Origin of the sequence: Nocardia sp. NBC_01730, assembly GCF_035920445.1 — a bacterium.
Lineage (GTDB): Bacteria > Actinomycetota > Actinomycetes > Mycobacteriales > Mycobacteriaceae > Nocardia.
The window spans coordinates 1786553-2017238 of the sequence record NZ_CP109162.1 but is presented as its reverse complement, the minus strand read 5'-3'; the positions used below and the strand labels follow the sequence as shown (position 1 = coordinate 2017238).

Annotated in this window: 126 protein-coding genes and 16 pseudogenes (2 of these 142 cut by a window edge); 70 read left to right on the top strand and 72 right to left on the bottom strand. The window is 66.0% G+C overall.

Going from position 1 to position 230686, the window contains the following annotated elements; genetic code table 11:
• Nucleotides 1-46539, top strand: partial view of a GNAT family N-acetyltransferase gene (locus tag OHB12_RS08035; RefSeq protein ID WP_327117624.1) — the 3' portion only. 50811 nt of this gene lie to the left of the window's left edge; only the last 46539 of its 97350 coding nucleotides appear in the window; its start codon lies off the left edge, out of view; its stop codon occupies nucleotides 46537-46539.
• A 41-nt stretch (nucleotides 46540-46580) separates the two neighbouring features.
• On the opposite strand, the gene OHB12_RS08030 is transcribed toward OHB12_RS08035, so the two are convergent.
• Complete coding sequence (locus tag OHB12_RS08030) at nucleotides 46581-47537, bottom strand: LysR family transcriptional regulator (protein WP_327117622.1); 957 nt, start codon at nucleotides 47535-47537, stop codon at nucleotides 46581-46583.
• Nucleotides 47538-47601: 64 nt separating this feature from the next.
• Between OHB12_RS08030 and OHB12_RS08025 the strand changes: the two genes are divergently transcribed.
• From OHB12_RS08025 to OHB12_RS07975, 11 genes are all read left to right on the top strand, one after another.
• Nucleotides 47602-48762, top strand: coding sequence for an XdhC/CoxI family protein (locus OHB12_RS08025; protein ID WP_327120947.1), 1161 nt, complete (start codon nucleotides 47602-47604; stop codon nucleotides 48760-48762).
• A 57-nt stretch (nucleotides 48763-48819) separates the two neighbouring features.
• Complete coding sequence (locus tag OHB12_RS08020; RefSeq protein WP_327117620.1) at nucleotides 48820-49722, top strand: FAD binding domain-containing protein; 903 nt, start codon at nucleotides 48820-48822, stop codon at nucleotides 49720-49722.
• Entirely contained in the window at nucleotides 49713-50231 is a 519-nt protein-coding gene (locus OHB12_RS08015; RefSeq protein ID WP_327117618.1) for a (2Fe-2S)-binding protein, read from the top strand. The genes OHB12_RS08020 and OHB12_RS08015 overlap by 10 nt, the downstream gene beginning before the upstream one ends.
• The gene (locus tag OHB12_RS08010) at nucleotides 50228-52618 is read left to right on the top strand and encodes an aerobic carbon-monoxide dehydrogenase large subunit (protein WP_327117616.1); all 2391 of its coding nucleotides are present in this window, start codon (nucleotides 50228-50230) and stop codon (nucleotides 52616-52618) included. The genes OHB12_RS08015 and OHB12_RS08010 overlap by 4 nt, the downstream gene beginning before the upstream one ends.
• A 26-nt stretch (nucleotides 52619-52644) precedes the next feature.
• The gene (locus OHB12_RS08005) at nucleotides 52645-53538 is read left to right on the top strand and encodes an XdhC family protein (RefSeq protein ID WP_327117614.1); all 894 of its coding nucleotides are present in this window, start codon (nucleotides 52645-52647) and stop codon (nucleotides 53536-53538) included.
• Nucleotides 53535-54128 (top strand): nucleotidyltransferase family protein, encoded by a 594-nt coding sequence (locus OHB12_RS08000; RefSeq protein ID WP_327117612.1) that lies wholly within the window; start codon nucleotides 53535-53537, stop codon nucleotides 54126-54128. The genes OHB12_RS08005 and OHB12_RS08000 overlap by 4 nt, the downstream gene beginning before the upstream one ends.
• Nucleotides 54125-55012 carry an AAA family ATPase gene (locus OHB12_RS07995; RefSeq protein ID WP_327117610.1) on the top strand — a complete coding sequence of 296 codons (888 nt, stop codon included), beginning with the start codon at nucleotides 54125-54127 and terminating at the stop codon, nucleotides 55010-55012. Before OHB12_RS08000 ends, OHB12_RS07995 begins: the two co-directional genes overlap by 4 nt.
• Before the next feature lie 12 nt (nucleotides 55013-55024).
• Nucleotides 55025-55675: an SRPBCC family protein gene (locus tag OHB12_RS07990; RefSeq protein WP_327117608.1), complete on the top strand. Its 651-nt coding sequence runs from the start codon at nucleotides 55025-55027 to the stop codon at nucleotides 55673-55675.
• Complete coding sequence (locus OHB12_RS07985) at nucleotides 55672-56865, top strand: vWA domain-containing protein (protein ID WP_327117605.1); 1194 nt, start codon at nucleotides 55672-55674, stop codon at nucleotides 56863-56865. The genes OHB12_RS07990 and OHB12_RS07985 overlap by 4 nt, the downstream gene beginning before the upstream one ends.
• Before the next feature lie 163 nt (nucleotides 56866-57028).
• On the top strand, nucleotides 57029-57682 hold the full coding sequence (locus OHB12_RS07980) for a hypothetical protein (RefSeq protein ID WP_327117603.1): 654 nt from the start codon (nucleotides 57029-57031) through the stop codon (nucleotides 57680-57682).
• A 13-nt stretch (nucleotides 57683-57695) separates the two neighbouring features.
• A complete protein-coding gene (locus tag OHB12_RS07975; protein WP_327117601.1) occupies nucleotides 57696-58136 on the top strand; it encodes a hypothetical protein in 441 nt (146 codons plus the stop codon).
• A gap of 121 nt (nucleotides 58137-58257) precedes the next feature.
• Here OHB12_RS07975 and OHB12_RS07970 read toward each other — a convergent pair whose 3' ends face one another.
• The 4 genes from OHB12_RS07970 to OHB12_RS07955 all read right to left on the bottom strand — a co-directional run bounded on the left by OHB12_RS07970 (nucleotide 58258) and on the right by OHB12_RS07955 (nucleotide 62045).
• Nucleotides 58258-58995 (bottom strand): MerR family transcriptional regulator, encoded by a 738-nt coding sequence (locus tag OHB12_RS07970; protein WP_327117599.1) that lies wholly within the window; start codon nucleotides 58993-58995, stop codon nucleotides 58258-58260.
• 38 nt (nucleotides 58996-59033) lie between these two features.
• Nucleotides 59034-59936, bottom strand: coding sequence for an alpha/beta fold hydrolase (locus OHB12_RS07965; RefSeq protein WP_327117597.1), 903 nt, complete (start codon nucleotides 59934-59936; stop codon nucleotides 59034-59036).
• 223 nt (nucleotides 59937-60159) lie between these two features.
• On the bottom strand, nucleotides 60160-60711 hold the full coding sequence (locus OHB12_RS07960) for a hypothetical protein (protein ID WP_327117595.1): 552 nt from the start codon (nucleotides 60709-60711) through the stop codon (nucleotides 60160-60162).
• 305 nt (nucleotides 60712-61016) lie between these two features.
• Nucleotides 61017-62045, bottom strand: a complete 1029-nt coding sequence (locus OHB12_RS07955) for an alpha/beta hydrolase (RefSeq protein ID WP_327117593.1) — start codon at nucleotides 62043-62045, stop codon at nucleotides 61017-61019.
• A 628-nt stretch (nucleotides 62046-62673) separates the two neighbouring features.
• Here OHB12_RS07955 and OHB12_RS07950 point away from each other — a divergent pair.
• Nucleotides 62674-63120: a YybH family protein gene (locus tag OHB12_RS07950; protein WP_327117591.1), complete on the top strand. Its 447-nt coding sequence runs from the start codon at nucleotides 62674-62676 to the stop codon at nucleotides 63118-63120.
• Between the two features lie 170 nt (nucleotides 63121-63290).
• On the opposite strand, the gene OHB12_RS07945 is transcribed toward OHB12_RS07950, so the two are convergent.
• Nucleotides 63291-65321 carry an NADPH-dependent 2,4-dienoyl-CoA reductase gene (locus tag OHB12_RS07945; protein WP_327117589.1) on the bottom strand — a complete coding sequence of 677 codons (2031 nt, stop codon included), beginning with the start codon at nucleotides 65319-65321 and terminating at the stop codon, nucleotides 63291-63293.
• Nucleotides 65322-66553: 1232 nt separating this feature from the next.
• Here OHB12_RS07945 and OHB12_RS07940 point away from each other — a divergent pair.
• From OHB12_RS07940 to OHB12_RS07925, 4 genes and pseudogenes are all read left to right on the top strand, one after another.
• A pseudogene (locus tag OHB12_RS07940) lies at nucleotides 66554-75607 on the top strand (type I polyketide synthase); the annotation flags it as partial.
• 61 nt (nucleotides 75608-75668) lie between these two features.
• Nucleotides 75669-75902 carry a hypothetical protein gene (locus tag OHB12_RS07935; protein ID WP_327117585.1) on the top strand — a complete coding sequence of 78 codons (234 nt, stop codon included), beginning with the start codon at nucleotides 75669-75671 and terminating at the stop codon, nucleotides 75900-75902.
• Between the two features lie 50 nt (nucleotides 75903-75952).
• Nucleotides 75953-91003, top strand: coding sequence for an SDR family NAD(P)-dependent oxidoreductase (locus OHB12_RS07930; protein WP_327117583.1), 15051 nt, complete (start codon nucleotides 75953-75955; stop codon nucleotides 91001-91003).
• The gene (locus OHB12_RS07925; protein ID WP_327117581.1) at nucleotides 91000-107505 is read left to right on the top strand and encodes a type I polyketide synthase; all 16506 of its coding nucleotides are present in this window, start codon (nucleotides 91000-91002) and stop codon (nucleotides 107503-107505) included. The genes OHB12_RS07930 and OHB12_RS07925 overlap by 4 nt, the downstream gene beginning before the upstream one ends.
• A 64-nt stretch (nucleotides 107506-107569) precedes the next feature.
• On the opposite strand, the gene OHB12_RS07920 is transcribed toward OHB12_RS07925, so the two are convergent.
• A complete protein-coding gene (locus tag OHB12_RS07920; RefSeq protein WP_327117579.1) occupies nucleotides 107570-108094 on the bottom strand; it encodes a putative immunity protein in 525 nt (174 codons plus the stop codon).
• 98 nt (nucleotides 108095-108192) lie between these two features.
• Here OHB12_RS07920 and OHB12_RS07915 point away from each other — a divergent pair, with 98 nt between their 5' ends.
• Nucleotides 108193-108927, top strand: coding sequence for a MerR family transcriptional regulator (locus OHB12_RS07915; RefSeq protein WP_327117577.1), 735 nt, complete (start codon nucleotides 108193-108195; stop codon nucleotides 108925-108927).
• Nucleotides 108928-109394: 467 nt separating this feature from the next.
• On the top strand, nucleotides 109395-109604 hold the full coding sequence (locus tag OHB12_RS07910; RefSeq protein WP_327117575.1) for a hypothetical protein: 210 nt from the start codon (nucleotides 109395-109397) through the stop codon (nucleotides 109602-109604).
• Nucleotides 109605-109980: 376 nt separating this feature from the next.
• Here OHB12_RS07910 and OHB12_RS07905 read toward each other — a convergent pair whose 3' ends face one another.
• Together OHB12_RS07905 and OHB12_RS07900 are read right to left on the bottom strand one after the other, a co-directional pair.
• Entirely contained in the window at nucleotides 109981-111300 is a 1320-nt protein-coding gene (locus tag OHB12_RS07905; RefSeq protein ID WP_327117573.1) for an amino acid permease, read from the bottom strand.
• A gap of 251 nt (nucleotides 111301-111551) precedes the next feature.
• Entirely contained in the window at nucleotides 111552-111734 is a 183-nt protein-coding gene (locus OHB12_RS07900; RefSeq protein ID WP_327117571.1) for a hypothetical protein, read from the bottom strand.
• Nucleotides 111735-111849: 115 nt separating this feature from the next.
• Between OHB12_RS07900 and OHB12_RS07895 the strand changes: the two genes are divergently transcribed.
• On the top strand, nucleotides 111850-112542 hold the full coding sequence (locus OHB12_RS07895; RefSeq protein ID WP_327117569.1) for a type 1 glutamine amidotransferase domain-containing protein: 693 nt from the start codon (nucleotides 111850-111852) through the stop codon (nucleotides 112540-112542).
• Nucleotides 112543-112816: 274 nt separating this feature from the next.
• Nucleotides 112817-112968 (top strand): annotated as a pseudogene (locus OHB12_RS07890) (IS481 family transposase); the annotation flags it as partial.
• A gap of 196 nt (nucleotides 112969-113164) precedes the next feature.
• On the opposite strand, the gene OHB12_RS07885 reads toward OHB12_RS07890, so the two are convergent.
• The 4 genes from OHB12_RS07885 to OHB12_RS07870 form a co-directional block, all read right to left on the bottom strand.
• Entirely contained in the window at nucleotides 113165-113533 is a 369-nt protein-coding gene (locus OHB12_RS07885; RefSeq protein ID WP_327117567.1) for a hypothetical protein, read from the bottom strand.
• A 285-nt stretch (nucleotides 113534-113818) separates the two neighbouring features.
• Nucleotides 113819-113986, bottom strand: a complete 168-nt coding sequence (locus tag OHB12_RS07880; protein WP_327117565.1) for a hypothetical protein — start codon at nucleotides 113984-113986, stop codon at nucleotides 113819-113821.
• A gap of 26 nt (nucleotides 113987-114012) precedes the next feature.
• Nucleotides 114013-114180: a hypothetical protein gene (locus tag OHB12_RS07875; RefSeq protein WP_327117563.1), complete on the bottom strand. Its 168-nt coding sequence runs from the start codon at nucleotides 114178-114180 to the stop codon at nucleotides 114013-114015.
• 50 nt (nucleotides 114181-114230) lie between these two features.
• Nucleotides 114231-115052 carry an alpha/beta hydrolase gene (locus OHB12_RS07870; RefSeq protein WP_327120945.1) on the bottom strand — a complete coding sequence of 274 codons (822 nt, stop codon included), beginning with the start codon at nucleotides 115050-115052 and terminating at the stop codon, nucleotides 114231-114233.
• 378 nt (nucleotides 115053-115430) lie between these two features.
• Here OHB12_RS07870 and OHB12_RS07865 point away from each other — a divergent pair.
• Nucleotides 115431-115784, top strand: a pseudogene (locus OHB12_RS07865) (Tn3 family transposase); the annotation flags it as partial.
• Between the two features lie 198 nt (nucleotides 115785-115982).
• Here the strand turns inward: OHB12_RS07865 and OHB12_RS07860 are convergent.
• Nucleotides 115983-116993: a HEAT repeat domain-containing protein gene (locus OHB12_RS07860; RefSeq protein WP_327117561.1), complete on the bottom strand. Its 1011-nt coding sequence runs from the start codon at nucleotides 116991-116993 to the stop codon at nucleotides 115983-115985.
• A complete protein-coding gene (locus tag OHB12_RS07855; protein WP_327117559.1) occupies nucleotides 116987-117634 on the bottom strand; it encodes a HEAT repeat domain-containing protein in 648 nt (215 codons plus the stop codon). The genes OHB12_RS07860 and OHB12_RS07855 overlap by 7 nt, the downstream gene beginning before the upstream one ends.
• Nucleotides 117635-117779: 145 nt before the next feature.
• On the opposite strand from OHB12_RS07855, the gene OHB12_RS07850 reads away from it, so the two are divergent.
• Entirely contained in the window at nucleotides 117780-118154 is a 375-nt protein-coding gene (locus tag OHB12_RS07850) for a hypothetical protein (RefSeq protein WP_327117557.1), read from the top strand.
• A gap of 17 nt (nucleotides 118155-118171) precedes the next feature.
• Here OHB12_RS07850 and OHB12_RS07845 read toward each other — a convergent pair whose 3' ends face one another.
• Nucleotides 118172-118825: a class I SAM-dependent methyltransferase gene (locus OHB12_RS07845; protein ID WP_327117556.1), complete on the bottom strand. Its 654-nt coding sequence runs from the start codon at nucleotides 118823-118825 to the stop codon at nucleotides 118172-118174.
• A gap of 358 nt (nucleotides 118826-119183) precedes the next feature.
• On the opposite strand from OHB12_RS07845, the gene OHB12_RS07840 reads away from it, so the two are divergent.
• The 3 genes from OHB12_RS07840 to OHB12_RS07830 all read left to right on the top strand — a co-directional run bounded on the left by OHB12_RS07840 (nucleotide 119184) and on the right by OHB12_RS07830 (nucleotide 122322).
• Nucleotides 119184-120347, top strand: a complete 1164-nt coding sequence (locus OHB12_RS07840; protein ID WP_327117554.1) for a hypothetical protein — start codon at nucleotides 119184-119186, stop codon at nucleotides 120345-120347.
• 404 nt (nucleotides 120348-120751) lie between these two features.
• Nucleotides 120752-121321, top strand: a complete 570-nt coding sequence (locus OHB12_RS07835; RefSeq protein WP_327117551.1) for a hemerythrin domain-containing protein — start codon at nucleotides 120752-120754, stop codon at nucleotides 121319-121321.
• A gap of 302 nt (nucleotides 121322-121623) precedes the next feature.
• Nucleotides 121624-122322: a hypothetical protein gene (locus OHB12_RS07830; protein ID WP_327117549.1), complete on the top strand. Its 699-nt coding sequence runs from the start codon at nucleotides 121624-121626 to the stop codon at nucleotides 122320-122322.
• 248 nt (nucleotides 122323-122570) lie between these two features.
• Here OHB12_RS07830 and ligA read toward each other — a convergent pair whose 3' ends face one another.
• Together ligA and OHB12_RS07820 are read right to left on the bottom strand one after the other, a co-directional pair.
• Nucleotides 122571-124562 (bottom strand): NAD-dependent DNA ligase LigA, encoded by a 1992-nt coding sequence (ligA, locus tag OHB12_RS07825; RefSeq protein WP_327117547.1) that lies wholly within the window; start codon nucleotides 124560-124562, stop codon nucleotides 122571-122573.
• 342 nt (nucleotides 124563-124904) lie between these two features.
• The gene (locus OHB12_RS07820; RefSeq protein WP_327117545.1) at nucleotides 124905-125297 is read right to left on the bottom strand and encodes a hypothetical protein; all 393 of its coding nucleotides are present in this window, start codon (nucleotides 125295-125297) and stop codon (nucleotides 124905-124907) included.
• A 39-nt stretch (nucleotides 125298-125336) separates the two neighbouring features.
• Between OHB12_RS07820 and OHB12_RS07815 the strand changes: the two genes are divergently transcribed.
• A complete protein-coding gene (locus OHB12_RS07815) occupies nucleotides 125337-125774 on the top strand; it encodes a MarR family winged helix-turn-helix transcriptional regulator (RefSeq protein ID WP_327117542.1) in 438 nt (145 codons plus the stop codon).
• A gap of 62 nt (nucleotides 125775-125836) precedes the next feature.
• Nucleotides 125837-127201: an MFS transporter gene (locus OHB12_RS07810; RefSeq protein ID WP_327117540.1), complete on the top strand. Its 1365-nt coding sequence runs from the start codon at nucleotides 125837-125839 to the stop codon at nucleotides 127199-127201.
• A gap of 302 nt (nucleotides 127202-127503) precedes the next feature.
• Here the strand turns inward: OHB12_RS07810 and OHB12_RS07805 are convergent, their stop codons facing one another.
• Nucleotides 127504-128301, bottom strand: a complete 798-nt coding sequence (locus OHB12_RS07805) for an alpha/beta fold hydrolase (RefSeq protein ID WP_327117538.1) — start codon at nucleotides 128299-128301, stop codon at nucleotides 127504-127506.
• 315 nt (nucleotides 128302-128616) lie between these two features.
• Between OHB12_RS07805 and OHB12_RS07800 the strand changes: the two genes are divergently transcribed.
• Genes OHB12_RS07800 through rfbD form a run of 3 tightly spaced genes read left to right on the top strand, consistent with a single transcriptional unit; the run spans nucleotide 128617 to nucleotide 132054 of the window.
• Nucleotides 128617-129843 carry a glycosyltransferase gene (locus tag OHB12_RS07800; RefSeq protein ID WP_327117536.1) on the top strand — a complete coding sequence of 409 codons (1227 nt, stop codon included), beginning with the start codon at nucleotides 128617-128619 and terminating at the stop codon, nucleotides 129841-129843.
• Between the two features lies 1 nt (nucleotide 129844).
• Nucleotides 129845-131188 (top strand): lipopolysaccharide biosynthesis protein RfbH, encoded by a 1344-nt coding sequence (gene rfbH, locus OHB12_RS07795; RefSeq protein WP_327117534.1) that lies wholly within the window; start codon nucleotides 129845-129847, stop codon nucleotides 131186-131188.
• Nucleotides 131185-132054: a dTDP-4-dehydrorhamnose reductase gene (gene rfbD, locus OHB12_RS07790; RefSeq protein WP_327117533.1), complete on the top strand. Its 870-nt coding sequence runs from the start codon at nucleotides 131185-131187 to the stop codon at nucleotides 132052-132054. The genes rfbH and rfbD overlap by 4 nt, the downstream gene beginning before the upstream one ends.
• A 211-nt stretch (nucleotides 132055-132265) precedes the next feature.
• On the opposite strand, the pseudogene OHB12_RS07785 reads toward rfbD, so the two are convergent.
• A pseudogene (locus OHB12_RS07785) lies at nucleotides 132266-132490 on the bottom strand (RidA family protein); the annotation flags it as partial.
• 291 nt (nucleotides 132491-132781) lie between these two features.
• Between OHB12_RS07785 and OHB12_RS07780 the strand changes: the two are divergent.
• Both OHB12_RS07780 and OHB12_RS07775 read left to right on the top strand, forming a co-directional pair.
• Complete coding sequence (locus OHB12_RS07780; RefSeq protein WP_327117532.1) at nucleotides 132782-133165, top strand: hypothetical protein; 384 nt, start codon at nucleotides 132782-132784, stop codon at nucleotides 133163-133165.
• An 803-nt stretch (nucleotides 133166-133968) separates the two neighbouring features.
• Complete coding sequence (locus OHB12_RS07775; protein WP_327117531.1) at nucleotides 133969-134646, top strand: GntR family transcriptional regulator; 678 nt, start codon at nucleotides 133969-133971, stop codon at nucleotides 134644-134646.
• 90 nt (nucleotides 134647-134736) lie between these two features.
• Here the strand turns inward: OHB12_RS07775 and OHB12_RS07770 are convergent.
• The 3 genes and pseudogenes from OHB12_RS07770 to OHB12_RS07760 all read right to left on the bottom strand — a co-directional run.
• Nucleotides 134737-135479: pseudogene (locus OHB12_RS07770) on the bottom strand (aldehyde dehydrogenase family protein); the annotation flags it as partial.
• On the bottom strand, nucleotides 135457-138369 hold the full coding sequence (locus tag OHB12_RS07765; RefSeq protein WP_327117529.1) for an FAD-binding and (Fe-S)-binding domain-containing protein: 2913 nt from the start codon (nucleotides 138367-138369) through the stop codon (nucleotides 135457-135459). The gene OHB12_RS07765 and the pseudogene OHB12_RS07770, both read right to left, overlap by 23 nt.
• A complete protein-coding gene (locus OHB12_RS07760) occupies nucleotides 138366-138656 on the bottom strand; it encodes a hypothetical protein (RefSeq protein WP_327117527.1) in 291 nt (96 codons plus the stop codon). Before OHB12_RS07760 ends, OHB12_RS07765 begins: the two co-directional genes overlap by 4 nt.
• Before the next feature lie 591 nt (nucleotides 138657-139247).
• Between OHB12_RS07760 and OHB12_RS07755 the strand changes: the two are divergent.
• Nucleotides 139248-139550: pseudogene (locus OHB12_RS07755) on the top strand (glutamate-binding protein); the annotation flags it as partial.
• A 393-nt stretch (nucleotides 139551-139943) separates the two neighbouring features.
• On the opposite strand, the gene OHB12_RS07750 reads toward OHB12_RS07755, so the two are convergent.
• From OHB12_RS07750 to OHB12_RS07730, 5 genes are all read right to left on the bottom strand, one after another.
• On the bottom strand, nucleotides 139944-140849 hold the full coding sequence (locus OHB12_RS07750; RefSeq protein ID WP_327117525.1) for an aromatic prenyltransferase: 906 nt from the start codon (nucleotides 140847-140849) through the stop codon (nucleotides 139944-139946).
• Between the two features lie 600 nt (nucleotides 140850-141449).
• Nucleotides 141450-142370 (bottom strand): universal stress protein, encoded by a 921-nt coding sequence (locus OHB12_RS07745; protein ID WP_327117523.1) that lies wholly within the window; start codon nucleotides 142368-142370, stop codon nucleotides 141450-141452.
• A 626-nt stretch (nucleotides 142371-142996) separates the two neighbouring features.
• Nucleotides 142997-143458: a DUF2267 domain-containing protein gene (locus OHB12_RS07740; RefSeq protein WP_327117521.1), complete on the bottom strand. Its 462-nt coding sequence runs from the start codon at nucleotides 143456-143458 to the stop codon at nucleotides 142997-142999.
• A 12-nt stretch (nucleotides 143459-143470) separates the two neighbouring features.
• A complete protein-coding gene (locus tag OHB12_RS07735) occupies nucleotides 143471-144025 on the bottom strand; it encodes a flavodoxin domain-containing protein (protein WP_327117519.1) in 555 nt (184 codons plus the stop codon).
• Between the two features lie 144 nt (nucleotides 144026-144169).
• A complete protein-coding gene (locus tag OHB12_RS07730) occupies nucleotides 144170-144841 on the bottom strand; it encodes a DUF2267 domain-containing protein (RefSeq protein ID WP_327117517.1) in 672 nt (223 codons plus the stop codon).
• Between the two features lie 277 nt (nucleotides 144842-145118).
• On the opposite strand from OHB12_RS07730, the gene acsA reads away from it, so the two are divergent.
• From acsA to OHB12_RS07705, 5 genes are read left to right on the top strand one after another with little or no spacing between them, the layout of a single operon-like run.
• The gene (gene acsA, locus OHB12_RS07725; RefSeq protein WP_327117515.1) at nucleotides 145119-146921 is read left to right on the top strand and encodes an acetate--CoA ligase; all 1803 of its coding nucleotides are present in this window, start codon (nucleotides 145119-145121) and stop codon (nucleotides 146919-146921) included.
• Nucleotides 146918-147901, top strand: a complete 984-nt coding sequence (gene pdhA / locus OHB12_RS07720) for a pyruvate dehydrogenase (acetyl-transferring) E1 component subunit alpha (RefSeq protein ID WP_327117513.1) — start codon at nucleotides 146918-146920, stop codon at nucleotides 147899-147901. The genes acsA and pdhA overlap by 4 nt, the downstream gene beginning before the upstream one ends.
• The gene (locus OHB12_RS07715) at nucleotides 147898-148866 is read left to right on the top strand and encodes an alpha-ketoacid dehydrogenase subunit beta (protein WP_327117511.1); all 969 of its coding nucleotides are present in this window, start codon (nucleotides 147898-147900) and stop codon (nucleotides 148864-148866) included. The genes pdhA and OHB12_RS07715 overlap by 4 nt, the downstream gene beginning before the upstream one ends.
• A complete protein-coding gene (locus OHB12_RS07710; RefSeq protein WP_327117509.1) occupies nucleotides 148866-150470 on the top strand; it encodes a 2-oxo acid dehydrogenase subunit E2 in 1605 nt (534 codons plus the stop codon). The genes OHB12_RS07715 and OHB12_RS07710 overlap by 1 nt, the downstream gene beginning before the upstream one ends.
• Before the next feature lie 22 nt (nucleotides 150471-150492).
• Complete coding sequence (locus OHB12_RS07705; RefSeq protein ID WP_327117507.1) at nucleotides 150493-150747, top strand: acyl carrier protein; 255 nt, start codon at nucleotides 150493-150495, stop codon at nucleotides 150745-150747.
• Nucleotides 150748-151167: 420 nt separating this feature from the next.
• Here the strand turns inward: OHB12_RS07705 and OHB12_RS07700 are convergent, their stop codons facing one another.
• Nucleotides 151168-152166: an Acg family FMN-binding oxidoreductase gene (locus OHB12_RS07700; RefSeq protein ID WP_327117505.1), complete on the bottom strand. Its 999-nt coding sequence runs from the start codon at nucleotides 152164-152166 to the stop codon at nucleotides 151168-151170.
• 225 nt (nucleotides 152167-152391) lie between these two features.
• On the opposite strand from OHB12_RS07700, the gene OHB12_RS07695 reads away from it, so the two are divergent.
• Nucleotides 152392-153738, top strand: a complete 1347-nt coding sequence (locus OHB12_RS07695) for a wax ester/triacylglycerol synthase family O-acyltransferase (protein WP_327117503.1) — start codon at nucleotides 152392-152394, stop codon at nucleotides 153736-153738.
• 602 nt (nucleotides 153739-154340) lie between these two features.
• Nucleotides 154341-155294 carry a 1-phosphofructokinase family hexose kinase gene (locus OHB12_RS07690; RefSeq protein ID WP_327117501.1) on the top strand — a complete coding sequence of 318 codons (954 nt, stop codon included), beginning with the start codon at nucleotides 154341-154343 and terminating at the stop codon, nucleotides 155292-155294.
• A gap of 334 nt (nucleotides 155295-155628) precedes the next feature.
• Here the strand turns inward: OHB12_RS07690 and OHB12_RS07685 are convergent, their stop codons facing one another.
• Nucleotides 155629-158448 carry a cation-translocating P-type ATPase gene (locus OHB12_RS07685; protein ID WP_327117499.1) on the bottom strand — a complete coding sequence of 940 codons (2820 nt, stop codon included), beginning with the start codon at nucleotides 158446-158448 and terminating at the stop codon, nucleotides 155629-155631.
• A 405-nt stretch (nucleotides 158449-158853) separates the two neighbouring features.
• On the opposite strand from OHB12_RS07685, the gene ppsA reads away from it, so the two are divergent.
• Entirely contained in the window at nucleotides 158854-161193 is a 2340-nt protein-coding gene (ppsA, locus tag OHB12_RS07680; protein WP_327117497.1) for a phosphoenolpyruvate synthase, read from the top strand.
• A 243-nt stretch (nucleotides 161194-161436) separates the two neighbouring features.
• On the opposite strand, the gene OHB12_RS07675 is transcribed toward ppsA, so the two are convergent.
• The 11 genes and pseudogenes from OHB12_RS07675 to OHB12_RS07625 form a co-directional block, all read right to left on the bottom strand.
• Nucleotides 161437-161922: a hydrogenase maturation protease gene (locus tag OHB12_RS07675; protein WP_327117495.1), complete on the bottom strand. Its 486-nt coding sequence runs from the start codon at nucleotides 161920-161922 to the stop codon at nucleotides 161437-161439.
• A complete protein-coding gene (locus tag OHB12_RS07670) occupies nucleotides 161919-163211 on the bottom strand; it encodes a Ni/Fe hydrogenase subunit alpha (RefSeq protein WP_327117493.1) in 1293 nt (430 codons plus the stop codon). The genes OHB12_RS07675 and OHB12_RS07670 overlap by 4 nt, the downstream gene beginning before the upstream one ends.
• Nucleotides 163195-163971 (bottom strand): oxidoreductase, encoded by a 777-nt coding sequence (locus tag OHB12_RS07665; RefSeq protein WP_327117491.1) that lies wholly within the window; start codon nucleotides 163969-163971, stop codon nucleotides 163195-163197. The genes OHB12_RS07670 and OHB12_RS07665 overlap by 17 nt, the downstream gene beginning before the upstream one ends.
• Nucleotides 163971-164795, bottom strand: a complete 825-nt coding sequence (locus OHB12_RS07660; protein ID WP_327117489.1) for an FAD/NAD(P)-binding protein — start codon at nucleotides 164793-164795, stop codon at nucleotides 163971-163973. The genes OHB12_RS07665 and OHB12_RS07660 overlap by 1 nt, the downstream gene beginning before the upstream one ends.
• Entirely contained in the window at nucleotides 164792-165262 is a 471-nt protein-coding gene (locus OHB12_RS07655) for a Crp/Fnr family transcriptional regulator (RefSeq protein ID WP_327117487.1), read from the bottom strand. Before OHB12_RS07655 ends, OHB12_RS07660 begins: the two co-directional genes overlap by 4 nt.
• Nucleotides 165255-166382, bottom strand: coding sequence for a 4Fe-4S dicluster domain-containing protein (locus OHB12_RS07650; RefSeq protein ID WP_327117485.1), 1128 nt, complete (start codon nucleotides 166380-166382; stop codon nucleotides 165255-165257). The genes OHB12_RS07655 and OHB12_RS07650 overlap by 8 nt, the downstream gene beginning before the upstream one ends.
• A 1204-nt stretch (nucleotides 166383-167586) precedes the next feature.
• Complete coding sequence (locus OHB12_RS07645) at nucleotides 167587-168504, bottom strand: universal stress protein (protein WP_327117483.1); 918 nt, start codon at nucleotides 168502-168504, stop codon at nucleotides 167587-167589.
• A 120-nt stretch (nucleotides 168505-168624) separates the two neighbouring features.
• Complete coding sequence (locus OHB12_RS07640) at nucleotides 168625-170370, bottom strand: sensor histidine kinase (RefSeq protein WP_327117481.1); 1746 nt, start codon at nucleotides 170368-170370, stop codon at nucleotides 168625-168627.
• A 66-nt stretch (nucleotides 170371-170436) separates the two neighbouring features.
• Nucleotides 170437-170646, bottom strand: a pseudogene (locus tag OHB12_RS07635) (response regulator transcription factor); the annotation flags it as partial.
• 3 nt (nucleotides 170647-170649) lie between these two features.
• Complete coding sequence (locus tag OHB12_RS07630) at nucleotides 170650-172212, bottom strand: bifunctional aminoglycoside phosphotransferase/ATP-binding protein (protein ID WP_327117479.1); 1563 nt, start codon at nucleotides 172210-172212, stop codon at nucleotides 170650-170652.
• Nucleotides 172206-172469, bottom strand: a complete 264-nt coding sequence (locus OHB12_RS07625) for a hypothetical protein (RefSeq protein WP_327117477.1) — start codon at nucleotides 172467-172469, stop codon at nucleotides 172206-172208. The genes OHB12_RS07630 and OHB12_RS07625 overlap by 7 nt, the downstream gene beginning before the upstream one ends.
• 220 nt (nucleotides 172470-172689) lie before the next feature.
• Here OHB12_RS07625 and OHB12_RS07620 point away from each other — a divergent pair, with 220 nt between their 5' ends.
• Complete coding sequence (locus OHB12_RS07620) at nucleotides 172690-173679, top strand: Acg family FMN-binding oxidoreductase (RefSeq protein WP_327117475.1); 990 nt, start codon at nucleotides 172690-172692, stop codon at nucleotides 173677-173679.
• A gap of 102 nt (nucleotides 173680-173781) precedes the next feature.
• Here OHB12_RS07620 and OHB12_RS07615 read toward each other — a convergent pair whose 3' ends face one another.
• Complete coding sequence (locus OHB12_RS07615; RefSeq protein WP_327117473.1) at nucleotides 173782-174651, bottom strand: DUF302 domain-containing protein; 870 nt, start codon at nucleotides 174649-174651, stop codon at nucleotides 173782-173784.
• A 17-nt stretch (nucleotides 174652-174668) separates the two neighbouring features.
• Nucleotides 174669-175196, bottom strand: a complete 528-nt coding sequence (locus OHB12_RS07610; RefSeq protein ID WP_327117471.1) for a flavodoxin family protein — start codon at nucleotides 175194-175196, stop codon at nucleotides 174669-174671.
• Nucleotides 175197-175636: 440 nt separating this feature from the next.
• Between OHB12_RS07610 and OHB12_RS07605 the strand changes: the two genes are divergently transcribed.
• The 5 genes from OHB12_RS07605 (at nucleotide 175637) to OHB12_RS07585 (ending at nucleotide 181025) form a co-directional block, all read left to right on the top strand.
• A complete protein-coding gene (locus tag OHB12_RS07605; RefSeq protein WP_327117469.1) occupies nucleotides 175637-175972 on the top strand; it encodes a hypothetical protein in 336 nt (111 codons plus the stop codon).
• A gap of 154 nt (nucleotides 175973-176126) precedes the next feature.
• Nucleotides 176127-178388 carry a heavy metal translocating P-type ATPase gene (locus tag OHB12_RS07600; protein ID WP_327117466.1) on the top strand — a complete coding sequence of 754 codons (2262 nt, stop codon included), beginning with the start codon at nucleotides 176127-176129 and terminating at the stop codon, nucleotides 178386-178388.
• Nucleotides 178389-178786: 398 nt separating this feature from the next.
• Complete coding sequence (locus tag OHB12_RS07595; protein ID WP_442799989.1) at nucleotides 178787-179002, top strand: SHOCT domain-containing protein; 216 nt, start codon at nucleotides 178787-178789, stop codon at nucleotides 179000-179002.
• Nucleotides 179003-179481: 479 nt separating this feature from the next.
• Nucleotides 179482-180093: an Rv1733c family protein gene (locus OHB12_RS07590; RefSeq protein ID WP_442799988.1), complete on the top strand. Its 612-nt coding sequence runs from the start codon at nucleotides 179482-179484 to the stop codon at nucleotides 180091-180093.
• Nucleotides 180090-181025 carry a universal stress protein gene (locus OHB12_RS07585; RefSeq protein WP_327117460.1) on the top strand — a complete coding sequence of 312 codons (936 nt, stop codon included), beginning with the start codon at nucleotides 180090-180092 and terminating at the stop codon, nucleotides 181023-181025. Before OHB12_RS07590 ends, OHB12_RS07585 begins: the two co-directional genes overlap by 4 nt.
• A 529-nt stretch (nucleotides 181026-181554) precedes the next feature.
• On the opposite strand, the gene OHB12_RS07580 is transcribed toward OHB12_RS07585, so the two are convergent.
• Complete coding sequence (locus OHB12_RS07580; RefSeq protein WP_327117458.1) at nucleotides 181555-182919, bottom strand: wax ester/triacylglycerol synthase domain-containing protein; 1365 nt, start codon at nucleotides 182917-182919, stop codon at nucleotides 181555-181557.
• A gap of 582 nt (nucleotides 182920-183501) precedes the next feature.
• Between OHB12_RS07580 and OHB12_RS07575 the strand changes: the two genes are divergently transcribed.
• From OHB12_RS07575 to OHB12_RS07560, 4 genes are all read left to right on the top strand, one after another.
• A complete protein-coding gene (locus OHB12_RS07575) occupies nucleotides 183502-184857 on the top strand; it encodes a phosphoribosyltransferase family protein (protein WP_327117456.1) in 1356 nt (451 codons plus the stop codon).
• A gap of 381 nt (nucleotides 184858-185238) precedes the next feature.
• Complete coding sequence (locus OHB12_RS07570; protein ID WP_327117454.1) at nucleotides 185239-185517, top strand: DUF1918 domain-containing protein; 279 nt, start codon at nucleotides 185239-185241, stop codon at nucleotides 185515-185517.
• Between the two features lie 513 nt (nucleotides 185518-186030).
• On the top strand, nucleotides 186031-186945 hold the full coding sequence (locus tag OHB12_RS07565) for an ABC transporter ATP-binding protein (protein WP_327117452.1): 915 nt from the start codon (nucleotides 186031-186033) through the stop codon (nucleotides 186943-186945).
• Nucleotides 186942-188561: an ABC transporter permease gene (locus tag OHB12_RS07560; RefSeq protein WP_327117450.1), complete on the top strand. Its 1620-nt coding sequence runs from the start codon at nucleotides 186942-186944 to the stop codon at nucleotides 188559-188561. The genes OHB12_RS07565 and OHB12_RS07560 overlap by 4 nt, the downstream gene beginning before the upstream one ends.
• 334 nt (nucleotides 188562-188895) lie before the next feature.
• Here OHB12_RS07560 and OHB12_RS07555 read toward each other — a convergent pair whose 3' ends face one another.
• Nucleotides 188896-189894 (bottom strand): Acg family FMN-binding oxidoreductase, encoded by a 999-nt coding sequence (locus tag OHB12_RS07555; RefSeq protein ID WP_327117448.1) that lies wholly within the window; start codon nucleotides 189892-189894, stop codon nucleotides 188896-188898.
• Between the two features lie 137 nt (nucleotides 189895-190031).
• Here OHB12_RS07555 and otsB point away from each other — a divergent pair, with 137 nt between their 5' ends.
• Nucleotides 190032-194021, top strand: a complete 3990-nt coding sequence (gene otsB, locus OHB12_RS07550) for a trehalose-phosphatase (protein WP_327117447.1) — start codon at nucleotides 190032-190034, stop codon at nucleotides 194019-194021.
• Nucleotides 194022-194282: 261 nt separating this feature from the next.
• A complete protein-coding gene (locus tag OHB12_RS07545) occupies nucleotides 194283-195209 on the top strand; it encodes a universal stress protein (RefSeq protein ID WP_327117445.1) in 927 nt (308 codons plus the stop codon).
• A gap of 747 nt (nucleotides 195210-195956) precedes the next feature.
• Here OHB12_RS07545 and OHB12_RS07540 read toward each other — a convergent pair.
• The 8 genes and pseudogenes from OHB12_RS07540 to OHB12_RS07505 form a co-directional block, all read right to left on the bottom strand.
• Nucleotides 195957-196157, bottom strand: a pseudogene (locus OHB12_RS07540) (MFS transporter); the annotation flags it as partial.
• 242 nt (nucleotides 196158-196399) lie between these two features.
• Nucleotides 196400-196984, bottom strand: coding sequence for a hypothetical protein (locus OHB12_RS07535; protein WP_327117443.1), 585 nt, complete (start codon nucleotides 196982-196984; stop codon nucleotides 196400-196402).
• Between the two features lie 1211 nt (nucleotides 196985-198195).
• Complete coding sequence (locus OHB12_RS07530) at nucleotides 198196-198828, bottom strand: CBS domain-containing protein (protein ID WP_327117441.1); 633 nt, start codon at nucleotides 198826-198828, stop codon at nucleotides 198196-198198.
• A gap of 1212 nt (nucleotides 198829-200040) precedes the next feature.
• On the bottom strand, nucleotides 200041-200400 hold the full coding sequence (locus tag OHB12_RS07525) for a hypothetical protein (RefSeq protein ID WP_327117439.1): 360 nt from the start codon (nucleotides 200398-200400) through the stop codon (nucleotides 200041-200043).
• The gene (locus OHB12_RS07520; RefSeq protein ID WP_327117437.1) at nucleotides 200364-200684 is read right to left on the bottom strand and encodes an NAD-dependent epimerase/dehydratase family protein; all 321 of its coding nucleotides are present in this window, start codon (nucleotides 200682-200684) and stop codon (nucleotides 200364-200366) included. The genes OHB12_RS07525 and OHB12_RS07520 overlap by 37 nt, the downstream gene beginning before the upstream one ends.
• A gap of 41 nt (nucleotides 200685-200725) precedes the next feature.
• Complete coding sequence (locus OHB12_RS07515; protein ID WP_327117435.1) at nucleotides 200726-201739, bottom strand: NAD-dependent epimerase/dehydratase family protein; 1014 nt, start codon at nucleotides 201737-201739, stop codon at nucleotides 200726-200728.
• Nucleotides 201740-201812: 73 nt separating this feature from the next.
• On the bottom strand, nucleotides 201813-202517 hold the full coding sequence (locus OHB12_RS07510) for a DUF998 domain-containing protein (RefSeq protein WP_327117433.1): 705 nt from the start codon (nucleotides 202515-202517) through the stop codon (nucleotides 201813-201815).
• Nucleotides 202514-203563, bottom strand: a complete 1050-nt coding sequence (locus OHB12_RS07505) for an aldo/keto reductase (RefSeq protein WP_327117431.1) — start codon at nucleotides 203561-203563, stop codon at nucleotides 202514-202516. Before OHB12_RS07505 ends, OHB12_RS07510 begins: the two co-directional genes overlap by 4 nt.
• 101 nt (nucleotides 203564-203664) lie before the next feature.
• On the opposite strand from OHB12_RS07505, the gene OHB12_RS07500 reads away from it, so the two are divergent.
• Both OHB12_RS07500 and OHB12_RS07495 read left to right on the top strand, forming a co-directional pair.
• The gene (locus tag OHB12_RS07500) at nucleotides 203665-204249 is read left to right on the top strand and encodes a TetR/AcrR family transcriptional regulator (protein WP_327117429.1); all 585 of its coding nucleotides are present in this window, start codon (nucleotides 203665-203667) and stop codon (nucleotides 204247-204249) included.
• A gap of 579 nt (nucleotides 204250-204828) precedes the next feature.
• Nucleotides 204829-206223, top strand: coding sequence for a hypothetical protein (locus tag OHB12_RS07495; protein ID WP_327117427.1), 1395 nt, complete (start codon nucleotides 204829-204831; stop codon nucleotides 206221-206223).
• A 235-nt stretch (nucleotides 206224-206458) separates the two neighbouring features.
• Here OHB12_RS07495 and OHB12_RS07490 read toward each other — a convergent pair whose 3' ends face one another.
• The gene (locus tag OHB12_RS07490; RefSeq protein WP_327117425.1) at nucleotides 206459-206842 is read right to left on the bottom strand and encodes a GNAT family N-acetyltransferase; all 384 of its coding nucleotides are present in this window, start codon (nucleotides 206840-206842) and stop codon (nucleotides 206459-206461) included.
• A gap of 469 nt (nucleotides 206843-207311) precedes the next feature.
• Between OHB12_RS07490 and OHB12_RS07485 the strand changes: the two genes are divergently transcribed.
• The 3 genes and pseudogenes from OHB12_RS07485 to OHB12_RS07475 form a co-directional block, all read left to right on the top strand.
• Complete coding sequence (locus OHB12_RS07485) at nucleotides 207312-208358, top strand: polyprenyl synthetase family protein (RefSeq protein ID WP_327117423.1); 1047 nt, start codon at nucleotides 207312-207314, stop codon at nucleotides 208356-208358.
• 103 nt (nucleotides 208359-208461) lie between these two features.
• A complete protein-coding gene (locus tag OHB12_RS07480; RefSeq protein WP_327117421.1) occupies nucleotides 208462-209439 on the top strand; it encodes a terpene synthase family protein in 978 nt (325 codons plus the stop codon).
• A 69-nt stretch (nucleotides 209440-209508) separates the two neighbouring features.
• A pseudogene (locus tag OHB12_RS07475) lies at nucleotides 209509-209856 on the top strand (transposase); the annotation flags it as partial.
• Between the two features lie 20 nt (nucleotides 209857-209876).
• Here the strand turns inward: OHB12_RS07475 and OHB12_RS07470 are convergent.
• Nucleotides 209877-210050 (bottom strand): annotated as a pseudogene (locus tag OHB12_RS07470) (IS110 family transposase); the annotation flags it as partial.
• Between OHB12_RS07470 and OHB12_RS07465 the strand changes: the two are divergent.
• A pseudogene (locus OHB12_RS07465) lies at nucleotides 210003-210239 on the top strand (NAD-dependent deacetylase); the annotation flags it as partial. The pseudogenes OHB12_RS07470 and OHB12_RS07465 overlap by 48 nt on opposite strands.
• Before the next feature lie 213 nt (nucleotides 210240-210452).
• Here OHB12_RS07465 and OHB12_RS07460 read toward each other — a convergent pair.
• Nucleotides 210453-211660: pseudogene (locus OHB12_RS07460) on the bottom strand (IS3 family transposase).
• Nucleotides 211661-212042: 382 nt separating this feature from the next.
• Between OHB12_RS07460 and OHB12_RS07455 the strand changes: the two are divergent.
• Nucleotides 212043-213686 carry a GMC oxidoreductase gene (locus OHB12_RS07455; protein WP_327117419.1) on the top strand — a complete coding sequence of 548 codons (1644 nt, stop codon included), beginning with the start codon at nucleotides 212043-212045 and terminating at the stop codon, nucleotides 213684-213686.
• 339 nt (nucleotides 213687-214025) lie between these two features.
• Here OHB12_RS07455 and OHB12_RS07450 read toward each other — a convergent pair whose 3' ends face one another.
• The 3 genes and pseudogenes from OHB12_RS07450 to OHB12_RS07440 form a co-directional block, all read right to left on the bottom strand.
• Nucleotides 214026-214514, bottom strand: a complete 489-nt coding sequence (locus tag OHB12_RS07450; protein WP_327117417.1) for a hotdog fold domain-containing protein — start codon at nucleotides 214512-214514, stop codon at nucleotides 214026-214028.
• A gap of 38 nt (nucleotides 214515-214552) precedes the next feature.
• Nucleotides 214553-215187: pseudogene (locus OHB12_RS07445) on the bottom strand (enoyl-CoA hydratase/isomerase family protein).
• 10 nt (nucleotides 215188-215197) lie between these two features.
• On the bottom strand, nucleotides 215198-215836 hold the full coding sequence (locus OHB12_RS07440; RefSeq protein WP_327117415.1) for a TetR/AcrR family transcriptional regulator: 639 nt from the start codon (nucleotides 215834-215836) through the stop codon (nucleotides 215198-215200).
• A 310-nt stretch (nucleotides 215837-216146) separates the two neighbouring features.
• On the opposite strand from OHB12_RS07440, the pseudogene OHB12_RS07435 reads away from it, so the two are divergent.
• The 3 pseudogenes from OHB12_RS07435 to OHB12_RS36180 all read left to right on the top strand — a co-directional run.
• Nucleotides 216147-218423, top strand: a pseudogene (locus tag OHB12_RS07435) (molybdopterin-dependent oxidoreductase).
• A 38-nt stretch (nucleotides 218424-218461) separates the two neighbouring features.
• Nucleotides 218462-218794, top strand: a pseudogene (locus OHB12_RS36185) (PaaI family thioesterase); the annotation flags it as partial.
• A 1-nt stretch (nucleotide 218795) separates the two neighbouring features.
• Nucleotides 218796-219250 (top strand): annotated as a pseudogene (locus tag OHB12_RS36180) (hypothetical protein); the annotation flags it as partial.
• On the opposite strand, the gene OHB12_RS07425 reads toward OHB12_RS36180, so the two are convergent.
• Nucleotides 219247-220218 carry an ATP-dependent DNA ligase gene (locus OHB12_RS07425; RefSeq protein WP_327117413.1) on the bottom strand — a complete coding sequence of 324 codons (972 nt, stop codon included), beginning with the start codon at nucleotides 220216-220218 and terminating at the stop codon, nucleotides 219247-219249. The pseudogene OHB12_RS36180 and the gene OHB12_RS07425 sit on opposite strands and share 4 nt — an antisense overlap.
• A gap of 72 nt (nucleotides 220219-220290) precedes the next feature.
• The gene (locus tag OHB12_RS07420; RefSeq protein WP_327117411.1) at nucleotides 220291-220476 is read right to left on the bottom strand and encodes a hypothetical protein; all 186 of its coding nucleotides are present in this window, start codon (nucleotides 220474-220476) and stop codon (nucleotides 220291-220293) included.
• Between the two features lie 137 nt (nucleotides 220477-220613).
• On the opposite strand from OHB12_RS07420, the gene OHB12_RS07415 reads away from it, so the two are divergent.
• Genes OHB12_RS07415 through OHB12_RS07395 form a run of 5 tightly spaced genes read left to right on the top strand, consistent with a single transcriptional unit; the run spans nucleotide 220614 to nucleotide 223043 of the window.
• Complete coding sequence (locus OHB12_RS07415; RefSeq protein ID WP_327117409.1) at nucleotides 220614-220949, top strand: ArsR/SmtB family transcription factor; 336 nt, start codon at nucleotides 220614-220616, stop codon at nucleotides 220947-220949.
• Nucleotides 220942-221382 carry an SRPBCC family protein gene (locus OHB12_RS07410; RefSeq protein WP_327117407.1) on the top strand — a complete coding sequence of 147 codons (441 nt, stop codon included), beginning with the start codon at nucleotides 220942-220944 and terminating at the stop codon, nucleotides 221380-221382. The genes OHB12_RS07415 and OHB12_RS07410 overlap by 8 nt, the downstream gene beginning before the upstream one ends.
• A 34-nt stretch (nucleotides 221383-221416) precedes the next feature.
• On the top strand, nucleotides 221417-221776 hold the full coding sequence (locus OHB12_RS07405) for a nuclear transport factor 2 family protein (protein WP_327117405.1): 360 nt from the start codon (nucleotides 221417-221419) through the stop codon (nucleotides 221774-221776).
• A 2-nt stretch (nucleotides 221777-221778) separates the two neighbouring features.
• Nucleotides 221779-222159: a TfoX/Sxy family protein gene (locus OHB12_RS07400; protein WP_327117403.1), complete on the top strand. Its 381-nt coding sequence runs from the start codon at nucleotides 221779-221781 to the stop codon at nucleotides 222157-222159.
• Nucleotides 222156-223043 carry an alpha/beta fold hydrolase gene (locus OHB12_RS07395; protein WP_327117401.1) on the top strand — a complete coding sequence of 296 codons (888 nt, stop codon included), beginning with the start codon at nucleotides 222156-222158 and terminating at the stop codon, nucleotides 223041-223043. The genes OHB12_RS07400 and OHB12_RS07395 overlap by 4 nt, the downstream gene beginning before the upstream one ends.
• Before the next feature lie 138 nt (nucleotides 223044-223181).
• Here OHB12_RS07395 and OHB12_RS07390 read toward each other — a convergent pair whose 3' ends face one another.
• The 8 genes from OHB12_RS07390 to OHB12_RS07355 form a co-directional block, all read right to left on the bottom strand.
• Nucleotides 223182-223439 (bottom strand): hypothetical protein, encoded by a 258-nt coding sequence (locus OHB12_RS07390; protein WP_327117399.1) that lies wholly within the window; start codon nucleotides 223437-223439, stop codon nucleotides 223182-223184.
• Nucleotides 223432-223656, bottom strand: a complete 225-nt coding sequence (locus OHB12_RS07385; RefSeq protein WP_327117397.1) for a hypothetical protein — start codon at nucleotides 223654-223656, stop codon at nucleotides 223432-223434. Before OHB12_RS07385 ends, OHB12_RS07390 begins: the two co-directional genes overlap by 8 nt.
• A gap of 4 nt (nucleotides 223657-223660) precedes the next feature.
• On the bottom strand, nucleotides 223661-223873 hold the full coding sequence (locus tag OHB12_RS07380) for a hypothetical protein (protein WP_327117395.1): 213 nt from the start codon (nucleotides 223871-223873) through the stop codon (nucleotides 223661-223663).
• A gap of 151 nt (nucleotides 223874-224024) precedes the next feature.
• Nucleotides 224025-224672 carry a class I SAM-dependent DNA methyltransferase gene (locus tag OHB12_RS07375; protein WP_327117393.1) on the bottom strand — a complete coding sequence of 216 codons (648 nt, stop codon included), beginning with the start codon at nucleotides 224670-224672 and terminating at the stop codon, nucleotides 224025-224027.
• A 92-nt stretch (nucleotides 224673-224764) separates the two neighbouring features.
• Complete coding sequence (locus OHB12_RS07370) at nucleotides 224765-225592, bottom strand: tyrosine-type recombinase/integrase (protein WP_327117391.1); 828 nt, start codon at nucleotides 225590-225592, stop codon at nucleotides 224765-224767.
• A gap of 102 nt (nucleotides 225593-225694) precedes the next feature.
• Complete coding sequence (locus OHB12_RS07365) at nucleotides 225695-226111, bottom strand: hypothetical protein (RefSeq protein WP_327117389.1); 417 nt, start codon at nucleotides 226109-226111, stop codon at nucleotides 225695-225697.
• Nucleotides 226112-226155: 44 nt separating this feature from the next.
• On the bottom strand, nucleotides 226156-226419 hold the full coding sequence (locus tag OHB12_RS07360) for a hypothetical protein (RefSeq protein ID WP_327117387.1): 264 nt from the start codon (nucleotides 226417-226419) through the stop codon (nucleotides 226156-226158).
• Between the two features lie 523 nt (nucleotides 226420-226942).
• Nucleotides 226943-227125, bottom strand: coding sequence for a hypothetical protein (locus OHB12_RS07355; protein ID WP_327117385.1), 183 nt, complete (start codon nucleotides 227123-227125; stop codon nucleotides 226943-226945).
• 134 nt (nucleotides 227126-227259) lie between these two features.
• On the opposite strand from OHB12_RS07355, the gene OHB12_RS07350 reads away from it, so the two are divergent.
• Complete coding sequence (locus tag OHB12_RS07350) at nucleotides 227260-227721, top strand: ATP dependent DNA ligase (protein WP_327117383.1); 462 nt, start codon at nucleotides 227260-227262, stop codon at nucleotides 227719-227721.
• A gap of 154 nt (nucleotides 227722-227875) precedes the next feature.
• Here the strand turns inward: OHB12_RS07350 and helR are convergent, their stop codons facing one another.
• The 3 genes from helR to OHB12_RS07335 all read right to left on the bottom strand — a co-directional run.
• Nucleotides 227876-230077 carry an RNA polymerase recycling motor ATPase HelR gene (helR, locus tag OHB12_RS07345; protein WP_327117381.1) on the bottom strand — a complete coding sequence of 734 codons (2202 nt, stop codon included), beginning with the start codon at nucleotides 230075-230077 and terminating at the stop codon, nucleotides 227876-227878.
• A 38-nt stretch (nucleotides 230078-230115) separates the two neighbouring features.
• A complete protein-coding gene (locus OHB12_RS07340; RefSeq protein WP_442799985.1) occupies nucleotides 230116-230403 on the bottom strand; it encodes a hypothetical protein in 288 nt (95 codons plus the stop codon).
• 236 nt (nucleotides 230404-230639) lie between these two features.
• Nucleotides 230640-230686, bottom strand: the 3' end of a protein-coding gene (locus tag OHB12_RS07335) for a site-specific integrase (protein WP_327117379.1). The gene runs 1159 nt beyond the window's last position; the window shows 47 of its 1206 coding nt (coding positions 1160-1206); the start codon falls outside the window, past its right edge; its stop codon occupies nucleotides 230640-230642.

The window sequence follows — 230686 nt, the reverse complement described above, 5'->3', positions numbered from 1 at the left end:
CAGCTGGCGGCAGCGGTCGCGCATTTCGCGCGGTTACTGTTGCGGGCCTATGGTTTCGGCGAGATCGCCGATGCCGTCGAGCGGGGCGGGGCGGCGCTGCCGGGATCGCGGCCGGGAGCCCCGGGAGAATCTTCCACCGGATCGGACCGGGTATCCGGCGACCTCGATCAGCTGCGGCGGGAATTCGCGGACCTGCATCGGCGCGTGGTCGCCTTCTCCTTCGATCCCGGCGATCGGCGGGCGCTGACCGAGGCGGGACCGGTTGCGGTCTGGCGTGCGATGCAGGTGCTCCCGGAGCGGATGCGGGAGATCGCCTGGCTGCGTTTCGGAGAGGGCCGGACTACCGGCGAGACCGCGGAACGGTTGGGCATCACCCCGCAGCAGGCAGCGGAAACCCTGCGGACGGTGGCGCGCACCATCGCCGAGACAGTGCGCGATCAGCAACTCGGCGCCGACGGTGCGCCGGTGTCGGCACAGGCGCAGGCGGTGGCCCGACATCTGGGTATGCCGGTCGTCGCGGTGGTCAGGGCGCTGAACGGACATCCCTGGGCCACGGACGAGATGAACTCCCGGGTACGCCGAGGCATCGAGGAGCTCGGCGGGACTCCACCGGAATCCATGCCTATGCCGGTGCGGTCCGTGGCACCCGTCGAATTCGGTCGCTTGTCGACCGAACCGGTGCCGGAGGGAATCTCCCCGCTGGGCTGCGCGGAATTTGTCGAAGAGCAGCACGACTACCGGCAGAACTGCGGTGCTTGGGTGCAGCTGAAGGTCAAGGACTTCCTCGGCGCGGCCGGGGTGAACATCGATCCGGCCGATCCGGGAGCACCGCGGTTCCGCACCGCGGGCCAGGACCGTATCGAGTTCGCCCAGCGCTTCGACACGGATTGGACCGAGGAACCCTTCGGTTTCGGGGAGGAGGGGCTGACCAGGGCGGTCCGGCACATCTGGCTGCACGGCGGGGTACTGGCCGGCGCCATGGACTTCGGAAAAGGCGCACACGCCTTCGCGATCTTCAAGGTCACCGAGGACTACATCGCCCGGCATCCTGAGCTCGGCCTGCATGGTGGCGAGGTTGTGGTGTTCGACATCGCCCTCGGCAGCCTGATCCGCGGCGCCGACGTGGACACCTGGATCGCCGAGGCTGCCGCGGCCGGGGCGGGTGAGATCAATGGGATCGTCTTCAATGCTGACGGTTCGCCGCGGGATCCGTTCGAAGAGGGCAAGGGGCCGCGTCCGGATCGTGGTCCGAAGGACGGCAGGCTCATCGGCCACCGGCCGGACGCGGAGCAACCTGCGCCCGATGGCGGCCACGAGCCACGCGACCAGCCAGATGCGCAAACCCAGGACCTTGATCCGGGCGGCGACCGACCTGATCCCCGGCTGGCGTTCCGGAAACCGGATCGGGAGATGCTGGCGGCGTTCCTCGAAGTCTACGAGGGCGATTCGGCCGCGGATCCGGAAGCCGCTGCGCGCGAGAACGACGCGCAAGCGCAGCGCGAGAACGAACTTATGGCCCGGTATCCGGAACTCCGGGATCCCGCTGTCTACCGGAACCTCGTGCAGTACTGCGCCATCGACGAGGAGATACTGCGGCTGGCGGGCGAGCTGGGCCGGGATCCGGCGGTGCTCCGGCAGCAGATGCGCGAAGAGTTGCAGCGCCTGTTTGCCGGAAAACCGGTGGCCGTGCGGGTTACTCAGGAATCGCTGCTTCGCATACTCGCCGATGGCCGGTTCAAGACACTGCTCGAGACCGGAAAATCATCCGGTGCGAGCAACAGCGAAGTCCGAGCCGAAGTGGAGCAGACGTGGTTCGGCATCGCTACCGACGCGGACCCGAGGTCGCGTCCGGTCTACGGGTATCTGCTGCTCGGTGCTGAGCGCCCCACCGGTCTTTGCACAACGGTTAACCACGATGGGACGTGGTATGAGCTACAGGCCGAAAATCTGTCGAATTACGGTCGGATCGAGGTGGTGCTGCGGTCGGAGGTGCGCAATCGCACGACCACCTGTGTTGCGGATTCGCTGAATTACAGTGGTGCGCGGGAAGGCTGGCACCGGGCCCGGACAATTCCGTCTCCGCTCACCGACCCCGAACCCGAGTCGTTCGGGGTGGCCGCCCTGGCAACGGATACGAAAGCGGAACTGCCGCTGCGCGGGGTGGACCGCGACTACACCGGGTCGGCATTCCGGCAGCACCACTCGGTCGAATGTCAGATACACGGCGGGATCACGCTCGACGACATCGATCATGTCAATCTTCCCGAAAAACCGGACGAGCAGCTGCGGTCCGCGCTGGACAGTGCCGGAATCGAGTGGCGGGTGCGTAACAGCGAAACCGTCGCCCAGCACGGCACCGATGCCGAATTCGACGCCGAACTGCGCCGTCTGGGCGAAGATCTAGCGGCAGTCGAGGAGCAGTCTGCACTTCTCGAAGATATGGCGGAACAGCAGCCGGACGTAATCCGGGGACTCCTCGTTCGGGCAGAAGAATTTCGCCGCACGCTGCGCGCCGATGTCGACACCCTGGTCCGGGGGCGCTGGCCCATCACACCCGAGGTGTTCGAGCTGCCGCCGCAATTGGCCGCGCTGAGCCGCGACCTGCGCGATGGAGTGCAGGAATTGCTTCTGGTCGTCGAGGACTATATCGAGGCGTATCGCGAAGATTACGATGCCGAACAGGCAGTGGAAATCGGGAAAATCCCGGATCTGTTGACCCCGGGGTCACCGACCTGGCATTTCTGGTTCGATGAGCGTGCCACTGCGCAAGATCTGTTCGACGCGGATGTCAGCGATGCCGAACGCAGGCTCGCATACTTGAACGACATCATCCGAGTGGTTGAGGAAGCCCGTGGTCTGCAGGAACGGGCCGAAGATATCGCCGCGGCCGCCGCGGCACTGCGCGGGGCGCGGGCGAACTTCGAGCAGGGTGTGGGATCCGCCGCCGATATCCTTGGGCTGATTGCACAGGCTGCTCGACTCGACGATGTCGCCAAGAATGTTCGGGAGCGGGAAAAGCGACGGCGAACGAAACTGGGGATCGAGCGGCTGGCACAACGGCGAGAACAGTTGAAAGCCGGTTTGGTGGCGGTGGCATTGGGTCCGGTGGGAACGGTCCGGGACACCGCCGGCGCATCCCTGGGAGCCGGAGTGGTGGCCGCCCGCACCGAGGCACTCGCGAAGCGCAGTGCGGAGCGCACAGACATCGGCGATACAGGTGTTTCGGTGAACTGGACGGATCTGCGCGGCACGCGCACTCGGTTGTCCGCGGAGCGCGACCGACGCAAAACGTATATGGCCGGGATGCTCGACGGTGTCACACCGGAACAGCTGACCCCGGCCCGGATTGCGGACATGCCGGTCCACATGTTCACGCCGGATGACCGCAAAAACTGGCTGGCCTCCAAGCAAATAATGGCGAAGCTGGACGAGATCCTGCCGATGCTCGACGATTTCGTCGCCGCCGACGATCTGGTGCAGCGAATCGATGCCGCCGAGGCCGCGATGGAACAGGCGTCGATCCAGCGCAGCGTGGCGAACACCCGCTACCGCAAGGCCTGCGAAACGTATCGGGCCCGTTTCGACGACGAGACGGATCGGCAACTTCCGCCGGAACCGCCCGAACAGGCTGCGGTGCTGGCCGGACCGCTCGCCCAGGCCGCCGAGGCGGTGGCGCAGCTGCCGGATTGGGGCGCAGCGGAAGTCACCCCGGCCGCGGTGCACCGCTGGCGGCAGCACCGGGAGTCGGTGAACGAAGAGCACCGCACGGTCCTCGACCGATACCAGGGCCTGTACGAATTACACAGTGCGACTGTCGACTTCGATGCCGCCGATCTGCACCAGCACCTGCTGGCGGATCGGGCGCAGCACCTGGAGATACTCATAGCGAACCGGTCCGAGCTGGTCGGTCGGATCACCGCGCTGGGCGACGAGTACGAGACGATCGCCGGCGAGATCGGCGTACCGGCCACCGACCCCGGTAAGCCGACTGCGCTGCGGCGGGCGCGGGAAGTGGCCCGGGAAGAACTGGAACAGCTGATCCTGGCATCGGATTCGGGGCTGCTGCAGGGCATGCTGGTCGGCGGGAAGCTGCCGCTGCGGCAGGTGCCTGCTGTGCGGGACATGCTGACCCCGGCGGATTCGCCGCTGCTGCATGCCGCAGCCGGGAAGGTCATCGGCTACGGCGAACTGGCCGGCAAAGCCACCCTGCGGAGTGAACTGTTCTGGCAGCGGGACCGCATCGGCAGGCAACTGGACGCCGAACTGGCCGAGATGGCCGCTCGCTCCTCGGCATCAGTGGACACGGACGGTGTTTCGCTGGGGTCGACCGAGTTCCTGCTGCCGGACTCCGACCGCCGTCTGCCCGCCAACTGCCTGCCGAAGGCCGGTCCGGCCGCTATGCGGGCCGTGGGCATGGAAGTTCCCGACGACCTGGCCGGTTTCGACGCCGGCCAGAACGGAGTCACCTTCCGGCAGGCCGCGAAACTGCTGCGCGCGAAACCGCGTCCGGACGGCTGGAATTCGCTGGATGACCTGCGCGACTGGCTGCAGGCCAACGGCGGTGCGGTGGTCGCGGTGATGGTCTTCGACGGCTTCCAGACCAAGACCGTCGGCGCACACGCGGTCTGCTTCAAGCTCGTCGGCGACCAGGTCGCGGTGATCGACGACGACGGCATCGAACGCGACTACACGGACTGGGACCACCCGGAGGACGTCATCGCCGTCCACGGCTTCGCCTTCAAGGACGGCGGCCCGGTCGACCGGCTCGCCGAAGGCGAAGCACCGGACTTCAGCGGCTTCGAATTCGCAGACGTCGCCATCGGCCTACAGCCGTCGTTCCGGGATCGCGAGATCGTCGGCCACCCCTTGCCGGGAGAGCAAGACGTGGAGCCGGATGGCGGCTGGATGAAGGCGGTTCTCGCGTTGCCGGACAATCCGGCGGATACCGATCCGGACCTGACCGTGCGGTTGGCGCCGGGGGACGCGGATACGGTTGCTGCGGTCGCCGACGCGCTCGACGAGCAGCTGCGTGAGCTGGGCTGGCGGGATCCGGCACAGCTCGATGCCGCGGTTGCGATGGTGCGCACCGCGGGCATCGACGCAGTGCTGGCGGCAGCCGAGTATGCCGATTCGGCACGGAAGGCGAACCTGCCCGCACAGCTCGAGCAGCTGGTCACCGGCCACAACGAGGTCCGGCTGACGCTGCGGATCAGCACCGAAACCCGTGCCGGAGAACTCGTCCGGTCGCTGCAGGTGTCCGTCGAGCACGACCGCCACCGGCCGCAGATCGCGGATGTCTTCGACGAACGGCCCTACCTGCGCAACACGTGGTACGCCGCGCTGGCAGCGCACGAACCCCATCCGAATGTGTTCGAGGCGATGGACCGGGCCACAGTGGCCGGCCAGGAGAACTCGGGCGAGCTCTGGGCGATCTTCGACGAGCCGGCGACGCGCACCGCGGAATCCGACGATCGGGTCCAGCCTGATTCACAGCACAACGCTGCGGTTCCAGCCGCAGATGCGGGCAGGATGCCTGGTCTCCTGTCGGGGTCGCTTACGTCAGGAGGGCGTGCTTCCAGCACGCATCCGACGCTGGAAGGCGACGACGTAGTGAAAATGGCACGTCTGGTCCGGGCGCTGTACCGCGACCACCACATCCGGCTGTACGGCTGGCAGCACGACACCTTCCCGCTGCGCGCGCTGGAGTCGGTGGACCGGGCCATCCGCGACTTCATCGCCGAACACGGCGACCGGTTCCACCTGCGCGACATCAGGATCCAGCGGAACTACGACCGAGACAACTCCGGACGGACGGTCATCGCGGGCACCACCACCGCCGACGAGTCGGACCACTACGTGTCCATCCTCGTCGACGGCAAGCGGGCCGATGATCTCACCGCCTTCGACCAGGACTCGCTGACCGGAGATGGCTACTACACCCTCATCTACCGGGAACTGCTGAGCGTCAAGGACGCCGGGCACGGATTCGTGCTCAGCGGCCGGGTGCCCCGGATTCTCGACAAAGGCTATGCCCATTACCGCAAGCGTCGAGTTCTCCAGGGCCGCCGAGGATTCCGGAATTGGTGGGGGCAGCTGCCGGAACGTTCCTTCCAGCCCGGGATCCTGCGCCGCGAGGTGCGCAAATCCACCGCGCTGGTCGAAGGAGCCCTGGCCGGCCGGTTCGACCTGTCGCTGCCGCTGACCGCCCCGCAGCGCCTGCTGGACTGGGAAATGGCGGTGACGGACGGGTCGACGCCGGTGGAGACCCTGGCCAGGTGGGAGGAGTGGCACAACCCGACCGACAGCTGCGGTGACTTCCTGCGCAGGCTGCGGCGCCGGCCGATCGTGCCGGTGCGGCCGAACCAGGATGTCCCGATGCTGGTGGCAGATATCCGAGCCGAAACCGGGCGCCGCGATATCAAGGTGCTGACCGCGCCCGGGTCGAGCAAGGTGCTGCTCAGCGATGTGGAATGGGCGCTGGGCGGGTACCGGGCCCAGCAGCTGTCCGGGGCAGCCGAGGCAGCAGCTCGGCTGGATGCCTGGGGTGCGCAGTTGGACGACATGGTGCCCGGCAGCGGTGACGGGGTGGGCGTGGCCGTGCTCGACCCCGCAGGCAGCAGCCCGTTCTGGCTGGTGCGCCGCGTTGCCGACGGCGGCTCCGTGCGCATCGAATACCGCGCCCCGGGCGCAAGAGCACTCCGGCCCGACTTCGTGCCCTCGGCCGAGGGCCATCCGGTCTCGGCGGTGTTCCTGGACAGACACGGCCACCCGACGGTGGTTGCGGGATCCGACGGCGAGTACGGACTGCGTTCCGACGACGAGGATTTCGCGATTCACCGGGCCGCCGAGACGATGCCTGAGCCCAGCATCGGCGACGGCACATCACCATTCCGCTCCGACTCCGAGGATGCGGCCGCGACCGGGTCCGGTCTCCCGGAGCCGGCGGATCGAGCGGGTTCGGATGTGGCGGAGGCCGCACCAGGCGAGGGCTCGACACCGCCGCGTATTCCCCCCGGCGCCGAGGTGTCCGGCACCCTACCCGAGCAGTCGAACGCCGAGCCGCTGCCCCCGAAGGTGCGACGGGCCTTCGAGTCCGCGACGAAGCACGCCGATGACGTGTTGGCCGTTGCACTGGGCCCGGTCCATGAGCTCGGGATCGACACCGCGAATCTGACTTTGGAGCAGGTGCGATATGCAGTGACCGAAAAACTGCATGAGCACCGTGCCGCGGAAGCAGCCGTCAGGCGCAGACTCGTTGTGGATGATACGGCCGCACAGGTGCTGGTCGATGCAATGTCGATCCCGGTGTTGGCTGCTAGGTTCCGCTTGGTTGCCGATCATGTCGAACCGGCGCGGCAGTATGCCCGCGCGGTGCGCGAAGCGCTGGCCGTGGTGATGTCCCGCGAGCTGATCGACGCCGAAGGGGCCGCCCGAATCGGCGAGGGTGTCGGGTTGGTCGAGGGCCGGTCGCCGCGCATCGTTGTCGTCTCACCATTGCACGATCCGCGGCAGTTGCTCGAAATCGCGCAGCCGGGCCTGCAGCAGTGGGCGCAAGAGAACGGTGTCCCGATCGACGGTGTCCCGATCGAATACTGGCGAGTGCAGATCGATGAGCAGGGCGAGCTGCAGCGCGAGCGGATGACCGGCGAGCCTGCGCCGGAGCAGGAGTCGGGCCTGCGCTACTACACGGATCCCGATGCCATTGCGTGGATGAACGATCTCGTGGACGAGCGTTCCTTCGCCGAGAAACTGGCGGCGACTTCCCACGAGGACGGCCGCCGTCCGCTCTCGGGCGGCAAATCGGCGGAAAAGGTCCATGCGATCAGATACGACACCGGCCTACGGGCGGTCGAGAAGACGGTCGCGACCGTTGCGGAAGCCGATGCCGAGGAATTGATGTCCCTGGTCCTGCGGGCAGTGGGAGTGCACGCTCCGGCAGTGGTGCGGGTCGGTGATCGGGTCGTCCTGATGGAGTACGTGCCTGGCATCGACGCCGACAAGGCTCTGGCGGACGCCTGGATTCGGTATCTGGAAACTCCGAGCGGGCGAGCACTGGGCAAGGGAGATTTCATCATCGGGGCCGGAGACCGTCCCCGGGACGGCAATTGGCGGATTCACGAACACAACAAGGCCGCGGTGCCGATCGATAACGCCGTGTCGGCCCGGCCGCCTACCCTGCCCGGCTTCATGAGCCGTTTCATGAACAACAACTATGAGCCGATCCGGCATGACATACCACGAGCCGAACTGGCGGCGGACCGCGAGCGGATCATGGCGCTGGAGCCGGAGTTCGCCCGGCTGGACCGCATGGACTGGTTCCGGGTTGTGCTGGCCAATCTCACGGTGTTGGAACAGAACGCGTCGGACGGCGAGGTCCAGCCCGAGACGGAGGCGGGGCCGGCGGAGGCCCTGGCCGCACTCGTGCTGCGTGGCGACCGGATGGTCGATGTGTTGGCCAGGTCGAGCGAGATCGCCCTGGATTGGACGGAGAACCCCCCTACCCCGCAGAGTCTGCGCCAGGATCTGGAAGATCTGCGCTTCGAGGCAGTATTCTCCGGGATCGCCCGCACCCGTATCGATGCCTTCGCCGACGTGGTCAAGTTGATTCCGGCCGCACAGATGCGAATGGTGAGCGCCGATGATCTGGTGAATTCCCCGAAGATCGCCACCCGTTACCTCGAATTGTTGGCGCATCGGCTGGAAGACCTGGAATCCTCACCGCCGGTGTCCGGCGACGTTCCCAAACCGCCGGTATGGGTGCCGCACACTGAACCCGGGCACCGCAACGACTGTGTGCCGGTGGCATTGCGCGACTTGGAGCATGCGACCCGGACCGAACTGGTGGACTGGACCGAGCTGGACGAGGTAGGCCCGGAAGGCGTGTCCGGTGGCCGGATTGCCCGCGCCTTGAAACATCACCCGCCCGGTTTCACGAATCGGGCGGCAGTGGTTGCCGAGTTGGCCGGGCGCGACGCCGGCGCCGCGGCGACGATCTTCGAGGTGTACGACGAACATGGCATGGGCCATGCGGCGACATTCGTACACGTCGGCGCTGGTCGGGTCATGGTGGTCCGGAAGGGGCAGCCGGATATCGACTTCGACACTTGGGCCGCGGACCGTCCGGAGCCGACCCAGCTGTGGGCGGTGGTGGTCGAGAACGGCCGGATCGTGCCGGATCTGGGCGACCCGAAGTCGCCGCTGGCCGACGACCGGTCCTTCGGCCGGGACCCCGGCGCGAACGAATCGAACTCCGACCCACCGGAAGGTGACGATGCAGGTCGGGGAGACCAGAACCCGACGGACGATGCCGAGCTTCCTGCGGAGAGTCGGCACTACCCGGCGGGACGGTCGTGGTCGGACCCCGCGGCGGTGCGGATGCTGTTGGCGGACTTGGGGACTGCGCGCCGGGATGCCGACGAGCGGCGGGTGTGGTTGGCACGCACGCTCGAGCGGCGGCTCGCGCGCAGCGCGGAGTATGCCGATACCACCGCGTTGGCCTCGGAGCTGCTGGCCGGCGTGTCGCCGGGCGACGTGGAGTGGCCGGACCGGCTGAACGCGCTGCGCCAGGAGTTGGCCGAGCGGTTCGGCTGGACACAGGAGCAGCAGGTCGACGACGCTCTGCTGCGCGAAGGCATCATCACTGCGCTGGCCTCGGAGTTGCTGAGCGGTGGGTCGCTGCCTAACACGGAATGGCAGTCCCGGCTCCACGCCATCCGCCGGGAGCTGGAGGAGCGGTTCGACTGGTTCGAGTGGACGTATGACCGACAGGTCGACGACGCTCTGCTGCGCAAGGGCATTCGGGAGCTGCGGGACCGCGGCGGTGCGGACGGGCGCCGCGGCGCGCAGATGCACACGTTCTACCTGACCATGGCGATCGTGCTGCACGCCGAGCGTCTGGACAGTATGTCCAAGCGCCTGGAGGCATTGGAACTCGACCTGCTGCGCAGGCACCGGGATCTGGAGCGTGGCGTGGGGTCGGCCGATGAACTGGCGCAGTGGGCCAGGGCTGCGGCTCCGCTCGGCGGTTTCGCCAGGGCGATCCGGTGGCGTATGGGGACCTCGCTGGAGCTGCCGCGGGTGGGAGAGCGGGTGATCGACCCGGCTGATTACCAGGTGGACATCGAGACCGCACCCTGGGACGGGGTGCAGATCAACCGGCAGCACCTGCGGCTGTTGGGCAATGAGATTGCCAGACGGTTGCTGATGTTGCTCGATCTCCCGGAGACTGTCGGGACCGCCGAACTCGTTGCCCGGGCCCGGGAGGTGGCACAGGAGTCAGCGGTCGACCCGGAGCCGGCGCAGGCGATGCAGGCGTACCCGGAGCTGGCGCACAAGGTGGTGGCCGAACGGCAGCGGGCGCAGACGCTGACCGATCTGGCGGACAAGCTGGAAGGCCTGCCGGTGTTGCTCGAGTTCTTCGAGAACACCGATTCGATGGTGTCCAACGCCGGCGAAATGGACGGGCTGCTGGACCAGCTGACTGATCCGTACCGCCCGCCGCTCGACGGCATCGGTGAAGTTCTGGGCGACAATCTGGCCCGGCTACGGTACGAGACACTGCTCGACACCGGGACCAGCCGCCAGGAGATCGTCGAGCTGTCCCGGCTCTTCGAGATCCGGGTCGACACCGGCACCTTGGGTGCGGCGGAACTGGCCCGACTGCGCCAAGAGCGCGCCGGCCTGGTCACCGAACTCGTCACCCGGACCGGGTTGGCACGAACACGGTTCGCCCCTGCCGCGCTGCACCGCCTGCCCGCCGCTCACCGCGGCGCCGCAGCGGTGCAGCGGCTGCGCGAATACGACCGGGTGCTGGCCGTGCTGACCCGCTTCGTCGCCGCCGACGCTCGGCTGCGCCGCATCGACACGCTGAAAACCGAAGCCCTATACGGCAGCCCGGTCTTCGCGCAGCTCGCGGAAGTCGACGCCCTGCTGGGGCGGATGTATGGCGTCGAGAAACACCGCCACGAGGTCTCGACGCACATCCACGGCCTGATCGAAGTCTACGAAGAACTTGCCGGCTCCGACGAGACGTGGCGGACCGCGTTCGCTGCGCATACAGCTGCGCGTACACCCGACCAGGTCCAGGGCAGGCTCGACGAAACCCGCGGCGAACTGGCCCGGCTGCTGCACGCAGCCGAAAACCCCGACCTTGCGGCCACCGTCGACGAACTGACCTCGGAGCAGCTGGGACAGTTGCTCGATCGATCCGCAGACCCGGAGCTGCACCGGACCGTCGAGCAGGTGCTGGTGCTCGGTGAATTGGTCGATGCGGTGGCGCTGCGACAGCGGCTGACGGTCCGGGTCGGGCAGCTGGAGCACGAAGTCGACACCGCGCTGACCGTGGAAACCGCCGCCCGCATTGCGCAACGCGAAGCCGCTGCGGTCGCCGCGGCAGCGCAGACAGCGGTGGCCGAGCAACTCGCCCGGCTGGCCGTGCTGCGCGATGTGACCGACGAACGGGTCGCCGAGCTTCACCGGGACATCCGCACCGCGCTGGACGCCCGGGAGTTTCCGGTGAATGTGACGCAGCTGCTGCAGGCAGGATCCCCGATGCGGGAGTGGTGGGAGCAGCAGTACGCCGAGGCGCGTGCGGCATTGGCCGAGCCGCTCGGTGTGTCGCTGTCGGCAATGCCCGACGAGCAGGAATTGCGCGTGCTGAACGACGCGATGACCCGTTACAGCCAAACGGAGCCGGATATCTGGCGGCGACAAGAGCTGCGGAACTTCGAGTTCTATTGGCAATTGATGCGCGGCATCTCTCGGCAGCTCGTCGAAGCAGATGCGTTGCGGGCCCGTTCCGGGCAGATCGGTGTGGCCGAGGCGGCGTTGCAGCATGCCCACGCGGAACTCGAGCAAGGTGTGGGGTCCGTCGGTGAGATTCGCCGGCTGACCGCACAGGTTGCTCGAGTCACCGGGATCGCCGGCGAAATCCGCGCCACCGAACGGGCCGAGCCAGCGGCAGCTGATACCCCGGGCGACGGCACCGTCGACCGCCCGGAGCCATGGATTCCACATGGTGCGGAGGGGCATGTCAATGATTGTGTCCAGGTGACGCTGGCGGGCTTGGAAGCCGAGACCCGGACCGAGCTGGTGAACTGGGAGGTGCTGGGCGAGGCGGGGCTCGAGGGGACGTCGGGTGGTCGGATCAACAGGGCCTTGCCTGTCGAGCCGGCGGAGTTTGCGGATAGGGCTGCGGTGGTGGCGGCGTTGGTGGGGCAGAAGGCCGGTGCGGCGGCGGCGATGTTCGAGGTGTACGGCGAGTCCGGCATGGGCCATGCGGTGTTGTTGGTGCACTGCGGTGGTGGTCGGGTCGTGGTGGTCCGACCGGGGCAGGAGGGTGTCGACTTCGAGACTTGGGTTGCGGATCTGGATCGTCTGGAGCCGACGCAGGTGTGGGCGACGGTGGTCGAGAACGGCGAGATTGTTCGGGGTCTGGGCGACGGGGATTCCCCGCTGCCGGGCGATCGGACGTTCGGCCGGGATCCGAGGCCGGTGGACCACAGCGGTGACGATCCAGGAGAAGGAGCCTTCACCGAGACTGCCTCGACAACCGGAGCGGAACCGGCTCCGAAATCTGTGGAAGAGAAGCGATTTCTGGAGTGGTGCTGTGGGCGATCGGCTGACGACTGCGGGCCTGGTCAAAGCCTCACCGATTACATCGACATGCATCATCTGGAAATCTCCCAGGTGGATCGATGGCTGGCGGGTGCTGGGCTGGAGGCGGCGCGGATCGAAGCCGCGCCGACCGGGCCCTTCCCTGCACCGCGTGATGACGACGCGCCGGTCTGGCTGGCGGAGGTCCGCCGGTTCCTTGGCGTCACGTCCGATCGGATGGACGAGTTCGTGGCCGCGCCGCCCGGAACATGGGAAGCAGCCGAGCGCGGACACGGCCAACTGGATGCGCGTTCGGTCCGAGCGCTGCTGCGTAGGGTCCCCGATGCCCGGCGCACCTACACCGATGCCGCCCGACTGTACCCGGCACTACTGACGAGAGACGGCGCCGCCGCCTACCCGGAAGGCTATGACCACATCGGACAGTACATCCGATTCTTGCGAAATTCCGAAGGATTGCCTCAAACCGCGTTCGCTGAACATGTCGGCAAAAACCACGTCGATGTCGCCCGCTGGGAGTTGGGCAAGGTTCTTCCTCGAAAGAATGTGATCGAGTCCGTGCTGGCGGAGATCCGGCTCAGCCACCACGTGACCTATAACGAGATTGCCGAGTGCTTCCCTTACCTGCCGAGAGAATCCCTTCTGTTCCCGAGCCCGTATGCTGCTGATTCGTTCGGTGAGTATTTGCGATACTTCCGGCGCCTGAACGGAACAGGGCTGCGAGGTATCGTCGGCATTTCGGATTCCACGATACGGGGTCAGGAAAACGGAACGAGAGCGACTATCGACGAACTCGTCCTGCTCAAGTTCTACGATCGTGTCCTGCGCCGTGCCGGGCCGTGGAACGACCTGGCTGCGGCGTGGGGATACGGATATCGCATGAATCCGGACAGGGAGGAAATTCCCGACCCCGATGAATATGAATCCGTGCACGACTGGGTGAGGGCTGTGCGATTGTATCGTAGAATGTCTCAGCGGGAATTTTCCGCGAGCCTCGATACTTCGCAGTCGATGATTCGAGCGGTGGAGGGTCGCATCACACCCGGCACCGCGTTTCTACGAAGCTTGCGGAATGTCTCGGTTCCGGACGAGGTATTGGCTGGGGTATTGCGACGCTTTTATCTCACCACCCCTTCCCGGACTAGCCGATGGGAGCAATTTGCCGAGGAAACGGGCGTCCCGGCACAGTATCTCGCCGATCATGTCGAGCCGGACCGCGAGATAGTCGTCCCGCCGCCGGACGAGTATGAATCGGTCTATGACTGGATCAGGGCAATTCGACTGGACAACGGCATGACACTGGTGGAGTTCGCCGAACGTGCCGAAAAGACGATGGGTTGGGTCGAACACGCAGAGACTCACAAGAAACCAAGGTTGCGCTCCCTTCGGGAGCTTCGAGACGCCCTGGGTTTCTCCAACAACGTACTGATGGCGGTGCTGCATCGGCACTATCGCCGATCCGATGCCGAGGCGGCGGATGAGGTCGACACCCGCTTGTTCTGTGACCTGATCGCCACACGCCCGAGGTCGCCCGAGGAGTCGAGGCTCCTCAACGAGATCTTCGAAAAATACGCGTGGATCGCCACAGCAGAATCGCGCCACTGGAGGGCACCGGACGGAAAGTGGCGGGAAAACGAGCAAGAGGCCGCCTTGGGAATTATGACCGCGATCCTCAACTTCGTCCCTCCAGGAAATTTCCCGGCCGCCGCTCGCGCGTCGGCGCGCCATGCTATACGCCGGGCACACTTCGAGAAGCGGTATCCGGGCGTGAGTCATGGACTACGGCGGGTAATCAGCGCGGTCGATCAATACATCACCGCACGTCGCGCGGAAACCGGCGCGACGCCCGACGATGCCGAGATGGCTCTGGAACTGGGGATCGAACCCACCAAGATCACCGAGGCGCGTGAGTGGCTCGGTGATCGAGAAATTTCGATGGAGCCGACGGGCCTCGAGTACGGATCCCGTCGGAGAAGAGCTGCTGCCGACGCGTCCGAATCGCCGATCGGCGACGAACCCGAATCACATCCAGCCGATGCGAGCGAACAGCCCGAGCCACTGCTCACGGATCCCGACTTCGCGCGGCGACTGCGACAGTCGCTGTCGGACCTACCGGACCCAGACCTTGCCGTGCATGTCGCGGTGCTGGCTTATGCCGAACGCTGGCCGCCGGAGGAGGTGAGCACAGAGCTGGGTCTTGCAGTGGACGACGTCAGGCAGCTGATGACGGAAATCAGCGCGCGGGTCCGAACGGCCTTCGTCCGCCCTGGCGAAGATGCCGACACGGACGGCGAACCGCGTTCCGATGAGCCCCGGCAAGACGGGACCGAGCGACCGGCGCGGTCAGCCTCGGCCGGCTCGCCGCTCGATAGACGGGCGGCTCGCGCGGAGTCCACTCTGAATGCGACCACACCTCGGCCGCAGGACTGGATATCGCACGAAGACCCCGGGCATGTCAATGATTGTGTCCAGGTGACGCTGGCGGGCTTGGAAGCCGAGACCCGGACCGAGCTGGTGAACTGGGAGGTGCTGGGCGAGGCGGGGCTCGAGGGGACGTCGGGTGGTCGGATCAACAGGGCCTTGCCTGTCGAGCCGGCGGAGTTTGCGGATAGGGCTGCGGTGGTGGCGGCGTTGGTGGGGCAGAAGGCCGGTGCGGCGGCGGCGATGTTCGAGGTGTACGGCGAGTCCGGCATGGGCCATGCGGTGTTGTTGGTGCACCGCGGTGGTGGTCGGGTCGTGGTGGTCCGACCGGGGCAGGAGGGTGTCGACTTCGAGACTTGGGTTGCGGATCTGGATCGTCTGGAGTCGACGCAGGTGTGGGCGACGGTGGTCGAGAACGGGCGTGGGATCGTGCCGCGTCTGGGCGACCCGGACTCGCCGCTGCCGGACGATCGGACGTTCGGCCGGGATCCGAGGCCGGTGGACCACAGCGGTGACGATGCGCGGCTGCGCGGGTTTGCAGCGAATGCCCGAACAGATCCGACGGCCTTCGACCGGTTGCGAAAACGACTCGAAACACTTGCGGCGGGCGTGAACATCGCGGAGTGGGTCGGTCACCGCCCGGAGGACTCCGTCGATGGTCCGAGGGATACGGAGTTCGACGCGCTGTGGCAGCAATACCGCCCGGAAGTGCACCGGCGCGCGCTGGCGCGGCTGCGGCGTCCGGCGGCAGCCGACACCATTACCGCTGCGGTGGGCGAAAGGGTCCGCGCTGCTTTCGACTCGGTCCCCGCGGAACGGCGGCCGGGAGCATTCCTCGACGCGCTCTACGAGCTGCTGGAGGAGCGAGAGGCATTCGTGCGGCACACCCGGTTCCGGTGGGAGCTCGAGCAAGTGACTCGGCAACCGGAACAGCGGGAAACCTTGTCCACGGCCGATGACCGAACCTTCCGGTGGGCCTTCCGGAGGCTCGGGCACCGGCACCGGTTAGTGCTGACGGCGTTGTTTCTGGGCAAGCCTCGCTCACCGCGCGAGGTTGCCTCGTCGCTCGGCATCGACCCGGCGCTGGTCTCGCCTTTGCTGGAGGGCGGGGTCCGGCAGCTGGTGCACGAACTCGACGTGCTGCCACCCCTGGAGAAAACCCTGCCCGCTCCGGGCATTGCCGCCCCGGTGGTGTCGCCCGCTGAATGCAAGGACACCGCCGCCGGGATTGTCGAGCCCGACAGGATTGTCGAGTCGGTGAGCCGAACCGAGTTGCAACAGTTGATACCGCAGCTGCCGCGCGCACAGCGGCTGCTTGCGCGGCGGCTGTTCGTGGACAAGGTGCCGCAGGCCGAATTGGCGCAGCATTACAGGTGCGCCGAAACAACGATCGGTGCGCGAAAGAAAGTGATTGCCGGAGGGCTCGCGGCTCTGTTGCCCAGACGCAGGTCGCTGCTCCCAGGTGAGGCGGCGGCAATGTTGCGCCGGGTGGTGCGACACGACCCGCAGGAGTTGACACCGCATCTGGGTTTGCTGACCGACGAGGAAGCCGAGTGTTACCGCCGGCATTTCGAAGCCGGGCAATCAGCTGCGGATATCGCAGCCGCCACCGGAGAGAAGCTCGGCACGGTCTTGACCCGGGTATATCGGATTGCCACCACGGTGATTTCGGGACTGTCGCCGGGTCTGCAGCATCGGTATCTGCGGGGTGGTGCATCCGACAGTGCCGCGCTGGCCTTGGTGGAGGCGGTCTATCGATACGACGCCGCGGTGCTGCGGCAGATGTACGCGTATTTGCCGCCGCGACAGCAGGAGTTCTTCGAGCAATACCTGATGGACGACAACACGGTGGCCGAAATCGCCCGGCGCCGAGCATGCTCACCGGATGCGGCGTACGTCAACGTCTATCGCATGGCTCAGACCCTGATGCGCTGGCTCCCGGAGGAGTTGGTGGCGCGGTATCTGAGCCAGGGGTCGCTGCACAGGCTCACCGTGGACGATGTGGCCGCAGCGGCCGGGGTGAGCGATCATCCGGCCTGGGATGTGCTCAATGGCCGCTCCGCGGATCCCGACACCGCTGATCTGGTATGGGCCGAGGCTCACCGGCTCGGATGGCGCCCGGGCCGGCAAGGCGTGGTAGTCGGTCGGGCGCACGGACATTCCCCGGTCCCGGCCGTCGAGGCCGGTGCGAATGCAGGCGGTCCGCACCGGGGCCGGGCGACTCGGACAGTCCTGGCAGCATCGTCTGCGGACCGGCTGGCCGCGGTCGAACTGCTGCCCGAGCGGCATCGGAAGAGCGCTCGGCTGCTATTCGTGGAAGAACTGCCCAACGCCACCGTGGCGGAACGACTCGACATGTCCTTCGGGCAGGTCGCCGGCGCGCAGCAGCGGCTCGGACCTCAGTTGGCGCTGACGCTGTCCACTGGTGTGGTGTTGAGCGAGGAGCAGGCGCTGCTGCTGCTCGAGGCGATCCAGAGCCGTTCGGACGTGGTGACGCCGCACCGCGCCAGATTGACCCGGAACCAGTGGGGTCGTGCCGAGCCCTACTTCGTGCGCGGACTTTCCATGAAGGCGACCGCCGAATCGGCTGGTATCACAGCGCATTCGCTGCATGAGGAACTGGGCAGGATGGCGTTGACGGTGCTCGGGGAACTATCCCCGGAGCTGGTGATGCGGTATCTGAACCGGGGAACATATCGCCGGGTGACCAAGGCGGATATTGCTGCTGCAGTCGGGATCACCCGCCGGGTGCTGGACCGGATCATCGACAAGCCAGATCGTTCGACGCCGCAGGAGGCTCGAGTCGATGCCGAGTTGGAACTGCTGGGGTATACACCGGAACGGAAAGGCGTGGTGGTCGTAACACCGGACGGGATCGTCGAACCGCCGGGTCTGGCAGGCATGCTGGCCGACGGTCTCGCCCTGCCCGCCGGGGTGGTTGCGGCGGAGATCTTCGCAGAATCTGGCATATCCGACCAAGACGTCGTCAACGGGCATACCTGTGCTCGGCGCGCGCTGAACAAGCTCGGCCTGCCGGAACTCCCTATCCTGCGGCGAAGAGTGCAGACAGCTTCGGGGCCGCGAGACCTGCCACAGTGGCCGGCGGGCACGAGCGGAAGTATCACCCATGCCCGCGGCTATGACTTGGCGGTGGCTGCGACCGATCGGTTCCGCGCGGTCGCGGTGGACGCTCAGCCGCACACGTCGGCAGCAGAGCAGGAGCAGCTTTTCCGCCCCGAGGAACAGGCCTGGCTTCGGGAGGTGGACACCGGGGACGGCATCCACTGGAACAGAGTGCTGAGCTCGGCCCAGGCGAGTGTGTCCGAAGCCTGGTTCACGGTGACCGAACGCGACCTTTCGATGGCCGACACCCACATCACCGTCGACCCGAAGACACGCACCTTCACCGCGGAGCTATTGGTGGACTACCGCTTCTCCGCCGACGGTGGCCCCCCGCTGCCGCGGATCCTGCACGGCCGGTTCGTTGTTCGCGACGGCATTGTCATTGCCGCCGTCGCGATCGAGCGGGAGAACTACGGTGCGGAGCAGACCGGGCCTGCGGGGGAACCAGCGACCGGCACGTTGCTCGCCACGCCAGCGGATCTGCTGCCGACGGCCGAGTCGGCCTCGATTCCCGACCCCGTGCAACCGTGGGTGCCGCACGACGATCCGGGGCACGTCAACGACTGTGCCGAGGTGGCGTTGGGCCGGTTGGTGCGTGATCACGGGTGGACGGATCTGGTGGACCTGTCGGAGTTGGGGCCGGTCGGCCCGAACGGTGTCTCCGGTGCCCGGATCACCGCAGCGCTGCATGATGTCCGTCCGGGTGGATTCGATGATCGTGCCGCGCTTGCCCGGGCGGTGCTCGATGCTGGGGATGGCGCCACCGCGTTGTTGTTGGAGGAGTACGACGGTTCCGCGATGGGGCATGTGGTGGTGTTGGAGAACCGCGGCGGCCGGGTGGTGGTTTTGGACGGGGCGGATGACGAGGGCACCGATTTCGCGCAGTGGGATCTGGATCATGTTGAGCCCAGCCGCGTTTGGGGTGCGGTGGCACTCGAAGGCGAGCTGGTGGCCATCGGTGATCAGGGTCGACGGTTGCCGATGGAGGTGATGTTCGGGCGCAGCCCGAACGAAGACGAGCTCGATGCGTTGGTGCGAGCGGCGCAGCGCGACCCGGCGGCGTTCGACGCGTTGTGGCATCACCTGCTCCCCGAGCTGACTGGCCGTGTCGAGGAGGTCGCACCGGATACCGGGGTGGCGGCGGAAATCCATGCCGAGATTCGTGCATGGATACGCGCTGTCGTCTTGACAGCGCCGGATGGACCCAGGGTCGGAGACTGGTTCCGCTCGAGGTACTGGGACACTCTGGCCGAGCGCCTCCAGCCGCATCGGGAGGCGCGGTTCCGGAATTCGCTCCTGGAAGATGTCTTCGACGAGCGGGAACGGGCGGCATTGTCGGCGGTGACCGACCGGGAATTCCATGCTGCGGTCGGTCTGCTCGACGAGATCCCGCGGACCGTGCTGACCAGGCTGCACGGCGTCGGGGCTCGGTCGATCGAGGAGCTTGCTGCCGAGTTCGGCCTGACCGCGTTGGAAGTGCGCCGAATCCAGCGGTCGGGGGTCCGGGCAATGGCTGTCGTCCTCGGGGCGTCGCTCGCTCCGCTGCCGGACGGCGTCGACAGTCATCTGATGCAGCGGTGGGCCGATGCGGCGTTGCCGGACGACTTGCCTGCTTTCGAAGTCGGCGCGGGACGGATGTCCGGACCCGAGGCGCTGGCGTTGGTGCGCAGGCTGTGGGATCGCGATCCCGACGAGGTGCGCGCAGCCATGTCGGTGTGGCTGGACGCGGAACAACGCGATCTGTTCACCCACTATCTGGACGAGGGGATGACCGAAGAGCTCCTCGAGGTGAAAAAGTGGAGTCCAGGTGCATGGACTCCGGGGGGGATGCAGCATGCGGTGGCCTTCTACGCAATCCGGGTGGTGCGGGCTTTGCCACCGAGCAAGGTCAAGGACTACATGCGCGGAGACGACCCGTGGGCCGACACCGCGACCACCGCCCACCGCGGCGACGCGGGTAGTCCGGATACGGCAGGCAGGGCAAGGCTCGAGCCGCTGGAACTGATGGTGACCGACCCACCTGCGGCCATGGCGCTGTTCCAGGGGGACGGAACCTGGCAGCCGCATTCGGTGCCGAGGCTGGACCGGATCGTCGGCGCGGATCTTCTTGCTGCCATGGAGTATGCGATTTTCTTGCGTCGCAAGGAGATCGAGGCGATCACGGCGAACCCGGATGCGGCGACGGTGGAGAACACCCTGGCGCCGCTGGCGCGTTCCGGCGAGTTGCTCGGCAAGGTGTACCAGGTGTTCGCGGTGCTGGCCTCTTCGCACAACCGACCCGATATCGAGGCGATCGCGCCGCGGATGGCCGAACTTCGGTCCCGGCACCGCAGCGAAGTCCGCACCGATCAGAAGCTGTTCGACCGGGTCGTCGACCTGAGCTTGCGCATGGCACAAGCGGAATTGGAGTTGGGCAAGGAGGATTCGGCGTATCTGGAGCGGCTGTTGACCGATTTCGTCCGTGCCGGCATGACACGGACCGTCGAGGTGCGCGAGCGCTTGGTCGAGATCGATGTCGAATTGTCGAAGCTGTATTCCGAGTCGAGCGCGGTGCTGCTCAGCGATGTGGAATGGGCGCTGGGCGGGTACCGGGCCCAGGAGCTGTCCGGGGCAGCCGAGGCAGCAGCTCGGCTGGATGCCTGGGGTGCGCAGTTGGACGACATGGTGCCCGGCAGCGGTGACGGGGTGGGCGTGGCCGTGCTCGACCCCGCAGGCAGCAGCCCGTTCTGGCTGGTGCGCCGCGTCGCCGACGACGGCTCCGTGCGCATCGAATACCGCACCCCGGGCGCGAAAGCACTCCGGCCCGACTTCGTGCCCCCGGCCCAGGACCACCCGATCTCGGCGGTATTCCTGGACAGACACGGCCGCCCGACGGTGGTTGCGGGATCCGAGGGCGAGTACGGACTGCGTTCCGACGAAGAGGATTTCGCGATTCACCGGGCTGCCGAGGCAATGCCCGAGCCCGGCATCGGTGACGGCAGCGCACCCGGTGGATGGCGGCGGCTGCTCCGAAACCTGTCTGCAACCGCACTGCACGGCGATCCCGGACACCGCAACGACTGTGCCCACGTGACCCTGTCGGGGCTGGAAAAGGCCACCGGAATCGAGCTGGCGAACCGGCGGGCCCTGGGCCGCGCCGGTTCGGCGGGCGCCTCGGGCGGACAGATCAATGCGGCCCTGGGCTTCCCACCGCCCGGCTTCGAGAGCCGGGTCGCCGTGATCGCCGCGCTGGCCGGGCGGAAAGCCGGTGCGGCGGCAGCCATGTTCGAGGTCTACGACGAGACCGGCATGGGCCATGCGGTCCTGCTGGTGCACCGAGGCGGCGGCCGCGTGGTCGTTGTTCAGGAGGGGTGGCCGGACACCGACTTCGACACCTGGGCCGCGGATCGCCCGGAACCGACCCAGCTGTGGGCGGTGGTGGCCGAGAAGCGTCGGATCGTGCCGGACCTGGGCGATCCGAAGTCGCAGCTGCCCGACGACCGGTACTTCGGTCGGGACCGCCGGACACCGGAAGACCCCGATCACGAACAGGATCCGGAACAGCCTGTTCCGGAACCGGCCGGTGGTTCGGTGCAGTCGAATGCGTCCGCTGTGCCCGAATCGATTCCCGGCGGCGATGAGGGTTCCGCCGTGTACCGGCGTCCGAGAACCGCGGCGGGCCGAACCGACTTCGACCTGCGGCTGTACCGGGTCTCGCCCGCCTACCGGCGGCGGGCTCAGCTGCTGTGGGAGCAGTCGCAGCTGTTCGCGGCTGCGCAGCAGGACCAGGGCCGGATCGAGGATTTCGGCCGGATCGACGCGTCTGTGCTGGGCCGGTCGCGGTTCACCGCGGCCGATATCTTCCAGGTCGCCCGGCAGATGCATGAAAAGTGGCGCAGTCCCCGGCGGTTGACTGCCGCGGAGCGGAAGGTCGATCCGCGAACCGGTGCGGTGCTCCAGTTCGAGGAGCGCTTCAAATCAACCGTGGATCCGGACTGGATTGCCGCACACGGCACCGACCAGGTCGATCTCGCCAATACCGAGTTCTGGGATCTGCCCGCGGACTACCAATGGGAGAACCTGGCCACTGCCGAAGCAGCGCTGCGGGTCGCGGCTCAGCTGATCGCCGACGGCGAACTGCACCAACGGAATACGGTGGCACAGCGGCGGCTGATCCGGGAGTACATCAGCGACGAGGTGCACCAGGCCTGGATGGAGCGCAACGCCCGCAAGCTGAAAATCACCGACCGCCTGGCAGATCCCGAGGCGGAGCGGGCTCGGCAGCGCGAACGCGACGGACAGTTCCTGCCCTATGTCGACAGTGGCCTGGGCGCGCTCAGCGAGCCGGAACGCGACAAGGACCGGTACGCCGCCGAGCTGGCTGTCCACCAGCTGCTGCCGCCGGCCCGGGTGCGGCTGGGGGAGGTCATGGGTGCTCCGGCCGGGGTCGCCGAGGGGATCGTCGAGGGATCTACGCTGCCCCGGACGGACAGCGGTGCGCTCCCGTTCCTGGTGCACGACCGCACTCCCGGCCCGCACGATGCCCAGCCGAGCGGACTGGGTCCGGTGTGGCTGTCGCACGAAGACCCCGGCCACCGCAACGACTGCGCGCAGGTGACCCTGGCGGGCCTGGAAGACGTCACCATGACCCAGCTGGTGGACTGGGTAGCCCTGGGCGAGGCCGGACCAGAGGGCACCTCGGGTGGCCGGATCAACGCGGCGCTGCCCGCCGAGCCGACGGAATTCGCGGACCGGGCCGAGGTGGTCGCCCGGCTGGCCGACCGCGAACCCGGTGCTGCGGCGGCGATGTTCGAGATGTACGGCGATTCCGGTATGGGCCATGCGGTGTTGCTGGTGCACCGCGGCGGCGGTCGGGTGGTGGTCGTCCGACCAGGCCTGCCGGACATCGACTTCGACACCTGGGACGCGGATCCGGATCGTCCGGATTCACCCGCGGTCTGGGCCGTTGTGGTCGAGAACGGCCGAATCGTACGCAAGGTGGACGACGAGACTCGACGGCTGTTGCCCGACGACCGCACCTTCGGCCGGGACCTGGAGCCGGAGGAGGCGGCAGCACGCGCGGCAAACGACGAACGCGACCGGGAGCTGGTAGCCGAATTCAGATCTGGAAATACGGCTGTGTTCGCGGAATTGTACAGCAGACATGTCCGGAGAATTCGCGGGATGCTGCGTCGGCGTGTCAATGCCGACGAGGATTCGGAGAATGTCGAGGACTTGGTTGCTGAAAGCTTCTCGGCGATGTACGAAATGTTGGCCGCCAGCACTGAGGTGCAAAACTTCGGCGGATATCTGACGGCGACGGCAGAAAGTGTGGTCGCTAAATTCTATGGTCGCGCCAAAACGCAACGGCTCGTCGACGACAGCGATGTGCTGGATCGAATGGCGAACGAGGTGGCTTCCAGGCAGTCTGCGGAGAACGACCCGAATTTGGCGAATACGGTGGTCGGACATGCGTTGGCCGGATTGCCGGATCGGACGCAGATGGTGCTGCGTCTGGCCGACATCGAAGGGTATTCGCCCGAAGAGTTGGCGGCAATGCTCGGGAATCCGGACGATGCCGCGCACGCGGCGCAGATGATCGACGATGCCCGTGATCAGTTGCGGTCGGCGATTATTCGGTCGCAGTTGCAGGGCGCGACACTGTCGGAAGTATTGACGGCCGGCGGTGAGTCGCTGCGGGATCTGCTCGCGGTAAGCGGGCGGTGGGCGGAGGTGTTCCCCGGGGTTGCCGCGGAAGTTGCCATTCTGCGGGCGGTCAAACAGCTGCGCCTGAACGAGATTCAGGAATTCCTGTCGGATCTGCATCCGATTCGACAGGAGTACCTGTTGCGGTGGCTGCTGGGGCAGCCTGCAGCCGATATTTCCGCGGTGATGAACATCCCGGAGAAGACGATCCGAGCGCAGTTGCACGAACTGATCAGACAATTGACCGGTCGGCTTGTCGATGCGGATGTGGTGGCTCGGCGGCAACGTTCGATGACTCGGCGGCGCAAGTTGACGGCAGGCGCCTCTTTGCTTTTGCTGGAAGCGGTGTATGCGCAGGAGCAGGATCTCGTGACGCCACTGTTGGCGGATCTCTCCGAGGAAGACCGGGAAAACTGCACCCGATACCTCGACCAGGGAAAGACCATGACGGCAATCGCGGCCGAACGGGGAATTTCCCGCGATGATGTCCGGCGAACGCTGAAAAACGTTCTGGTCGCTGTCGCTCCGGTGCTTTCGGAGGAGGTGCGGGAACGGTATGTCGGAAACGGCACGCTGCGGCGGATGGGCATACCGGACGTGGTGTTGCGAGCCGGGGTGAGTAAGACCACCGCCAACCGGGTGCTCGGCGACGCGGCCCAGGCGGGATCGGACAATGATGCGCGAGTGCGGACCGCTGCGGATGAGATCGGCTTCCGGCGGCTGCGCGAGGGGATGCGCTCGGCGGTCACCATCGATGGCGGCCCGGCGGACTCGCCGATCCCGAGGGTGCAGCCGGCGCAGGATGGCTCTCCGTACGGCAAGAAGCTGCGCCGAATCCGTCGAATGGATCGGTCCGAACTGCGCCGGTTGATCAAGAAACTGCCGAGGAAGCGCAGAGAAGCCGCCCAGTTGCTGTTTCTGATGGATCTGCCTGCCTCGGTGGTGGCGATTGTGCTTGAGCAAGAACCCGAAGCGATCCATAGGATGAGGAATCGAATCACCGACTCTCTCGAAATTTTGTCGAGAGGTGGTGTGGAGCTCAGCCCGGCTCGGGCTGCGGCAATCCTGCGAAAAATCATGATTCACGAGCCGCAGGTGGTGCAACAGCATCTTTCCGAACTGCCCAATCAGTCGAAAAATCTCGTCGAACTCCACTTCGCGCAGGGGCGGAGCCCGAGCGAAAAGAAAGTCGAGCATTCGCTGAATCGGATAGCGCAGGAATTGACCAGCCGGATGCCTTCGGCGCTGATCAAAAACTATCTGCGTGGTGGCGCTTCCGATGGAGCTGCGTTGATGCTGGTCGAAGCTGTGATCAGATACGACAAGGTCGAATTGGAGCGGCTGCGACTGGAACTTTCTCCGCTGCAGCAGAAGTGCTTCGACTTGTACCTGGGTCGGAATCTGAGCCTTGCGGAATTGGCGGACGAAACCGGCAACCCGGATATCAAGAACACACTGTACCGGATGGCCCAGGTTTTGATGCGCAATCTTCCCGCCGAACTCGTGCAGCGGTATCTGAGCAACGGTCCACTGCACCGCGTCACATTGGAGGATGTGGCCGCTGCCGCCGGCGTGAGCAAGGCACAGGCGTGGAAAGGCCTGCACGGGGGGACGGTAGATCCGCAGACTGAGGAACGGATCAAGCGGGAGGCAGCACGGCTCGGTTGGCGGCCGGATCGGCAGGGGGTTGTGCTGGACAACCCAGAGGGGCAATCGTCTGTCCCTGCGGTTCGGCACGGTGGAACTGCCGAACAGTCGCGGCGCGGGAGGGCATTCCGGATCATCCAGGAATCGGATCCGGAGCAGCGCGAGGCGGGAATCCGACTGCTGGATTCGGAGTTCCGGGAGGCAGCCGCACTGCTGTGCGTGGAAATGGCCACCATCGGTCACACTGCGGAGCGACTCGGTATCCCCCGGGATCAGGTCCGCGATATGCGGGGCACCATTGTGCCGCTGCTTTCCACCTGGCTTTCGACTGGCGTGATGATGACCGGGAGCGAAGCTTGGGTGCTGCTGGAAGCGATCCAGTCCAAGTCGGATGTGGTGACGATCCATCGAGATGTGCTCTCCTCGCTGGAGCAGAAGCACGCCGACCTGTACCTGCAGCAAGGAAAATCAGCCGATGAAGTTGCCGAAACACTGGGTGTTAAAAGGAAGCTCGTTCCGTTGACGATGCGTCGGCTTTCGCTGACTCTTGTTGCGGAATTACCGGCCGATCTGGTGCAGCGTTATCTGGCGCGCGGTCCACTGCGCCGGGTGACCAAGGCGCATGTGGCCAAGGCTGCCAGGGTGACGGTGTCTGTGTTGGACAGCATCTTGGCTGGGAAGGGCCGGACGAAGCCGGGACGAACGGCTCGGGTGAATGCCGAGATCGAGCGGCTGGGCTGGCGTGCAGGTCGGCCGGACATAGTCGTCGAGACCGCGAATGGCATAGGACCGGCCAGTTCCTTGGGCATGATCGCCGATGGCCTCGGATTGCCCGCCGGGGTCATGGCGGCGGAAATCGTCGGTGAAGATCCGACCGCCGCGCTGCTGCCCGAAGAGCAGGTACTGATAACGGATGGCACGCGTCCCGGACAGGTGTACGACATCACCCACGGGCGCGCTTGCGCCCGCCGCGCGTTGAACAAGCTCGGTGTCCCGGACACGCCTGTTCTGCGGCGCGGGAAAGGTGCGACCGGGATGCCGATCTGGCCGACCGGTACGACCGGGAGTATCACCCACACCCGCGGCGCGGACGGCAGATACGCCTTGGCAGTGGCGGCTTCGACCGACCGGATCCGTTCGATCGGCGTAGACGCCGAAGGAAATCGAGCGAGGGGGGCGGAAGGACTCGCCCTCCGCGCGGAAAAGCAATGGCTGGCCACCATGGGGACTCGGGACGACATCCAATGGTCCCAAGTGATGTTCTCGGCCAAGGAGTGTGTGTTCAAGGCCTGGTTCCCGCTGACCGAGCGGTCTCTCGGCTTCGAGGACACACGTATCACCATCGACCCGGACACCCGCACCTTCGCCGCGGAGCTACTGGTCGACGACTGCTCGACGGTGGACGGCGGCCCGCCGTTGCCGCGGATCCTGCACGGCCGGTTCGTGGTCCGCGACGGCGTGGTGCTGACCAGCGTCGTGATCGAGCGCGAAACCACGGACGACCCCGATACCCACGAGGCGGTGTTCACCGTCGATGAGTCCGGCGATGGTGATCGTCCATGGCGACAACCAGCTGAGAGCAGTGCGCGGGTCCGGCGCAATGACAACCAGACCGTCGCGCCCGTCGCCCGGACCGACGCGCCGTGGATCCCGCCAGCGGATCTGCTGCCGACGGCCGAGTCGGCCTCGATTCCCGACCCCGTGCAACCGTGGGTGCCGCACGACGATCCGGGGCACGTCAACGACTGTGCCGAGGTGGCGTTGGGCCGGTTGGTGCGTGATCACGGGTGGACGGATCTGGTGGACCTGTCGGAGTTGGGGCCGGTCGGCCCGAACGGTGTCTCCGGTGCCCGGATCACCGCAGCGCTGCATGATGTCCGTCCGGGTGGATTCGATGATCGTGCCGCGCTTGCCCGGGCGGTGCTCGATGCTGGGGATGGCGCCACCGCGTTGTTGTTGGAGGAGTACGACGGTTCCGCGATGGGGCATGTGGTGGTGTTGGAGAACCGCGGCGGCCGGGTGGTGGTTTTGGACGGGGCGGATGACGAGGGCACCGATTTCGCGCAGTGGGATCTGGATCATGTTGAGCCCAGCCGCGTTTGGGGTGCGGTGGCACTCGAAGGCGAGCTGGTGGCCATCGGTGATCAGGGTCGACGGTTGCCGATGGAGGTGATGTTCGGGCGCAGCCCGAACGAAGACGAGCTCGATGCGTTGGTGCGAGCGGCGCAGCGCGACCCGGCGGCGTTCGACGCGTTGTGGCATCACCTGCTCCCCGAGCTGACTGGCCGTGTCGAGGAGGTCGCACCGGATACCGGGGTGGCGGCGGAAATCCATGCCGAGATTCGTGCATGGATACGCGCTGTCGTCTTGACAGCGCCGGATGGACCCAGGGTCGGAGACTGGTTCCGCTCGAGGTACTGGGACACTCTGGCCGAGCGCCTCCAGCCGCATCGGGAGGCGCGGTTCCGGAATTCGCTCCTGGAAGATGTCTTCGACGAGCGGGAACGGGCGGCATTGTCGGCGGTGACCGACCGGGAATTCCATGCTGCGGTCGGTCTGCTCGACGAGATCCCGCGGACCGTGCTGACCAGGCTGCACGGCGTCGGGGCTCGGTCGATCGAGGAGCTTGCTGCCGAGTTCGGCCTGACCGCGTTGGAAGTGCGCCGAATCCAGCGGTCGGGGGTCCGGGCAATGGCTGTCGTCCTCGGGGCGTCGCTCGCTCCGCTGCCGGACGGCGTCGACAGTCATCTGATGCAGCGGTGGGCCGATGCGGCGTTGCCGGACGACTTGCCTGCTTTCGAAGTCGGCGCGGGACGGATGTCCGGACCCGAGGCGCTGGCGTTGGTGCGCAGGCTGTGGGATCGCGATCCCGACGAGGTGCGCGCAGCCATGTCGGTGTGGCTGGACGCGGAACAACGCGATCTGTTCACCCACTATCTGGACGAGGGGATGACCGAAGAGCTCCTCGAGGTGAAAAAGTGGAGTCCAGGTGCATGGACTCCGGGGGGGATGCAGCATGCGGTGGCCTTCTACGCAATCCGGGTGGTGCGGGCTTTGCCACCGAGCAAGGTCAAGGACTACATGCGCGGAGACGACCCGTGGGCCGACACCGCGACCACCGCCCACCGCGGCGACGCGGGTAGTCCGGATACGGCAGGCAGGGCAAGGCTCGAGCCGCTGGAACTGATGGTGACCGACCCACCTGCGGCCATGGCGCTGTTCCAGGGGGACGGAACCTGGCAGCCGCATTCGGTGCCGAGGCTGGACCGGATCGTCGGCGCGGATCTTCTTGCTGCCATGGAGTATGCGATTTTCTTGCGTCGCAAGGAGATCGAGGCGATCACGGCGAACCCGGATGCGGCGACGGTGGAGAACACCCTGGCGCCGCTGGCGCGTTCCGGCGAGTTGCTCGGCAAGGTGTACCAGGTGTTCGCGGTGCTGGCCTCTTCGCACAACCGACCCGATATCGAGGCGATCGCGCCGCGGATGGCCGAACTTCGGTCCCGGCACCGCAGCGAAGTCCGCACCGATCAGAAGCTGTTCGACCGGGTCGTCGACCTGAGCTTGCGCATGGCACAAGCGGAATTGGAGTTGGGCAAGGAGGATTCGGCGTATCTGGAGCGGCTGTTGACCGATTTCGTCCGTGCCGGCATGACACGGACCGTCGAGGTGCGCGAGCGCTTGGTCGAGATCGATGTCGAATTGTCGAAGCTGTATTCCGAGTACAAAAACAACCAGATCGCCGTGGGCAAGACCGGCGGGCTATGGACCGCCGATGTCGCCGAGCTGGACGGCCTGTCACCCGAACAGATCGACGCTGCCGCCGTTGCGGCCGGCGACCTCGGCGGGTATCTGTTGACATTCGAGGGGATCTCCAGCGGTCACCTCCAATCCGTGATGCTCAACCTGAACGATCGGGAGATGCGCCGCAAGCTGCACCAGGCGGCAACAGCTCGGGCTGTCGGCGGGAAACACGACAATATCCGACCGCTGGTGCAGATAGCCCGATTGCGCGCGGAGCGGGCCGAGCTTTTGGGGTACCGGCACCATTTGGATTACGCGACAGCGGTGCAGCCGTTCGGTCCGGAAACGATCGAGAACATTTTGGCCGACATTCTCCCCGTCGCCGAAGCCAAAGTCCGGGAAGAGGTAACGTGCCTGGCCGAAGAGATCCGAGTGGACCGGCTGGAGTCGTGGGATTGGCGATACGCCCGGGAACTGGTCAATGATCGTGATCTCGACATCGATTCCGAGGAACTGCGACCCTACCTCGAATTGAACAATGTGCGCGGCGGTGCGTTCCTGGCCATGGACAAACTGTTCGGACTGCGGTTCGAGGAACGACCAGACTTGCCTCGATACCACAAAGATGCCACGGTGTACGAGGTTTTCGACGCTGAGGGAACCTCGGTCGGCATTGTGCTGTTCGACCCGTACGCACGGGACGTGAAGAACGGCGGCGAGTGGACCGATGTGGTGCGCGCCAAGTTCGCTCCGGGCGACCAGACCCCGATCATCGCCTGCAATCTCAACCTGAAAAAACCGGACTCGGGACCGATGCTGTTGCAGTGGATCAATGTCAAGGGCCTGTTCCACGAGTTCGGCCATGTCGTCAATTTCCTGCTCGGCACCGGGACCCTGGCGCGCGCCGATCGCCAGATGTCGTTCGGATGGGGTGAATTCCCCGGCCAGCTGTTCGAGATCTTCCGGTTGCACCCCGATGTGCTGAAGCATTATGCGGTCCACTACGACGCGGTCCACCCCGAAACCGGCGAGCCTTTGCCCTTGCCGCGCGCGAAACTCGACCGGCTGGAAGAGTGGACGAGGGCGAACCAGGGGATGCGCACTCTGGAGCGACTGTATTCCGCCCACCTCGACCTGGCGTGGAGCAAACTGGCCGTTACCGACATACCCGACGGCGAAGACCTGCCCGCAGCGGTGAAGCAGTTCGAGCGCGAGGCCATGGCTGCTGCCGGACTGGACCAGCCACTACTGCAGGACTCCTTCACCTCGCAGTGGTTCGGGCACATCTTCTCCGAGTTGGGCAGCTTCGGGTCCTACTCGGGTCTGTACTGGTCCTATCTGGTGACCGAAGTGGTCAGCCGCAATGTCGCCGAACAGGTCGAGCAGATGATCGCCGACAACGGCGGCCGGCTCACCCGGGAGCTCGGCGACTGGCTGCGCGAGAATGTCTATGTCCACGAAGAATTCGACTTGCCCCAGGCACTGGAAAACCTGGTCGGCCCGAATCCCAGTGTGCGCGCGTTCTTCAAAGCCCACGGCTTGATCCCGCTGAACTCAACCACCGGGGCTTCCAACCCGACTACGTCGCCGGAAGTCGAAATTTCTTCCCCTGAGCCCATTGCCACCGACACCGCCCCCGAATTTCCCGTCGACCTGAACGCCGTCGACGCCGGAGCCATCCAGCAGGCGATGACCAATGGTCGGATCACCTCCGCCGACCTGGTCGCGGAGTACAAACGGCGCATCCAGGCCCTGAGCGAGGAAGGCCCCCAGCTCAACGCCGTCCTGGCGCTGAACCCGAATGCCGCACGCGAAGCTGCCCAGTTGGACGCCGAGCGCCGCGCGGGCAATATCCGCGGTCCGCTGCATGGCATTCCGGTGTTGATCAAGGCCAATATCGATGTGGCAGGCATGCCCACTACGGCCGGTTCCCAGGCACTGGCGGAATCCTTCCCGGTCGGTGATGCCGAACTGGTGGCGAACCTGCGCGCGGCCGGGGTGGTGATCCTCGGCACGGCGAATATGACCGAGTTCGCCAATACCATGGATGGCAGCATGCCTGCCGGTTACAGCTCGCTCGGGGGGCAGACGCGCAACCCGTACAACCTGAAGCTGACACCGGGCGGTTCCAGTTCCGGCCCGGGGGTGGCGCCGGCCGCCGGGTTGGTCGCGATGGCGGTCGGCACCGAGACCAGTGGCTCCATCATCACCCCCGCGATCCTGAATATGCTGGTCGGATTGAAGCCGACCCACGGGCTGGTGAGCACAGCCGGGATGATGACGTCCGCTACCCATGACACTGCCGGTCCGATAGCCCGCTCGGTGGCAGACGCGGCGGCGCTGCTGAGGGCAATGGTCGGTCCGGACAGCCCGGATTACCTGGCAGGCCTGTCCGCAGATGCCCTGCGGGGCAAGCGGATCGGTGTGGTGGCGAATACCGCGACCGGGACCAGGCGCAGAGCGTTCGACCAAGCCTTGGAGGTGTTGCGGCAACAGGGCGCCAAGATTGTCGAATTGGCTCCGTTCGCCGTCGAGAAAACGCTGCCTACCGGATGGTACGACTTCATGATCGGCACCAACGAATACCTGGATGGGCTGCCTGCGGATGCTCCGGTCAAGTCGGTGGACGACCTCGAGCGCTACTACGAGCAGCATCCGCCGAAATACGGATACGCCGACCTGGCCGATGCCAATGCCATGGACCTGAACGACCCGGCGACGAAGGGGGAGTACCAGGCCAACCTCGCCGAGCGCCAAGACGTTTCCCGGAGAGTCTTGGAAGCTCAACTCGCCGAACACAACCTGGACGCGATGGTATTCCTCGACGGCGCGGACTGGATGATCAGCAACAAGGCCGGCTTCCCCCGCCTGGCCCTGCCCATCGGATACGACCCGAAGACCACGCAGCCATATGGCATGACTCTGGTGGGCCGCCCGTTCAGCGAAGCCTCACTGCTGGCCTACGGCCACGCCTACGAGCAGGCCGCGCAGGTGTGGCACTCGCCGTTCGAACTGAATCCCACCCTGCCGGAGGCGCCGCCCGAAACCGATGTGCCGCAGGCGGCAACTTTGGCGGACATGGCTTCGCCGCAGGCTGCGGATACCGATGGCACCTTCGAATACGCCCGCAAGGACCAGCTGGCGGGGATCGACGCCTGCGCCCCGCCGGTGGCCGACTTCATCAATGAGTGGGTTGACGAGGTGTCGCTATATGGGCCGATGGTCTCTGCCTCGATGCTGATGCAGGTGCGGGATCTGGCTGCGGCTCGAAACGTGCGTGCGGAGCACTACGCCCGGGCCGTGGGTGGCGACTGGTCCACCGAGTACCCCGACCTGGCCGCGGCGATCGCCGATGTGCGGGACAACGGCGGTGCCATCGCCGCGGTGATGAGCTTCGCCGACCAGGGCCACCACGCCTTCGGTGTCAAGTGCATCCGCCGCAACGGCAAGAACGTGGTGGTGGTCCGCGAAGTCGATGCCGAGGGCGTGGTCCGCGAGTACACCGGCGACAAGAAGATCGCCGACTGGCTGGCAAGCCACGCCGCGGACGATATCCGGACCGTGCCGGCCATTCGCTTCGACCGGTACGCAACCCCGAAAATCGCGTTCCGCGAAGGAGATCGAGCCGCCTACCGTCTGGCCGGCCCGGACGGGATCATCACGGGGATGCCGGAGGAGGAAGCCACGACCGGGCCCGACAATGCGCCCGATTCATCCCCGTCGGAGGCGGTATACGACGGCGACGAATTCGTCGGCCAGGTCGAGGATCGGGCGGGTGATGTCGACGCGGTGACGATCGGATCGGCCGCGCCCGGGGACGGTGCCGATTTCAGCCGGACTTTCATTCTGGCTTCAGCAGTTGTACATCAACAGTCGGGCGAGAAATGGTCGCATCTGCTCCGGGACAAACCGGGTCGCTTCCACGAGGAGTACTGGAACCGGCTTGTGGAATCCGGGGACCCGGGGTTGTTCGTGGCGCGTTCTGCGGATGGTCGGGTCATCGGGTTCGCGCATGCCCTCGCCGGTGTCGAGGGCAATGAGATCGACGCGCTTTATGTGTCGCAGGGGTGGCAAGGTCGGGGGATCGGATCCCGGTTGTTGTCCGCGGCGTCGGCCTATCTCGGGCAGGATGACATCACGGTCCGGGTGCCATTGGGAACCGCGGCGATGCGGCTGTTCGGGCGGCGCGGATTTGTGTCGGACGGGTCGATGCCCGAATTGTCTTCGGAGCTTGCGCCCTACGGAATCTCGTTGCCGGAGTGCGTCCTGCGCCGGTCGAGTGCGGTAGCGGCCCGAGCGGCGGCGGTAGCGGCGGATCCGGGCCTGACCGACCTGCTGTCCGGGGAACTCACCGATACTGTGCTCGACCGGCTCGAGGCGCTCAACAACCTGTGGGATGAAGGCCAGCTGAGCCTGGAATCGACCTTGTATCTGGACAGGGTCTATTGGAGCTGCGCGATTCTCGCCGGACAGCGCCGGCCAGAACTTATGCTCGGCGCTCAGGAATGGGCCGGTTACCTGGCGGCTCGATGGGCGGCCGACCGTGCTGGTGCGGTTTTGAGGATTCCGTTCATCCGGCGACTGCATACGCTGCTGCTGCGCTGGGCCGCACCGGATCGAGCCGGAAAAGTGGACACCCGCCCGTCGGAGCAGCGATGGACTCCGATGAGTCTGCCCGGTATCAGCCCGGCGGCCATATTCGATGGACACCCGGATCTGGAATACCGGTCAGAGCTGGTCGACTCGATCGGGCGGGACGTGATCGGCTACTCGGTCAATGGAACTGGGCTGATCAACAGCGAGCTGGAAAAGATCTGCGACTGGTACAACCGGACGACCGGCGCGCCCGGCTTCGATCCATTCGAAGTGGCGGCCGAGCTGGCGCGCCGAATCTTCTCGCTGCACCCGATGAACCCCGGTTACGACCAGCGAGATCCTGCCGGGCGCAATGCCAATCACCTCCTGGCCCGGGTGTTGATGAATTGGGCGCTGCGAAACGAAGGGCTAGAGCCCAGTGCAATAGAAGATTTCGAAGAGTGCGTGCTGATTCCGCATTCCGATTGGGTGCGGCGGGTGGGCGATGGTAGCGCACGCTACCGCAGGTGGCAGCAGGCTCTGTTGAATTCGCTGCCGTTCGATCCGGTGCAGCTGTACGAATTGCAGGGCCAAGCGCGTGAGTTCTTCCGAGCGGTCGCGGATCCGGAGGAACTGGTCGAACCGGACCTGCCGCCGGAGCGTTCGCGCTACCGGCGGCTGTACTCCCGGACGGCGATTCCGCCGGAGGCAAAGTCGGTGCCGATCGTCTCGGTGGACAATCCAACAGATCTGCACAGACTGGTGGACCGGGCCGAATGGGTGCTGCTGCCATTCAATGGCGTCGTTTGCGATCTCTTTTCCACCGCGGCGGCGCAGACGGTGGCCGACGAGATGCGCGCAGCGGTTACCGATGCCGGTGTCGAATCGGCGCCGGAGCTCACCGCACTATCGGACCCCTACCGGTTGCTTGCCGCCGTGCGGCGGCTGTACCCGGCCGCGGAGGCCAGAGTGGAGACAGTGCTATCCGGGGAGGAAATGCGGGCCGCCGGCCGGATCGCGGAAAATCAGGCTGCGCGGGAGCTGATGGAAACCTTGCGCGAGCGGGGTATTCGGGTCATCGTGGTCGGCGATGCCTCCACCGCGGTGATCCGTGCTTTCCTGGCGGGCCACGACCCGCGCCGTCGGGAAGGTGCGGAGATCCTGGCGATCGGGCGTGACGACGAATGGAACCGGCCCGAGCAGCACCCGATCCGGGAAGCGTTGCGGGTGCTCGGTGATCCGAGACGCGACAGGCTGCTCCTGGTCGGCGGAGTGGCCGACATGCGGATGGCCGCGACTTTCGGTCTCGGCGCGGTCGGGTTGGCCTCATCGGACTCGCCCGCGGCGATCGAGGAGCTGGCCGAACAGCGGCCGGAAGCGATCGTCACCGGGCTGAATCACCTCACCGTGCAGGCCGGCCGGCCGCTGCCCAAACCGTCGGCGCCGACCGCTTCGGTTCCCTTGCGTCCGGTATTGGACTACGTGGGAGTCGCGCCGGGCGGTGGAGTTATGCTGAATTGGGAGACTTCGATCAAACTGATCCGCGATGCCGTCCGCAACGGACTGCACCTGGCGGGTTTCAACAACGACATCCACATTCTGGGCGACTCCATCGTCCGGATACCCAAGGATGTCGAATCGGTGGACCCCGTGTATTTCGATGAGCACTTCATCTTGAACTATTTGAAATCGTATGGGGTGAAACGGATTCCGCAGGAATTGCGGAAAATTCCGGTCGATGAACTGCGGATGGCCGGTATTCGACGTCGGGACGGGACTATTCCTACCCAGCCGGTTCTCATCTTGCGTTGCGCTCCGGGGAAAGTGCCTTCTCCGGCAGAATGGGAGCGTTTTCAGAAGCGGATTGTCGAAAGCGCGGTCGAACTGCTGCGACAGCTGCAGCGATTGCCGATCCAACCGCTGCTGAACGAGCTCGTCGAGCTCTATCCGGACTACCCGGCGGACAGAGACATGGCCGGGTTGATGGATTTCATCATCGACCGCTCGATGGAGCAGTACCGGAAACTGATGCAGGACTCGGAGATGCGCCGCCGCTTCGAACTGCTGGGCTCCCCGGAACCGGTGTTCGAGCGGCTGCGGGAACTGGCCAGGAAGGCATTCCCGGAACAGTGGCAGCTGATTCTGCGCGACCTCAAACGCGAGAACATTCTGATCGATCCGGAAACCGGCAAGGTCGTCGCGTTCCTGGATGTCGGGTTGGCCGCGCTGTACACCTGGTCTTACGAGATGGCGGTGCTCGATCACCGGGAAAACGGCAGCTACGTCGCGCAGCACCATGCCGGGCCGAACATGATGCTGTTCCGAATGTTCCTGGAGGTCGACCGGCTCATCAACGACACCGGCCGCGGCACCCTGCAAGTGGACACCCTGGTGGCGCTGCGGCACTTCCTCGGTGAGCCCATCGACGACGTCGCCGAAAAGCACCGGGCGGCCTTCTCGCACGCCGATGACGAGCCCGAACGTGCCGAGCCCGGCGACGCTCCGAGTCCGGCCGAGCCGGTCGGCGCTCCGAGCCCGCCCATGGTCGTCCGCGACAAACGTCCCTCCGATCGACTGCCCGTAATGCACGTGTGGTCCCGGCTGGCCGTTGATCAATTGCCGGTCAGCGAAATCGAAGCGGCCTACGGCGGTGAGCGCACCCAATTACTGAGCAATGTGGGCGTGGCCGCCGCGGAACTGTACGAGTGGGGCGAGGAACTGGACCGGCGGCAACCAGGTTCCGGCGACGGCGTGTCGGCGGTGGTGTGCGTAACGCCGCTGGAGGGCACGAGGAACGACGGATTCGGTTACCGCAGCCTGCTGGTACGGCGGGTCGACTCGGACGGCTCGGCGCGGATCGAACAGTGGTCGAGCGGCGGCCGGATGACCGACGATTTTCTGCCGACTCCGGACATGATGTTCAGGCTGGCGGCCGTGTCGTTCAGGGATAAGCAGGCCCGCGCGGTGCACCGCCTGGATGATTACGGCATAGCGTTACTGCGCGCCGACGCGGAAGATTTCCGGGTGATCGAGCCGGTGGTATTCGGCGGATGCGCCCCGGTGGCGGTCGATTTGGTGTTCGATTTCCTCGAAAGCGTGCGCCCGCGCTGGCGCAGGCAGAGCCGGCCGCCGCTGCCGGCCTGGGCCGGGCTGGAAGGGGTGACCGAGGAAGAATACGCCAGCACGTTGGGCGGGGAATGGAGTCCGCGACGGGACCGGCTGGTGACACTGGCGAAGGTCATCGAACATGTGCGGTCGCACGGCGGCGCCGTCGCAGGCGCGATGAGTTTCGGAGGTACCGGCGCGCACGCCTTCGCGGTGGCCAAGTTCGGCGACGAGGTGGTGATCCGAGAAGAAGTCAACGGCTCGGTGCGGGAATGGCGAACTCCGGACGAGATCGACGAGTGGTGGGCCGAGCGCGAGGCACTCGGGGTGACGACCGTTTCCACCATCGTCTTCAAGGCCGACGGTAAACCGAAATACCGCTACCGAAAAGGCCGTAACCGGGCCACGATCATCGCCCGCCGCGCGGCCCCGGAAGGCCCGATGCGTGGCCTGCCGCCGCAGGGACCACGAGCCGGACCCGATCCGGAGCCGACGGAAGGCGAGGCAGTCGGCGAACCGGCGATCACCTTCGAGCAGGTCGATATCCTGCGCGCGCAAACGCATGCGCAACAGCCGGATCATCGGGACGGTCCGGACGGGCTGTGGCTGCTGCCGGATCCGCGTCCCGAGTACTCCGGTGCGAAGGTGCTTGTTGTTCGGCAGGTCGGAGACATCGATCTCGATGCCGAAATACCCGAGATCGTCAGTGCCGCAATGAAGGTCGTCCCGACAACGGCTACCGAAGGTGGGAACCTCGACCGTACTCAGGCCTCGGGCGGCACCGGGCAGATCGGTGCTCGCATGCCGCGAACTCTGTACACGGGCGGCGATCTCTTCGTTCAGGAACACTTCCCGGGACCACCGCTGACGGTCGCCGACTTCGTCGGCGCGGACATGTCGTTTCGCGAGGAAGCCGCCGACGAGTTGTTCGACCGGCTTGTCCCGGCCGACGCGCCGCCCCCAGCGTCGTCGACGATGACACGTGCCGAGTGGGAGCAGCGCGTTCGCTATTCACTGCGCATCAGTGAGGCGGACATCGCAAGTCTCGGACCGGGATTCGGATTGCTCGAGCTGCCTCAACTGTTCAAGGTGTTCCCACAGCGGCACCCGGCCGGCGATGAGGATCATGCCGTACACCTGCACGGGGCAGCGTCCCTCGGCAACCTGATCCGGACGCCGGACGGTGAGCTGGCACTATCGGGCTGGGAATTCCCCGAAGCCGGGCCGCTGGAGTGGACCTACGCCACACTCATAGTCCGCAACCCCTGGCCGCCCGAGGTGCGGTGGCAGGTGCACGATTGGTGTTTCCGTCGCATCAGGCGGCTGCACGGCGAGGCCGCGCTGGCGGACTTCGATCGCTATCTCCGGCTCGAGGCGCGCATCGCGGCCATTGAGCAGGCTTTCCAGTCGCCGCGGGCGGTCACCGACAGCACCGTCCGGCCCGTCGATCTACTGCATGCGTTCCGGGAGAACCTCGAGATAGTCCGCCGTGCCGCTCTGCTCGATCGGATGCTCGATCCGACATTCCAGCACCTGCTCGACAAGTTCTCGGCGCTCAGCGCGCAGGGGTGGCTGTCCGGACAGGATCGGGTCGAGGTCGCGCCTCGGCTCGATGAGCCGCTGGCACCGAGTCTCACGGTTTCGGTTCGTGCGCTGCTGGAGAATCCGGAAACCGGCCAACGGCGGTTGCTCGGATTGAACAGCAGCGAGCTGTGGTATTCCCATCCGCACCGGCTGGAAGTGACCCATGCCCGCTACGAACCCGTCGACTCGGACGGTGATGTGGTGTCACGCCTGCGCATGCGTGCCGTCGTGATGATCGGCCGGGCCGAGTTCGGCGATGTGGACCTGCATTTCGACCTCGGCACCAACGGGACCGTCACCGCTTATGTCGATCCAGGCCCGACCGTCGAGTTCGTGCCGGAGTACCTGCGTGTTCGTGGCGGCACGGATCGGGGCTCATTCCTCGACCTGGTGCGCCACTTCGTGCGCGGGGTGGGCGCGGATGTGCTGCGGATGCGGATCGGTGATGACCCGCCGGACGATATGCTGCACGATCGCAACCAGCTACTGCGCGCAGGCCTGGCGCCGAGCGTGGACTCAGCGCAGTGGCTGAGCGAACCATGTTCTTCCGTGCCGGCCGCAGTGGCGCCCGTGCCATCGCGGCTGGATCGACGTCTCACCCATGACCAGGTGCTTCGGGTGATGGAGCGGGTGGGCGTTACCGAACCGGACGAGTACGAAAACCAGTGCGGTGTCTGGCATCTGCCGCTCTGGCCCGGAATGGGCACGGCTGCCGGTCCAAAGGTGACGGTCCGGGTGTATCTCCCCGACGCGAAGCGGCTGAACTTCGACCTGGACGAGCTGGCGGCGTCGGCAGACGAGGTCTCGAACAGGTTCCACGAGGTCGGGGTGCACGGCCCGCGGCTGCTCTTCGACTCCGAGTCGTCTGAGCGGGATTTTCCGACGCGGGTAACGATTCACCAGTTCGTCCCAGGAGAGGAGTTCGGGCCGGAGGAAGGGTGGGAGCGCACGACGGAAGATGTCTTCCCGGAGCTGTATCGGCTGCACATGCTGCCCGTCGATACGGCTATGACGCAACGCTCCTGGGACTCGACGCAACGGAAACGACTCCGCGGACTGGAGCATGCCGACCTCGACCACCGGCTGGATGCGCTGACCGGAGGGATACCGCTGTCCGCCACATGGATGCCGGTGAACGACGATGCGACGACGACGGGGAGTCCGATGGGGTTCACCCACGGCAACCCGATCCGTCGCAAGATGCGCCGCGGTGCCGACGGTCGCATCGGATTCACCGATGCGAAGTCCGCGCAATTTGCTCCGATCGCCTGGGATTGGGCCCGGTACTATCTCGGGAACGACTGGCGCGACAACACCGAGCGAGGTGAATTCGGAGTCCAGGCCGACGCAGGCGCCGAAGCAGAACCAGCGGTCATCGGCCGTGCCGAGCCCGACCCGGCGGTCCTTGTCGAAAAGAGGATCAAGGCCATGCTGGAGGAGCATTTCGGGCCGGGCGCGGTCACCGACTTCGACCGGTATGTGGTGCTGGAGGCACGAAAGTCGATCTGCGGCGACGCGTATCGACTGCCCAAGAAGATCGCTGCGGAGATGGTGTCCGTCGAGGATGTCCTGCCCGCCTTCTACCGCAATATCGTCCGTGTGTGCAAGGCCGCTGACCCGCGCTTGGATCCACCCTTCACAGAGGAAGAGGTTGGGCGCCTGCTGGAGGAGTGGGCAGAGCGCGAGCTGGAGTCGTATATGCCGGGTGCGTCCCCTGCCACGGCACTTGCCGCCGAAGTTCGTGCCGAGCTCGACGCGGTAGGGTCCCCGTCTCATTGGGTCAAGCGACTGTTCACTTACTACCGACGTTCTGGCACTCAGGTGGGCCCTCAGGAGATACCGACCATGTTGGCGGCCCCACAGCGCTGGGACGGGCCGCTGCGGTTGGAACCGGTTCGCATGCGAGGCGAGACTCCGAGCGAGTCGGGTTCCGGCGTTGTGGCCCGGATCCACGTCGACACCATCGTCATGGCCGGTACGCGCGAATACGACGATGCTCAGCTCATTTTCGAGCTGCACGACTCCGGCCGCATCACCGCCATCTGTCATTCGGCCGATGTATTTACGCCGATCGATCACCCCGCACTCGACTTTGCCCGCGACGCGGGTGCCGACGAGCTCCGGCTGGAGGTTTTCGACGGGCCGGGAGCTGCCCGAGCCGGATTCGGCTGGGACGAGGACTACCTCGAGGAAATCCGGCGTGCCGTCAACGTCGTGCTGAGCGCGCTCGAGCATCGCGATTCGCCGGTGCTCGAGCGCGTAACACAGTTTCGGCGACGGCTGCGCGAGGGTGATGTCCCGACACCACGGGAGTTGCTTGACGCCGGCGTAGATCTCGATGACGTTGCCGCCCATCTCGCTGATCCCGCTTCGTGGTGGGGACGCATCGAGGTTGCCGCCGCGACCGACGCGGGGGGCGCCGTATGGAGCAATTTCAAACTGCCGCAGGTGGAACAGCCCGATGACGCGCCGCCCGCACCGGCATCGCTGCCGGTCGACATCGAGAGCGAGGGCAGCGGCATCCTGGATGATCCGAGGGCCGTCGCCAGGCTGGTTCTGCGCGCCGCGCTCCGGCCTCCCCGGGTAGGAAACAACAAAATGGCGTGGTTCGACTGGGTGCGGTTCGATCCGGAGGACCGAAGCATTCAGGTGGTCGTATCCCGGTTGCTGCCGTCGACCGCCGTGGCGAAGGATCTGACCCGCAATCCCAGTCGGGCCGACGGAGTCTTCCGCTGGTTCCGTCGACTCCCGTTCGACGCGGCCGACGCCGAGCACCATGCCAGGGAGGCAGGGGTCAAGGTCCCGGCGGAGTTGTACAAGTGGGGCCCCTACCAGATGAAACGGTATGTAGACGGGCGCACCCCGAAACCGACCGACTCGGACTGGGAGGCCGTACTGGACCAGATGTTCGAACTGAAGCGCCGACTGCTGGAACGGCCGCTGCCCCCGGACCTGCAAAAGCGGACGGTCACCGAGCATTTCCACCTGTACCTGGACTTCCAGCGGCGCAATTACAGCATTCGCGCACCCTGGCTGGATTCCCTTTTCCAGCTCGCGCCGCACCAGGCTTGGTCGCCGGACACCGACGACCAGTGCTGGCGACCCAGCCTCAACCACAACGACATGACCTTCGACAATGTCATCGTCAACGATATCGACGGCACGGTCACCTTGATCGACTGGGACAATGCCGCGATCACCCACCCGCTATGGGATTACGTGACCATGCTCTGGACACCCTGGGCACCGGATCGGGCCGAGGCCGTCGAAAACAAGACCCGCAGCGAGGTTCGCAGTCTTTTCGGAGCCCGTGGCGAGGCGGAGTTGGACCGGCTGCTGACCATGGCATGTCTCGACTCGCTCTACGCCGACTCCAGGAACTTTGTCGAGCAGATCGCATGGGATCCCGATAAGACCGAGACCTTGGTCGGGCGGTTCTATTCCGATTATCGACGGCTGTGCCGCCTACGCGGCTGGGAACCGAAGTCGCTGTGGGCGGTTCGCGGTGAGATGATGTATGCGGTTAACATGATGCGCGTGGCTCGGGGGGCGGAACCGCTACCGGAGGAACCTCTGGTGGTAGAGGATACTGAGCCCTTCGCCGCCACAAGCCCGGAGTTGGTGCTGCCCGCTGCCGAGCTGCCCGGTGACGACGAGCTGCTCTCCGTCGTGACCGGTCTACTGGATCAGCAGTATGGCCCGCGCGGCTACACCCTGATACCGACCGCCGCGCGGTACACCGATGACACCGGAAACCGGTGTCTGACCGTGTCGGCCACGATCGTCCACGACGGCCCGTGGGGCCTCGGGGAACCGGGCGACATGCGGTTTCATGTCCACCGCGACGGGGATGGTCACCTCACCGTGACGTTCGACCATCTCTTCGTCCATAAACGGTTCGAGGACGGCTATTTCGCGCAGCACTTCGTGCCGCGGCTGCGCGGTCTCGTCGGCGCGGGCGGGCGGGTCATCATGCCCATCCATGACCGGATCGGCTTTCACGTCGCGGCGCTGCATGGCCTGCGGCTGGATCCGGATCCGGAGCATCTGGCCGAATCGCGGGAAAGCACTGTGCAACTGCTGAACGCACAGGGCCTCCAGGTTGTCGCCGACCCGATGCTCGACCGGTTCGACCGGCCGGCCGAGGCACGGCCCACCTTCACCGAGATGGCGGCGTATTTCGAGGTCTCGCGGGACGATTGGCCTGATGAGCGCCGGTGGTGGGGTGTGCTGGACGGTGTGTCCGCGGATACCGACGAGGCGAGCGCTGCGGCTGCGGAAACCCAGCCGGCTCCCACGACAGGTCTTCGGCGCAGACGCCGGGCTGCGCAGCAAGATACCGATACCGCCGATCCCGCGTTGACCGATCTCGAGATCGAATTTTTCGCCACCCTGGTCCGCGACCGGGCCCGGTTCGTCGGAAACCACCATGGGGTCTGGTTCATCACGATGCCGAACGGCCGCAAGTTCGTCATCCGGGTTCCGACCGACACACTGAATCCCAATTTCGATCCCCGGATCGACCTGGTCTTCGGGGAACCGGCAGCAGTATCGCTGTGCCAGAAAGCCGGGATCCGGGTGCCGAAGCTGCACCACGTCGGTGCGCGAGATGCCTACCCGGAGAGCTTCCTGATCCACGAGCATCTGGATGGCAGCCATCCGACCCCGGACGAACCGTGGCAGCCCAACGCCGAGGCATTGTTCGCTGAACTCGATCTGCTGCACGCGCTGCACGCGGAGGAATGGGATGACGCCGGGCAATCGCTGCCCACCACCCGGGTCGAGTGGGAGCAACGGTTGGTGCGCGAGGTGGCGCGTATCCGCCTCGAATACGACCGGAAACACCGCAACGACCCGGACGACTGGAACGACCGGCTCCATGGTGAGCTGGGCATGCCGGGCCTGCACGAGGTTTTCACCGTGGAGCCCGAGTCTCCCGACGATGTGCAACTCGGTGTCCTGCACGGTGATCCGGCCTTCGACAACATGCTGCGTAATGGGGAACAGACCGCGCTCATCGATCTGGAGTTGTCCCAGCCGGGTTCGCCGGTATGGGATTACGTCGCGTTCGCCGCACGCAACTCGTGGCCCAGCGCCGAGGTCCGGGCCGAGGTGGAGGAATGGTGCCGGAAGCGGCTGCACCGGTACTTCGGCGAGAAAGCTGCCAAAGACTTCGACCGGTATCTGGTACTGGAGGCATGGAAATCCGCCGCGGGCGACAGTTTCCGGTTGCCACTACGGGTTGCCGCCGGTCAGATGTCGCTCGAGAAGGCAGCGGAACCGTTGCACCGCAACCTCACTCGCGTATTCGAGAAAATGGGACAAACCGGGCCGAGTCTTTCGGAGGTGACCGATCACCTCGACCGGTGGGTGCGTCGGCTTGCGCGACGGCGTGATCAAGCGCAGGCGTCCGACGAGCCGGTTGCGACGCAGCAGACTGCGGCGGAGCCGGTTGCAGGTGCGGTGCCCGCGACCGAAACACGCAGGCTGCCACAGCTCCGCGAGCAGCTGCAGGCCGGCAGACACGCCGATGCGGGTGAGCACCTGCGGGACGACGCGGTTGCCGCCATGCGTCGCGGCGACTGGACCGCCCGGCTGGAACCTATCGCGGCACAGTATGAGCAGCCCGGCGAGACGGACGTGGACATCGTGAGCCGCATCCGGATGCGCACCGTGCTGATGGACGGTCCCCGCGAATACGGTGAGGTGTCGGTTCTCTTCGAACTCGATCGGGCAGGACGGATCACCGCCCGTCCGGAGCCCACCGCCGACCTCGACCGGCTCGCCGGTGAATACGGCGGCCCGTACCTGCTCGGAACGGCTGAGGAGCTCGCCCACCGGTTGGGCGCCGACGCGCTCACGATCAAGGTCACCGACCAGGAAAGTGTGCAGGCGACGAAGCGTGGATACGGCTGGGATACCGAGCCGGGCAGATTGGCCGAATCCACCGCCTCCCTGCAGGCCGCCATGCGTTCCAGGGCACCCGTCGGCACGATGCCGACGGATGAGCCGGTGCCGCTCCCTGTCACTCCGCAAGAGGTGCGCCGGCAGACCGGACCAGGCGTTCTGCCTTCCATTCGGTGGTGGGCGAGTAAGGAGCTGACCGATGCCACCGTGCCGCTGACCCCGGAACATCGTACGGCTACCCGCCAGCTACGCGATGAGGAACTTCCCGACGCCGCCGAGGCAGCGGGGGACGGCGGTATGACGCCCGAGCAGGTGGCCCAGATAGCGGTGACGATTCTGATGGAGCCGGCCCATGCCCGGGGGCACTACACACATGTCTGGTGCGTCGCCGACGCCCAGGGAAAGATGTGGAAGGTGCGACTCATCGTGGCTGATCCCGGCGACAAAGACTTGGCCGCCAACCCCACTCATCCGAAACTTCTCATTGGTGACCGGGCTTTCCATCGCATCGACCTGGCCGAGGACCGGGCTGAGGAGCTAGCCCGTCGCAGCGGCGTTGACGTACCGGAGACGGTGGCCAAATGGGGCGCTCGTGGGGAAGGTCGTGGCGCCAGTTCGATCCGTGAGATGGGGCCGGGCCGCATACCCACGACCGATGCGGCGGACCGGCGGGACACCCTGCGCGGTCTGTTGCAGCAGCTGCGCCGGTTGCAGGCGGTTGAGCTTCCCGACGATCTCGCGGTGCGTACCGTGGCCGAACACGAGCAGCTGTATCGGAGCATGCAGCGAATCAAGTTCGAACAGCGGCACCAAATCCTGGACGCGCTGCGGATTCCGATGCCGAACGAGATATCCGTGCCGGGTGACACCACCTGGGAGGCCGGCCCGGGCCTGAGCCATGGCAATGCGACCTTCCGCAACCTGTGGGTCCGGCCCGACGGTGCAGTGGCACTGGACAACTGGAACCTCGCCGGGATCCGGCACAAGCTCTGGGACTATGTGACTGTCTTCTGGACCCCATGGGAGGCAGCGAATCTCGAGGAGATGATGGCCATTGTCCGCGAGGTGACGACCATGGTCGAGCGCGAAATTCGCGACCAATACGGGGAACCTGGAGTAGCGGAGTTCCGCCGGCTGCGCGCGATGGCTTGCCTCGACTCCCTGTACAGCGACTCCAACACCTTCGTGCAGAAGATCCGAATCAACCCCCGACAAGCGGATGCCCTGACCCGCCGCTTCTATTCCGACTACCTGACGCTGTGGAAATATGCCGACGCGGCCGGGCTGTGGCCGGAACGCGGGTCGCGACCCCTGCGCTATGAGCAGGTCCGCGACCTCCTGCAGCACGCCGCCAATCCGAGCCTGACCCGGCCCGCCCTGCTCGACACCGATCTCGACACGGTCGGGCCCGCGGAGTCGGCTCGGCAGGTCGCCGCGACGGCGGGTCCGGACCTGTCCGCGGTTCCGTCGATACCGGATCTGCTAGCCGAACACCTCGGCGAGGACGAGCTTCTGCCGAGATTGTCCGGACTGCAGCAGCAGTTCGGCCCCGGTCTCGAGCTCGTGCTCAACCGTGTCGAGTACCTGCGCGTCGGCCCCCGAGAATTCGTATCCGGAGTGCGGATCCGCGGCGTGTTCGTCACCCGGCACGATAGCCAGGCCGAGGTGGGCGACCTGGACCTGAGCATCGAGTGGGACGAAAACGACCGACTCACCGCCCGATTCGACAATCTCTGGATCGAGCCGTGGCACAACCACACCGGATGCAGCAGTGATGTTGTTCCGGCACTTCGGGATTACCTGCGCAGGTCCGGGGTGAAGCAGTTCGGTGTGACGGTCCGGGGCCGACGCGGGGCAGCGGCCGCGATCCACCACGGGCTCGACTGGGACTACGCGGCCGACCCGCGCCGCCTGGCCGAATGCATGCGGGCGTTGAGCCTCCGCATCCGCGCCCACCTCACGGTCAATCCGAACCCGGAGGTCACGACGGCGCTGCAACAGCTACTCGGCGAACTCGAGTCCCCAACGAACGGACGCTATCCGACCCCCGCCGACATAGCCCGCCACATGCCGCCGGGGTTGAACGCGGCCAACTTCTTCGACGGGTTTCACTGGCAGGCCCGCGCGGCTGTGTGAAGCAGGCCCTTGTCGAGGCAGAGCCGGCGGGTAGCCCGTGTTCAACTCCACAGCGTCACATGCACTTTCGGGCGGAACCGCGTAACGCCCACGCCAGACCCGCGGATCATCGCCTGGATGCATCGCGGGGTGGTGATGAACCGCAGCAGTTCCGACACCGCGGGCTGGCGGGTGTCGGGCGGCAGGGTGGTCGCGCACCACTCGTCGGATACCTGAAGACCGGGTCCCTTGATGTGGGTCAACCGGCCGGCCGCGAGGTCGGAAAAGACGGCGAAGCCGATCGTCAGGGTGATGCCCCCGACACGGCGGACCTCTTCGAGAGCGGCGGCGTCGCTCTGGAAGATCCGCTGGTGTGATTCGGGAATGGCCAACTCGCGCAGCATCGTCGCGATCTGCCCGTCGGCGCTGCCGGCGCTGGGGCCCAGCATCCATTGCTGCTCCCGCAGCAGCGCCGGATGCGGTGTGACGTCCACCAGTGGGCTGTCGGGGCGCGCGACCGAAATGATCTGATACTTCAGGAATGGCCGGGCGGTGATGGTCGTGTCGGTGCCGTCCTGCCCGGGCCCCAGCGCGATGTCCACCGCACGGCTCTCGATCAGGCTGCGGAACTGGCTGGTGGGATGCACACTCAGCTCGACCGACAGATCCTTCGCCCGCGCCGCGAACAGGTCGATGAGGCCGGGCGCGGCATGTTCGGCGAACGTGCTCGATGCCGCGATGCGGAGCAGCCGTCGGCCGTGCGCCGCCTCGCTCACCTCGATGGCGGTCTGGCGCTGCAGACCGAGCATCTCGATCGCCCGGCTGGCCAGGCGCAGCCCGCCGGGCGTAAAAGCCAGACCCGCCGCCGCACGGGTGAACAGCGGGTCGTCGAGCTCCTTGCGCAACTGGGCGATGTGCGTCGAGACACCGGCGTCGGACATCCCCAGCTCTCTGGCCGCCGCATGGACGGAGCCGAGCCGCACCACGGTCGAGTAAGCCCGAAGCTGGGCGGGCGTCACAATTCGAGTCTACGTTGGAGGTGGACGCAGCGCCGACAGTCGCATCGTGCCTGGAGGACATATCGTGCAGGACGTGCTCACGGATCTGATGGCAACCTGGAACGCCGGGGGCACGGCTGGGGTCGCGACTGTCGTGCGGACCTTCCGTTCGTCGCCGCGACCGCCTGGTGCGGCCATGGTCGTCGCCCCGGACGGGACGGTCGGCGGTTCGGTCTCCGGTGGTTGCGTCGAGGGCGCGGTCTACGAACTCGCCACCGATGTCGTCCGGACCGGTCGTCCGGTGCTGCAGCGGTACGGCCTCTCCGATGACGACGCATTCGCCGTTGGTCTCACCTGCGGCGGCATCATCGATATCTTCGTCGAAGCGATCTCGCGGGAGACGTTTCCGGAACTCGGCGAGATCGCCGCGGACATCACCGACCAGCGGCCGGTCGCGATCGCCACCGTCATCGAGCACCCCGACGCCGCCCGGGTAGGGCGACGGCTGCTGATCCGGCCGAGCAATGCGCACGGCACGCTGGGGTCGGCGCGCGCCGACGATGCGGTGATCGACGACGCGGGCGGGCTGCTCGCGGCGGGCCGCAGCGAGGTGCTGTCCTACGGTCCGGACGGGCAGCGTCGCGGCGAGGGCATGGCGATTTTCGTCGCCAGTTATGCCCGACAGCCGCGGATGCTGGTGTTCGGGGCGATCGATTTCGCCGCCGCCGTCGCCCAGCAGGGATCGTTCCTCGGGTACCGGGTGACGGTGTGCGACGCGCGGCAGGTCTTCGCCACCTCCGCCCGATTCCCGACCGCCGACGAGGTCGTCGTCGACTGGCCGCACCGCTACCTGGCCGCGCAGATCGCGGCCGGCGCGGTCGATGCACGGACCGTCGTCTGCGTACTGACCCACGATCCCAAGTTCGACGTTCCGCTGCTCGAGGTGGCACTGCGTGCGCCGGAGATCGGTTATGTCGGCGCCATGGGGTCACGCCGCACCCACGACGAGCGGCTGTCCCGGCTGGTGCAGGCAGGCCTCACCGACGAGCAACTCGCCCGACTTGCCAGCCCGATCGGGCTGGATCTGGGCGGGCGGACACCCGAAGAGACGGCGGTGTCCATCGCGGCCGAGATCATCGCGCGACGCTGGGGCGGGGATGGCCGCTCACTGGCCGAAACCGGCGGCCGGATTCACCACACACCGGGCGCGAACAGCGAATTAAGTGATTCCTTAAATCGGTCTTGACGACGGGATCGGCGGGGCAGAGGGTGGGCTTATTCCCGCTTATGTGAGGTCGATCACATGCAAGTTCCTGGGCCATTCGAATACGAGCGCGCAACGGGCGTGGACCACGCCATCGGACTACTGGACCGGCTGGGGGAGGAGGCGCGCATCGTCGCGGGTGGGCACAGCCTGCTGCCGATGATGAAGCTGCGTCTGGCCAATCCGGAATATCTCATCGACATCAACGACCTGGCCGCCGAACTGGGATACATCGTCACCGATCCGACCCTGGTGCGAATCGGTGCGATGGTCCGGCATCGGCATGTGCTCGAGTCCGACGATCTCGCCGCCGTGTGCCCGATCTTCCGTGACGCCGAGCGCGTGATCGCCGATCCGGTCGTGCGCAACCGCGGCACGATCGGCGGCTCGCTGTGCCAGGCCGATCCTGCCGAAGATCTCACCACCGTCTGCACGGTCCTCGGCGCCACCTGCCTGGTGCGCGGACCGTTCGGCGACCGGGAGATCGCGATGGACGACTTCCTGGTCGGTCCGTACGAAACCGCCATGTCGCACAACGAACTTCTGATCGAGATCCGAATTCCCGTGCGGCATCGGACATCGAGTGCCTACGCGAAGGTGGAGCGCCGGGTCGGCGACTGGGCGATCGCGGCGGCCGGCGCGACGGTGACACTGCACGGCGGGACGATCGCGGCCGCGCGGATCGGTCTGACGGCGGTCAACCCCGATCCAGCGGCGCTCGCCTCCTCGGTGGACGTGCTCCTCGGTGAGCCGCCCACCCAGGAGATCTTCTCGGAGGCGGGCCGCCGGGCGAGCGCGGCGTGCTCACCTGCCTCCGATGCACGCGGCAACGCGGACTACAAGCGCCATCTGGCGTCCGAACTGACGATTCGTGCGCTGCGCACCGCGGTCGAGCGCGTACTGAATGATTCTGCGCTGGAAGGGAGTCAGCCATGCAGGTAACCATGACCGTCAACGGTGAGCCGGTGACCGCGGAGGTCGAGCCACGCACCCTGCTCGTGCATTTCCTGCGAGATCAGTTGCGGCTCACCGGAACCCACTGGGGCTGTGACACCAGCAACTGCGGCACCTGTGTGGTGGAGGTCGACGGCGAACCGGTGAAGTCGTGCACGATGCTGGCCGTCATGGCCGGCGGTCGTGCGGTGCGCACCGTCGAGGGGCTCGAGGTGGATGGCCGACTCGATCCCGTGCAGGAGGGCTTCATGCAGTGTCACGGGTTGCAGTGCGGATTCTGCACGCCAGGAATGATGATCACTGCCCGCGCCCTCCTCGACCGCAACCCGAATCCCGACGAGCAGACCATCCGGGAGGCGATCTCGGGCCAGATCTGCCGCTGCACCGGATATACCACTATCGTGCGGTCGATCCAGTGGGCCGCAGCGAAGCAACGAGGCCAAGCGGTAGAGCCCGAACCCGCCGCCACGCCAACGCCCGTGGGGAGCGCGTCATGACCGCCGTCGAGTCCCGGCCCGAAGACCGTGTCGACAACGACCACAAGCCGTGCGGTCACGGCAGGATGCTCCGCAAGGAGGATCCGCGGTTCATTCGCGGACGCGGCAATTACGTCGACGACGTGTCGCTGCCCGGCATGTTGCACTTGGCGATCCTGCGTTCCCCGCTCGCGCACGCGCGGATCGTGAGCGTCGATGTCTCTGCGGCACAGGCGCATCCGAAGGTCAGAGCGGTTGTCACGGGTGCGGATCTGGCGGCGAAGGGACTGGCCTGGATGCCGACGCTCTCGAACGATGTGCAGGCGGTGCTGGCGACGGACAAGGTCCGGTTCCAGGGCCAGGAGGTGGCCTTCGTCGTCGCCGAGGATCGCTACTCCGCGCGTGATGCGTTGGAGCTCATCAACGTCGAGTACGAGATGCTCGATCCGGTGATCGATGCCAGGACCGCACTGGCGCCCGGGATGCCGGTGATCCGCGACGAGCTCGAGGGCAAGCAGGACAACCACTGCTTCGACTGGGAGACCGGCGACGCTGCCGCGACCGAGGCGGTGTTCGCTCGCGCCGGCGTCGTAGTCGAGCAGGAGATCGTCTATCCGCGAGTGCATCCCGCCCCGATGGAGACCTGCGGTGCCGTCGCGGATCTCGATCCTGTGACGGGGAAGCTCACGCTGTGGTCGACGAGCCAGGCGCCGCATGCCCACCGCACGCTCTACGCGTTGGTGGCCGGACTGCCCGAGCACAAGATCCGGGTGATCTCACCCGATATCGGCGGCGGGTTCGGCAACAAGGTACCCATCTATCCGGGGTACGTCTGCGCCATAGTCGGGTCGCTGCTGCTGGGCAAACCGGTGAAGTGGATGGAGGATCGCACCGAAAATCTCACCAGTACCGGGTTCGCCCGCGACTACATCATGGTCGGCGAGATCGCCGCCACCGCCGAGGGCAAGATCCTGGCCATCCGATCGACCGTGCTCGCCGATCACGGCGCCTTCAACGGCACGGCCGCGCCGTTGAAGTATCCGGCCGGCTTCTTCGGCGTCTTCACCGGTAGTTACGACATCGAGGCCGCCTACTGCAAGATGACCGCGGTCTACACGAACAAGGCCCCCGGCGGCGTCGCCTACGCGTGCTCGTTCCGGATCACCGAGGCCGTCTACTTCGTCGAGCGGTTGGTGGATTGCCTCGCCTACGAACTGAAGATGGATCCGGCCGAACTGCGGCTGCGGAATCTCCTTCGCCCAGAACAGTTCCCGTACACCAGCAAGACCGGCTGGGTATACGACTCCGGCGACTACGAGAAGACCATGCGCCTGGCGATGGACATGATCGGCTACGACGCCTTGCGGAAGGAGCAGCAGGACAAGCGCGCCCGCGGCGAGTTGATGGGCATCGGGATGTCCTTCTTCACCGAAGCCGTCGGCGCGGGTCCGCGCAAGGATATGGACATCCTCGGACTCGGGATGGCCGACGGGTGCGAGCTGCGCGTCCATCCGACTGGTAAAGCCGTGGTGCGCATAGCGGTTCAGACCCAGGGGCAGGGGCACGAGACGACGTTCGCCCAGATCGTCGCCGAAGAACTCGGCATCCCGCCGGACGACATCGACGTGGTGCACGGCGATACCGATCAGACTCCGTTCGGCCTTGGCACCTACGGCAGCCGGTCGACACCGGTCTCGGGCGCCGCTGCCGCACTGGTGGCGCGGAAGGTGCGCGACAAGGCGCGGATCATCGCGTCCGGCATGCTCGAAGTCTCCATCGCCGACCTCGAGTGGGAGAAGGGCTCGTTCCACGTCAAGGGGGATCCGTCCGCGGCCGTGACGATCCAGCAGATCGCGATGCGAGCACATGGCGCCGGTGATCTGCCCGAAGGCATCGAGGGCGGACTCGACGCGCAGATCTGTTACAACCCGGAGAATCTCACCTACCCGTATGGTGCGTACTTCTGCGTCGTCGACATCGACCCAGGGACAGCGGTGGTGAAGGTGCGGCGCTTCCTTGCCGTCGACGACTGCGGCACCCGGATCAATCCGATGATCATCGAGGGTCAGGTGCACGGCGGCATCACCGACGGCATCGGCATGGCGCTGATGCAGATCATGGCCTTCGACGAGGACGGCAACTGCCTCGGCGGATCCCTGATGGACTACCTCATTCCGACGGCGCTCGAGGTTCCGCATTTCGAGACCGGGTACACGGTCACCCCTTCGCCGCACCACCCGATCGGTGCGAAAGGCATCGGCGAATCGGCCACGGTCGGATCGCCGGCAGCGGTGGTCAATGCGGTGGTGGATGCGTTGGCGCCGTATGGAGTTCGGCACGCCGACATGCCGCTGACGCCGTCGCGGGTGTGGGAAGCGATGCAGGGGCGGGCCACACCGCCCATCTGAGTGGGGTGCGAGCGATGGGATCACCGATGAAGATGACGGAGCGTGCACAGCAGCTGGTCCACACCCGGACTCCGTTCGTGCACGCGACCGTCGTGCGCGCGCAGCAGCCGACCTCGGCGCACGCCGGGGACGAGGCGATCCTGCTGCAGGACGGGACGATCGAAGGATTCGTCGGTGGCCAGTGCGCCCAGAACTCGGTCCGCAAGGCGGCGCTGGGTGCCCTGCAGTCGCACGAGAGTGTGCTGCTGCGTGTGCTGCCCGACGGCGATCTGCAGTTTCCCGAAGCGCCCGGCGCGGCGGTGGTGGTGAATCCCTGTCTGTCCGGCGGAGCGCTGGAGATATTCCTCGAGCCGCAGATCCCGGCGCCGCTGGTGCGCATCTGCGGCGCGACACCCATCGCGGACGCCCTGGTCGAAATGTGCGAACTGGTGGGATTCGGGGTGCAGCGTAGTGTTGCCGGAGCCGACTCGCTGGCATCGTCGGCCGACACGACGGCGATGGTGATCGCCAGCCATGGTGGACAGGAAGCCGAGATGATCCGCGCCGCGCTTGACGCCGGTGTGGGCTATATCGGTTTGGTGGCCAGCAAGATTCGGGGTGCGTCGATTCTCAACGAGCTCGGGTTGACCGAGGCCGAGCGGGCGCGCGTGCGCACCCCGGTGGGTTTGCCGATCGGCGCCAAGACCTCCGCGGAGATCGCCGTCTCGATTGTCGCGCAAGTGATCCAGGTGATCCGCAAAGGTGGCTTGGCCGTCACGCCCCGCACGGCGAGTGTCGCGGTCGAGGCGCTCGATCCGGTGTGCGGGATGACCGTGACGGTCGGGCCGGACACGCCGCATCTCACTATCGACGATGTCGACCACTGGTTCTGCAGCTCCAGCTGCCGCACCTCCTTCGCCGCGGCGAGGACGGGCTCATGACAATCGGGTTCGTCACCGGAGTCGTACTCGCCGCGGGAACCTCACAGCGTCTCGGCACCGCAAAACAGCTACTGCCGTACCGGAGTACGACGGTTCTCGGCGCCACCCTCGACGCGGTGCGATCCTGCGTTTTCGATCAGATCATCGTCACCCTCGGCGGCGCAGCGGCGGAGGTCCGGCAGCAGGTCGATCTCGCCGGGCTGGAGGTGGTCATGGCCGACGACTTCGGTTCTGGCTGCTCGTCGTCGTTGCGTTCGGCCCTGAGCTCGGTGAATCCCCGGGCCGCCGGAATCGTTCTGATGCTCGGTGATCAACCGGGTCTGTCGGCGGCGACCGTCGACCGACTGATCGCCCAGGGAACAACCGCCGCGATCACGGTCTGCCGCTACCACGACGGCGTCGGGCATCCATTCTGGCTGAGCCGCAGCATATTCGGCGAGCTGGCCCGATTGCACGGCGACAAGGCCGTGTGGAAGATCATCGAGTCGGGCCGCGTCACGGTGTCACGACTCGACGTCGACGCACCGATGCCCTTGGACGTGGACACCTGGGACGACTACGAGCGCCTGCGCGCCACGGCGTCACCATGATGTCGCCGTTCGACGATGTCGAGGACGTGGTGCGACGATTCGACGCCGACGACTACCTGCTCGATACCGGGACCGCCGCCGCCTTCTATCTGGCCACCACGTTGGGTCGGCCGCTGCTACTGGAAGGCGAACCGGGAGTGGGCAAGACGACGGCGGCGAAGACCCTCGCCACCGTACTCGGTGCACCGCTGATACGCCTGCAGTGTTACGAGGGCCTCACCGTGAGCGAAGCGCTGTACGACTGGAATTACCAGCGTCAGCTGCTCAGCATCCGGCTCGCCGAGGCGCGCGGCGCCGACCTCACCGAAGCCGACCTGTTCACCGAGGCATTCCTGGTGAACCGCCCGATCCTGCGCTGTGTGCGATATCGCGGTCCGACGCCCCCGGTGCTGTTGGTCGACGAAATCGACCGCGCCGACGACGAATTCGAAGCTCTGCTGCTCGAATTCCTCGGTGAGGCCACGGTGACAGTTCCCGAGCTCGGGACCTTTGTCGCCGAGCACCCGCCGCTCTCGGTGCTGACCTCGAACCGCAGTCGCGACCTGCATGACGCGCTGCGTCGGCGCTGCCTCTACCACTGGATCGACTACCCGGAGCCGGCCCGCGCGGTGGCGATCGTGCGACGCACCGTGCCCGGGGCAACCGACGCGCTGATCGAGCACGCCACCCGATTCGTCGGCCGCGCCCGCGATCTCGATCTCGACAAGCCGCCCGGCGTCGCCGAGACCATCGACTGGATCGCCGCGCTGGCGACGCTCGACGTCGCCGATCTTGCCGCGCCGGAAGCGGTCACCGCGCTGAGCGCATTGGCGAAGACACCTGACGACCGCGCCGCCGTGCACGCGGCATTCGTCGAATACACCCAAAGCCTGGCTACCGGATGAGAGGGATACCCGATGAAGATCGCCAATGAGTTCACCGTCAACGCACCCGTCGAGCGGGCATGGGAGGTGCTGACCGACCTCGAACAGGTGGTCCCGCTCATGCCCGGCGCACAGATGGTGGGCTGGGAGGGAGAGCACTTCCTCGGCAGAATGAAGGTCAGAGTCGGCCCGGTGACCAGCGAATTCACCGGAAAGGCGAATTTCGTCGAGCGCGACGACCACGACCATCGCGCGGTGATCAACGGCAGCGGCCGGGATTCACGCGGATCCGGAAACGCAGCGGCGACCATCACCACGCAACTCCGCGAAGACGGCGACAAGACCCGCGTCACCGTGGACACCGACCTCAAGATTGTCGGCAAGCTTGCTCAATTCGGCAGCGGGATACTGCAGCAGGTGTCCGAGAAGCTGGTCGGTCAATTCGTCACATCCCTCGAAGCGAAACTCGCGGCGGGTGATTCGGCCGCCACGGAGGCGGTCGTCGGGCCGGGCGGCCGAGGGATGCGACCGCAACCGGTCGCGCAACCCGAGCAGGCACCGCTCGACCTCGTCGATCTGGTCGGGCCTGCGATGATCAAGAAGTATGCGCCGACGATCGCGTTCGTGCTGGCGGCCGCGCTCGCAATTGTCCTGGTACGCAGGCGAATGCGCGGGAAGCGATGACACGAGCGATACTGCTGCGCGGCGTCGATCTGGCCGCATTCGCTGTCGCGGTGGTCGCGCGGCTGCGCCGTGGTGGCGTCGCGGTGGCGCCGAGCGGGCCCGCGCTGTTCGTGCAAGCCTTGCGCCGCATGGCTCCGCGGTCGCGCACCGAGTTCTACTGGGCTGCGCGGCTCACGCTCGTCGATCGCATGCAGGATCTCGCTGCCTTCGACGCGGTCTTCGCGACGGTGTTCGCCGACGCGGTGCTGGGCGTGGACCCGCCGAGCCGAACGCGCAGACTGCCGACCGAACGCGCGTCGGCACCGAGCAGGGGCGGTCGGGGGCAGTCTCGGCAAGAAGGGGGCGAAGCCCCGTGGACAACACTGCAATCAGCAACGGGTGCCGACCGATCGACCGACAAGGGTGTGGCGCTGCCGGACGTGCTGCCGAGCCGGTTCGTGGCACGAGCACAGGAACCGTTCGCCCGCTTCGATCCGGACGATCTGCGGACAATCGGGGCCTGGCTGGAGCAGGCGTCGGCGCTCTGGCCGCAGCGCAGCAGCAGGCGCTACGAAAACCATTCGCACGGCAAGCGGATCGACTTCCGGGCGACGATGAACAACTCCCGCCGCACCGGCTGGGAGTCGGCGGTGCTGGTCCGTACTCGTCCCCGGCGCCGCCCGCGCCGAATCGTCATGATCTGCGACGTCAGCCGCTCGATGCAGCCGTATTCGACGATCTACCTGCACCTGATGCGGGCCGCGATGCAACACCGTTCGCCCGATCGACCTGAGGTTTTCGCCTTCTCCACCTCGCTGACCAGGCTGACCTCGGTGCTGGCGCACTGTTCCCCAGATGTGGCGGTGACCCGGGCCAACGACAAGGTGGTTGACCGCTACGGTGGCACGCACATCGGCCGATGCCTCGGCGCGCTGCTCGCAACTCCGTCCGGTAATGCGGTGCGCGGCGCCGTAGTCGTCATCGCATCGGACGGCTGGGACAGCGACACCCCCGATGTCCTCGCCCGTGCGATGGCCCGGATCCAACGCCGGGCTTGGCGCGTCATCTGGCTCAATCCTCGTGCGGGCGACTCCCGATTCCAGCCTGCCACCGGTGCGATGGCGGCGGCTCTGCCGTTCTGCGACATCATGATGCCCGCGCACACGCTGGAGGGTATGTACGCGTTCACGCAAGCCCTTGCATCGGCCTGACCCCGTTCTACCTGAGGCAGAAGCGCCAGCAGACCTAAGGACTGACCGGACTGGCTTCTTGGCGCGTCCTGGCGAGACTTCTTCTCATATCGCCCTACCCTGGTCAGGGTTTCGCTCGGGGCCCTCGGCAGAAGGGTGGAACGTTCATGGCCGGTAGACCGCGATGCGGGCGGCGCTGACGGATGCGGAGATCAAGGAGTGGGGGCGGGTCTACCGGGAGGCGGTGGACCGCCAAGCCGGCAAGGTGGACATGCTCCCCGAGGCGATCACCCGCCGTGCGGTGACCCCCGGCTACTCCCTCGCCAATCTGAAGACGGACTTCGGCGCGGTAGCGCAGGAGCACCTGGCACGACCGAACACCTCGGCCCTCGACCCGGAGGTACTGGCATCGGGCGGCGCTATCGACAGCCAGACCTTCATCGGCGCCACCCGCCAGTTCGGGTTCGGCGCCACGGCGCCACGCAGCCAGCCGGCCCAAGACAGCGGGCAGAGCCCCGCGCCGACCTACACCGTGAAATTGGAGCTGGAGAGTTTCCGCGTCGAGCGGGAGGTGGGCGACGGACTGAGCGGGAACGACGAGATCTACTGGTACGTCAGCTCCACCAGCGACAAGAAGCAGGCCCCGCTCGCCAGGACTCCAGTTACTACGCCCCGCCGTGTGCGCGGCGCACGGCAACCTGTACTACGCCGTCACCGGTATGAACGATGCGCTGTACACGCGCACCTTCACCGAATCCGGGGGATGGGGCGCAGTGAAAAAGTGGGACGGATACCGTTCGTTCCGGGCCCCGAACCTGGCAGTGGACGGAACCGATAACAACCGGGTCTTCATGACCCACACGGCTGGCGACGGCTCGATTTACCACCAATCGAACTCCGGCACCGGCTTCGGCTCCGCTGTGGGGGACAACATGAACTGGCGGACCGACAGCCCCGTCACGATGGCCTCGACTCCCACCCGGCTGTGGCGGGTCGTCCGCGGGACCGACAACAAGATCTACACCAGCGGTCACGCCGGGTCCTACCGGTTCGGCGGCGAGGAGATCAAGAACTGGCCCACTCCCCACGGGCCGGCCCTCGCCTATCACGCCAATAGGCTGTGGCTGTTCTTGCGCGGGACGGACGGCTTCATGAAGGCAGCGACGCACGCCAGCTCGTGGAGCGGACTGCAGGACGTCAGCGGACCGCAATCCAACAGGCTGGCCAGTGAACCTGCCGCAGCCTCCCACAACGGCAAGCTCTACGTGATGTACAGCCGCCCAGCCCCATAACCTGACTCGGGGGAGCCGCCGACCGGTCCCGGTAGCAATCGCCGAAGTCCGGCGCCGTGCGGACGTCTTGTAATGCCGATGTGCGTGCATCAGCTGTCGGACATGACCACGGGTGCCGGCTTCAGCTGTCGTGCCCGGCGGTTCGGCGCCGCTTGGCGCGGTGGGCGAGCGCATCGAGGATGCGATGCCATGCCGGTGATGCCTCGGAGATCCGGGAAATGACCAGCTTCAGGATCCCTGGCTGGCTGCTGTCTCGTTCGTGTTCGATCTCCCATGCGTCCAAGTCGTCGATGAGCCGGTCCAGGCGTGGATCGTCTGGATCCCAGTCGACGGATTGATCACAGGCGAGATACAGGCGCGTCGTCTCGGGGTCGTCGAAGGCGGCGTTCTTGTCCCGTATCCGCTGCGGCACGGCGGGCGGATCCAGTGCCTGCATCAGGATCCACGAGTCGCGCTCGAGTCGTACCCGCAATTCGCTGACCCCGAGACTGCGCATCCGGTCCAGGATGGCGACCACCTCGGCAGGCAGGACAAGCCTTTCGCCGCTTGCCAATTCAGCGATCCGACGGCGGTATTCGGTGAGCTGGTCGATCTTGCGCTGCAATTCGGCGTCGATGTCGGTGATGGCCGCGGCGAATTCGGTCGGCTGCGCGTGCAGCAGCGCGTCGATACGGGCCAGTGGAACACCTGCATCGGCGAGCGTTCTGATCCGGATGAGATCCACCGCCGCTTGCGCGCTGTAGCGGCGGTAGCCGGAGGCATCACGCTCGGGCTCGGGCAACAGGCCGACGTGGTGGTAGTGGCGAACGGTGCGCACGGTCACGCCGGCGGTCGCCGCGAGCTGACTGATCGTGAGCACCGTCCTCCTCGTCTTCGTGAAACGTGATTGTGCCGAGTCTAGGGGCGAGCCGCCCGGTCGACGACGTCGCGGATCGCCTGGATCACGGCATCGGGTCGGTCGAAGCAGAGCCGGTGGTGCACGGTGTCGGAGAGGATGCGTTGTTCCCCGTGCGAGACCGCGCTCACCAGGGCCGCGTCCATTCGCCTCCTGCCGTCATGCATCTTCTGCAGCATCTCCGCCTGCTGGGCGGGGTCGGTGCCCAGCACGCTGAGAGCGACCACCGGGACATCAGGAAGGCCCGGCCCGGCCCGCAGTTCGGTGGCCAGTTCGGTCAACGTGCTGCGCTCGGCGATGCCGACCTGGATAGATTCGTCACTCGCCTTGGCATCGATCAGCGGCCGCCGGACGTGCTCCGGGTAGTCCGCGAGCAAGTCGGCGCGCATCTCGCGCATGGCCGAGCGTTGCTGTTCGAACTGGTCCAGATCAGGTGCCATCTGCTCGGCCGTGGCCAGATGCATCGCGGGCGGCATGAAGTCGTCCCAGTCGCGGTGCAGGCCGTCCAACCAGACCAGTCCGGCCACGTCCCGCGGGTACAGCTGAGCGAACCGATGCGCGTAGAAGCCGCCGAGGGAGTGTGGCGCGAGAATGTAGGGGGCGGGGATGTTCTGGGCGCGCAGCAGCTCGCGCAGTTCCGTGGCGACCGCGGCGGCGGAGCGCGGCAGCGGGAGGGGATCGCTGTAGCCCGTGCCGCCGCGATCGTAGACTACGGCGGTGGTGAACTGCGAAACGTGTTGCTGGACAACGAAATAGTCCAGACCGACCGCGCCGGCACCCGGCAGGAACACGACGGCCGGTCCGCCGCTGCCCGACCGATGCACGAAAATGCGGCGGCCGTCGATCTCCTGGAATCCGCCGACCGGCGGAGCGAGCCGAGCCGAGGAAGTGCTGTTGTTGGTCATGTGACAAGGCTCTAACCCTGACGCAGGGTCAGGGTCAACCCGTCCGCCGCAGTACCCGAAACGTGCGCAGCTGTTCAACGCGCTGCCGTGCGGCTGATCGGAAGTTCATCACGACGCACCCAAAGAACTATCTGGGTGCCCGCCCAGAGCGCACTCAGAGCGACATGACTCCGTGCATCGACGGTGCGCGCCATCGGCTGTTCGCTGGTCGCAGGCGATGTCGTCAGGTACCGACGCGATGCAGGCAGAACGACACCGGCGGCTGCTTGTGCTCGACGCCGGTGGTCTTGTTGTACCTGCTGTCGGCGGTGTGGCAGACCCCGTAGTCGTGGCTCTCGACGCGGGTGTTCACCTGGTAGACCCCCGGCGTCGAGCACGGCACCTTCCGCAACCGGTACAGGTGCCCGTACTCGTTCTTCGGGTCGTTGAAGCAGTCACCGACCTGAGCGTTCAGATGGGTGCAGACGTAGCGTGTCTTGCTCGACTTCCCCTGGGAGGACCAGCTGAACGAGTGGTCAGGGCACTCTAGGGTCGAGGCGTCGCGCACGACGACCAGCGCGGCCTCTGGGTCGCTGCAGCTGCGGCGCTGCAGGTCCCACGCACGGTTCGCTTGGCCCCGCGTGAAATAGCCGCAGTCGCCGACCTTCATGGACTCCAATTGCGACTCGCCGCACCCGGACATTGCCAGTGTGGTGACTGCGAAGACCGCGACGGTCACCGCGCCGCGCGGACGGATTGCGCGGCGGGGTCTGATGTTTCGGAGTCGATGCGACATACTGCCCACACTTCCACATGGACGCCACCCGTCGCCCGCGTCCAGTTGCTTTGCGGCGCAGCCGAGGTCGGCGCTGAACCGCAAACCGGCGCCGATCCTCATCATGCCGCTCAATGAGCGGGACCGTGCTCCCAACACGCGGCCCACCTGCTGGTGTTGGTGATGGCCGGTCCGGGGCCGGCTGACAGGATCGGTGTCGTCACCGCAGCTGGTGTGACTCAGGGACCGCTTTGCCTCATCGAGTCCACTTCTGGGGATCTGTCCATCGGTTGTGGTCGAGACGTCGGCGGCTACCCAGTAATCAGTCAGTGGTTGTTGTCGAGTGCTTCGGCGATGGTCGGCCACGACCGGGACAGTTCGTCTGCCCAGTACGGCCAGGAGTGTGTGCCGGTGGGCCGCAGATTCACCGTCGCCGGAATCTGTAACTGTGCCAGTCGGTTCCCGAGTGCGCGAGCGCATTCGTAGGCTCCGGTTTCGAGAGGGCCTCCAACGGTGATGGCGTCGGGAAGCTCGACTTGGCCGGGCACGTCGTGTTCTCCAGGGATTCCGCTACCGCTGGACAGGTAGATTCTGGTACCGCGCAAGGCTTCCGCGTGCGTCATGACGTCGTGGGCGCGCCAGTCGGGGTCGGTGAGTGTGCCGAACATATTGTCCGGGTTGCCGCCGTAGGTTTTGACGATCGCGCGGGCTTGAGCTTGACCGGTGCCGGAGGCGACGGTGTAGCAACCGCTGTGGGCCGCGACGACGGAGTACAGGCCCGGTGTTCGGAATGTGAGCATCATCGCTGCTTCGGCGCCCATCGAGACCCCCTGGATCCCGTTACGCCTGGTGCCTTCGAACTGTGCGTCGATCAGCGGCGGCAGTTCGCGGGTGAGGAACGTCTCCCATTTGTTGGTGCCCAGCACAGGATCGTGGCGCTGCCAGTCGGTGTAGAGATTGGCCGGACCGCCGGTGGTGAGCACGACGTTGACGTTCTTGTCGGCAAAGAATTCCACGGCATGACCGTGCTCGATCCAGCTACTGGCGTTCTCGGGAGCACCGCGGCCGTCGAGCATGTACAGGGTGGATCGCGGCCGGCTACGGTCGGCAGGCAGGAGTACCTGTACCTGCACGACACGGTTCATCGCCGGCGATTTCACGTATACCCGCAGCCAACGGTCGGTGATCGGCTCGATACGGTCGATGACCGGCCGCGCCGGAAGGTCGGCGCTCTCTGCGGGGGCTTGGTAACCATCAGACGACCCGGTATTCGTGCCGGACGTCGGCGGCTCCGCGAGGGCCACCCCGGGCACCATTGCCAGGGCCCCCAGTATCACCACTGCAGGCGCAACCATCTCGGCAACCCACCGCATCGGGAGGCGCGGGCTATCGAGCCGCACCGCAGAAGACGAGCCTGAACCGCCATGCCGCACCGGCCATCCTCCTGTAGCTCGACGGTTTCGATCGACAGTTTCTTGCCGACTGACTCTATCGGCCCGAGCAGCGGGCCCCCCGAAGACATCACACACTCGCCTAGTAAACCGCAAGGATGAAGCTCGACGGTCTATGTGCCGGGAAGATGTGACGCCGCACACCCGCCGAGCCGGGTTCTCCCCCGCGTCAGGCAAACGCTCTGCGCACCACCATATTCCAGAACCACTCTCACGGGGCCGGAACCGGCCCGCCGGTCCGGGCCTACGAGGTCGGGGAGCCGGCGAAGTACTGACGGTGGGTCCGCGGGGGCCTACGGCACGATGGGAGCAGGTTCGGCGGAAGTGCCAAGCGCTCAACGGTCGGGAAAGAGAGCCTGCTGGTGCACCGACAACAATTCTCAATGGCACACGGCTCCGTCCACCTGTCCCTGAGCTTCTCCTCCGTCAACAGAGAATCCTTGCCGCGCCTCACCACCCAGGAGGCAGTGGCGCTGTGCTTGGAAAGCGCACTGCGCCTCTGCGGCGGGGCGGCACGTCCTACGGTGAGCGGATGACGGTCGATGAGGTAACTACAGACAACAAGCAGCGGCCCAGAGCCGCACTCGACAAGACGGATCAGGACGCGGCCGCCGAGATCGCGAAGGTGTTCGAGCGGCTGGAGGCCGCCCTCGTGGCAAAGGACGCCACCGCCTTCGACAGCGTCTTCACCGACGATGTCGTCTTCATCAACCCGGCGGGCGTCATCTTCCAGAACTGGGACGACCTGCACGCCTATCATTTGGCTGGCTTGCGGGACAGTCCGGATGCCGAGGCGCGCTACGAAATTCTTGCTATACGGTTCCTCGCCGGTGGGCATGTGATCGTCAACGTCGAGCAGGCGCTGCAGACGCCGGAGTTCTCGGTAACCAACCGCGGCACATGGGTCTTCACCGAAAGGAATGGCAGCTGGTGGGTCTGCTCCGTTCACAACACCAACATCGCGGGTAGCGCGGGATGACCTGCACCCCACCATCGACTGACCGGCCACCCCGCCATCACATAGTTACCCGCGATCACCACAGGTGACGGCGCATTACCCCACGTCAACCGTCAGATTCGCAGACTATTCGCTACATCGGTCGCGGAACCTCGGTAAGAAGTCTCGAAGTAGGTGCTTGCCCACTGTTTTCAGATCGCGGCGGCGAGGCGGGTGCCTTGGTCGATGGCGCGTTTGGCGTCGATTCCGGCGGCCTCGTCGGCGCCGCCTATGAGATGTACACGCGTGCCGCGGGTTTCGAGCGGATCTTTCAGGTCTCGGACGGATTCTTGGCCGGCGCATACGATCACGTTGTCGACGTCGATAACGCGCCGCCCTTCCCGGCTCTTGCCGAAGCTGATGTGCAGCCCGCTATCGTCGATCCGCTCATAGTTGACCCGGCCGATCTGCTCGACTCCCTTCGCTTCGAGAGCGGCGCGATGGATCCATCCGGTCGAGGTGCCGAGGGTCGTTCCGAATGCGCCCGACTTCCGTTGCAGCAGTGACACATCCCGGAGGGCTGGGGAGCGTTTGGGCCTTGTCAATTGTCCAGGAGTGTGGGCGTCGTGGGTGATGCCCCACTCGTCCTGCCACTCCTCGAGTTTCAGCGGGCTGTGACCGGCGGCCGTGAGGAATTCGCTGACATCGAAACCGATCCCGCCCGCGCCGATGACTGCGACGCGCTTGCCGACGGGCCGCTCCTTCCGGATCAGTTCCGGGTAGGACAGCACCATCGGGTGATCGATTCCCAGGATGTCGGGTGTGTCGGGGCGAACACCGGTCGCCAGCACAACCTCGTCCCAGTCGCCCGCGGCAAGCTGTTCGGCGGTGACCCGGATATTCAAATGCACTGCGACACCGGTGAGTTCGAGCTTTCGATGGAAGTACCGGATCGACTCGTTGAACTCCTCTTTGCCGGGAATGCGGCGAGCCAGGTCGAACTGGCCGCCGATCCTGTCGTCGGCTTCGAAGAGCTCGACGTGGTGACCGCGCTCGGCCAGCCCGATCGCGGCAGACAGTCCCGCGGGGCCGGCGCCGACGACGGCGACACGTTTGGCGCGGCGGGTGGGCAGCAGCTGCAGCAGCGTTTCGTGGCAGGCGCGTGGATTCACCAGGCAGGACACGGTTTGCCTGGTGAAAGTGTGGTCGAGGCAGGCCTGGTTGCATGCGATGCAGGTGTTGATCTCGTCGACCCGGGATTCGGCGGCCTTGTTCACCCATTCCGGGTCGGCCAGCAGCGGACGGGCCACAGAGATGAGGTCCGCATCGCCCCGCGCCAGGATCTCCTCGGCGACCTCGGGCATGTTGATCCGATTCGACGCACACACCGGGATGGTCACGTGCGCTTTGAGTCTGGCGGTGTAACCGACGAACGCCGCGCGCGGCACCGAGGTGGCGATGGTCGGCACTCGCGACTCGTGCCAGCCGATGCCGGTGTTGATGATATCCACCCCGGCTGATTCCAATTCCTTCGCCAGCGCGATGATCTCTTCGAAGGTCTGTCCGTTTTCGACGAATTCGGCCATGGACATCCGGAACATGATAAAGAAGTCGTCGCCCACTGCGGCCCGTGTCCGGGTGACGATCTCGACGGGAAACCGTCGTCGATTGGCCGCCGAACCACCCCAATTATCGGATCGGGTGTTGGTGCGTGGCGCGAGGAACTGATTGATCAGGAAGCCCTCGCCGCCCATCAGCTCGATTCCGTCGTATCCGGCTGATTTCGCCAACTCCGCGCAGCGCACATGGTCGGCGATCGTCGATTCGATATCCTTTTCGGACAATGCCCGAGGCTCGAAAACGGTGAGCAGCGACATCACGGCCGAGGGCGCCACATTGTTCGGAACACGCGAATCACGGCCCCCGTGCAGGATCTGCAATGCGATCTTGGCGCCCGCCTCGTGTACCGCCGCAGTGATCACGCGGTGTCGCTCGGCGTCGGCCTCGGTGATCATCCCGCGGGCGAACGGCCACACCCAGCCTTCGCGATTGGGCGAGCATCCGCCGGTGACGATCAGGCCGACGCCGCCGCGGGCTCGTTCGGCGAAGAAAGCGGCCAGTCGGTCGATGTGCCAATCTCGGTCCTCGAGGCCGGTGTGCATCGAACCCATCACCACGCGATTGCGCAGCATGACGCGCCCCACCCGGAGCGGCGACAGCAAGCGCGGAAAAGCTGAACTCATGGGACGAACGTAGTAACCAGCCTCGACGTGCGCAATGCCGTTGAACGGCCCGTTCGGAAACGGGAACATCCCCAATCGGATTGGGCTGACCGCGATGGCGCGGCTCGTCGCCGAGGATCCCCGTTGCGACTGGCTACGAGGATTTGTGCCGTCCCGCTGTGGGCGGGGGGTTGGAGCCGGACGCCATCGCACGTGCGACCTGCTGCACCTTCCGTCAGCGCGGTGTCTGCGCTGGGTGCTGAGTGCCCTGTTGTTCGGGGTGTTCGCCTCGGGTAGCCATGCCGATGCTGTGGGTAGGCTCGCGCGCTGACTGTTGTCGTGCATGCCGCCTGTCTGGCAGTCCCCAGTCCACGGTCAGGAGTCGCGTCGATACCGGTGAACGGTGTGCCGTCGGACAGGAGTGCACCGGTTGCGAGGAGCTGATTCGGCTGGCAGGCTGACGTCCAGCAGGCAACTTGGACGTGCCTTGCGGCTTGCTTGGCGGAGAGAGATACCGAATGAGCACTGATTTCGTCTTCTGGGCGGGGGGAGGTAGGGCACCTGCCGCAGGTGTCCCGTCGGTTACCTATGACGTTGTCGGCACCCTTTCGCTGCAGTGAAAGGAAGTGTTCGCCCATGGACCACGGCTCGTTGGCTGTCGATCAATCTGTCGCTGTCGAAGTGCGTCGTCGAGCCGCTGTCCTTCAAGGACCGTCATCAGAAGTCGCCGTCGAGCGAGTCCGCGGATCGGATACCGACCCGGTCGACAGTGCGAACTCTTGGCATGTCGGTCTGCTGGCGCAGCTGCTCGAGCAGTTGCGGAAGGCGGCCTCGGCCGGACTGTCCGGCAAGACCATTGCCGCGCTGCGACAGCGATTGACGGCGACCACAGTCGCCGGTTCGTTTTCGGCGCAGCCTGGTTCGTCCGATCTCACGATAACGGTGCGCAGCCTACGTGTTGAACCGTCTTTTCGCTGCACCGAGCGCCGGCAAGATTTTTTGCGAGCGTTGCAGCTTTCTGGTTCCGACTCGGTCGAATGGCAATCGATGGCGGATGGCTTCCCGATACATCGCGCGCCCGCGGTTGCTGGGCTGCGACACTTTGCGCCGAGAACTGGCCGTGGCCGGCCGACTCTTCGACTCGCCGCCTTGTCATCGACACCCGAACGAAAAACGTAGCTGGGGTGGGCCTGCGTCGCTGCTCGCTCCACCGGGCGGCTTTGGCAACTTCGAAATACCACTGGATGTGAGACATGGACACAAGCACTGGCGATTCGTCCGAACGCATGATGGAGTACCTGAAAAAGGTCACTGTGGAGCTCCTGACGACTCGCGACGATCTGACACAGCTGCGGGAAAAGCTCAATGAGCCGATTGCGATCGTGGGGATGAGTTGCCGGTTTCCGGGCGGTGTCGAATCGCCGGGGCAGTTGTGGGATCTGGTTGCGTCCGGTTCGGATGCTGTGAGCGAGTTTCCGGTGGATCGGGGTTGGGATGTGGAGGGGTTGTTCGATCCGGATCCGGATCGGTTCGGGAAGGTGTACACGCGGGAGGGTGGTTTTCTGCGTGGTGTGGGTGATTTCGATGCGGGGTTTTTCGGGATCGGTCCGCGTGAGGCTGCGGCAATGGATCCACAGCAGCGGTTGTTGTTGGAAGCGTCATGGGAAGCCTTGGAGGATGCCGGGATCGATCCGGAGTCGCTGCGGGGCAGCGACACCGGCGTCTTCGCCGGTGTGATGTACCAGGACTATCAGCACAAGTCCATGGCTGCGGGTCCGGTCGCCGAGGGATACGCGGGTATCGGTTCGGCGGGCAGTGTGGTGTCGGGGCGGGTGGCGTACACGTTGGGTTTGGAGGGCCCGGCGGTGACGGTGGATACGGCGTGCTCGTCGTCGCTGGTGGCGATACATTTGGCCTGTCAAAGCCTGCGGCAGGGTGATAGCTCCTTGGTGTTGGCCGGAGGCGTGACGGTGATGTCGACGCCATTTCTGTTCGTGGAGTTCTCCCGGCAGCGGGGTTTGTCGCGGGACGGTCGGTGTAAGTCGTTTTCGGCCTCGGCCGACGGTGTGGGGTGGTCGGAGGGTGCGGGTGTATTGGTGTTGGAACGGTTGTCGGACGCGCAGCGGATGGGACACAACGTTCTCGCTGTGGTCCGTGGCAGTGCGGTGAATCAGGATGGTGCGTCGACTGGGCTTTCCGCGCCGAACGGCCTGTCGCAGGAGCGGGTGATTGCCGCGGCATTGGCGAACGCGGGTCTCGAGTCTGCTGACGTGGATGCGGTGGAGGCGCACGGGACCGGGACGCCATTGGGCGATCCGACCGAAGCACAGGCATTGATGTCGACTTACGGGCAGGAGCGCGGGGAGCCGCTGCGCATCGGGTCGCTGAAATCGAATATCGGGCACGCGCAAGCGGCCGCGGGTGTGGGTGGTCTGATCAAGATGGTGCAGGCGTTGCGCCACGAACTGTTGCCGCGGACGCTGCATGTCGACGCCCCGAGTCCGCATGTGGATTGGTCGGCGGGATCGGTGCGGTTGCTGACCGAAGCGGAGCCGTGGCCCGCGGGTGAGCGGGTACGCCGTGCAGGGGTGTCGTCGTTCGGGATCAGCGGCACCAACGCGCACGTGATCGTGGAGGAAGCACCGACGGCGGTTGCTCCGTCCGTCGACGGGACCGCGCGCGCCGACGCGGTTCCTGCCGCTGTGGCGAGTGTGGTGCCGTTGCTGGTGTCGGCGAGGTCCGAGGAGGCGCTGCACGCCCAAGCGGATCGGTTGCGGGAGTGGTTGGTCGATCATCCGGAGGCGGGTGCGGCGGATGTGGCGCATTCGTTGTTGCGGCATCGTTCGCAGTTGGAATGGCGTGCTGCGGTGGTGGGTCGGGAGTCGGCCGACTTGAAAGCCGGGCTCGCGAGGTTGGCGGAGTCCGTCGGAGACACCGATGGCGTGGTGTCGGGTCGTGCTGTGACGCGGCGGGTGGCGTTCGTGTTTCCGGGACAGGGAAGCCAGTGGGAGGAAATGGGCGCCGAGTTGCTGGCCGCGGGAGGGGTGTTCGCGGAGTCGATCGCGGAGTGCGAGGCGGCTTTGGCGCCATTCGTGAACTGGTCGCTGACCGCTGTGCTGCGCGCAGACCCCGAAGCCGCGTCGCTGGAGCGAGTGGATGTGGTGCAACCGGCGCTGTTCGCTGTGATGGTGTCCTTGGCTCGGCTATGGCGCTCCACCGGCGTAGAGCCCGCGGCGGTGATCGGGCACTCACAAGGCGAGATCGCGGCCGCCGTTGTCGCCGGAGGACTTTCGCTGTCCGACGGTGCCCGGGTAGTAGCGCTGCGTTCCCGGGCTGTGGCAGAACAACTCGCCGGCTCCGGCGCCATGGCATCGGTCGGCTCGGATGTCGATACGGTCCGCCGGCGTCTGACCGGGTTCGGGGACCGACTGTCGGTGGCGGCGGTGAACGGTCCAGGACAGGTGGTGGTATCAGGCGAGGCATCGGCAGTGGACGAGTTCTTGGCCGAGTGCGCTGACGACGGTGTGTGGGCAAAACGGATCCCGGTGGACTACGCATCACATTCGACAGCCGTCGAGTCGATCCGGGAACGGATATCGGCGGAGTTGGATCCGGTTGCGCCGGTGTCGGGTTCGGTGCCGTTCTTCTCGACCGTGGTCGGCGACTACCTGGACACCCGGACGTTGGACGCCCGATACTGGTATCGGGCGCTGCGGGAACAGGTACGGTTCGCCGAGTCGATCGAGGCACTGATCGACACGGGAGTGAACGCGTTCATCGAGGTCAGTCCACATCCAGTACTGACCATCGGAGTCGAGTCGACAGCCGAGGCCGTCGGTATGGCCGATCGTATAGCCGTGCTGGGCACGCTGCGCCGCGGCCACGGAGGGCCCGAACAAATCACCCTCGAATTGGCCCGCGCCCACTGCACCGGCATAGCGGTAGCGGCGGAAGCGCTGACTCCGACCGCGGCTCGGGTGGCTTTGCCGACCTACGCCTTCCAACACCAGCGGTACTGGCTACAACCGAACACCGATGTCCAGACCGGCTCGCTCGGGCATCCGCTGCTGACGAATGCCGTGCAACTCGCCGGAAAAGACGAATGGCTGTTCACCGGACGCGTAGCGCTGCGGACCCATCCGTGGCTCGCCGACCACGCGGTGTTCGATTCCGTGCTACTGCCCGGGACCGGCTTCGTGGAAATGGCGCTGACCGCGGGCGCGCGGCTGGGCGCCGAGTTCGTCGAGGAGTTGCTGCTCGAAGAGCCGCTGGAGCTCGCCGACGACACCGCGGTCGATATTCAGTTCGGGGTCGAACCTGCCGATGATGCGGGCCGACGCCAGTTCGGGATCCACTCCCGTGTCGTTGCCGATGGGGATTCCGAGGCCGGTGAGTGGGTATCGCATGCCAGCGGCGTGCTTGCCCCGGCCGGTGCGGCTGTTCCCGCGTGGATCGAGTCGGAACGGCATGGATCGGTGAGCGAAGAATGGCCGCCCGCGGGCGCCGATCCGGTGCCGACCGGCGGGCTTTACGGCCATCTGGCGGAGTTGGGGTTCGGTTACGGCCCCGCCTTCCAGGGGGTTGGGTCGGTGTGGCGTGATGGTGACGATCTGCTTGCCGAGGCATCACTCCCGGCCGATGCCGGTGATCAGGCATTGTCGTTCGGGATCCATCCGGCGTTGCTGGACTCCGCATTCCACGCGGCGATCGAGGGGCTGGCGTCGGACATGCCCTCGGGGCGGCTGCCGTTGCCGTTCTCTTTCACCGGGGCGCGGTTGCACCGTGCTGGCGTGTCGGCCATCCGGGTTCGGCTCGTCCGGTTGGATGCCGAGCGAGTTCGGGTCGTCGCTCTCGACCACGCGGGTGCACCCGTGCTCAGCCTCGAGTCGCTTACCGCCCGCCCGGTGGACGCGAAGGTGCTCAACAGTGGATTCGGTCGTCGTGCATCGCTGTCGGATGTCGAATGGGTGTCGGTGTCGTCCAGGCCCATCGGGGTGGTGAGGTCGATGGTGGTCCTTGATGCCGGTCATGTCGTGGGGGCCGATGTTCGTGCCGACCTTGCGGAATTGCTCGACAGCGAGGTAATGCCGGAGGTCGTGGTGTGGTCGCCCGTCGGGCACGGTTCGATCGGCGGCGACGACGATGATGTGGCGGTGCGGACCCGCGCGTGGGTGCACTCAGCGCTGGAACTGCTGCGGACCTGGCAGGCCCAGGAGCGTTCGAGCGGCTCGCGACTGGTCGTGTTGACGCGGGGTGCAATGGGCATGCCGGGCGAGTTGTCGGATCCGGCGGGTGCGGCGGTGTGGGGGTTGGTGCGGAGCGCGCAGTCCGAATATCCGGGCCGATTCGTCCTCGTCGATGTGGGCGTCGATGAGGACGTGACGGTGGATGTTGTTGCTGCGGTGGTGGGTTCGGACGAACCGCAGCTGGCTGTGCGCGATGGCCGGTTACGGGTGCCGCGGTTACGGCGGCAGCTGCGTCCGGCGTTGGCGACGCGGTCACCGTTGGGTACGGGTGCGGTGTTGATCACCGGTGGATCCGCTGGTTTGGGAGCCGTGGTGGCTCGGCATGTCGTCGACACATACGGCGTTCGGCGGTTGGTGCTGGTGTCGCGGCGGGGGGAGCGTGGCGAAGGTGTGGCCGGGCTGGTGAGTGACTTGACGGCCGCGGGTGCGCAGGTGCGAGTCGTGGCCTGTGACGTGAGCGATCGTGCGGCGGTAGCGGCCCTGTTGGCGGAGTTGCCGAACGAATTCGCGCCGAGCGCGGTGATCCATTCGGCAGGCGTACTCGACGACGGCACAATCGAAACCTTGACCGGCGAACAGGTGGATCGGGTGCTGGCGCCGAAGGTGGATGCCGCCTGGCATCTGCACGAGTTGACCAAAGATCGTGATCTGTCCGCGTTCGTGCTTTTCTCGTCGGCCGCGGGTGTGGTGGGTTTACCGGGGCAGGGCAACTATGCGGCAGCAAACGCCTTCCTGGACGCGCTGGCGTGGCGTCGGCGGGCGGCAGGCTTGCCCGCGCTCTCGATTGCGTGGGGGGCCTGGAATCAGGGCGTCGGCATGACCAGCGGTTTAGATGGTGCGGCGATGGCGCGGCTGGGCCGGATGGGGGTGCGGCCGTTGGAGACGGCGGACGGTTTGGCGTTGTTCGATCATGCGATCGGCGCGGCAGCACCGGCGGTGATCGGGACGGAGTTCGACACCGAGGCCCTGTCGGTTCAGGCGCGTGCGGGGTCGCTGCCGCATATATTGCATTCGATTGTCGCGGTGCCGGTGCGTCGAGCCGCGGACACGAGCGGGACGTTGAAGCGACGGCTTGGCGCTGCCCGGGCGGGCGAGCGTGAGGCAATCGTGCTCGAGGTCGTTCGGGAGCAGGTCGCCGGAGTGTTGGGGCATATCTCCAGTGAGGTGATCGATCCCACCGCACCGTTCACCGAGCTCGGCTTCGATTCGATGGCAGGCCTGGAATTCCGTAACCGGCTCGCCAAGGCGATCGGCGTGCAACTGCCGTCGGCGCTGGTGTTCGACCACCCCACCGCCGCGGCGGTGGCGGCGTTCGTGCAATCTCGTATCGGCGAAATGGATGCGGATGCCGGCCGCGACGTCGCACGGCCGGCGCGCCGGATCCGGACCGATGAGCCGATTGCGATCGTGGGGATGAGTTGCCGGTTTCCGGGCGGTGTCGAATCGCCGGGGCAGTTGTGGGATCTCGTCGCGTCCGGTTCGGATGCTGTGAGCGAGTTTCCGGTGGATCGTGGTTGGGATGTGGAGGGTTTGTTCGATCCGGATCCGGATCGGTTCGGGAAGGTGTACACGCGGGAGGGTGGTTTTCTGCGTGGTGTGGGTGATTTCGATGCGGGGTTCTTCGGGATCGGCCCGCGTGAGGCTGCCGCAATGGATCCACAGCAGCGGTTGTTGTTGGAAGCGTCATGGGAAGCCTTGGAGGATGCCGGGATCGATCCGGTGTCGCTGCGGGGCAGCGACACCGGCGTGTTCACTGGCGTCTCGTATCAGGACTACGAGCAGGTCGCCAAGGCGGCGGGGCAGATCGCGGAGGGATACGTCGGAACCGGTTCGGCGAGAAGTATGGCATCGGGGCGGGTGGCGTACACGTTGGGTTTGGAGGGCCCGGCGGTGACGGTGGATACGGCGTGCTCGTCGTCGCTGGTGGCGATACATTTGGCCTGTCAAAGCCTGCGGCAGGGTGATAGCTCCTTGGTGTTGGCCGGAGGCGTGACGGTGATGTCGACGCCATTTCTGTTCGTGGAGTTCTCCCGGCAGCGGGGTTTGTCGCGGGACGGTCGGTGTAAGTCGTTTTCGGCCTCGGCCGACGGTGTGGGGTGGTCGGAGGGTGCGGGTGTATTGGTGTTGGAACGGTTGTCGGACGCGCAGCGGATGGGACACAACGTTCTCGCTGTGGTCCGTGGCAGTGCGGTGAATCAGGATGGTGCGTCGACTGGGCTTTCCGCGCCGAACGGCCTGTCGCAGGAGCGGGTGATTGCCGCGGCATTGGCGAACGCGGGTCTCGAGTCTGCTGACGTGGATGCGGTGGAGGCGCACGGGACCGGGACGCCATTGGGCGATCCGACCGAAGCACAGGCATTGATGTCGACCTACGGGCAGGAGCGCGGGGAGCCGCTGCGCATCGGGTCGCTGAAATCGAATATCGGGCACGCGCAAGCGGCCGCGGGTGTGGGTGGTCTGATCAAGATGGTGCAGGCGTTGCGCCACGAACTGTTGCCGCGGACGCTGCATGTCGACGCCCCGAGTCCGCATGTGGATTGGTCGGCGGGATCGGTGCGGTTGCTGACCGAAGCGGAGCCGTGGCCCGCGGGTGAGCGGGTACGCCGTGCAGGGGTGTCGTCGTTCGGGATCAGCGGCACCAACGCGCACGTGATCGTGGAGGAGGCACCGGCCGGACCGGAACGCGCGGTGGGGCCGGTCTCGGCAGGCGATTCGCCCGTAGGTTCGCCGATGGTGCCGTTGCTGGTATCCGGGAAATCCGAAGAGGGACTGCGGGCGCAGGCTGCACGCTTGCGCGAGTGGTTGGCGGTGCATCCGGAGGCGGAACCGGTGAATGTGGCGTATTCGTTGTTGACGACGCGGGCCCGGCTGGATTGGCGTGGGGCAGTCGTCGCGGGCGACCGGGACGCGATGCTTGCGGGGTTGGCGGATTTGGCGGCGGGTTCGGCTGCGCCGGGTGTTGCCGAGGGCACCCCGGTCAGGGGGAAGGTCGCGTTCCTGTTCACGGGCCAGGGGTCGCAGCGTGTCGGTATGGGTGCCGGGTTGTATGCGGCGTTCCCGGTGTTCGCGTCGGCGTTCGACGAGCTGTGTGCCGAGTTCGACCGTTTGTTGGAATCCTTGCTACCCGGTGTCTCGTTGAAGGACATCGTCTTTGGTGCCGCGGGTGCGGATCTGGTACATCGGACGGAGTTTGCCCAGCCTGCGTTGTTCGCGTTCGAGGTGGCGTTGTTCCGGCTGCTGGAGTCGTTCGGGATCATCCCGGATGTGCTCATCGGGCATTCGATCGGGGAGCTGGTCGCCGCGTACACGGCGGGGCTGTGGTCGATGGCCGACGCGTGTGCGTTGGTCGTGGCGCGGGGTCGGTTGGTGGGTGCGTTGTCGGCCGGTGGTGCGATGCTTGCCGCCGCGATTTCTGAAGAGCGGGCGGTGCAGGTCGTCGCCGGGTTCGGTGGGCAGCTGTCGATCGCAGCGGTGAACGGCCCGTCCTCGGTCGAGCTTTCCGGTGACGAGGACGCCATCGAGAAGTTGGAGACGATGCTGGCTGCGGAGAAGGTCGCGACCTCACGGCTGCGGGTCGGCCACGCGTTCCATTCCGCCGCAATGGATCCCATACTGCCCGAATTCGAGGCCGTAGCTGAGAGGCTGAGTTACGACCGTGCGCTGTTGCCGGTGGTGTCCAACGTGTTCGGCATGGTCGGTGGTGCGGCTTTCGCCGAACCAGGCTACTGGGTCGGTCACGTGCGCGACACAGTTCGTTACGCGCACGGTGTCGACGCCTTGCTGGACTTGGGTGTTCGACGGTTTTTGGAATTGGGTCCCGATACGGTATTGGCGCGGATGACCCGGCAGTGCCTGCCCGAGGATCTCGGATCGACGTCGTTGGTGGCGGCCGCGGGCTGTCGCGGTGTCGATGAGGTGACGCAGTTGCTGACGCTTCTCGCGCACGCCCACAACGCGGGCATCGACGTGGACTGGGGGCCTGTGTTCGCCGGTCGGGCCCCGATTCGGGCGTCGTTGCCGACGTACGCTTTTGCACGTCAGCGTTATTGGCTGAATGCGGATGCGCCGGTCGTGGCCGGTGGTGTCGGGCATTCGGTCACTGCGGACGCGGTGCAGGTGGTAGGCGAGGACGAGCTGCCCACCCCGCTCGCCTTCGATCACCCGACGACTCAGGCGCTGGACTATCTCCGCTTCCGAATGCCGGAAGCCCGCGCCGTGGAATCCGCATTGCGTGGCGGCCTCACCAACCTCTTTCTGGCTGCGCGCCGGCGCGGTCAGGTCGGCGCCACGATACCAATGCTGCTGGAAAGCGCCAAGCTCGCCGAGACATTCACCACCGCCGCCGAGTTGCCCGCCAAGCCGACGCCGATTCCCCTGAGCAGGGGCACAACCCGACCCTCGCTGATCTTCGTTCCGTCGTTCGTGGTCGGTACCGGACCGCACCAGTTCGCTCGACTGGCGCGCGCGCTCGGCCGTGACCGCGCGATAGCCGCGCTGCGCCTGCCGGGAACCCGCCCCGGGGAGCTGCTGCCTGGATCATTGGATGCGTTGCTGGATTGCTTGGCGACGACCGTGGAGGACGTCGGCGGCGGGGCTCCGGTTGTTCTTGTCGGCTATTCGGCGGGCGGTGCGATCGCACAGGCGTTGGCGCATCGCCTCGAGAAGAGCGGGCGCAGCCCTGCGGCGGTGATATCGGTAGACCCCTACGCGCCCGACGATGCGGAGCAACGTCGTCGCGCGACCGTCAGTGCGATCGAAACGGTGCTCGACATCGGACACGAAATGACCGAGATCGACGATCACGGCCTGGTCGCGATGGCGAAGTACATGCAGATATTCGACGAACAGCGATCCGTGCCGCCGATCGCCGCGCCGACGTTGAGCCTGCGGGCTTCGACGCCGTTGCCCGGGATGGATCGCATTGAGCGGGTGCCCACGTGGCTGCATGCCGGCGAGACGGTCGAGATCGATGCGGACCACTTCTCGATTATCGGAGCGAACTGCACCGTCGTGGCGGAGGAGATACGACGCTGGCTCGAGGCGAAGGTGGGGGCGATGGCCGGCCCGGATATGGCCGTGGCCGACCCGGCTGCTGACGCACACAAGCGCGAAAGCGCAATGCGTGGCAAGTAAGACGATCAGGAGTTCTACCGATGGCCGACAACGAGGGTGGGCTTCGACGCCGCTGCCCGGGCTGGATCTCGCCGAGCCGATGGCCGGGTGGATGCACACAGGCGAGACGGTCGAGGTCGATGCGGATCACTTCTCGATCATCGGACCGGCGTCTTCGGCCGCGGCGGAGGAGATACGACGCTGGCTCGCGGAGCGCGGCGGCCCCGAGCCGAGAAGTTCATGAGCACGAAATCGAAATTCTTGGCATCCCGTGAGGCGAGATAGAGGAATCCCATGGTCGTATCAGCGAATGAGATCGCTATTGTCGGAATGTCGTGCAGGATGCCGGGCGCTTCCGACCTCGACAACTTCTGGCGGTTGCTGCGCGATGGTCGTGACGCTGTCGGATCGGCTCCTGCCGACCGTCCGGGAATCGATGAGACGGCCGGGTTCCTTGGTTCGGCGTCGGAATTCGATGCCGACTTCTTCGGTGTGCCGCCCAATGAGGCGCGGTCGATCGATCCGCAGCAGCTGCTCGGTCTCGAACTGAGCTGGGAGGCGTTGGAAGACGCGGGCTATGGAGACCGAAACGGCGCGCGTGCAGGGGTGTTCCTGGGCAGCATTGGCACCGATTTCGCCGAAATTGTGGCGTCGCAAGGCAAATCCGGTGTCGGTAGGCATTCGTTGTCGGCCGTCGGCAGGGGGGTGGCCGCCAACCGGATCTCCAATTACTACGGGTTCACCGGCCCGAGTATCGTCGTCGACAGTGGGCAGTCTTCGTCGCTGGTCGCGGTGCATTTGGCATGCGAATCGCTGCGCAGTGGCGAATGCGATGTGGCGTTGGCGGGCGGGCTGAATCTCATTCTTTCGCCGTTGAGTGGTGAGCGCTACGAACAATTCGGCGCGCACTCGCCGTCGGGAAAGTGCTATACGTTCGACGAACGCGCGGATGGCACGGTGCGTGGTGAAGGCGGCGGCATTGTCGTGCTCAAACCGCTTGCGCGAGCGGTCGCCGATGGCGACCGGATCTACGCGGTGATCCGTGGTAGTGCGGTCAACAGCGGCAACGCGCGCCAGGTGTTGAGCGCGCCGAGTGTGGCGGCGCAGACGAATGTTATTCGGGCGGCGCTGGCGGCCGCGGACGTGGAACCGGCGTCGGTACATTATGTGGAGTTGCACGGAACTGGCACGCTCGCAGGAGATCCGGTGGAGGCGACGGCTCTTGGTGAGACCTATGGCGTCCGGCGGCCCGCGGGCGCGGCGTTGGCCGTCGGTTCGGTCAAGACCAATATCGGACATCTGGAAGGCGCCGCGGGGATCGCGGGTCTGATCAAGACCGCATTGTCGCTGCGGTATCGGGAATTGGTGCCCAGCCTGAACTTTCACACCCCGAATCCGCGGATCCCGCTCGACGCGCTCGGGTTGCGGGTGCAGACCGTGGCGGAGCACTGGTCTACTGCGGCGTCGAGCGGTGGGCCCGAAGCGGCAGCCGAGCGTAACCGCGAGGGCCGTGCGAGCGCCGCAATCAATACCGCCGCGCCGCGCCGGGCGGGGGTGTCGTCGTTCGGTATGGGTGGCACGAACGCGCATGTGATCCTGGAGGAAGCGCCTGCGGCGGCTGCAGGCGAAGCGACCACAACCGCGGATGGTTCGCGGCCTCTGGTGTGGGTGTTGTCGGGGCAGAGTCGGGAGGCGTTGCGGGAGCAGGCTGTTCGGTTGCGGGAGTGGTTGGCCGATCATCCGGAGGCCGGTGCCGGTGATGTGGCGTTTTCGTTGTCGCGTTCGCGTACGGCGCTGCAGTGGCGGGGTGGGGTGGTCGGGTATGACGTCGCTGGGATGAGTGCGGGGTTGGCGGGGTTGGTCGATCCGGTGGCGGGACCGGACAAGGACGAGCTTTATGTGGTGACGGGTCGTGCTGCGTCCCGGCGGGCGGTTTTCGTGTTTCCGGGGCAGGGGAGTCAATGGGTGGGGATGGGTGGGGAGCTGTTGGCGTCGGGTGGGGTGTTCGCGGAGTCGATCGCGGAGTGTGAGGCGGTGTTGGCGCCGTTCGTGGATTGGTCGTTGACGGCGGTGCTGCGCGGGGAGGCGGGTGCGGCGTCGTTGGATCGGGTGGATGTGGTGCAGCCGGTTCTGTTCGCGATGTTGGTGTCGTTGGCGCGGTTGTGGCGGGCTGGTGGGGTGGAGCCGGTCGCGGTGGTCGGGCATTCGCAGGGGGAGATCGCGGCGGCGGTGGTGGCCGGCGGGTTGTCGTTGGCTGATGGGGCACGAGTGGTGGCGGTGCGGTCTCGTGCTGTCGCGGAGGTGTTGGCGGGTTCGGGGGGCATGGTATCGGTCGGTTCGGCGGCCGAGGCGGTGGCGGACCGTTTGGTGGTGTTCGGTGATCGGTTGTCGGTCGCGGCGGTGAACGGCCCGGGACAGACCGTGGTTTCGGGCGAGTCGGCCGCGTTGAGTGAGTTTCTTGCCGGATGCGCGGCCGACGGGGTGTGGGCCAAGCAGATTCCGGTGGACTACGCGTCGCATTCGGTGGCGGTGGAACGAATTCGGGATCGGGTGCTGGCGGAGTTGGCGCCGATTCGACCGAGAACGGGTTCGGTTCCGTTTTTCTCGACCGTGACCGCGGAATTCGTGGACACGGCAGGGTTGGATGCCGGGTATTGGTATCGAGGGCTGCGCGAGCGGGTGCGGTTCGCCGAAGCGATCGAGACGTTGATGCGCTCGGAGCTGAACGTATTCGTCGAGACCAGCCCGCACCCGGTGGTTTCCACAGCGATCGAGTTGACAGCGGACTCGATCGGCAAAGCCGACCACGTGGCTGTCCTGGGCACGCTGCGGCGCGGCCATGGCGGTCCGCAGCAGTTCGCCGCCGCGCTGGCACACGCTTACTGCGTCGGTATCGACGTCACACCGGAGGTGTTGGCGCCACCGGCCGCGCGGGTGGATCTGCCGACCTACGGGTTCCAGCGGCGGCAGTGCTGGACGCCGGGGGTCGTGGCAGGCATGGGGCCGGGCGATGTGAGCCGTGCCGGGCTGATCCGGCCGGACCATCCGGTGCTGGGCGCCGCGGTGTCGTCCCGAAGGCAGCGTGCTGTCACGGCGGGTCCGCTGGCGCCACGGCTGTTGGCCGTTGCCGAGCACGAACGCGACGCGCTGGTGCTCGCGGTGGTGGCCGAGCAGGCCGCGGTGGTACTCGGCCACAATTCGTCGGAGGCCGTGCATCCGGATTTGCCGTTCACCGCGTTCGGGTTCGATTCGCTGAGTGGACAACAGCTGCGGAATGTGTTGGTGACGGCCACCGGGGTGGAGTTGCCGACGACGCTGATATTCGACCACCCGACCCCGAGGGCGGTGGCACGGTTGGTGCGTTCGCGCCTGGAAGGCGTGGAACTCGGTGTGCGGCGGGTGACCCGCCGGACTCGTTCCGAGGAGCCGATCGCGATCGTCGGTATCGGCTGCCGTTTCCCCGGTGGTGTCGGATCGGTCGAGCAGTTGTGGGACCTCGTCGCGGCGGGCCGGGACGCGATCACGCCGTTCCCGTCGGACCGGGGATGGGATCTGGAGCGGTTGTTCGATCCGGATCCGGACATGCCGGGCACTGTCTACAGCCGGGAAGGTGGATTCCTTTCCGATGCGGGCGCTTTCGACGCCGGCTTTTTCGGTATCGGTCCGCGTGAGGCGGCCGCGATGGATCCGCAGCAGCGGCTGATGTTGGAAGTTTCCTGGGAAGCGTTGGAGGACGCGGGGATCGACCCTGCCTCGTTGCGTGGCACCGACACCGGCGTGTTCGTCGGTGCTTCCTCGTCGGGTTACTCGCGTGGGGTGAGCGGCGAGTACGAAGCCTTCCGCCTGACCGGGACCTCGATCAGCGTGGTATCCGGGCGTGTTGCTTACCTTTTCGGTTTGGAGGGGCCCGCGGTCACGGTCGATACCGCGTGCTCGTCGTCGCTTGTCGCGCTGCATCTGGCCTGCCAGACGCTGCGCCGGGGTGAGGCATCCCTGGTCCTGGCGGGCGGGGTCAGTGTGTCGGCGAGCCCGAGTCTGTACGTCGACTTCGCACGCCAGCGGGGGTTGGCGCCCGATGGGCGGTCCAAGGCGTTCGCCGCCGCCGCCGACGGTGTGACGTGGTCCGAAGGCGTAGGCGTGCTGGCGCTCGAGCGGCTGTCGGATGCGCAGCGCTTGGGTCATGACGTGTTGGCGGTGGTGCGTGGTAGCGCGATCAATCAGGATGGTGCGAGTAACGGTTTGACCGCACCGAATGGTCCGTCGCAGGAGCGGGTGATCGCGGCGGCATTGGCCGATGCCGGCTTGGAGTCGGCGGATGTGGACGCGGTCGAGGCGCACGGCACCGGAACGAGGTTGGGTGATCCGATCGAGGCCCAGGCACTGATCGCCGCGTACGGATCCGATCGCGGCCAGCCGCTGCGGATCGGGTCGGTGAAGTCGAACATCGGCCACGCGGTCGCGGCCGCGGGTATCGGTGGCGTCATCAAAATGGTCGCGGCACTGCGACACGAAACCCTGCCGAAGACATTGCACGTGGACGCGCCGAGTCCGCATGTGGACTGGTCGGCGGGATCGGTGCGGTTGCTGACCGAGCCCGAGCCGTGGCCCGTCTCCGACCGAGTCCGCCGTGCCGGGGTGTCGTCGTTCGGCATCAGCGGCACCAACGCACACGTGATCCTCGAAGAGGCGCCCTCGACCGCAATGTCGCGCGGCGACGGCCCCAGCGGCGACTCCGGCCAAAAGCATACCGGGGCAGGCTCTGAACCCACCATGGTCGGCGACGTGGTTGCGCTGCTACTGTCGGCCAAATCCGCCGACGCGCTGCACGCACAGGCGGATCGCTTGCGGCAGTGGCTGATCGAACGACCTGAACTCGATATCGCCGATGTCGCGTATTCCCTGATCGAGGCACGCGGGCACTTCGACCACCGTGGCGCGGTCCTCGGCGCCGATCGAGAACAGCTCTTGGCAGGTCTCGCGGCTCTGGCTTCGGGCGCTGGGTCGTCTTCGGTCATCGAGGGACAGATCGCAGCGGGGAAGACGGCTTTCCTGTTCACCGGTCAAGGGGCACAGCGAGCCGGAATGGGCGCGGGGTTGTATCGCGCGTTTCCGGTGTTCGCGGCGGCCTTGGACAAGGTGTGCGGACAGTTCGATCCCCTGTTGGGGCGGTCGTTGCGGGAGTTGATGTTCACCGACACCGAAGGGTTGTTGGACCGGACCGAGTACACCCAGCCCGCGTTGTTCGCGTTCGAGGTGGCATTGTTCCGGCTGATCGAATCGTTCGGTGTCACACCGGATCTGCTGATCGGGCACTCGATCGGGGAGTTGGCGGCAGCGTATGTGGCCGGCGTGTGGTCGCTCGAGGATGCCTGCGCGCTGGTAGCAGCGCGGGGCCGGTTGATGGGCGCGCTGCCCGACGGTGGCGCGATGCTCGCCGTGGCGATCGGCGAAGAACGAGCGGCCGACATCGTCGCCGATTTCAGCGACCGAGTGTCGATCGCGGGGGTGAACGACCCCTCATCGACAGTGTTGTCCGGAGACGCCGACGCGATCGAGGAGATCGAGCGGCAGCTGTCGGGCACCGGAGTCAAAACGAATCGGCTGCGGGTCAGCCACGCTTTCCATTCCGCGCGGATGGATCCGATGCTGGCGGAGTTCCGGTCGGTGGCCGAAAACATTACATACGAATCGCCGAGCGTGCCGATCGTGTCGAACGTGTCCGGTGAGCTCGCCGGTGACGCGGTCACCGACCCGGAGTACTGGGTGCGGCAAGTGCGGGGCTGTGTCCGGTTCGCACCAGGCGTGGACACTCTCGCCGCGGCTGGTGCGCGCCGCTTCCTCGAGGTAGGCCCGGACGCGGTGTTGGCCGCGTTGACCCGTCGGTGCCTGGAGGACCAGGAGGCCGAGTCGGCCCCATGGGTGGCCGCGGCCTCCCGGCGGTCGACCGACGAGGTGACACACCTCGTCACCTCGCTCGCACAGGCCCATCTCGCAGGCGCGCGAGTCAACTGGCATCCACTATTCGCAGGCCACGAGGTACGACGAGTTCCGTTGCCGACCTATGCCTTCCAGCATCGCCGGTTCTGGTTGTCGCCCGGCAACGACGCGCCGCAGCCATCAGCTGATCACTCGATACTGACAGACGTGGTCGGGTTGGCGGGGACCGACGAATGGTTGTTCACCGGCCGGTTCTCGGTGCGCACCCATCCGTGGGTCGCTGACCACATGGCCCACGGAGCGGTGGTGGTGCCGGGCGTGCTGTTGCTCGAGTTCCTCCTCGCCGCCGGCGGCCGAATCGGTTGCGAGGTGGTCGAGGAAGTCATGCTGCAGGCACCGATCCGGCCTGGCGACGACGAAGTCGAGCTACAGGCGCTGGTGCAGGCAGCGGACAAGTCCGGGCGACGCACGTTCGAGTGCTTCTACCGGAAGTCATCCGACGGGGAATGGGTCCGCAACGCTACTGGTGCGCTAGCGGCCCAGCGGGACGGTGATTCGGCGTTGCTGTCGCGGCTGCGGACCGAGGAGTGGCCGCCGGTCGATGCCGAACTCGTGGACAGTGCGACGTTGCCGGAGCAGATCACGGAGGATACCGGGCTCGAGTACGGTCCAGCGTTCATCGGTGTGCGTGCCGTATGGCAACGCGGCGACGCGGTGTTCTCGGAGGTCGTGCTGGACACTGATGCGGCTCCGGAGTCGGGGCGGCACGAGGTGCATCCGGCTTTGATGGAGTTGGTGGTGCACGCGGGACTGTCCCGATTGGTTTTTCGTCGTGCGAATTCCGCTCCGAACACCGGTTGGTTGTTGTTCCGGTGGGGTGGTGCGCGTTTCTACAAGCCGGCCGACGGTGGGCGGTGGGCTACGGAGGTGACGTCGCTGCGGGTTGTGGCGGTCAAGACCGGAGCGGAGAGCGTGTCGGTGGCCGCCGTCGATGCGGACGGTAATCCGATCCTGTCCGTCGATGCGGTGGTGATGCGTCGGTATGACGTCAACGAATTTCGCAGCAGCCTGCCCGGTGACGAGGCCGGTTTGTATCAGGTTCGTTGGGAGTCTGTGGCGGTAGGACCGGTCGACCGGCACGTACCGGCTATGGCCGTGCTCGGGGACGCGACGGTGTCGGGGATCGATGCGTTCGCTGCGTCCATTGCCGATATTGTTGCGGCCGAACGTGTTCCGCGTGTGGTTGTGTGGCGGGCGAGCGAGCTGTTCGCCGATGGTCCGGGTGCGGTGCGGGCGAGGGTGCACGGCACGCTGGGCACGCTGAAGTCCTGGCTTGCCGAGGATCGTCTGTCCGGTATCCGGCTGGTGGTGGTCACCACGGGCGGCGCCGGGCTGTCGGGGGAGGTTCCGGATGTGGGCGCGGCCGCGGTGTGGGGGTTGGTCCGCAGTGCGCAGTCGGAGAATCCGGGGCGGTTCGTTCTCGTCGACGAGGATTCGGCCGAGCCGCTGGATGTCGATCGGATCGCGGCGGTGCTGCGGTCGGGTGAGCCGCAGGTCGCGGTGCGTGGTCCTGAGGTTCTGGTTCCCCGGCTGACACGCGCATCCGTATCGGAGGGCGCGGTGCCGCAGTCTGCCCCGGAGCGCTCCCAGCCGAGCGACCATCGGGAGAAGCCCTATCCGGCGTTGCGGGACGGGACGGTGCTGATCACCGGCGGCACCGGCGGACTCGGTGCGTTGTTCGCCCGCCACTTGGTCGCCGAACACGGCGTGCGCCGGCTGGTGTTGACGTCGCGGCGGGGGCCGGAGGCAGCTGGCGCGGACGAACTGGTCGCCGAACTGGTGCAGGCCGGCACCGACGCCCGGGTTGTCGCGTGTGATGTCGCCGATCGCGACGCGCTGCGGAAGTTGTTGGACGCCATCGATTCCGATGGTGGGTTGACCGCGGTGGTGCATGCCGCCGGGGTTCTCGACGACGGCACTGTGGAGTCGTTGACCACTGAGCAGGTGGATCGGGTGTTGGTGCCGAAGGTGGACGGGGCATGGCACCTGGACGAGCTGACTCGTGACCGCGATCTGTCGGCGTTCGTGATGTTCTCGTCGATCGCCGCAGTGCTGGGGTCGGCCGGACAAGGAAACTATGCGGCGGCGAACAGTTTCCTGGACGCGCTGGCGCAGCGGCGCCGCGCGGCGGGGTTGCCCGCCACGTCGCTGGCCTGGGGGCCGTGGAACCAGAGCAGCGGAATGACCAGCGGCCTGGGGAGTACGGCAATAGTGCGGTTGGGTCGGCTGGGACTGGGCCAACTCGAGAATGCCGAAGGCGTGCGTCTTTTCGACGATGCTGTTGCCGACGCCGATGCGCGGCTGGCGCCGATCCGGTTCGACGCGAGCGAACTGCGGCGCACATCCGACCCCGATGCGCTTCCCGCGGTGTTGCGCGGGTTCGTGCGGCGTTCGGCGCGGGCCGCGGGACAGCCTTCGGCGGGCCTCGCGGCGGGCTCGTTGGGTGCTCGGTTGGCTCAGGTGCCTGAGGCGCAGCGCGGCGGGGTGGTGCTCGAGGTGGTGCTGGCGCAGGCGGCGGCGGTGTTGGGGCATGATTCGGCCATCGAGATCCGGCCCGATCAGCGTTTCGACGAGATCGGTTTCGATTCGTTGGGTGGGGTGGAGTTCCGTAACCGGCTGGCCAAGGCTACGGGTGTGCAGCTGCCGTCGACACTGGTATTCGACTATCCGACTCCGGCGGCGGTGGCGAAGTTCGTGCAGTCCCGTGTCGAGCCGAAGCCGGTGGGCGAACCGGTCGAGAAGACAGTGCGTCGGGTGCGGGCGGACGAACCGATCGCCATCGTGGGTATGGGCTGCCGGTTCCCAGGCGGTGTGAAGTCGCCGGATGAGCTCTGGGAGCTTCTTGTTTCGGAGAGCGACGCGACCAGCGATTATCCGACGGATCGCGGGTGGGATCTGGAGCGGTTGTTCGATGAGGATCCGGATAAGCCCGGCACTGTTTATGCCCGTCGGGCTGGGTTCCTTGATAATGCGGGTTATTTCGATGCCGGTTTCTTCGGTATCGGTCCGCGGGAGGCGTCGGCGATGGATCCGCAGCAACGTCAGCTGCTGGAAGCGTCCTGGGAGGCTCTGGAGGACGCGGGTATCGATCCGGTGTCGTTGCGCGGTACTGATACCGGGGTGTTCGTCGGGGCGTGCTACTCGGGCTACTTCGATCGAGTGGCCGGCGAGTTGCAGGGTTATCGGCTCACCGGCACCCAAAGCAGCGTGCTCTCCGGCCGGGTGGCCTATTACTTAGGCCTCGAAGGTGCCGCTATCACGGTGGACACCGCGTGTTCGTCGTCGCTGGTCGCGCTGCACCAGGCATGCCAGGCGCTGCGGCAGGGGGAGAGCTCGCTGGCGTTGGCGGGCGGCGTGACGGTCGCGGCCAGTCCCTACCTCTCCGTCGATTTCGCACGGCAGCGTGCTCTGTCGCCCGATGGGCGCTGCAAGTCGTTCTCCGCCGCAGCCGATGGTGTCGGCTTTTCCGAGGGCGTCGGCGTGCTGGTGCTCGAACGCCTGTCGGACGCGCAGCGGCTCGGCCACAACGTCCTTGCCCTTGTGCGCGGGTCGGCGGTCAACCAGGACGGTGCGTCGAATGGTTTGACCGCGCCGAATGGTCCGTCGCAGGAGCGGGTGATTGCGGCGGCGTTGGCGAACGCGGGGTTGGAGCCGTCGGATGTCGACGCGGTGGAGGCGCACGGCACCGGGACCACCTTGGGTGATCCGATCGAAGCCCAGGCGCTGATCGCCGCCTACGGGCAGGGCCGTGCGGGACAACCCCTGCGGATCGGGTCGATCAAGTCGAATATCGGCCACACCGTGGCCGCGGCGGGCGTGGGTGGGGTGATCAAGATGGTGCAGGCGTTGCGGCACGAAACTCTGCCGAAGACCTTGCATGTCGACGCGCCGAGTCCGCACGTGGACTGGTCTGCGGGCACTGTGGAGCTGTTGACCGCGGCTCAGCCGTGGCCACGCAACGGGCGGGCCCGTCGGGCCGGAGTGTCGTCGTTCGGTGTCAGCGGCACCAACACCCATGTCATCCTGGAAGAGGCACCTGCTCGGTCTGTGCGGTCGAGCCCGGAGGAGGTAGCGCAGCGTGACCTTGGAGGGCTCCGCACAGACCGCATCGGACACCGTCGAGCTCCAGTGTCGCAGCCGGCGCCCAGCTCCTCCGTGGCTGTGCCGTGGTTGGTGTCGGCGAGTTCCGAGTCGGGTCTGCGAGCGCAGGCGGATCGACTGCGGCAGTGGGTGATCGACAACCCCGACACGGATGTATGGGATGTCGCGCATTCCTTGGTGACGTCCCGTGCTCGGCTCGACTGCCGCGGAGCCGTCGTCGGTGGCGACCGGGACGAGTTGCTCACCGGTCTGGCCGATTTGGCGGCCGGTTCGCCGGGCACGACAGAGGCGACAGCGGGTACGGGCAAGGTGGCGTTCCTGTTCACCGGGCAGGGTGCGCAACGCACCGGGATGGGTGCCGGATTATACGCGGCCTTCGACGTGTTCGCAGCGGCGTTCGACGAGGTGTGCGCCCAGATCGATCCGCTGCTCGACTCGGCCCACCCGTCACCGGACCGCCACCTCTCGAGGAGCTCGGCGCTGTTATTGCGGGACTTGATGTTCGATCGGAGTAACGCGGCGCTGCTGGATCTCACGGCGTTCACCCAGCCGGCGTTGTTCGCGTTCGAGGTGGCGTTGTTTCGGCTGATGGAGTCGTTCGGCGTGGTGCCGGACATGCTGATCGGACATTCGATCGGTGAGCTGGCCGCCGCGTATGTGGCGGGAGTGTGGTCGCTCGAGGATGCCTGCGCCCTGGTGGTGGCGCGTGGGCGGCTGATGGGCGCGCTACCCGAAGGTGGGGCGATGCTGGCGGTGGCTGTGGGGGAGGCGGAAGTGGCGGGGATCGTCGCTGGATTTGACAGCGGGTTATCGGTCGCGGCGGTGAACGGTCCGTCGTCGGTGGTGTTGTCCGGAGACGTGTTCGCGATCGACAAGATCGAGAACACGTTTGCCGTGGACGGAGTGAGGACCTCCCGGTTGCGGGTCAGTCACGCGTTCCACTCGGCGTTGATGGAGCCGATGCTCGACGAATTCCGGATTGTAGCCCAAGGATTGACCTATCACCAGCCGACTCTCCCGATCGTGTCGAACGTCTCCGGCGTCGTGGTCGACGCGGAGGTGACCGATCCGGGTTACTGGGTGCGGCAGGTGCGCGGGTGTGTCCGGTTCGCGCCGGGAATCGACACTCTGGTCGAGGCAGGGGTGCGGCGGTTCGTGGAGATCGGTCCGGATGCTGTGCTGGCAGCGATGACTCGGCACTGTCTTGCCGAGAGACAGGACATCGAGGCCCGCTCGACGGTGGTCGCGGCCGCCCGGCATTCCGTCGACGAGTCGACCCAGTTTGTGTCGGCGCTGACCCAAGCCGCTGTCGCGGGAATAGAGGTGGACTGGACAGCGCTGTTCGCGGGCCGTGTCCGGGATCGGGTGCCGCTGCCTACGTATGCGTTCCAGCACCAGCGGTATTGGTTGCAGCCGGTCGGCGTGGCGGATGTGTGGCAGTCGGGCCTGGACGATGCGGGACATCCCCTGTTGGGCGCTATGGTGCGATTGCCGGATTCCCAGGACGTGGTGTTCACCGGCAGGCTGTCTCGAGCCGGTCATCCGTGGTTGGGCGATCATACTGTCGCCGGGGCAGCATTGCTGCCCGGCGCCGCTCTCGTCGAGTTGGCGCTGCATGTGGGAACGGTGATCGGGTGCCCGCGGCTGGCAGAGTTGGTGATCGAGGCGCCCCTGCCGCTGCCGTCCGCGGCAGCGGTCGAGCTGCGGGTGGTGGCGGGGGGACCGGATGAGATGGGCGTGGGAACGGTGTCGGTGTACTCGCGTTCGTGCAGTGGCGACGAATCCGATCGGACCGAGGACCAGTGGGTCCGGCACGCGGTCGCGACCGTCACCGCCCAGTCGGACCTGCCGTCCCCCGACACGCGTATGGACAGCTGGCCGCCGGCCGGCGCGACGGCAATAGAGATCGACGATGCCTATGCGGATCTGGCCGAGCTCGGCTACGAGTACGGACCGGCGTTTCGGGGACTGACTGCGCTGTGGCGGCGCGACGGCGAGGTGTTCGCGGAGGTCGCGCTGCCAGAGCAGATCCGATCGGAGGCGGTGGAGTTCGGTGTGCATCCGGCGTTGTTGGACGCCGCGCTGCACGCGATCCTGCTCGGCGGGCTGGTATCCGGCTCGCGGGCCGGTGCGATCGTCGTCCCGTTCTCATGGGAGAACCTCACGCTGCACGCCGCGGGGGCGAGCGCGCTGCGGGTCCGCGCGACCGCGACTGGGTCCGCACCAGGCGGTGAGCGAATCGCGGTGACCCTTGCCGACCCGGCGGGCATGGCCGTGGCCGAGGTGGATGCGTTGACGCTGCGTCCGCTGTCGATCGACGTGCTCGGACCGGCGGACCGGCGGACCGACGACGTCGGCTACACGGTGGACTGGGTCGCGCTACCAGACCCCGTGGGCGAACTCGCCGTGGCTGAAACCTGGAGCCCCGCCGAGGACGGTGAAACCGTCACGATCGCGGAACGGGATGCGACGGTGTTGCGGCTCGACGCTCAGCGATGGAGTGAGCGGTCGAGTATCGACGCTGCCGCCGTAGACGGCGATGTTCCGGCGACGGTGCGGGATTCGGTGATCACGCTGGCGGCGCGAGTGCGGCGGCTGCTGACGGCCGAGCGGCTCATCGTCGCGGTGACCCGGCAGGCGGTGGCGGTGCATCCCGGCGAGCCGGTGAACTTGCCCGCGGCCGCGGCGTGGGGTCTGCTGTGCACCGCACAGAGCGAGAACCCGGACCGTATCGTCATCGTGGACGTCGACGACTGGGCCGACTATCGGAATGCCGTGGCGCTGGCCCTCACCCTCACCGGTGAACCCCAGCTGGCGCTGCGGCGGAGGACGGCACACGCGCCGCGGCTCGAGCTCGCCGTCGATGGAATGAATGGCCTGTTCGGCTCGTCCGGTGCGCACACTGGGCCGGCCGGCCCGTCGACATGGGCGCTGACTTTGCGTGGCAAGGGCACTTTGACCGCTGAGAACTTCGGTCTGAGTGACAACCCGGATGCGCTGGAACCGCTTGGACCCGGGCAGGTTCGGGTGAGTATGCGGGCGATGGGTCTCAATTTCCGGGACGTGTTGATCGCGTTGGGCACTTACCCGGACCCGAACGGTCGAATTGGTGGTGAAGGGGCTGGGGTGGTGCTGGAGGCGGCCTCGGATGTGACCGAGTTCGCGCCTGGTGATCGGGTTTTCGGGTTGATTTCGGGTGTTGGGTCGGTTGCGGTGGCTGATCGTCGGTTGCTTGCGCCGATGCCGCGGGGTTGGTCGTTCGCTCAGGCGGCGGCGGTGCCGATCGTGTATGCGACTGCCTATTACGGTCTTGCCGATCTGGCTGGGGCGCAGGCTGGTGAAACCCTCCTGTTGCACGCGGCTACGGGTGGTGTGGGTATGGCGGCGGTGCAGTTGGCCCGGCATTTGGGTTTGCGGTTGTTGGTGACTGCGAGCGAGCCGAAGTGGAATGTGCTGCGCGATATGGACTTCGATGATTCGGAGATCGGCGATTCGCGGACTTTGGATTTCGAGCGGAAGTTCCTCGAGGTCACCGAGGGGCGTGGGGTGGATATCGTGCTGGATTCGCTGGCGGGCGAGTTCGTGGATGCGTCGTTGCGGTTGTTGCCGCGCGGTGGTCGGTTCGTCGAGATGGGCATGCTCGATCGGCGTGATCGGGTCGAGGTGGCTGCCGCGTATCCGGGGGTGGATTACCACAGTTTCATGTTGATGGAGGTGGGTCCGGATCGGCTGGGGGAGATCCTGACCGCGCTGCTCGGCTTGTTCGAGGCCGGGGAGTTGGCGCCGTATCCGACGACGGCGTGGGATGTGCGGCAGGCGCCGGAAGCGTACCGGTACCTGAGCCGGGCCCGGCATATCGGTAAGAATGTGCTGACCGTGCCGACCCCGTTGCGGCCTGATGGCACGGTGCTGATCACCGGCGGTACCGGGGGGTTGGGTGCGGTGGCCGCGCGGCACCTGATCAGCGCGCATGGTGTGCGCAGGCTGGTGTTGACGAGCAGGCGTGGTCCGGAGGCGCCCGGCGCGGCCGAACTCGCGGCCGAGCTGACCGTGCTCGGTGCGCATGTGGATGTGGTCGCTTGTGATGCGGCTGATCGGGTGGCACTGGAGGCGGTATTGGCGGCGATTCCGGCGCAGCATCCGTTGACCGGTGTCGTTCATGCCGCAGGTGTGTTGGCCGATGGGTTGCTGGCCACGATGACGGCGGAGCAGATTGCGATGGTGTTGCGGCCGAAGGTGGATGCGGCGTGGAATCTGCACGAGGCGACCAAAGACTTGGATCTGTCGATGTTCGTGTTGTATTCCTCGATTACGGGTGTGATCGGTAATCCGGGGCAGGCGAATTATGCGGCGGCGAATGTATTCCTCGATGCGTTGGCGCAGCACCGGCAGGTGAGTGGTTTGCCGGCGACGTCGGTGGTGTGGGGGCCGTGGGAGCGGAGCGGCGGTATGACGAGTGCGCTCGGAGAGGCCGATTTCGCCCGGTTGCGGCGGCAAGGTTTTATCCCGTTGGGTGACGTGGACGGTATGGCGTTGTTCGACGCGGCACTGGCGGGGGGCCGGTCGGCGTTCGTGGCGGTCCGGATCGATCGCAACGCGCTCGCCGAGACAGATCCCGATGGTTCGCGCGCGATCATGCGCGGGGTGGCACGGCGGGCGCGCCGCCGTGTGAGCGCCACCACGAGCGAGCAGCCGACAGCGTTGAATGGGCGCTCCACAGGCTCCGCACCTTTGGCGGCCCAATTGCTGGGCCGTTCGGCAGTCGAGCAGGAGCGCGTCATTCTCGACGTGATCCGCGTCCAGGCCGCGGCCGTCCTAGCGCACGGCACTGCGGACTCGATCGCCTCCGACAAGCCGTTCAGTGATCTCGGCTTCGACTCGCTCGGCGTGATGGAATTCCGCAACCGGCTGAAATCGGCGGTCGGGGTGCAATTGTCTTCGACCACAATGTTCTCTTATCCCACTCCGGAGGCACTGGCCGGTTACGTCCGCCAGGAGATCGCTCCGATCGGCGACCCCGTCGAGCGCACCGCGGCCGGGGACCTCGCCGGTTTGGAGGCGATGGTCGAACGTGTCCTTGCTGTGGCGGGCGACGACGAGGCGACGGTGACCGCATTGCTCGGTATCAGTGACCGTCTTCGGTCTCATGTCGGCGGGCGGCGGCAGCGCGATGAGTACGACGACTTTGCTGCGCATTCGGGCAGCGAGCTATTGGATTTGATTGATGAGGAGTTTGGCCGGGCATGAGTATCGAGGAACGACTCACGCGGTCTCTGCAGAGGCTGGCCGGAGATCTGCGCGCTGCGAACCGGCATATTCGGGAGCTGGAGGAGCGGGCGCGGGAGCCGATCGCGATCGTGGGGATGAGTTGCCGCTATCCGGGTGGTGTGAAATCCCCTGAGCAGCTGTGGGATCTGGTCGCTTCTGGTGTTGATGCGGTCGGTGGGTTTCCGACCGATCGGGGGTGGGATCTGGATCGGCTGTACCATCCGGATCCGGATGTGCCGGGCACGATCTACACCCGTGAAGGCGGGTTCCTGGACTCCATCGGCGACTTCGACGCCGGCTTCTTCGGGATCAGTCCTCGTGAGGCCGTGGTGATGGATCCGCAGCAGCGTCTGATGCTGGAGGCGTCGTGGGAGGCGTTGGAGGATGCGGGTATCGACCCGGTATCGCTGCGTGGCACTGACACCGGCGTCTTCACCGGAGTCATCCACCAGAACTACGGCCCTCGTATCGGCTCGCCGACCATTACCGCGGAGGCGGAAGGTCATGCCTACCTCGGTGTCGCGAACAGTGTGCTGTCCGGTCGGATCGCGTATACCTTCGGCTTCGAGGGCCCGGCGATGTCGGTGGACACCGCGTGCTCGTCGTCGTTGGTGGCGCTGCATCTGGCGTGTCAGGCGTTGCGGCAGGGCGACGCCTCGCTGGCCCTGGCGGCCGGTGTCACCGTGATGTCGGATCCGGCTCTGCTGATCGCGTTCGCGCGTCAGCGTGCGCTGTCGTCGGATGCGCGCTGTAAGGCGTTCGCGGCGGCCGCCGACGGGACCGGCTTCTCCGAGGGGCTTGGGGTGCTGGTGTTGGAGCGCTTGTCGGATGCGCAGCGGCTCGGGCACACCGTGTTGGCCGTGGTGCGCGGCAGCGCGGTGAATCAGGACGGTGCGAGTAACGGTTTGACTGCGCCGAATGGTCTTGCGCAGGAACGAGTCATCGTGCAGGCATTGGCGAATGCGGGTTTGGCTGCATCGGATGTCGATGTGGTGGAGGCGCATGGCACGGGCACGATGCTGGGGGATCCGATCGAGGCGTCGGCACTGATCAGCGTCTACGGGAAGCAGCGTGTGAGCGCTCCGCTGCGTATGGGTTCGCTGAAGTCGAATGTCGGTCACACGTCGGCGGCCGCGGGGGTGGGGAGTGTGATCAAGATGGTGCAGGCGTTGCGGCACGAGATGTTGCCGAAGACGTTGCATGTGGATGCGCCGTCGCCGCATGTGGACTGGTCCGCGGGTACGGTACGGCTGCTTCAGGACAGTGAGCTGTGGCCGGCGGGGGAGCGGGTGCGACGGGCGGGTGTGTCGTCGTTCGGGGCCAGTGGCACCAACGCCCATCTCATTCTGGAGGAAGCGCCCGCCGGTCCGGTTGCCGCCCAGGAAGGAGGCGAGCCTGAGCAGGTGGCGGTTGTGGAGCCCATCGCGTCGGATGTCGTTGTGCTGGTGATATCGGCCAAGTCCGCCGACGCGCAACGGGCTCAGGCGGATCGATTGCGGCAGTGGCTGCTCGGTGATCCCGAGGCGGATGTGTGGGATGTGGCGCATTCGTTGGTGACGTCGCGGGCGCTGTTGGACTGGCGCGGTGTCGTCGTGGGACGTGACCGGACCGAACTGTTGGCCGGTCTGGCCGAGTTGGCGGCGGGTTCGTCAGGCGCGATCGAGGCGAAAGCAAGTTCTGCGAAAACGGCCTTCCTGTTCACTGGTCAGGGTGCGCAGCGAGCCGGTATGGGTGCGGATCTGTATCGCGCGTTTCCGGTGTTCGCGGCTGCGCTGGAGGAGGTGTGTGCGGAATTCGACCCGTTGCTCGGTCGCTCGTTGAAAGATGTGATGTTCGCCGATCCGGAGGGGTTGTTGGATCGGACGGAGTTCACCCAGCCGGCGTTGTTCGCGTTCGAGGTGGCGTTGTTCCGGTTGATGGAGTCGTTCGGTGTGACACCGGATGTGCTGATCGGACATTCGATCGGGGAGTTGGCGGCGGCGTATGTGGCGGGGGTGTGGTCGCTTGCGGATGCGTGTGTGTTGGTGGCGGCGCGAGGTAGGTTGATGGGTGCGCTGCCGAGCGGCGGCGCGATGTTTGCCGTGGCGATCGGTGAAGAACGAGCGGCCGAGATTATCGCCGGGTTCGGGGACCGCGTGTCGATCGCGGCGGTGAACGGCCTGTCGTCGACGGTGCTGTCCGGGGACGCCGACGCCCTCGAGGAGATCGAGCGGCAGCTCTCGGCAACTGGAGTCAAGACGAATCGACTGCGGGTCAGTCACGCCTTTCATTCGGCGCGGATGGATCCGATGCTGACCGAATTCGGTTCGGTAGCTCGAGGTATCGCCTACCGGTCACCGAAATTTTCCATCGTGTCGAACGAGTCCGGTGAGCTTGCCGGTCATGTGGTGACGGATCCGGAGTATTGGGTGCGGCAGGTGCGGGGTTGTGTGCGGTTTGCACCGGGTGTGGACGCTCTCGTCGACGAGGGTGTGCGGCGGTTTGTCGAGGTGGGTCCGGATGCAGTGTTGGCCGCGATGGCTAGCGAGTGTTTGGCGCAGAACCCGGAGGTCGAGTCGGTTTCGTCGGTGGCGACGTTTTCTCGGCGTTGCACCGATGAGGTGGCGCAGTTCGTCACGTCGTTGGCGCAGGTTCATGTCGCGGGTGTGCGGGTGGACTGGCCTGTGCTGTTCGCCGGACGTGGGGTGCGTCGGGTTGCGTTGCCGACGTATGCGTTCCAGCGTCGGCGGTTCTGGTTGCAGCCCGGCAGTGACTCCTCGGTGTCGCAGTCGTTGACGGATCATCCGATTCTGACGGGTGTGGTCGGTTTGGCGGGGACCGACGAGTGGTTGTTCACCGGTCGGTTCTCGGTGCGTACCCATCCGTGGATCGCTGATCACATGGCCCACGGTGTGGTGGTGGTGCCGGGGGTCCTATTGCTTGAATTTCTCCTCGTCGCGGGCGGCCGGATCGGCTGTGCGGTGGTTGAGGAAGTCATTGTGCAGTCGCCGATCCGGCCCGGTGACGACGAGGTCGAGCTGCAGGTGCTGGTGCAGGCCGCGGACGAGTCCGGGCGACGTACATTCGAGTGCTTTTACCGGAAGTCGTCCGACGCAGAAGCAGAATGGGCGTGTTACGCGACCGGAGCGCTGGCGGCGCGGTGGGCTGGGGATTCGGTGTTGTTGTCGCGGTTGCGGGACGAGGACTGGCCGCCGGTCGATGCCGAACTCGTAGATGTGGCCGACACCGCGCTCGCCGAGCAGATCACGATGGACACCGGGCTGCAGTACGGTCCGGCATTCATCGGGGTGCATGCCGTGTGGCGACGTGGCGACACGGTGTTCTCGGAGGTCGCGTTGGACACCGACGCGGTGCCGGAGTGGGGGCGCCATGATCTGCATCCGGCTTTGATGGAGCTGGTGGTGCACGCGGGGCTCTCCCAGCTGTTTTTCCGCCAGATGGATCCCGAGGCGAATACCGGTTGGTTGCTGTTCCGGTGGGGTGGTGCGCGTTTTCACAAGCCGGTGTTTGACGGCGGGCAGGGTCTGCGGCTTGCGGAGGTGACGTCGCTTCGGGTCATCGCGGTCAAGACCGGAGTGGATACCGTGGCCGTCGCGGCTGTTGATCTGGCCGGCAACCCGATCCTGTCCGTCGATGAGGTGCTGCTGCGTCCGTATGAGGTCGAGGAATTCCGGCGCAGCCTGTCCGCTGACGGGGCCGCCTTGTATCAGGTTGGTTGGGAGCCGACCGCGGAATCGGTTGCGGGGGCCGCTCAGCCCGCACCCCGCATTGCAGTGCTAGCGGATACGACGGTGTCGGGGGTCGAGGACTCTTATGCGCGGGTTTCCGATGTTGGTGCGGCCGACGGTATTCCGGATGTCCTCGTCTGGCGTGTGAGTGGTCAGGCCGACGATGACCCGGCAGTGGTGCGGGCGTGGGTGCACGCCACGTTGGGCACGCTGAAGTCCTGGCTTGCCGAAGAACGTCTGTTCGATGTCCGGCTGGTGGTGGTGACCACGGGCGGCGCGGGGTTGGCCGGGGAGGTTGTGGATGTGGCCGCGGCTGCGGTGTGGGGGTTGGTGCGCAGTGCGCAGTCGGAGAATCCGGGGCGGTTCGTTCTTGTCGATGAGGATCCGGCCGCGCCGTTGGATGTCGATCGGATAGCGGTCGTGCTGCGGTCGGGCGAGTCGCAGGTTGCGGTGCGTGCTGCGGAGATCCTGGTTCCGCGGTTGAGGCGTGCACCCGCATCTGTGTCGGAGCGCACCGTGCCACGGCCTGCTTCGGAGCGCTCCCGGCCAAAAGACCACGGGGACAAGCTTTATCTGGGGTTGGGGGATGGGACGGTGCTGATCACCGGTGGTACGGGCGGCCTGGGTGCGTTGTTCGCCCGCCATCTCGTCGCCGAGCATGGTGTGCGCCGGTTGGTGCTGTCGTCGCGGCGGGGACCGGAAGCTGCGGGTGCCGTCGAGTTGGTCGCCGAGCTAACGCGAGCGGGTGCCGACGCCCAGGTTGTTGCCTGCGATGTCGCTGACGGCGACGCGGTGCGGAAGCTGTTGGACACCATCGAAGCCGATGGTGAATTGACCGCTGTGGTGCACACCGCGGGGGTTCTCGACGACGGCACCATCGAGACGCTGACCGGTGCGCAGGTGGATCGGGTGTTGGCGCCGAAGGTCGACGGCGCGTGGCACTTGGACCAGCTGACCCGGGACCGGAACTTGTCGGCGTTCGTGGTGTTCTCATCGATCGCTGGAGTGCTCGGGTCGGCCGGCCAGGGTAACTATGCGGCGGCGAACGGTTTCCTGGACGCGTTGGCACAGCGGCGTCGCGCGGCTGGGTTGCCGGCAGTGTCGTTGGCGTGGGGGCCGTGGAACCAGGGCAGTGGTATGACCAGTGGTCTGGGGAGTACGGCGATGGCGCGATTGGGTCGGCTGGGGCTTGGCGCGCTCGAGAATGCCGACGGTGTGCGTCTTTTCGACGATGCCCTCACCGGCGCCGAGGCGCGGCTGGCTCCGATCCGGTTCGACACCAGCGTGCTGCGACGCGTATCCGACCCCGATGCGGCTCCCGCGGTATTGCGCGGATTCGTGCGGCGCGCGGCGCCGCCCGCCGCCACGTCCGCGCAGGACTCGGCGGCGGGCTCGTTCGGCGCTCGGCTGGCTCAGCTGCCGCAAGCTCAGCGCGGCGGGGCCGTACTCGACGTGGTACTGACGCAGGCCGCGGCAGCGCTGGGACACGGCTCGGCCAACGACATCCCACCCGACCAGCGTTTCGACGAGATCGGTTTCGATTCGCTGGGTGGCGTGGAATTCCGCAACAGGCTGGCCAAGGCCACCGGCGTGCAGTTGCCGTCGACACTGGTGTTCGACTATCCGACCGCGGCGGCGGTGGCGAAACTGGTGCAGTCTCGCATCGAACCGAAAACGGTCGGCGAACCGGTCAACAAGACGGTGCGCCGAGCGCGGGCGGACGAGCCGATCGCCATCGTGGGAATGGGATGCCGGTTCCCGGGAGGTGTGAAGTCGCCGAATGACCTCTGGGATCTGCTTGTGTCGGGAATTGATGCGACCAGTGAGTATCCGTCGGATCGCGGTTGGGATCTGGAACGGTTGTTCGATCCCGATCCAGACAAGCCCGGCACGGTTTATGCCCGTCGCGCCGGATTCCTTGATGATGCCGGGGATTTCGACGCCGGCTTCTTCGGGATCGGTCCCCGGGAGGCGTCTGCGATGGAACCACAGCAGCGTCAGTTGCTGGAAGCGTCCTGGGAGGCTTTGGAAGACGCGGGTATCGACCCGGTCTCGTTGCGTGGCAGTGATGCCGGGGTGTTCGTCGGAGCGTGCTACTCGACCTACTACACCCGGGTCGCCGGCGAGTTGGAGAGTTACCGGCTCACCGGTTCCCAGTGCAGCGTGACCTCCGGCAGGCTGGCGTATGTCTTCGGTGTGGAAGGGCCTACCGTCACCGTGGACACCGCGTGCTCGTCGTCGCTGGTCGCGCTGCATCTGGCCTGCCAAGCGCTACGGCAGGGGGAGACCTCGCTGGCGCTGACGGGCGGCGTGACGGTCTATGCCGATCCGTTCCTCTCCGTCGAATTCGCGCGGCAGCGTGGTCTGTCACCCGATGGGCGCTGCAAGTCGTTCTCCGCCGCGGCCGACGGTGTCGCGTTCTCCGAGGGCGTCGGCATGCTGGTGCTCGAACGGCTGTCGGACGCTCGTCGTCTCGGCCACGACGTGCTGGCGGTCGTGCGTGGCACCGCGATCAATCAGGACGGTGCGAGCAATGGTTTGACCGCGCCGAACGGTCCCTCGCAGGAGCGGGTGATCGCGGCGGCGTTGGCCAGTGCGGGGTTGGAGCCCTCGGATGTGGATGCGGTGGAGGCGCACGGCACCGGAACGCCTTTGGGTGATCCGATCGAGGCGCAGGCACTGATCGCCACCTATGGGCAGGAGCGACCGGATCGGCCGCTGCACATCGGGTCGCTCAAGTCGAATATCGGACACACCGCGGCCGCGGCGGGTGTGGCCGGGGTGATCAAAATGGTGCAGGCGTTGCGGCACGAAACGCTACCGAAGACCTTGCATATCGACGAGCCGAGCCCGCATGTGGACTGGTTGGCGGGCAATGTCGCGTTGTTGACCGAGCCACAGCCATGGCCGGCCGACGGCCGTGTTCGCCGCGCCGGAGTGTCGTCGTTCGGCGTCAGCGGCACCAACGCCCACGCCATCCTGGAACAGGCACCCACCCGGCGGTCAAGCCCGCAACAGGTAATACACCGTAACCCGGCAGACGATATCGGAGGCCGGGAAGTCCCCACCCCGCAACCCGCGCCGACAGCCCTACCTCACCCCGCCGCGGCCGTACCGTTGCTGGTATCGGCGAAATCCGAGTCGGGTTTGCGGGCGCAGGCGCAACGGTTGCGGCAGTGGGTGATCGACAAACCTGACCTGGATGTCTGGGACATCGCATACTCGCTGGCCAACTTTCGTGGTCGGCTGGAGTGTCGGGGCGCGGTTGTCGGCGCAGACCGCGGCGAGTTGCTTTCCGGTCTTGCCGATTTGGCGGCGGGGGTGGTGTCGTCCGGTGTTGTCGAGGCAGTTGTCGGGTCGGGTAGGACGGCGTTGCTGTTCACCGGGCAGGGAGCGCAACGTGGCGGGATGGGCGCGGGCCTGTACGACTCGTTCGAGGTGTTCGCGGCGGCGTTGGATGAGGTGTGTGCGGAGTTCGATCCCCTGTTGGGTCGGTCGCTGAAGGATGCGATGTTCGCGCGGGGTGACGGTGTGGAGTTGTTGGATCGGACGGAGTTCACCCAGCCTGCGTTGTTTGCGTTCGAGGTGGCGTTGTTCCGGCTGGTGGAGTCGTTCGGTGTCGTACCGGACATGCTGATCGGGCATTCGGTCGGTGAGTTGGCGGCTGCGTATGTGGCTGGAGTGTGGTCGTTGTCGGATGCGTGTCGCGTGGTTGCCGCGCGTGGTCGGTTGATGGGGGAATTGCCTGCCGGTGGGGCGATGGTGGCGGTGGCCGTGGGGGAGGAGGACGCGGCAGAACTTGTTTCCGGGTACGGGGACCGGTTGTCGATCGCGGCGGTGAACGGTCCGTCGTCGGTGGTGTTGTCCGGGGACGGGGACGCTGTCGAGGAGGTGGAGCGGCGTGCCGCCGCGGAAGGCTACCGGACCACCCGGTTACGGGTCGGTCATGCGTTTCATTCCGCGCGTATGGATGCGATGCTGGCCGAGTTCCGTTCCGTGGCCGAAGATGTGACCTATCATCTGCCGAACGTTCCGGTCGTGTCGAACATCGATAGCGCCGTGATGGGCGTGGAGTTGACCGATCCGGGCTATTGGGTGGAGCAGGTGCGTGGATGTGTGCGCTTCGCGTCCGGGATCGACACCCTGGTCGACGCCGGCGTGCGACGGTTTGTCGAGATCGGCCCCGATGCCGTCCTGTCGGCGATGACTCGGCAATGTCTTGCCCAAACCCCGGACGTCGAGGCCCGCTCGACAGTGATCACCCCAGCCCGACGCTCGACCGACGAACCGACACAGCTCGTATCCGCCCTCACACACGCCCACGCAGCAGGTATAGACGTCGACTGGAAGCCACTGTTCGGCAACCGCACCGTGTCGCGGGTCCCGCTACCCACCTACACATTCCAACACCAACGGTATTGGCTACAGCCAGCCTCCGAGACACCGTCACCGTCCCGCCATCCAGTACTGACCGAAGAGGTGAGGGTCGCAGGCAAGGACGAGTGGCTGTTCACCGGGCCACTTTCGGTGGCGTCGTATCCATGGATCGCCGACCACACGGTGTTCGGCGCGATACTGCTACCGGGGGCCGGTTTCGTGGAATTGGCGTTGGCGGTCGGTGCTCGATTGGGTATCGAGGTCATCGACGAGCTGGTCCTCGAAGCACCCCTGCGATTGGACGACCGCACCGAGGTCGACGTCCAGGTCGGTGTCGACGAGCCCGATGACGACGGGCGCAGACGCTTCAACGTGGCGTCCAGGGTAATCGGCGAACATTCCGACAGCGGATCCGGAATCACACACGCTCGTGGCATTCTCGCTCCCAGCGCGGTGAGCGCTGCTCCGGCCCATGACAGGGTCGACCGTCCGCAAGCCTGCCCCGGAGTGCCTTTACCCGGCGACGATGTGACGTTTGGTGATTCGATGTACGGCCGGTTGGCCGCGCGCGGACTCGACTACGGACCCGCATTCCGGGGGGTGAACCGCCTGTGGCGGGACGGTGGTGGCGATGTCTTGGCGGATGTGCGGCTGCCGGCCGAGGGCGGGGCCGATGCCGGGCGGTTCCGTATCCATCCCGTGTTGCTGGACTCCGCGCTGCACGCTGCGGTGGAGGAGTTGGCCGTCGACTTTGCCGCCGACCAGGCGCCGCTGCCGTTCTCGTTCACCGGTGTGCGGTTGTACCGTCCCGGTGTGACGGCCGTGCAGGCGCGAATCCGACGCAGCGAAGCCGCCAGTGGTATGGGCGTCAGGCCCGAGGCGGCAGCGGAAAGTAGCTACGAGGGCCACGCGAATGCCGCACTCCAACACGGCGGCGGCATCCGGCTCGAGCTCGGCGACGACACAGGCGCTCTGGTATTGACCGTCGAGTTACTGCAGGCGCGTCCGGTGGACAGCAAGGCATTGCACGATGGCCGGTTCGCCCGTCACCACCGGCTCTACGATGTGCAGTGGAGCCCACTCGACGGCATCGATGCTCAATCGCCCCGCTCCATCGCTTCCCGCGGTACGGATAGCCGGCGGATCGTCGTCGTCGGCTCGACGCGGGCCGATGAGCCCGCCCCGGAATGCTCGCGGCCAAAAGATCAGTGGGACAAGCTTTATCCGGGGTTCGCGGAGAGTTACCCGAACATGACCGCGCTGGGCGAGGCTGCCGGGGACGATGTTCCGGATGTGCTGGTGTGGTTCGCCGACAATGTCGCCGAGGAAAGTAGTGCATTGTCGGCGGATGCCGTGCACCGACGTGTGCACATGGTGCTGGCGACGGTTCGTTCATGGTTGTCTCTGCCCGCGGCCGATGCGCGGCTGGTTGTGGTGACGCGCAACGGTGCCGGTCTGCCAGGAGAAGATCCCGATCTGGCTGCGGCGGCCACCTGGGGTTTGCTGCGCAGTGCTCAGTCGGAGTATCCGGGTCGGATTGTGTTGGTGGACAGCGACGGTGATGTGACGCCGGAGTTGGTGTCGGCTGTTCTCGATTCCGGCGAGGGGCAGTTGGCGGTGCGTGCGGGTGCGTTGTCGGCGCCGCGCTTGACCCGTCGCGGTGGTGTGGCTCGATCGGCTGTCGTGCTCGGTTCGGGTGCGGTGCTGATCACCGGTGGCACCAGTGGGTTGGGTGCGTTGGTGGCGCGGCATCTGGCCGTGGCGCACGGTGTGCGTGATCTGGTGTTGGTGTCTCGGCGTGGTGAGCGGGCCGAGAGTGTTGGCGAACTGGTGGTCGAGTTGGCCGAGCTGGGGGTTCGGGCGCGGGTGGTGGCCTGTGATGTGAGTGACCGCGCCGCGGTTGCGGCGATGCTCGACGGTCTGTCCGACGGCCCGGCGTTGACGGCCGTTGTTCACGCGGCGGGTGTGTTGGCCGATGGCACTGTGGAGACGCTGACGCCGGAGCAGGTCGACCGGGCGCTTGCGCCGAAGGTCGATGCGGCGTTGAACCTGCATGAGCTCACCCTGGATCGCGATTTGTCGGCGTTCGTGATGTTTTCCTCGATCGCGGCGGTTCTCGGGTCTGCGGGTCAGGGCAATTATGCGGCGGCGAATTCGGTTCTGGACGCTTTGGCACGACGGCGCGTGAATGCGGGCCTGCCCGCGGTTTCTGTTGCGTGGGGTCCGTGGAGCCAGGACAGCGGGATGATGGCCGGTTTGGGCAGCGTAGGTGTGGATCGACTGTCGCGTATGGGTTTTCGACCCTTGGCCGAAGCTGATGGTCTTGCGTTGTTCGATGTGGTGGGCGGCGCGGACGTGCCGTTTGTCGCCGCGGTCGATTTCGACGTGGCCGCATTGTCGGTTCAGGCCCGCGCGGGTCTGTTGCCGCCACTGTTGCAGTCGTCGACGCCGGCGCCACGCCGTGCCGACAGTGCTGACGACCTGACTCGGCGGTTGGCGAGCGTGCCGCCGGACAAACACGACGCGGTCGTTGTGGACTTCGTGCGGGATCAGATTGCCGCGGTGCTAGGTCATGCTTCGGGGGAGCTGATCGACGCGGAGAAGCCGTTCAGTGACCTGGGTTTCGATTCGCTGGGTGCGGTGGAGTTCCGCAACCGGCTCACCAAGGCTACTGGTCTGCAACTTCCGTCGACTCTTGCCTTCGACTACCCGACGGCGGCGGCGATGGCTCGGTATCTGCGTTCGCGGGTCGATGGTGCGAACAAGAATCCTGTTCAGTCGCGGCGTCGGGTGCATACCGACGAGCCGATCGCGATCGTCGGCATGGCATGCCGGTATCCCGGCGGTGTCGAGTCTCCGGACGAACTGTGGAATCTGGTGTTGTCGGGCACGGACGCCATCAGCGGGTTTCCGTCGGATCGTGGCTGGGACCTGAATCGCCTGATTCACCCGAACCCGGAGAACCCGGGTACGTCCTACGCCCGGGAGGGCGGTTTCCTGACGAACGCGGCCGATTTCGACGCGGGCTTTTTCGGGATCGGTCCGCGTGAGGCGATTGCGATGGATCCGCAGCAGCGATTGCTGTTGGAGGTGTCGTGGGAGGCGTTGGAGCATGCGGGGATCGATCCGACGTCGTTGCGGGGCAGCAATACCGGTGTCTACACGGGTGTGATGTATCAGGACTACGAGGCCGTGACGCGCAAGGGCGGGTCCGAGGTCGAGGGTTATGTCGCGACCGGTGCCGCGGGGAGTGTGGTGTCCGGACGAGTGGCATACGCATTGGGTTTGGAAGGGCCTGCGATGACAGTGGATACGGCGTGTTCGTCGTCGCTGGTGGCGTTGCATGTGGCGTGCCGGGCGTTGCGTCAGGGCGAAAGCTCACTCGCATTGGTGGGTGGTGCGACGGTGATGGCGACACCGATGGTGTTCGTGGAGTTTTCTCGGCAGCGTGGTTTGGCTCCGGATGGGCGGTGCAAGGCGTTTTCGGCTGCGGCCGACGGTGTGGCCTGGTCCGAGGGTGCCGCGGTGTTGGTGGTGGAACGGTTGTCGGACGCGCGGCGACTGGGCCACAACGTGTTGGCGGTGGTGCGTGGCAGCGCGGTCAATCAGGACGGCGCGAGCAATGGTTTGACCGCGCCGAACGGTCCGTCGCAGGAGCGGGTGATCGCGTCGGCATTGGCCGACGCCGGGTTGCGCCCGGCGGACGTGGACGCGGTGGAGGCGCACGGAACGGGAACGGCGTTGGGGGATCCGATCGAGGCGCAGGCGTTGATCGCCGCTTACGGACAGGATCGACCGGATCGACCACTGCGCATCGGTGCGCTCAAGTCCAATATCGGTCACACGCAGGCGGCTTCCGGTGTGGGTGGTGTGATCAAAATGGTGCAGGCATTGCAGCACGAGATGTTGCCGAAGACTCTGCATGTCGATGCATTGTCGCCGCATGTGGATTGGTCGGCGGGATCGGTGCGGGTGTTGACCGAGGCGGATCCGTGGCCCGCCGGCGGCACGGTGCGGCGTGTGGGGGTGTCGTCGTTCGGGATCAGCGGCACCAACGCGCATGTGATCCTCGAGGAAGCACCGACGGCACCTTCTGCCCAGTTCGTTTCGGAATATGGCAGTGGCGAACCCGCGGCCGTGGGGCTGGATATCGACATCGCCGTGGTGCCGTGGGTGGTGTCGGCGAAGTCGGAGGAGGCGTTGCGGGGCCAGGCGGATCGGTTGCGGGCATGGTTGGCTGATCGTGCGGATGTGGACCTCTGGGCGGTGGCGCGGTCGTTGCTGGACTCGCGGGCACTGCTGGATCGGCAGGGTGTTGTCATCGGGCGTGACCGGCAGGAGCTGCTCGCCGGACTGGAGGCTCTGGCCAATTCTTCACGGGGGCCGGCTTTCCCGGATGCGAGTAGTCCCGGGCAGGCGGCGTTGGTGGTCGACGGCGTTGCGGGTTCGGGAAAAACGGTCTTCCTGTTCACCGGTCAAGGCGCACAACGGGTGGGTATGGGTGCGGGGCTGTACGAGGCGTTTCCGGCGTTTGCGGCGGTATTGGACGAGGTGTGCGGCGAGTTCGACCGTCACCGCGACAAGGCTCACCCGTCGCCCGACCACCACCCCTCGAGGAGCTCCGCGCCGTCGTTGAAGGAGGTGATGTTCACCGATGTCGAGGGTGTGTTGGATCGGACGGAGTGGACGCAGCCGGCGTTGTTCGCGTTCGAGGTGGCGATGTTCCGTTTGCTGGAATCGTTCGGACTCGCACCGGATGTCCTTGCGGGGCATTCGATCGGAGAGTTGGCCGCGGCATACGTGGCGGGGGTGTGGTCGCTCGAGGATGCATGTGCGCTGGTAGCGGCGCGTGGCCGGTTAATGGGCGGGTTGCCCGACGGTGGTGCGATGCTCGCCGTCGCCGTGGCGGAGACAGAAGTGGTGGAGGTGATTGCCGAGTACGACGGTCGCGTGTCGATTGCTGCGGTGAACGGGCCGGAGTCGGTGGTGATCTCTGGCGACGCCGAGGTCGTCGACAAGGTGGAGCGGACGTTGTCGGCGCAGCACCGTAAAACCACGCGGCTGCGCGTCTCGCACGCGTTCCATTCGGTGTTGATGGAGCCCATGCTGGACGAGTTCCGTTCTGTGGCACAGAGATTGACGTATCGGGAGCCGCTGTTGCCGATCGTGTCGAACGTGTCGGGTGAGCAGGCCGGTGATGAGGTGTGTGATCCGGAGTACTGGGTGGCGCAAGTTCGTGGTTGCGTGCGGTTCGCTCCCGGCGTGGACACGCTGGTCGAGGCTGGTGTGCGCAGGTTCGTGGAGGTGGGTCCGGACGCGGTGCTCGCCGCAATGACTCGCGAATGCCTGGCGGAACATGCGGACAGGCAGGCGAAGTCTACGGTGGTGGCTTCGTCGCGGCGATCCATCGACGAGTCGGTGCAGTTCGTCATGTGCCTGGCACAGGCGCACACAGTGGGACTCCCTGTGGACTTGCGGCCCTTGTTCGCGGGGCGTGCTATGGATCGGGTGGCGTTGCCCACCTATGCGTTCGAGCACCGACGCTACTGGCTGCAGCCGCCGTCCGGAGTCGTGACCGGCACGTTCGGGCATCCGCTGCTGGCGAACGCAGTGCCGCTCGCGGGCAAAGACGAGTGGCTGTTCACGGGCCGGTTCTCGGTGCGGACTCATCCTTGGATCGCTGACCACGCGGTGTTCGGCTCGGTGTTGCTGCCTGGGACGGCCTTCGCGGAATTGGCGTTGAGCGCGGGCGCGCGACTACACGTCGGCGTCATCGAGGAACTGCTGCTGGAAACCCCGCTGCTACTCGTAGGCGACGCGGAGGTCGACCTGCAGTTGAGTGTTGCGGCACCCGATGGCGAGGGCCGGCGCACATTTGCGATCTACTCCCACCCCGCCGCCGACGGGGACTCGGCCGACGAGTACCCGTGGGTGCTGCACGCAGGGGGTGTCCTGACCGCTGCCGCCGATATCGCCCCGATATGGAGCGAGCGGACCTGGCCCCCTCCAGGGGCGGAGCCGTCGAACGACCCATCTTTCTACGATCGCCTGGCGCAGCGGGGATTCGAGTACGGCCCGGCGTTCCAGGGCGTGACCGCGATGTGGACCCGTGACGAGCAGATCTTCGCAGAAGTCTCACTCGACGAATCGGCGAGCGGGTCGGCATCCGCATTCGGCATCCATCCCGCACTGCTGGACGGCTGTCTGCACGTGGCTATTGATCGTCTGACCGACGACCTGGCCGCGGGACAGTTGCTGTTGCCTTTCTCGTTCGCGGGAGTTCGGCTGTGGCGTTCCCCTGTCGGGGCGGTGCGTGCACGGGTGGTCCCGGACGGCAGCGGGTCGGTCGGAATCGATGTTGTCGACGACACCGGTTCGATCGTGTTGACCATCGATGCGGTGACCGCGCGTCCGGTCGACGTCGAAGCTCTGAACGTGGCGAGCAAGACTCGCCGCTCGTCGCCGCTGCACCTGCGATGGGTCTCCTCGGAGCTGCCTACCCCGACGTCCGTCGGTGTGATGGCGACATTGGGCTCGGCGAGGGTGGCCGGGGTCGACCAGCACTATTCCGACGTTGCGGAATTGGCTGCGGCGGAAGAGGTTCCGGACCTGATCGTCTGGTCGCTTGCCGACGACCTCGCCGTGGTCGACGCTGTCGACGGGGATGGGCGGATCGGTGATGCTTTGTCCGGTGGGCGTGCTGCAGCGATTCGGGCTTCGGTTCACGCAGTCTGGGAGATCTTGCGGTCGTGGTTGTCGAGCGAGCGGCTGGAGGATTCTCGTTTGGTGGTGGCGACCCGCCGTGCGACGGGAGTGGCGGGTGAGTCGGTCGACTTGGCTGCTGCTGCGGTGGCCGGCATGGTCCGCACCGCCCAATCGGAACACCCGGGTCGGATTGTGCTGCTGGACCACGAGGGCATTCTGGACGCTGATGTCGTGCGGAGTGCCATCGAATCAAATCAGGGTCAGATGGCGGTACGTGATTCCCGGATGTTCGTGCCGCGCTTGTCCGGCGGTGTACCCACCGAAGAACCGCAGTCGTCCGACCAGGGTGCGATGTTCGGGAACGGCACGGTATTGATTACCGGTGGTACCAGTGGTTTGGGTGCGGTGATGGCTCGGCATCTGGTTGCCGTGCATGGTGTGGAGCACCTCTTGTTGGTGTCACGTCGGGGTGAAGCGGCGGCGGGCGTCGCGGAGCTGGTGGCCGAATTGACCGATATGGGGGCCGAAATCCGTGTTGCCGCATGCGATGTCGGTGACCGCACGAGTGTGGCGGCCGTGCTCAGTTCGATCGGGGCCGAGTATCCGTTGACGGCGGTGATCCATTCCGCGGGTGTGGTCGACGACGCTACGCTCGAGAAGCTGACTGCGGAGCAGATCGACCGTGTGCTCGCGCCCAAGGTCGACGGCGCGCTGAACCTGGACGACCTGACCCGGGGGCACGACCTGGCGGCGTTCATCATGTTCTCCTCTGTGGCGTCGACATTCGGCGCGCCGGGACAGGGCAACTATGCGGCGGCGAATTCGTTCCTCGACGGGCTGGCCGGTGCCCGCCGCGCCCAGGGGCTGCCGGGGCTGTCGGTGGCGTGGGGCCCCTGGCACCAGGAAGCGGGTATGACAGGCAATCTGGCCCGGGCCTCCCTGGCCCGGCTGGAGCGACTGGGCATCAAGGTCATCGGCGATGACGATGGAGTTGCGCTGCTCGACGCCGCAATCGTCGCGAACGAACCCGTGGCCGTCTGCGCCGAATTCGACAAGCCGATGCTGGCGGCCCACGCCCGAGCCGGGCTGTTGCCCGAGGTGCTCAGCAGCCTGGTGCCTGCACGGGCGCGCCGCGCGGCGAGTGGTATCGCAGCCGGCGGCAAGTTGGCTGGGCGGCTCGCTGCCGCGCGGGAGGACGAACGGGACGCGGTCATACTCGGATTCGTGCGGGAACATGTCGCGGCTGTGCTCGGACACCCGTCTGCCGCTGCTGTCGAACCCGGGGCACCGTTCGACAAACTGGGATTCGATTCGCTCGGTGGTGTCGAGCTGCGGAATCGGCTCGCCGAGGCGACGGGCATGAAATTGCCGTCGTCGCTGGTGTTCAACTATCCGACTACTACCGCAGTGGCGAAATATTTGCGTTCGCGTTGGGAGAGCACCGCGACCGTGTCGATGGTCGATGACCAGATCGACTCACTGCGGCGGCTGTTGGCGACCACGTCGTCTGCCGATGAGAAGGACCGGTTGATCGAGCGGATCCGTTCGACGCTGGCCGATGCCGTGGCCGAACGTGAATCCCCGACTCACAGCGTTCGCGTGGCCGTCGAGGCGGCGGCCAGTCCTGATGAGCTTTTTGCTCTTATCGACCGACAGATCACAACTAAATGATCGATTCCGAGGGGTGGGCGACGCGCAGAGTGGCCGCCGACCCGCCCTCAGTGGTCGTAGGCGGTCAGTGATTGGTCGCCAGTCGTCGCAACGATGCGTCCAGTTCCCGCAATAGCTCTCCCACACGGCCGCGACCACTCGGGGCGTTCGGGTAGCGCGTCAGGACGTTCGCCACGATGGGGCTGGCCAGGCTTCTTGCCTGCTCGATGTAGTCGGCGCCGACGTTACGGTCGTCGCCGGCATCGAGCTCGAAGGCTCGAGCCGCGTGGGCGGCCGGTCCGAGGATGTGCAAGACCTGAGTCGCTTTCGCCAGGGGGTGCAGGAACGCCGCACTGGCCGCGGCGACGGCCGCGCGCGCAACATCGCTCGCCGCGGTCTGCCCTACATCGCGTGTCTCTTGATACGCCCGGTGTGCCGCCCACGCGCTGTCACGGATCGCCTTGGTCCGCTCGGCTCCCTCCGCGAACGCCTGCGCAGCGTCGATCGCGGCTCGTGGGCGCCGATCGTCAGGGCGTTCACGTTCGAAGATTGCCAAGGCGGGCTCCGCGCAGGCCACAGCGTAGCCCGCAATCTCGCGCAGTTCAGACATGCTGAGTTCGATCCTCGGATTCTCGTCAGCCACATTCATGACACTTGACAGTATCGTTGAACCGACGATTGAAACTTATCCGCGATATCGGTAGGACAGTGACGCGAAACTTTCAAGATGGTGGGCGGCTCAGGCCGATTGACCTGGCACGTGGGCACGGCCTGTCCACGCAGGCGATCAGGAACTACGAGGCGGCCGGGATCCTTCCGGACGCCGAACGCACCCGGCATGACTACCGCGCATACACGCCGCTGCACGCACAAGCGCTGCGCGCGTTTCTGGCTCTCGTGCCAGGACACGGTCACCAGACGGCCACGTTGATCATGCAGGCGATCAACCGGGGCACGACCGAGGACGCGCTTCGGCTCATCGACGAGAGCCACGCCCAGCTTATCGACGACCGCCGTACCCTGCAGGCCGTCGAAGCCGCGCTTGACGACCTCGGTCCCGTACCGCAAGAACGCGGCGACACGTTCGTTGGCCCCCTGGCGAGAAGGCTCGGCATCCGCCCGGCCACCCTGCGCAAATGGGAACGGGCCGGCTTGGTCCGACCGCGCCGCGACCCGCAGACGGGTTACCGGGTCTACTGCGCGGCCGACGTGCGCGATGCCCTACTTGCCCACCAACTCAGACGAGGTGGCTACCTGCTGGAGCAGATCGCCCCGCTGATCGCCCAGGTCCGCTCCGCTGGAGGAGTCGCACCGCTCGAGTCGATGCTGTGTGACTGGCATGCCCGCCTCTCGGCCCGCGGCCGTGCCATGCTCACCGCCGCCGCCGCACTGGACGCCTACCTCGACGGCCGACCAGACCCCGCCCGGAGACAGGCCGAGTGACTACGCCACCGCCACTCGGTCACTGCGTCGGCGACGCTGCGCTCCCGGAAGCCCCGCGGAAGCCAGATGAGCGCAGGGCAGACGATAGGCATGGCGTCAGCACTGGCCCACTCGTCGTCGGCGGCCTGGATCTGCTTGCGGGAGTGATCAACGGTGTGATGGTCTACTGTGGCCGTGAGGCAGAAGGAATCATGAGTGCCGAGCAGCCGTGGACGCTGGAGCGGATCGCCCGACCGAGGCCGGAGTTCGGCGTAGACCAGGGGTCTGGGCGCCATCGGTATCCGCGTGCGGTCGGCACCTGTTCGAGCAGGCCAGGGCGCGCGGCGACTTGACCATCTGCACGCCGAATACTCGACGTTCGGGGAGCTTGCGACCGTTGACGAGGGGCTGTTCGGAGGTTCACGCCGTTCGACGAGCTGTGGGGGCGGCGGCTCGAGTTCCACCCATAACCGAGGAGAATCAACACCATGAGTGAAGACACGGACTTCGACAGCCGGGCCGTTGCGGCCCTCTCGACCGAAGCGGGTATCGAATGGGGCGAAGCTGAGCGTCTCGTCGCCATCCTCCGCAAGGCGGGTGTACTTCGATCGGCCAACGTGCGCAACGACATCGCGCATATCCCTGCTTACTCGAACCTGTTCCTGTCGGCGTCCGGCGACTCGAGTTCGTCGGTGTAACCGGGTACCGTGATCGCTGGACAGGTCGATTACGCACTCTGCCAACACCGTGGAACCGTCCTCCACAGCCCATCCCCATCGGGTGGTCGCTTTCCATCTGCGCACTCGCTCGTCTCTTCGACCCACGATGTGGATCCGGATCCTGGACCTCGTATCTCCGGCCCGACGAGGTCCGGACAGTCGGCGAAGCACGTGACCAACGTGGCCGTCATGGTGGATGCCGTCATGGCTGACCTGCCGTACCCTGCTCCAGCGATGTAGTTCCGCATCACCCGCGCCGTTCCGCGAACGGACCTGCATGTGTCGACGATCTTCGCGGATCTGCCGTAGGGGTCCGCGCTGAAGGCTCTCCACTCGGACCTTGGGCGAAGTCGTTTCAGGAGCCGGACGGCCGGGTGCGTGCGCGGCGGCGCATCCACTGCGTAACCGAGTAGGCCACCAAGAGCCCCCCGAGGCTGACGAGGCTCAGCCACAGCTGCGGCCTGGTGGCCTCGATCAGGCTCATCGAGAAGATGATGACGACGATTCCGAGAACGGTGACGATGCCGAGCCACGGATGCAGCCACATCTTCAGGCCCAGCACGGTTTTCTCGTCGTCGGTCATGCGCGAGCGCAGGCTCAGCTGGGAAAGGGCGATGATGACATAGACGAACAGGGCCACCGCCCCGGCGGAGTTCATGATGAACGAGAACACCCGATCTGGTGAGACGTAGTTCATGGCGACCGCCACATATCCCACGATCGTGCTGAGCAGGACCGCCTTCCAGGGAACCCCGCGCGAGTTGCAATCCTTGGTCCAGCTCGGTGCCCATCCGCGGTTGGCGAGGGCGAACAACATCCGAGAGGCGGTGTAGAGGCCGGAGTTGAGGACGGACAGTGCTGCGGTGAGCACGACGATATTCATGATCTGCTCGGCCGCGGGAAGGCCGAGCTTGTCGAAGGCCGCCGCGAACGGGCTGGAGTTGCTGGGGATCTCGGTCCATGGGGTGATCATCAGCAACAGGGCCACCGATCCGACATAGAAGAGCAGGATCCGCCACAGCACGGTGTTGGTGGCCTTGGCCACCGCTTTGGCCGGGTGCTCCGACTCGGCGGCCGCCATCGTGACGATCTCGGCGCCGAAGTAGGAGAAGATCACCACCACGACGCCCTGCAGGATCGAGAATCCACCGTTGACGATGAAGCCGTGTTGACCGATGTTGGCGACCGACAGCCGCGAGCCCGGCCAGAGCCCGAGGACGACAAGCGCACCGACGGAGAGGAATACGGTGATGGTGGCGACCTTGATCGAGGCGAGCCAGAACTCGGTCTCTCCGAACGAGCGCGCCGACAGCAAGTTGGTGGCTGTCAGGATGAACATGAGCACCAGCGCGAACACCCAGTCAGGTGCGTGGAACCATCCGCCGAGGAGTTTGCCGCCGACGACGGCTTCGAAGGCGACCACGCCGACCCAGAAATACCAGTACAACCACCCGACGACGAAGCCGGCACGTTCGCCGAGGGCCTCTCGCGCATACTCCATGAACGAACCGAGAGTGGGCTTGGCGGTAGCCATTTCACCGAGCATGCGCATGACGAAGATGACCAGCACCCCGCCGAGGGCATAGGACAACACGGCCGCCGGACCGGCGGTGTGAATGACTGATCCGCTGCCGACGAACAAGCTGGCACCGATGATTCCGCCGAGGGCGATCATCGTCAGATGCCGTTGCCGTAACCCGCCCTTGTGGAGGGGCCGGACTGGCCGCCCCGATGCGGTACCCGCAGAATTTCCCTCTCCCTCGTGGGCGGAAGTCACCGGCGGCACCCCGTCCCTTGCTGGGGGATTCACGTCTGATTCACGTCTGAGTGCCATCGAGCCTCCGTAGCTCAGTTGATTCAGGCAAGATAGCAGCGAGGTGGGGTTCGTCACACACTAGTAGCCGCCGCGGCCGGGGCGGCGCGCGATCACCGTTCCAGCGGCGGCACGGGTTGCTCACGCTGACCGCGTCCACCGCCGCGGGTGAGGGTGTATACCGAATCCGCGATATCACAGAAGACGAGGGGGTCGCCCTGGTCCATGGTGTCGACCCGGGGGTGCTGAAGCCATTTCTGCGTTCCGGCGAGCGACGAGGTTCGCGCGGTACTCACCACTCGGCGCCAACTGTTTAACCAGCATCTTCACCCAGGTTTCGGCCTGGCGCATAGAGTGGCGTTTACGCAGTCCAGGCATACAGGTCGCACCACTACGAGGAGGCGAGTTCCCGTGGCCAGGATCCTGTTCGTAATAACCGGCGCAAGTTTTTGGACGCTCGGGGACGGCACCCGGCATCCGACTGGTTACTGGGCCGAAGAGTTCACGGCCCCGTACCGTGCGCTCACCGGGGCCGGCCATGAGGTCGCGGTGGCCACGCCCGGCGGCGTAGTGCCGCACGTCGACGTGATGAGCCTGCGTCCCTCGATTGTCGGCGGTGAACAGATTGCCCTCGAGGAGGAGGAAATCCTGCGGTCTGCCGAGGAGTTGCGGCGGCCGATCGAGCTGGCGAATGCTCGGTTGGAGGACTACGAGGCCGTTTACTATCCCGGTGGCCACGGTCCGATGGAGGACCTGTGTAACGATGCCGATTCGGGTCGGCTGCTGACCGCGGCCCTCGTCTCGGGCCGGCCCCTGGCCATCGTCTGCCACGGGCCGGCCGCGCTGCTGGCCACCCGCCGGAAAGGTGTTTCACCCTTTGCCAGTTACCAGGTCACCGGCTTCACCAACGACGAAGAGGAGGCCGTTGGACTGGCCGCCAAAGCCCGATGGTTGCTGGAGGACGAACTGGTCAGCATGGGCGTCCACTTCACCCGCGGCGAGATCTGGAAGCCCTACACGGTCGTGGATCGCAATCTGTACACCGGGCAGAACCCCGCGTCCGCCGGGCCGCTGGCCCAGGAATTGTTGAAGGTGCTGAACTAGGCGTGCAGATATGACGATTTGCTCTGCTGGCACCTGTCTGGCCCACGCGCAAGGATGAGGGCCCGCGCGGTGCGTGGATGGTCGCCGCTGATCGCTGGAGGAGGCGGCGCAGCGTGCGGTAGGCGGCAGGTCGCTCTGTTGCTTGTGGGTGACTGGCTTCCGGGTATTGCCCGCCGCGGGCTTCCCTCGAAGACGATGACCTGCCGTCCGACGACGTCGCTGCGCCCCAGAGCTTGCAGGTTCTCATTGATGTCTTCCAGCTTGACTTTGGTGACGTTGTTGGTTCGCGGCGCACGGCATCACCGCAATCGAGCGCATCGTGACCGACAACGGCACCTGCTACCGCGCCGGAGTCTTCAACACAGCCCTCAAGGCAGGCGCCATCAGCGCATCATCCCGTACCCGCCGAGGCGCAACGGGAAGATTGTTCTCCTGGAAGTGGGCTGACGTCGTGACCGGCTTCGGCCCAGGAGGAGTCACTACGAAGCATATCCGTATTGAGCCACAACCGATTTCGGTTGGACAAGCTTCCGATCCGGCCATCGTTGTGGGCCGGGGCGGAGCCGGCCTCCGAGCCGAGCGGACGACTCCCGAGAAGGACACCCATCCGGGATCAGACGGTTCACGAGTCACGTCCGGTCTGAAGAACCGGCACCAGCCTGCCAGCCAGCCCGCAGGCCAGCCCCCCACGAGCACTTACAGACGGTTCGAACTCGGCATCCACTGTCGTGCGGATCTGGTCGGCTTCGAGTATCTCGTCATGTGGAAGCGTGTGGAAGAACGCCTCGCCCTCGGCCAGGTCGACGGCGAACCGTGCCATGGTGCCGACCTGACGGAGGATCTGGATGCGCGCGTACTCGAAAAAGTGGTGGGCGCCGTCGTACACCGATGCCTCGATCGGCTCACCGGATTCGGTGGATTCGACCTCTGTTCCTTCGATTTCGCGCCAAGAAGGCACATCCGCGGGGATTCCTTCGATCGTCACGTCCACCGAGGCGTCCCGCAGCGGCCACCCGAATCTCGGTGACAAGGTGAGTGCCGGATCAAGGCCGGGAGACAGGTTGTCGAACAGTTGACCGCGCCAGAATCCCTTGCAGTCCGGGGGCGACTCGTCGAGAAAAGGATCGGCGCTCTGGCGCGGTCATTCGTGCCTCCACTGTAGGTGGTCGGGTGATCACGGTGCGGCCCGAGACCTCGACCGGCCTTTCAAAGCCCTTCGGCGCGATAGCAATTGGCCGAACTCCGACCGCATCCTGGAAAGGCTTCGCGCGCAGGACTATCCGGTGCGTGAGGAGGACTCCGGCCGTTGTCGGCGTTCATCAGTGGTCATATTGGCCTGGACGGGCACTACGCCTTCCACCTGCCCGGTCTCGGCGGAACCCGCCGACCGCTGCGCGATCCCGATGCCCGCGACGACGAATGAGCCGCCGGTGTCGGTGGCCATGGCAATACTGGTCGACGACGACGAAACTATGAAGGGGAGTCGACATCATCGCTGGCCACCGACGGGCGGGCTTTACGGTCGGTGAGGAACACCGGACCGGACTCGCGACCGGTCAGCAGTCGCGGCAACATCCGCGCGGTGCCGATCTGCCACGCGATGACCTTGCGCGCACCGCCCTTGCGGGTCACCACCATTCGCGAGTAGCGGTCGCCACCACCGGGGGAGAAATGCCTCGAGCTCGAATTTATACGCCAAGGCCTGCTTTCAGGGTAGGCCAGGATTTGGGCAGTGCGGCCTTCCAGTACGGCCATGAGTGGACGCCGATGGCGGCCCAGTCGGTGGAGACGTCGGCACCGGAGAGTCCCATGGCGGTCCCGGTGGCGCCGGTGCAGTCATGGGAGACATGTTCGATCTCGCTCGCCCGAAACGGGTCATCGGGCCACGACCAGTTTCCGTCGAACAGGCCATCATCGAGGCCGGGCACGCCGGTGCCGACGTACAGGTGGACTGGTTTGCCGCGCAGCGCGTCGAGGTGTTTCATCGGGTCGTGCGCGTCCCACTCCGGATTGCCCGCAGTACCCCACATGTTGTCCGGGTTTCCGCCTTTCGCTTCGACCACGGGGCGCACCGAGAGTTGCCCGATACCGTCGGCAGAGTAGCAACCGCTGAAGGCTGCCAGGGCTCGGAACATATTAGGGTGTCGCACCGCGAGAATGGCCGCCGCTCCTGCTCCCATCGACAGCCCGCCAACGGCGTAGGTCCCGTTGCCTTTCAACTCGCGGTCGATCAACGGCGGCAGCTCCTCGGTGAGGAAGGTTTCCCACTTCTGGTGTCCGAGTGTGGGATCGTCTTTCAACCAGTCGGTGTAGTACGTTCCTCCACCGCCGACGGGCATCACCACATTGACCGGCTTGTCGGCGAAGAACTCCTTGGCACCTCCTCGTAGGGTCCAGGTGCTTTTGGGCTGGGATTCCTTCGCCCCGTTTCCGTCCAGCAGCAGCACCGTCGGCCGGGATTTCGACTGATTCGCCGGCACCAGCACGTCGAGATGAATGGTCCGCTTCATCGCCGGGGAGCGGATATACATCTGCCATTGCTGCCCATCGCGGTCGATCCGCTCGACGACGGCCGCCGCGTTCGCCTGCGGGGTCGCGATGAACATCGGTGCGACAGCGACCACTGCGGCTGCTGCGAGAAATCCCATGCGCCGGTACCCCCGGCGTCCTCGCAACACCGACATGCGCAAAACCATGGTACGAACCCCATCGACGTTTGGCCTCAACCGGAGGCTGTGACTGTTTCCCGTCGACAATGCCATGAAACTCGTTGACCGTCGCGCCAGGGCAACGCGATGTACATAGCGACATGGATACCGAGTCGGTTGCTTCGGGCTCTGGATGAGTTCCTGCGGCGGGACGACGGGGGCGATCATCGCCGATCGCCCTGGCCCCGCCAGCTCGACGAGGGCGAGTCTCTGCACGCACTGCGCCACGACCTGCTGTACGCGCACGAGGGCATGATCCCGGCCCACCACCTCGAGGCGCAAACCGAACAAGCACGGTGCCTGGCCCTGGCGACCAACGCTGTAATCGCTTGGGCGACAGAGTATTATGGGCTCGCGGTGCAGGTTCGCCGCGAAGGTCGGCGCATCGATCACGACGTGCGCGCCCACATCTCCCCGGCGCACCGCGAGAACATCAACTTCTTCGGCGCCATCGAGGTCGCCATCGACGCCGAACTTGCCCAACTCGGACCTTCCGGCTACCGGCCTCTCCGCGTCCGCGACACCCTCTTCTAGCCACACTCGGCGCGAGTTTCACCGCTTACGCCCATCCCATAGCCGATGAGCGAGCATCTTCAGGGTCCCGGCCTTGAAGACAAGACGGCAGCACGGTGCAACACAGCATGTGAGATCCGCGTCGGCGGGCTTGTCTCCGAGGGGCACTCGGTAGGCCGATACGTTGTTTACTGATCTGCGGCGTCTCGGGCTTCCACATCAGACCGGCCGTTCTTCGAGCGCTTTCACAAGGGCCGAGGCAATGAGGGCCACGGCCCGATCATCGTCATGGGCCAGTTGCCGCAGGACATTGAGAGCGATAGTCCCCGGCATCTCGGCGAGTGCCTGTGTCAGTCGCATCCGTACCGCCGAATCCGCTGTGTGGGCGGCGAGTTCATCGACCATCGCACTCATGATCCGATCCGCCCACTCGGCGTCGGATGCCAGGGTTCCCAGTATCTCGGCTGCCTCGACATCGTTCGGGCCTTCGACCACTGTGCCGACGAGCGTCGGCACAGCTCGGGTCATGCCCCGCGCGCCCAGTGCCAGCGCGGCATGTCTGCGGACCGTCGTGTCCGTATCCTCGAGCGCGTCCGTGAGCGCTGCGGTCGCCTCGTCGCCGGGTAGCTCGGCGAGCGCCAGGACCGCGCGCCGCCGGATGTCGACGTTCTCCGAGCTCATGGCGGGTATCAGGCTCGCAACACCGTCACCGCCGGCCCTCGCGAGGGCCCACCGCAGGGCCCCGGCAACGTTCGGATCGGATTCGATGAGGACCGCCTCGGCCAGCAGCTCGGCGGGCATCGGCAGGTCCTCGGCCGGGGCCAGGACGGCTTGTTGCCGCCGTGCGGCGCTCGGCGATGCGAGTCCGTGCAGGAGCTCGACGATGCGCGCGACGTCCTGCCAGCTGGAGGGCTCGGCCGTATCGACCGCACGGAGCCGCTCGAGTAGCTCCTGCTCCCGGTTCAGTCGTTCCTCGGCTTTTCGGATGAGGTCGCCGACCAGTACCGACGGGGTGAATCCGGGATCGTCGAGAGCGGATCCGATCTGGCGCAGTGACAGTCCCAGGGATCGCAGACCCTCCACGTGGAAGATCCGCCGGATGTCTTCGGCAGAGTATTCCCGGTAACCACCCACGGTACGGCCTGTGGGTCGTACCAGCCCGAGGGAGTCGTAGTGCCTGAGCATCCGGGCGCTCACCCCCGAGCGGCGCGCCACCTCACCGATCAGCATGCAGTTGCCTCGTCCCGGTCCGGACCGAGCGCGACGACCCGTCGTGCCTCATCGACGGCGAGGTCGAATCCGGCATCCGGGTTGTGCAGCAGCCGCCGCGTCGCGCTCGCATGCGCACGCATCGTCGGGTCGTGGCCTGCCATCGCCGCCTGCAGGATCGGCTCGATCACATCGCCGAGCGCGACGAGGGCACGGCTCAGACTCAGCCGTACGTCCCGGTCACCTCGGCCGAATTGCGTAGCCAGTTCCGCAGCCAGCCCTTCCTTCTCCCCATCGGGCACGAGAACGACGGCTGCGCGCCATGCACTCCGCGCGACCTCGTCGTCGGAATCGTGCAGCAACGACCGCGCGATTGCGGGCCACGCGTTCTGGTCCCCGATCTTCGACAGCGTATGCAATGCCTGGCTCCGGGCCTGTGCGCGTTCGGAACAAAGCTGCGCGCGCAGTTTCGGAACCGTAATCTCCGACGGGAGGCGGGTCAGCGCCCATGTGAGCATGTCGCGCACGAAGAAGTCCGGCTCGATCGCGCACCGTTCTACGAGCACGTCGACGAAACCGGGTACGGGATGCGTGCCGATCGCCAGGGCCGCCTTCAGCCGCGTCGACGCGTTCCCAGCGGCCAATCCGTCGAGCAGCCGCATGTCCTGTGAATTCCTGTGTGTCGAGTTGATGGGGACCACCTCCGACCGCTAGTGAAGGCCTTCTCACAGTGACAATGTCAAGTTCACGGGCAAGACGCCATGAACGTCGTCGTACTCCACGACCGCATTCGGGCGCTGCCGCCCGGTGAAATCCAAGGGCGCCGAACCCCGCCCCACCGACACCCACCACGAGCACGTCCTGGACACCGACTACTGGGGGCGTCGGCACCGCCCGACTGCTGCCCAGGCTCATCCGCGACCGCACCCGCGGGCCTGCTTCACCCACCGCCGTCCCGGCCCCGGGAAATACCTCGCCGACCGCGACGTCTGCCTCGACACCGGCCTGGCACGGCTGTCCTGCGACCTGCTCGACACAGTCACCGCCACCGACGGGCCCGGCACCGGCTGGGACCTGCACGAAGTCCGCCACAGTGGCCTCACCCACCTCGGCGAAGCGGGCGCCGGCCTGCTGGATGATGGCTCACGGCAGCGAAGACAAGGTTCCCTCGCTACCCTCTGAGTGAGGCGCAGCTCTAGTCAGATATTGCTTTTGGTGGCCACACCCGTGATCAGCGGTCGAACGATCGGGGGCATTCCCCGCCACGACGTTTCCTGTACGTCTTCGAGCTCCAGCCCGCACGCCCGGATCAGCTCGAGGGTGGCACGGTTGCAGTGGCAGCCCTCCGCGAACCGGCGCCACGGGCCGGCGAGGCGATCTTGCCAATGGGCAAGTCGCGGCGACTGGGAACGTACGTGCTCGAGAAACAGCAGCTGGCCGCGGGGGCGCAACACACGCTCGATCTCCCGCAACACCGGATCAGGGTCCTCGACAGTGCACAACACGAGCGTTGAGACGACCGTATCCACGGTTTCATCCGCGAACGGCAGTTGTTCCGCAGATGCGTCGAGCACACGCGCCCGACATCGACTGCGGCGCAGCCTCCGTGCCAACCGCGCACGCATCGCGCCCTCCGGTTCGGTCAAGATCAGCTCGTCAAGGCCGTCAGGGTAGTATCCCAGGTTAAGACCGGTACCGCTGCCGAGCTCGACAGTCCGCCCCCTCGCACAGCCGAGCAAATCCCGCCGACGAGCGCCCATCCCCGCCCTCTCACCCACCCACAGCAGAGGGTCATACAGGGCCGCGAACGCCCGCGCCCACAGGTCCGAGCGCTCGACCGCTGTCGCTGGCACGGCGCCACTGCTCACAGACTCGACCGTACGCCGGTGGGCATCGTCGCGCATGTACAGCTCGTTGAGCGGGGCGGGCAGCCGCCGGAGGTTCGGCATGGCCGTGTGGCAGTCACCGGTGCGCCTCGGGGACGATCTCCTCGACTGCCTTGGCCAGTTCGTGATTCCGGATGAGCCACATCAGCCCGTAGGCATCGTTGGCATCGAGACCAAATCCTTTGTGGCCGGCCAACGCTCACTCGTGGCCACGATCTGCGGCGCGGGCTTGTGAACAAGTTTGCTCGGTCAATTCTCTCGCGCCTGCTGTCGGTGAGAGGTTGAGACCCGGCCCGGGGGATGGTGGCTGGATGGCCGGTATCGAGTGCGTGCCGAACGCGGTTTCCCCTATTCGCTGGCTCCCTTCGATGGGCACGGCGAGTACCTGCAGTATTCGTTGGTTGGTGCCGCACAGCCCACGGAGTCGTTGCGGCACGTAGCGTGGTGCCTCGCCGGGCGGGGTGATGAGGTGCCTACGGAGCAGCACCGGCCTACTGTCGACAATCCGACGGCAATGCATCGCATCCGCGCGAGGGTGGTCGACGCGGCCCGTGATCGCCGTGCGCCGCAATTGGACGCGGCACTCGCCGCACCGGGCGATCACCGGTCCCGCCGCGATATGCCGGAACCCGCGGCGGGTGTGGCGACCGATGGGGTCGGCAGGCTGCGACCGGGTCCGGTCGAGGCAGCCGGAGCGGCAGTGGGTCCGTCCGACGTAGCGCAGGTGGGGCCGAGGCTCGCAGTGCAACTCGGGAAAGGCGGGCTCGCGGATGCCGGGCGGGCGTGTACCGACGCTCTGATGATCGGGGTGAATGCGATCGTAGTGGAGGTGAGCCGGGCTGCCGGGGATATGGCTGCCCTCGACGTGATGTGCCGGTCGGCTGGCTTCGAAGATGCGGCGCTGGCGGTGGCGGTGCCCGCGGGGCCCGCCTGGTCCGAGTCGGAGGTCCGGGCGAAGGTGGCGGAGATCGCGGCCACGCTGGAGCGGCACGGCATGCGAGGGGAGCTGCACGCGTTCGACCGCCGGGTATTGACGGCAGCCGCGGAGCTGGCACCGGACTTGCAGCGCGTGGCGATGGTCAACACTCTGACGGTATTCACCAAGGGGCTGCGTGGCGCCACCGGTTGGATGGCTCGCTCGCTGCGGCCGGGGGCCGAGAAGATCGACGCCATCATCGACGATGCGCGCCGTGCGAAGGCTACCGGTGTCGCGATCCCGTACCCCCTACTGTCCGAGCATTTCGTGCGGCAGACCGCCGAGGTGGGAATTCGCCTCGCGGTCTGGGGCGTAACCGGTTCCGTCCGGATGCGCGAAGCGCTCAGGATGGACGTCGGCGAGATATGGACGAGAAAGACGGAAGATCTCGCACTCCTGCGCGCAGAGGTCGCCGAAAGCGGATTCCGGATACCAGAGGCGCTCTCACCCTCGACACCACCACCGGACGGTCCGCCGAGGGCCACGCCATGGTCCGGGTCCCCGGGTCGATGACGGGTCCGGAACCAAGATCGGGCAGATAACGTCTTTTCGCCGACGGGCGGCTCACCTGGAAGCTACTGGAAACATATCCGTGCCGGCCCCCTGTAGAACAGATGTGTTTCGGTGCGTGGGACTGGCTGGTGGTCGAGTAACTCAGCACCTACCACTCGATTGTTACCCGCGCTCGTCAGCTGGAATTCGACGGTCGAATCATCTGGGCTCAGGTAATCAGGTGGAGACCCGGCCGTCGGCATTATCGGGGTGGCCTGGCGCGCCCGGGTGGAGCACCGTGTCAGTAGCCGTGTCAGGCCGGTGGCAGGGTGGTTTCCCTGAGGGATATGTCAGCTGCCCCAAGGTGCAGTCTGCCCTGGCGTTCGGTGCTGACCTGAATTGCAGTGCGGTACCAGGGAGGAATTGTGGACATTGCCGAGTTGATCCTTGATGACCACCATGAGCAGCGGCGGCTGTTCGCGATCCTGGAGCAGATTACTCGCGCGGAGACCGATGTGCTTTCGGTGATCTGGGACAGGCTGGCGGCCTTCCTCGAGCTGTATGCGCAGGCAGAGAAGGAGATCTTCTACCCCGCGCTGCTGCAGGTGGGTCTCGCGGCCCGGTGCGCGGGCGGGGTGGAGGAGGAGAAACTCGACGCTATCCACGACCACAACGAGATCAGGGACGCGATCGTCGAAGTGGCGCGTCATCGGGTCGGCACCGCTGACTGGTATGTGGCTGTCGCGGCAGCGAACTCGGCCAACAGCGATCACATGGCCGAGGAAGAACGTGAGGGCCTGACCGACTTCCGCCGCCTGGCCGGGTTGCCGCGCCGCCATCAGCTGGCCGTCGCCTTCGCCGCTTTCGAGGCGCGGAACTACGCCGACGTCCAGCCCGTCGACAAGGATCCCGTCAGCTACGTTCGCGCGGCAGAGAAGAGGCTGCGGATCGCTGCGAGCGGATCGCTGAGTGTCGGCACCCTGAAGCGGAACTGACCCAGCAGACGGGCCGCGGCAGTCAGGAACCGCCACGCCTCCCGCAACATCCTTCGTATCGCGTATCGCGTATCGCGTATCGCGTATCGCGTATCGCGTATCGCGTATCGCGTATCGCGTATCGCGTATCGCGCTGAGCCGATCCGGCTACGAGGTCACGGGGGGACGGGCGAGACCGGCTCAGGCTCAGAGCAATTCCGCAATCTTGCAATGCCGAAATGCGATTTCGGGAGCGGGGGACCGGCTCGGCGGTCCCGCGACCCACCGGTTCCTCGTGAACGCAAACCTGCATGATGGGGGGCATGCTCCCCACCGACCACCTGGCACAGGCAGACCGTCATCCAGCTGTGATCGACACGCCCCTCGGCACCGTCGATTTCTCTGTCACGCTCGGATCGGATGCGCTACCGGCCGAGCCGAATGCTGTGTGGCGCTTGGCGAACGGCTCGTGCCTGCACCGGTGGCGGCATCGAACCGCAACGGTTGATCTGCTGATCGGAAGCATCGACGTGCAGCCCTGGGACGGCGGCGTGCGGGTCCCGATGTGGGCCGGAATCTGGCAGGTGCAGGCGCGCGACGGGCTGTCCGGACTGGTCGTCTCGGCCGAACTGACCAACGTGCCCGCCGATGCTTACGGCGGCCCGGACCCCGGCGAATGTCTTGCGGCCGTGAGTGTCGAGAACGAACACTTCATGGTGTCGATCGGCGGCCCGGATTCCGAGCTGCTCGCCATGCATGCCGCGGACGGTCGGCTGATGCCCGCCAGTTGGGCGCACCTGCTGCCGACCGGTGAGGACAAAACGACCACCGAATACGGTGTGCGATACACAGATCCGATCCGAATTGCGTGGCATCTGCCCGGCCTGGCCACCGCGGAAGTGGCCCGACTGTGTCTCGCGACCGCCTGGTGCCCCCGCGACGACGATCGACCCGCAGCCTGGTTCGCAGTCGACATCCCTCTCGACACCGCATACCACCACCTCACTGCCGATCCGACCTGACCGACAATGGGCCCCGTTCCGACATGGCCCATAGGCCGTGTCACCCGGCGCGCCAGGCCCGTTGCGGTTGGGAACATCCTGTATCGCCGATGAGTGTGTGAACCTCTAGCTCTTGCCCAGTTCGGCGCGCAATAATCGGCTGTATGGAGATCGGTGAGGGCTTGTGGCCGAAACGGTCCGCGGTCGAGAACACGTGGCCACAAGTCATTTCGGCATGTTCCGGTCGGTGAGGCCGGGCGCACCGAGGTCTAGATGACCTTAGCGGCGATCAGCAGGTTCCAGATCTCGCCCTGGTCGACGACCTCGACGCCGAGCTTCTCTGCCTTGGTCAACTTGCTCTCACCGACCCCAGCTCCGGTGATGAGCAGGTCGGTGTTCGCCGAGACCGAGGACGCCGCCGTCGCGCCCGCCTTCTCACACAGGCGTTGGAACGTCGGGCGGGCGACCTTCTCGCCGGAGCGCGGGTCACTGATAGCGCCGGTGATCACCACGGTCTTTCCTTCCAGGGGCGCGCCAGCCGCAATGACCGGGGGAAGGTCCTCCTCGCGCACGTCCAGACAGACGCCCGCCTCTCGTAGCCGTTCCAGTTCGGGGCGCAGGCGAGTGAGGTGCGTGACCAGGGAGGCGGCGACTTTCGGTCCGATATCCTCCACAGCCACGAGCCGTTCCTCGCCCGCGTCGGCGACCTCCTCCAGGGAGCCGAATCCCGCCCGGGCCAGGCGCGCGGCGGTGCCGTCGGAGGCCATCGGGATCGCCAGGCCGATCAGCGCGCGGCGCAGGCCGACGTGGCGGCTGGCATCGATCGAGTCGATCATGCGCGCGGCCGAGACCTCGCCTATGCGGTCGAACTCGAGCAGACGTTCCTTTGTCAGCGTGTAGAAGTCCGACGGGCGCTCCAGGACGCCCGCCTCGGCCAGGCGTTCGATCCACACCTGCCCGATGGCGTCGATGTCCGCCGCCGCCCGCGACGCCCAGTGGATGAGCCTGCGCACCGTCTGTGCGGGGCACGACACGTTGGTGCAGAACAGCTCCCGGCTGTTGCCGTTCTCGGTCACCGGCTGCTCGCACGAGGGGCAGGCGGCGGGCGGCACGATCTCGCGCTCCTCACCCGTGCGCTTGGAGGCGTCGAGCACACCCGCCACGAACGGGATCACGTCGCCTGCGCGGCGCACCAGCACCGTGTCACCGACCTTGATGTCGCGGGCGCGGATCACCTCTTGGTTGGCCAGCGTCGCCTTCGTGACCGTCGTGCCGCCCACGAACACCGGCTCCAGCCACGCGACCGGGACGATCTTGCCCGTCTTGCCGACGTCCCAGACCACGTCGGCCAGCAACGTGGTCTTCTCCTCGGCGGCGAACTTGAACGCCAGCGCGCCACGTGGGGAGTTCGACCGAGTCCCGGCCGCCGCGTAGGCATCGCGGTCAGCCAGCCGCAGCACCGCACCGTCGAGGTCGTAGTCCAGCTCGTTGCGACCTTGCTCGATCGCGGTGATCGCCACCTGCGCCTGCTCGGCGCCGGCGCAGAGCCGCATCTGCGCACCCGCGACTCCCAGTGCCTGCAGCCCCTGCTCCAGATCGACCGCAGCGCCGCCAGCAGAGGTATCCAAATCGAAGCCGAAGAACCGCAGGCGGCGCTCGGAGACTGTGGCCGGGTCCTTCGCCCGCAGCGTGCCCGCCGCGGCGTTGCGCGGATTGATCAGCGGCTTGTCCGGATGCGCCGTGTTGTAGGCGAGGAAGGTCGAGCGCAGCATCACCGCCTCGCCACGCACCTCCACCCGCCCCGGGACGTCGATCCGCTCGGGGACGCCATCGACCAACGCGCGGACCAGCACGGTCACGTCGTCACCGGTGGTGCCATCACCCCGGGTCACGGCCCGCACCAGCCGCCCGTCCTCGAAGACCAAGGCCAGAGACAAGCCGTCGAGCTTCGGCATCACCACCACCGGCTGGCCGGGGAAGCGGTCGAAGAACGCCGCGACCTGCTCAGGTTTGGTCGCCTTCTCGAGTGACAGCATTGGACGCGAGTGCCGGATCGGGGCATGCAGCACCGCGGGCGCGCCGACCTCCTCCAGCGGATTCGGGTCGGGCGTGAGGTCGGGGTGCGCCTCGATCAGGCCACGTAGCTCGTCCTCGATCGCGTCGTACTCGGCGTCCGCGACCAGCGGCGAGCCCTGGTAGTAGGCGTCGCGCAGCGCCACAATGCGATCCGCGAGCTCTTGGATTCGTTCCCCAGTTTCCACAGCACCCGACGCTACCGATACCCACCGACACCCACGTGGAACGACGACGCGTGGGATGTTCAATCCGCATCCTCGAGGTCTCTACGGTTGAAGATCCGCGCGGTTGCCGTCCTCGTCGCTGCGGGGCTTCCTCGAACTCGTAGACGGATCGTTGCGGTCCGACCGCCCGGCCGCACCACTGCCGGATAGGTCACCACGATAACCTTCGTGATCTCGCTGCCAACCCCGACTCCGGATCGATGATGTCGGCTTTCGATGGACCTGCCCAACCCTGGGTGGAGCTCGATCAGGTGGGTCTTGTCATATCGGCTATCGGACACCGTCGCGTATGGCTGGTGGCGCCTATTCCTTCTTCAGTCCATTCAAAGCTTGCCGGGCTTGGTTTTTGGCGATCGTGTCGAGCTCGTCCCGATTCACTGGGGGTTCGCCTTTTGCGCGCAGGACGGCGACTTCTACTCGCACCGAGATGTTGCTGTCGTGCACGCCCACGATGTAGGTCATTCCGTTGCTGGTGTCGGTGGTCGCGGTGTGCCAGTAGCCCTTGGTGCCGATTCCAGTGACCTCGCCGGAGGCCCGCCCCGCTCCGGTGGCGGCGGTGTCGGTCTGTTTCCAACGGTCGTAGGCGGGGGCGGCCTCTGCGCCGGTGAACTGGGCCTGGAGGCTGATTCCGGTTTCGTCGACGGTGGCGTCGTCGTCGACGGTCGAGGGGCTGGTATAGCGGATGGCGCAGTACAACGATCTACTTAGATAGAGTAATAAGGTAGCCTAAAATTCATGCCGGAGCTGATTGCTGAGGACGACCGTGCCGCCGTGACCACGCTGCGCGCGTCGATCATGCTGCTCGCCCGCCGCCTGCGCCATCAGCAGGTCGAGCATTCACTGAGCTCGGCCGAGATGCAGGTGCTCGGGACGCTCGCCCGCCATGGCCGAGCCACGCCCAGTGAGCTGGCCCGTAAGGAGTACGTCCAACCGCCGTCGATGACGAGGATCATCGCGCTGCTGGAGGACAAGGGCCTGGTCAGGCGCGGGCCGCATCCGGAGGACCGGCGGCAGGTGGTGGTAACCGCCACCGAGTCGGCAGCGGAGATCCTGGCCGAGAGTCGCCGGAAGCGCGATGCGTGGCTGGCGGAGTTGGCCCAGGGCCTCACCGAAGAAGAGTGGGCGTGTTTGCGCTCCGCCGCGCCGGTACTCGAGCGCCTCGCACAGTTATGAACCCGACCATACGTTCCGTATCGACCGACAGTACAAGGAGACACCACGCAGGGGAGACCGCAGTGACTTCGACAATCCGAACCCACGACCATGACAAGGACCTCTCCGGCACGAGAGACTACGACTGCTGCCGCGACCAGCCGGATGCCCAGCCGTCCGACCACAAGGTCGGTATGTTCGCCTCACTCGCCGTACGCAACTACCGCTACTACTTCGTCGGCCAGGTAGTTTCGAACACTGGCACCTGGATGCAGCGCATTGCCCAGGACTGGCTGGTCCTCAACCTCACTGGCAGCTCCTTCGCCGTCGGAATCACCACCGCCATGCAGTTTCTGCCGATGCTGTTTTTCGGCCTCTACGGCGGCGTGATCGCAGACCGCTTCCACAAGCGCCAGCTGCTGATTTTCACTCAGAGCAGCATGGGCCTGCTCGCCGCAGCGCTCGGGGTCCTGACGCTGACCGGGACGGTGCAGCTCTGGCATGTCTACCTGCTGGCCCTGCTGGTCGGGCTGGTCACGGTCGTGGACAACCCGACCCGGCAGACCTTCGTCGCGGAGATGGTCGGCCACAACCAGCTGCGCAACGCGGTGAGCCTCAACGCGGCGAACTTCCAGACCGCGCGGCTGATCGGGCCTGCGGTGGCCGGCGCGGTGATCGCGGCCGTGGGCTCGGGGTGGGCGTTCGTCATCAACGCTTGCTCCTTCGGCGCTGTGATCGGCGGTTTGCTGGCTGTGCGGACGTCGCAGCAGCGGCCGGTACCTCGGCTGTCCCGACAGAAGGGACAGCTGCGGGAGGGACTTCGGTACGTGAAAGCGCGTCCACAGCTGATCTGGCCGATCGCGCTGGTGGGCTTCATCGGGACATTCGGGTTCAACTTCCCCACCGTGCTGTCGGGATTTGCGTACCACGTTTTCCGTATCGACGCTGGACAGTACGGACTGCTCAACACCGCGCTGGCCGCCGGGTCGCTGGCGGGTGCACTGCTCGCGACACGGAAGTCGTGGGTGCGACTGCGGATGCTGGTGATGACCGCGGTCGGCTTCGGCGTTATGGAGGCGGTCACCGCGTTCGCACCGGAATACTGGCTGTTCGCTGCGATGTTGATCGTGGTGGGCATGCTCGGGGTCACCTTCAACACATCGAGCAACTCGATGGTGCAATTGGCCACCGACCCGACAATGCGGGGGCGGGTGATGTCCCTCTACATGATGGTCTTCACCGGCGGCACACCGATCGGCGGGCCCATAGTCGGCTGGGTCACCGAACAGTTCGGGCCACGAATCGGCCTGTTCGCCTGCGGCGCGATCTCCGCGACCGCAGCGGTCGCCGTCGCGTTGATCCTCGGCCGCGTCAGCGGCCAACGTCTGCGGCTCTCGCGCCGTGGCGTCTCCTTCATCCCTCGCGAGGACCCGGCCGCGGTGGCGTAGCACTTCCCTGCCCCCACATCGGTCGGCCGCGCGCGTCAATTCCCTGCGAAGTGGGTTAGGGGTCGGTACTGGTATCGGCCCGTATTCGAGTGGTCTGTATTCCTCCGGACTGCGCTGGTGACCTCCGACGTCGGTCATCGGCAATGATGCTGGTCGACGGGGCCGAGATCGGTTGGTATCGGCGGAAGGTGAACCAGCGTGTCCCACTGGCTGGGTGCGCCTGCTGAACGCCGCCCTGCGATGCCGAGTTCCGGAAGTTCGGGGTCGTTGCTCCTCATGCCGCTGAATGAACGGCGGTCGATTCAGTCGTTGAACACGCTGGTCAGGAACGCTCGAATTCCCGGGGCCAGGGTGTCTGCGAGGTCGTCCGCGGTGCGGATATCGGCAGTGAAGGTGTTCGGGGCGAGATGTCCGTTCGGCAGTATCCGCACCAGGTCCTGCGCCACGGAGGTAGGGTGCCGTTCGTCGATACCCGGGAATACCAGCGTGGGCGCGGCGATCGCGGCGAGTTCGGAGGAGTTGCGGAAGCTGCGGTCACGACCGATCGCGGCGGCCGCGGCGATACTCGCCGGATCACTGCGTGGGATCGCCTCTCGGACCAAGGTTTCGATCACCGGAGCCAGTGCTGGCAGAATCGGCGCCCACGCCGCTTCGATGCCGTCCGTAGCGACGGTGACCGCGAAGGCGTCCATCATCGCCGTTTCCGCTTGTTTCGCCTCGTCGTCCTCGATCTCCTCGACGCTGATCAGAATTCCGGCGTCGAATCGGTCGGGGTAGGCGAGCAGGGTGCGGGCGGCGATAGTCGACCCCATCCCGGTACCGCCGATCGCCGACCGGGCGATCCCGAGATGGTCGAGCAACGCCACCGCGTCCTCGGCGTACTGGGGCCAGGTGTGGCAGGCCGGGTCGGGACACAGCGACCGGCCGTAACCTCGGATATCGGGCAGGAGGATGCGATAGTCACCAGCCAGGCGGTGTCCCAGCGGCAACAAGCTGCGATGGTCGGGTCCACCGCCGTGCAGGAGGACAACCGTGCGAGCGCCGGTGCCGACCTCCGCCGCGAAAAGCGTTTGGCCGTCACGGCCAGGATAGCTGAACACGGGGTCTCCTTCATCACGCCGACAGCGACCGGTCGGCCCGCCGCCGATGATCAGCGTAAACACTCCACTGGAGCCGCGGCTTCCACTAATACGCCAAAGTGTGTCGCCAAACGGCCAACTCGACCTTCGCCGCGAATGCGTGGCACGACAGCCACGTACCACGTCGTAGACGCAGGCCACTGGCACGGATAACGGTCTATTATCCGTGCCAGCGTGAGAGCTGGCCTGCGGCGACACCTCCCGAGCTGAAACAGTCGCTGGCCAGTTCTGCGGAAACGCGTACGGCCCTGTGCCCCAATGTGTCACGCTGCCGACATGGCTTTCTTGCGGGCAGATCGCATGCGCGTGCTGGTGACCGTCAACCAGTTCGAGTCCCACTTCCGTGGACTGGTCACACTGGCCGACGCGATAAGCAGACATGGCCACGATGTCCGCGTTGCGGCACCCGAGAAGTGGGGCGCCTGGTTGCACAGCAACTACGGCGTCGAGACCTTAGACGTGGGAATACGGTGGGCCGACCGCGAGTTCGATGCAGCCATCTTCGGACGTCTGCTCGACCGGGACATAGACGCGTTCGACCGGATGTACATGACGGAGTTCCTCGGCGACCGGATCGCCCTGCGTGTCGCGGAAGACATACTGAACGTCTCCGAACAGTGGCGGCCCGATGTCGTCCTGCACGAGTGCTCGGAATTCGGCGGTTACCTGGCCGCGGAGGTGCTCGGAATTCCACACGTCACGGTGGATATCGGCCCGCTGCAGCTTGTGCGAAGCCTCCACGAAGACCTGATCCGGCCCGCTCTGACCACTCAGCGGGCCAAACTTGGGCTTCCGGAAGAACCGTCGACACCGGGAATCCTGCGGCATCTCACGGTCTCCCTGACGCCGGAAGAATTCAATAACGCCGATCTCGACACCCCACTGGTCCGTTACCGGCACGAACCACCGGTACGTCACAATGATCAACTGCTCCCGGACGTGTTCACGTCGATGCCTGGCGACAGACCGATCGTTTACCTCTCACTGGGCTCGATCGGACCCTTCTCGCCGCGGTTCAGGGATCGAATGGCCGAAATCTACGGGGAGGTCTTCGCGGCCTTGGCCGAGCTCCGGTGTACCGCGGTCGTCTCGCTGCCGTCGCTGTACCAAGACATATTCCGGTCGTTACCACCACACATCCATGTCCTGCCGTACGTCCCCCAGTCCCTCGTATTGGCGAACGTGGACCTGTTCATCACGCACGGTGGATTGAATTCGATGCGCGACACGATAACCTACGGTGTCCCGCACGTGGTACTTCCGTTCTTCGCCGATCATCCCGGAAATGCGCGACGCAGTGAAACCCTCGGCACCGGCCTCCACATCGATCCCATGACCGTCACCGCCTCGGATGTTTTCACCGCCTGCCGGCGGACCCTCGATGACCCCGCCTACCGGCAGGCCGCGCGAGCGCTCAAACGACATATGTGGGCACTGCCGCCACAATCTGCATTCGCCGACGACCTCGGAGATCTCGTTCTAGGTTCGCACCGGGAGAAATAGAATGAACGATAGAGACGATCTACTCACGAGAATCCGACGGTTCCACAATTCGCAAACCGAGCATCACTTCGTCGCGGGCGTTACCGAGATCCAATCATCCGGCGCCTGCCTCAATGACGACGACAGGGCCGCCGTCGTCGAGGCCGCGCTGGATATGCGTATCGCGGCGGGAATCCTGGCGCACCGATTCGAGAGCGAATTCGCCAGAAAAATCGGACTCCGCAAGGCGCGACTCACCAACTCCGGATCATCGGCGAACCTGCTCGCGGTAACCGCATTAACCGCCCCGGAGCTGGATGATACCCGGCTGCGCCCTGGGGATGAGGTGATTACGGCTGCAGCCGGATTCCCGACGACAGTCAACCCGATACTGCAAAACGGATTGAAACCGGTGTTCGTAGATATCGATTCCTCCACATACAACACGACACCGGAGGCCGTGGAGGCGGCAATCGGCCCGAGGACCCGTGCCGTCGTACTGGCACACACGCTCGGTAACCCGTTTCCTGTGGCAGAGATCTCCGCGTTGTGCGCCGAGCACGGCATGTTCCTGATCGAAGACAATTGCGATGCAGTCGGATCGACATACCGGTCACGCTTTACCGGCACCTTCGGCGACCTGGCTACCGTCAGCTTCTACCCGGCGCACCATTTGACCACAGGTGAGGGCGGATGCGTCCTGACCAACGACCTGACAACAGCTCGCGTCGTGAAGTCTCTGCGCGATTGGGGACGCGACTGCTGGTGCGAGCCGGGCGAAAGCAACAGATGCGGAAAGAGATTCAATCAACAGCTAGGTGGCCTTCCCCACGGATACGACCACAAGTACATCTATTCGCATATCGGCTACAACCTGAAGACAACAGATATCCAGGCTGCGCTCGGGCTCTCCCAGCTGGCCAGACTGGACGATTTCTGCGCCCGCCGACGTCATAACTGGCGTCGGCTTCGCGAAGGCCTGGACGGGATCGACCATCTCCGCCTGCCGGAACCAACCCCCGACAGCGATCCGAGCTGGTTCGGATTTGCCCTGACGGTGCTGCCGGACGCGCCTTTCGGCCGTATCGACATCGTCAACTTCCTCGAAGGCCGCAAAATAGCGACCCGTGGCCTCTTCGCCGGAAATCTCCTCCGCCATCCGGCGTACTCGAACATCGAGTGCCGTATTTCCGGAAGCTTGGCGGCCAGCGACTACGTCGCCGACAACACCTTCTGGGTCGGCGTGTATCCGGGCATAACCGACGAGATGACCGACTACATGGTCGCCTCGGTCCGGGAGTACGTTTCCGGCTACCGACGCTCCCATGTCCGGCTCGTGGAGACCTCGCCCGAGGACAAGCGGTGAACAGGCTGGTGGTCACCGGTGCGGACGGACTGCTCGGCAGCGGGATAACGAGGGCGACGAGCCCATTTCGTCGTGGCGATCGACAGGTGCTCGGGTTCGGATCGAAAGAACTCGACATCACCGATGCAACGGCGCTGAACGACACCGTCGGCCCCGGCGATGTGGTCATCAATTGCGCGGCGTACACCGGCGTAGACGCCGCCGAGACCGAAGCCGATAGGGCGTTCGCGGTCAACGGGGTCGGCCCGGGACTGCTGGCCCGAGCCTGCGCGAACAAGGGAGCGCGACTGCTGCACATCTCGACCGCGTACGTCTTCGACGGGTCGGCGTCGCGTCCATGGGAGACCTGGTCACCGACCGCCCCGTTGAGCGTGTACGGAAGATCCAAGTTGGCAGGGGAGGAGGCCGCCCGAGTAGCGTTGCCCGATGCGCGGATCGTCCGCACCATGTGGCTGTACTCGGGGACCGACCGGGATTTCCCGGCCGCACTCGTGCGGAGATGCTCCCGGGGCGAGCGCGTCGCGGTCGTCACCGACCAGATCGCGTCCCCAACCTACGTCAACGATCTCGTATCCGCTCTGTTCGACCTCGTCGCGCATCCGAATCCACCGCGCCTCCTCCACGCGACCGGAGGCGGCGCCGCATCCAAATACCGATTCGCTCGTGCGATTATCGAAGCGGCGGGACTCGATGCGGACCTGTTACGGCCCTGCCGGACATCGGATTTCCGAGATGCCGCAACCCGGCCCCGGAATGCTGTTCTGTCGAATTCATCGTGGATCGACTGCGGCCTTACGCCGCTACCACACTGGCGTGACGGACTGCGTCGCGCTGTCAGGGCTCCAGTTCGGGACATCCGGCCGTGAACGGAGCGAACTGATGACACAGCGCGCGATGTCCGCGTACCTACGGCTGCGCCTGATTTCGGCCCACGCCGGAATCCGGCGTGGGCCGGCGCATCGCAACCGCGTGTTCAGCTCAGCGCGTGTAGCGCCCCGGGCAACTCTCCGGTACGCACCATAGCCAGGCGCTGAGTGGCCCGGATGAGGGCGACGTAGAGATCGTTGAGAGGTCGCATCACGCGACGGCGGTCCCCTCGAGCTCGACCATCAGGCCAGGGATCGCCAGCCGTGTCACCCCGAGCATCGTCGTGGTCGGTGCCACCCCGGCGGCACCCAACCGCGACGCCAGCACGCCGTAGTGCTGGAAAAGCAGATCGACGTCGGTGGTGTAGACGTTGAGCCGGACGAGGCCCGCGAGGGACATGTCGGCCTCGCTGAGAATGGCCTCCAGATTGTCGACGGGCTCGATCCCGTCGCCGGGGCCACATCAGACCGACTGATCTGGGGCCGATCATCTCGTCTAGTCCAGCCTCCGACACGACCCGTCTGCCGGTCTGATGGAGTACCGGAGGGCAACGACGGCGTGGCGCCGCCATCCGTCTCCTCTGCTGGCAGACACGCGGCCTGGCACAGCCGATACGGTGAGACGAAGTCGCCACGTCGGGCCATGATCATTGCCAGGCGTGGCGAAGTCGGTGTTGCGCGAGGACACTGAAGGCGTTGCGTCGAATTCGTCCCCAGGAGCAATGTGATGGCACCTGACAGGCCTTTCGAGATCGATCCGGAGGAAGTCGAACGCGCGTTGCGGGAGATGGGGATCGAATTCCGCGACCTTCTCGGAAAGGCTGGCGACTACATCGATCGCGCAAGCGTGAGTACGCTGGCGTCGCTGCTCGGTCAGTTTGTTCAGCCGGAGCGTACGCGGCCGCCGAAGCCGGAGGGCGAGACCATCGGCGAGACCGGCAGTGGGGTGTGGGTCATCTACAGCATCGACGACGCTGGCGAGGCCAGAGTCGAGCAGGTTTTTCCGAGCGAGCTCGAGGCCTTGCGTGCGCATCGCGACAATACCGATGAACACCGTCGCGTGCGGTTCCTGCCCTACGGCGTCCCCGCAACTGCGCTGGGCACACCCTGACACAGGCTGCGGTTGCTCGCCTCTTGGGCTGATCGGATCTCGGCATCGGGTACCGCCGAGTGGGAGTGCAATCAGCTGACAGCGCGCGAGTTCGCAGTCGAGTATTGTTCGCGGCTCACGCACAAACCAGCAATTTTTGCATCGAAGAACTCGAACGCCGCGTCGCCGCCGGCGCTGCAACGGGTGCGGCGGCCGATCCGTGGCTCTTTTCGACGCGCGGCTCGTCTGTCGCTGGCTCGGGTGGAGTGGGGGAGGGTCGCGCACGCGTCGCAGATTATTGCAGTAGGGAGAGCGAGTTCTGATGGAAGCGACGGGCGATAGGGAGAAACTTTCGGGGGCGCAGTCGGCCATCCCATCGAAGATGAAAAACATGACCTTACGGACATATGTGCATCTACTAATGAGTATCCCCTACCTCGAAGCGCACCTTCACACCACGCCCAAAAAGACTGCTCTGAAACGAACAAGCATTGACGGCGGAAGTCCTTCCGACAGGCGACGTCGTTGGTTGGCGTCGGCCCCGGAAGGAGAACTTCGAGGCAGGCCTGTAATGGGCCACGATCCCGCGGCAACAGGGTCGGGCAGGCTTCTGATCAAGACACCGAAGCAGACCGGGCTGGCGTCGCCGAAACAACCAGTGGACAGATCCCGGCGAGGCAAAGCGATTCACGAGTCACACCGGATGTCGCCCGGGCCGGCAAGACCTCATCTCTAGGGAGCCGAACGTTCGGCACGGTCCTCGCTGAACAGAGAGAGCAAGCGCAAACTGTCAACTGCACTGCAGTTCACGCTACTATCGGTATATGTCGGCGCTGGACGGATTGGTGATTCACCGCGTCACCGCAGCACAGCAGGTGGCCGACGGGCTGTCTGGACTTATCCTCTCTGGTCGGATCAAGCCGGGCAGCCGTCTGCGCGAGAGCGCTATCGCGACTGAGCTCGGCGTTGCTCGCAACACTGTCCGCGAGGCGGTGCGACTCCTCGAGATGGGCGGCCTCGTGCGTTACGAGGTCAATCGTGGAGCGATCGTCATCGCGCCGACCATCGAGGCGGTCGATGCCCTGTACGCAGCTCGCGCGGCGCTCGAGGTCGCAGCAGTCGCCACAAAGCCGAGCGATGCTGCGCTGCAGATGCTGCGGGCCTCGTTCGACCGCTTGCGCGCCGCCGCCGAAACGCATGATGCAAATCAGATCGTCAAAGTTGATTTAGAGTTTCACCTCGCGATTGTGGCGATGCTGAATAGCACACGAATCGACGAGTTCTATCGCGAACTGACCCGAGAACTCCATTATTACTTAGCAGTTCTCTCCGTGGAAGACCGTGAGTACGATCGCCCTGAGGTGATCGTGAATGCACATCAGGACATTTTGTCAGCAATCGAGTCAGGTGATCCCGAGCGTGCAGCCAGAGAGGTTGAAACACACATCGAGCAAAATGCAGCACGAGTGCGTGAGATAATCAGGAAGCGTGCCGGAACATAGCGGTTTCCGCTTCTGGCGTTGAGCGTGGCTGCCGTCATTGCAACAGTTTCGTCTAGAGTTGGCGGCCGTCGGCTTCTTTGGGCACGATGCGGTGAGAGCCTTGGCGCCGCGGCCGAGTGCGTCATCGGCGAGGTGCTGGACCTTGTTGCGCCCGGCGGCGTCGATCAGGGGGCCGACCTGTCTGTCGGGCTCGAGGCCGTTGCCGACCGTCAACGCGGCCAAGCGGACGGCGAGACGTTCGGAGAAGGTGTCGGCGATGCTGCGGTGGACGTAGAGCCGGTTCGCGGCGGTGCACGCCTCGCCCATGTTGCGCATCTTCGCCGCGATCGCACCCTCGGATGAACACGCAGGGGCCGACCGGTTCACGGGTGACGATGATCCGGTTCGTGCCGTCGCCGGTGGTGGTGTGGTCACCGGAGATGCGGACAGCCTCCTCGGAGAACCAGCGCAGGGATTCAGCGGCGTAGGCGACCTCGCCGTTTGCTTCGGCAAGCGGCTTGCCCATCTCGGACGTCCTGATTTTCGCGATCCGGTCCTGGCGCTGCATGACCAGGTCGAAGGCGCGGCGCGGGATCTCGCTGCGGGTCCTGGGAGCGGTTCGCGCCCAGGATATCTGGGCGTCCACGGCTGCTGCGAGGGCGGCGTCTGCGGGCCGCCGTCCGCGATCACCGCAAGCGTCTCACCGGTGGCCGGGTTCTCGACCGCGAACGCCTTTCCGTCGGCGGCGTCGCGCCAGGTTCCGTCGATCAGCAGGCCAGCGGGGACCTGCAGCGCCCGACGGCGGGGGCGAACGCTGTCGCTGTGGTCGTGTCAGTGAGTCTCCTTGCTGTGATCGGGGTCGAGAAGTTGTGCGAGATGTACCGATGCGTCCGGCGATGGGTTGGCGGTGAGCTGACGCACTTGGATGTGGCAGCTGAAACCATCGGTGAGGACAAGCGTTCCGGCGGCGTCGCGCAACGCGGGGGCGAGGGCCTGCTCAGCGACGGCCATGCTGGTTTCGTAGTGGTTTCGCTCGAAGCCGAAATTGCCCGCAACGCCACAGCACCCGGTGGCCTCGCGAACAGTGCTGACACCGACCGCCTTCAGAGCGCGGCGCTGGGTCTCGGCACCGAATACGGCGTATTCGTGGCAGTGGGTCTGCACAGTCACCGCGTCCGGGATGGAATGCTTTGGCGCCCAGCCGTCTCGCGCCTGTGCGGCGACCTGCTCGGCGAAGCTGCGGACCCGGGCGGCGACGCGGCGTGCGGCGACGGTGTGCACGAGTTCTGGCAGGTCTTTGCGGAGTGCGGCGGCGCAACTCGGTTCGGTGACGACGATCGGCCGGTCGGTGCCGTCGTCGAGTGCCCGGGTGGTCCGCTCGAGCTGCTTCTTCGCTTGCGACAGTTGCCCGGTCGAGATCCAGGTCAGACCGCAGCACAGGTCGGCGCGGATTTCGGTGCGGTGGCCGGCATCCTCGACGACGCGCCGGGCTGCGGCCGCGACCTCGGGGCGGAAGCCTTTGGTGAAGCTGTCGACGATCAGGACGATGTCGCTGTCGGCTGGTGCGGTTCCGTTGGAGCCGAGTAATTTGCGCAGTCGGCGGCGGGAAGTGAACGGGGGGAGTTCGCGTTCGGTGGTGAGCCCTCCCATGCCCAGGATCAGGGACTTCATCGGTGTGGCCAACGCCGCGTTCACGATCGGTGCCATCCGTGAGGTCAGTTTCAGCCATCGCGGCAGCCAGCCGAGCGAGTAGTGGGCCATCGGGCGGAGCCGACCAGTGTAATAGTGGTCGAAGAATTCGGACTTGTAGGTGGCCATGTCCACCCCGGTGGGGCAGTCGGTCGAGCACGCCTTGCACGACAGACAGAGGTCAAGTGCGTCGCGAACGTCCTGCGAAGCCCAGCCTTCGTCGGCGGTACGAGCGCCGCGCACCATGTCCTGTAGCACGCGGGCGCGGCCGCGGGTGGAGTCCTTCTCGTCACCAGTGGCCCGGTAGCTCGGGCACATCACCCCACCGGAGTGTGAACGGCAGCGTCCGACACCGATGCACCGTTGCACGGCTTCGCCGTAGGCGCCGGTTCCGTTGCCGCCTTCGTGCAGGGTGAAGCTGGTCTGCCAGGGTAGGGCGGGAACGGCTGCGAGAGCGAGGTTGTCGGTGATGGCGGGCGGGTCGACGATGATCTCGGGGTTGAGTACACCGTCCGGGTCGAAGATCTGCTTGAACCGGGAGAACGACCGCATCACCGCGGGTGAGTACATTTCCGACAGCAGTGCCGAGCGGGCGCGGCCGTCACCGTGCTCGCCGGACAGCGTCCCCCCGTGCCGGACGACCAGCCGAGCGGCGGCGCGCAGGAACCGGGACATGACCTCGCGTCCCTCGTCGGTCCGCTGATCGAACGTGATCCGGATATGCATGCAGCCGGCGCCGAAGTGCCCGTACATCACGCCGATCAGGTCGAAATCGGCGAGCAGATCTCGGAATTCGGCCAGGTAGTCTGCGAGCTTTTCCGGGGCGACTGCGGAGTCTTCCCAACCGGGCCAGGAAGTCACGCTGCCGTCTCCGTTGGGGTTCTCGAGCCGGGACGAGAGGCCGGCGCCGTCCTCACGGACCCGCCAAAGCTTCTTGCGGGCAACCGGGTCGCGCACCTCGCGGCCGTCGAGGACCCGCCCGTGGTCGCGCAGTTCGCGCAGCAGTTGCTGCCCGCGGGTGGAGATGGAGTCGATGTCGCCGCCGTCGAGGTCGACGTAGAGCCAGGCATGCCCCGCGGGGAGGTCGGCGACGGACTCGGTGCCGCGGCGGGTCCGCATCGTATCGACGATCTGTTCATCGATGCCTTCGACCGCGGCGGGCGAGTAGCGCAGGATCGTTTCGATGTCGCGGGCGGCGTCGACGACGTCGTCGTAACCGAGGATGAGCAGCAACGCCGAGGGCGGCACCTCGACGAGTTCGACAGTCGCGGCGACCACGATCGCGCAAGCTCCCTCGCTACCGACCAGCGCGCGGGCGACATCGAACCCGTTCTCCGGCAGAAGGTGTGCAAGGTGAAAGCCGGACACCTGTCGGGGAATCCGCCCGAGCTCGAGCCGAAACTCCGACATGTGCTCGCGGGTCAGCGCCCTCAGCTCGGTCTCGATCTGGACAGCGCGGTCGACGGCGTGGATGTCGTCGGAGTCGGTGGCCTGGATGCCGGAGCGGGTGGCGGTCAGCCTGATGCCGTCCGCGAGGACCAGGTCGAGGGACACAATGTGGTCGGCGGTGCGACCGTACCGGACCGAGTGATTGCCGCAGGCGTCGTTCGCGACCGCTCCGCCGATGGTTGCACGGGTTTTGCTCGACGGATCCGGGGCGAACGTCAAATGCCCGTCGGTGGCTGCCTCGACCGCGTCGGCCAGCTCGGACAGAATGACACCCGGTTCGACGACTGCGGTCCGCGTCTGCGGGTTGATCGAGACGATAGCGTTCATGTAGCGGGAGAAGTCGATAACGAGACCTGCGCCGATGGCGTTACCAGCCATAGATGTACCGCCACCGCGGGCCGTCACGGGAATCCCGGCGTCGCGGCATCGGGCCACGACCTCGTTGACTTCGGCGGGGGTCCGGGGAAACACCACCCCTTTGGGGACTATGCGGTAGTTCGACGCGTCGTAGCTGTACTCGGCGAGACGCCTTGTAGCGGTGTCGATTTCCACCGAACAGGAGTGAAGCAGGTCGGTGACGTCGATATCGGTGCTCTTGGCGGTCACGAGTTCCTCGATTCGGGCGAGCAGGGCCTGCTGGTCAGCTGTTTGGTCGCGGTGGCGGCGAATTCGGCGCCGTAGGAGTAACCGAGCTGCGCGCAGAACAGACAGGAAAGGGCATCCAAGTAGCGGCGACCACGGGTGTCGTAGACGTAGGCACCTTCGGCCCGCTCCGTCACCAGGACCTCGCCGCCATCGCGGAGTTCGGCGTGCTGGCCGAAATGCAGCAGCAGATGATCACACACCCCCGACTGGTATCGGTCGTGCGAGGCCAGGGTAGTCGGGACGGTCATCGGATCTCCAAGTCGTGACGAGGACGTCTTGATAGCGAAAAGCCGCGCGGGTATGCGGGCTTATGGGACTGCTGTATCAGGCCGGTCGGGTTCTCTAACTATGCACCGGACTGAACTTCTGTACAACAGTACTACCGTTGATCTGCTCTGCATTATGCATCCCTCTCAAAATGAGCCGTGCCATCGGATACCGATGGTGAGTGCCTGTAAACCTCCCGAACTCACCCTTCAGCTGCGGAATGTCTCGGCCGCTCAGTGGGGTCGGCCGATTCTGCGTTCCGTCGACCTCGATATTCGATGAGGTGAGTCACTGGCGCTGATCGGCATCATCGGCATCATCGGCGTGGGAGAGTCGACGACAGAGTGCTGCGTCGCCGAGCTGATCTCGTACGGGAACGGTGACGTTCTGGTCGATTGTGAACGATTGTTGTTGTTGCGCAAGCGATCCAGCGAGCAGGTTGCTCGCGTCCAGTGCGTGTGGCAGGGGTTGGCGTCCTCCTTTGATCCACGGTGCAGGGTCGTCGATCAGGTCGCGGCGAGCGGTGTCCGGCGGCGACTCGACCTGGTGACCGCACGGGCCTCAGCTGTGGCGACGCTTACTCGCGGTGCATCGAAGCCCTGCGCAGCGGTTCGGTCGACGCGGTGACCACCGACGACATCATCCTCGCCGGTTTCGCCGGGCAGGCGTCAGGCGAACTGAAGCTGGTCGGCAACACGTTCACCAGAGAGAAGTACGGCATCGGCCTGAAGAAGGGCGATCAGCAGACTCGTGCCAAGATCAACGATGCGATCGAGGAAATGATCGCCGACGGTTCTTGGCAGAAGGCGTTCGAGGAAACGATCGGTCCGCTCCGCGACTCGACGCTGACCCCGCCCACGGTCGACCGGTACTGATCGGACCCCACCGATCCCAACGCTGGCGCAAACCATCCAAGTTCGATCTCCGACGCGACGATCTGCATCCCCTTTTGATATCGCCTGTCTTGTCCACTACGAGCATGGTATCGACATCGCCCACATAATGGCGCGTGACCAATGGGCATTTCGGACCGGCCTGGGTCGAGTCGTTGGTCATGCGCGTCGCGGCACAAGCGGCTCAAACCGATGATCCTACGAGTCCCGTTCAGCGCGGATTCTGGCGGGTCGCCGGGTCGGTCTCGGCGCGCCACCGCGCCAGGGCCTCCGTCGATGGCCGGGCGTACCGGGCCAGGCTGCGCCGACGAGTGGGTCGACATCTTCATCAGCATTGGCGTCGTTTGAAGCACGGAGAACGCCCTATTGACAGTTCTATGAATCGGACGTCTTCATCATGCCCAGTATTCTTGGTTGCCATTGGTAAAACCAACTGAATTTGTAGGACTCTCCCTGGGGCGACGAGGTGGCGGAATAGGTGAATCGACGGTCGGTGGTGCTGAACGGAACTTTGTCGACGAGTTGCTCGAAGCGCGGGCCGATCCGGACTGGGAGCGTCGTCGGGTCCGGTGTGATCACGGGGAAGCAGAGGCGCTCGATCCGAGGAGATTCCCAGCTGATGGTGGCGTATATATCGAATGCTTTCTCGGTGAGTGAGAGGAATTGATCGCTCGGGTCCGGAAGCCCGGCGTCTCGGTGCAGCGACACGATGGCGCGAGGTTCGAAGCAATCGGCCGGCAGTCCAGGGAAATACACGTTCATCGTCTTGTTGTGGTAGTCGATGCCGAGCAAGCCGACTTTGTCCTCCAAGCCGTGACGTGCGAACATGCGGGCGTGGTCGGCGAGACCACGTGGCATGGACGGGAGTGCGGCAAGCTCCGATACCTTTTGCACGCCATCGGCAGGAAAGAACGGCCATATTTTTTTGAAGCCGCCGACTACACCGATGTCGATCCCGTAACTGTCGATGGGGCACTGTTTCCGGACCTGGTCCAGCAGAGCGCCAACCGGATGATCGGTCTCGGGAATCAGCTTGTTGGAAAGAGCGATGTTGTAAGGGTCGACGTCTCTCGGCAGCGTCAAAAAACGGTAGTCGAGATCTCCCGAGCGGCGGGCGTCGGTGACCACTCTGAAAGAGATCACGGAATGTGTGAGCATCGTGCCGTATGCGGTTAGGGTGGGCCAGACAGTGTCTCGCGCGCAGGGGACGTTCAACAGCCGCGCGGATTTCTCAATGGCCGCATAGAGATCGTCCAGCTCGGATCCGGTGGTAGTGAACATGCGTCCTTCCAGGGACGAGTGCTACGAACAACATCGCGGTCTCGCCAATCCCACTCTGCCAGACTGCAAGTCGTGTCCGGCAGAGTCGAATGCGGAACGCACACAGCACTCTACGCTGCGACGTACCGTTGGCTTTATGGTGTCGGTCGTGGCCCGGCGGATCGGCCGGTCGGACCGCGCGCGCGAGATAGCCGCCTTCCGTGCGAGATTCGTAGATCAGCGTAGATCAGCGTAGATCAGCGCGGACACCACCCGCAGCAACGAAGCTCGTGTCCGCACCGATCGACCACTTCGACAGCGCACTCCTCACCCGTATTTCCTCGGAGCCGAGACCGATGACCGCAGTGATTGCAGAAGCCATGGCTGACCACCGTTCCAGGCGGGCGACTACACGTTTCAACAGCGACTCATCGCGCTTATCGATGCCGGGGTGGTGTCAGCCGAAGGTGCTCCGACGACGGCAAGATTGTGTCCGATCCGGCGGATGCCGCAATGACACACGGTCGCTCATGACCGTGCCAGGTAGTCTTCTGCGCAGGATCCGAATCCAGTCAACCAACGGTCCGCGAAACGAGCGGACCGTGGCGCCGGTTCTGGCGCCTATGCTGGGTGTGCTATCAGCACCGGGCAGTGGGCGTGCTGGACCAGGAAATTGCTGGTGGAGCCGAGTAGTAGGCCGGTGAAGCCACCGCGGCCGCGGCTGCCGACGACGATCAGCTGGGCGGACTTCGACCACTGCATCAGCAGCCCGGTCGGCCCGGCCAGATACACCTTGCGGGCGACGTGGACGTCGGGATACTTCTCCTGCCAACCGGCCAGACGCTCGGCGAGGATGGCGTACTCGGCGCTCTCCAACTCGGTGGCGTCGATACCGCGGTCGGGTTTGCCGGCGAATTCGCCGAAGTCCCGGTCGCTCCACGAATGCAGCGCGACCAGTCCGGCGTGGCGATCGGCTGCCTCGGCGAATGCCGCGGCGATGGCGACCTCGCTCACCGGACTGCCGTCGACGCCGACCACCACCGGTCCGTCGTGGCGGATGTGCTGCGCGGTGCCGGTATCGCGGACCACCACGACCGAGCCGTTTCCGTGACTGGTGACCGCCAGCAGCGTGGAACCGAGATGGGCGAAGGTCCCCGCACTACCGGTGGCGCCGAGCACGACGAAATGCGCGGTCTTCGAGTGATGGATCAGCACACGGGCGGGTGAGGCGTCGGATACCTCGGTGGCTACATCGAGGTCCGGGCCGACCTCCAAGGCCAGCCTGCGCGCATCGTCGACGATTTCCGTGCCACGGGAGTGCGCGACTTGGACGGCCGAGGCGTCCATGACGTCATAGCCGCTGCCGAGCACCGATTGCCATGCGGCGATATCGAGGCCATGCACGACGTGCAATGCACGGCCGCGTCGGGCGGCTACCTCGGCGGTCCAGCGGACGGCCAGATCGCTGCCATCGGAGCCGTCGACGCCGACGACGATCGGGGCCGACGGCTGTAGATGCGGGTTCTCGCGATTCGTGTCCATGTTTGCTGTCCCTTCGAAATCGAGGAATCGACTGCCATCTCTACGGTAGGAATCCGCATACCGGGGCGACTGCTGGCGTTGGTCCCGGCCTTGCGGGCCGAAAAGCCCACATGTCATCGCGGACCTGCCGGTGCCTCACCCTCGATGTAGAACACGACCGCCTCGCGAAGCCCGGCCGAGCATCGCGGGGCCCTGATCCAAACGGTGAGCTTTCCACCGCGGCGATTCAACCTGCGTGGGTGTGGCCCTGCAGAACGGCGGCTGGTGGGGTGAGGCACCGTGTTCGGCACACCGTTTTGATGCCCAACAACATTGAGGATCGCATCGTGAGGCCGCTCGGCCGCATCAGCAATGCCCTGCTGCACTCAGTAGAAGCCCCGATGATCATCGTCCGCTCACAGCAAGCAGTGCGCAAACACACCAGATGATGACAGTCAGTCGTCACCTCATACGGACCTTCTCCACCGTGCTGGGCTATCCGAATCGAGCGACGATGGTTGGTCTTCTGTGGCGGGCAGACCTGGTCGACCCGGCTGATGACATGTTGTAGGCATTGGCGGTCGAGATGATGGCCGTCGCGGGTCGACGGGCCCCCACCACGATGTCGGGACCATGCTCAGTCGGGTTCAGCGATCCGCTGCAGCGCCGCCGAGTGTGCCGTCCAGTTCGACGCCGGATAACAATTCGCGCAGCCGCGCAGGCACCACCGCGAAAACACCGTCCAGCTGCCCTGGAGAGAACAGGCGGGAGAGCGCTTTGGTCACGGCGCCGGTGAGCGCGGCCGCCTCGTCCAGCGATACCCCTGCCTCGTCGGCGAACCGGCTGACGAACGAGGTGACGTTGTGCTGGGCGGGCACGCGGGCGGGCACCCAGCCTTCGTAGAATGCCCCGCGCAGCAATTCGGGAAGCTGTGCGGCCAAGTGGGCCGCGGTGGCGACCTCGACCTGGTCACGGACCGCGTGCAACCAAGCACGGACCGCCCGATATACGAAGGCTTGGTCGTCGGTGCCCAGCTGGTCGCCGATGGTGCGCAGCCATACGCGTGCGGTATGGACCGCGGGCGCGAGTGGATCGTCATGGTGGGACACGATTTCGCCCCGCTAGGGATTGACCGTGGTCGACTGTGCCTGCCGCAGGCCGAGCCCTTGGGCGATACTCGCCGACCAAGTGCGGATCGCGGCCCAGTCGCGCAGGTCGCCATAGCGCCCGCCGCCCATCAGTCGATAGAGCATCCGCGCTTTCAGCGAGACACCAGCTCTCTCGTAATGTCCAGCGAACGCCTGGTACTCCCATGGGTGTACCAACTCGCACAGGGCGGCAATATTTTTCGGCACGATCCGTCCGATACGCCGCCCGATCGGCCCGTGCAGGGACGGGCTGAGGCCGACGCTGAAGATCCACATGTCTCGCCGGGACAGCTCGTCACGGTGCGCCCGGATGTAGGTCGCGGCAGCGGGCAGGAAGGCCATATCGTGCACCGCGCTGCCCAGCACGACCGCGCTGAAGCGAGACAGATCGGGGGCGTGCTCGACGTCGCTCAGTTCAACGTCCGCACCTCGTTCGGTGAGGCAGGCGGCGATGAACTCCGCGATGTCGCGCGTGGATCCCTGCGCGGTCGCGTAGACGACAACGATGCGAGGCGTTTTCGATTCCATACCCTCAGCCTCGTGCAGGACCGCCCGTGCTGGTCAGAGCCGTCATGCCTGTGGAGTGGGGACCAATGGCCTGATCGGGCCGGCGGACCGACCGTGAGGTGACCTGGATGCCCGTGGCCGAGCGGCAGAGTTTCCCGCAGCACGTCAGCGCTCTCGCCCATAGGGATCGGCTCCGACCAGCCCCTCGGCGAGCAGAATGCGGTGCGCCTGCTGCGCAGCCGACGTTGTCCGGGTGTCATCGGATGCATCGATGGGAAGCAATTCGAGACCGCGGGTGAGTACCGCGACCGCGTCGCCGAGAGCCTGCACTCGGTATTCCAGGCTTGTGAGGCGGTCGACCTCTAGCCGGTCAGTGGCAGGTTGCTGCTCGAGCGGATCCTCGTCAGGTGTAAGGCGCGCGCCGCACAGGATGCCATAGAGATGCATCGGAAGGGTCGCGAACACACGGTTCAGTTGACCGGGGGAGAACAGCTGCGACAGTTCAGTGGTGACCGCACCTGCGACCGGACCGACCTCATCCCGGGCGATGTCCGCCTCCCTGGCGAATTGGGTGATGAACTCCGCGGTCCTGTGCCGGACGGGGACATGACTCGGCACCCACCCCTCGTAGTAGACGCCACGCAGTAACTCGGGTAGCTGTGCGGTCAGGTGCGCCGAAGCGGCGACTCCGATCCGGTCTCGCACCGTGTGCAGCCACGCGCGCAGCGCACGATAGGCGAAGGCACGGTCGTCGGTTTCGAGACCGTCGGCGACGGCGCGCACCCAGTCACGGGCCGTCTGCACGGCGGGAGCGAAGGGGTCGTCGTGATGCGGCATGGTGTCCTCCTCGGTGGGTCACCAGGTGCGTGTTCGCATATGGCACCCACAAGCCTGCGGCCTCGGCGGGTCCAGCCCAAGGGCCGAAGGGCGCCGGTCGGCGGGGCGATGGTCCCGGCGGACCCGGGTCTTGTCGGCACTCGCTCGCCTCTGCGCCGCTGGCTGGTGCCGCCAGGGTATGAAGTCGCTTCCGCGGAGGACTTTTTCCCGCGAAACGGCGACGGGAACGGGTCCGGAGACTCTGCCGCGCCCAGCGCAGGCCGGAGACGATGTCGGTATGACGGAACCGACCGCTACCGGCGCCCCGGCGGGCGGATCGTTCGGATGGAGGCCGATCGAGAAACCTGAGTCGGAGCGAGCGAGTGCAAATCTGCCCGACTACGACACGGTCTACCGCGAGTTCTCATGGGACGCAGCCCGAGCGGAACTCACCGGTCTGCCGCGAAATGGCTTGAACATCGCCTACGAGGCGATCGACCGGCACTGCACCGATCAAACCGCGCAGACGACAGCTCTGCGCTGGTTGCGTGCCACGGGCGGCATTGTCGAATACAGTTACGCCGACCTCGCAGCTGCCACCAACAGGTTCGCGAACGTGCTGCGGGCGAACGGGATTTGCCGCGGCGAGCGGGTCTGCGTACTGCTCGGGCGCAGGCCGGAACTGTATATCTCCATCCTCGGCGCGCTGAAGGCAGGCTGCGTGGTCTCTCCGCTGTTCTCCGCATTCGGGCCCGAGCCGGTGCGTCAGCGGCTGGCGATCGCCGAGGCCAACGCCCTGGTCACCTCGGCGGCGTTGTATCGCCGCAAGGTCGCGCCGATCCGGTGCGACGTGCCTTCGCTGCGGACGGTGCTGCTCACCGATGGCGGACCGCCCGATGGCGTCGACCTCTCATCGGCGATGAATGCCGCCGATTCCGAATTCGACATCGTGCACACCCACGCCGACGATGCCGCCTTGCTGCACTTCACCAGCGGGACAACGGGAAGGCCGAAGGGTGCTGTGCACGTCCACGGCGCGGTCTTGGCGCACCTGGTCACCGCCCGGTACGCCCTGGATTTGCGGGCAGGCGACGTCTTCTGGTGCACGGCCGATCCCGGCTGGGTCACCGGCATGTCCTACGGTGTGATCGCGCCGCTGTGTCTGGGCGCCACTGTCGTCAGCGACGAAGCGGAGTTCGATCCACACCGTTGGTACGACATCCTCACCACCCAGCGGGTCTCGGTGTGGTATACCGCCCCGACCGCGCTGCGGATGCTCATGCGCTACAGCGATGAGCTGCCCGAGGACGCTGATCTGTCCCATCTGCGTTTCATCACCAGCGTGGGCGAGCCACTGAATCCGGAGGTCGTGCTCTGGGGCGAGCGGGTACTCGGCAGGCCGGTGCACGACAATTGGTGGCAGACCGAAACCGGCGCGATCATGATCGCGAATTTCGCCTCCGCGCAGGTGCGCCCGGGCTCCATGGGCCGTCCGCTACCCGGGATCGAGGCAACTATCCTGCGTCGCGGCCCGGATGGACGCGCCGCTGTGGTCGAGGGCTCCGTGACGCCCGCGGATCCCGGTGCGGTCGGCGAGCTCGCGCTGCGCGCTGGCTGGCCATCGATGTTCCGCGGCTACTGGGGTGAGCCGGAACGCTATGAGCGGTGTTTCGCGAATGGTTGGTACCTCAGCGGTGATCTCGCCCGCCGTGACGAGGACGGCTACTACTGGTTCGTCGGCCGCGCCGACGACGTCATCAAGTCCGCGGGGCACTTGGTCGGCCCGTTCGAGGTGGAGAGCGCCTTGATGGAACATCCCGCAGTGGCCGAGGCGGGCGTTATCGGCACTCCGGATCCGGTCGCCGGCGAATTGGTCAAGGCGTTTGTGCTGTTGCGGCCCGGATACCACGCCTCGGAGGATCTGAGGTTCGAACTGACCGCGTTCGGCAGACGCGCACTCGGCGCGGTGGCGCCCAAGGAAATCGAGTTCACCGAGAGTCTGCCCCACACCCGAAGCGGCAAGGTGATGCGGCGGCTACTGAAAGCCCGCGATCTCGGCCTGCCCGAGGGTGATGTCTCGGCTTTGGAGGGCGCGTCATGAACGCCGACCGGGCGGTCTTGGACAAGGATGAGCGCATCGAATTGCTCCGGCAGATGGTCCGTATCCGCCGTTTCGAGGAACACTGTGTACAGCTCTACAGCGCTGGGTCGATCCGTGGCTTTCTGCATCTGTACATCGGAGAAGAAGCTGTCGCCGCCGGCGTGCTTGCTGCGATAGGCCCCGGCGACGCCGTCGTATCGACCTATCGCGAACATGGGCACGCACTGGTGCGGGGTCTCTCGATGGATGCTCTGCTTGCCGAGATGTATGGCCGGGCGACCGGATGCAGTCGCGGGCATGGTGGGTCGATGCATCTGTTCGATGCGCGGCGACGCTTTTACGGCGGGAATGCCATCGTCGGCGGTGGTTTGCCGGTTGCGGTCGGGCTTGCCCTCGCCGATGAGATGCGCAAGCGCCCGATCGTGACAGTGTGCCTGTTCGGCGATGGAGCGGTTGCCGAGGGGGAATTCCACGAATGCCTGAACTTGGCCGCGCTGTGGCGGTTGCCGGTGCTGTTCGCGTGCGAGAACAATCAGTACGCCATGGGCACCGCGCTTGCCCGTGAGCACGCGGCTACCGATCTCGCGCTTCGCGCCGCGTCCTACGGGATGCCCGCCTGGCCGGTCGACGGGATGGACGTGCTCGCGGTAGTAGGCGCGGCGCAGCGGGCGGTGGAGACCATTCGCGGCGGTGGTGGTCCGTGCTTCCTGGAACTACGCACGTACCGTTTCCGTGCTCACTCGCTCTACGACGCGGATCGCTATCGCGACAAAGCGGAGATCGGGCAGTGGGTCGAACGCGATCCGATTCCGAGCTTGTTCGCCGAGTTGTGCGCATCGGGAGAACTGCGCACCGATGATCTCGGCCGCATGGAGGCCGACGTGGACCGCGAGATCGAGGCTGCCGTCGCGACGGCGGAATCGGCGCCCTTCGAGTCGATCGGCGACCTGACGCGCTACGTCTACACGGAGCGCTCATGATCACCTATCGGGATGCGATGCGCGAAGCGTTGCGGGAGGCCCTGACCCGGGACGAGCGGGTGTTCCTCATGGGCGAGGACGTCGGCGCGTACGGTGGCTGTTTCGGTGTGAGCCGGGGTCTGCTCGACGAGTTCGGGCCGCATCGGATCCGGGATACCCCACTGAGCGAATCCGCGTTCGTCGGGGCCGGGATCGGTGCCGCGCTGGGAGGGCTGCGGCCCGTTGTCGAGATCATGACGATCAATTTCAGCCTGCTGGCGCTGGACCAGATTCTGAACAACGCCGCGACGCTGCGTCATATGTCCGGGGGCCAGTTTTCGGTGCCACTGGTGATTCGGATGGCCACCGGAGCGGGACGGCAACTGGCCGCACAGCATTCGCATAGCCTGGAAGCGTTCTACGCGCACATCCCTGGGCTACGCGTCGTGTCTGTGGCGACGGTCGCCGACGCGCGCGGGGTGCTCTGGCCTGCCCTGCAAGATCCGGATCCGGTGCTGATCTTCGAACCGGCAGCGCTGTACAACACCGAAGCGGAGCTACCGGCCAACATCGGGACGACCCACATCGATCGGGCGATTGTTCGGCGCGTGGGGACCGCGGTGACCGCGGTGGCCTACGGTGGCACGGTGCGGGTAGCCGAGGCGGCTGCGGATGCGCTCGCCGCCGAGGGCATCGACGCTGAGGTGATCGATCTTCGGACGTTGCGGCCGCTGGACGAGGCCACGCTGTTGGAGTCGGTGTCGCGCACCCACCGCCTGGTCGTCGTTGACGAGGGCTGGCGCAGCGTGGGGATCGCCGCGGAGATCGCAGCGCGCGTGGCCGAGAACGCCTATTACGAACTCGACGCCCCGATCCAGCGAGTCTGCACGGTTGAGGTGCCGATCCCGTATGCGAAGCACATGGAAGAGGCGGCACTGCCGCAAACGGCGGACGTCCTCGCAGCCGTGCATCGGGTGGTGCGCTGATGGCCGAGTTCCGGATGCCCTCGCTGGGGGCGGATATGGACCAGGGGACGTTGCTGCACTGGCATGTGCACCCTGGTGACCCGGTCCGAAAAGGGGACATCGTGGCCGAGGTCGACACCGCCAAGGCGGCGATCGAGGTGGAATGCTTCGACGATGGCACCATCGGCGAGATCCTGGTGCCCGAAGGAGCTACGGTGCCGGTGGGGGCGAGGCTGGCCACAATCGAACCAGCGGTTGGCACGAGCGAGCCCGGCCACCCCGGCACGGTGATTCCCACGACGGAAGGTCCGACCACGGCAACATCCAGCGAGGCACCCTCGAACACGGAAACCCCGGCGACGGCCGGGTCGAGCCCGGCGTCGGCTGCCAAGCCCGTCCGCCGAGCTCGGCGCGGGACGCGGACCAAGGGCGGTGCTGTGGCCAAGCGCCCCCGACCTGGCGCCGGTGCCCGATCGAGTCCGAAGAAGGTCGATTCCGCAGCGGAACCGGACACGAACGTTCATGCCACACCGCTGATTCGGCGCTTGGCGCAGGAGGCGGGGATAGATATCGCGTCCATCGAAGGGTCGGGACCCGACAGGCGGATCCTGCGTGCCGATATCGCGCGCGCGATCGCCGGGGGCGCAGGCCGGCCGCCGGCGTCGCCTCCCCGCCCGCCTGCCGCAACCACCGCCAGCCGCGCCACCGTTGCGCGACAAAGCACCACGCCCGAGCAGGTTTTGGCCTCCGGATACGCCAGGCGCCTAGCCGAGGACCTCGGCGTCGATCTTGCGGGTGTGCACGGTAGCGGGCCTGGCGGAGCGGTTCTGGCGGACGATGTTCGAGGCGCGCAGGCCCGTCTGCGCACGGCCATTGCCGGCTCGGAAGTAACAGAGCACGAAGATATTTCGGTGGCTGTCGGGGCGGAGACCGCGGGAGGAACTGCCGCGCCACAGCGTGATCCGGACGCCATGCGCCGGGCGATCGCGATGGCCATGACCCACTCGAAGCAGACTATTCCGCACTACTATCTGTCAAGCACCATCGATCTGGCGGCTGCGACGGATTGGCTGCGTGAAGTGAACGAAGCCGCGCCGGTGTCGGATCGGCTCATCATGGCGGCACTACAGTTGCGGGCGGTAGCGCTGGCGGCGCGCAAGGTCCCCGCGGTGAACGGGCACTGGATCGACGACGCGTTCCACTCGGCAGACACCGTCGATATCGGAACCATCGTATCCCTGCGCACGGGCGGTATCCTCGCTCCCACCATCGCGGGTGCCGACACGACCGGGTTGCGCGAGCTGATGGCGCGGTTGCGCGGCGCGGTCGGCCGGGCCCGCTCGGTGCGCTTGCTGTCCTCGGATACCGCCCCCGCCAGCATCACCGTGACCAACCTCGGCGAACTCGGCGTCGATTCGGTGACCGGTGTGATCCCGCCGCCGCAGGTGGCCATCGTCGGATTCGGCGCCGTCACCGACCGCCCCTGTGCGGTGGGCGGATTGCTCGGTGTGCGCCCGCAGGTGATGGTGACCCTCGCCGCCGATCACCGGGCCAGCGACGGCACCGTCGGTGCGCGCTTCCTGAACACGATCGCCGAACTACTTCAGCATCCCGAACGGCTGTGACTACGAGAGGTGGTGAAATACCGTGCCCGGCACCTTATCCCGCGTGGCCGCCGATGCCGCCGTACGTGCCGCGCTTCGCGGATTCGTATCCGACGCCGAACTCGCGGGCCTCGGGGAGGACGAGCCACTGCGCTCTGCCTTCGACCTGGACTCTGTCGACTTCCTGACCTTCGTCGAACGGCTCACCCGGACAACCGGTGTGCGCATCGACGAGGTCGACTACCCGAGACTGGCCACGATCGGTTCCTGCGTCGACTTCCTCACCGCCGCCGCATGAAGGCAGGCTGCGCCCGATCCAGGCGGCTCAGAAGCCGACCTGCTGGTGGGCACGGCACCCGCGGCGCCGCACGCTGGTGTGACTGTGCCGTGATCGCGGGATTCTCCGCGTGGGCCGGGTCCAGCGGCGAGCGGCGGTCCGGCAGTCCAGAGCGTTCGATCTGCTCACCAAGCACGTCGTGCCCCACAAGCGCGCCATGGACGCCAAGTTGTATCCGCCTTGTCGGACTGCCTGGACGATCCTGAAGCCCTGGTCGAGATGAGCTGAGAGCACACCGATATCAAGCGTCTGGTCGACCGGATCCGTCGTCTCTCAGCTGCACTCCGCCCAAGAGGACGGGTCTTGTTCACCTTGGCACACGCAAACACCTCGTTGCGCAAGTGATCGCGCGCCGCGTTGTCGGCAGGCGGGCCAGCGGGCCTACCGGCGGTGTTCGGTGAACACGTCGACCAGCGGCCTGCGTGGGGTCGGGGTAGGTTCGTCGGCGTCCGGCGCCGTACCGACGCGCATGAGCACCTGCGGGAGTCCGACGCGCGGGACCAAGTTGGCCAGCAGCTTTCGGCCCGACGACACCTCGGTGATGTGGGTGAGCGCACAGGTGGACAGGCCGGCGACGGCGCATTCGAGCAGGACAGCCGACAGCGCCTCTCCCGTGTGCACCCACTGCTGCGGGGAATCGCCGTTCGAGCTCAAAAGCACGATACGGGCGCGGTCCTGGATATGGTCGCGCCGCATCGAGTGCGGCACCGATGGGAACGTACGTCCGACGCCGACCCGGGCGAATTCGGCATCGGAGACCAGTGAGGACGGAGGAATTCCCTCCGGCATATCGGCATGCCCTGTCCACCAATGCAATTCGGACTGATACAGCATGTCGTAGCGGCGCAGGGCCGTGGACTGCTCCGAGGCGGTCACCAGCCGGGACCTGACACTCTCGTCGAGGACGTCGAGTTCGATGTCGTGTGGAGACACCAGTCCTCGTAATGCGGGCACGAGATCGTCCCAGCCGTCAGGTTGGAGCATCGGAAGCCGGTCGGTGTAGCGGTGGTGGATCGCGCCGGCGCGAGCGCGCACCCCCGCAGGCGGGTGGGGCCACGGACGGAACTCGATGGCCGCGAGGTGCCGCGGTTGCCCGAGATCAGGCAGGTGCACGGTGTCGGTATGCCAGTTGTAGGCGGCGAAGACGGTTCGCACGTGATGCAGCACAGCGCCGCAGCTGATCATGAGCTGGCGGCCGTGCGGATCCATCGACAATTGCCGGTCGGTATCGCTGTAGAGGTGCAACCGGGCGCCGTCGAACACCCAGCGCCACGGCTGGGTGTTGTGCACCGACGGCGCGCGGCAGGCGAGTCGCATCGCTGCCAGCATCGTCGGATGGTCCGGCACCTCGGTGACGAAGGAGGTGTCTCTGGCGGTCATATCAGTCATTGTTGTAGGCGTGGTGGCAGCTCCGAAACAGCCATTGCGCACGTTCTGGCGGGACCTCTGCCCCTGTTCTCGCGGCGTAGGGACCACAGGCCCAACGTCCTGCGGACCGAGTGCCTTCGCACCTGTCGCCGCATCCATGGCCGATCGAGAATGGTGAGGCAGCGGCCGTGGCCGACCAGGTACCGGCGTCCGCGACGTCGAGATGGAAGATCCGCGATGACCGAACTGAACCCGTTGGACTCAGGCTTTATGGAGTTGGAGGACGCCGATCGGCATGTGAGTGTCGGGATCGGTGCGGTGGCGATCGTCGCCGGACCACCACCACCCCGTGCGGAGTTCGCGGCGGGGTTGGCGAAACGGCTGGCGGTGGATGCCAGGCTCCGGCAGAAGGTACGGACCACCTTGTGGGACCTCAGTGCACCCGTGTGGGTGGACGACCCGAATTTTGATCTGGCGCACCACCTCCGATGGATGGCATTGCCGGAACCCGGCGACGAGACGGCACTATGTGAGCTGATCGCGGAGGTGATGGAGGAACGACTCGACCGCGACCACCCACTGTGGCAATGCGTTGTTGTCGAGCAGCTTGCCGACGATCGCTGGGCGATGATCGTAAAGGCCCACCACAGCATGGTTGATGGGGTCTCGGGAATCTCTCTGTTCGAACGCCTGTGCGATCCGCGTCCTGGCAGTCGTGCGGCGCCCCGCACGGCCCCGGCGCACAGTTCGTTCGACTGGCGCGCTCGGGTGGTGAATACGCTGCGGCTTCCAGTGGATGCGCCACGAATCGTGGCCCACACTGTGCGCGCCGTTGTTCCGCTGGCACTGTCCACTGTGCGGCCCACACCTGCGTCGTCCTTGAACGGCCCCATCGGACGGCAACGTCGGTACGCCGTGGCACGGACGTCGCTGTCCACGGTCCGGGAGATCGGCGCGGCATTCGGCGCGACCGTCAACGATGTGGCCTTGGCCGCCGTGACATCGGCCTTCCGGTCGACATTGTTGCGGCGAGGCGAGGAACCCACCGCGGACAAGGTGCGGATCCTGGCACCGGTATCGGTCCGCGCCTCGCACGCGAAATACCTCTTGGACAACCGGATCTCGCTCATGCTGCCGGTGCTCCCGATCGATATCGATGATCCCGTCGGGCAGCTGACCGAGGTACACGAGCGGATGTCGAGACACAAGACCGGCGGCGAGGCTTCGGCGGCCAGCACGATACTTGCGCTGGCCGATCGTCTGCCCTTCGCCCCGATCGCGTGGACTTTCCGGCTTGTCTCCCGATTTCCGCAGCACGGCATCGCCGCCTTGGCGACGAACGTGCCTGGGCCTCGGCGCCGGCTGTATCTGTACGGCCGGGAAGTGCTGGAAATCCTGGCCTACGTTCCGATCGCGATGCGGCTGCGCACCGGCATCGCCATTCTGAGCTACAGCGACCAGCTGAGATTCGGTATCACCGGAGATTTCGACACCACACCCGATATCGCTGTGCTTGCCGAGGAGATCGAGCAGGCCATCGAACGACTCCTCTCCGACGCCCGTGCGACAGGGGGCCGGTCATGAACCACCGGCCGCATGTCAAGTGACTGGCACCGGGTTTCTCGACGTCGAATTGTTCGGCTTGCTGGTGATGGCGCGGCAACCGGTCGCCGTGTCAGCGTGCCGGGCTTCACGTCGGTGGCGGCGGTCGGTGCATACTCGCTCTATGTGGCAGCAAGATCGTGGAGCCGGTGCGGCCGTGACGATTGTTGTCACCGTTCCACCGGGCAACCGAGGACGGCCCGCTCGGTGCCGGGCTCCCGGTGGCATACACCTGGCTGGCCATTTCCGGTGTTGTCGTGCTGGTCGCGGCAGTGCCAGAGTTCAATCGCCGCGATATCGATGGCTTGTCACCGATGTCCCCGTACCGCGGATCAGGCACTTGGTCCACCGCAGCGGGTGACGTTCGGCCATATGCGCCGTCAGCGAAGGGATGGTGGCATGAATGACGACCGATTCGACCGGTCGCACACCTGGTGAACGACGAGCGTTCGATCATTGTGCGCATCAGCCTCGGTGCCGGGCTCGCCGCATCGATGCGGGGCCATCGGTCCGTAGTTGTCGTCGCCTACGAGGTCGACGACCTCGGTGATGTAAGACCGGGTACCTATCCGAGGAGGTGACTGGTGACTTCGATCGTCACACTCACGATGAATCCGGCAATCGACATGGCGACGCGCACCGACCACGTGGTGCCGACCGACAAGATGCGCTGCGAGTCACCACGATTCGATCCCGGTGGCGGTGGGATCAACGTCGCCCGCACCGTCACCGTGCTCGGCGGGGCGGCGATGGCGGTGTTTCCGTCGGGGGGCCCCTCAGGTGTGCTGCTCGAACAACTGGTTCGTGACGCTGGTGTGCCGACGCACCCGGTCGCGGTGGCCGAACCGACCAGGGAGAGCCTCTCGGTCACCGATATCGGGTCGGGACAGCAGTTCCGGTTCGTATTTCCCGGGCCGCGGCTCACCGCGCCCGAAAAGCACCGCTGCCTGGCCGCGGTGGACCGGACGGTGCGCGGCGGGCGGTACCTGGTGGCAAGCGGCAGTCTGCCGCCGGGCTTGCCCGTGGACTTCTACCAGGAGCTCGCAGACCTCGTTGGTGGTCTCGGGGTCCGGCTGGTGCTCGATGCCTCGGGGAGTGCCCTGCGGCATATACGCACCGGTGTCCACGTGCTCAAGCCGAGCGTGCGGGAGCTCGCCGAGTGTGTCGGTCATCCGCTGCCCGGCCGCGCCGAGCAAGCCGCTGCGGCCCGGCAGTTGGTGACCTCGGGTGTGAGCGAGATTGTAGTGCTGTCGCTGGGTGCCGAGGGTGCGCTCGCGGTGACCAGGGATATGCAGGAGTGGTTCGACGCGATCCACGTTCCCGTGCGCAGCGGCATCGGTGCGGGTGACGCGATGGTCGCCGGCCTCACGGTCGGCCTCGATCGCGGTCTCGCCCTCGCTGACGCGGTCCGACTCGGCATCGCCGCCGCCAGCGCAGCCCTGGTTACTCCGGGAACCCGGCCAGGCCGCCCCGAGCGCATCGCCGAACTCTACCGGTCCATCAGCCCGAACGCCGAACCATCAGGCATCTGGCCATGAGCGGGCACGTTGCTTGTCATCACCGCATCACCCCCCAGAGGTGCGGTAGGGTCGCTGTCAATCGACGACGATGCAGTGCTGTGGTACCGGGGACACCCCGCGACGATGCCGTCGGCTTCGCCGAGGCGTTCGCCTTCACCTGCGGCGTCCGTTGTGTGACCGGCTCGCTTTCCCGCGATCGGGTCCTACTGCTGTGCATTCCTCGCGCGTTCCTTCTGGGATGCCGTTGCCCGGATCGTCCGCGCGTATCACATGGTGCTGCAGTTCGAGGACGGTCAAGGATCTGTTTCGGTGATGGTCAGGTGATACGACTGGCTCCTGGCCGTCGAAACTTTCAATCTGTGTGGTCGACAGTGCCGTCGGCAACGGCTGCCAGATGTCGAATGGGCACATGCTGAGGGGCTTCGGCCTCGGTGGCTGAAAGTCGCCGCACGAGCAGTCGCCGCAGTTCGTCTGCGCCCCAGACGATGAGGGGGAATGGTGCCACGATGGCCAGCATCCATGGTTCGAGGGCCGCGGTGCCGAGTAGATCCTGGATCGGCGGAAAATGGACGATCACCGCTGTCAAGGCGATCTCGAACGCGATGCCCCACAGCAGCAATGGATTCGAGAACACACCTACCGTGCGCAGTGCGACGCGTTCGGTGCGGGCGGCGAATGCGGTGCCGACCTGGCCGGCGACGATACCGACGAATGTCATGGTGGTCGCCTGTAGGTAGGCGTGATGCAACGGCGTGCCTGCTCCGGTTGGGTCACCGGGGTGCCACCCGGCGGCCAAGAGCACGGCGAAGAAGCCGGTCATGGCGAGTGCCGCGCAAATGACTCCGAGAAACAGCCAGGCACGCAACAGCATCGCAGGCTGGATCACCGATTCGTTCCGTTTGCGGGGCGGCCGTTGCATCAGACCTGGCTCGGCCGGTTCGCGGCCGAGCGCGAGAGCAGGCAGTGTCTCGGTACCGACATCGATCGCGAGCAACTGCATGACGGTCAGCGGAAGCGGCACGGCGCCGCCGGAGAGTGCGAACACCAGCAGCGGCGCGATCTCGGGGGTGGCGTGCGCGAAGATGTAGAAAATGAACTTACGGATGTTGTCGTAGACACGCCGTCCGGCGTTGACGGCGGCGGCGATGCTGGCGAAGTTGTCGTCGGTGAGCACCATCGTGGCGGCTTCCCGTGCGACATCGGTGCCTGAGCGGCCCATCGCGATCCCGATATCGGCTCGGCGCAGCGCGGGGGCGTCGTTGGCGCCGTCTCCGGTCATCGCGACCACATGCCCCGTCCCACGCAGTGCGTCGGCGATCCGTAACTTCGCCTCGGGTGATGAGCGTGCGAAGATCAATTCAGCTGGCTCGCATAGCAATTCATCCAGTTCCGGCTCGCTCATCCGGTCGAGTTCGTCGCCGGTGACGATGGTCGGCTCGCCACGGACGATTCCGACCTGGCGTGCGATGGCTGCGGCGGTCAGGCCGTGGTCGCCGGTGATGACGATGATCCGGATGCCTGCGCCATGACATTGCGCGACGGCGTCAGGCACCTCGGTCCGCGGTGGATCCACCATCGCCACCAAGCCGAGCAGGGTCAGGCTCTGTTCGGCGGCCGCGCCGGATTCCGGCATGGCCTGGTTCGGCGCGAGGCGGCGGTCCGCCGCCGCCAGCACACGTAAACCATTGGCCGCCTGAGCATCCACTAGTTCGGCCACTTCGTTTCGCCGTGCCGGTGTCAGCGGGCTGTCGGTACCGTCGGCACCCATTTCGGCCACGCACAGCGGCAGCACGGATTCCGGCGCACCCTTGGTGTGCACCCACCGCCGCCCGCCGCTCTCATCGACGGTCGACATGCGTTTGCGTATCGGATCGAAGGAAAACTGCTTGCGCCGCGACCGCTGTCGATCCGCGGTGTCCAGGGTTGCGCCGAGGGCGATCGCCGCCGCCAGGACAGCGACTTCGGTCGGGTCGCCGGTGGCCCCGCCGTCGCGATCGATCTGGGCGTTATTGCACGCTGCCATGGCGGCGGTCAGTCGAGCCGAGGCCGGCTCGCTCTGTCTATCGACCCGACTGGCGCCGGTGAGGTCGATGTGACCGGCCGCTGTGTGGATGGCAGTGACGCGCATGTGATTCTCGGTCAGTGTGCCCGTCTTGTCGGTGCAGATCACGTCGGTGGAACCGAGCGTCTCCACAGCGCTCAGGCGCTTGATTACCGCGCCCTGCTCGGCCATCTTGCGCACCCCGATGGCCAGGGCCAAGGTGATGACCGGTAGCAGTCCTTCCGGCACGTTGCCGACCAGCAGACCGACCGCGAAGATCACCGCGTTGAGGAATGACAGTCCGGCACCGAGCGTAGCCAACGGGATGAATGCGGCGCCGAGCACGACCGAGATCAGTGCGATCAGCCAGGCGACACGACGGACCTGTGTCTCCAGCGGGCTCTCGTCGCGCTCCACGCGCTCCGACAGTGAGGCGATTCGCCCGAGTTCGGTCCGCATTCCGGTGGCGAACACCACTGCCCGGGCGGTGCCCTCCGTGCAGGTGGTGCCGCTGAACACGACATCGCGGGCCCGAAGCAACGGCACTTGCGTATCGATGAGGTCGGCGGACCGGTAGGCGGGCATCGACTCCCCGTTGAGGGTCGACATGTCGACCTCGATGCCACCGTCGAGCAGCCGGGCATCCGCCGAGATCCGATCGCCTTCCGCGATGACCAGGACGTCTCCGGGCACAAGGTCGCCGGCATCGATCGTGTGCGGCTGTCCGTCCCGAATGACATTCGCGCGCAAGGGAATGAAGCCCGCCAGCACTTCGACGGCATGTTCGGCGTGCCGCTCTTGCACGAAGGCGAATATTGCGTTGATCACGATCACGACCAGAATCGCGATCGCGATGGGTGCGATGCCCACCGACCAAGCCAACCCGGCGGCCGCCCAGAGCAGCAACGCCAGAGGATGTGTGAACTGTTGCGCCAGTTCCTTCGGCCAGCGGACACCGCCGCGGCGACGCAGCGCGTTGGGGCCCAGGTGGAGCAGGCGGCGCTGCGCTTCTCGGGTGGACAGCCCGGATCTGGCGCTGCGGAGATCACGAAGGAGCAGATCCAGATGCTCGGTCGGATCGACAACTGCCGCCTCGAACGCCGTGTCATCCGCGGATCGCGTTTCTGTCACGGCTACATCACACCTGGCAGGGATCGGATAGCTCGGCAGTGGCTATGCGGATCCAGTCGACGGTGTGACACCCCGCCGCAGTCTGCCTGCCGACCGCGCCCGTGCGGCCGAACATGGATTTATCGGCAACCAGGGCGTGCATGTCCGTCCCTCTCGACGCGGGTTCTCGTTCGCGATGACTACGAGAATCGACGTTAGAGCCCGGAAAACTGCCGCGGACAGAGCCGAAATGAGAAACGATCGGTGACTTTCGTCAGTTCGGAACCCATGTTCGCTGTGCAGGGCCATTGGTCCCTGCGGTGACGGACGGTGTGCCCGTCATCCATAGGCGTTGGCCTCTGGATCCGCGGTGGCCGGGCGAACCATAGTCGACCCATGGACACAGCGGAGCCGCCCGAGCAACCCATGAACACTGCATCGCAGGATGTGGCGCGAAGCGGAGAGGTTGTCCGCGACCTTTCCGCCATCCGGCTGTCGGACGAAGTCGAGGCGGGCGGCAAGGGCGCCAATCTCGGTGAGCTCACAGCGGCCGGGCTACCCGTGCCCGCCGGTTTCGTCATTCTCCGCGACGGCTATCTGGATGCGATGCGTCGCGGTGGAGTCGCGGACGAGCTGGCCGCCGAGCATCGCCGGGCGCTGGCCTCGATCGGTGACGACCAAGCACTCGCGCGGCACTGCGAGCAACTGCGTGCGCTGGTGGCCAAGGCGGGCATGCCGCCCGATCTCGCGGACCGGATCACGCTGGCCTATCAGCGACTCGGTACCGACACCGCCGAGGCCGTGGTCGCGGTCCGGTCGTCGGCGACCGGCGAGGACAGCGCATCGGCGTCGTTCGCGGGTATGAACGCGACGTTCACGAATATCTCCGGTCCCGCCGCGTTGCTCGACGCGGTACAGCGCTGTTGGGCCTCGCTGTTCAGCCCGAGGGCCGAGACTTACCGGGCTGAGCGGAGTTTCGCCGGTGAGCCCGCGATGGCGGTGGCGGTGCAGATCATGCTGGCCGCCGAACGAAGCGGCGTGGCGTTCACCGCCGACCCGAGCACGGGTGAGCGGGACCGGGTGGTGATCGAGGCGGCGCGTGGGCAAGGCGAGGTCGTAGTCTCTGGTGCGGTCGAACCGGACCACTATGTGCTGGCCAAGGATGATCTCCGGATTCTGCAGGCGCACCGGGGCAGTCAGGCATTCGAGATCGTCCGCGGGGACAGCGGGGACAGCGGGGGCGATCGGTCGATCGCACTCGCCGGAGCAGGGCAAGATCGCCCGGTCCTCACGGACGACGAGCTACAAGCCATCGCCCGGCTGGCGATCGCCGGGGAGAAACATTACGGCAGACCGCAGGACGTGGAGTGGGTCATCGATGACGGTGGCCGGATCTGGCTGGTGCAGGCGCGCCCGATCACCACGATCGACCGGCCCGCGGCTGCCACTACGACGGTCCCGGCGGGTGTGCAGCTGGCGGCGGGGCTGGCCGCCTCGCCTGGTATCGCCAGTGGAGCGGTGCGCATCCTGTCGCGTCCGGCCGAGGGATCCCGCCTGCGCGACGGTGAGGTCTTGGTTGCCGCGATGACCACGCCGGACTGGGTTCCGACGATCCGCAGGGCCGCCGCGCTGGTCACCGACAGTGGTGGCACCACCTGCCACGCTGCCATCGTCGCGCGTGAACTCGGTGTACCTTGCGTCGTCGGGGCACGCACTGCCACAACGAGTCTCGTCGATGGCCAGATTGTCACAGTCGACGGGGGAGTGGGCCGGGTGTTCTCCGGCAGCCACCCGCTGGCGCAGCCTGTCCAGGTGGCAGAGCCGCACCTTGCCGAAGCTGAGCCGCCGGTCGTCACGGCAACGAAGATCTACGTCAATCTGGCGATGCCGGATGCCGCCGAATCCGTTGCGGCCCAGAACGTGGACGGGGTCGGGCTGCTGCGGGCGGAATTCATGCTGACGCAGGCGCTCGGCGGGCGGCACCCGCGCGACCTGATCGCCCGGGGCGAACAGGAACACTTCGTCACCGCGATGTCGGAATCGGTGCAGCGCATTGCCGCGGCGTTTGCGCCGCGGCCGGTGATCTATCGGACAACCGACTTGCGCAGCAATGAGTTCCGTGGATTGACGGGTGGAGCGGACTACGAGCCGGTGGAGGACAACCCGATGATCGGCTACCGGGGCTGCTTTCGCTACATCCACGAACCCGACATGTTCGCCCTGGAACTCGCGGCATTGGCCCGAGCACGCGAACTGAACCCGAATATCCATCTGATGCTCCCGTTCGTCCGCACCCGGTGGGAGCTGGGGCAGTGCCTGGATCTCATCGACGCGAGCCCGCTCGGGCACAGCCGTGGACTGCACCGGTGGGTGATGGCTGAGGTCCCGTCGGTGGTGTACTGGCTCCCCGAGTACGCCGGCCTCGGCATCGACGGCGTGTCCATCGGCAGCAACGACCTCACCCAGCTCGTGCTCGGTGTCGACCGTGACTCACAGCCGTGCGCGGAAGTGTTCGACGAGTCGGACCCGGCCGTGCTCGATGCGATTGCCCGCATCGTGGGCATCGCCCGCGACCACGACCTCACGTCATCGCTGTGCGGCCAGGCGCCCTCGACCCGCCCCGGATACGCCGCGAGCCTCGTAGGCATGGGCATCACCTCGATTTCCGTGAACCCCGACGCTGCATCGCATGTTCGCCGCGCTGTCGCCGCCGCCGAGCAGCGAATCCTTTTGGACGCTTCCCTGACCCGATTGCATCGGTCGTAAGCGACCGCTGGCGCGGCCCGCCGGGTCTTGGGCCGATGGCGGTGCCCGACTCTCCGATCTCGATGGCATTCGACTCGAATTCGGCGATGCTTCGACAGCAAGGCAGATGTTCGACGAGTGCCTGTCGTCCAGGCCCGACTATGTTCTCGGGCCGCCGACCAATAGCAGGTGGCCGGACCCATCTGGCGCACCCGGTATGCGGTGCGGTTGATGCCGTGATGGATCACGTCGATTACCGGGTGGCTATGGCCGGATCGAGTCGGTCTTCGTGGCAGCCAACTCGTCCAGGACGGTTTCGACAACTCGCGGTACGGCGGCTGCGACCGGAGCGGACAAACCCAGGCCGAGATCGAGGTTGGCGGCTTCGACAGCGACGACGATCAATTTGCCTGGGATGCGGTCGAGCGCGCGGCCTAAAAGAAGCGCTTCGGGGACACCGAGGGTATGCGAACTCGCGCTGTGGGTCACCCCATGCAGGTTGTCCATAGTCGAGAGCCAGATGCGCCCCGGATCGGATGGTTCACACAAGACGGCATCCACCAGGATCGCGAGATCGACACCACTCCATGCCTCGAGTAGACCGACGGGTTCGCCGTCGCAGAGGGTCAGCTCCACGTTGGGCAGCCGGTAGCGCTGGAGTTCCGACACCACCGTCGGACCGACAGCGTCGTCGCCGCGGTACTGATTCCCTAGGCCGATGACCACGGCGCTGCGGTGCGGCGGAGTCACAGTCGCACCCTCTCCACATCGAGGAAATGAGCGGAACAGGAGATGCAGGGATCGTAGTTGCGGATGGTGCGTTCGCACAGCGAGGTGAGCGCGGCATCGTCGAGATCCGGGTTCGCCGAGACAACCTGTCGGAGGTCGTCTTCGATGGCGGGCTGGTTCTGCGAGGTCGGCGGCACGATGGTGGCGTCGAGAATGATGCCGTTGGCATCCAGCTCGTATCGGTGATAGAGCAATCCGCGTGGTGCCTCGCTGACTCCGTGTCCGACGCCCGCGGCCGGCGTCACCGGCACTGCCGGGCGTTGTGGATGCTGGTATTCGTCGATCAGCCGCAACGCCTCGTCGATCGCGTAGACCACCTCGACCGCGCGAACGACGATGCTGCGGAAGGGATTGCGGCACTCCGAACCGAGGCCGGCCGCGCTGGCGACTTGCCGTGCCGTCGGCGACAGGAGTTGGGAGTTCAGCGAGTATCGCGCGAGTGGTCCGGTGAGGTATCGATGGCCGTCGAGCTGGGCGTGCAGCGCGGTGGAGTGCGGTACCTGGTGCTCGACGACATGCGCGGGGAATTCCGCGGCTGGGAAGGTAGCGCCGGTACTGGTACGGATATCGCCGCGGTCGATCGGATATCGGTGGAGGTCGGATGCGGCCAGCAGGTCGTGGGTCAGTTCCAGCTCGGGGAACTCGAATCCCGCCACCCACCCGGCGGTCTCTGTCGCGTAGTCGAGGGCGCGGTGCAGTTGTTCGGTCAGCGGTGCAAGCTCGGCGGGCCTCGGCACTGAGTAGAAGCCGCCGACCCGGACGTTGACCGGATGGATGGCGCGGCCGCCGATGAACTCGAGCAGCGCGTTGCCTGATTTCTTCAGTGCCAGACCCTTTTCGACGATGTGGCGGTGGTCGCGGGCCAGGGTGATCGCATCCGGGTAGCCGAGGAAATCGGGCACGTGCAGCAAATAGATATGCAGGGCGTGGCTCGAGATCCATTCTCCGCAGTACAAGAGTCTGCGCAATGCGGCGAGCTGTGGATCGAGTTCCACCCCGCACGCCTGTTCCAGCGCGTTGCAGGCGCTGGTCTGGTAAGCCACGGGGCAGATCCCGCAGATCCGTGCGGTGATGTCCGGTGGCTCGGTGTAGGCGCGGCCGCGCAGGAATGCTTCGAAGAACCGGGGCGGCTCGTAGATGTTCAGCTCCGCTGCCTCGACCTCGCCGTCTCGGACGACAACGCGTAGCGCGCCCTCACCCTCCACCCTGGCCAGTGAACTGACCCTGAGTTGCCTAGTGCGGTGGCTCATGCTCGGTGTTCCTCTGCGCGAATTCCGGTGCGTTGACTGCGAAAGTGCTGAAAATCCGGTTGATTTCGCCGTCGGACATACCGTTTTCGGCCAGCTGTGGAAGTAGCGCGCGGAGGTTCGGCATCGCCATCGGCCCGAAGCAGCCGTAACAGCCGCGATGCACGCCCGGGCACAGCGCACCGCATCCGGCATGGGTGACCGGCCCCAGACACGGGATTCCCTCGGCGACCGTGACACAGGTCAGGCCGCGGCGTTTGCACTCGGTACACACACTGGTATTCGGGATGTCCGGGGCACGCCCGGCCAGGAACGCATTCAGCACCTCGAGCAGTTGGCGGCGGTCGATGGGGCAGCCACGCAGCTCGAAGTCCACCGGCACATGCGCCGAGATCGGGGTGGAGGTGGCCAGTGTGTCGATGTATTCCGGACTGGCGTACACCACCGAAGTGAATTCGGCGACGTCAGCGAAGTTCCGCAGTGCCTGAATACCTCCGTGTGTCGCGCAAGCTCCGATCGTCACCAGGATTCTGGACTGTTCTCGCACCTCGCGGATCCGCCGCAGATCGTCGGAGGTGGTGATGGAACCCTCCACCAGCGACACATCGTACGGTCCGGCCACCACCGCGCTGGAGACCTCGAGGAAGTGCACAACCCGGATCCGGTCCGCAAGCGTCAGCAGCTCGTCTTCGCAATCCAACACGGTGAGTTGGCAGCCGTCGCACGACGCGAACTTCCAGACCGCCAATGTCGGTGTACTCATCACAACTCCCTTACCGTGAGCAGGGGATCGGCTGTCGCGTAGTCGACGATCGGTCCGTCCCGGCACAACAACAGCGGGCCGAGCTGGCAGTGACCGCACAGCCCAGTACCGCATTGCATGTTGCGTTCCAATGACATTCGAATATCGTCGGCCGACACGGATTTACGGAGCAATGTCTCCGCGCAGAACCGCATCATCGGCTCCGGGCCACACAGGAACGCGGTGGTACGGTCCGGCGCGACAGCCAGGTGCGCCGTAGGTTCGGTAACGAACCCGACTCGGCCGCGCCAACCCGCTGTCGGGCGGTCGACGGTCTGGTGGACCTCCAGCGCTCCGTCGGCCATCCATTTTTCCTGTTCGTCGCGGAACAACATGTCGGAGGGCGTGCGGGCGCCGGTGACCAGGCTGACCCGGCCGAAATGGTTTCCCGCCGCCATCGCGGCGAGCACTACCGGACGCAGCGGAGCCAACCCGAGGCCGCCCGCCACGATGATCAGATCTCGGCCCGCCGTGGTTTCCAGACCCCAGTCGGTACCGAATGGCCCGCGCACGCCGATCACGCCGCCCAGCAGAGTGTCGTGCAGTGCCCGGCTGACCGGTCCCACCGCGCGGATGGTGTGCTCCAGGGTGCCGTCCTGGTCGTTCGGGTCGCCGCTGATGGAAATGGCGACTTCGCCGACGCCGAATGCATATAGCATCATGAATTGGCCCGGAAGAAACGGTGGCAACGTGGCGTCGACCGGGCGAAGTCGCAACGTCACGGTGTCCGTCGTCTGCTGGATACGGTGGGTTACGCGATAGGCGACCGGGAAGTTGGCGTTCACATCCGGGCCTTACCGGGGTTGCGGTAAAGATCGAGCAGTCGAGCCCGAGTGGCTTGCAGCCGCTCCAGCACAGTCTCGAACAGCACGGTGGTCAACGCGCGCCCGAATCTCGGGTCTTGATCGACCAATTCGGACAACTGCCGCGCATCGAACTCGACAGCGGTCACCGCATCGATACACCGCGCCCCGAAATGCCACCGGTAGGGCGCTACCCGCCAGGACCACCCGAGCAGGTCGCCGCGCCCGAGTGTTTGCACCACCTCCTCGCCGCGTCCCGGTATCTGTGCGTCCAGCTGGACCAGACCATCGCAGATCAACCAACAGCGGTCGGCTTGCTCATGTTCGCTGAACAGCCGCTGCCCAGGCGGGAAGGACACGCCTCTGCCGATGCGCGCCAATGCGGTCAGCTCGTCGCGGCTCAGCCCGGCAAGTCGGGGAAAGGTCGACAGCTCGCCGACGTCATACATCCTCGGTGCCTCCCTCGGCGAGTTCGGCGAGCCGGGACATTTCTGCGGTGATGTCGATGCCGACCGGGCACCACGCGATACACCGACCGCAGCCGACGCATCCCGAGCTGCCGAACTGGTCGTGCCACGTGCCCAGTTTGTGGCTGATCCACTGGCGATACCGACTCTCGCCGGATTTCCGCACGCTGCCGCCATGCACGTAGGAGTAGTCCAATTCGAAACACGACACCCACCGCTGTCGCCGCTCGGCGTGCTCGCCGGTCAGGTCGGTGACGTCCTCGGTAGTGGTGCAGTAGCAGGTGGGGCAGACCATCGTGCAGTTGCCACAGGTCAAGCACCGACTCGCCACATCCTGCCAATGCGGCGACTCACGCGATTCGCGCAACAGCGTCGGCAGGTCGACCTCAGGCATGGCGCGATACATCCTGTTCGCGGCCTCGGCCACGGCCGCCCGGGCGTCGGTCACCTCGGCGTCGCTGGCGGTGCGAGCCGTCACCAACGCCATGACACGCTCACCGTCCGCACTGCCCACCTCGACCAAGAACCGGTGGCCATGCTCGTCGATGCGCTCGGTGAGTGCGATGTCGTATCCCGGTCCCACCTGCGGGCCGGTGCCCATGGAGACGCAGAAACACACCGCGCCCGGCTCGGTGCAGTTCGCCGCGACCACGAACAGGCCCTGGCGTTTCCGGGCGAAGGAGCTGTCCGGGTGTGCCCCCGCTCCGAGCACTCGATCCAGGATGGCGATGGATGCCAGGTCGCAGCCGCGCACCCCGAGGAACGCGTCCCGGGGGGGAGGTTCGTCGACGGGCTGTACGCGGACGTCAGGGTCGCTGGTCCACACCGTGCGGTGCGGCGGATGCAGGAACTGTTTCCAGGACTGAGGTCCGGCGGAGTGCCCGAACACCGCGGCGTCATCGCGACGGCGCAATCGGTATCGGCCCGGCGCGGAATCCACCCCCCAACCCGAGGGCAGTTCGCCGCCCGAGGCCAGTTCGGCGAGCACGATCGCGTTGTCGCGTACGGTCGGGCCGATCACCCGGTAACCGTCGTCGATGAGCACCTCGATCAGGCGGTCCAGACCCGCGCGATCGAGCACCAGTGCCGTATCAGGTGTCATGGTTGCCTACTTCCCTCGACAGTCGACAGTTCCGGGGCAGTTGCTCGCAGACCAGCATGTCGACGACGAACGGAAAGACGACGCCCGCCACACGCCGTGTACCGATATCCTCGCCCCCCTGTGGCATTTCCCGCTGATCGTTCGGCCGTACCACCACCGGGGCTCTTCGGTGGTCATCGACACGACTTCTACCTTTGTCGGTTTATCGACCCGTTTCAAGAGTCGAAAGCCATACGCCGACCCTCTTTTTGGCATTTGGCTGCGAGCAAAGTTCGAGGTACTCGTTCCCGCCGGCATTGCTCGCGATATCGGCGGTGGCGGGGAAAGAAGGAAACGAGATGGACTCCGAAGCGGAACGTTTCCAGCAGTTCGCCAGATGGTAGAGCTACCTGCAGTACTATTCCCAACGGCAGAACCTGCCGAGGTGCGCGAAATTGGACCTATCGGTACCTGAACTCGACCGCGCGGGTGAATTCACATCATAGCCCTGACTCGCAGCCTGTAGTCCATATTTGGAGGTGGCATCGCCGGTGGCGTTTGTGTCGTACCCGGCCTTGTACAACCGGGTGTCGGGAAGGTTTTCTACTTTCGAGGACGACGGGCGCTATCGATCGGGCAGTCGACCGGCGCTTTGTGTTGGTATGAATTCCGAGTTCGAACACAGTGCTCGTCGGACTTCGACGCCCGGCAAAGGGCTGCACGTTCGCACGGCTGCGGTGGCAGACGGCCCGGATCTCGACCGAACCCGCGTCCTAGGTCCGCCCATCTGCGGGCAGCCGCGGCCCGGACTCTGACGGTGGCGTCCTCCATGATCACGGCATCGCTAGGTTCGATGTGCGGGCGGTGTGTCGCTTTGCGGTTGGATTCCGACCAGGTGTGCACCGCGAGCACGGCGGCACCGCGGGGGATGCCCCGTCGAAGGCGACATCGAGGGCGCGCGTCTGCCCCCTCGAGTCGTCGACGCCGACTAGGACTGCACCAGGCGTCCGACCTGTCGCGTCGCTGTTGAACGCGGCCTGCCCCTTCAAGTCCGCTCTCCGACGACCGATGGGCACCACGGCGAATCCTGCTGCACGACAACACCATCCACCGCTGTACCGGTATCGGCATGTCGTTCATGCTTCGGCGCGGAACCGGCGTCATTACCGACTGAAGGCATCGCTTCATCCGCCACGCGTCCTGGCAGGTCGTCGAGCCGGAGGTGTCAGGGTGAATGGACCACCATGACCGGGCAGTGGGCGCGCTGGATGAGCGCATTGCCGGTCGAGCCGAGCAGCTGGCCGCGGAACCCGCCGCGGCCACGGCTGCCGACGACAAGGAGCTGGGCCGATCGGGACCACTCGATGAGGTGATGGCGTGGCCCGGACAGATAGGCCTTTCGCATGACGTCGACGTCCGGGTACTTCTCCTGCCAGCCGGCGAGCTGCTCGGCCAGGATCGACTGCGCCTCTGCGGCGACACCGCGATCTGGGATGGTATTGGGGAGCCCAGCGAATCGGCCGTAAGGGAGGTCGCTCCACGCGTAGACGGCGACGAGTTGGGCACGGCGGTCGCTGGCTTCGGCGAAGGCGGCGCCGACTGCCGCTTCGCTGATCTCACTGCCGTCGACACCGACTACGACCCGGCCGACACAGCGCGTCTGGTATTCGGTCCCGGTGTCGCGCACCACAACGACCGGGCCGTGGCCGTGGCTTACCACGGCAAGCAGCGTGCCGCCGAGATGGCTGATCGTGCCGCCTTCACCGCTGGCGCCGATCACAACCAGGTTCGCCGCCGCGGATCGCTCGATCAGCAGTTTCGCCGGGTGGTCCTCGCAGACCTCGGTTTCCACGGTGAGGCCCTGATCGACGTCGTAGGCCAGCCTGCGGGCCGTCGCCACATGATCCGCGCCCTGGCGGCGGATCGTATCGATGACGGCGGGCACCATCAGGTCGTAGACGCCCAGGACGGCACGCGCCACGGCAAGGTCGAGGCCGTGCACGATGTGCAGCCGCCGCCCGCGCTGTGCAGCCGTCTCGGCAGCCCAGCGGACGGCCAGGTCGGACGCCTCGGAGCCGTCGACACCGACCACCACGGCTGCCGATGCCAGCTGGTGTGGATCGCTGCTGCGCTGTGTGGTCATTCTTCTCGCCCATCGGTGAAACGCGTACCCGTAGATTAGGAATTCAGCGTGGTACCGCACACCGGTCCTTGGTCACCAACCAGAGAGCACAACGGCCGCTGTCGGTGTCGGTGTGGCAGGTCAGGGCAGCGGCGCTGTCCAGCGCAGGGTGGTGCCGCCAGTTGGAAGTTTGTTGATGCTGAGCCTGCCGCCTGCTTGTTCGGCGCGTTTGGCGAGGTTTGCGAGGCCGCTGCGGCGGGTGATGTCGTCAGGTAGACCGATTCCGTTGTCGGTCACTTCGATGGTGACATCGTCGCCTACGTGCAATTCGACCGACACGGTGGTTGCCGAGGCATGCCGGACGACGTTGCTGACCGCTTCTCGGAGGACGGCCTCCACATCGTCGGACAGTGGGGGCGCCAGTACGGCGACGGGTCCAGCCAATCGCACGGTGGTACGAAGTCCACTCTCGGCGGTCATGTCGACGATGATGTCGTGTAGGTGTTTGCGGTAATTCGAGGAATCCGCTGCCGTATTGCTCTGCAGGTCGAAGATCGAATGGCGGATATCCTGCACGATCGACTGGACGTCGTCGACGGTTTCCATCAGCCGGGACTTGATCTCCGGCGCCCGCGCCCGCTGCACCGTTCCCTGGAGAGACAGTCCGACCGCGAAAAGTCGCTGGATGACGTGGTCGTGCATGGCTCGGGCTATGCGGTCGCGGTCGGATAGGACGTCGAGTTCCCGCATCCGACGCTGGGTGTGGGCCAGTTGCAGTGCTAGCGCGGCTTGGTCGGCGATTGCGGCCATCATCGACTGCGCGGAGGTGTCGAGGGCTGGAGTGTTGGTGGGCCGGACGGTGGTGAGCACACCGAGGACGGATTGCCCGGCTCGTAGCGGAAGAATCAGCGCTGGACCGAGCTGGGGAGTCGAGTCGAAGAGCCCGAAGGAGGACAACTTGTCGACTGCGATCATGCGCCCGTTCCGAAAGGCTTCACCGGTTTGGGATTGTTCGAGTGGTATCCGTTGTCCGGTGAGTTCTTCGCAGCCCTTGCCTGCGGCGGCTACCACGATCAGTTCGGTCACATCGTCGTGCGGGATGTCGGGGTCTTCGGGCAGGGCAAGGTATGTGCATGCGGATTCGGTGAGCGTGAGTGCTCGCTCGGCGAGAAGATCGAGGACCTCGCTCGGCTCGCCGCCCGCCAGTAGTTCGGTGGCGACGTCGCGGGTCGCCTCGAGCCATTTCTGCCGTAGGCAGGACTGCTCGTAGAGTCGGGCATTCTCGATGGCGATGCCCGCGGCTGCGGCGAGGGCTTGTACGACGATCTCGTCGTCTTCGGTGAACTCTTGGCCTCCCGTTTTCTGGGTGAGGTAGAGGTTGCCGAAGACTTCGCCGCGGACTTGCACGGGCACCCCGAGGAAGGTGTGCATGGGTGGATGATGTGGAGGGAAGCCGACTGAGGATGGGTGGTCTGAAAGGTTAGCTAGTCGGATGGGTTCGGGTTGTTGTATGAGCAGACCGAGCACCCCGTGGCCGCGTGGCAGGTCACCGATCAATACGCGAGTGCGGTCATCGATGCCTTCGTAGACGAACTCGGCGAGTTCATTGCTGGTGTTGTCGGTCTCGCGGACTCCGAGTGCGCCGTACTCGGCGTCGACGAGTTCGATGGCGGCGTGCACGATGGCGCGCAGTGTGTTGTCGAGGTCGAGGCCGGAGGTGATCACCAGCATGGCCTCGATGAGCCGGTCCATCCGGTCGCGGACGTCGACGATCAGCGCGATCCGCTCCTGAACTTCGATCAGAAGTTCGTGGAGTCGCAGTTGGGACAGCGTTTCGGTGACCGGTGTCCGGCCATTCGGGTGTGGCCCGGACGGCTGTCGTTCCATACCCGACATTCTTCCACGATCAACGCCGTGGAAGTCGCCGAGCCGATGGAACCGACCCGTAGTCTGTTATCCCGGTCTTTCCGGTTGCTCGAGCTTCGAGGCCAGCACCACCGCTCGAGTACGTCGTTCTACCCCGAGCTTGGTCAGCAGTCGCGACACGTAGTTCTTGACCGTCTTCTCGGCCAGGTACATCCGGGCGGCGATTTGCCGGTTGGTCAGCCCTTCGCCGAGCAAGGCGAGCGGCGTTCTCTCCTGGTCGGTAAGGCTGGTCAGCGGCCACTACGGAGCGATCCGGTTGGACACGCCGGAGTGCAACTTCGAACCGGTAACCAAGGTCCCTCGAGAAGTCCGGTCGCTTGCCAGTCGCTGCTGTGCCACTTCTTCGCCGATCTGCCAGGCACGGAAGGCATCGGCCACCGTGTCGTCGAGTGGTCGGTCGGTGTCCAGCGGAATCGCGTCGGGCCAGGGCGCAGCCGAGCCGGACATGGCCTCCGCGATCTCGGCCGTTGCGTCGGAGAAGGATGCGCGCCGTTGGCGAATCCGGCGGTTTGCCAGCTCGCGCGGGCAGTAGCACTGCACTTGCACAAGATCGGTGGACACCTCGTCGGCCAATGCGGTGGCGCGGCGACGCTCCGCTGCGTCGATCCAGCTCGCGTCGAGGACCACCGACACCCCGGTCGCCAGCAGCGTCCGGGCCCGGGCGAGCAGCTCGGAGTAGACGCGGGTCTTCTCGGCGGGGGAGTACATGCCGACACCGTAGGTACCGACCTGCCCCCTCACCTCCTCGGCTGCGGCCAGTTCCTTGCGCACCTGGTCGCTGGCCAGCAGCGTCGACCCCGTCGTGGCCGAAAGATGTTCGGCAACAGTCGATTTACCGGTCCCTGGGAGGCCGCCGATCAGAGTGAGACGGATCGCCGCGCGCTGCGAACGACGGTCGGCGATCTCGAGGTGGCGACGGCTGTGCCCGCGGGCGGCATCCTCGCCCTGCCCGAAACGGATGACGTCGACCTTTGCGCGCACCAGGGCGCGGTAGGCCGTGTAGTGGTCGACCAGCGACGTCGGTGCCGAGTCCTCGGTAGTCCGGAGATAGTCGGCCAGCAGACTCTCACCCAGGTGGCGATGCCCGAGGAACTCCAGATCCATGGCGAGGAACGCTATGTCGTCGACACAGTCGACATAGCGAAGCCGGTCGTCGAAGTCCAGACAGTCCAGGATGCAGAAGCCGTCGGGGAGGTCGAAGATGTCCTCGGCGAGCAGATCGCCATGCCCATCGATGATGCGGCCCTCGGCGATCCGTCGCGCCAGCAACGGCCCCCGGCCGTCGAGGTAGCGCATGGCCCGCGCCTCGATCCGTGCGAGCAGGGCGGGGTCGACCACCTCCGCGGGCTGCTCTCGAAGCGGGTGCAGGAGTGCCTGCCATCGGCTTCGCAGCGCGGCCGGGGTGCCGGACCGATCGATCTCGGGGCCGCGCCGAGCCGAGCGGTGGAACTGGGCGAGCACCCGTACCAGCGCGGACAGCTCCGAGCTGCGCCCCACGGTGTCGGCAAGCACATTGGACAATTTTCGGTCCTCGGGCATCCGCCGCATGACGAGCACCGGCTCAGCGGGCCCGCCCAGCGGGTCGCTCAGGTGACCGACGCCGAGATAGACGTCCGGCGCCATGCGGCGATTGAGTTCGAGTTCGCGCGCACAGGCTTGCTCGCGCAGCGCTGGTGTGCCGAAGTCGAGGAAGTCGGTGGTGATCGGCTTCTTCGCCTTATAGGCGCGCTCGCCGCACAGCACGACTATCCCGGTGTGTGTCTCGCGCAACTGGGCATGCGCGTCGATGGCGGTCGTCAGCACGGTAAGCAAGCCGTTGAGGCGGGCACGGTCAATGCCATGCCGGCCGTGGCGCCGCCGTCGAGGACGAACTCCGACCCGGTCGGGAACGTGGCCTCGGTGACGATGAATCCGACCATCGCGGCGACCTCCTCCGGCTCACCGAAGCGCGCAAGCGGCTGCCCCGCGGCCACGCTCGCGTTGAGGTCGGCGGTCATCAGCGTATGGATCGTGACGACGGCGCCGCGCCCATGGGGATCGAATCCAGTGAGACCGGACATGGTGACCAGATCCTTTCGCTGTGGCTGATGCTCTCAGACTTCCGCATCGGCCCGGCGTCGGGTGATGGCCGAAGGTCCTTGATCGGTAGGCACTTCGCTTCGATCTGCGTGCAGGACGCAGTCGGTCACAGGCGCCCGAAGTCCTGCCAGGAGAGGCCGTCTTGCCCTTACCGGTGTGGCGTGCCGGTGGCAGCGTTGATCGAAACGAATGGAGGACGACATGGACCACGGACTGCCCGACGACAACACCGTCAAGACAGCGCTGGCGCTCGCGGTGCGGGCGCCGTCCATACACAACATTCAGCCATGGCGGTGGCGGATCGCTGACCGATCCGTGCACCTCTACCTGGACCCCGCGCGGGCGCTACCATCCACAGATCCCGATACACGCGATCTCGTGCTCAGCTGTGGTGCCGCACTGCATCATCTGAGTGTCGCCTTCGCGGCGCTGGGCTGGTCGTCGGTGGTGCATCGGCTGCCGAATCCGGCAGAACCGAATCACCTGGCAGCGATGGAGCTGGTGCGGCATCGGCCGACTCCGCTGGACGTCGCGATGAGCGCCGCGATATCGCACCGGCGGACGGACCGCAGACACTACAGCTCCTGGCCGATCCCATCCGGATACCTCGGGCTGGTTACCGAGCGCGCGGCCGCACTCGGCGCGGTCCTGCGCCAGGCTTCCGATCTCTCCCGCGACCACTTGATCGAGGCGATACGTGACGCTGCGAGCAGACATGCGGCGGATCCGGACTACCAGTTCGAGCTGGCCACCTGGAGTGGAAGGCACAGTACCGAGGACGGTGTCCCGGTCAGGAACACCCCGAGTCCGCGCGCGGAGGACGAGCTGCCCGCACGGGATTTCGCGGCGCCGCAGCTCATCGATGCCGCGCAGGAGCCCGACTACGCGGAGCTGCTTGTGCTCGGTACGTCGGCCGATGACCGTTTGTCCCGGTTGCGGGCAGGTGAGGCGATGAGCGCGGTCCTGCTGACCGCCACCAATGTCGGTTTGGCGACGTGCCCGTTGACCGAGCCGATGGAAATCGCGGAGGTGCGCAGCAGGGTCCGCCTCGGCGTACTGGACGATAGCGCCTACCCCCAAGTGGTCATCCGGATAGGTTGGGCACCGACCAGCGCGCCGCCGCTGCAGGCCACCCCCCGCCGTGCGGTCGAGGACGTGGTGGATACATTCGAGAAGGCCGATCGACACTGACCGAGATCGGCTTTGGTGAGTTCCGTATCGCCGAATCTCGGAAGACCAGGCAAATAGTCTTCCGAGATCTGTGCATTTGCCCGTACCGGATTGGGCAAGCAGTCATTTCACTGCGGGCGGGTGCTTCGCGACTGTCTCCATGGCGGCGACGAGAGCTGCGCGGGCTTCCAACGCGATCGGTTGGAGCCCAGTCGTTTCGGACTGCCGTACCAGCATTTCCGGGTCCGCCGCCTCGACGACAGTAGTGTCGCCGACGGCGCGCACCACGACGTTGCACGGGAGCAGCAGGCCGATTCGCCGGTCGATCTCCAGCGCCCGATGGGCCAGCGACGGGTTGCAGGCGCCGAGGATCACGTAGTCCTCCATCGCCACCTCGAGCTTCGCATGCAATGTGGAGCGCACGTCGATTTCGGACAGCACACCGAAGCCTTGTTCGGCCAATGCGTTGTGCACGATTTGCACGGCGTCCTCGACGGGCACAGTGACTCGCGCACTCAGATCGGCAGGCGCGACGGGGACACGGATCTCGGTCAACAGATCGTGGGGCACCACCGCCTCGTCGGGTGCGACCAGGTACACCTCGGTTGGTGGGCCCACCGGACGGAACGCCGAGTCGCGCAGCCACTCGTCGAGCGCGCGATAAGCGGCACCGATTCCGTGGTAGTCGCCGTGATGGACGGTCTGCGCGTACAGGTCGGGCTCGGTTCGTCGCACCGTCACCTCTTCGGTGCCGAGCGGCCCTGCGCTGACCGGCAGCCTGAAGTCGACGTCGGTCGACGTGCCCGGGCCGAATTCACCTCGGTAGGTCGTAGACGGAGGCCCGAATCGCGTCAACCCTAAAGTGGTGGCCAAGCTGTAGAGCGCCTCCATCCCGCTTCCGATGTCGTCGCCGGCATGGTCGGCACGTACGGTGCGGCGCAGTTCCAGGACGGTGTGCGGCACCGATTCGACAACTGCCACTGGGTACGACATGAGCTGCTCCTTCGGAATCAGACCCGATGCGCGACGCGGTCGAGTTCGGTGTGCGCGAGGCGTTCGGCCCAGGCACGGGCGCGGTCGAGCTCACCCGCGGTGACCGGCCCGGTCATGCCATCGACCAGGAAATCAGCCGGATCGTCGGCGAGCTGATAACCCAAATGCCGTAGGCGTCTTCCGGCGGCGCGCGCCGCCGACCCGGGCAGCCAGGGCGGGCTCCCGACTTTGGTGCCGAAAGCAACGGCCCTGCTGCCCTCGGGGACCGGCAGCGCGGCGTCGAGCCATTCCCGGATCCCGATGTCGACCGCGAGCGGCGCGTCGGTTCGCTCGGCGGCGTCCTGCCGGGTCCGTTTCCTGCTCAGCCCGAAGGCGTGGGTCGGTCCGCCGACCACGAGCAGATCCACCGACGGCTCGGGTACTTCCGCCGCGGCGCAGACGTTCAGCAGCTCGACCGTCGCGTGCTTGCGCAATCCTCGGGCGATGGCCTCGGCAACAGCGGCAGTGTTGCCGAACATCGATTCATAGACGATCCGTGCCCGCATCGCGGTCTCCTCGATGCTGTCTGCCGCTGTCTTCGGAAGCTGTGTGAGCAACGACGCTACGGTCGGGCGCGTGCCTTGAACAGTGCCGAACCGACGTGGCCAGAGGGACCTTGGTCCGTAGGTCTGCCGCGCAGTGGATCAGCAAGTACGGCCACCATGACACCGTGATCGGTCTCCGCGGATCTGGCGAGGTCTGCGTGGTGCTGTCGTCACGCAGGCCCCCGCGCTGGGCGCGCCAGCCATGGACCTTCAGGGTCGGTGGGCCGAGAGATCTCGACCAGTAAGCAGCGAACGGTGCGCTGGGGCGCGACCCCGATCGGCCACGGTCTAAACGCCGTGGGCCAAAGGTCATGACAACCGGTGACACGATGCACTGCCAGGGGATTGCTCGACGGTGCATCGTAGAGACCGGCTTGCACAGACAAGAAAGGAGTCAAGTCGTGAACGCATTCGGAATGATCGTTCTCCTCGGACTCGCGGCGCTGGTCGTTACCCGGTTCGCGGTTCGCTATCTCGAGATGGCGCGCGAATTCCTCGCTATGACCTTGGTCGTCATCGGTATCGCGGCGGCGTGGATAGCCGACTTCGATTTGTTCGCGGCGTGGGATCTGCCGATTCGCAATCACGCGCTCGGTATCGTGTTCACCGGCCTCATCATCGCTGGCGCCGGCTACTTCTGGCAGCCTGTCCTCGGATTCTTCGAGGGGCTGGCCCGCAAGCAGGCGGACGAGGCCGAAACGTTGGAGAAGAGTCAGAACCTGCGTCGAGTGGCCTGACCCGACCGATGCAGCACACCTGCCCGGACCGCGGCGTCGAAGTTCGAACAGGAGGCTCCGGATGACATGGGCACATCGGAGAAGTCGGAGCGGTAAGAACGCTGGTGATGCTCGGAAAGCCCAGGCGGAACAGGGAATTCGTGAGATCGCGTTAATGTCGACGATCGGCGTACTCGGCGTAGCCGGGCTGGTGGCGCGTCCGTTCAACGCGAACGCCGCCGAAGTAACGTGGCTCGCCGCTACCGTCGTCGCACTCGTCCCGGCCGCGATCTGGGTGCTACGCGATCTTCGGCGGGGCCGATATGGCGCCGATCTCCTGGCTTTGATCGCGCTGGTCGGCGCAGCCGCGGTCGGTGAGTACTTCGCTGGTGCGCTGATCGCCCTGATGGTGGCCACCGGCAGGGTGTTGGACGCGTACGCGGGCAGGCGGGCTGGACGCGACCTGTCCGCGCTGCTGCAACGTGCCCCGGCCCAGGCACACCGGCGGCGGCGGGACAGGATCGAGACCGTCGCGGCCACCGAGATCGGGCGCGGCGACACCGTGGTCGTGCTATCGGGCGAGACCGTTCCAGTCGACGGAACACTGACGACAGCGGGTGTATTCGACGAATCGGCGTTGACCGGGGAATCCATACCGATGGTTCACCGCGCGGGTGCCCAGGTGCGCAGCGGAGTGGTCAACGCTGGTGCGACGGCGGACATCAGAGCTGGCGCCACGGTCGAGAACAGCACCTATGCTGGCATCGTCGCGCTGGCCGAGCAGGCGGCCGCCGAGACGGCTCCGGTGGCGCGGTTGGCCGATCGGGTGGCGGTGTGGTTCCTTCCTCTCGCGTTGGTCGTCGCGGGCGCGGCCTGGGTGCTGGCTCGGGATCCGGTGCGTGCGGTCGCTGTCGTCGTCACCGCTACTCCGTGCCCGCTGCTGCTGGCGGTGCCGGTAGCCATCACGGCGGGAATGTCGCGCATGGCCAGGGCCGGCGTGGTGGTCAAGAATGGCGCCGCGCTCGAAATTCTCGGGCGCACACGATCTCTGGCGATGGACAAGACCGGCACTGTCACCGTCGGGCGTCCGGAGGTGATCGACATTCTGACCGCGCCGGACATCGACGCGGATCAGGCGCTGTGCCGGGCGGCCGCCGTCGAGCAGTTCTCGCCACACGTGCTCGCTCGCGCGGTAACTCGGGCCGCCGAGCTGCACGGGCTGGCACCCGCTACAGCGGAACGGGTTTCGGAAGAACCCGGCCAGGGCGCGACCGGTACGGTCGACGGGCATCGGGTGCGAGTCGGGCGGCTGCCCGCGCACACCGAGCCTGCGCCGTGGGCCGAGGCGGTGCTGCGGCGAGCCAGGCTCGACCTCGCGGGCGTGATCTGGGTTTCGATCGACGGAGTGCCCGTCGCTGCGCTGCTGGTGCGTGATCGCCTGCGGGACGACGCCGCCCGCACCATGCGCCGGTTGCGAGCAGCAGGGCTGTCGCGGCTGCTGCTGCTCACCGGAGACCGGGTGGACAATGCCACCGAGGTGGCGCGGATGCTGGGTCTCACCGAGGTGCTCGCCGACGCAGACCCCGCCGACAAGATCGCCGCCATTCGCGCCGAACGCCACCATGGCGTGACCACGATGGTCGGGGACGGGGTGAACGACGCGCCCGCACTGGCCGCCGCGGACATCGGCATCGCGCTGGGTTCGCGCGGGTCGACCGCCGCGGTTCAAGCGGCCGACGCGGTGATCGTGGACGATCGCATCGATCGGCTGGCCGACGCTGTCGACATCGCGCAGCGCGCACGTCGGCTGGCCGTGCAGAGTGCGGTCGCAGGCATGACGCTGTCACTGCTGGCAATGATCGCCGCCGCTTTCGGTCTGCTCGAGCCCGCCGCGGGTGCACTGGTGCAGGAAGGTATCGACGTCGCGGTGATCATGAACGCGATGCGGGCCCTGCGGATCGGGCACGGTCGCCGTACTGCCGCGATTGATCCGCTGGTGGCGCGGTTCGCCCGCGAGCACGACAGGCTGCGGGCCGCGCGCGCCTCGGTCCGGCACGCCGCCGACTCGTTGGCATCCGGTCCCGGCCCGAATGCCGACACCGCGGTTCAGCACGCGCTGGAGCTGCTTATCGAGCGCGTGCTGCCGCACGAGCATGCCGAGGAGTCTCAACTGTATCCCGCGCTGACCGACTACCTGCGGGACCCGGAAGCGATGGTGACGATGAGCCGCGAACACACCGAAATAGAGCGGCTGGTCGACCGGATCCGCCGCCACGTGGACGATTCCCCCAACGGCATCCGCGAGGATCAGATCGATGATCTGCGTGCGACGCTGTACGGCCTGGACGCGATTCTCACCCTGCACTTCGCGCAGGAAGACGAGGCGTTGTTCACCTTGGGGCACACACCGATCGACAGCGCTGTGGATGCACGATGACCGAGCCACAGCTGCGCTCAACTCGCGCGCAAGGTTTACAGCGCCCGCTGGTCGGCTCGAATGGATCCAGTGCGGCGGTCAACCGAGCCGGGTACGACCGGCTGCGCTCCTCGAACACAATAGGCAAGCATCACCGTCACCAATCCTGGTGAGCTGGGCGTGGATTCAGTGACCGACGTGATTCCGCCGCCGCCGAACGCCTGTGCGCGATTCGAGGATGAGTACGTTGGTCACCGCCCGATGGTGCCGATCGGCCCTGTCGGCCCGGATGTCCCCAGCGCACGCTGGTGATGTATCCGACCGGCGCGAACACCGCGAGGTCGAGCGGGAGTAGGGGGAGATGATCGCCGGTGATGTTCTGATACGACCACGATATGGGCGGATGGGGGTATGCCTGGATGGGGATCGGAATGCTGCTGTTCTGGGGGCTGCTGATCGCGGGCGTCGTCCTGCTGGTCCGGCTCGCGCTGCCCGCCGACCGCACCCCACGCCACCCCGCGCCGCCGGCCCCCGAATGGCTCCTCCAGGAGCGTTTCGCGCGTGGCGAGATCGACGAAAAGGAGTTCGCCAGCCGGCTGGCCACGCTGCGCAGACATGTCGGCCCGCAGGCATAAGCCTCCCGTCGGAAGATGCTGGTGATGCCGCTTGGGTCAGCGTCACCGAAAGGGGAGTGCCTTCGCACCTGACCAGCCCGCCGGTCGGTAGGGCACGAGGTCGAGGCGGTTGCGGCTGTCGCTGCCCCGGCGAACGGCGTCCACGATGCCGAGATCGGCAGTTCGCGATGATCGAACTCAGCCCCTTGGATTCGGGCTCGTTCGAGCGATTTTGCGAGCCACCGTGGCCCCGGCTGGATGATGTCGTCCAGCCACTGTGATCCTGGCGACCGGTGTGCATCGAGATCACTCGACTGCTGCCGGGACTCGCGTAGTTCCGGGCTATCGGCAGTGTGGTGGGAGGTTCGGATGCCGAAACAGGGCCACTGGACTCGGCGACACGATGACCTTGGTCTCTGCTGCTGGCTCGCGTCGCACGGGATGCTCGAAACATCGAATCGAACGCGATTCTCGCTGAGTGGCGGCACCGTCGGAAGCGGGTGATTCAGGTGTCGCGATACCCACTGCTGCCGGTCAGACTGTGGCGGAGCCGGCCATGGAGTTCCAGTCCGCTGATGCGCGTGTCGGATCGGATAGAGGCGCTGGTACGGATCGTGGCGGTCGTGGTCATACTCATCGCCGTGCCTGTCGCGGGAGCAGTCGGAACGGCTGCCTACACCTGGGCTGCGGAACGGATCCGAGCCGAGAACGCGACAAAAGTCGTAGTGCCGGCGACCGTGATCGCGAAGCCAGAGCGAATCGTGACCCTGGGCGGGCACGGGATGAGCGAGGAGCGGTTCGAAGCAGCTCTGCGATGGGACCGGGGCGGCCGCTCCGGCGCGGCGACCATGGAGGTCCCCGAGGCGGTGGCGCAGGGTGATGAGGTGCCGGTGTGGCTCGGCGCGGACGGCAAGCCGACCGCACCACCGCGGCAGTCCGGCGCTGCCGCCGTCGACGCGATGAATGCAGGTCTGGCACTTCTAGTCGGAATCTGGGTCGGTGCACTGGCACTGGTCTCCTGCACGGTCCGACTGCTGAGCACCCGCCACGACGCAGGGTGGGACAGGGAATGGCGACAGATCAGTCGTTCGATCGGAAAGGAATTCCAATGACATCCCGATTCAGCGAAGAGGACACCGTAGCCGAGCGCATCGCATCACCCTCGGAGCCGTTCAGTCCGCCGATCGTGGTCGCCGTCGACGGCTCGGCGACTGCCTGTCACGCGGTGGCGTGGGCAGCGGTGGACGCCGGGCTGCACTGCTGCCGGCTGCACATCGTCACCTCCGTCTCCATCCCAACCGGTTATGGTCCCGGGGTAGCGCTGACCGATGCCGACACGGAATGGCTGTGCAAGGACGGCGAACGCGTCCTGACCGAGGCCAACGGAGTCGCTCGGGTGGCCGCCTACGGCGAGGCACTGGACATCACCACCGAGTTGGTCTTCGATCCGATCATCCCGTACCTGATCACCCGATCACGTCAGGCCCGGATGGTCGTCGTCGGTAGCCGCGGCCTGGGTGCGATCCGGCGCGGGTTGCTGGGTTCGGTGAGCACAGCCGTCACCCGGCACGCGCACTGTCCTGTCACCGTGGTGCATTCGACGTCAGCGACCGATGCGCTGTCGTCGGTCAAACCGGTGCTGGTCGGGGTCGACGGCACCGAGAACAGTGTGCCGGCCGTCGAGGTCGCCTTCGAAGAGGCGTCGCGGCGCAAGGTTTCGATCATGGCCCTGCACGCGTGGAGTGACCAGACGAGCGGACTCGATGTCGGCATCTCCGGCTGGGACGTCATTCACGACACCGAAGACGCAGTACTGGCCGAGAGCCTCGCTGGGTACACGGAACGCTATCCGGATGTATCGGTGACACGGGTTCTGTTACGCGACCGGCCTGTCCGCTGCCTGCTCGATGAATCGGAGCGTGCCCAGCTGGTGGTCGTGGGCAGCCACGGGCGCGGCGGATTCGCCGGAATACTGCTCGGCTCCACAAGCAACGCGCTGCTTCAGTCGGTCGAGTGCCCGATCATCGTGGTCCGTCAGCGCTGAAGCACACTCGACGGAGCGGGATCTCGCTCCGGCCCTCGATACTTACCGCAGGCACGCACTGGCACAGCCTGGTCCCGACAGCGCTCACTCCGGAACTGTCGCGCACGCCGATCCGCCGGATGTCCATCTGTCACGTCAGCGAGCGTGGGTCCAGAATCGGTCGCGGCTTTCGGCGCGACAGCGCCTGCCCGAGCAAGACTCGCCGTTCAGCCGCACGCTGACAAGCGCCAGAACTCACCACAGGACGCGGGCGTAGGCCTCACCGATGCGGGTCCCTCCCACTCGTAGAGACTGCGACAGACCGTGTTGGTCGTGTGGGCGAGCCCTCTCTCGTTCTCGACGCTACGCGCGGCGAGCTGCCCCGGCGGGAGGCTTCCTCGTTAGCGGCGATCGTGTGCCGGGTAGCTCGCATGATGGGCGCGAACAATTCCGACCACCCCACGGGTGCCGGATCGATCTGGGACCCGATCATGTCGGGGAGGGTTGCGATATTTCGGCCGTCATGTTCGAACCTCCCTCCACTTCGCGCTCAACCGCCGAGGTGGGCCACGATGTGGAAACCTGTGCCGAGACAATCGGCCAGGATCGCGAGGTCCGGGATGGCGGCAGTGTCCGCGTTGATGCCGATGTTGCAGGTTCCGGCATGCGAGGTCAGTGTCACGTTGAAAGCCGTACCGAGGGTGGGAGCGAAAGCGTACATCCGGTCGATCCGGGCACCGGCGAGATAGAGCGGTATCGGGGAACCAGGGACATCGGAGGCAACGAAGTCGACATGTTTGAGCATGCCAGTGAGCAGTCCGACCGGCAACCGATTGAGCGCGGCCGCGACGGTGCCGGACAGGGGTATGGCCGGTTCGCGGCGCCAACTGCCGACCACGGCGTTCACGGCGCGCATCAGGTCCATCGGCCCGGCGATGTCGACGGGTAGTATTAAGCGGGCCAGCGTGATTCGATTGCCGCCAAGTGGATCGTCGGCCGCGCGAAGACTGATCGGCATGGTCAACCGCAGATGGTCGACCTGTGACCCGTGCCGGTCGTGATAGGTGCGTAGTCCGATAAGAACGGCAGTCAGGAAGGCATCGTTCATCGAGCATCCCACGGCGTGCGCGGCGCCGCGCAGTCGCGCGACGGGAATGTCGAGCACCGCTAAACGGCGACCGAGACCGCGCTCTGTCATCACCGGTGACAGTGTCGTGGTAGCGGGCTCGACCAGGCGAACCAGCGAGGTTGCCAGCGCGGCGCCGTCGTGTACCGCCCGAACCGGGTGGGTGAAAGCGCGCCACACGGTCGGCGGTGCTGCGGTGATACCGCTGCGGAGGAGATCTGAGCCGACGGACCAGTTCCACGCCACGGTGTCCCGCAGCCCGCCATCACGGTCGGGCGGCGGTTCGGGCGGATGGCTGCGATCGGTTCCCGCACGATCGAAGTCGAGGACCTCAGTGGCGATCTGAATGCCGCCGATTCCGTCGGTGAGGCTGTGGTGCACAGTTAGCACCAGCGCGCCGCCGGCACCGTCCAAACCGCTCAGCAACGTCGACCGCCACAGCGGCCGGACGGGATCGAACGCGGTCATCGCCTCGGTACGAGCGAACTCGAGTACCGCGGACAGGTTCGCCGGTTCCGGTAGCGCGGCACGTCGTAGATGCCAGGACAGATCGAAATCCGAATCAGGTGTCCACCGGGGCGGGGCGAGCCCGAAGGGCGCGGTGACCAGCCGATCCCGCAACTTCGGCACGATCCGAGTGCCGCGATCGATCGTGCGTACCAGGCGATCCCAGTCCGGATCGGTATCCAGTGTCAGGACCGAGACGATTGTCGAGCGCAGGGCTGGATCCCGTTCCATTTTCCAGGAGAACAGGTCCGACTGCGACATGTGGGATTCGCGTGGGCTCATCGCCTATTGCCTTCGAACGCGCCGCAATACCTTGAACCGCCTCGAACCGCGCCGCTTCCGGCTCCCGCAGATATCCGCCGGCCGGTTCGGCTACGCCACGACTGTTGCGCGGATCTTGTCGCCCGAACCGTCGATCGCCGCCGCCGGCGACCAGACATCGGTGCACGTCGGATCCGGTACCTCGACACCGAACGCGATATATGCGGAATCCTGAGACGACCAGCAGACATCGCATCCAATGCCGAGAAGCTGTCGCTCGATCTCATTGGCTCGGGAGCCGACATGCTGGGCGGTGTCCATTGTCCATACCGGCAATTGTGCTCGGTGCCGGCCGACGGCAACCGATTACGAAGGCCCTTATGCCGAGGCCCTTCGTCCTCTGCCCGGCTCGTGGCCTTCTCAACCCAGTTTGGGGCGCGGCGTGGTGAGGGCATGGCGATGGGCACTGATTCGTTCGCCCAGGCTCCCGGTCTGCAGCCGAGCGCGTATCCGGGACCAATGGCTCTCGGCTCGGCGACGATCGGTCCTGCCGCCCCGCTATGTCGCAGCCCAGGCTGGAGAGATCCATGAGGGAGGTTTGCGATGCTTTTCGATGATCGCCGCGACGCCGGCCACCGGCTGGCGGCGCGGTTGGAATATCTCCGGGACGAGGATGTTGTCGTGGTCGGCCTGCCGCGCGGCGGTGTACCCGTCGCCTACGAGGTCGCGCGGGCGCTGGGAGCGCCGCTGGATGTGATCGTGATTCGCAAACTCGGCGTCCCACATCAGCCAGAGCTCGCGTTCGGCGCGATCGGCGAGGACGACGTCCTGGTGACCAACGATGTCGTCGTCGCGCACGCACGACTCGCCCGCGCGGATATGGCGAACGTGGAACGCCATGAGCGCGAAGAACTCTCGCGGCGGGCGGGGCGGTTGCGGCGCACGCACCCGCGTGTCCCGCTGTCAGGCCGCACCGTGGTCATCGTCGACGACGGCATCGCCACCGGCGCGACCGCCTGCGCAGCCTGCCAGGTCGCGTGGGCACACGGCGCGCGGAGCGTTGTGCTGGCCGTTCCGGTGGCGCCCCGTGACACGATGTCGGTGCTGGCGGACGAAGCCGACGAGGTGATCTGCCTCGAGGTGCCTGTGTGGTTCGGCGCCGTCGGCTGCTGGTATCGCCGTTTCGACCAGGTCTCCGACGCCGAGGTCGTCGAGCTGCTGCGTCGGGCCGCCGGAGATCTGCCGGAACGACAGCCGGCTCCTGCAGGTGATCCGCCGCTGCGGGACGATGAGGTGCGAGTGATCGCCGGAAAGGCTGAACTGGCCGGGCATCTCACCATTCCGGAGAGTCCGATCGGAATGGTGGTATTCGCACACGGCAGCGGCAGCAGCCGCCACAGCCCTCGCAACCGATATGTGGCTGGGGTGCTGAACCGAGCGGGGCTGGGCACGCTGCTTGTCGATCTGCTCACTTCGGACGAGGAGATCCATCGGGCCCAGGTTTTCGATATCGAACTGCTGTCGCAGCGGCTGCTCGACGTCACCGGCTGGTTGACCCGCCAGGAAGAGATCTTCGGTCTGCGGATCGGGTACTTCGGGGCCAGCACGGGTGCCGCTGCGGCACTTCGGGCGGCGGTCGACCCGAAGGTGGAAATCGCCGCGGTGGTGTCTCGGGGCGGCCGGCCGGATCTGGCCGGTGCCGACCTCGCCGCGGTGCGGGCTCCGACCCTGCTGATCGTCGGCGGCGACGACCATGTCGTGCTGGAGCTGAACCGCCTTGCGGCGCAAGAGATGTCGTGTGAGACCGCCCTGGCGGTGGTGCCCGGCGCCACCCACGTGTTCGCCGAGCCGGGCGCGTTGGAGAAGGTCGCCGAACTCGCCCGCGACTGGTTGGTGAACCAGCTGGCATCCATGCCGGTCGACGACCGCACCGACTCGAGAACGGGCACACGGTCGTGACACCGATTCGTATCCCGTCCGGCAGCGCCAACCCACAGCCCGCCGCCATCGCCGACATGCTCGACGCCGAGCCCACCGAGACGCAGCAGAGCGGCGACCGGGGCCAGGTCGGCAATCACCGCCACCGTGGACCAGGCCACCGCGGTCCGGTCGGTGGGATGCGCTGTGACGGCCGCGGGGAAGGACCCTCGGCAACAGCCTCCGCCTCCGCGGCGACGACTGCGGCCTCGTCCAACTCGTCCGGGGACTGCCCGGCGACTACGAGACGGATGTCGCCTCGCGACGACCAAAGCGCCTTCACACAGCGACCAACGGCCCTACCGTCGATCCGATGCCCGCCGCAACGATGGATTCGACCGGGAATAATAGGAGGTCGGCGTCGTGTATGCAAAAACAGGGGACTGGCTGATTGTCGAGGGCCGCAGTGTCGGCGGTACGGTCCGGCACGGTCTCATCGAGGAGGTACACGGGAGGGAGGGGGCACCGCCCTACCTGGTGCACTGGACCGACACGGGGCACCGGGCGCTCACCTTCCCCGGTCCGGACGCACACGTGGTCACCAACGATGAGCTGCGCGCGCAGGAAGTCATCGCGGCGGCCCACTTCTCCTCAAAGCACTACCGGCCGAGTCAGCGCTCCACCGAGTCCGCCGGAGCCTGAGCCGCCGCCGGGTCGGTGCATGGTGTGGCGCTGGTACGTCAAAACAGCCTCTGGCACAAGATGATTCGATCGAATGCCGCGCAGTGGCAGGCTCCCGGGAACCGGGCTTCGGGTGACCGATGAGAACAGCCCAGCACGCCTCGCACTCCGGTGTCCCGACGATGCCGATGCCCCTGGGTTCGACAGTGTCGTGCCGCGCGGCAGAACCAGCGCGCCGCAGCACCTGACCGGGTCGGCTGCCCGCAGCGAAACACGGTGATGCCTTTCCCCGCCTGCAGACCGACACCTACCGAAGTGACCTTCGGCCCCTGCGCGCACTACCGGATGGGTGCATCGTGGGGTGATGCGACGGTGCCCAACGCATCGGATTCGAGATTCGAAACGGCGCCACCGCGGTGTGCCCGGTGTGCCCGCGGCAAGGCAATCCGGCAGTGGCCGCATCGACCTTCGTCGCCGGGTCAGTCCCTAACACGAACCCGTCTCGGGGCCTGCAGCAAGGATGGTGTCCTAGTTGTGACCGATCCCGCCATCTCGATCATCGGTTTGACGAAATCGTTCGGTACGGCGCGGGCCCTGGATGAGCTGGATCTCATCGTGCGGACCGGTGAGGTCCACGGCTTTCTCGGCCCCAACGGTTCGGGCAAGACGACGACGATCCGGATCCTGCTGGGGCTACTGCGCGCGGATTCCGGCATGGTGCGCATGCTCGGCGGCGACCCGTGGTTCGACGCGGTCGCGCTGCATGCACGGTTGGCGTATGTGCCGGGGGAGGTTATTCTCTGGCCCGGGATCACCGGTGGTGAGGTGATCGACCTGATGGGGCGGCTGCGCGGCGGTGTAGACCGGCGTCGCCGTGACGAACTGCTGGAACGGTTCGAGCTCGACCCACGGCAGAAGGCGCGTGCCTATTCGAAGGGCAACCGGCAGAAAGTCGCACTCGTCGCCGCACTGGCCTCGAACGCGGAACTGCTGCTGCTCGACGAGCCCACCGTCGGCCTCGACCCGCTGAAGGAAGCCGAATTCCAGCGCTGTATCGAGGAATCGCAGAACGTCGGCCGGACCGTGCTGCTGTCCAGTCATATCCTCGCCGAGGTGGAAGCGTTGTGCGACCGGGTGAGCATCATCCGGCGCGGGCGGACTGTGGAGAGCGGCACCCTGTCCGAGCTGCGGCATCTGACCCGAACCGCGATCACGGTGGAAACCGTTCGCCCGCCCACGGATCTGGACGCCGCGGTTGGCGTGCACGACCTCGTCCAGGACGGTACGAGGGCCCGATTCGATGTCGATACCACCCATCTGGACACGGTCCTGCGGATACTTTGCGACCTCGGCGTGCGCAGTCTCACCAGCACACCACCCACCCTGGAGGACATATTTCTGCGCCACTACGGTGCCGAACCTGCCCATGCGGACGAGGAGATGTCGTGACTGTCGCGTCGAGTCTGCGAGCCCCGCTGAGCGGGGTCGTCTCCGGGGCGGCCACACTGCTGTGGTTCGCGCTGCGGCGCGAGCGATTCGCCCTGCCGTGCTGGGTGCTGGGCACCGCCGCGCTGTTGGCATTCCAGTCCATCGGCAGCCAGCGGTTCTACAACACCCCGGAGAAACTGGCCCAGCTCCGCCAGACGATGAGCGCCAGCGCGGCCACCATCGCCATGGGCGGGCCTAGCAGGCTGCTGGACACGATCGGCGGCGAGATCGTCTTCGAGATCTTCGCCTACCTCGCGGTCGTGGTCGCCCTGATGAACATGTTCCTGGTGGGTCGGCACACCCGCTTGGACGAGGAGACCGGGCGGGCGGAGCTGATCCGCTCGGCGCAGGTCGGTCGCCGGTCGCCGACGATCGCGGCGCTGGCGCTGGCCGGGCTGGCCGACATCGCCGTTGTGCTGGTGGTTTTCGCCACCGGCGTGGGTACCGGCCTGCCGACCGGCGGGTCGCTGCTGCTCGGGGTCGCGGCGGGTGGGGTCGGTGTGACCTTCGCTGCGGTCACCGCGGTCGCCGCGCAGGTGTTCGAGAATCCGCGCAGCGTCTACGGTTCGGTCACCTTGGGCCTCGCCGCGGCCTACGTTGCGCGCGCCATCGGCGATGTCGGTACCGGGGCCGCCTCCTGGACATCACCGATCGGCTGGGGACAGCGAACCTACCCGTTCGTCGTCGACCGCTGGTGGCCGGTACTGCTGTTTGCCGCCGCGACCGTCGCGCTCACCGCCGTCGCCTTCATGCTGCTTGATCGGCGGGACTTCGGCGCCGGCCTGCTGCCGTATGGAAAGGGACGGGCCAGTGCGTCGTGGGCGCTGAGCTCACCCGTGGGATTGGCCTGGCGGCTGCAGCGCGGCTCGCTGATCGGCTGGGCTGTCGGCGTGTTCGCGCTCGGCGCGGCGTTCGGCTCGTTCGCCGATAGCATCGAGGACTATTTAGCCGACAACCCTGAGATCGCCGCCTATCTGCCCGGCGGCGTGGGCGCTGCAGTGGACTCATATCTGGCTCTCACGGTGTCGATCGCCGCGCTGCTCGCCTCCGCCTACGGCATCACCAGTGCCCTGCAGGCCCGCAGCGAGGAGACCGCGGGCCGAGCCGAATCGGTCCTGGCCGCACCTGTCAGCCGGCATGCCTGGCTGGCCAGCCACCTCGGCATAGCCTTGATCGGATCCACATTCGTGCTGGCTGCCGGAGGTTTCGGTCATGGGCTGGCCTATGGGGTGACGATCGCCGATGCGGGCCAGTCACTGCGTATGACCGGGGTGGCGCTTGTCTATTCACCCGCCGTCTGGCTGGTCGTCACCGTCGCAGCGCTCGGGTTCGGCTGGTTACCCAGGGCCGCTGTCGCGGTGGCATGGGCGGTGTTCGCCTATTGCGCCGTTGCTGTCCTTTTCGCGGCACCCTTCGATCTGCCTGATTGGTTCGACGATGCCTCTCCATTCACGCACATTCCGCGGGTGCCGCTCGAAACGGTCTCCGCCGCACCGATACTCGTCATCACCGCACTGGCGACAGCCGGACTAGGGGTGGGATTCGCCGGATTCCGCCGCCGCGACGCCGGATACTAACGGCGTCGGCGCGCAGAAGGGCGACACCCCATGACAACAGCCGAACCGAGAGAACGATGCAGAGGACAACGGCTAGATGCACCAGGTTCGAGCTGTAGTCGTTGGCCCAAGCAGGAACCGTGGTGAATGCCCCGAGCACCCCGACCAGCATGATCGAGGCGATCACCACCGCAGGGACCCACCAGCGGTCGCGCATCCGGATCGTTAGTACCCCACGTCGGCGCCGGACAGTGAGGTGGGCTGATATAGCTCGTAGCCTGCTCGAGCGGCCGGATTCGAGCCAGAGCATTGCTACTCGCAGAACGTGGGCCGAAAGGCCCGGCTGCCAGTGGAGTCATGTCACCTGTTCGGTGGTTTTGGGCATGTCGAGTATTTCGGCGAGCGGGCGACGCGGTGTGGCTGGACCGTTCTGTGTGGATTCGGGTGCGGTGCCGACCCGGATCAGGACCTGCGGCAGGCGGGTCTGTCCGGTCAGTTCGCGGACGACGGCGCGGCTGCGTGGTACTTCGGTCAGGTGGGTCAGGGGACATGTCGCGAAGCCCGCGAGTATGCATTCGAGCAGCACCGTGGACAGCACCTCGCCGCAGCGCACCAAATCGTCCGGGGTGTCGCTGTCGGTGGACAGGACGAGAATCACCGAGTGGTCGTCGGTGATTTCGGTGCGCCGGGGCGCTCCGGTGGTCGTGGGGAACTGGCGGCCTACGGTCACTCGCTGCCGTTCCTCCGGTGAGATCAGGGCTTCCCTGGGGACACCGGTATCGGCGACGGTGTGTCCGGTCCACCACTGTAATTCGGCGTGGTACTCGGAGTCGTAGCGGCGCAGAGACGCGGACATCTCCGAGGCGCGGGCCAGCGCGGGTCGGCTGTCGTCCCGCAAGACGTCGAGGGCTGCGTCGGCCGGATCGAAGGTGGTCCGCAGCACGGATTCGAAGTCAGACCAGTCGGGCGGCGCCGCGAATGGCAGCCGATCGGTGTGCCGCCGCAGTATGGCGTCGGCGCGAGCGCGGTCGCCGTCGGTCACGAACTGGGCCGGTTGGAAGGTGATGTTGGCCAGGTGATCGCGGCGGTTGGGGTCGGGGAAGCGGGCGACGAGGATCCGCCAGCCGGCCGCGGCCATGGCTGCGTGCAGATGATTCAAGGCGATACCGCAGCTGATCAGCATCTGCCTGCCGGAGGTATCCGCCGCCGGGAGCCTGCGCTCGGGCACGGCGAACAGGCGTAGCACTCGGCCGTCGAATGTCCAGTGCCAAGGCTGACTGTTGTGTAGCGACGGCGCCCGGCCCGCGAGCAGGACGGCCTTCTCGATGGTTTCCCCGGTCGGTAGCTGGTTCATATCACTGACGGTAGGTGCCGGACTCCGGCGCTGGAGGAGTCGTTGGTCCCCATCTCGGCGCGCGTGGTCCCCTGTCGGGCGCCTGTTGCGGACCTTTGCCTCTGGACGGGACGAACGGACCGGTTCACGCTGGGAGTGTGAGAAACGGTGCACCGGCGGCGCCGCGTATCGATTCGCGCCACTACGACGCGGTGATCTTCGATATGGACGGGGTGGTGACCGACAGCGCGTCGATTCATGCCGCGGCCTGGACGGAACTGTTCGACGACTTCCTCACACGACGTCCGGCCGGCGCCGGACAAGACCGATCACCGTTCACCGAAGCCGACTACTTGCGTTTTGTGGACGGCAAACCGCGCTATCGGGGTGTGGCGGATTTCCTCGCCGCACGACGTATCGCACTGCCGTGGGGTGATTCCTCCGATCCAGAGACGGCCGAGACCGTGTGCGGACTGGGCAATCGGAAGGATCGCCTGTTCTGGGACCGGATCGCGCGCGGCGGTGTGCGGGTCTTCGAATCGACCATCATCCTGGTTCGGCGGCTGCGGGCCGCGGGAATCCGCACCGGCGTGTTCTCTGCCAGCCGCCACTGCGCGCAACTGCTCGCGGCCGCCGGTGTCGCCGACTTGTTCACCGTGCGGGTGGACGGTATCGCTGCCGAGGAGCTGGGCCTGCTGGGAAAACCTGATCCAGCGATGCTGCTGGAGGCCGCGCGTCGGCTGGACGCCCAACCCGACCGCACGGTGGTTGTCGAGGATGCCGAGGCGGGTGTGGCGGCCGGCCGGAGTGGCGGCTTCGCGCTGGTCATCGGGGTGGACCGGCACGCGCACGCGGCGCGGCTGCTGGCACAGGGGGCCGACGTCGTCGTCGAGGACCTCGGCCGGGTGAGGTTGCGCGGGGGCTTCCGGCGGATGTCGGAGGTTCCGGATGCCATCGAGTGCTGGCCGCGCGTCGCGGATCTCCTGGGCACCGAGAAGGTCGCGGTACTGCTGGATTTCGACGGCACCTTGGCCGATATCGTCGCCGACCCGACCGCCGCAAGACCCGTCGACGGCGCGACGAGCGCGCTGGCGGAACTAGCCGCCCACTGCCCGGTTACGGTCATCAGCGGTCGTGATCTGACCGATCTGCGTGACCGCGTGGGCGTCCCCGGAATTTGGTATGCGGGCAGCCACGGCTTCGAGCTGATGGCCCCGGACGGCACTCGTCACGTGCACGATGCCGCGCCGGGCGCCGAACAGGCGCTGGCCGAGGCCGCCGACGAACTGCAGTATCAGCTACGGGATATTCCTGGTGTTCTGGTTGAGCACAAGCGATTCGCGGTCGCCGTCCATCACCGCAACGTCGCCGCGGAGAACGTCGGCGAAGTCGTCGCCGCGGTGCACGAGGCCGGGCGTACCGAAGGGTTGCGCGTGACCCACGGGCGGCGGGTCGCCGAACTGCGCCCGGACGTGGACTGGGACAAGGGCGCCGCGTTGCGCTCGATCCTCGAGCATCTCACCGTCCCGGCGCTGCCGATCTACCTCGGCGACGATCTCACCGATGAGGACGCCTTCGACACCGTCGAATCCGACGGGCTCGCAATCGTGGTGCGCCATGGCGAAACCGGGGACAGGCACACCGCCGCGCGATTCTCGGTCGCCGGACCACGCCAGGTTCGCGACTTCCTCGATCGGCTGGTACGGCTGGTGCACACCGAAACCGTTGCGGCGGGCCCGGAGTCGTGGGCTCTCACCTTCGACGGCTACGACCCTTCACAGGAGAAGCTTCGTGAGGCGCTGTGCACGGTCGGCAACGGCTACTTCGCGACCCGCGGCGCGGCACCGGATTGTGTGGCCGGAGCAGTCCACTATCCCGGCACCTATATCGCCGGGGTGTACAACCGGCTCTACGACGAGATCGCCGGGCACGTCGTCGACAACGAAAGCCTCGTGAATCTGCCGAACTGGCTGCCCGTGACCTTCCGGATCGATGGTGGCGACTGGTTCGATATCGATACCGCCGACTTGCTCGGCTACCAGCAGCAGATGGATCTGCGCCGCGCCGAGCTCGTGCGGCAGTTCCGCTTTCACGACTCCTCGGGGCGAATCACCGCAGTGACGCAGCGCCGGTTCGCCGCCATGCATCGGCCACACCTGGGCGCGCTCGCGACGACGATCACCGCCGAAAACTGGTCGGGGACGCTGACGATCCGCTCGGTGATCGACGGTTCCGTGCGCAATGGTCTGGTGGAGCGGTATCGCGGCCTGTCGGATACCCACTTGGCGACGGAGCGTGCCGTGCGGGTGTCCGACGATTCGGTACTGCTCGCGGTGCGGACAAGCAATTCGGGGATACCGGTGGCCGTGGCGACTCGCAGCACTCTGAGATGCGCAGAGGGACCTGTCGACGCGCCGCGCGCATTGATCGACCGAGACGGAGTGATCGGGCACGACTTCACCATCGACATCGCCGCCGGGGACTCCACGACCCTGGAGAAGGTCGTGACCGTTTTCGCCGGACGCGACCACGCGACAGCGGGACCAGATGAAGAAGCCACCCGCTGGCTCGACGCCACCGGTGACTACGCGGAGCTCTTTGAGGGACATGCCGCGGCCTGGAAGCACCTGTGGGCACGGTCGCGAATCGACCTCGATGGTCGGGAACACCCGGCGCGCATCGTGCGCCTGCATCTGCTGCACTTGACCCAGACCCTGTCGCCGAACACCGCAGATCTCGATGTGGGTGTGCCCGCACGCGGACTCCATGGCGAGGCGTATCGCGGCCACGTGTTCTGGGACGAACTGTTCGTTTTCCCGGTGCTGAATCCGCGCTTTCCGGAGTTGACCCGATCATTGCTGCGTTACCGCTACCGCCGCCTACCCGAGGCCCGCCAAGCGGCCGTCGCTGCCGGACTCGCCGGGGCTATGTTCCCGTGGCAATCCGGCAGCGACGGCCGTGAGGAGAGTCAGCGGGTGCACCTCAATCCGCTGTCGGGGCACTGGAATCCGGATCCCAGCGGACGTGCCCATCACATCGGCATCGCGATCGCCTACAACGTATGGCAGTACTATCAGGCGACCGGAGACTTGGAATTCCTCACCGAATTCGGTGCCGAACTACTGGTAGACATCGCACGATTCTGGTCGAGCATGGCCGACTACGACAGTGCGCGCGACCGCTACAGCATCCGTGGTGTCATCGGCCCCGACGAATTCCATTCCGGGTACCCAGAAGCACCGGAGGCGGGCATCGACAACAACGCCTACACCAACATTATGGCCGCCTGGGTGATCCTGCGGGCACTCGATGCACTCGCCCTTCTGGCCCCGCGCCCCCGGTCCGAATTGCTGGAGATGCTGTCGGTCCCACCCTTGGAGCCGGACCGCTGGCGGGATGTCGCACGTCGCATGTATGTACCGTTCCACGACGGAGTCATCAGCCAGTTCGAAGGCTACGACCGGCTGGCCGAACTGGATTGGGACCATTACCGGCAGCGCTACGGCAACATCCAGCGTCTGGACCGGATATTGGAGGCCGAGGGCGACAACGTCAACCGCTACCGGGCAGCAAAACAAGCCGATGTGCTGATGCTCTTCTATCTGCTGTCAGCCGACGAACTCCGAGAACTGCTGGGCCACCTCGGATATGAACTGCCCGGCGAGATGATTCCACGCACCATCGACTACTACCTGTCGCGCACCTCCCACGGTTCGACACTCAGCGCACTGGTGCATTCATGGGTGCTGGCCCGAGCCAACCGCGACCGTGCCGTGGAATTCTTCGACCGAGTCCTCGAGTCCGACGTCGCCGACATCCAGGGCGGCACCACCGCGGAGGGAATTCACCTCGGCGCGATGGCAGGCAGCATCGACCTGCTACAGCGCTGCTTCACCGGGCTGGAGATCCGCCGCGACCGATTGATCTTCTGCCCGCACTGGCCGAAAACGCTCGGCGCCCTGTCGTTCCCGATGATCTACCGCGGCCACCGGCTCACCGTGCGCATCAGCGGCGACGGCGTCGAAATCAGCTCGGATCCCGGCACTTCACCGCCGATCGAGATCGACTGCCGAGGCCAGATCGCACAACTGGAAGCCGGGGACACAGTTCGCCTGCCGACAAACCCGACACCCGGACCAGACCAATGAACCCGGAACAGTCCACTACCCACCCGAATTCCAATTATATTGCGTGAGATGTCTTCTCGGTACAACGAAGCACACCGAGATCATCCGGCCTGAGACGAAAACCCGTTAGCCTTCAACGCGATTGGCGATGCTCCAAAATCTGAGGGCCTTTCGGCCTCCCATCAGGTGACGATCGGCCGCATCCTCCGCACCGGGCGGTTCATACCGTTGGTGTGATGCCCACCGGGCTATCGCAAGCGTGAAGAGATTTCGGAGGTCACCATGACAGAGCAGCGCTACCACGATCCGCACCGACTGCCCTCGGCGAGGGTCGTTGTCGGTGTGGACGGTTCGCAGGGCTCGGAAACGGCCCTGCGGTGGGCGGCGGACTTCGCCGCCAAGCGGGAACGCGAGCTGCAGATCGTGCACGGGATGGACCTCGTCGGGATGGGCGGAGCACTAGGCAGTTACGAGGTCGTGGTGCCGTCGGTGGTCGACTCCGTCCGCGCGCACGGCAAAGCCGTAGTAGCCCGTGCCGAACGAGTGGCTCGCGAGACCGAACCCGGCCTGCGCGTCTCCACCCTGGTGACGACCGACAGCGCCAAGCAACTGCTCATCGACCACAGCGCCGAAGCATACGCGGTGGTGGTTGGCGCGACCGGAAGCGCCAACACGTTCGCCCACCTAGGCTCCACGCTGCTCGCGCTCACCGCACACGCACATGGGACGCTGGTCGTGGTACGCACGGATCCCGAGGCGGACCACTCGATTCACAGTTCAGGGCCGGTCGTGGTCGGCATCGACGGCAGCCCGATATCCGAGACGGCGATCGCGGCGGCATTCGCAGAGGCGGCCGAACGCTGTACCGATCTCGTCGCCGTACACGTGTGGAGCGACTGGGATTCAGGACAATTCGCCGGCCCAAAAGATCGGCGACTTCTCGACGCCGAACTCGAGCAGACCGAACAGGCGATCCTCGCCGAACGGCTGGCGGGATGGCAGGAGAAGTACCCGGATGTCCGAGTCATCCGGAAGATCTATCTCGCGGCTCCGGCAGCTCGTCTGCAGGTCTGGTCGAAGTCGGCGCAACTGGTGGTGGTCGGCAGCCGGGGCCGCGGTGGTTTCGTCGGCATGCTACTCGGCTCCACCGCCAATTCTCTGGTCCAGCACGCCTCATGCCCCGTCATGGTCGTCCACCCCGCACAGTGACGAGCAGAATTCGACATGAATGGGTCAGCCGATGACCTCATTCGTAGCCGGATGCGCCGAAACCACAGCATCGACTACCCGGACCGCATGATCACCCGGTTGCGGTGGGTGTAGGTCAGCGTCGCTCCGGCCACAGTTCTCCGGTGACCGATCAACCGGGGCCCGAGATATGTTCAGGCCGCAGCAATTCGACAAGCAGCCGATTCTCCAGGAGATCGATCCACCCGCCCGACGCCCGGCACTGTTGGTTCCGGCGGCGCGTCGCCGCCAACACGACCAGCGACGAATCATGAATCACCACTGATTATTTCGCGGGAAGCGGCCCAAAACCTATAATGTCGCCATCGAGGCGACGATATTCCCAACCGCCGTAGCCAGGCACGACCGACCAATGATTCGACCGTTCCGACCACCACACGCGATGAATCATCAGTACAGACAAGCGACATCACCGACGACAACATTCACACAGCACAGGCCTGGCGGGGTGGTCGACCCGCTCCACCTGATGCTGGTCTTCAACCTCGATCACTCGACCGCCCTGCGCTACGCGACCGTCGCCGAACACCTCCTCAACGGCCAGCTCGAACAACCGCCCGCACCGTGATCGGTGACTACACTCGCCTTCACCCGAACCCGCCGGAAAATCTGACGTCGCCGCGCCAAACACCGTGGGTTCCCGATGAAATCGCTTCAGTCCGGCTGAACCCACGCGAGACTCCGGCCTCCACGATATGAGGGGAATCGCACATTGCCCGCGGCGCCGGCCATCACTGAACCGACACAAGCGAGACCAGTCAGCCTGCGCTGAACAGCCGCCGCGCACCGAGCAAATCCGACAGTCGGCCGCCGAGCAAAAACAGGCCACCGAAGGCGACGACATAGGCATTGAAGACCCAGGTCAGGTTCTCTTGAGTTGAAGCCGAGATCGCTCGGCATTTTCGGCAACGGTCCAGTCCGAGGGCGTCTCCGAGTGCCAGTTGCCGCCTGTCCCGAATACGGTTCAGCGATGCGACGCATCGACACACCGGACAGATAGACCGTCGTGGCTGAGGCGGGGGTGACGGTCGGTATGGCACCGATCATGCTGGCTAGCCGCGTCGATCAGCAGGCGGAGAAGTCATACCTGGACCGGCGACCGTGGCGGAGCTTCGAAGGTGACGGGCCGGATCGATACGTGTGTTTCATTTTCATTCTTGAATGGTTGCGGCGAAGTTGCTGGCCGAGTGTTGGTGCTTCGGCCAGAATGGGTGCGTTCCATCGAGTCTGTCCACTCGACCAACTTTTGGAGGGAAGCTCATATGGCACAGGAAACAAGCACTGACGCCAAGCGCGGCGACGTCCTGGACATCCAGAGCATTCGCGATTTGGAGATGACGCTTCGGCTTCAGATCGATGAGGCGCGGCAGGAAGCCCAAAACGCTCGTCAGCACGCCCAGCAGGCGCAGAACCTTGCCCGGCAGGCGCAACACCAGACCCGTCAGGTCCAACACCAGGCGCAGATCGCGCAGCATGAGGCCAATCAGGCCAACCAGCAGGCCCAGCAGGCCCGCCAGCAGGCCCAGCAGGCGCAGAACCAGGCCCAGCAGGCCCAGGGCGAGGCCGACCGGGCGCAGAGCCAGGCCCAGCAGGCCCAAGGTGAGGCCAACCAGTCCAACCAGCGGGCTCAGTCGGCGCAGGACCAGGCCGAGCAGGCCAGCCAGTTGGCCCAGCAGGCCGAGGATCAGGCCAGCCGTACTCAGGACCGCTCCGGACAGTGGGAACTGCAACTGCATCAGCTTCGCCAGCAGGCACGCCAGATGCAGTCCCGCTAGCCACCATCTGCCCTCAATGAATGACGTGTCGACGAAAGGGGCCACCGCCCAGCGGTGTGCTCTTTTCGTCGACCGGTGAAAGGGGGTCGCGGATGAGCGAACCGACTGTGCCCCCGACCGACGTCGAGGTGATCGTGCCGGAGGCGATGAGCGCCGGGGTCTACGCCAACGGGTTCACCTGCTGGTACAACCGCACCGACTTCACTCTCGATTTTCTGGTGTACCTGCCGGCCGATCAGGGTGTCGACGACGCCGGTCGGCCGGTGGTGCGTCAACCGGCTCAAGTGGTGTCGAGGGTGAAGTTCCCGCCGGCGATGATCTTCCGGCTGATGCAGATCTTGAACGACATCAGCGCCTGCGCGCCCTCTCTGAACAGCATCGCGTGTCCAGAACACTGGTGTCCTGATCGGGAGTGGTCCGGCGGTACAAGATCTGCTCACCAGTTGCACCAGCGGATCACCGACCAGCCACCCCCTGCTCGCGCCAGTGGCGGTACGCAGGCGCCTCATCCGAACGTGAATTGGCCGCGCACCCGGTCGGTCTTGACCTGTTGTGGTGCTGGCGTCATTCCGGGTCGGTGGGTTCGCGGATCAGCGCTGCGTGGGCGCGCAGGTCTGCCCCGATCTCGTCGGGGCGCAGTGCACCGCCCACATGTCGATGATCGATCCGTCGTCGGCCCGGTACACCTACGACCTCGTAGGCGCGTCGGTGTCCTGCGCGTGCGGATAGGTCTCGATCTCCTCGGCCAGAGCCCGGCCGACGGCTGCTCTCGGCCACAGCAGATTTTCGATCGAATCGTAGGTTGGGCGCCGCCACGGCTGGGCTGCGCTGAGCTGCCCAGCAGACTCGGGGGGATGCGATTCCGTGTCCGGGTTGGAGCGCAAGAACGGGTGGACGCCGACGGGCGGGGCCGATGAGTCGTGGTTGGACGGGATGCCGAGTTCGCAACCAAGCCACAGCTGGTGTTCGCCTTGCTGAACGGGCGCTGGGTGCGAGGACGCCGTTCGTGTGCGGCTCCGCCCCGGGCCGCGGCGACGATACGGCGGAGTTCCTTGTGCGAGCCGGATACACGCTGTACTGGATCGATTCGTGCGAACGTGCTGAGCTGGCCGGGATGGTTGTGGCCGGCAACTCGATAGAGGGCGAGCCAGATACCAACGTGGTGGCTTCGGCTACACGATCGATTCATCGGCCCGCTGCTGCAGCCATTCCGTCAGCGGCATTGTCGGCGGTCGCGTCGAGGGCGCCGGGTCGGCCGCGATCTCGACGTCGTCGATGCCGTTGACGCTGAGAACGAGCTCCGAGACGGTGCGCTGCTCGTCCGTGTCGGCGAAGCGGCCCCGAATGATTGCCCGGCCCTCGGCCACCTCGACCGACCATTGCCGTCTGCTGCCGGCGTAGTTGTCGAGCAGGGCGCGGACCTCAGCCGCCGCAGCTGCCGTGTCGCGGACGAGGGCGCGCAGAAGGTCGCGGCGAGCGACGATGCCGACGAGCACGCCCGCCTCGACCACCGGCATGGACCGCAGATTTCCGGCAATCATCCGGGAGGCGATGGTGGAGACGGCCGTACCGGGCTGGGCCACCTCGGCCGGGACCGTCATTGCTGCCTCTACACTCGCGGTCTGGCGGGCGACGCGCGCGGCCAGCGCATCGGCTTCGGACAGCATGCCGATCACCCGGTCCTGTTCGTCGACGACCGGTAGTGCACCGAATCCGCCTTCGGTCAGCAGCGAAATAGCCTCCGGTAACGGCGTGTCGGGTCGGACCGTGACAACCGGTCGGCTGAAAATGTCGCGGGCATACACTGGATTCACCTCCAGGAAAGAGCCAGGTGCCGAGTGGTCGGCGAACCTGATGGGTGAGCCGAGTGGCGATGCCGGTCAACCAAGCATGGATGTGCTCGGGATCGCGGTAGTCGTCAGCGGAATTCGTGGCCATTGCGGAAGTCGGGAAGCTGCGCACGTCCGGTTCGAACCGGTCGGTGGCGTTGGGAACCGCATCGGCTTCGGCAATCCTCTCGGTATCGGGCTGATCGAGCGAGGGGGCGAGTGGACCGATACCGAACAGCCGGATCGGCCGCTCGCTCCGCAGTTGTCGGGTAAAGAGGTGAAGCCGCAGACGTGCCGGTCCCAGCGGGCGGCGTTGAATGCGCCACCGAGGATCACCGCGCCGAATCCGCTCAGTGACGTTCTGTGTCATAGCCAGCCTCCTTTCGCTGCAACTGCACATCTCACTCCACGGCTCCCGTTGCAGATAGTGGCGAAAGCCCCCTGCGGAACATCTGTTGGCAACCAGACACGGTGCTGTGCGGCGGTGGGATCATTCGGCGGTCCGACAGGGCGCAGTGACCGCACAGTTACCATCCCGCCGGAGGTCGCCACAGCGGTCGAGGGCTGTCCGGTCTGATCACTCGGGGGACACCGTCGCATCGGTGTGGACTGCGACGCTTCGACCGGCACGTCGGCGCGGGCTTCCGGTGCGCGCTCGCCGCCGAGGCGGAGCGCGGTGGCGATACTCGTGCTGAAACAATCGGTCAGGATCGAGAGGTCCGGGATCGCGGAGGTGTCGGCGTTGATCGCGACGTAGCAGGTTCCGGCGTGTTGAGGAGCCCGCCTTCTGGCCCGATGCTCACCTGCTCCCATTGCTGCCGCAGTCGGGACTGCTGACAGAGGCTGGCGCATGACGAGCACCTGGGTGATTCGATACCGACATCGCCACGCGCTCGGCACGGTCGCGGCGGCAAGCTCGCGGGAAAGAGGGGGGCCGGGATGATGAGCAGCACTGTCCGGAATTGATGTCGTTTGCCGCCGTTGTGCACCATGCTGCCAGTCGTGGGACCACCGACAGCAGGTGATCCGCTGGGAGAATGTTCCAGATCCGTTATGCCGGAGCGATCATGGCGGCGGCAAACTGAACGTCCGGAAATGCCGAGTTGAGGATGTTGGAAGCGAGGCCGTAGCCGTACCCACGTAGAGTCGCGTCGGCGATCCCGAGGTTGAGGGGACCAGCCTGGTTGCTCACTTTCCGTGGGTCAGGTGATGAGCGAGAAGGCTTTCGGCGGTGTCGGCGACGGTGTCCTCGATCGGGCGGGCCCGCCACCCCAACAGCCGTTCGGCTTTGGCGCTGGTCGCGTCGAAATCCCGCCCCAGTTGCGGACGCAGCGCCCGCAGCTGGGGGTTGACCACGCTCAGGACGCGGGCGAGCGCCAGTGGGATTTCGCGCGTGGGGACCTTCTTTGCGCGGTCGCCGAGCCGTGCGTGCAGTATCCGCGCGATCTCCACCACGCGCAGGCTGTGCCCGGCGGTGGCGAGGAACCGTTCGCCGGCCGCGGCGGGGTCGGTCATGGCGCGCAGGTGCAGGTCGGCGACGTCCCGCACGTCAACCCAGCCGGTGCCGAACGGAGCGTCGGCGATGCGACGTGGAGAACGTAGTCGCAGTCGGCGACCGCGTCCGCCCATCCGTCGTCGCTGTGCAGGTCGGCACGGACGACGGTCAGAAGCGCGTCATCGAATTCGGTCGCGGCGTGCAACTGTGCCCGCAGCATGGGTTCACGTCCCAGGTCGCGGACCGTGGTGCGCACGTCGTGACCGGCTTGCAGCAGTGCGAGCACGCACCAGCTCCCGATGAATCCGGATCCGCCGGTGACCAGAACGGTTGTCATGGGTGTCTCCTCAGCATGCTTCCTGATTTCCGGTTGAGCGCTCACGCGAGGCCGTGGCCGATGAGGCTTTCGGCGCATTCGACGGCGGTCTGCTCGGCGGGGCGCGGGGCCCAGCCGAGGATCTGTTGTGCTTTCTGTGTCGTGTGCCTGTTGCGGCGGCCGAGTGAGATGGTGATCGCCTTCAGCGACGGGGTGAACAGCGAAGTCAGCCGGACGAGGGCATTCGGCAGTTCCCGCGCGGAGACCTTGACCGCCTTGTCCCCGAGGCTGGCCTGGAGAGCACGGGCGATGTCGGTCATCCAGATGAACGGCCCGGTGCCGAGGAATCGTTGGCCTGCCGCGTCGGGTGAGGTCATGGCGCGGATGTGGAGGTCGACGAGGTCGCGGACGTCGACGACCTCCAGACCGATCTGGGGGGCACCGCGCATCTCGCCGCGCAGCATCCGCTGGATGAGCGAGGCCGTGCCGACGTTCTCCGATGTGAGGATGGGGCCGAGCACTGCACCTGGCAACACCGTGCAGAGTTCGGTCGAGCCGTCGTTATCGGCCATGAAGTCCCATGCTGCCTTCTCCGCTATCGTCTTGGACCGGCGATAGGCCGGCAGGGACGGGTCGTCGACGGTCCATAGTGTTTCGTCGGTGACACCCTCAGCCGTGTAGGACATGGGGCTGGCCGCGTTGGCGGCCGAGGTCATCACGACACGTTTCACCTGCGCGCGGGTCGCCGCGCGCAGCACGCGGAGCGCACCGTCACGAGCGGGAACGATCAACGCGTCGGCGTCCTTGTCGCTTCCATTGCCCAGGGGTGACGCGACGTGCAGGACGAAATCGACACCGGCCATCGCCGCATCCCACCCGTCGTCTTTCGTCAGGTCTGCGTAGGCGAAGCTCAACCGCTCACCTGGATCGACCTCGGTGGATACCGCATCGATCACCGCCTGCTCCCGGGACTGGGAGCGAACGGTCGTGCGCACGTCGTAGCCGCGCTGGAGAAGGGCGACGATCGCCCACCCGCCGACATAACCGGTGCCCCCGGTGACCAGAACCTGCGCCATATCGTTTCCCGCTCTCTTCTCTATGTTGGATGCGTGTGTTGGATGAGCTGGCCTGCGCCGACCCACCCGGGATCTACCGGCCGACGGCGACCGGCTGGCGGTGGGCCGCCTGTCGGACGCCGATGAGCCCGCTGCCGAGGAGAACGTGGCCGGTCATGACTGGGTAGATCACGGCGCGTTCGAACATGCCGATGTTCCACGCCCAGCCGGTGAACACGTCGGCGATGAAGACCGGGAACGCGACCAAGCCGACGATGCCCAGCACGATGCTCATGATGCTGCGGCCAGGGCTTATACCGATTCGGGCGCCATTGGCGCCGACGATGATCGCCATGAGGTTTCCGGCAAGCATGACACCTTGCGCACCGGAGGTGTGGAATGCGATCAGGCCGTTCGCGACGTTCGCGCTGGATCCCTGGAAGATCCCCACGAGGGACACGCCGATGCCGGACAAGATCGCCACTACGACGATCGCGATCGGCCGCGGGCCCTTGCGCAGATCGAAGGTGAGTAGCACGCCGACGATGAGCAGGATGCCGTAGAGGACCCAGCCGGTGTCCATGACGGCCCCCAGCGGGGAGTTCCCGACCTGCCCGAACGCGACTTGGCTTGGGCCGGTCAGACCCAGATGGCTGACCCAGTTGTACAACGGCGAGTAGTGCGGGTGCTGCCAGGCCGCCGCCGTGATGAGTTCCGCCACCCACGACACGAGCGGGCCGATGAAGATCAGGATCGCTCCGACGCGGGCAGCGGGGCCAGAGCGAACAATCGACCTCACGTCAGGGCCATGCCCGGGACACGGGCGCGGATCGCGTCCATGGTCGCCTCGTCCGAGACGCCCTGCCAGTCATACCGTGGCGTGTAGGGGGCGGTGAGGGCGCGTACGTCCTCGTCGGTGAGTTCGACGTCCAATGATGCGATCGCGTCGTCGATCTGCTTGATCGAACCGGCGCCAACGAGCGGGGCGGTGACGACCGGCTGGCGATGCAGCCAGGCCAGGGCGATGGACGCGAGGCTCACGCCGTGGGTGGCCGCGACTCGGCCGACCGCATCGATGATGGCGCGGTTGGACGTCTTTTGCTCGGGCGAGTAGAGCACGTCGGCGTAGGCGCCGTCTGTATCGGAGCGGGCGGTGGATTTCGCGTCATCCCAGCCTCGGGCCAGACGGCCGCGGGCGAGCGGGCTCCAGATAATGGTGCCGACGCCCTCGTCGAGGCACAGCGGGATCATCTCGCGTTCCTCTTCGCGGGCGAGCAGGTTGTAGTGGTCCTGCATGGACACGAACCGGGCCCAGCCGTGCTGCTTCTGCAGGTGCAGGGCTTTGGCGAACTCCCAGGCGAACATCGACGATGCGCCGAGGTAGCGGACCTTGCCGGCCTTGACCAGGTCGCTGAGCGCTTCGAGGGTTTCCTCCAGCGGGGTCGCGTGGTCGTTGCGGTGCACCTGGTAGAGGTCGATGTAGTCGGTGCCGAGCCGCTGCAGCGAGTGGTCGACCTCGGTCATGATCGCCTTGCGCGACAGTCCCCTGCCGTTCGGCCCGGGGCGCATCGGGTGGCGCAGCTTGGTGGCGATCACCACGTCGTCGCGGTTCGCGAAGTCGCGCAGCGCACGCCCGAGGATCTCCTCGCTGGACCCGTTCGAATACATGTTCGCGGTGTCGAAGAAGTTGATGCCTGCGTCCAGGGCGTGCTTGATCAGTGGACGGGCGGCTTCTTCACCCAGGGACCAGACGGGGTGGCCGCGGTCCGGTTCGCCGTAGGTCATCGCACCGATCGCGATGGGCGAGACGTCCAGGCCGGTGGTGCCAAGCTTCACATAACGCATGGGTGTCTCCTGCAAGTCGGAACTCGCGGACGATCCTCCGCAAGTAATGGCCAAACTAGCGGAGGATTGTCCGCGAGTCAATTGGAGGGCATCATCGAGGCATGACCGACGAGACGCCGAGCACCTACGGCACGCAACGCAAGGCCGCCGCGCGCAACCGGGTCGCGATCATCGAGGCCGCCCATGCGCTGTTCGCGGACAACCCGCTCGTGCCACTGAGCGAGATCGCCAAGCGCGCCGGCGTCGGCGCAGGGACGCTCTACCGCCATTTCCCCACCCGTGAGGACCTGATCCTCGCGGCCTACCAACACGACATCGAACGCCTGACCATCACTGCCGACGAGGTACTGGCGCGTCACTCATCGGCCAAGGCCGCGTTCGTCGAGTGGTTCGAGACCCTGTCGGCCTACATCCGCATCAAGCACGGCCTCGGTGACGCTTTACACAGCGCCGCGGCCCAGGACATGATCAGAGCCTCTTGGGCGCCGACGACCGCCGCGGTGGCCAAGCTGGTCGATGCCTGCGTGGCCGAGGGCACCATCGCCGCCGGGCACGACCCCGCCGACATCATCATGCTGATGAGCTTTTTGTGGCGCGTCGCGAACAGTGATGACGGAGCGGCCCAGGGCAGACGCCTTATCGCTGCCGTTTTCTCGGGCCTACAGACCGCACCCCAGCCGACCTGAGCGCTCGCCGCAACAGCTCTCGCCCAACCGAAGAGCTGAAACGCCTTGCCGCCCCATGCAGTCCGCATCCAGCACCGGCCTATTACCGAACTCGTAGATAGCCCGCGCCTGGCTATACCTCGGACAAATAATCGCTCATGCCGCTGGGTGCGCGACCTGACCGCATGGTGGCCACTCCCTGACCGGATTGGCCGCCAACGTCTGGAACGTCCGCTACTGCCGATTTCAGGACGTCTCTTGGTGGCGGTGGCATCGACCGGACCGATGCCACCGCGCTGTCCTGGCGACGACCGATCATCGTCCCCGAGGCGACCGTCAGGTCGCTTGTTTCGGTTACCGGAGCGGGACAGACGCTTTCGGCGCAGAAAGCACGATCCTGCGAAACGGTGACGCACAAGCTGTAGTGCGGGAGAATCGTTGGTGGAGTTGGGGCGCCGTCCCGGTATGGTTCGGTGCGTTTCTTGATCGTCGTGATCGTTGGTTTTTCCGTGGCTACCTACCGATGCGGTTGGTGGTTGGAGGCTGCGCGCCTCCAGCACATGGGCGGTATCGGCAGGTCGACGAGCAGAGGAAGTCGTTATGTCTGTCGAACAGAACTCCTCCACAAGAACTGCCGAGGACGGCACCGGATCTGGCGATGATGAGTTCTACATCCCCGCGGGTATGCCCGCACCGACCGCACACGACATCGAGGCCGGTAAGCAGGCGCGGGCCGAACTGGCCCAGATACAAGGGAATCCCGACGTCTGGGCAGAGGCGAAATGGTGGGGGTTCCGGATCTTCCTCAACCATGAGGCCGTCAACCTGTCCGCCGAGATCTACCCCCGCATCGCCACCCTCGTCGGACAGTTCCTGCCGCCTCCCATCGGCACCATTGTCGGCGCGTATTGCAAGGCACACAGCCTGATCATGAAACGCGTCGACAAAGGCCGCGGAGTGGTGCTGACCTCGCCGTGGATCGCCATCGCCGCTCTGGTCCCGACCCCGATGGGATGGCCCTCTTCTGACACCAACTTGTGGTGGACGGTCTTCGAGGAGGAGCACGGGTGGAGTCAAGACGAAGAGTTCCCGAAGCATGCCAGCGAAGCCAACCCGGCACTGGCCGCATTCGAGGGCAAGCTGTTCTGCGTCCATCGCGGCGGCGGCTCTGACAAGAGCCTGTGGCAGACCCTCTACGACCCCGACACCGGATGGACCGAAGACCGGCGCTTCGCGCAACATGCCAGTGACGCCGGTCCCGCGTTGGCCGTGTTCGACGGCGCGCTGCACTGCGTCCACAAAGGCAACGGCACCGTCGACAGTTACTGGACGAAGAAGACGAGCTCTACTGGCTATTGGTCGGCGGACCAGAGAATCGATCGACACGCCACCGACGCCGGTCCAGCACTCGCGGTGTTCAAAAACAAGCTGTACTGCGTCCGCCGCGGATCAGGCAGCGATCGCAACCTGTGGTGGAGCACCCTGGCCAGCAGCACGTCGAGTTGGTCCCGCGACGCGGCAATCCCGAACGTGGCCTCCGACGCCAACCCGGCGCTGGCGGTGTTCGGCGACAGCAGCGGCGTCGAAAAGCTGTACTGCGTCCACAAGGGCAACGGCAACGATAAGAGCCTGTGGTACACGACCACCACCGACGGCCAGAACTGGAGCCCGGACAGGGAATTCCCGAAGCACGGCACCAACGCGGGCCCGGCCCTGGCGGTGTTCAAGGGCAAGCTGTACTGCGTGCACCGCGGAAACTACGACCAGAGCCTGTGGTGGACCCGCCTCGACAGCCACAACTCGACCTGGACCCCGGACCGCGAACTCAGCCAACACGCCAGCCACGCCGGACCGGCACTGATCGTCTACCGCGACAAGAACGGCACCAAAGACCAGCTGATGTGCGTCCATCGCGGCTACGGCAACAGCCGCACCGCAGCCGATGACGCAGGAGCTCCGGCATCCTCCATCGACGGAGACGGTGCGGCCGTATAAAGCCATTCGACGCCCTGCCCCTCGCAGCGGTGTCGAAAGGTATGAAGCTGCGACGGCGGGATCCCGCCTGAACGAGCGTCCGGAAATGCCGCTTACGGCGCTGTGAATTTTGATTGGGGTCTGGAGTTCCGCCATCGGTGCGCCGGATCGAGAGCCGGGAGTAGCGGGGTGGCGTGCCACTGGGCGATCACACGGCGTCGTCGATGACGAGAGACTGTCTGTTGTCGGCGGTCGGCTATTCGATGGTGGGACTGCGGCGTTCGATGAGGGTGACGTCGCGCCAGCGTCCGTGGTGGCGGCCGATGCGTTGCCGGGTGCCGATGGTTCGGAATCCGGCTTTGGTGTGCAGGGCGAGGCCGGCGCCGTGCCCGCGGGCGTCGGGGTGGACGTAGACGGAGTGCTCGACGACTCCGGCGTAGGCGCAGCGGTCCGAGACCGGGACCACCGCGACCCAGCCGAGGACTTGGTTGTGGTCGTCGAGCGCGACGAAACGGTGGTGGGGCAGTTTCATTTTGTCGAACTCCCGCCAGGTTGGTGCGGTGGTTTCGAAGGTGGCATCGCCGTCGCCGATGCCGAGTTGGTAGATCTCCAGCACCTGGTCGGCATGCTCGGATCGCATGGGCTTGATGCGGAACGCCGGTGCGGGAGTCGTGGTTTCATGATCGTGCCGGGATGCCGAGTTCGGCCAGCAAAATGCGGGAACAAGAACCCCAATCGAATCCACCCAACACACATACTGGAATTCGTTATGAACGGCTCTCGCGCAACAGAATGCACGCCACAAATGCCAAATCCCTCTGAAGATTTCCGTTTCCGGAGTAGTTCCTCAGACCTGGTCGTCATCGATCCCCGGGGCTCTGCGTGTGTCCCCGGTGTCGGCGGGCGAGCCTTGCCGACACGGATGACGCGCGTGCCGTGCGTGGCTGTTCGCCGAGGGGTAATCGATCTGTCAAGTGTCCACCAAATATTTTGTGGCACAACCCAACTGGCTGATATCCTGGATCTGATCTTTGACAACCGCGCGAAGGTGGGTTCAACATGCGGGCGAGCTTGGTTGAAACCGTTGAGTTGATGATCAGACCCCTGCGGTGAACCCGACCGAGGTGGGCGCCGTCGTGGACGCGGTGCTCACCCAATTCCTGGACGACAAGGACCACCTTTCACCCGCGGTCGAACTGACCTATTTCAGTGAGCAGTTGCGCAGCCTTCTTGCCGCTGGCGGCAAGCGCTTTCGTCCGCTCATGTGCGTCACCGGATGGGCTGCCGTCGACGGCGTTCCCCCGTCCGACATCGTGTACCGGGTCGCTGCTTCGCTCGAGCTGTTCCATTGTTTCGCGCTGATCCACGACGACGTCATGGATCACTCCGCCACCCGCCGAGGCAGGCCCACTGCCCACCACGCCCTGGCCGCTCGTCACGGCGACCATGCCAACCCTGCCGAGCTGGGGGTCAACGCCGCCATTCTGCTCGGAGACCTGGCCCTGGCGTGGTCCTACGATCTACTGGTAGGTCCGCCGAGCCCAACACTTGAGCAGCTCGCCCGCATACAACCAACGTTGGATGCGTTGCGGACCGAAACGCTCATCGGCCAATACCTGGATCTCAGCGCATCTGGTCGCCGCACCGCCGATCTGGACACCGCGTGGCGGATCATCCGGTATAAGACCGCCAAATACACGATCGAACGCCCGCTGCACTTGGGAGCCAACCTCGCTGGCGGCACCACACATCAACTTCGAGCGCTGTCGGACTATGCCGTGCCGCTCGGCGAAGCGTTCCAGCTCCGCGACGACCTGCTCGGCGTATTCGGCAACCCCCGCCAGACTGGTAAGTCCGTCGACGACGATCTCCGCTCGGCCAAACACACCGTACTGATCGCCACTGCGCTGGAGCGGGCCACACCCACCCAGCGCCGCGCCCTGCGCCAACTACTCGGCAAACCGGACCTGACCGAGGATCAATGCGATCAGATCCGTGCGGTCCTGACAGCCACCGGTGCCGTCGCGACTGTTGAGCAGTTGATCGCGACGCGATGCGAATCGGCGGCACAGGCATTACACACCCACCACCTGCACCCGACCGCCGTGGCGGTACTGCACCAATTCGCCGCGGCCGCGACCACGCGCGCGGTCTGACCACAGAAGGACGGTCCGCCACCACATGCCAACCGAGATGAACGCCTACGCGCCAGGATCTCCCGCCATCTTCTGCCCCCTGCCGAGACCGACGTTGGGCCCGATGGATGCCCTGATCGACAGCACCGTGACGTGGGTCCGGAAATTCGGCTTCGCCCGCGATGTCAGGCAGGCCACGTTGCTGGCCACCGCCGGGGTCGGCTTCACCGTGTGCGCCTACCACTACGCCCGCCCGGAGGTGCTCGAGTACCTCTGCCGATACGGCGCGTGGGGCTTCTACCTCGACGACATCTGCGAGACTCGGCCATACACCGAACGGCTGCCCGAACTCACTCAACTGCTGACCCGGCTGACGCGGGTAGTCGAGGTGCCCGCAAGCCAACCATGGGGCCATGACCCCTTTCTCGACGCTGGACGCGACCTCACCACCTGCATCGCGCGGCACACGAGCCCAACCCTGATGCGGCGCTTGAGCGACTCCTTTCGGCAATGGATGTTCGGCAATCTGACCGAGGTATCGCAGCGCAGCCTCGGATACCCAGCAGACCTCGACGCCTACCTGCGGCTGCGAGCCGGAGCCGTCGGCGGCGAAAACGGCGCAGCCATGGGCGAAGTCGCACTCGGCCTGGAACTTCCGAGCCAAGAGCGTGACCAGCCCGCAGTCCGCGCCGCCTGCGAGGCGGCAATCCTGACAGCTTCACTCGACAACGACCGGTTCTCCTTCGCCAAATCCGTGCGCCTGGACGAAGGCAGCCCCGACATCATCACCATGATCCAACGTGAGAACCCCTCCCTCTCCTTCCCCGAAGCACTGGCCGCTGCCGTCGCGGTCCGTGACCGATGCTTCTCCCGCTACCTGGCCCTACGCACCCAGCTCCTCCCCGACGGCAGCGCCGAGCTGCGACGCTATTTCATAGTTCTGGATGCGCTAGTCGCCGGAAACCTCGTTTTCGGCTCCATCGCCACCCGCTATTTCTCCCCCAACAGCCCCACCGCGGACCTCCCGTGGTCCGACACCCCCAGCGACCTCAACCCGGACCCGCTGCCGGTGCCCGCCATCGCCTGGTGGTGGGACGTTTAGACCGTGTCTCATGTCGTTGCAATTCGTTCGATGTGTGTCGTAACCGGTTGTGCCGCATGATGTCTGGTCGTGGTCGATGATTTGTCGCAACGTCTGGTCCCGGATGGGTTGTGGGCGCTGGCCGAGCCTTTGTTGCCGAAGTTCGAGGCTCGCCCGCAGGGGGGTGGCACCGCGCCGGTCGATGAGCGGGCCGTGTTCGCCGCGGTGGTGTTCGTGCTGACCAGCGGTTGTGCGTGGCGGATGCTGCCGCCGTCGTTCGGGGTCACTGTCCCGACGGCGCATCGCCGGTTCACTGTCTGGACCGAGGCCGGTCTCTGGCGGCGATTACACCGCGCGGTGCTCGACGAGTTGGGTAGCAAAGGCTTGATCGACTGGTCGCGGGCGGTGATCGACGCGGCGTCGGTGCGAGCGAAAAAGACATCCCAGGGGCTTGGACGTCAAGCAGCGGCCGAATTTTCGGCGGACGGAGACCAGGCGGTGGCCTCGTCGTAGGTGGTGCGGGTTTTGAGGCAACCGTGCAGGATTCCGACGAGGCGGTTGGCGAGTTGGCGTAGTGCCGGGTGGTGGTCCAGGCCGCGGGCGCGATGTTTGTCGTAGTAGGCGCGGGCACCGGCTCGTCGCTGACCGTGATGTCGGGGCTGCGGTTCGTCCGGCGCGCCGCCGCGCAGGGGCGCCCCGTGGTGATCGTCAACCGCGGCCGCACTCGCGGTGACGCGCTGATCGTCGACGCCGGATGCTCTGCCGTGCTGTCCGCACTCGCCGACAGCTGCGGAGAAACACGCGTTCTCGCTGCGGGATAACGCGCCGTTACCGCGAGGGGTAAGAGGTCCGACATCCTGAGTTTTTCCTCCGAGCGCGGAGCCTCGTCCGGGTCGTGGAGCAGGAGGAGCCTGCCTGAAGTATTCCGCTCAGACTTGTATCGCAACGAAGGCAACGTGCTTCAGCCCGTTGCCTTCCTCGACTGGGACCTTGAGGGGCCCGGCGGATTCCGGACAGTACCCTGAAGGGCTATTTCATGCTGCTGCCTGCCGATTCAGATAATCGGCATGAACCTGTATCGGGGTCTTGTAGTTGATCCCCGAGTGGATTCGTTTCCGATTGTAGAATGTCTCGATGTATTCTACAACTGCGCGCCGTGCCTGGCCGCGGGTGAGGAACGTCACGCGGTGTAGCCACTCATTCTTCAGGGCACCGAAGAACGATTCGGCCATGCAGTTATCCCAGCACACGCCAGTGCGGCCGACGGATTGACGCATGTCCATGCTCCTCAGCTTCTTGCCGAAATCGTAGCTGGTGTAGTTCTCAGGCTCAACCGGTGGACGCAACACCCGAGGTCACGGAGGGTGTTATGGGAAGGCCATCGGACTGGATGCGGGAGGTCACCGGGCGAGCGCCATGTCGAGCGCGTCCTCGATCAGCGAGGTTCGGTAATGGTCGGCCATGGACCAGCCTGCCACCATTTTCGTGTAACAATCGATCACGGTCGCCAAATAGATCCAGCCTTCCTGTGTTCGAATATAGGTGACATCGGAGACGAATTTCTCGCCCGGCGCTTCGGCGGTGAAGTCGCGGCGTACGAGGTCGGGGATTCGGTGGTTGATGTCGGCCTCGGTGGTCGCCGGCCGCCACGGTTTCGGCTGGCAGGGCACCAGATCAAGCTCACGCATCAGCCGGCGGACGGTATCGTCGTCCACGGCGTAGCCCGAGGCCACCAGCACCGCATGGATGCGCCGATACCCGTAGGTGCCGTGACTGTCGTCGAAGATTGCCCGGATCATCAGTTTCAGATCTTCACGCCATTTCTCGGTCTCCGACACCGGACGGGAACACCATTCGTAGTACCCCGATCTCGACACATTCAGATTCGTGCACATGAAGGCAACCGGATACGCCTTCTCCGCGTCCATCTCTGCGATGAATGTATATCTCACTGCTGGCGGCTCGCGAAGAAGGCGGCCGCTTTTTCCAAAAACTCAGCCTTCATGCGCAGCTCGCGATTCTCCCGCTCCAACTCCCGCAACCGAGCCCGCTCCGAAACCGTCAACGGTTCCTCCGCGCCCGGATTCCTTTCCCGATACCGAGACACCCAATTGCCCAACGTCGCCTCATGAATTCCGAGATCCCGCGCGATCGACGCGATCGGACGTCCCGGATTCTCCAGCACCATCTTCACTGCCTCGTCCTTATATTCGGGCGAGTACTTTCTCCTCTGATGACCCACGACCCGTTTCCCTCTCACTTCGAGTAACCAACCCTACGAGGGGTCACTGTCCGGAGGGAACCGGGCACCTCACCTGGCCGGTCCCGGCCCCTCGCGGTCGGCTAGTTATTCTTGAGCTAGCCGTCGTCGGCGATGTTGGTGGTCCGGGGCCGGAAGGCGCTGGGCATGGTTGTCACGGTGGTCGAACGCGGCTTCGTGGCGCCGGTACGCAGGTAAGGTGGCCGACAGGACCTTTGCCTGGAGCAGCAAGCACCAACGATGCACATGGCAATGATCATCGCCATGTCCTGAGGACCTGCCCCCGCGTAACCCGAGTTTCCGGACGCTCACGAAGAGGGATAGGGATGTGATGGAGCGGCGTTCAGATCAGGTGACGGGCACGATGGACAGGCGCGGTTTCGTCAAGGGTGCCAGCCTGGCTGCTGTGCTGCTGAGTCTTGCAGGTGGAAGCACGCTTGCGACGGCCACGTCTACGGCGCGGGCCGAAGATTACGGCCTGAGCTCGAGGTCGTCGATGTACCGCTTGCTGGTCCCGGAGATCTTCGCACCGCTGCCGGATCCGGCCGACCATGTGCCTGCGATCGTCATCGGATCGGGGTTCGGGGCGTCGATCACCGCGCTGCGCCTGGCGCAGTCCGGGACCCAGGTCACGGTGCTCGAGCGCGGGTCGCGCTGGCCGAATGATCCGTGGCGCGACATCTTCGCCGCCGACACGGTTCCGGATGGCCGCGGCTTCTGGCATCGCACCACCTTCACCGGCGCGACTAGGATCCCCGTGTCGGTCGATCCATTCGGCGGGGTCCTCGACGTCTCCAGTTACCCAGGCATCGACGTGTGGCGTGGCGCGTGTGTGGGTGGTGGCTCGGTGGTGTTCACCGGGGTGATGATCGAGCCGGAGCAGCGGTTCTTCGACCATGTGTTCCGCGGTGTGGTCGACTACCGCGAGATGCATGACATCTACTACCCCAAGGTCCGAAAGACGTTGCGGTTGAGCCCGATGCCGGACGACATCTATCACTCCGTCGCGTTCGCGCACTCGCGGGCCTGGGACGATCAGGTCCGCGCGGCCGGTTATACGCCGCAGCGCATCGACGGCGTTTGGAACTGGAACGTCATCCGCGACGAGCTGGCCCTGCGATCGAGGCCGTCGGCGACGGTCGGCTGTTCGAACCTCGGCAATTCCAACGGCGCGAAGTTCGATTTGAACCAGAACTACCTGCGCTCTGCCGAGGACACCGGCTTTGCCCGGATCTACCCCGGCCACCGCGTGGACGCCATCGCCAAGGAACCGGGGGAGTCGGGTCGCTACACGGTCACCGTGACCAAGCTGGCACCTACCGGCGAGGCGCTCCGCACCCGGACGCTGACCTGCGACACGCTGTTTCTCGGTGCGGGCTCCATCGGCACCTCCGAGCTGCTGGTGCGCGCGCGGGCGATCGGGGCGCTGCCGAACCTGAACGAGCACATCGGCGAAGGCTGGGGCAGCAACGGCGATGTCGCCTTGGCGCGGCCGCTCAGCTCGCTTGATGTGGGCACGCAGGGCGCCCCGTCCGCGAGCCGGATTCTGGACGAAACAGGCACACCTGTGTCGCTGGAGAACTGGTACATCCCCGGCGCGTCGCCCTGCGACATCGGCATCCTCGGATCGCTGGGCATAGTGCTCGACGACACCCGCGGCCGGTTCGTGTACAACCCGACCGACGGTCGGGTGGACCTGCAGTGGCCCGAAGACGGCGCTGTCGGCTATCTCGCGCGAGCGCAGGAAGTCAACGACAAGGCGGACTGCCGCTGCCTGTCCATCGCCCCACCAGACTTGGGCGGGGACGCCTCGATCACCTCGCATCCGTTGGGCGGCGCAGTGATCGGACGCGCGACGGACGGCTACGGTCGGGTGTGTGGTTATCGAGGCCTGTACGTGATGGACGGGGCGGCTGTGCCCGGCAGCACCGGAACAGTGAACCCGTCGTTGACGATCAGCGCGCTGGCTGAGCGCAATATCGAACAGATCATTCGTTCTGGGGGGTAGTTGATGGACGTCGGAGTCTGGGCTGGTGACAGCGTTTGCGTTCGATGGGGACTCCCCGACTGACACGCGGCGATCGAACGAACACGGTCACTGACCGGGGTCGCGGTGATCGCCGCGCTCCGCCCGCCAGCCAAAAGGGCGGACCGCTCGGTATAATTCAGGGCATTGCCAACACCGTTCCATGTCGTGGGAAGTTCCTTGCTGGACGGTTCACTTGTGAGACGTCCAGCTGGTTGCCCAGCTGAACGTCTACGTGCGCCATCCGCGAACTGCGCAACCGCGATGAGTCGTTGAGGTGGCCCGATTTCGATGGCGTGCAGAGGTAAGGCGGCGCGGGCCCTACCGTTTCTTGGAGACGTGCATGGTGATCCGTGCGGTGACGAAGGCGTTGCCGTCGGCGTCGAGGACATCGACCGGGACGACGAGTTCGGTGGGGTCGTCGCCGAACTCGGGAATGGGGTCGAGGCGAGCGACCGAGGTCACGGCGGTGGTGGACTTGGACTTGTATTCGACCGTCATGCCGACCGGTATCCACCGGTGGGTGGCGGGAATGGTGGCGTCGGTCATCATGCCGCCGGCGAGTTCGGCCATGTTGCACGATGCAATGGCGTGGTAGCTGCCGAGGTGGTTGTGGACGCTGCGCCGGTTGGGTGCGCTGACTCGGCACAGGCCGGGTCGCAGCTCGAGGATCAGCGGGTGCACGCTGCGGAAGTAGGGGGCTTTCAGGCACAGTGCCTGGGTGAACAGCCAGTTGCCGAATGGCAAGCGTTGCAGCGTGTTCCACAGAGCGAGGTTGGCGCCGGCCGCTGGGGCCTGGGTGGTGGTCATCGATTGACCTCCTTTGGTTGTGATCGGTTCGAGCTGTATCAGCGCAGGGTTGCGGTGACGGCGCTGTACATGGTGGTTTTGATGGCGGCCAGCCTTGCCGGGTTCTTGTCGAGGATGGGGGTGATCCGGTCGATGGCGGTCGTGAGGACCTCGGTCTCGGGGGCGGTGGCGTCGACGAGGCTGGCGGTTAACGCGTCCGGGCCGCTGAAACGGTGCCCGGTGGTCATGGCGGTCACTGCCGCTTGGGAGCTGAGCTTGGCCTGGATGAGGGCGGCCATGCCGGGGGTGAAGGGGACGTTGATGTCGACCTCGGGGAAGCAGTAGTAGCCGCGGTCTTCCCGCATCACGCGATAGTCGTGGGCGATGGCCAGCATCGCGCCTGCGCCGAAGGTGTGGCCGTTGACCGCGGCGATGGTGGGCAGCAGAAAAGTCAGGATGCGGGCGAACAGTTCCCGGACGCGGCCGACGTACCACTCGGCGCGATCGCCGTTGGCCATGAGCCAGTCCAGATCCAGGCCGTTGGAGTAGAACTTCCCGCTGCCGGTGGTGACCAAGCCTCGAGCGTCGCGCCCGACGGCGTCGAGGTGTCGAGCCAGTCCGGGGAGAAACGGTTCTCGTCGGCTCCGAGGGTCAGCACGGCGATCTTGTCCTGGTAGTGCAGGTTCGCGGTCATGGTGTTTCCTTCACTTCGTTGTGGTGGGGGTGGTGGCGGGGAGAGGTTGGGCCAGTACCGCGCGGACCGCGGCTGCGAGGCGTTGGCGCACTGCGGGATCGGGGTTTCGGCGGCCTCGCAGCAGCAGCGCGGTGGGCAGTTCCACCACGCAATCGCGGATGACGGCCACGGCCTCACGGTCGGCGCGGTCGAACACGCCGCGCGATAGATTCACGAACAGCTCGGCCAGGGTCTGATCGAGCCGGCGTAACTCCTCGGCGATGTCGTCGGGGATCTCGCTGGAACCGAGGAGTTCCCGGCGAGGCACGGTCAGCAGGAAACGCCCTGAGACCGGTTGCTGGATGAGGAATTCGGCGGGTGTGTCGGCAGCGGCGACGACCGCCTCGATGGCGTCTTCGTGGGATCTGCCCGCGGCCAGCGCACGATCGACCGCCTCGCGCTGCAGAGTCAGAAATCGCTGCGCGGCGCGCAGCCAGACCCGCCCCATCAGCCCGGCGCGGGAGCCGAAGGCGTGATAGATCACGCCGTTGGACACGGAGGTGACCTCCGAGAGCGCGCGGACAGTGACCGCAGCGGGTCCGGAGTCGACTGCCAGCTGTGCGGCGGCATCCATGAGCGGATCCAGGGCATGTACGCGAGGGCGAGGCATGATCGGAGCATAACAGAGCACTCGCTCTATAATTGCCCTATGGCGCGCTCGGGGTGACATTTTCCCAGCTCAGCGCCTCGTGCTGCGTCGACATGGACCCGGTGACGTTGCTCACTCGAGAATTAGAGCACGTGCTCTGGTTCAATTATGGAGCATGTGCTCTTATATTTGGCGTCTTGCACCGGCTACCGAAGTCTGAGTCCGCACTGCTCAACCGGCCGCCGGGCCGGAGAGTTCACGGCAATCCTGGCCGGGTTGCTCTCGCTCACATCCCCGCTATCCGCCATCCGAGAAGAAGGTGAGCCTCACCATGCCCCCCGGCACGGATACCGAAGACGGCACCTGGCACAAATCGGCGTGCATCCTGTGCGAGAACAACTGCGGGGTGCAGATCCTCACCGCCGAAGGGCAGCGGACCTTCCGAAAAATCCGTGGGGACAAGGACCATGTGTCCACCCACGGCTACACCTGCAACAAGGCGCTGCGCCTAGACCACTACCAAAACGGCAGTCAGCGCTTGACCACCCCGTTGCGGCGGGAAGCCGACGGCTCTTTCACCCCCGTGGACTGGGACACCGCGATCGCCGAGGTCGCACAACGGTTCGCCGCGGTGCGCAATACCCACGGCGGGGACAAGATCTTCTTCTATGGCGGCAGCGGTCAGGGCAACCACCTCGGCGGCGCCTATGCCGGCCCGTTTCTCAAAGCGCTGGGCTCGCGGTACCGCTCTAATCCGCTGGTCCAGGAGAAGACCGGTGAGGCCTGGGTCGACGCACACTTCACCGGCGGTCAGACCCACGGCGACTTCGAGCGCGCCGAAGTGTTGGTGTTCATCGGCAAGAACCCTTTCCAGAGCCATGGCGTCGCCCGAGCCCGCACCGTGCTCAAGGAAATCGGCAAAGACCCGGCTCGCAGCATGATCGTCATCGATCCGATCCGCACCGAAACCGCCGACCTCGCCGACTTCCACCTGCAGGTCAAACCCGGCACCGACGCCTGGTGCCTGTCGGCGATCCTGGTCGAGCAGGACCTCCTCGATCACCGTTTCCTGGCCGAACACACCCGTGACTTCGACGTGGTCGCCGCGTCGGTGCGCGCCATCGACATCAGTGCCCACGCCGCAGTGTGCGGAGTCGACGAACAACTACTGCGTCGCGCAGCCACCCGCATCGGCACCGCGGCGAGCGTGTCGACCTATGAGGACCTCGGCGTGCAGCAAAGCCCCAACAGCACCCTGATCTCCTACCTGAACAAGCTGATCTGGCTGGTCACCGGCAACTTCGCAAAAGGGGTGCGATGCAGCCGCATACGTGGATGTTTCCACTCGGCGACTACTCGACACGCATGCGCAGCACCCCGGTCACCGGCGCATCGATGCCCGCGGGCCTGGTGTCGTGCAACGTCATCGCCGAAGAAATCGTGACAGAGCATCCAGACCGCTTCCGGGCGATCCTGATCGAATCCTCCAACTCCGCACACTCATTGGCCGATTCGCAGATGTTCCGCCGGGCGCTGCAGGAGCTCGAGTTCGTCGTCGTCATCGACGTCACCATGACCGAGACCGCGCGCCTGGCCGACTATGTCCTGCCCGCGGCCTCCCCGTACGAGAAGTACGAGGCGACCTTCTTCAACTTCGAGTTCCCCCGCAACAGCTGCCACCTGCGCGCGCCGGTACTGGACCCGTTGCCGGGCACGCTGCCCGAACCTGAGATCTACGCACGGCTGACCAGGCAGTTGCACGCGGTCAAACCTGTGCCACTGGCCGTGCTGCGAGCCGCGGCCAGGTGGGGCCGTACACCGTTCCGGACAGCGTTCGCGGCCTTGGTCGTGATGGACAAGAAGAACCTGGCGATGGCGCCGTTCCTGTTGTACGAAACGCTGGGCCCGACCCTGCCCGACAACGCGTGTGCCGCCGCAGTGCTGTGGGCGCTGGCTCAACGGACGGCCCGCACCTATCCCGACGCGATGCGACGAGCCGGGCACGCCAACGCTGACGCGTTGTTCGATGCCATCGTGGCGGGACGATCCGGGGTGGTCTTCACCGAGGACCGCCAAGACGACGCCTGGGACTACCTGCCCCATCCCGACAAACGGTTCCCGCTCGCGATCCCTGCACTGCTGAGCATCCTCGACGAGCTCGATCCGAGCACCGCAGAGCAGACCAGTGCAGAATTCCCTGTCGTCCTTGCCGCGGGGCAACGGCGTCCGTTCACCGCAAACACGATCATCCACGACGACCGTTGGCGGTTGCGCGACACCGACGGCGCCCTCGAATCAGCCGCCCGACGCCGAGGCGGTCGGACTCGGCAATGGTGACCAGGCTCGAGTCGTCACCGAACGCACCTCCGCACTGGCCTCGGTCGAGATCGACGAGCGCATGCAGGCCGGGCACGCGGCCCTGCCCAACGGCTTCGGACTCGACCACAGCGACGACGGTGCCATGGTCGGGGTCGCGCTCAACCAGCTCACCGATGCCCGCCGCCGCGACCCCATCTCCGGCGCCCCGTGGCACAAGAACGTCCCAGCCCGCATCGAGCCGGTGACCACCACCGAGATGACCTCGTCGACCGCGGGAGTGCTCCGGTGACCAGCACCGACATCGCTGCCCTGTCCGGCTTGGAACTGATGCAATGGATCAAAACCGTTCGCCCACATGATGTTCCCTCGATCGGGCACCTGTTGGGCATGGAGCTGACCGAGGTCGAACGCGGCCGCGTGGGCTTCACCCTGAGCACCGTCCCCGACTTCGCCAATCCACTTGGAACCGTCCACGGCGGCATCGCCGCCACCATGTTGGACTCGGCGATGGGCTGCGCGGTGCACACCACCCTGCCCGCCGGCCTCGGCTACACCACCCTGGAACTGAAGGTCAACTACATCCGATCGGTAGCCACCGACGGTCAGATCCTTACCGCCGAGGGCACTGTCATTCACTGCGGTCACACCACCGCCACCGCACCGATCAGCAATGATCACCGCCGACGAGGTCTTGACCCGGCTGCGACGCCGGTACACCCTCACCGCGGACCCGCGCCCCCGCCACCACGACCCCGCCGAACGGTGGCTCGTCGACGGCGGGCCGGCACCATCGGATTGATCGCCTCGGTCACTCGTCCCTTCTGCGGCGACTGCGATCGCGTGCGACTCACCGCCGACGGCATGGTCCGCGACTGTCTGTTCGCCAATGACGAGACCGACCTCAGGCCCCTGGTTCGCGACCAGGATCGCGACGCAGAATCCGCTGACGAAGCCATTGCCGACGCCTGGCGCCGATCCCTATGGAACAAGGCCGGCGGGCACGGCATCGACCAAGCGGGCTTCGCCCAACCCGACCGCCCTATGAGCGCGATCGGAGGTTCATCCCGAACAACTTGCTCAGCAGCCACTCTGCCCCGCACTCGGTGTTGCATCTAGCACATCGGGATCGTGATCTCGGTGGGCGAGCGGTCGAGTCGCAGGCCACGGTAGCTGGGATGACGTAGTACCCCGTCTGCAGTGAATTCGCGGTATTCGACGTCGGCGATCAGGACTGTCTCGACGTAACGTGCGGCCTTCGCTATCGCGGTTGGCAGAGCGACTAGCGGGCTGGTCGGTCGGGCGATGGCATCGAGCTTGGCCCGCAGTGCACGGCGATCAGCGCTGTTGAATCCCGTTCCGACAGAGCCGATGTACTGCAGCACTGGGCTGTTGTCGTGGGCGGCCAGCACCAGCGATCCGAACGTATCGGCGAAAGCGCCGTTGCCGGGCAGCCAGGCCGCGATCACTGCCTCGGTTGTACGACGCAGGGCTGATTTGATCCAGGCGCGGCTGCGTGAATCGGGTCGATACACCGAATCGGCGCGCTTGCTCACAATCCCTTCCAACCCCGCCTGTTCGGCGGTCACCAGCAGATGATCGGGGTCGATCTCGGTCCAGAACGGCGGCACCCGGATCAGCCCGCCCTCGAGGTCGAGGCCGTCGAGGATCTCCCGACGGGCAAGGTAGGGCTGGTCCATCGTCGAAATGCCGTCGGCGAACAGCACGTCGAACACGACGTAGTCGACGCGGACCGCGGCGAGCAACGCGGTGCTGGGCTTGGCGTGCATGCGCTGCTGCAGGCGGGCGAAGTCCGGGGCGCCGGTGGCCGGATCTGGGGCGACGATCTCGCCGTCGAGGACCAGGCCGTCACCGAGGCCGGCAGTGGCCGCCGACAAGGCTTCGACGAGGTCGGGGTAGAACTCGGTGGCCTCGCGCAGGTTCCGGCTCCACAACCGGCAACCATCGGCATCGCAGCGCGCTACGGCCCGCTGCCCGTCCCATTTCATCTCATAAACCCATTTCAGGGAGGGATCAGGCGGGCTACCTGCGGTGGCCAGCATCGGTGCCGGTACACGCACCATCATCTCAGCGTACTAGCGGCCAACATGATTTCTGGGTGGCTGCGGCGCTGGTCTCGTCGCGCCGCATTCCGGTGCTCAGCGTGGTGTCGGATCGAGCTGTCGGCGTTTGGTGTCGATGTGGCGCAGGGTCTGTTGCAGGGCGTCGACCTCGCCGAGCCACTGTTTGTCGCGGGCGTGGTCGAGCCGGTCGCGGGCGTTGGCGGCCATGTCGTCCAGGCGCGGCAGCTGGGCGCGGTCCAAGCGCAGGAACGGGCAGCGCACGCAGGCTTCTCTGAACTAGCGATAGCCGGGGCGAACGGGCGGGCAGTTGCGGCGATCCCCGCGCAAGTACGCGCAGACATGAGTACAAATAGATATTTGTGCTACGGTGGTGTCAATCCGTTACCCACAGGAGTCCCATGCAAGCGGAGCCCGCCCGAGACCTTGACCAGGCGCTGCGTGCGCTGGCGGACGTGAATCGCCGGGCCATTCTGGCGGCGGTCCGGACCGGCCCACGCGCCGTTGGGCAGATCGCTGAGGAAGTCGGGCTGTCTCAACAAACGACATCGCATCACCTTGGGGTGCTGCGTGCGGCCGGGCTGGCCAGCAGTACCCGCGATGGCACTCGTCATTTGTTCGCGGTGAATACCGAGGGGCTGGCAGCGGTACGCGCGTACCTGGATGACTTCTGGCCGGCAAAGCTCGCGGCGCTCAAGGCCGCTGTCGAGTTCCGCGATGGTGGCAACGATGGCTGAATACGCGACGTCGATTGAGATCGAGGCAGCACCTGACGCGGTGTTCGACTACCTGGTAACCGAAACAGGAATGACTGCGTGGATGGGCCAGCACGCCACGCTCGACCCGCAGGCCGGGGGCACATTCGAGGTCGATATCGCCGGCCACCCGATCCGAGGGGAATATCTGAGGGTCGAGCGGCCGCACCGGGTGGTGGTCTCCTGGGGCCATGCGGGAAGCACCGACTTGCCACCGGGAGCTTCCACGGTGGAGTTCACCCTCACCCCGACCGCGCAGGGCACTCGCGTCGACCTAGTGCATTCGCAGCTGCCACCCCTCAGCCTGCCTGGCCACGCTGACGGGTGGACGCACTTCCTGTCCCGCCTTCGCATCGCCGCACCGGGAGGCGACGCCGGAGAAGACGATTGGGTGCCGATCGAACATCGCATCTAGCCGGTATCCGACTCAATCGCGAAGGAATAGTTGTATGACATCCGATTCCGCCGCCGAACAGGCCGTCCTGGAATACCACCGGGCCTGGACCAGTGGAGATATTGACGCGGCCATGACGCACGTGGCGGACGGCATCGTGTGCCACGCACCGGGGGGCGACCTTACCGGCAAAGACACCTACCGGGCCTTCCTGGCCGGGTTCGCACCCAACCTGACCGGACTCACCGATGTCGCCAGCTTCGCCGACGGCGAGCGGGTAGCACTGTTCTACTACCCACACACGGCGACGACCAGCACCGCACCGGCCGCCGAATACTTCACCGTCCGCGACGGAAGAATCGTCGCGAGCGTGCTGGTCTTCGACAGGTTGTCCTTCGCACCACCGACGCAGTAACCGTGGGCACCAATAGCGCACTGGCCGAACGCATCCGGGTGGCACTGACCGCCGTACCGGCGGTCCGCGAGGTGCCGATGTTCGGGGCCTTGTCGTTCATGGTGAACGACAAGATGCTGGTGGCCGCGCAGGCGAGCGGTGACCTACTGGTCCGCGTTGCCCCGGAGTGGAACCGCGAGCTGACGGCACTGCCTGGCGTGGGGAAGGCGGAGATGGGATCCGGGCGGGCCATGGGTCTGGGCTGGGTCAGCGTCGCCACGGACGTGATCGCCGCCGATGCGCAGTTGCATTTCTGGATTGCCGTGGCGCTCGAGCACAATGGCCAGGCAGTCGCCGCGCGGATACGCAAACAACGAACCAGAACGAAAGGGAGATCGTGGTGAGTGACAACAGCGCGGAAAGGCCGGGGTGGCTGTCGGAGGAGCTGTACCCGTTCGCCGATCACTACGCCGACATCGATGGCGCGAGAGTGCATTACGTGGACGAGGGCACCGGCCCGCTGCTGCTGTTGCTGCACGGCAACCCGACCTGGTCGTTCCTGTACCGCGACATCATCACGGGGCTGCGGGACCGGTTTCGCTGCATCGCACCGGACTACCCAGGCTTCGGGCTGTCTACGGCGCACCCCGGTTACGGCTACACCCCTGCTGAGCACGCCGACGTAATCGAGGGGCTGCTACTGCACCTGGACCTCACCGAGGTGACGCTGATGGTGCAGGACTGGGGCGGTCCGATCGGCTTCGCCGTTGCCGCCCGTCACCCAGACCGATTCGCGGCCTTCGTCATCGGCAACACCTGGGCGTGGCCGAAATCCGATCTGCCTACCCAGTTCGTCGCCCGGACAATTGGCGGTCCGATCGGCGGCTACCTGATCCGGCAGCACAATTTCTTCGTCGAACGCATCATTCCCAGTGGAGTCAAACGCAAGCAACTCCCCGACGCGGTGATGGCCGCTTACCGCGGCCCGTTCCCCACCCCGCAGTCACGGCATCCTATGCACGTGTTTCCCCGTGAAATCCTCGCTAGCAAGCAGTTTCTCGCCGATATCGCGGCGGCGTTGCCCGGTCTCGCGGACCGGCCGGCGCTGATTGTGTGGGCCGACCAGGATGTGGCCTTCCGCGACGCCGAACGCCGCCGATGGGAGGCGACCTTCCCCAACCACAGGACCGTCATCCTCAACGGTGCGGGCCACTACCTCCAGGAGGACGCAGCCGCTGATGTCGCCGCCGCGATCCTCGAGTGGCAAACCGCACCAGAGGCCCGATAGGCGGCCGGTGAAGGAAATGACCCGCTCTCGACCGAGCAGCCAAGTTAGTCCGAAGAAACAGCGCGCCGGATTCCGCCGCCAACAGGGTCGTGAAGGACAGCCGCGGTTGAGCCGCTACGGCTTCTCTGAACTTAATTCTCATGGGGCAGAAGTTCTTCCGGGGATGGAGCCGAACGCCGGTATGCCGAGTTCGGTCGCTGCTTCGGTGTGCCGGAGCGTGGCGTCGATCTGGGCCAGCTTGCCCTTGGCGCCGCTGTAACTGACTTGGAGTCCTTCGACTTCGCCGAGCCAGCCTTCACGTTTGGCCTCGATGATTCGGGCTTCGAGGTTGTCGCGGATCTCTTCGAGCCTGGTGCGTTGCGCAGGGTCCGGTCGCAGGAGCGAACACTCACACAAGCGTGCTCATGAACGCAGGGCGATCCGAATGCTCGGGCGCCTTCCAGAACCCGTCGAGCTGGGGAGTCCCGGCGACCGTGACTGCGTCGAAGAGCGCGTCGGTTATCGGCAGCAGGGACAGGCACTGACCCAGGGAAACGATGCGCGCGTCGTCGAAAGCGCCGACCAGATTGCTGAGTACGTGTTCGGCAGCGATCACCGCTTGCAAGCGATACATATCCTCATTCTCGCTTGGTCACTGATGTGGGCTGAGGGCTTTGCATGCCGAGCTCGACTGGCGCGACGCGGGCAAGGCGCTCGGTCTCCTGCTGTTTCTGCTGGAGGAAGGTGAGCGTGAGGTCGATGCCCTCAACTTCGCCGAGCCAAGCCTCGTGCTGAGCGCGGGTGCGTCGGGCCAGCAGGTCGTCCTCGATCTCGTCGAGCTGGAGCAGCATTTTCGGGTTTATCGCGAGCATTGGGCAGCGCAAACAAGCTTCTCTGAACTAACTCACCGTCCATTGTGGCCAATTCGATTGCGGGGGTGGGTGCGTGAGTGCCTCGTCAAAGCTCGAGAGGACAGTCGCCGATGACGGCCTGGCGGGGCGATCAGTGCTTCTGGGGCTTGCGAACCAGCAGTTGGGCCTGTTGGAACTGCCGCTCGTTTTCGTGAGGCTCGCGCAGCATCCGGGCGACCTCGACGAACCCGGCCTGGCGCAACAGTTCCGCGAGACTGTCTGGCGACCATCGATAGGCGAGCGTGACTTTGTGGTCGAATTCCTGCGGCAGCGGGTCGTCGCCGGCGAAGAATCCGAGCAGCAGGTGGCCGCCCGGCGCCAGCACTCGCTGGAACTCGGTGAACACGACTGGCAGTTGCTGCGGTGGTGTGTGGATGGTGGAGTAGAACGCGAGAATGCCGCCGAGAACTCCGTCGGGGAGTTCCAGGGCGGTCATTGACCCCTCGTCGAACCGCAGTTCCGGATGGCCTCGGCGGGCCAGGGCGACCATCTCGGAGGACAGATCGATGCCGAAGGTGGTCGGCCCGAGCGCGTTCAAGTGTGCGGTCACGTGGCCGGGGCCACATCCGATGTCGGCGACCGGTCCGGCATTGTGGGCCTGCACGAGTTCGGCGAACGCGGCCAGCAGCGCACGTTCCAGCGGTAAGGTCTCGAGCACGTTACTGAAAAGCTCGGCGTAGAGGGAGGCAACGGCGTCGTAGGCAGTCCTGGTGTTGTGCAAGACGGAGGATTCGGTCACAGCGGGAACCATAGTCCGTTGCCGGTGCCCCACAACCTGACGCTGGGCTGGTTGGGCTGGTCCATCACTCGCTGCCCTTCTGAAGTTAATTCTCATGGGGCAAAAGCCCTTCCGGAGACGGAGCTGAAGTCGGGCATGCCGAGTGCGGTCACGGTTGCGGTGCGCTGGAGCGTGGCGTCGATCTGGGCCAGCTTGTCCTTGACGCCGCTGTAGCTGACTTGGAGTCCTTCGACTTCGCCGAGCCAGCCTTCGCGTTTGGCCTCGATGATGCGGGCTTCGAGGTTGTCGTGGATTTCTTCGAGCCTGGCTCGTTGAGTGGGGTCCGGTCTCAGGAGCGAGCACCTCACACAAGCGTGTTCATGGACGCAGGGCGTGGCGAATGCTCGGGCGCAGGTGCCGACCGACACCTTCCTCTTCTCGAAATGCGCGAGGAACGCGTCCCATTCCGTGTCGGTCGGTGTGCGGTATTCTTCGCTAGGTCGGGTGGCTCGGCGGCGGGCGATGAAGGCTCGATGGGCCTCGATCGTCTCGGCCGGGTAGATGGCCTTGTAACCCATCGTCGTGTCAATCGTCTTGTGCCCGCAGATGACCTGTGCAATGTGTGGTGGCAGGCCGTTCATGATGGCGTCGGTGGCCAAGATCCTCCGGAAATCGTGGGCCTGGAATATCAGTGGATTACCGACAGCGTCGGTGAGCGCGGTCGCGGTGAGCGCGTTGATCAGCAGTTTGCGGATCGCCGAAGGCGTGAACGCGCGCCGCTCGTTGCCGATGCCGCGTTGGAACAGCACCGGCATCGGCGGGTTCCAGATCCGTTCCCTGATGTCGTAAGAGACGACCAGCGCGATGGAGCCGTCCGGGCCGCGCAAACGTTGGATGATGGCGCTGAGGATGTCGGCCAGCTCGGGGCTGACCAGCAGCATCCGTTCGGTGTCGGTCTTGGATGGGCGATCTGCAGCAGCGGCACCAATTCGCCGGTGCCAGGCAGCCGCAGGACCTCGATGGTGGCGAACGCCCAGAACGCGTCATCTTCCTCGTATGACAGGTTGCGTCGTTTGCCGGTCGGCCTTCTGCACTTCGGCGTCGGTGATCGGGCAGGGCGCGACCCACGATGCCCAGCGGGTGGGATCCTCGACGGCCCAGTGGGCGATGTCGAGGTAGAGCGCCCGGACCCGGATCAGCTCGTCCTTAAGATTCAGCCGCGGCACCGGCACCTTCACCCGGTCGCCGGAGGGGCTGATCGTGGTGCGTTCGACGGTGGCGAGCTCGTCCTTCCAGGCGCGCACCACCTGCGGCGGAAGCCGCAGGGTGTCGATGCCCGGAGCGAGGGCCTCGACGCGGGCCCAGAACAACCCGGCCAGTGTCCTCGAGACCGCGTCGAGGCTGGCGAAGTCCAGCGACGGCTGCCGTTCGCGGAGGTAGTCGATGAGCAGATCCCGCACTGGTCGGCACTGGATGCGGTATCGGTCGACGAGTTGCTCGATTGTCAGCCGCCCTCCGGCAGTCCGAACGCGCGGATGCTGTGTGGCGTGTTGCCGGGGAAGATGTCCAGGGAGCGCAGCCGCAGGTAGAAGTCGACCTTCTTCTGGCCGCCGCGGGTGTGGACCTGCCGCATGGTCTCGACCAGTTCCACGCAGTCGCCAACCACGATCTCGGCGACGCTGCCGCCCTTGCACGCCAGGATCGTGGCGATGAGGGTCGTCGCGATCTTCGCGTCGGCCGCCGAGCTGGCCGGTTCGGCGGCGGCCAACTCGGCGAGCCTGGCGAACCCGTTTGGATCTGACTTGTGCCATCACCGTCGCCAGATACCGGTGGGTGCGGGTGAGCATCCACGGCAAGCCGGGGCGCAGCACGTCGCCGCAGATTCAGCGTCAGCAGGCCGGACGGAAGATCGGTCGAGTCGTAGGACGCGGTCCCGTGCGCTGCCAGCCAGGCCATCGGCAGCGCAACCCATTCCGCTCCCGGACGCTCCTCGGCGCCGCTGGCCAGCCATCGGTCCTGCCAGGTTTCGCCCGGGAACGTCGACAGCCAGCGCAGCATCTTGGTCACCCCACGCCGTCGCCCGGCCCGAGTCCCTTTGGCTGTGGCGTCGAACGGCGGGGTGGTCAACCGCTGCAGCACCTGCTCGACGGTCGCCGCGGTGTGCGGCCACCACTCCACCGCCGATCGGGCTGGGAATTCGATGCGCAGCTGACGAATCCGCAGGCGTTGCTCGGCGGCAACCGAGGCAACGGCGGGCAGCGGCTTGCGTGTGCTGTGTTTGACGTTGAGGGTCACAACGTCCTCCCGAATAGCACGCTCAGCGCCTGCGGGTTGTAACCGGGTGCGGGAGGTGGGGGCATCGGCCTGTCGCGCTGTTCGGCGGTGCGGGCGTGGTGAGCCAAGACTCCGGCGATCACCTCGTCCTTGTTGGGGGCCAGGTAGATCTCGGTGGTGGACAGGTGCGCATGCCCCATGACGAGCTGAACGTCGCTCAGAGTCAGGTGCGGGTCGCGGGCCAATCTCGCGGCTGCGCTGTGCCTTGTCTCCGCAGAAGCCGTGTGCGGTCATGTGGGTGTTGCGTTTGAGCAGTCAGTCCGTCGGCCGGAGAGTGCGCGAGGGGCTCGGCCTCGAAGGAATCGTCTGCAAGCGCCTCGACAGCGCCTACCTCCCCGGACGACTCAGCCCACTATGGACCAAGGTCAAAAACGTCGACGATCAAGAAGTCGTCATCATCGGCTGGCGGCCTGGCGCCGGCCGCCGAGCAGGACGAATTGGATCATTGCTCATGGGCATCTATGACGACGCCGGAAAACTGACCTATATCGGCAACGTCGGCACTGGATTCACCCAAGCGATGCTCGACGACCTGAAGGCGAGACTCGAACCTCTGCAGCGCGAAACGCCGACCGCCGACACCAACGTTCCTGATGCCATCTGGGTCGAGCCCCGAGTCGTCGGCGAGGTCTCATTCACCGAATGGACCAGCGACGGCCGGCTTCGACACCCATCCTGGCGCGGGCTCCGTCCCGACAAGGAACCGCGACAAGCGAAATCTGCGTTATCGGATTGATCGAAACCTCCCTGCCCGCTATGACTATCGACGGCGACCCTGGTCTCGTGTCCGGATGTGGGCGGCCTGGCGGCCCGCCTGAATACTCCAGCTACCTGGAGTTCCCGCTATCGTCTGGTTACGGTCTGGCTCGGCGCCGACCGCACCCGAATCGCTACGCCAACCGTTGATTCCCGGCCTGGGTGGGTGTCCCGGTTTCGGAGAGTCCGGTCAGGGCATGCGGCAATGGGCCCCGGTGTAGGACGCCGAGGCGTTGGGTGGCGCGGGTGAGAGCGACATAGAGCTCGGCCGCACCGCGTGGGCCGTCGGCGAGGATCCGTTCTGGCTCCACGACCAGAACGGCGTCGAACTCCAGGCCCTTCGTCGCCGAGGCCACCACCGCGCCCGGCACACCTGGTGGCCCGATCACGACGCTGGTTCCTTCACAACCGGCTTCGTCCTGTACGAATTCCTCGATGGCTGTGGACAGTTCGTCCTCGCTGACCTGCCTGGACCAGGGCTGGACGCCGCACGCGCGGACCGACTCCGGTGGCCGGACCTCCGGTGCGAACTCGGCGAGCAGCGCGGCGGCGACGTTCATGATCTCCGCCGGGGTGCGGTAGTTCACCGACAGCGGCCGGTAGACCCAGCGGCGGGGCACGTACGGCTCCAGCATCGTGTCCCACGATGCCGCTCCGGCCGCCGACCGGCGTTGGGCGAGATCTCCGACCACTGTGAAGGATCGGCCCGGGCAGCGCCGCATCAGCACCCGCCAGTCCATTTCGGACAGTTCTTGGGCCTCGTCGACCACGACGTGCCGGTAGGTCCAGTCCCGGTCCGCGGCAGCGCGTTCGGCGAGTTCCCGGGTGTCGCGCTCGAGGAAGCGGCCCGCCAGGTCTTCGGCGTAGAGCATGTCCTGGGCCAGCAGGTGGTCCTCGTCGTCCATCAGGTCCTCGCGGCTGATCATGATGTCCAGCACGCCGGCGGCGTACTCGGCCTCGGCTTTCCGTTCCCGCTCGGCGGCCTGATCGGCCAGCTTGTCGCGGCCGAGCAGGTCGACCAGTTCGTCGAGCAGCGGCACGTCCGACACCGTCCAGGCGTCGCCATCGGCGCGCAACAGTGCCTGGTCGGCGCCCGCCGCACGCAAGCGTTCGGGGGACGTGTACAGCTGTGCCAGTGTTGTTTCCGGCGTCAGGATCGGCCAGAATTCGTCGAGCGCGGCGGTGAACGTGTCGTGGTCCGCGAGCTCCTCGAGCAGGTCCTCCCGCAGCTGCTCCCATGCTTCGCGGTCCGTCTGCGTCAGCCAGCCCCGGCCGATGCGGGCTATCGCCCGTTCGGTGAGCACCCATGTGACGATCTCGCGGAACACCGCGCGGGCTTCGTTGTGCGGCAGCCCGCTTGCGCGCGCCTCCTCCCTGGCCCACTCCGCGGTCTCGGCGTCGATCCGGACCGTGACGTCCGACAGTTCGATCGGCAGCGGATGCTCCGGCAGCCGCTGCCGGTCGGCGACCGCCGCCGCGAGCACATCCAGGATCTTCAGCGAACCCTTGAGCCGTGCGGCTTCCGGGGTGTCCTCGGCGGTGACGCGCAGCCCGGGCACGAGGCCACCGGTGGTCGTGAACACCACGTTGGTCTCGCCCAGCGACGGCAGCACGTGGGCGATGTGGTTCAGGAACGCCGGGTTGGGCCCGACCACCAGCACACCCTGGCGTTCCATCCGCTCCCGCTGGGTGTAGAGCAGGTATGCGACGCGGTGCAGCGCCACCACCGTCTTCCCGGTTCCCGGGCCCCCCTCGATCACCAGCACCCCTGGGTGATCGAACCGGATTATCTCGTCCTGTTCGGCCTGGATCGTCGCGACGATGTCGTGCATCCCGTCACCGCGCGGGGCGTTGACCGCCGAGAGCAGGGCCGCGTCCCCTCGCTCGCCACCATCGGGGCGGCCGAGTACCTCGTCGGTGAAATCGACCACGTGTCGCCCGCGTGTGTGGAACTGGCGGCGCCGACGCATATTCTCCGGTGTCGCGGCGGTGGCGACGTAGAACGCGCGCGCCGCCGGTGCCCGCCAATCGAGCAACAGCGGTTCGTACTCGTTCTCCTCGTCGAAGAGGCCGATCCGGCCGATGTAGGAATGTTCGCCCGAAAGGGTGTCCAGCCGTCCGAAACACAGCCCGCTGTCGGCCACATCCAGCCGTTTCACCTCTTTGGCCAGCGCGCGTACCTCGACATCCCGTTCCATGGGTGACCCGCCGTTTCCCCGCAACGCCGCGTTGTATCTACCCTCCACTCGCGGTCGCTCGGCGTCGAGCCGCGTGTAGAGCCCGGCCACGTAGCTGCGCTCGGACCGCAATTCGTCTTCGTACCCCTGAGTTGACACATGCCCTCGCTTTCCCTGGCTCGACGATGCCGCGTGGTTCACGCGGACACTGGCGGCTTCTCTCGGGTGAGCGCGTCGAGCAGCAGCGTCGCGGCCACCGTCGCCCCGTCGGTGCGGATCGTGCCGGCCACGGCAGCCGCGCGGGCACCGGTCTCGGGGACCAAGGCGATCTCGAGCGCGGCGGACAGGGACTCGGTGGTCGGAGTCGGACCCTCGTCTGCCGCGCCGATTGGCGTATCCGGGCCGAGTGCCCGCAACCGCACCGCGAGTCCCGCCAACGTTTCGACGTCCCCGCGCGACCCATACGTCGACAACAACACACGCACTTCACGACTCCCGTTTCCTTGAGTTCTGGCTTCGGCCGGGCAATTCTGCGGCACTACCCGGGTCTTGCCACAAGCCCCCCAGTGCGCTATATGTTGAGAGTGGAAAGGAGTAAGTACTCTCCTTTCCCTTTTTCTTGGCCGGATAGATCGGACCGGGTCGATGGAACACCGACTATGGTCGACGTCGCGCAGGGACGCGAGCGGTGTGTCGAAGCAACTTTGCGCGAAAGGCGAGCTCACAGCCCGAGTTTGGTCACCGCGTTGTCTTCGAGAGGGTTCGCGG

Bases quoted from the DNA above. Each gene is read 5' to 3' on its own strand.
- OHB12_RS07775 (WP_327117531.1), top strand. From the start codon at position 133,969: ATGTCGGCGCTGGACGGATTGGTGATTCACCGCGTCACCGCAGCACAG.
- OHB12_RS07960 (WP_327117595.1), bottom strand. From the start codon at position 60,711: ATGTCGCATCGACTCCGAAACATCAGACCCCGCCGCGCAATCCGTCCG.
- OHB12_RS07455 (WP_327117419.1), top strand. From the start codon at position 212,043: ATGGACAGGCGCGGTTTCGTCAAGGGTGCCAGCCTGGCTGCTGTGCTG.
- OHB12_RS07615 (WP_327117473.1), bottom strand. From the start codon at position 174,651: ATGTCGTACCCAGTGGCAGTTGTCGAATCGGTGCCGCACACCGTCCTG.
- OHB12_RS07625 (WP_327117477.1), bottom strand. From the start codon at position 172,469: ATGTCCGGTCTCACTGGATTCGATCCCCATGGGCGCGGCGCCGTCGTC.
- OHB12_RS07580 (WP_327117458.1), bottom strand. From the start codon at position 182,919: ATGAGCCCACGCGAATCCCACATGTCGCAGTCGGACCTGTTCTCCTGG.
- OHB12_RS07500 (WP_327117429.1), top strand. From the start codon at position 203,665: ATGACCGACGAGACGCCGAGCACCTACGGCACGCAACGCAAGGCCGCC.
- OHB12_RS07620 (WP_327117475.1), top strand. From the start codon at position 172,690: ATGGACCACGGACTGCCCGACGACAACACCGTCAAGACAGCGCTGGCG.
- pdhA (WP_327117513.1), top strand. From the start codon at position 146,918: ATGAACGCCGACCGGGCGGTCTTGGACAAGGATGAGCGCATCGAATTG.
- OHB12_RS07735 (WP_327117519.1), bottom strand. From the start codon at position 144,025: ATGGAATCGAAAACGCCTCGCATCGTTGTCGTCTACGCGACCGCGCAG.
- OHB12_RS07520 (WP_327117437.1), bottom strand. From the start codon at position 200,684: ATGACAACCGTTCTGGTCACCGGCGGATCCGGATTCATCGGGAGCTGG.
- OHB12_RS07440 (WP_327117415.1), bottom strand. From the start codon at position 215,836: ATGCCTCGCCCTCGCGTACATGCCCTGGATCCGCTCATGGATGCCGCC.
- OHB12_RS07385 (WP_327117397.1), bottom strand. From the start codon at position 223,656: ATGTATCGCTTGCAAGCGGTGATCGCTGCCGAACACGTACTCAGCAAT.
- OHB12_RS07815 (WP_327117542.1), top strand. From the start codon at position 125,337: ATGCCGGAGCTGATTGCTGAGGACGACCGTGCCGCCGTGACCACGCTG.
- OHB12_RS07860 (WP_327117561.1), bottom strand. From the start codon at position 116,993: ATGCTGATCGGTGAGGTGGCGCGCCGCTCGGGGGTGAGCGCCCGGATG.
- OHB12_RS07930 (WP_327117583.1), top strand. From the start codon at position 75,953: ATGGTCGTATCAGCGAATGAGATCGCTATTGTCGGAATGTCGTGCAGG.
- OHB12_RS07945 (WP_327117589.1), bottom strand. From the start codon at position 65,321: ATGAGTTCAGCTTTTCCGCGCTTGCTGTCGCCGCTCCGGGTGGGGCGC.
- OHB12_RS07750 (WP_327117525.1), bottom strand. From the start codon at position 140,849: ATGTTCACTACCACCGGATCCGAGCTGGACGATCTCTATGCGGCCATT.
- OHB12_RS07515 (WP_327117435.1), bottom strand. From the start codon at position 201,739: ATGGCGCAGGTTCTGGTCACCGGGGGCACCGGTTATGTCGGCGGGTGG.
- OHB12_RS07950 (WP_327117591.1), top strand. From the start codon at position 62,674: ATGACGGTCGATGAGGTAACTACAGACAACAAGCAGCGGCCCAGAGCC.
- OHB12_RS07965 (WP_327117597.1), bottom strand. From the start codon at position 59,936: ATGACCAACAACAGCACTTCCTCGGCTCGGCTCGCTCCGCCGGTCGGC.
- OHB12_RS07610 (WP_327117471.1), bottom strand. From the start codon at position 175,196: ATGCGGGCACGGATCGTCTATGAATCGATGTTCGGCAACACTGCCGCT.
- OHB12_RS07585 (WP_327117460.1), top strand. From the start codon at position 180,090: ATGACATCCCGATTCAGCGAAGAGGACACCGTAGCCGAGCGCATCGCA.
- OHB12_RS07380 (WP_327117395.1), bottom strand. From the start codon at position 223,873: ATGCTGCTCCAGCTCGACGAGATCGAGGACGACCTGCTGGCCCGACGC.
- OHB12_RS07985 (WP_327117605.1), top strand. From the start codon at position 55,672: ATGACACGAGCGATACTGCTGCGCGGCGTCGATCTGGCCGCATTCGCT.
- OHB12_RS07535 (WP_327117443.1), bottom strand. From the start codon at position 196,984: ATGCAGTTGCAGTTCCCACTGTCCGGAGCGGTCCTGAGTACGGCTGGC.
- OHB12_RS07800 (WP_327117536.1), top strand. From the start codon at position 128,617: ATGGCTTTCTTGCGGGCAGATCGCATGCGCGTGCTGGTGACCGTCAAC.
- OHB12_RS07545 (WP_327117445.1), top strand. From the start codon at position 194,283: ATGACAGAGCAGCGCTACCACGATCCGCACCGACTGCCCTCGGCGAGG.
- OHB12_RS07925 (WP_327117581.1), top strand. From the start codon at position 91,000: ATGAGTATCGAGGAACGACTCACGCGGTCTCTGCAGAGGCTGGCCGGA.
- OHB12_RS07425 (WP_327117413.1), bottom strand. From the start codon at position 220,218: ATGATGGTGCGTGTACCGGCACCGATGCTGGCCACCGCAGGTAGCCCG.
- OHB12_RS07370 (WP_327117391.1), bottom strand. From the start codon at position 225,592: ATGCTGCTGGTCAGCCCCGAGCTGGCCGACATCCTCAGCGCCATCATC.
- OHB12_RS07640 (WP_327117481.1), bottom strand. From the start codon at position 170,370: ATGGAACGACAGCCGTCCGGGCCACACCCGAATGGCCGGACACCGGTC.
- OHB12_RS07760 (WP_327117527.1), bottom strand. From the start codon at position 138,656: ATGACCGTCCCGACTACCCTGGCCTCGCACGACCGATACCAGTCGGGG.
- OHB12_RS07480 (WP_327117421.1), top strand. From the start codon at position 208,462: ATGGATGCCCTGATCGACAGCACCGTGACGTGGGTCCGGAAATTCGGC.
- OHB12_RS07990 (WP_327117608.1), top strand. From the start codon at position 55,025: ATGAAGATCGCCAATGAGTTCACCGTCAACGCACCCGTCGAGCGGGCA.
- acsA (WP_327117515.1), top strand. From the start codon at position 145,119: ATGACGGAACCGACCGCTACCGGCGCCCCGGCGGGCGGATCGTTCGGA.
- OHB12_RS07575 (WP_327117456.1), top strand. From the start codon at position 183,502: ATGCTTTTCGATGATCGCCGCGACGCCGGCCACCGGCTGGCGGCGCGG.
- OHB12_RS08005 (WP_327117614.1), top strand. From the start codon at position 52,645: ATGAAGATGACGGAGCGTGCACAGCAGCTGGTCCACACCCGGACTCCG.
- OHB12_RS07715 (WP_327117511.1), top strand. From the start codon at position 147,898: ATGATCACCTATCGGGATGCGATGCGCGAAGCGTTGCGGGAGGCCCTG.
- OHB12_RS07600 (WP_327117466.1), top strand. From the start codon at position 176,127: ATGTCGACGATCGGCGTACTCGGCGTAGCCGGGCTGGTGGCGCGTCCG.
- OHB12_RS07730 (WP_327117517.1), bottom strand. From the start codon at position 144,841: ATGCCGCATCACGACGACCCCTTCGCTCCCGCCGTGCAGACGGCCCGT.
- OHB12_RS07665 (WP_327117491.1), bottom strand. From the start codon at position 163,971: ATGAGTACACCGACATTGGCGGTCTGGAAGTTCGCGTCGTGCGACGGC.
- OHB12_RS07505 (WP_327117431.1), bottom strand. From the start codon at position 203,563: ATGCGTTATGTGAAGCTTGGCACCACCGGCCTGGACGTCTCGCCCATC.
- OHB12_RS07555 (WP_327117448.1), bottom strand. From the start codon at position 189,894: ATGAACCAGCTACCGACCGGGGAAACCATCGAGAAGGCCGTCCTGCTC.
- OHB12_RS07980 (WP_327117603.1), top strand. From the start codon at position 57,029: ATGCGGGCGGCGCTGACGGATGCGGAGATCAAGGAGTGGGGGCGGGTC.
- OHB12_RS08010 (WP_327117616.1), top strand. From the start codon at position 50,228: ATGACCGCCGTCGAGTCCCGGCCCGAAGACCGTGTCGACAACGACCAC.
- OHB12_RS07875 (WP_327117563.1), bottom strand. From the start codon at position 114,180: ATGGTGGTGACCCGCAAGGGCGGTGCGCGCAAGGTCATCGCGTGGCAG.
- OHB12_RS07995 (WP_327117610.1), top strand. From the start codon at position 54,125: ATGATGTCGCCGTTCGACGATGTCGAGGACGTGGTGCGACGATTCGAC.
- OHB12_RS07695 (WP_327117503.1), top strand. From the start codon at position 152,392: ATGACCGAACTGAACCCGTTGGACTCAGGCTTTATGGAGTTGGAGGAC.
- OHB12_RS08000 (WP_327117612.1), top strand. From the start codon at position 53,535: ATGACAATCGGGTTCGTCACCGGAGTCGTACTCGCCGCGGGAACCTCA.
- rfbH (WP_327117534.1), top strand. From the start codon at position 129,845: ATGAACGATAGAGACGATCTACTCACGAGAATCCGACGGTTCCACAAT.
- OHB12_RS07490 (WP_327117425.1), bottom strand. From the start codon at position 206,842: ATGCGATCCGAGCATGCCGACCAGGTGCTGGAGATCTACCAACTCGGC.
- OHB12_RS07955 (WP_327117593.1), bottom strand. From the start codon at position 62,045: ATGGTTGCGCCTGCAGTGGTGATACTGGGGGCCCTGGCAATGGTGCCC.
- OHB12_RS07870 (WP_327120945.1), bottom strand. From the start codon at position 115,052: ATGAAGCGGACCATTCATCTCGACGTGCTGGTGCCGGCGAATCAGTCG.
- OHB12_RS07910 (WP_327117575.1), top strand. From the start codon at position 109,395: ATGAGTGAAGACACGGACTTCGACAGCCGGGCCGTTGCGGCCCTCTCG.
- OHB12_RS07355 (WP_327117385.1), bottom strand. From the start codon at position 227,125: ATGGGGCATGCGCACCTGTCCACCACCGAGATCTACCTGGCCCCCAAC.
- OHB12_RS07710 (WP_327117509.1), top strand. From the start codon at position 148,866: ATGGCCGAGTTCCGGATGCCCTCGCTGGGGGCGGATATGGACCAGGGG.
- OHB12_RS07405 (WP_327117405.1), top strand. From the start codon at position 221,417: ATGACATCCGATTCCGCCGCCGAACAGGCCGTCCTGGAATACCACCGG.
- OHB12_RS07700 (WP_327117505.1), bottom strand. From the start codon at position 152,166: ATGACCGCCAGAGACACCTCCTTCGTCACCGAGGTGCCGGACCATCCG.
- OHB12_RS07670 (WP_327117493.1), bottom strand. From the start codon at position 163,211: ATGAGCCACCGCACTAGGCAACTCAGGGTCAGTTCACTGGCCAGGGTG.
- OHB12_RS07880 (WP_327117565.1), bottom strand. From the start codon at position 113,986: ATGGCCACCGACACCGGCGGCTCATTCGTCGTCGCGGGCATCGGGATC.
- OHB12_RS07920 (WP_327117579.1), bottom strand. From the start codon at position 108,094: ATGTCTGAACTGCGCGAGATTGCGGGCTACGCTGTGGCCTGCGCGGAG.
- OHB12_RS07780 (WP_327117532.1), top strand. From the start codon at position 132,782: ATGGCACCTGACAGGCCTTTCGAGATCGATCCGGAGGAAGTCGAACGC.
- OHB12_RS07975 (WP_327117601.1), top strand. From the start codon at position 57,696: ATGACCCACACGGCTGGCGACGGCTCGATTTACCACCAATCGAACTCC.
- OHB12_RS07745 (WP_327117523.1), bottom strand. From the start codon at position 142,370: ATGGACACGAATCGCGAGAACCCGCATCTACAGCCGTCGGCCCCGATC.
- OHB12_RS07645 (WP_327117483.1), bottom strand. From the start codon at position 168,504: ATGACCACACAGCGCAGCAGCGATCCACACCAGCTGGCATCGGCAGCC.
- OHB12_RS07855 (WP_327117559.1), bottom strand. From the start codon at position 117,634: ATGCGGCTGCTCGACGGATTGGCCGCTGGGAACGCGTCGACGCGGCTG.
- OHB12_RS07495 (WP_327117427.1), top strand. From the start codon at position 204,829: ATGTCTGTCGAACAGAACTCCTCCACAAGAACTGCCGAGGACGGCACC.
- OHB12_RS07830 (WP_327117549.1), top strand. From the start codon at position 121,624: ATGCTCCCCACCGACCACCTGGCACAGGCAGACCGTCATCCAGCTGTG.
- OHB12_RS07595 (WP_442799989.1), top strand. From the start codon at position 178,787: ATGGGGATCGGAATGCTGCTGTTCTGGGGGCTGCTGATCGCGGGCGTC.
- OHB12_RS07415 (WP_327117409.1), top strand. From the start codon at position 220,614: ATGCAAGCGGAGCCCGCCCGAGACCTTGACCAGGCGCTGCGTGCGCTG.
- OHB12_RS07655 (WP_327117487.1), bottom strand. From the start codon at position 165,262: ATGTATGACGTCGGCGAGCTGTCGACCTTTCCCCGACTTGCCGGGCTG.
- OHB12_RS08020 (WP_327117620.1), top strand. From the start codon at position 48,820: ATGCAAGTTCCTGGGCCATTCGAATACGAGCGCGCAACGGGCGTGGAC.
- OHB12_RS07650 (WP_327117485.1), bottom strand. From the start codon at position 166,382: ATGACACCTGATACGGCACTGGTGCTCGATCGCGCGGGTCTGGACCGC.
- OHB12_RS07410 (WP_327117407.1), top strand. From the start codon at position 220,942: ATGGCTGAATACGCGACGTCGATTGAGATCGAGGCAGCACCTGACGCG.
- OHB12_RS07450 (WP_327117417.1), bottom strand. From the start codon at position 214,514: ATGACCACCACCCAGGCCCCAGCGGCCGGCGCCAACCTCGCTCTGTGG.
- OHB12_RS07905 (WP_327117573.1), bottom strand. From the start codon at position 111,300: ATGATCGCCCTCGGCGGAATCATCGGTGCCAGCTTGTTCGTCGGCAGC.
- ppsA (WP_327117497.1), top strand. From the start codon at position 158,854: ATGAACACTGCATCGCAGGATGTGGCGCGAAGCGGAGAGGTTGTCCGC.
- OHB12_RS08015 (WP_327117618.1), top strand. From the start codon at position 49,713: ATGCAGGTAACCATGACCGTCAACGGTGAGCCGGTGACCGCGGAGGTC.